The organism is Rhodococcus sp. 05-339-2 (assembly GCF_002258965.1).
Taxonomy (GTDB): domain Bacteria; phylum Actinomycetota; class Actinomycetes; order Mycobacteriales; family Mycobacteriaceae; genus Rhodococcoides.
In genome coordinates this window covers 224,708-453,599 of the sequence record NZ_NOYW01000016.1, presented here as the reverse complement: position 1 = coordinate 453,599, position 228,892 = coordinate 224,708, and the positions used below count along the sequence as shown (strand labels likewise).

Below are 228,892 nucleotides of genomic sequence, written 5' to 3'. Positions count from 1 at the left end.
GGCAAGCAGAAATCCGTAGATGTCGAGAATCCACAACGACTGATTGCTGGTGGGTTCGAGATCGGCCGTCATGAACGGCAGGGCCAGGTACAACACCGACATGTCCATCGACACGACGAGAATCGGCACCACCAGCACTGCGAGGCCGAGCCACTCCTTACCGGTGGCGCGCTGGTCGGTTGCCGTCTGGCTCACTGTGGTTTCCCTTCCCGAATGGACACCTCAGCTTAGGGGGATCGGGAGTACGTTCGGTGAAGAAACATGTCTCTCGCCGAACGAAGGAAAAATCACCTCATGACCAACGATCTGAAGGTAGTCGCGACGATCATCGCCAAGCCGGATGCCATCGACGCCGTGCGCGACGGCCTCTCCGCTCTGGTTGCCGAATCTCGGAAGGAAGACGGAAACATCTCCTACGAGCTGTTCGAGTCGGCGGTCGAGCCGGGGACCTTCATCACCGTCGAGGTGTGGAAGTCGCAGGAGGACCTCGACGGCCACATGCAGACTCCGCACCTGCAGCAGGCGCTAAGCGAGTTCGGGGCCCACCTCGCGGCTGCGCCCGCCATTCATCCCCTCCGGCCGGTCGGCTGACTCACCCCGCACGCTTGCGTAGACGAGTGTCGACACGATGAGCAGGGCCATCGTGGCACCGATCGCGAGCCAGCCGGTCCCGCTCATCTCGCCCGACGCGATGACGCGGGCTCCGGCGGCGGTGTAGCTCATGGGCATGAAGGCGGCGAGATCGCCCCAGATCGGTGCCGTCGACGCGTATGCGAAGCCACAGACGACGACCTGCACCGCGAGCGCGGCGACGTTGACGATCTGGCCGATCACGGCACCGAGCACCCGTTGGATCGCTCCCGCTGCGGCGAGGTAGGCCGCAGCCGAGACGATCAGGAACGCACCCGCTCCCAGGACCGGCCCGAGGGCGGCGTCGGTGGCGAAAGCGAACGCAACGGCGGCGCTGATGCCCACTGCGGCGACCGCTGCGGCCACGGCGAGCCAGCGAGGCTTGCTGTCCCTGCCCAGAACCCGCACGAGACTGACGCACCCGAGAGCACCGAGCGCGACCAGGGCAGCGATCAGATACGGGGTGGCACCGGTTCCGGTGCTCGACGACGTGGCCGCGATGCTCTGGTCCGACGCTGCGTCGTCGGGAGCGGCAGCGGTTCCCTGCGGAAGTGCCGCGGAGGCGTCGCGCACATTGGTGGCGATGCCGTTGACGATTCCCTCGACCGGTTCGACCGACGTCACGAGCTGATCGGTGCCGGCCTTGAGCTGCTGGCCGCCGTCGTCGAGCTGGCCCAGTCCGTCACGCAACTGCACGGTCGCGTCGCCGAGTTGGGCGGTGGCTCCGAGGAACTGACTGTTGGGGTCGTTGAGTTCGGAGGACAGCTGCTGAGCACCGCTCTTGAGGGTCTGCAGCTGGTCGAGGGTGTCGGGCCCGAAAGCCTGCGTGTTCAGAGTGTCGATGACCCCGCGGATCTCACCGGAGATGGCGTCCGATCCCGGGTGCGGGAATCGATCGACCTGGTCAGCGGTGGCGGCGAGTTTGGCGGTGAAATCGGCCTGCAGAGCGCCGAATCCGGCGAGCTGATCGACGACCTGGTCGACGCCACCGCTGATCTGGGACGCGCCGTCCCCGAGCTGACCGATGCCGTCGCGGTACTGCCCGAATCCATCGGCGAGCTGAATGGTTCCGTCGTGTGCCTGGGTGATGCCGTCGGCGAGCTGCCCGACGCCGTCGTTGAGCTGCGTTCCGCCGTCGGTCAGCTGGCCGATACCGCTGGAGAGGAACGTGATGGGCAGCGATGCGCTGTTGAGGCTGCTCCTGGCTGCGGCCAGGGGATCGGCCGTCTGCTGGTCCGCTGCCGGTGCCTGCTCGGTGTCGGCGACGACGGTGGTGGTTGCCGCGGGCTCGCCACCGAGGTCGTAGCCGGTGCCCAGTGCAAAGGCACCTACCGCTACCAGAGGAAACGCCAGCGCAGTGAGAGCAACGGCAGGACGTCGGAAGATACGCAATTCACCCATGATGAGTTCGAGGCTAACCGCACGGTGCAGCGTCGCCGACCAGTCGACGACCGTCGACGCCCTATTTTGTGCCCTCGACCTGGGAGTTTAAGAGGTCTCTGTGGATTACCGATTGCGGGGCAACAGGTCCCACACGTGCTCGGTTTCGTTCACCGAGGAGACCGACCTCGCGCCGCTGCGCGAGAACAGCACCCGCGTCACCGAGCAGTAGTCGATCGGGAAGCCGAGCACCTTCGGGGTCTGCAGAATGTCCTGCAGCAGGATGTTGATCACGCCGCCGTGAGCGAACAGCGCCACGGTGTCGGTGTGTGCGCTCGCCGAGACGACATCGGCGACACCGTCCAGAACTCGCCGGCGAAACGCCTGCTCGTCGACCTGCTCCGGGAGATACCCGGCCTTGATGCGATCGAATGCCTCACGGAATTCGGTCTTGGCCGACTCGATCGGGACGTAGCCGCCGAAGTCGCGATCGTATTCGGTCAGGCGATCGTCGGGCTCGACGGTCAGACCGAGCCGATCGGCCAGAGGCTGCGCGGTCTGGACGGCGCGTAGCTGCGAGCTCGAGACGACTCGCGAGATCGGGAACCGGGCGACGGCACCCGGCACTCGCTGGGACTGTTCGACGCCGAGTTCGGCCAGAGCGGGATCGGCCGAGGTCTCCGACCGTTGCGGGAGGGCATGCCGCACCAGAACCAATTGCATCGACTCACCTAATCACGAGTGTTCTGCCGCTGCGCAGCACCATCGATCGAAATGCCGCCACCTGACGCGGCGAATCGGCCCGCGGATCCCACACCATGCCGATTCGCCTGCGCGCGGCCGGTTGGTGGAGTCCGATGTCCACGGTTCCGCCCTCACCGCCGTGCGCGCGTATTCGCGGCAGAATGGCGATACCGAGACCGGCCCCGACGAGTCCGCGCACCGTGTGGGTGTCCTGACCCTCGAAGGCGATACGCGGGCTGAAGCCGGCGTCCGCCCACAACTCGTCGCAGATCGAGCGCATCCCGAAGCCGTGGCCCATCGCGATGTAGTTCTCGTCGGCCGTGTCGGCCAGATCGACCGACCTGCGCGTGGCCAGCCGATGATCGGCCGGAACCACCAGCATCAGTCGCTCGTCGTAGAGCTGGAACGAATTGTGCTCGGTGTGTTCGGCGCTGAGAGAGACGAACGCCAGGTCGGAGACCCCGTCGGCGAGACGGTCGAGGCAGCGTGCCCGGGCACCCTGGTCCAGATCGAACGTGACGGCCGGGTGGTCGACGCGGAACTGGCGGATCAGCGCCGGTACGACGTCCTCGCCCAGGGTGTTCTGAAACGCCACCGCGATACGGCCGCGGGCTCTGGCGTCGTGCTCGGTCATGGCGTCGATGCCGGCGTCGATGTCGCTCAACGCCCGCTGGAGATAAGGAATGAGCACTCGGCCGGTGCTGGTGAGCACGATCCCGCGGCCGCGTCGTTCCACGATGTCGACGCCCAGAATTGCCGAGGCGCGGGCGACCTGCCGACTGACGGTGGGCTGTGGGACGCCCAAGACGTGCGCGGCGTCGGTGATGTGTTCGGTGTCGGCCACTGCGACGAGAGTCGGTAGCAGCGGCAGGAGTTCGATCGCTTCACGACGCATTGCCGAATCATATCGCCGGTGTATCGGTTTGCCCGGTCTCATGCATTGGACGAATATCGTGAGCGCTTCTAACGTGATCTGCATGACCACGACGCAGCCCGAGGTGCTCGAATGGGAGGGACACCCCAGGGGATCGCGCGAATACCGCAGGCTCGTGCTGGCACTGCTGTTCGCCGGAGTCGCAACGTTCGCTCAGCTCTATTCGGTGCAGGGCATCCTGCCCCTCATCGCCGCCAATCTCGACATCACGCCGTCGCAGTCCTCGCTCGCGGTCGGGCTCGCGACGGTCGGCGTTGCGGTGTCCGTCATTCCCTGGTCGGTGGCGGCCGACCGCATCGGTCGTGTTCGGGCCATGACGGCGTCGATCCTCACTGCCACGACGCTGGGTCTGCTGGTTCCGCTCGCGCCGTCGCTCGAAGTACTGCTGGTGATTCGATTCTTCGAAGGTGCTGCACTGGGCGGTCTTCCGGCCATCGCCATCGCGTACCTCAGCGAAGAGATCCATCACAAGCACACAGCCCTGGCCGCGGCGACCTACGTGTCCGGTACGACTCTCGGCGGACTGCTCGGCCGCATCGTCGCGGGACCCGTTGCGGAGTACACCAACTGGCGGATCGGCACGTTGACCGTGTCGATGATCGCTGCGTTGGCCGCCGGACTGTTCGTCTGGCTCGCACCGAAGCCGCGAACGACGCTCGTGCACAGCCAAATTCGTGACCTACCCGGACGGCTGTGGGTGAACCTGCGCGAGCCGGGGATGGCGGCACTCTACGGCCAGGGATTTCTGCTGATGGGCGGCTTCGTCGCGATCTACAACTACCTCGGATTTCGTTTGGAGGCCGTGCCTTTCGGGCTCCCGCAGTCTCTGATCAGCCTGATCTTCGTGGCGTACCTCAGCGGTACAGTGTCCTCACGGGTAGCAGGCAATCTCGCGACGAAGCACGGCAGATCGGTGGTGCTCGCCGGATCCACCGCCACGATGATCGCCGGAGTCGCCCTGACGATGGCGTCGAATCTCGCCGTCATTCTGACCGGCTTGGTGATCCTGACCATGGGATTCTTTGCCGCCCACGCCATCGCGTCGGGATGGACCGGACAACGAGCCGTCCACGGCCGAGCCCAGGCGACATCGCTGTACAACCTCTTCTACTACGGCGGATCATCCGTCGTCGGCTGGATCGGCGGCGTCGTCTTCCAATCCCAGGGATGGAACGCGTTGGCGCTGTTCGTCATTGCGTTGGCAGTGATCGCAGGCGTGTGGGCCGCGTGCATGAACGGCCGATTGGCGAAGCCGGTATCAGTAGGTTGACGTGTTTGCGGCAGCGAGGGCAAAAATGACGATCGCACCCACGATGACGACGAAGAGCGCGATCGAGACGTAACCCACGATCAGGCCCGCCGTCGCAAAACCCGATCCGCCTTCGCCGGTGCGCTTGATCTGACCGCGCGAGATGTGGCCACACACCACCGCGCACACCGACGCAATCAACGGAATGAACGTCAGACCGAGAATCGCCAACACGAGTGACACGATCGCCAAGGTGTTGGTGGACGCCGGAGCCTGATACCCGCCGGCATACGGCGCATTCCCGTACTGCGAATACTGTTGCTGCGGGTTCGGGTACTGGGGGTTCGGGTTCTGATAGGGCGGATACTGCTGCCCGCCGTACGGCTGATCCTTGTTCGCTGCGTCGAACGGATCGTTGCTCTCACCCTGCGGATAGCCCATGGCGGGAGTGTGGCACCTGGAGACAGCGGTCGCAACCGCTCTCCCTCGGCGCTACGTGCCGAGCTTGCCCCACCCCACATAGGCGTCGACAGTGACGTATCCGGTCACGCGCGGCTGATCCCGAACCGGATACGGATTGCCGGTGTAATGCGTCGAGATGCGGTCGATGTCGACCAGATCGGGATCGTCCTGCAACTCGATCGAACCGTGCACCGTCACATGTGTGTACCAACTGGCCTCGTCCAACACCGAAATCGAGACCTTCGGATTCGCCTTGATGTGCTCGAGACGCTTCCGCGACGCATCGAAATTGAGCACGACCTTCCCGTCCTCCCACAGATACCACGTGGGTGCGGTGATCGGCGTCCCATCTGCACGAACCACCGCCATGACCGCGGGATTGGCCTTCTTCAGCAATTCGACAGCGGCATCGGGCAACGGAGGCTTTGGCATACGTCAACAGTACGACTCGACCCTCGCCTTGGGTCCCGAATCGCCCCACAGCGTCCCCCGGAGTCCACTCGATGTGCCATTGACTGCCGAAAAGGCCACTCAATGTCACATCGAGTGCACTGGGGTGAAAGGTGTGCACTCGGGAATCGGGTGCATCCGGTGTGGATCGGCGACTACAGGTTGGGGAGTTTGACTACCTGTCCGGCGTAGGAGAGTCCGGCACCGAAGGCGAGCAGCAGTGCTGTGTCTCCTGCTTTTGCTTTGCCGGTGCGCAGTAGTTCTTCCATGGCCAGGGGGATCGAGGCTGCCGAGGTGTTGCCGGTTTCGGCGATGTCATTGGCGACGGGTGTGTCCTCGTTCAGGTTCAGGCTCTTGGCGAGGAGTTCGGTGATGCGGCTGTTGGCCTGGTGGGGGATGAAGGCGTGCAGTTCGTCGGTTTTGATGCCCGCGACGTCGAGGACGCGCTGCGCGGCTTTGCCCATCTCGAAGGCGGCCCAGCGGAAGACGGAGATTCCGTTCATCCGGATCCAGGGGCGCTCGAGGCCTTCTTCGGTGATGTAGTCGTACCAGTCGGTGGTCTGGACGATGGCGTCGGATTGCGAGCCGTCGGAGCCCCAGACGGCGGGTCCGATCTCGGTTTCGTCGCTCTGGCCGACGACCACGGCACCGGCGCCGTCGGCGAAGATGAAGCGGGTGGTGCGGTCGTAGGGGTCGGTGGTGACGCTGAGCTGTTCTGCACCGATGACGAGGACGTACTTGGACGTTCCGGCCTTGACCAGGTCCGATGCGACGGCGAGGGAGTAGCAGAAGCCTGCGCAGCCGGCGCAGATGTCGAATGCGGCCGGCCCCTTGGTGCCGAGTCCGTGCGCTACTTTTGCAGCTGCTTGGGGTGTGAGTTCGAGATGCGTCGAGGTGGCGACGATGACGGTGTCGACTTGGTCGGCGGTGATTCCGCTGGCTTCGAGGGCCTTACGACCTGCCGCGATGGACATCTCGACGACGTTTTCCTTGGGATCGGCGAAGCGCCGGTTCTTGATTCCGGACCGCGTCTGGATCCACTCGTCGCTCGAGTCGATGAATTCACAGATCTCGTCGTTGGTCACGACTCTCTCGGGGCGGTGAACGCCGAGTCCGAGTAGTTTCGACTGTCGTCCCTGCGTCGTGCTGATCGCACCCATCTTCAATTTCCTCTCGTGCTACCGCGCCATCGCCGAGCTTCGGCTCGGGTCTTGGGCTACGGGCTCGGTGACACACGTTACGTGCGTCGCCTCGAGGAGTTCACACCAGTTCGGTGATGAGGGCTGCGACCTCAGCGGGCTTGTCGATCATGGCGTGGTGGTGGGCGGGCATGACGACAGTGAAGTCGGCCCGCAGATACGCGGCCAGCTTGCGTTGAGTCTTGATCCATCGCTTGCCCCACGGGGAGGGTCGTCCGGTGTGGGCTGCGGCGACGATGACCGGAACGACGAGGGGCGAACGCTTCCGCATTCTGTTCAGTTCGGCGGCGAGGTCCGGGTAGACGACGTCTTCCACCAGGGCGGCGGCGAGGTAGGTGGGTCGTCGATAGATGTCGTCGACCCAGTCGAACGTCTCCTGCGGTGTGCCGTCGGGCGGTGTCGCCTGATTGAGGACGCGTCGCACACGCGGTCCGACCAGCTTCTGCAGGCCGGTCTTGCTGAGCGCGGTGGCGATGACGTGGGCAGCCTCGACGCGCACGACGGTCGGGACGAAGCGTCTGGGGTCGGATTCGGCGCTGGAATCGAGCAACAGAATTCCGCGGGTGCGCGACGGGTACAGCCGGGCCACAGCTTCTGCGTAGAAGCCGGCTATCGAATGACCTACCACGACGGCCGGGTCGGTGACTCCGAGTGCGTCGAGGACACCGATGATTCGGTCTGCCTCCCCGCGGACGGTGGGTGTGGCACCGGCGGGCAAGGGGTCGCTGAGTCCGAAGCCGGGCCGGTCGAGCACGACCACGTGATGGTGGGCGCTCAGGATGTCGACGGTGTCGTTCCAGTCGAACCAGTTACTGCCGAGGCCTCCGCACAGGACGACCGTGGGGCCGGTTCCGCGTACGAACAGATGCAGACGTTGCCCGTCCACCTCGACGTACTGACCGGGAGGATGTTTCACGGGAAACAACGCACTGCGTTCGGCTCGATTCCCGCTGTCCATGTTTGGTACTCCACGATGCTCTACCGACCTGTCGACTGTTTCACGCTCCAGTTTCCATCATTTTCCCCGTTTTGCACACTCGTGCGCGTGGATCGGTCACGGGGGACGGTCATTGACGCGGCTTGGCCAGGGGGAACGCGAGTGTTTCCCGAATGCTGCCCCCGGTGATGAGCATGACGACCCGGTCGACTCCCATGCCGAGACCGCCGGTCGGCGGCATCCCGTGCTCGAGCGCTTGCAGAAAATCCTCGTCCAGGCTCATCGCTTCCTCGTCACCGCCGGCTGCCAACAGCGACTGTTCGGTCAGGCGCTGCCGCTGATCGACAGGGTCGGTCAGCTCGCTGTACGCGGTACCCAGCTCCACACCCCACGCGACGAGATCCCACTTCTCGGCGACGCCCGGAATGCTCCGATGCGGCCTCGTCAACGGCGACATCGACGTCGGGAAGTCCTTGTAGAAAGTTGGGAACTCGGTGTAGTCCTCGACGAGATGTTCGTACATTCCCTGCGCGACGGCCCCAGCATCCCAGGTCTTCTCGTACGGAATGTCGTTCTCGTCGCACAGGCGTTGTAGCTCCTCCAGAGGAGTCGCCGGTTCGACGGGCACTCCCAACTTCTCGGCGACGGCACCGTGCAACGTCTTGACCGGCCATTCGCCGGAGATGTCGATCTCGATCATTTCTCCGTTCGGGCCGTCCGGGCGCAATATGATCTCGCGTCCGTGCGCGGCGACGGCTGCTCGCTGAATCAACTCGCGGCACAACACCATTGCGCGTTCGTAGTCGCTGTGGGCCTCGTAGGCCTCGAGGATCGTGAACTCGGGGTTGTGCTTGAAGTCCGCGCCTTCGTTGCGGAACACGCGGCCGATCTCGAACACCTTCTCCATGCCGCCGACACACAGGCGCTTGAGATAGAGCTCCGGTGCGATCCGCAGGTAGAGGTCGAGGTTGTAGGCATTGATGTGGGTGACGAACGGTGCTGCGTTGGCACCGCCGTGAACCTGCTGCAGAATCGGTGTCTCGACCTCCATGTATCCGCGCTCGCCGAGCGAATCACGAAGTGACTTCACGACATTGGATCGGGCGATCATCAGTGCACGAGCATCGCGATTGATGGCCAGATCGACGTAGCGTTGCCGCACCCGAGCTTCCGGGTCGGTGAGTCCGCGATACTTGTCCGGCAGTGGATGCAGGCACTTGGCGTTCATTCGCCAGTCCGTCGCGAGGAGCGACAGCTCCCCACGCTTGCTGCGGCCGATCGCGCCACTGACCTCGATGAGATCGCCGAGGTCGAAATCGGCGTCGAAGTTCTCGATCGAATCCCCGACGCGATCGCGGTCGAAGAGAACCTGGATATCGGCCGACCAGTCACGCACCACAGCGAAGACGACACCGCCGTAGTCGCGAATCCGCAGGATGCGTCCGGCAATTCGTACCGTTGTGCCCTGCGGCGAGGCCACTGCTCCCTCGACCGTATGCGTCGGGGGATAGGCGACGGGATAGCCCTCGGTGCCCTCGCGTTCGAGACGATCGAGTTTCGACATGCGTACGCGCACCTGGTCGGGACGCTTACGGCCCGGTGTCGGCTCGTCCGGGACGCTGTCGGGGCCGCTGCCGTCGGGATGAATGTCGTCGGCGTCGGCCAGAGCCGCGGGCACCGCAACGTGAGAACCGGTGTGCTTCGAGGCGCGTCGGAAGGTCGGCAGGGTCAAGAAGCCCTCGGCGATGGCCGACGCGACGCCGACCTTGGGCAACACCCGATTGTCGGCGAAGCAGAGGTAGCGCGGCTCCCATTCCGGAAGGTACTTCACGTTCGAGCGATACAGGGCCTCGAGCTGCCACCACCGAGAGAAGAACACCAGCACGCTGCGCCAGATTCGCAACACCGGCCCGGCACCGATCCGGCTGCCCTCCTCGAACGCCGCGCGGAACACCGCGAAGTTCAGCGAGATCTTGCCGACCCCGAAATGATCGGCGCTGGTGGCGAGTTCGGTCACCATCAGTTCGATCACCCCGTTGGGCGACGCCGGATCACGACGCATCAGATCCAAGGACACTCCGGTGCGACCCCACGGCACCAGCGAGAGGACGCCGATCACCTTCTCGCCCTGAACTGCCTGCACCAGAAGACAATCGCCGTCGAGCGGATCACCCAGTCGACCCAACGCCATCGAGAAACCACGCTCGGTTTCGGTATCGCGCCACGCATCCGCGCAGGCGATTATTTCCGACATCTCCTCCGACGAAATGTCACGATGACGACGCACGGTGACCACGACACCCGCTTTACGAGCCCGGTTGACCGCCTGACGCACGGGGCGCATCTCGCGTCCATTGAGGTTGAAATCCTTGGTTTTCAGGATTGCTTCGTCGCCGAGTTCGAGGACACTCAGTCCGGCCCGCTTGTACGCGGTCGCGCCGATCTCGCTGGCGCCCATGACAGCTGGGGTCCAGCCGTATTTCTCGGCCAGGTCCAACCATTCCGAGATCGCATGCGGCCACGCCTCGGGATTTCCGATCGGGTCACCACTGGCCAGACACACGCCGACCTCGACGCGATACGTCACCGCCGCCTTACCGCTGGTGGCGAAGATGACGCCCTTGTCGCGCCGAGTGGCGAAGTAGCCGAGGGAATCGTCGGCACCCCATTTGTCGAGCAGGCCACGCAGCGCGGACTCGTCGCGACCGGTGAGCGCGTTGCTCGACCGCTGCGACCGAAACAACGTGACGACAGCCCCCAACAACGCCAACGCTCCGAACAGCCCGAGGGCCGTGTTCACGATGCCGTTCGGCCTGCCGTCGAACTGTTCGTTGTCCACCGTCGCCAACGCCGTCACGCGATTGAACGCCCACAGGAACGTCTGACTCTCCGGCAACGACCCGGGGAACAACGCAACCAGCGCCCACCCGATCACCGTCCCGACGGCCGCGCCGAGCACGAGCACCCCGAGCGCCTTCCACACCGCACCACGACGCACCCGCGTGTAGAACTCCTTGCGCGCGGCGATCAACACCCCCGTCACCACAACATGGACAACCAGCGCAATCCACGAACTGACGCTCTTGTCCGTGATCCCCTCGACCACATTGGTGATCGCCAACAACACCAGATAGATCGTCAGCAACCACCACGCAATGCGCTTACGACTCGCCAACGCCGCCGCCAACAAACCGACCACCAGCGCCCACGACAAACTCGTATCGGGAGCATCGAAGTAATAGCTGTCGACGTACTCACGCGGAACGTGAATCAGGAAACGAAGAGTCGGCGACAGACTCCACAGAAACAACAACACCGCGAACACACCGAGCACCAGACCCGCGATATGCGGAACCTCACTCAAACGACCGCGCTCGGGTGGCACGAACGACCGCGGAACCATGGACCCGGACCGCTCCGAGGAAACTGCTGTCGCCGTCATATCTCACTCCCGAAGTCAGAATGCACTTGCACCGTAGACGGTATCCCCGCCAAGGCGAGTCAGGTGCCCATTGCCCGCACCCCCGCCCACTCAATGTGACGTTCAGTGGCCTTTTCGACAGTCGATGTCACATCGAGTGGACATCGGGTCGGGTGCGGGCGGTGGATCTTCGGGTGCGTTGGATCTCGATACGACGTCGCCTCGGCGCGCGTGGGTAAAAGTTCGTCCACAGGGCGTGAGTTATCCACAGGGTAGTTCGTTTCCCGTCGTCGCGGCGGATTCGGGGTGCGCGGACTGTGCATCATCATGGCCATGAAGCGGGGTGGAGCACGAGTCGATGCGAAGGTGATCGCGGCTGCGTCGGATCGCGGGTTCATGAGGACAGCGCACTTACTCGAGCTCGGGGTGGCGTCGAAGACCATCGTTCGACGCACCCAGCCGGACGGCAGCTGGTCACGGGCGTTACCTGGGTTGGTGTTCTTGAAGAATCGTTCGCTGACGCCGATTGAACGAGCCACCGCGGTTGCGATCTACTGCGGAAAGGATGCTCTCATCAGCGGTCGGGCAGGGCTGGCGTTGCATGGATTGGGCACGTCGGGTTCGTTGGAGGAGACGTTCGCACTGATTCCCGAGCCGCAACATCGCAAGTCCGTGGGCTTCGCTGTCGTGGAGCGGACGTGGCGAATGCCGACGGCGGAAATCAAGTCGGGACTTCGCGTCGCCCCGATCGTTCGGTGTCTGTGCGATGCAGTTCGACGGATGAAGAATGCCGAGCAGTGCATGGCGTTGATTGCCGGTGTCGTGCAGCGAGGTGCGGCTACCGTGGACGCGATCATGAAGGAACTGAACGCCGGTAGTACGCGGGGAACTGCGATGCCACGTCGAGTTCTGAGGGAACTGGCTGCAGGTGCGCACTCGGTGGCGGAGGCTCAGGCCCAGAAGCTGTACGCGCGCAGCGGACTTCCGACGATGCAGCACAACGTGGCTGTCCACGACGAGCAAGGCAGGTTCCTGCTGATAGCCGACAACTGGCTCGACGACGTCGCGTTGGATTGGGAGATCGATTCGCTCGAATACCATCTCTCGCCCGCGGCGCACAGGGCGACGGTGGCGCGTCGGGAACGAGCACAGAATGCCGGCCTCATCGTGGTGACACATCTGCCGAGCGATATTCGGGAGGACCCGGAACGCGTTCTGTCCGACCTTCGTGCGCGTTACGAGCAGGCCAAGGCGCGACCGCGACCGAATGTCACGGTCCGACCGCGAGCGGATCAGGCTCGTAGTCGCTCGGGTTGATACACCCACACCATGTGCTTGCCGGTCTCGGACGCAGCCGAGATCGGCCGATGCTCGATCCTGTCCAGCACGAATCCAAGCCTCTCGGGTACGGCCTGGCTCCGGAGATTCGCTGCATCACAATGAATTTCGACTCGATTGATTCCGTCCAGCCCCACGGCTTCCCGTATGAGGGCACCGACCGCCTCGCTGATCACCCCACGTCCCTCGGCCCCGGCGTCGAGCCAGTAACCCAATTCGATGCCGTGCGGGCCGATCCGGCGATGCATCCCGATCTTGCCCAGAAACGCACCGCCGTCGCGCTCGAAAATTCCGTAATCGAACATCTCCCCGGCATTCCACTGCTCGACGGCCTCCGCAATACGAGCCGATTGCACCGAAGGCTGGGCCGCCTCTTCGGTCGCCCACCCCATCCACGGCGCAAGGCGCGCGAGATTGCGACCGATCACGTCGGCAACGGCAACGGCATCGCCGGCCGACTCGCGACGAATGAGAAGTCGGCCGGTGACAATCCGATCCGGAGGTACATCGAACATGGCCAGCAGTGTGTCAACAGTGCACCCGATCTGCCAACGAATTTCGTTGCACTGTCACCCGCTCGCAGTCCACTCGATGTGCCATCGACGGGCGAAAAGGCCACCGAAGGTCACATTGAGTGGACAAGGGGCAGCGGCAGGGGCGGGGTCAGGAAGCCGACCAGGATCTCCAGGACAGTTTGTCGATGATGATGACCGGACCTTCGGGTCTGTTGTTTTTGTATTGACTGTATTTCGCGACCAGGGCGTCGGTGGCCGATGTGCCTTCGGCGCTGGAGGTTTCGACGATGTGGGCGGATCCGTCCGCGCGGATCCACCAGAGTTGGGACCAATCGTCGGTGTAGTGGTCGACGATGAGGCTGACGGCGGGGTCGGCGCGGATGTTGTCGAGTCGCTGGAGTTTCTGCGTTGTCTTGGGTTTCCAGTCGATGGCGGTGAAGATTCGGTCGCCGGTGGGGGCGACGGCGAAGACGATCGGGACCAGGTGTGGTGTGCCGTCGGGGTTGATGGTGGAGAGTTGGGCTCGGGGTGCGTCGGTGAAGCGTTGGACTTCGTTGTCGATCTTCACGTTCGGTTCCTCGGGTTATGCGGATTCGCTGTGGGTGCTGTGTCGGGTGATGAATTGTTCGAGTGCCGCAACGGACATGGGGCGTCCGAGTAGGTGTCCTTGGCCGAAGGTTACGCCCATGTCGGTGCAGATCTGGAGTTGTTCCGGTGTCTCGATTCCCTCGATGACGGTGTCTTTGCCGAGAGTGGTGGTGACGTCGACGAGGGCTGTGCAGAGCGTGGTCATGGCGCGGCGTCGGTGCAGGTTGTCGCTGTCGAGGTGTTGGGTGAGGGATTTGTCGATCTTGAGGGTGTCGACGGGGAGGGTGGCGAGTCGTTCGAGGGAGGAGAAGCCGGAGCCGAAGTCGTCGATGGCGATGAGGACGCCGTGGCGTTGGACGTCGCGGAGTTGGTAGTGGACTGCGTCGAGGTCGTGGAGTGTCTGTGATTCGGAGAGTTCGAGGGCGAGTCGTCCGGGTTCTATGCCGTAGGTGTCGACGGTGTCGATGACGTCGGTTGCGAGGGTTCCGGTGGCGAAGTGGGCTGGGCTGATGTTGACGCCCACTTGGAGGTGGATGTTGCGGGTCTGCCAGTCCGCGATCGTGTGCGCGACCTCGGCGAGGATCCACATGCTCAGCGGGACGATGAGGTCGGCGTCCTCGGCGAGGGGGATGAAGGTGTCGGGCATCAGCAGGCCGAGTTGGGGGTGGTTCCATCGGATGAGTGCTTCGGCCCCGACGACCGTTCCCGTCGCGAGTTCCACGATGGGTTGGTAGACCATCGTCAGTTCGCGCTCGACCATGGCGGTGCCGCGTAGTCGTTCGATGAGTTCGAGTCGGGTGCGGTTGGTGTGGTGGAGCTCGTCGGTGAAGACGTGGTGTTCGTTGCGTCCGACGGCTTTGGCGGCGTGCATTGCTGCGGTGGCGTTGTGGACCAGTTGGGTGGCGCTGATGTCGGTGGTGGTACTCGAGGCGACTCCGACGCTGGCGGTGAGGGTGAGTTGGCGGCCGGAGAGCTCGAAGGCGGGCTCGAAGATGCTCGCGAATCCGGCAGCCAGGGCGCGCGCGGCTATGGAGTGGCATCCCCGTGCGATGACGACGAATTCGTCGCCGATGAGTCGGCCGATGGTGTCGCCGGGGCGGGTGGAGGCGAGCAGTCGGTCGGCGACCATGCACAGCAGGCTGTCGCCCTGGGCGGGTCCGAGGGCGTCGTTGAACTCTCGGAATCCGTCGATGTCGACCAGCAGGACGCTGAACTGACGATCCGGGGTGCGTCGTTCGAGCTCGTCGGTGATGAGGGCAAGGATCTCGACGCGGTTCGGAAGACCGGTCAGCGCGTCGCGTTGGGCGGCTGTTCCGACTACGGCGGCGGCTGAGGTGACCGCGGCGACATGACGGGGCGGCGCGTCGTGCTCTCGGCTCACTGTTCCCCCTCATGGCCGGACAGCCATGGATGATACTAGCCGAAGAGTCTGCTTGAACGCTATAAACAGGGAGCATCCCCTTTTTTAGGACTATTAGATCACGGTGTCCTTGGTTTGTGGGCCGTTTGCGCGTCCTGTCGATGCTCGTTCTTCGACGCTCCAGATCGCGTCGTCCACGCTGTCGCTGAGTCCGAGCACCCACCGAGCCGCCGACCGGCCCTGATCGAACAGCGACTGCGCAACGGTGGTCAATCCGGCCTCGGCCGCGGCAGGGGAGTCGTCCCACCCGGTCACGGCCAGTCGCCCCGGAACGTCGATTCCGGCTGTGGCCGCAGCATCGAGCACTCCGAGGGCAAGTTCGTCGCTCATCACGAGCAATGTGTCGATAGCGTTGTCCTGCAACAACACCTGCGCTGCTCGGTCCCCTTCGGGGCGGGCGTTGTTGGTGGTGAACAGTGTCGGTACCGTCGACCATTCGATCCCCGATTGCAGGCATGCGTCTCGGTAACCCTCGAGTCGAGCTCGGGTCACCGGCATCGAGATGTCCGACGCGTCCGCGCCACGCACGATCGTCGATTCGCGTCGGGTATCGGGCCTGAGAGCGACGATGGCAGGTCGAGATCGGCTGTGCAATGCGGCGGTGGCCACTGCGTCGGCTGCCGCCCTGTCGTCGATGGCGATCGAGTTCAGGCCAGGGTGGTCGGGCCCACCCTGGATGCACGTGGGGCGGCCGGTCTCGACGAGCACGTCGAGCAAGGGGTCGTCGATCTCCGTGGTCCACACCACGTACCCGTCGACCTGTGCGTCTCGGATGCGAGCGTTGTCGGTGTCGCGGTGCAGGTTCGGCAGCATCACCAGCGCGGTGTCGGCGTCGAGACACGCTTCGGCGATGCCGGACAGAAACCGTCGAGCCTGGGGATCCTCGAAGGCGTAGGTGAGCTTCTCGCCGAGGACGACGCCGATGCTGTCGTGCCTGCCGCTGCGCAACGACCGCGCGGTGCGGTTGGGACCGGCGTATCCGAGGGCCGCTGCTGCCTCGTGCACGCGATCGCGGGTGGCCGCGGAAACTCGGCTCGGTCGGTTGTAGGTGTACGAGACGCTCATGGTGGAAACGCCTGCGGACGCTGCGACGTCGGCCATGGTCACCCGAGTGTTCACCGGCCCACTGTAGCGCGCGGCACCGATGATGTGTAACGATACACAGCATGTCGTCGCCGCTACCGAAGCTGCTGGTGCTCGCCGCAGCCGCATTCATCTACGTCACGGCGGAAACGCTGCCCGTGGGGTTGCTCCCCGAGATATCCGGGGACCTCGGCGTCGGCGAATCCGCCGTGGGTCTCCTACTGACCTTCTACGCGTACGGCGTCGCCGTGATGACGATGCCGTTGATCCGGTTCGTGCGGCAGTGGCCCCGACGACGCGTCGTGGTCATCACCGTTGCCGCACTGGCACTCTCGCAACTCCTCTCGGCGGTATCGGTCGGATATCCGATGTTGGTGATCTCTCGAATGCTCTGCGCGGCAACGCACGGAGTCTTCTGGGCCGTCGTCGCTCCGGTCGCGGCATCTCTGGCTCTACCCGGTAAGCAGGGCAAGGCCATCGCGACGGTGTATGCCGGTACCTCGTTGGCGTTGGTTGCCGGCAACCCGCTCACGGCAGCACTGGGGCAGTGGCTGGGATGGCGCACCGCAGCAACGATTCTCGGCATCGTCGCCGCAGCCATCGCGGTGGCGCTGTACTTCGTCCTCCCGGCACTACCGGTCACCCGAGCGGTCTCGGAAACGAAGAAGACACCGCGGGTGCTCGACGGCTCCCTGGCCGTTCTGTGTGCAGTGACGTTCCTGGCCGTCCTCGGTCATTTCGCCGCGTACACCTACTTCTCGGTGATCGTCGACCGTGCCATCGGATCGGCGGGAACCACCCTGACCTTGATGCTGATGCTGTACGGACTGTTCGGGGTGGTCGGCATCTGGGTGATCGGGAGAACCTACGACCGGTGGCCCCGGCACTCGACCATCGCGGCCCTCGGTGCGGTCGCAGCGGCAGTGGCAATTCTCTGGTGCACTCTGAGCGGGGCTCCGGGCAGCTGGGCCGTGTTCGCCGTCGGTGCCATCGCGTTGTGGGGGCTGGCCTTCACCACCCTTCCGGTGTGTATTCAATCGGCCGTGGTCAGAGCCGCCCCGGCCGATGCGGACAAGGCGTCGGCGATCTACGTCGTTTCCTTCCAGTTGGCGATCGCGACGGGCGCACTGCTGGGCGGTGTGGTGATCGACCTGAGCGGCATCGGGGCCGTCACCGCTGCTGCAACAGCCCTGGTCGCCGCAGCGCTGGCCGTGGTCGTGGTGGCGCGCAGAACCTTTCCGAGTCGCTACGCACAGGAGCCGGTGACAGCAACGGCACGCTGACCGTTGAGGTACCCCGCACGATAGGGTCAGCACGCGACGAACGAGGGAATCCGGTGCAATTCCGGAGCTGGCGCGCAACGGTGACGAGTGAGAGCTCGAAGTCCGAATGCTCGGACGTCGCGATCCACCTCCAACCGCGGCTCCGCGACACGAGCCCTCAGCAGGAAGCTCTTCACGATGCGCACCACCCTCGCCGTACTAGGCGCTGTCTCGTTCCTCGTTCTCGCCGGCTGTTCGTCCACGGCGACGACCGACGCGGCCACCCCGACCACAGGAAACTATCCGCTGACCATCGACAATTGCGGTCGCGACGTCGTCGTCGACGCCCCGCCGCAACGTGCGGTCTCGTTGAATCAGGGTTCGACGGAAATCCTTCTCTCGCTCGGCCTCGCCGACCGTATGGTCGGCACCGCCACCTGGACCGACCCCGTCCGTGCGAACCTCGAGTCGGAGAACGCGAAGGTGCCCAGGTTGGCGGACAACAAACCTTCCCTCGAGGTGGTGTTGGACGCCGAGCCCGACTTCGTCACCGCGTCGTTCGGCGGCACCCTCGGACCGGGAGGCGTCGCCGACAGAGACCAGTTCGAGCAGCTCGGTGTGCCGAGCTACCTCTCTCCCACCGACTGCAACGGCAAGACCGACGACAGCGTCAACTCCGACGGCGCGCGTACGTCACCACTCGAGATAGAGACCGTCTACCAGGAGATTAGCGACCTCGCGGCCATCTTCGACGTGCGTGATCGCGGTGAACGCTTCATCGCCGAACTGCAGGATCGCTTCGCGAAGGCATCGGGAGCCGTCGACGCCTCCGGTGTGTCGCTGGCGTACTGGTTCGCCGACACCGACACCCCCTACATGGCCGGATGCTGTGGATCGTCGGGCATCATCACCGAATCCGTCGGTGCCGAGAACATCTACGCCGACACCACCGACGAATGGCCACAGGTCAATTGGGAGAGTGTTCTCGATCGCGATCCCACCGCGCTCGTGCTCGCGGACCTGAGCCGACGGAGCATCGCCGGGGATGCTCTCGACAGCAAGATCGCCTTCCTGGAATCGAATCCCGTCACGAGTCGGCTCACCGCCGTCGAGAGCAAGCGGTACATCGTCGTCAACGGTGCCGACCTCAACCCGTCGATCCGTACGATCGACGGGGTCGAAAAAGTTGCTGCTGCTCTGCAGAACTGGGGATCGACCACCCCATGAGCCGGACCGATCGCGGGTTGCTGATCCCGCTTCTGCTCGGTGGCTTCGTGGTGTTGGTGCTCTCGATCGGCGTGGCCGTGACCATCGGTCCGGCCAGCGTGTCGGTATCCGATGTGTATCGAGTGATACTGGGGCACATCGGGATCGGTACGGCCGAAGTGAGCCGCATCGAGGACGGCATCGTCTGGCAGTTGCGATTGCCCCGAACGCTGCTCGCCGCCGTCTGCGGTGCAGGCCTCGCGCTGTGCGGAGCCATCATGCAATCGCTGCTGCGCAATCCCCTCGCCGACCCGTTCGTACTGGGTATCTCGTCGGGCGCATCCACCGGTGCCGTCGTCGTCGCGGTGCTCGGCGTCGGTGGCGGTGCACTGTCGCTGTCCACCGGAGCCTTCGCCGGAGCGCTGCTGTCGTTCGTGCTGGTCATGCTGCTCGCCGCAGGTGCGGGCGGCGGCAACGACCGCGTCGTGCTCGCGGGAGTGGCAGGTACACAACTGTTCTCGGCTCTGACGTCGTTCATCGTCATATCTTCGGCCGACGCCGAGCAAACCCGAGGAGTCTTGTTCTGGCTGCTCGGTTCCTTGAGCGGCGCCGACTGGACGGACGTGGCACTGTGCGGCACTGTGGCACTGTTGGGCATGGCGGTGTGCCTGTTCAACACCTCGGCCCTCGATGCCTTCACTTTCGGGCACGACGCGGCCGCATCCCTCGGCGTTCCGGTGAAATACGTGCGAATCCTGTTGCTGGTCATCACCGCATTGATCACGGCCGCCCTCGTCAGCGCCGCCGGTGCCATCGGATTCGTAGGGCTGGTGCTACCGCACGCTGCTCGTTTCCTCGTGGGGTCGCGCCATCGAAGACTGCTCCCGACGACGGTGGTGATGGGGGCAATATTCATGGTCTGGGTCGACACCATCGCTCGAACGGTGTTCGCACCACAGGAAATTCCGGTCGGAGTGGTCACAGCCCTCATCGGCGTTCCGGCCTTCGCCCTGATTCTCTTTCGGCTCAGGAGATCTCGATGACACTGCACGCCAGAGACATTCGATGGACCCGGAGTGGACACCCGATCCTAGACGGCATCAGCTTCGCGCCGGAACCGGGAGAGACCATCGGCCTGATCGGCCCCAACGGCTCGGGCAAATCCTCCCTGTTGCGAATTCTTGCCGGCATCGTCGCACCCGACAGTGGCGACGTGCTGCTCGACGGAAACAACCTGCGAACACTGCGCCGACGTCGCGTCGCCAGACGGGTGGCCATGGTCGACCAACACTCCGACACCGACATCGACATCAGCGTCCGCGACGTCGTCCGCCTCGGCCGCATCCCACATCACGGCATCCTCGGCGGCGACGCATCCGACGACGACGCCGCCATCGCACGAGCACTCACCGACACCGCCATGGCATCGAAAGCCACCCGACGGTGGCACACACTCTCCGGCGGCGAACGCCAACGAGTCCAGATCGCCCGAGCCCTCGCCCAGCAACCCACCGAACTACTGCTCGACGAGCCGACCAATCACCTCGACATCCAACATCAACTCGACATCCTCACCCTCGTCGCAGGCCTACCCCTGAGCAGCTACATCGCCCTGCACGACCTCAACCTCGCCGCCATGTTCTGCGACCGAATCATCGTCCTCGATCACGGCACCATCGTTGCATCGGGAACCCCGAACGAAGTGATCACCGAACACCTGGTGCGCACGGTATACAACGTGAACGCCAGCGTCACGAATGCCGACAACTACCCCCAGGTGACCTATCGCCGCCCCACCCCTTCCGACCCTGGAGTCCACTCGATGTGACATTGACTGCCGAAAAGGCCACTGGATGTCACATTGAGTACCGGCGGATGGCACACAGTGTGACGCCGGGCCGGGGGATCTAGAGTTGCCGCAGTTTCTTCTCGAATGCGTCGATGCGTGTGGTGTCCTCGAAGAAGTCTTCTTGCGAGATGATTTTCCCCCAGCTCGTGCGGACCAGGAGCACGGTGCGGTTGTTGTAGATCTGGGTGCCATCGGCTGCGTGGGCTCGGTCGTCGAACCGCACGAGCAGGGTCATTCGCCAGGGTGCGCCGCCACTGTAGATTTCGCTGATCTGTCCTTGTATCCCGGCTGCGACGAAGTCCTGGAAGAATCTTTCGATGGCTGCGCGGCCGCGATGGGTGCCCGACCAGCGGCTGTCTCCGTCGGCGAACTTCAGCACTGCGTCTCGGTGGAACGACGCGAGCAGGGGACGGTAGTCGCCGTTGTTCAGCGCTTCGATGTCTCGCTGCAGCTTGAGTGTCAGCGCTCGCATCAGCAGAAGCTTGAATGCGAAGGCCGTCGAGATGCCGGCCAGAAATCTCAATTGCATGCCCATACGTTTGCCTACCGTTCATCGACGTGTCAATCGAGTCGGCGGTACGTTCTGTCGATGATTCATCATGTGCAGGTCGCGTGTCCGGCGGGCGGCGAGGATCTCGAGCGAGCGTTCTTCTCAGGAGCCTTGGGTTGGGAGGAGGTCCCGAAGCCGCCGTTGTTGGCCGTTCGCGGGGGCTGTTGGTTCCGGGTGCCGGGTGTGGGTGGTCCCGACGGTGAGTTGCATGTCGGCGTCGACGACGACTTTCGTCCGGCAGTGAAGGCGCACCCGGCTTTCGTTGCCGACGTCGAAGCAACCGCTGCGGCGTTGACGTCTGCCGGCTACCCGGTGAATTGGGCCGACCCCGAGGAGATCCAGGGTCGACGACGGTTCCATACCCGCGACGGAGTGGGCAATCGAATCGAATTCGTGGCAGCACAATAGGTCACAGACCCACCGAGATGGCTCCGGTGACAATCGCGAACACGATGTACATCAGCGACGCGGCCAACACCCACAGGAATGCGAAGCGTTGGAAGTCGCCCAGTGACGCGCGGACCAGGCCGAGAAGAACCCACAACGGTGCCGACGCCGGTCCGATCGAGTGAGCCATCTGGCCGATCACGGCGGCACGCGCCATCTCTTCGGGTGGGATGGAGTACTGCGCAGCCGATTCCGCGAGTACCGGCACTATCCCGAAGAAGTAGGCGTCGTTGGCCATGAAGAAGCTCAGCGGTATGCCGATCAGCGCGGCTGCGGCGGGAATCATGCCCTCGGCACCGTCCGGAATCAGCGATATCAGCGCGTCGGCCATGGCGGTTGTCATACCGGTTTCGGTGAGGATGCCGGTGAACACGCCGGCACCGAGGACCAATATGACGACGGGGACGGCGTTGGCAGCGTGCGATCGGATCACCTCGCCCTGATCGGAGGGCTTGGGGTGGTTGACGACGAGCACGATGATGAATCCCAGCATGAACAGCACCAATAGGTCCGCGACTCCCAGCACCAGCAGCACCAGCAAGGTGACCGTCAGTGCTGCGTTCACCCACGTTCGCCAGGTTGCCTTCGTCAGAAGTGTTCCCTCCGAGCCCTCTTCGTGCCCGCCAGCAGACACGTGCGCGGTGACTTCGGCGATGCGCTCAGGGGAGATCTTCTTACGTGCGCTGCGCCCCAACAGGTACGCGAGGCCGACGATCGCCGCGGACATCAGCAGCATCGCCGGCAGCATGTGTACGAAGTACTCGGTGGCATCGATCTGCAGCACGCTGATCGCTCGGGTCGCGGCTCCGCCCCACGGCGTAGTACCGGATATGGTCCCGAGAGCCATGGTCGCGATCGTGGCGATCACCAGGGGGTTGATTCCGAGCTTGCGATAGATGGGGAGAAACGCGGAGCAGATGATCATGTATGACGTGGTGCCGTCGCCGTCGAGTGCGACCAGGAGTGCGAGAACCGCTGTGCCGACGCAGATCTTGACTGGGTCGCCGCCGGACAGTCGGATGATGCCGCGCGAAATGGGGTCGAACAGTTTGGCGTCCATCATGATCCCGAAGTACAGCACCGCGAAGAGCAGCAAAATTGCTGTGGGAGCAACGGTTTCGATGCCTTTCGCGACCATGTCCGGTAGCGCTGCACCCTGTCCACTGATCAACAGAACAACGATGGGGATGGTGACGACGGCAACCAGTGCCGTCGCCCACTTCTTGATCACCACCAGCATGAAGGATGCGAGTGAGACGAATCCGAGCACTGCCAACATGATTCAGCGCTCCGATTCGAGGTGCTCGATTACTGCGAGCGTGAAGCGCTCGGTGGTTGCGGTTCCGTGGAGGTCGGCCGTGCGGGTCTCGGGCATACCCACGGCCGTGTCGATGGCTCGATGAATCGATCTGCCCGCTGCAGTCAGTCTTTCGTCACCGCGCTGCTGTCCGATCCAGTCCAGGAGCATTGCGGCAGAACCGATCAACGACGCGGGATTGGCGATTCCTTGCCCTGCTATGTCGGGTGCCGATCCATGTTGTGCTTGCGCGACGGCGTGCTTGTCACCGACATTCAGTGACGCCGCCAATCCCAAGCTGCCGGAGAGCTCGGTGGCCTCGTCCGAGAGGATGTCCCCGAACATGTTGGTGGTTGCGATCACGTCGAAGGACTCCGGTCGACGTATCAGCAGCGCGGCGACAGCGTCGACCAATAGCTCCTCGTAGGAGACGTCGGGAAAGTCCTGCCGGACGGCTCTGGCCGCCTCGAGGAACAGCCCGTCGCTCAGCCTGAGGACGTTGGCCTTATGCACCACGGTGACTTTCGATCTACGCGTCCGTGCCAGCTCGAACGCTCGGCGCACGATGCGTTCGGAACCGTGACGAGTCACCTTTCGAATGGCCAGTGCGAGGTCCTCTGTGGGCATGAACTCGCCACCACCGGCGAACATCGTCCGATCGGCATAGAAGCCTTCGGTGTTCTCTCTGGCAATCACGAGGTCGAAATTCTTGCCGAGAGGATTCGGAAGAGCCGGGACAGTCCTGGCGGGCCGAATGTTGGCGTACAGGTCCAACTTTCGCCGCAGTATTCCCGACGGGTTGACGCCGCCTTCGGAGGTCGGTGGGTAGTCCAGGTGCGACACCGGGCCCAGAACGACGCCGTCTGCTGCACGCGAGAGATCGACGATGGCGTCGGGCATGGTTGTCCGTGAGGCGGCGAGCGCATCGAAACCGATGGTTCCATCGGTGAACCTAGCGGTGATTCCGTTGTGCGCGAGCGCACTTTCGACCACCGAGGCAGTCGCCGCGCTGATCTCGGGACCGATGCCGTCGCCGGCGAGAACCACCAGTTCGACTGTGTTGTCTGGGGCTGGCGCTGGGTGTCCGGTAGTCACGATGTCTCCAGGTGTTCACGTCCGCACTGTTGCGGACTAGGTCACCGATGTGACCTGTGGCATACCCTGCCGCTTACACAGCGTGAAGACCAGAGATCGTTTCTTACATCTGACTCAAGCAGAATTCATAGCTTCGAAGAGCGTGACGAGCACCGATCTCATGGCATTCGATGCAGGGGACGGCGCCCGCTGCTCGAGGCAGCACAGCAGGATTCGCCGCCTCGAGAGTTCGTCCAAGGCAATCGACTCGACGCCCTCGCGAAGGTAGCGAGTAGTCATCGCGGGTGCCACGGTGAGTCCCAACCCGGCAGCAACCATCGCCTGAGATTCCATGTAGTCGTTGGACTCGATCAGGATCTTCGGCTCGAAACCGGCTTTGAGACAAGCTGTTCGGAACATCGTGGTGATGGAGTGCTGCGACGCGCGAACGATCCACTGTTCGCCTTCGAGCGATTGGAGTGGAACGGGGCCTGTCCGAGACCAACCCGCGGGAACGAGAAGGACCGTGGCGTCCTCGGCGATGACTTCGGTCTCGACGTCGTCGACCACCATCGGCAATTCCGGGTAGTCCCATGCCAAGGACAGATCTACTTCTCGGCCCAGCAGCATCGCGTGCAGGTCGCGCAGCCGCGACGACCGTATGCCCAAATCGATCCCTGGATGCGCAGAGCGGAATGCGCTCATGACGTCCGGCAGAAGAGATGCAGCGAAGGAAGGGAAGACGCCCAGGGTGACGTGGCCGCTGCGGGCGTCGAGCAGATCGTCGAGGTCGGCGCGCAGGGCAGACAGTTGCGTGTCGATCGCCGCCGCTCTCCCCGCAACGAGCCGACCGGCCTCGGTGAGGCGCACTCCGCGTGCGTGTCGCTCGAGGACCGGGGTTCCGACGACGGCCTCGAGTCTCTTGACCTGCTGGGACACAGCTGAGGGGGTGAACATGAGCCGTTCGGCAGCGGCCGTCATCGACCCGCTGCGGTCGATTTCCACGAGCAACTTGAGTAGGGACAGTTCCACATCCATCTGTCGAGACTAAGCGGTGTCTGCGACGATGGAGCGCGTGACGACAGGGGGAGGCAATGTGGACCCGCTAGTGGCGTTCTGGCGTGAAGCGGATGACACCGACCCCGTCCGTATGCGTGTCGAGATGGCGGACTTGCTCTCGGCCGCATCCTATTCGGATGCTCGTACCCTGTTCGAGCGTGCATCGCTGGAAGACTTCTTGGGCGACGGTGCGGCCGCAGTCCCGTTGTATGAAGCCTCCCTGTCGGCTGGTCTCGAGGGCGACCGGGAAAATCAGGCCCGGATCCAATTGGCGAGTTCATTGCGCAATGTCGGGCGACCGCACGATGCATTGCATGTGCTCCGAGAGTTCGAGTTCGCGAACGAATACATCTCCGCACGTGACGCATTCGTGGCGCTGACCCTGTGGGATATCGGGGATGAAGCGCAGGCGCTTCGGAGTGCGCTTCAGGCAGCGAACCCGGCAATCGGGAAATATCGTCGAGCAATCGGGGCCTACGCGGCCGAGTTGTCCACACGACCTGAGGGGAATCCATGACCGACAGCGCATTCGATCCACACGACCTTCTCGAACAGAGCCGAATCGGAGTGTTGGCGACCATCAAGGCCAGCGGACTTCCGCAGCTCTCGCCGGTGACGCCGTTCTACGATCGCGCTGCCGAGACCATCCGAATCTCGGTGACCGATGGACGAGCGAAAACGGCCAACTTGCGTCGAGATCCACGCGCCGCACTGGAAGTGACCAGTCCCGACGGTAGGGCATGGGCGACGGCGGAAGGAACCGTCACCCTCACCGGCCCGGGTACGTCACCGAACAGCCCCGAAGTCGATGCCCTGGTGGACTACTTCCGCGCTGCGGCCGGTGAGCACCCCGATTGGAACGAATACCGAGCAGTCATGGTCGCCGACCGACGAGTTCTGGTGACTATCTCCGTGACCCACGTCTACGGCCAATCGATCGCCTGACACCCCTCCCCGTCCACTCGACGTGACATTGACTGCCCGAAAGGCCACCGAATGTCACATTGACTGCGCGGAATAACGTCGGTCAGGTGATCTGATAGATGTCCAGTTCGATCGAGTTCGGCAGTCGTTTGCCGGATCCGAGAAACAGTCGTTCGTTCATCCATGCGAGGCGGCTTGCGGCGGAGGACAGGCGCGGTTGGCTTCGGAAGTAGACGCGATCGGCGGGCACATCTTCGCCGCGGACAAGTGCGTCGATGTCCTCTTCGGCACCACTTCGTATGCCCATGTTGTGTACGGCGACTCGTTCGCCCGCATCGGTCTCGAGGGCGTATCGGGCGTCCAGTTCTGTGAGTGTGGGGGTGCGGAGAATCTGGTGATCCGCTCCGCCGGGCAGGACTCGGCCGCGCAGTAGGGGGCCCTCGACGGTCCCGCCGAGGATCGGCACGATGCGGCGGTGACCATCGACCACCTCGCCCAAGTCGATCGGTTCGCCCACGGTTACCGACAGATGTGCGACGAAGATCAGCTCGGGGCCCACGTCAGTTCGTTCGGTCGGCGAATCCGTCGGGCAGATCGCTGGGCGCGACCGACACGATCGTTTCGTCGTCGATGCCGACGTGCTCGAACAGAGTGATTCGGGCGAATTCGGGGACCACGTAAATGGGGTAGGTCGGTCCGGCATCACGGTAGGCGCGCATCTCGTCGAGATGATCATTCTGGTACAGAACAGTTTTCGTACCGTCCAGCTCGATCCACTGAGGGAAGAAGATCGTGCCGTGCAGACGCCGCTTGCCGGGAATGACGTTGACGACGACGGATGTTCCGGTGGGCTCGTTCCATGAGATCTTGTAGACGTCGTCATCGAGTTGGACCAGATCGACTTCCTGGTCCTTGACCCATCGACCACCGACCATGCCGGTGTGGATGCGGTAGTCGATCGTCGTAGCGTTCTTGACGTACATCTCGTACTGCCAGCCGTTCGCGTACGTGTAGATGAAGCGGTGCCCGACGATGCCGCTGAGGTCCTGATTCGGGACCGGATTCTGAACCGAGGTCTCTATATCCATAAGGACATTTTGTCACAAAACTATGTTTGCGGCAAAACTACATATGCGATCATCGAACGATGCACTCCTCCGCAATCGAACTCGGGCGACAACTGGGGCCGCTGCGACGCTCGCTGCTCCGCGCGACCCGCGAGGCCGCGGATTTGCCTGACCTCCCCGACTCGCACGTCGAGGTGATGAGGGCGCTGGTCGACAAGCCGTCGATGAGCCCCGGCGTCCTTGCGGCACATCTGAACCTCGCTCGCTCCACCGTGAGCAACCTGATCAAGGCAATGGTCGACGCGGGTCTCGTCGAACGATCGATCTCGTCGAACGACCTCCGGGGAGCGACCCTGACGGCGTCGACCAAGGCCCTCCGCCTACTCGCCGAATACGACGCAGTCAGCTCGCAGGTCCTTTCCGACGCACTCGACGAACTGACCGTGGACAGCCGTCGAGCACTCTCTGCGGCAATCCCTGCTCTGGCCGACATCACGGAAATCCTGGCTCGTCGATCGTCCTGAGCGTTTCGCCCAGTCGACCGCAGTCCACTCGATGTGACATTGACTGCCGAAAAGTCCACTGAATGTCACATCGAGTGTCTACCGGGTACGCCGACGGTGGAGTCAGGCAACAGTGTTCATGTCGCGAACCAATCGAGGAGTGCGCAGCTGACGAACAGTCGACAGCCAATGGCGTACGGGATAGGAAAGCCGGACGACGAAGTAGTTGACGAACTCGATGACTCCGAAGAGCCATACCGCGACGACGGCGAGAGCCGCACCGATCCCGGCGGGAAGCCATACGATGATGCCCACCAACCCGGCAGCGAGCAACGCGACGTCGACGATTCGACACACCCGGTAGGTCCCGCGTAGGAAGACGGGCATCGGGTGGTTTTCGACCCAGGAACGCGCCAGCAGCCAGTAGACCCCCGCTTGTACGAGCACGACGAGCAACGGAACAAGGGCGGACCACAACGCGAGACGGTCCTGTCGGTCGTCGAGCCGCGGTATCGCCATGGTGAGGGCAAGCGTCAGGAAGACTACGGCTGCGACCAGCTCGCCGATCCCCAGCGACAGATATCGCCGACGCAACCCCTCTCCTCGGCCGGCCAACATGTCGTCAGACTACCGAGCACGGCGGCCGAGACCGATCGGCCGTGCGCTGGGCTCCCTCCAGCAGTCCACTCGATGTGACATTGACCCCCGAAAAGGCCACTGAACGTCACATTGAGTGGTCAACGGGGGGCAGCGCCGGGAGGGGAGGAGATGAGGACGGCTATGGATTTCGTTGGATGGGGAGCCACAGTTCTCCCGCTCCCGAGGACCAGTCGGGGGAGGCTTCGGTGACGGTCAGGATTTCCGGTCCCGGGATTGTTTCGTAGGGGTTGGAGGGGAACCATTCGCTGAAGGCGTCGGCCCAGAGTTGTTGGAGTGCGGGGGCGAGTGCGGTGTTGCTGCTCGTCTCGAATACCGCCCAGGTCGATGCGGGCACGGCGAGGGTGTCCCAGTCGGTTGTTCCGGCCGACGTGCTTGCAACTGCGAAGTAGTAGTCGAAGAGACTGCCGTCCTCGCGTTCGGGTTCGAAGCCGTCGCTGACGAAGAGGATGTCGGGGAGTTCGGGCAGGTCGGCAAGTTCGCGTAAATCGTCGCCGGTTCCGGGGGCCAGGTTTCGGTGGAATTCGGTCATGGCGGTGTTCTCGCCGTGAAATCGGAGTGGGATTCGGGTGGTCTTGCCGACGATGTGGAATGCGGGCAGGTCGGTGATGCGGTATCGCATGGTGCTTCGTCCTTCGATGGTCAGGTGAAATGTCACTGCTTGTCTGGAACGAAGGATGGCTCCGGGGCGGCGTGCTCGAGATGGTGTGATGCCGTGTAGGTCTCGGAAGGCGCGGGTGAACGCGTCCGCGGTGTATCCGTATTTGGTCGCGACGTCGAGTACACCCTGTCCGTCGAGAATGTCGGCTGCTGCCAGCGTCATTCGGCGTTGTCGGATGTAGTGCGACAGTGGTAGTCCAGCCAGCGCCGAGAACACGCGTCGAAAGTGATACTCCGATGTGCGGGTGATCCGAGCGAGTTCGGTCGGATCGATCTCGCGGTCGAGGTTCTTCTCGATGTAGTCGAGTGCTGCGTTCCATCGTTCGAGCATGTGCCGGTGACCTTCCTTCGTTCTGCCCGAAACGATAGGAGCACTGGACCGATGGAGTCTCGACTTTCCGTGCCGCGAAAGGTCGGATTCAGATCGTGCGCAGGTGCCGCTGCTTTCGATGAGAGCGTAAACGGCCGAGTTCGTCCAGCGCAGAACGAGATTGCGCATCGACAGGCCGGTAGACGATCAAACGTAGATCAGGGTCGCCGAGTGGAGTGAGGACATCGAACGTCACGGTCACCGGTCCGACGAGCGGATGTCGCATCGGTTTGTCACCGCGGCTGCGCACCGACACTTCACGGGACTGCCAGTAGCGGGCGAATTCTGCGCTGCCTCGTTCGAGTTCGTCGATCGAGGCGGCGAGCTCCTGGTCGTGAGAGTGGTTCACCCATGCGGCACGCAGGTCTGCCACCGCGCCTCGGACGACGTCGTCGCGTGCCTCGTAGAATCCGTCGAATCGGCTGTCCAGGAAACACATTCGTAGAACATTGCGCTCCGACACCGGGCGTTCGTCGATGTCGAGGAGGAGTGCGGCCATGGTGTCGTTCGCGGCGAGGATGTCGAGTCGGTGGTTGAGTACCATCGCCGGCAGCGGACCGATGTCGTCGATCAACGCTCGGATGCCGTCGGGCACCTGCTGGACGGCGGGTCGGTCGGGTGCGCGATGGCCGGCGAGCGTGAACAGGTAGCCCGTCTGATCAGCAGACAACTTCAGCGCATTCGACAGTGACTGCACCACTTGGGCGGACGGCCTGACATCACGTGCCTGTTCGAGACGAACGAGGTAATCCACGCTCACACCGGCCAACGCAGCGACCTCTTCACGCCGCAGACCGGGCGTACGTGATGCCCCTATCCGAGGTGGTAGACCGACGTCCGACGGGATCAGCGCCTCGCGCCTGGCGCGCAGAAATGCCGCCAGTTCGTCTCGACCCAGCTGCCCGCTCACCCGATCCACGGTAGGGCACTCGGGCGCGATCGGCCTGGTATCGCTCTTCCCAGGATGATCTGGTCCTTTCCGTTCCCCCTCGGTGCCAGGACGGTGAGTGGGACCGGACACGAAGGAGACATGACCGATGACACGTTTGGACGACTACCGACTGCTGGGCCGCTCCGGTCTGCGAGTTTCACCGCTGTCGCTGGGAACCATGACATTCGGCGATGCGTGGGGTTGGGGTGCGGACGAGGAAAACTCGAGGAGAATCTTCGACGCCTACCTCGACGCCGGCGGAAACATGGTCGACACCGCCAACATCTATACCGACGGACAGTCGGAGCGGTACCTGGGTACATTTCTCCGGGGCCGCCGCGATTCGGTCGTCGTCGCGACGAAATACGCGGCGACGCGTGATCCGTCGGATCCGAACGCAGGTGGGGGCGGTAGAAAGAGTCTCCGCGGGTCCGTCGAAGCAAGCCTGAGGAATCTCGGTACCGACTACATCGACCTGCTGTATGTGCACGCGTGGGACCGTATGACGCCGAGTGACGAGATCATCGCTTCGCTCGGTGAGCTGGTCCGTTCGGGAAAGGTTCTGTACATAGGAATTTCGGACACACCGGCATGGGAAGTCGCGCGAATGCAGACCACCGCGGAGTTGCGCGGGTGGCCGCCGTTCGCGGCACTTCAGGTGGAGTACAGCTTGATCGAGAGAACAACCGAGCGGGAATTGTTGCCGATGGCAGCGAGTTTGGGCCTCGGTGTGATTCCTTGGGCTCCCCTCGGCGGTGGCGTGTTGACGGGCAAATACTCTGCCGCAGACCTTGCGACGGCGGGCTCGGACAGCCCAGTGGGAACCCGTCGCGATCACGCCAAGGCGAACGGAACGCTGACCACGCGGGGGCTCGCAGTCGCGGACGCCGTCGTCGGTGTCGCACGCGAACTCGGGGCGTCCGCGGCTCAGGTGGCGCTGGCATGGACGCTCAGGCATCCGTCGGTCGTCAGCTCGCTGATCGGCGCGCGTACTCCGGAACAGTTGCAGGAGAACATCTCTGCGTTCGATGTCACCCTCGACGACTCCCACCTCGATGCACTGCACGCAGCCAGCGTTATCGACCTGGGGTTTCCGCACGAATTCCTGATGCGACCGATGGTGCGCGGCGTCACCACCGGCCGCACCTCGGTTCGGCCCCGTCCCATCAGGACCTGGTGAACCGGAGAATCCTTACGTCGGAGGACATCGAAAGATCATGGGATCACCGTCGTCGACGAGTGTGAACCCGGCACGCTCGAGCACCCGACGTGAGGCACTGTTGGCCGGATACACCTGCGCCGCCATCGGGAGACCATCCGTGTGATCCCGCGCGAGGTCGATCAGTTCGCCGGCGTAGCCACGACCCCAATGAGTCGGATGCAACCAGTACCCGACTTCGATGTGGTCCGATCGTCGAGTCAGGCTGAGCAAGCCGACGGGGTGTCGATCCTCGGCGGTGCCGATGAACCACCTCGGCACGTCCGGCGTTCGGGTGTCCTCGGCGTTCAGGGCACGTGAGAATCGACCATCGAAATAGTCTCTACTCCAGGGTTTTCCATCACCGACCCATCGGACGACCTCCGGGTCCGACGCCATCGAGAAGAGAAAATCGGCGTCGGACGGGACAGCAGCGCGCAGCTTCAGTCGAGTCACAACTCGTGGACCTGCGAAGTCATCTCCCCGCCCACATCCCCGGTGTTGACGGTGCCCGCCCTCTCGAACAGCAATGCCGACACCTCCTCGACGGCCTTGGGACAGTGCTCGACGCCTGCCGGGACGACGAAGACATCACCAGGTCCGAGAACGACGTCCCGGTCGCGCAGCTGGATGATCAGTTCCCCACTGTGGACGAAGAACATCTCGTCGGTGTCCGGGTGTGTGTGCCAGACGAATTCGCCGAGCAGCTTGACGACCTTCACGTCGTAGTCGTCGACGCTGACGAGTCGGTGAGGCTGCCAGGGCTTGTCGATCTTGTTCAGTGCGTCGTCGACATTGCGCTTGTTGCTGTCGGCACTGTCGCGGTCGATGCTCACAGGGCTGCCCTTCGTCGTCGATCGAGTCGGCTCGGTGAAATTCTACCTGCGTCGTGACCCGGCGACGGTCCGCACGGATCGCTGCGAACGAGCTCACCCCGCCCGACACTTTCCCGGACGGGAACACGGTGGCCAACCCGATACATCTGCTGCGCAACACGTTTGATCTCGAATCGGTCGGCATCCGGTCCGGCGGTCGCAGCGACGGTCGGACGCTCGAGAACAGACGAAGAGCAGTAGGCTGCTGGTGACCTGAACACGGTATCGGCACGAACAGTCGGCCGTCATCGAATTGTCGCAAGGAGGACCGGCCGCATGAATCTCGCCGACTACGACGTCCTGAGCTTCGATTGCTACGGAACGCTGATCGATTGGGAAGCGGGCATCCTCGAGGTGCTCAGACCATGGGCGCAGCAGGCCGGTTCGCCGCTGTCCGACGACGAGCTTCTCGAGATGCACGGCGTCAACGAATCTCAGGCGCAGCGGGATTCACCCTCTGCGCTGTACCCGCGGATACTCGCCGATGCTTTCGCGCAGACCGGGCGCGCATTGGGAATACCTGTATCGGCCGAGTGGGCGGACAGGCTCGGGGCCTCCGTTTCGGATTGGCCGGCATTCGAGGACTCCGCCGACGCCTTGGCGTCCCTCGGTGAGAGCTACAAGCTCGTCATACTGTCCAATGTGCACCGCGACGGTTTCGCAGGTAGCAACCGCCGGCTCGGCGTGCAGTTCGATGCCATCGTGACCGCGGAGGACGTCAAGGCCTACAAACCGGCCGACAACCACTTCGACGCGCTCGATGGAGTCCTCGAGACGCTGGGTGTTCCACGATCACGGCTACTCCATGTTGCGCAGAGCCTGTTCCACGATCACGTACCGGCGAAACGGCACGGCATCGCCTCGGTGTGGATCGATCGGCGACACGATCGCCCCGGATGGGGAGCAACACCGGAGCCGTCCGAGCAATACAGCGTCGACATGAAATTCCCGAGCATGGCCGCATTCGCAGCAGCGGCCCGCGAAGCCCGCTCGGATGCGTAAGGTCTCCGCACTGATCGGATTCTCACTCGGGCTCATCGCGTCGATCGGTATCGTCCTGTGGACGGGCGCACCGCGTCGAGTGAATTACGCGTTCGTCGGCGATGATTCGCAGTACTCGGAGTTCCTGGGTATGCCCGGGCTCATGGCCGCCCTTGTCGTCGGTTTGCCGGTTCTGGGCGCAGTCGTCGGCTTAGTTGTAGGCGTGCTGATGTCGAGGGCGCGAGGGTAACCCGGATCCCGCGCGAGGTGGCCCGCACTGCCTGATCGTCACCAATGCCAGGCGTTGCCTCCGACGTTCTCGATCGTTCGTTGCAGGACTTCGATGGTGGTCATGAAGTCGGCCTCACTGATGCCCCTCATGCGCTCCTCCTGCAGCATGTTCTGGAGATCGGCTGCGCGCCGGAACACGTCGCGACCGTCCGGGGTGAACGTCAGACGTGAATTCGATTCCACGATCCAACCTTTGGACTCCGCGGAGTCGATGGCCTCGACGATGACCTCCGGGGTGTCGTTGTGACCGATCTTCTCGATCGTCTCGGCGCGATCGGCTCCCGCGGGATGCAGCGAGATCTGATGTAGCAGCCACCATTCGGGTTGTGTGACGCCTATGTCGTGCAGCGCGCCGCGGGTCCGCGCTCGAATGGCTTCCCCGGCTCGCGCGGTCCAGAACCCGATGGGCTGACGCTCTGGCGGCTGCATCGGTCTGCTGGTTGTCGTTGTCATGAGGCTGACTCTAAAACCTGAACCGAACTTCAGGTCAAGGGTAGAGTCCCGCCCGTGGACAGCCCATCAGGGAAGAAGCTGGTTGCAATGCTCGCGGCAGTCGGGGCCTCGATGGGCGCAGCCGCAGCGGTGGTCTGGCATGTCGCCGTTGTCGATCCGCAGGACCTGGGAGTGACCTACGCCCGTCCGAGTTGGTTCCCGATGTCGCTCTATCTCGTCGCTGCGGGACTGGCGGCCGGCTTGGTGGTGGCCTCGTTTCTCGTCGATGCGGGTCTGCGAATCGTCCAGGATCGTCGGCGCAGCCGCGTCCACCTGTTCGTGGTGTTGATCGTGGTCGGCGTGGCGCTGGGAGCGGGCAGCGCACTCGCCTGGACGCACTGGCCGCCGCAGCCGACCGAAGTCGTTGTCACGCCGCCGCTGTCGTGGCCTCGATACTTCGAGAGCCACGGCAGCACCACTGGGCTGCACCAGTCGCTCTACGGCGTCGCCATCGGAGAAATCTCCGTCGAGCCCGACGTCGATACGACGTTCGCGACGATCCATCTCGAAAATGAAGCGACTCCATCGACCTTCACCCCCACCATCGGCGATCCGTGGTTGGTGTTTCCGATCGGTGGAGTAGCGATTGCAGCGTTGGCCGCATTGTCGTTGTCGCTGCGGGACTTCCGCCTGACCGTTTTGTCGCGCTCGGATCAGGACGCTGTGTGACGAGCCTTATTCGTCGGTGCGCAGTTGGTCGACCAGTGCGAACAGTCGGCCCAGGTAGTCGCTGTGGAAGACCTCTGTCGCGCGGATTTTGGCGTCTCCGTCGAGACCGAATTGAAGATTGACGAGTTCGACCCCGATGGCGACGCGTCGAGCATCGAGTTGTTCGAGTTCGGCGGCGAGAGCGTCGACCTTGGCAACCGGAGACAGTTCGTCAGTCATCCCAGAATCGTAGAGGTCAGCCGACGGCGGCGAGGAACTCGCTGTAGAACAACCCGAGCCCCAGTGCCGACGCGATGGCAGCGAACAGCCACAGTCGGATGATGACCGTCGTTTCCGCCCAGCCGGCCAGCTCGAAATGGTGGTGGATGGGTGCCATGCGGAACGGTCGCTTTCCGGTGCTCTTGAACGACGCGACCTGGATGACGACGGAGGCACTCTCGGCGACGAACAGGGCTCCGAAGACGAGGGCGATCAGTTCGGTCTTGCTCACGATCGACAGGCCTGCGAGCAGTCCGCCGAGGGCGAGTGAGCCGGTGTCGCCCATGAAGATCTTCGCCGGAGCTGCGTTCCACCAGAGGAATCCGATGCAGGCACCCGCGGCAGCCGCGCAGACGACGGCGAGGTCGAGTGGATCGCGCACCTGGTAGCACCCGGCCACGGAGTTGGTGGCGCAGGATTGCCGGTACTGCCAGAACGTCATCACCGTGTACGCGCCGAGGACGAGTGTCATCGATCCTGCGGCCAAGCCGTCGAGACCGTCGGTGAGGTTGACCGCATTGGACCAGGCGACGACCAGGAAGACACAGAACAGTACGAAGACGATCGGGGCCATGGTGAAGAACGTGGATTGGCGTACCAGCGACAGTTCGACATTGCCCGGAGTCAGCCCGTTCCCATTGCGGAACTGCAGCGCCAGCACGGCGAAGATCACCGCTGCACTGATCTGTCCGACGTACTTGCCGGTCGCCTTGAGTCCGAGGCTCCGCTTCATGCGGAGCTTGATGTAGTCGTCGAGGAATCCGACGACTCCGAGTGCCGTCGCAAGAGCGAGTATCAACAGCGCCGAAGCCGACGGTCCGTCGCCCCCCATCGTCACCAGGTGGGAACCGAGGTAACCGGCCCACAGGCCGACGATGATCGCGACGCCGCCCATCGTCGGCGTTCCTCGCTTGGCGTGGTGACTTGCCGGACCCTCGACACGGATCTCCTGGCCGAATCCCTGCCGGGTGAACAGCGCGATGAGAAATGGAGTCAACAGAATCGAGACCGCCAACGCGATTCCACCGGCGATGAGAATGTTGATCATGCGTTGAAGCCCACTCTTCCTCTGTGCTGCTGTTCCTCACCGAGATGCTCGTCGAGCACCGCGGGATACTGTGCCAAACGAATCCGCAAAAGTCGCATTGCGTGACGAAGGCGTTACTCAGGGTTGGTAGGCGCTCGGCGGCATTCCGACCAGTTCGGTGAACTCCCGAGTGAAGTGAGCCTGGTCGAACCAGCCGTATCGGGCGGCCAGGTCTGCCAGCGGACCCGAGTAGCCGTTGTCGAGCTCACTGACAGCGTCGTGAATCCGATACCGCCCGAGCACCCACTTGGGCGTCGCACCGACGTAGCGCTCGAACAGCCGTTGCAATCGACGAGTGCCGATTGAGCACCGCTGTTCCACCTGTGCGACGCGAACCAGCGTCCGGTCGCGCAGCATCGTCGTGATGATGTCCAGGACGGTCCGGTACTCCGGTTCCACGTCACGGGCATAGGGCGCGAGAACCGAGTCGACGACGGTTCGGCAGTGGTCGGCATTGAGATGTCCTCCCAGCTCGGCCAGTGCAGCAACGGTCTCGGCTCGGAACGGGGTCGGCGGCGCGACCGAGACGTTGCGCAGATTTCGGGCCACGGTTCCGGTGAAACTCGCGTATCCGCCGGGACGGAACTTGACCCCGAACACCCAACCGGATTCGGCGAGCACGACGTCGAAGCGACGGGTGAGCACGCCCGTCACGACCACCGGTTCGACGACGCCTTCCCGGGTCCAGCCGTGCTCGACGCTCAACGTGCAGGCCGGGTGCGGGAGCGTCGAGCTGCGATACGAGATGTCCGACGGCAGATCCCATCGCAGCTGCCAGTAGTTCTCGACCCACGGTTCCAACGCCGCTGCACACGGCAGCCGTGTCAGATCGACATACCGAGCCAGCTGATCCGGCCGCAGGACGCCGGCCTGGGTGGCTGTCGCGTTTTTCCTATCCGGCACGCGCGTCAGTGTAGGAGCCTGGTCCGACACGAAAAGGAGAACACCATGACCGAGACACCCGTTGCCACGCTGAAGATGGTCACCCTGGACTGTGCAGACCCTACGGCCAGCGCGGAATTCTGGTCGTCGTTGCTGGGCTGGAGCGTCGTGCACGCGGAGCAGGACTACGCGATGCTGCAGGGTCCGAGCAGCGCGCTCGGATTCGGTCGCGTCGACGATTACCAACCGCCGTCGTGGCCCAACGCCAACGGCAGCAAGCAGTTTCACTTCGATCTGGCGGTCGAGGACCTCGATGTCGCGGCGTCGGCTGCGGTGGAGCTGGGTGCGACGCTGCCCGAGGACCAGCCGGGCGATACCTGGCGGGTGCTGCTGGATCCGGCCGGGCATCCGTTCTGTCTGACGAATGCCGCGAACTGGGGCTGACACGGCTAGCCTTGTCGTCGTGAAACCACGTCTGGCAGGAATCGAGATCGTCGTCGCCGATATGGCCGCAGCTCTGGCGTTCTATCGCGTTCTGGGACTGGATATTCCGGCCGACGCCGATGCCGAGCAGCACGTAGAGGTCGACCTCGGCGGCGTCAGGTTGCTGTTCGACCTGCCGTCGACCATCGCGTCGTTCGATCCGACGTGGACGCCGCCCAGCGGGGGCCACCGCGTCGCGCTCGCGTTCGATTGCGGTTCCGCCGCCGGAGTGGACGCGGCGTGGGCAGCGGTGACCGAGGCGGGGTACACCGGACACCTGCAGCCGTGGGATGCGTTCTGGGGGCAGCGTTATGCCGTCGTACACGATCCCGACGGCACCACCGTCGATCTGTACGCGAACCTCTGAGGCGTCAGCTCGACGGAGCGATGATCTGAATCAGGTTGCCGCAGGTGTCGTCGAACACCGCAGTGATCACCGGGCCCATCTCGGTGGGCTGCTGAGTGAACCGAACGCCCAGGCCGATGAGCCGATCGTATTCTGCTGCAACACTGTCCACCGCGAACTGTGTGAACGGGATGCCGTCCGCGAACAGTGCATCCTTGAACGGTGCGGTTGCGGGATGACCGCTGGGCTCGAGCAGCAACTCGGTGCCTTCAGGATCCTGCGGCGAGACGACCGTGAGCCAACGATCGGGGCCACCCATGGCTACGTCGTGCTTGACGACGAAGCCCAGTACCTCGGTGTAGAACGTCAGCGCTTTGCTCTGATCGTCGACGAAGACGCTGGTGATGTTGATTCTCATGCCGGTCCCTCACCTCTCGGCCCGCCGGCCAGTTCGACAGCGACGTCGAGGTGGCCGAGGTGACGGGCGTATTCCTGGAGTACATGGAAGCAGATCCAGATCAGAGTCGGCCGCTCATCGGTGAATCTTCCACCGAGAGTTGCCAATTCGTCCATCCGATGTGTGCTCAGTACTTCTTCGGTGAGCCGGGCACCGTCGTCGAGCCTGGTCAGCAGGGTCTCGGCGTCCACTTCGGCCGGCACATGCCAGGAGCCGTCTTTCTCGTCACCCCACGGCGCGTCGACTGCCCTGCCGAGAAATCCCCAGACGAACCAGCGCTGCTCCATGTGCACCAGATGGGTCAGCATCTGTAGTGGGGTCCACTCGGAGGGTAGGGCTGTGGTGGTCAAGGAATCGCCGCTCAGGGCCGTGATTCGCCGTACCAACTCGCCGCGATAGAAGCGCAGGTACTCGCGAAACAGGTCGGCGGGATCGGAGAGGGCGGAGTTCGGTTCGGGAAACGTCGTCAGCTTGGCCATGGCTTCTCTAGTCGTCGGCTCATTCGCTCTTGCGTTGTTCGCGGGCGATGCGGCGCTGCTCCTCGGCGCGGGCACGGCAGCGGCGTAGGAACTCCTCGTCGCTTTCCTGCGACTGGGCGACGGCCCGTCCGGGTCTTGCGTCGTACTCGGGATAGGCCGACGCGGTACGCGGTGCACCGCTGCCACCCCAGATGCCGCCGTTCTCGGGCCGGCCGACGATGAGCCACGCAATGGACCCGGCGAGCGGCAGAACGATGACGAGCAGCAGCCAGACGATCTTCGGGAGGTGCCGGATTCTCGAATCGTCGGCGGTGATGACGTCGATCAAACAGAAGATCGACAGCAGCATGATCAGCAGGCCGAGGTACGGCACGGAAAATCGTCCAGTCTTTTCGAGACCGTGCGGTCGGTCTTTCGCGACTATCAGATCACTCGTTGTACCACCGATCAAGTGCTGCGAACGTCTCGAGTGTCGTGGTTCAGCCGAAAACCAGAAGAGCAGCCAGGGTGAGCATCATCGCTCCGATGCCGAGGTCGAGTACTCGCCACGCCGCGGGCTTGGCGAACAGCGGACTGAGCACCCGTGATCCGTAGCCCAGGGCGGTGAACCACAGGACGCTGCCCAGCATCGCGCCGACGGCGAACCACCACCGCAAGTCCCCCGGCTGTCGGTTGCCGATCGACCCGAGAAACACCACGGTGTCGAGGTAGACGTGTGGATTGAGCCAGGTCAGGGCCAGGCAGGTGGCAAGGGCGGCGATCAGCGAACCCGTTCCCTCCACCTGGGAGGTCATGGCAGCAGGTGTTCGGGCGCGGTTCAACGCCATCAGACCGTAGACGAGGAGAAATAGAGCACCCAGGACGGTCACGATCCGCAGAGCCATGGGAAATCGATCCACGAGGACGCCGATTCCAGCCACCCCGGCCAGGATGAGGACCGCGTCGGACAGCGCGCACACCGCGACCACCGGTAAGACGTGGGCTCGTTGCAGTCCCTTGCGCAGCACGAAGGCGTTCTGCGCTCCGATGGCGACGATGAGGGAAAGTCCGACGCCCAGTCCGGTGAGGGTCGATTGTGCGGCCGCAAGGGAGGTCATGACGGCAACGTTAGGAGCGAGCCGTCGTTAGGTCCAGCGAATGTATTTCAGGAACAATTAGCGTAGCTTCATCTGATGGAGATCGAGCAGCTCAGAGCCCTGAGGGCCGTGGTCGACAGTGGAACGTTCGAAGCCGCGGCCCGCGCGCTATACGTGACGCCCTCGGCGGTCAGTCAGCGCATCAAGTCACTGGAGCAATCACTCGGCCGGACTCTGGTCCAGCGGAGCAAGCCGGTGGTCGCAACTCAGTCGGGCGTCGCAGTGCTGCGTCTGGCGCGCCAGATCGACACTCTCACCGAGCAGACTCGTGCCGAACTGAGTGACGACGGCGTCGCCGCGCCGATTTCGCTCGCCGTCAATGCGGATTCGATGGCGACCTGGGTGTTGCCCGCGCTCTCTTCACTGGCGCGCAACACCACCTTCGATCTGCATCGACAGGATCAGGACCGGACGGCGCAGTTGCTGCACGACGGGATCGTCTCTGCCGCAATAACGTCCGTTGCCGATCCGGTTCGTGGCTGCACCGTCCGACGCCTCGGTGCGATGCGCTACCGGCCGTCGGCCACACCCGAGTTCATCGAACGGTGGTTCACCGCAGGAGTGACGGCAGAGGCCTTGCGCTCCGCGCCGGTGGTGGTGTTCGATGCCGACGACCGGTTGCAGGACAACTACTTACAGCGATTCGATGTCGAACCGCATGAGCCGCCGAGACATCTGGTGCCTGCGTCCTCGGATTACGCACGGGCCGTCGACCTCGGCTTCGGCTGGGGCATGATTCCCGATCTTCAGGCCCGCGAGACGCTGATGTGCTTCGACGACAACGGAATCGACGACGTGACGCTGTATTGGCAGCAGTGGTCGCTGTCGTCTGCCGCACTCCAACGAGCAGCCGATGCCGTGGCAGAGGGCGCAGAGCGAATGTTGTTGTGATTCAGGCCGGACTGTCGTTCGGCACGATCTCGGGCAGACCGTCGCCGACCGGATCGAGAATCGCCGCCGAGCGGGCACCCCACCGCTCGTGCGCGGATTGCCGCGACATGCCGACGGCCGTCCCGATCGTCGCCCACGTTGCACCGTGAACCCGGAGCACCACCACGGTTTCGATGCCGTCCAGGCCTGCCGCCAGTTGCACGCGCAGGCTGAGTAGATGCCACGCGAGACTCCGTCGTGCAGGCAGATCGGAAGATTGATCGGCCTCCCATTCCGGGGTGCCCGGCAGCGGACCGGTGCCGATGATCTCGTCTGCGATACGGCCCGCTTCGGTGGCTGCCGCTGTTACGACCGCCCGCGTCGCAGCGGTGATATCAGCCTCGGCTGCGAGGGTGATGGGATCCATGACCGACCTCCTGTGTCAGGAAAAGCCTGACAGCAGGCCGACCATGTTGTCAAGAGTTACCTGACAATGTCAGAGCATCCTCAGCACCCGGTCGATGGACTGGACGGCCTGGGTCAGCTCGGTTTCGGTGATCGTCAGTGCAGGGCGGAATCGCACTGCCGCGTCGCCGCAGCCGAGTGCCAGTACATGTTCCTCGGTGCGCAACAGCTCGATCACTCGGTCGCGGGTGGAGGCGTCGGGCAGGGAGAAGGCGCACATCAGCCCGCGTCCACGGACCTCGGATACAACCGTGTGTCGAGTTGCCAACTCCTGCAACATGTTCAACAGCACTGCTCCGAGCTCACCGGCGCGGTCGATGAGCTTCTCGGATTCGACCACTTCCAGAATTCGACGCGACCGCACCATGTCGGTGAGGTTGCCACCCCACGTCGAGTTGATGCGGGAGCTGACTGCGAAGACGTTGTCGTCGATGTCGTCGACGCGACCGCCGGCCATGACGCCGCAGACCTGAACCTTCTTACCGAAGGCGACGACATCGGGGACGACGCCCAGCTGCTGGAATGCCCATGCGGTGCCGGTCATTCCGGCACCGGTCTGCACCTCGTCCATCACGAACAGCGCGTCGAACTCGTGGCACAGCTCGCGCAGCTTCTGCAGGAAGCGCGGCCGGAAGTGATGGTCTCCACCCTCGCCCTGGATGGGTTCGATGATGACGCAGGCGATGTCGTGCGGATTGGCCTCGAATGCCATGCGGGCTGCCGCCAGCGATGCGTCCTCGAGTTCGTCCATGTTCGCGTCGGATCTGATGAAGGGTGACGGGATGCGCGGCCAGTCGAATTTCGGGAAGCGGGCGACCTTGTTCGGGTCGGTGTTGGTCAGCGACATCGTGTAGCCCGAGCGTCCGTGGAATGCGTGTTCGAAGTGCATCACCTGCGAGCCCAACGAGGGATCGATGCCGTTGCGCTCGTTCCACCGTGACTTCCAGTCGAAGGCGACCTTCAACGCGTTCTCCACCGCCAGTGCTCCGCCCTCGACGAAGAACAGGTGGGGTAGGCGAGCGTCACCGAGAACCCGCGCGAACGTGTCGACGAATCGGGCCATGGGCACGGTGTAGATGTCGGAGTTGCTGGGCTTGTTCATCGCCGCCTGCATGAGATCGGCCCGAAACTCCGGGTCGTCGATCAGGGCGGGATGGTTCATGCCCAGCGCATTGGACGCAAAGAAGGTGAACAGGTCCAGATAGCGGGTGCCGTCTCTGGCGTCGACCAGGGTGCACCCGGTCGAAGCATCGAGGTCCAGTACCAACTCGAAACCGTCGGCCAACAGGTGTTCGCCGATCACGTCGCGGACGTTGGAGGCATCGATGGTCACTCCGGTGCGCTGTAATACTTGCGTCATGAAGACGAAGATACGCGTTAAAATTCCGTAAGCAAGTCCATATGACAGGAAATTATACTGTTGTGACCGTCGTCGGTAGGCTGATCTCCGACGGTTCGGTTCTCTTCACGGAAGGTGTACGCGCATGTCTGCATCCATCACCCACGACGAGTTGAGTGTGCGCACTCGCGCCATCCTCGACCGGCTGGGTGCCACGATCGCGCTCGACGCCCCCGCGGGACCCGACGCGATCATCGCGCGATCGCCGATCACCGGTGGGAACCTGGCGTCGCTGGCGTCGGCCTCGGCTGCCGACGTCGAGGCCGTCGTCGCCGACGCGCACACCGCGTTCGTGTCGTGGTCGCAGGTGCCCGCTCCGGTACGTGGTCAGGTGATTCGGGAACTCGGCGAACTGCTGCGCGTACACAAAGAGGATCTGGGCGCGCTGGTGTCCATCGAGGCCGGAAAGATCGTCTCCGAGGGTCTCGGTGAGGTGCAGGAGATGATCGACATCTGCGACTTCGCCGTCGGACTCTCGCGCCAGCTGTACGGCAACACGATCGCCACCGAACGGCCCGGGCATCGGATGATGGAGCAATGGCATCCGCTCGGCGTCGTCGGTGTCATCACCGCCTTCAATTTCCCTGTCGCGGTGTGGAGTTGGAATACCGCTCTTGCGCTGGTCGCAGGAGACACCGTCATCTGGAAGCCGTCGGAGAAGACTCCGCTGACCGCCGTCGGAGTGCAGGCGCTGTTCGAGCGTGCCGCCGCTGCCGCGGGAGTGGACCCCAAGATCGCACAGCTGGTGATCGGTGATCGCGCGTCCGGCGAAGCGCTGGTGGATGATTCGCGAGTTGCGTTGGTGTCGGCCACCGGCTCGACGAGAATGGGCCGTGCCGTCGCACCTCGGGTCGCCGAGCGATTCGGCCGGGTGTTGCTCGAACTCGGTGGAAACAATGCCGCGATCGTGACGCCGTCGGCCGATCTCGATCTGACGACGCGTGGACTGGTGTTCTCGGCCGCCGGGACGGCCGGTCAGCGCTGCACCTCGCTGCGACGCGTCATCGTGCATTCCTCGGTCGCGGAGGAACTGGTCGCAAAGCTGGTCGCGGCCTACGAGACGCTTTCCATCGGATCTCCCTTGGCCACAGACACTCTGGTGGGCCCGCTCATCGACGCCGGTGCGTTCGCGGGGTACCAGAAGGCGCTCGAAGCCGCGGTATCCGACGGCGGAACAGTGGTGGTCGGCGGGGAGCGGGTGAACGTGGTCGACGAGTATTCGTTCTACGTTCAGCCCGCGATCGTGACGATGCCCGCGCAGACCGACATCGTCAAGCACGAGACGTTTGCCCCCATCATGTACGTGCTGACGTACGACACCCTCGACGAGGCCATCGCACTGCACAACGATGTGCCGCAGGGTCTTTCGTCATCGATCTTCACCACCGACCTGCGTGAAGCCGAGCGCTTCCTGTCCGCTGCCGGCTCCGACTGCGGCATCGCCAACGTCAACATCGGACCGTCCGGCGCCGAGATCGGCGGGGCATTCGGCGGAGAGAAGGAAACCGGCGGCGGACGTGAATCCGGTTCGGACGCATGGAAGGCATACATGCGGCGAGCAACCAACACCGTCAACTACTCCAACGAACTGCCCCTGGCGCAGGGAGTGAAATTCGGCTGACGGCATGATCGACAGTATGAAAGTACTGTCGATGATCCTGGCCGGCTTCGTCGTCGGCTATGCGGTCAGTGATATCCGACCCTTCGACTCCCTGCTGAGCAGCACGGCCGAATTCGGTTCACCGACAACGATCGTCAACGGGTTCACCGTCCTCGCGTTGACCGCCTGCCTGGTGAGCGTCGCGCTCGCGCGTTCGAGTGCGCGGGGTGTGCTCGTCGTGGCGATCGGAGCAGTACTCGTCGTCGTGTTCCGGACAGTCGGCATGGTGACCGGGATGTTCGGCGACTGGGCCGGCGCAGTGGGCGCAGGTGCCCTACTCGGCGCGTCCGCCGTACTCGCGGGGCGACATCGCGGAACGCAGGCATCGCTGGCCGTCGCCGCGATCGGAGCCGGTCTTCTCGGCACAGCGCTGGATGCCCTGTTGCAAGCCGACGACGGTCCCGTGTTCGTGTGGGATGTCGTCGGTGCCGAGGATGCGGTGGTTCCGGAGCGAGCGATCGTCATGGTGATTGCGGCACTGGGTACGGCGCTCTCGCTCTACCAGGCACACCGCGATGTGGCGTTGCAGTCGCACGAGACCCGAAAGACTCTGCTGGTCGGACTTCCGCTGCCCATAGCTGCCGGTGTTGTGAGTTGGTTCGCCGGCGGCCACGACAGTGGGGATGCCGTCTGGCTCGGTGCACTTGCCGGTATGGCCGTGCTTGCGGTGGTGGCCGCGTTCGCATTCCCCGGGCGGGACGGGCGCGTACTGCTGGTGCTGTTCGCGTCGGCCACGATCGGGTCGATGGGATTCGCCGTCGAGGATTCGCTGCAACTCGCCGTGAGTGTCGCGTTGCTGGTCGTCGGAGCGGGGATCGGCTACCGGTGGCCGCAGCTGTACGTCGGACTGGGTGGGCTGCTCGTCGTTGCCGGTGCATCGCTGATCGAGGGCTACGTCGCTCTGCCGTCGTTGTCGCAGTTCGCTCTGCCGTTCGTCGTCGCGTACGCGCTGGTGTCCGTGCTGTCTACGGCGCCGGGTTCGCTGGCCGTCGCGTTGCCTGCGTTGTTCACCATGTCGCTGCCGGTGACGGTGTTCGCCGCGAGCTACCAAGCGGGGCTGTCATTGTCTTCGGACGCGGTGGCCACCCGCACGAGCGAGCCCGACCACCTGGTGTTGTCGCTGGCCGGGCTCGTGGTCGTTGCGGTGGTGACGGTTGCCTGCGCGGTGTTGATGCGCAGACCCGCCCAGAATCCGGCGGCTCGGTAGCTGCCGACAGCGGCCATTCCCGCGACGGCACCGTGGCCGTAGCCTGCATGGGATGGCCGATCACAACCGGAACAGAGATCTGCCCGGCGACGTCTCCGATGTGACATTGGGTTTCCGCGTCGCCGTGGCGATGTCCTTGCCCTCGTATGTTGGTGCCACGCTCATCACCGAGGCGCTGCTCGGCCGGGTAGGACTGCCGCTGTCCCCGCTGTTGTGGCTGGTCGTAGCGGTACCTCTGGCGATTGCCATGGTGCATGTCGAGGATCGTGGGCATCGTGATCCGAGGGAAGCTACGCGGCACGGCCTGAGTCCGGTGAATTCGACGGCGAATCGCGTGATGCGACAGCGCACGAGCCCGCCCACCGAATGATGCGGTGGACGGGCTCGTAAGCGTTCTGCATGCACTGGACTACGGCGCAGGTACAACCTCGGTGGTCGTGGGAATCACGGACTCGGCAGCCGTCTCGGTTGCGGTGACGCAGACCGGCGGTGCTCCCTCGACAGGGGTTTCACCCTCGACGGGGATCGTGCACTCGGGGGTCGTCGCGACGACGGCGGGTGCCGGTGTCTCGGCGGTTGTGACGGGTGCAGGCACAACCGGAACGGTGGTGGTCACGATCGGCGACGGGGTTGCCGGGGTGGTCGTGGTGGCCTTCGGCGTCGTGGTTGCCGACGTGGTCACAGGTGCCACGATCGTCTCGACCGCTGCACGTCCGGCCTTCTCCTGCACCTCTTTGGTCTTCACCGGCTCGCCCCGGTTGGCCTGCTCGGCCAGCTGGGTCAGCCAGGCCGCTGCGTACTGCACCGAGGTCAGTGGCTTGCCGTTGGCGGCGTCGGCGTCGCGCCAGTAGTCGAAGTGGTGTCCCGATCCGGGTGCCAGGGTGAGGCCGTACGGGTCGTTCATCACGACGGGGATGGTGTTCTGGTTCGAGGAGATGAATCCGGTGATCTCCTTGAAGATCTTCTGCGGCAGGTACACCATGTCGACCATCTGACCGGTCTCGATGGGCTCCTGCTCGCCGTCGACCTTGGCCGAGACCGGAGTGGTCACTGTGCCGGGCTTGTAGCCGGGCTCCGACACCTTGATCAGCACGTCGAGGAACGTCTCGTCGCTCTGCATCCAATTGGGCTGAGAAGCAATGTCGTTGAAGGCATTGACGGCGATGCGTCCCAGTGCCAGCGCCAGATCGGCACCGGTGGCGGGGTTGAGGTTCTCGTTCTGCAGCGCGTCGGCGTTGACCTGGCGACCGACGTTGGCGGCGAGGTGAATCAGTGACGTGTTGGCGGGCAGTGCGCAGGTGAGGTCGCCGTCGGAGCAGAAGGACGCCACTCGGCCGTCGAGCGCTCCGAATCCACCGGACGTACCGGGTAGTGCTCCTTGACCGGGAATTGCGTTGTTGCCGTTCTGGTACCGGGTGTCGAAGCCGTCCGGATTGCTGAACGGGTTCTCGGCGCCGGGGAACGGTCCTTCCCCGGCGACGCGGCCGGCGTCGGCGAAGATGACGACACCGACGACCTGGTTGGGGTCGACGATTCCGTAGGTGCCGTCGGCGGACGCAACCTGGTTACCGACCTCCATCGCGGTGCGGCGGGCAACGTCTGCGCCCTCGCTGTAGCCGACGATGGCGAAGCGGGTCTTGGGGCAGGACGCCGAGATCGTCCTCATGATGGTCTGCGAGTTGGTGACGCCGGTCTGTACGGCGTTCTCGTAGCTCGCCAGGTCTGCCGGGTATTCGACGTACACCGCGGCGTAGGAGTCCGGAACCACGTTGCCGTTGTTGGGCGCACGGACGGCCTGGTCGATCCAGTCGCTGGAGTAGTCGCCGGACATCGCTGCGGGGAGCCGCTCGCCCTCGGGGGTGGTGAGCCACTTGACGCCCTCGCGCGGGGTGTCGCCGCGGCCGCCGATAGCGATGCTCACCATGTCGTAGCAGGTTGCGGTCGAGACCAGTTCGATCGATGCCTCGGTGCTCGTGGACGGAGTCGACCACGGTGCGGCAACGACTACTCCGGCACCGAGGGCTCCGATCGCAAACGCGCTCAGCGCGACGCGCGCACGCTTCGACTTGCCAACATTCATGTCTTCGATCCCCATCATGTCCGCCCGAACCGATCCCCACTGCAGTTGCCAATGGGTTACCCGGGGTTTCGTCGGTCGGGTCGTTCGCGTTACAAACCGCATCATTTACCGTCGCACGCATGGCTTTTCGCAGACGAATGACATCGACGGAATTCGACCTGACCTGTGGGTCGATGTGCGTCGTGCGCGAGGCGGTGGCGTCGGACCTCCAATCGATCGTGGCTCTGCTCGTCGACGACCCGCTGGGTCTCACGCGGGAGCGCGCCGATGACATGGATCGGTATCGCACCGCCTTCGACGACATCTCATCGGACCCGCGAAACCTGCAGGTCGTGGCGATGCACGGTGAGGAGGTGGTGGGAGCGCTGCAGTAGACCGTCATTCCCGGGCTTGCCCACGTCGGATACAAGATGACACTCTGAACTACCGAATAGATACCCTGGGGGGGTAGGGTAATGCCGTGAACACAGAACGGCAGGAGCTCGACGCACCCACCAAGCTCGTCGGATTTTTCGTCGGGATGGCGTTCCTGTTCCTGGCGGCGCTGTTCGTCGGGGACAAGATCGGACCCGACGCCCAGGCGACCGCAGCCGCGTCGCACACCGGCCACGACGCGCACGACGAGACGGCTGCCCGGACTGCAGTGCCAGCCGGGCTCCAGGCCACCCAGGACGGCTACACACTCTCGGTCGAACGATCGGTCGTCGAATCGGGACCGGACGTACCGGTCGCCTTCACGATCAGCGGACCGGACGGGGCGGCACTGACCGACTACGACCTCATGCACACCGAGGAACTGCACCTCATCGTCGTTCGGCGCGATCTGACCGACTTCCAGCACGTCCATCCGACGCGCGACGCGTCGGGAACATGGTCGACGACTCTCGATCTCACCCGATCCGGGCCGTACCGCCTGTTCGCCGACTTCACCCCGGCCGGCGGGAAGAACATCACCCTCGGGGCAGAGTTGACCGTTCCCGGCGACTATCGGCCGGAGCCCCTGAGTACACCGAATGTGACATCGAGGGTCGACGGATACGACGTGACACTCACCGGATCGGTCACCGCAGGCGAGGACTCCATCGTGTCCCTGACGATCGCGCAGAACGGCCGCGAGGTCACCGATCTCGAGCCGTATCTCGGTGCGTACGGACACTTGGTGGCCCTCCGCGCCGACGACCTCGCCTATCTACACGTTCACCCCGAGGACGGGCCGCCGGGACCGACGGTCGACTTCACCGTCGCCGCGCCGACCGCGGGAACATATGCGCTCTTCCTGGACTTTCAGCACGGGGGCGTCGTGCACACAGCCGAATTCACCATCGAAGCACGGGAGGGGCAGGCATGAGCCAGGAAACCGAACTGATCCTCGGCGGCATGACCTGTGCGTCGTGCGCCAACCGCATCGAACGCAAGCTCAACAAGCTCGACGGAGTATCCGCGACGGTCAACTACGCCACCGAGAAGGCACGCGTCACCAGTGACGGCGTGGCCACCGAGGACCTGATCGCGGCCGTCGAAGCTGCCGGCTACACCGCCTCTCTGCCTGCGGCCGAACCGGCCGATGAGCCTCCCGCCGACCCGTTGAAGCAGCGACTGATCGTCTCGGCGGTGCTCAGCGTGCCGGTGATCGCGGTGGCGATGATTCCGGCGTTGCAGTTCACCAACTGGCAGTGGCTGTCGTTGACTCTCGCCGCGCCGGTGGTCGTATGGGGCGCGCTGCCGTTCCACCGCGCCGCATGGACCAATCTGCGGCACGGCACCTCGACCATGGACACCCTCGTCAGCATGGGCACCCTCGCGGCGTTGGGGTGGTCGCTCTATGCACTGTTCTTCGGCACCGCAGGCACCCCGGGTATGACGCATCCGTTCGAGTTCACGATCGCGCGTACGGACGGGGCGAGCAACATCTACCTCGAGGCCGCAGCGGGCGTGACCACCTTCATCCTGGCCGGACGATGGTTCGAGAGCCGATCCAAGCGCCAGGCCGGCGCGGCGCTGCGCGCTCTGATGGACCTCGGTGCCAAGACGGTGGCCGTGCTGAAAGGCGATACGGAACAACAGATTCCGATCGAGCAGTTGGCCGTCGGCGATCTGTTCGTCGTTCGTCCGGGCGAGAAGGTCGCCACCGACGGCACCGTCGAGAGCGGCTCCTCGGCCGTCGACCGATCGATGCTGACGGGCGAATCCGTGCCCGAGGAGGTCGGCGTCGGCGACGCAGTGGTCGGCGCGACGCTCAACGTCGGTGGCCGAATCACCGTGCGAGCTCAGCGAATCGGATCCGACACTCAGCTCGCGCAGATGGCGAAGGCCGTCGAGGACGCGCAGACCGGCAAGGCGCAGGCGCAGCGATTGGCCGATCGCATCTCCGGGATATTCGTGCCGATCGTCATCGCGATCTCGGTCGCGACCCTCGGATTCTGGCTCGGTGCAGGCAGTTCCGCAGCGGGCGCGTTCACTGCTGCAGTCGCGGTGCTCATCATCGCGTGCCCGTGCGCGCTCGGCCTGGCCACACCGACTGCGCTGATGGTCGGCACCGGCCGGGCCGCTCAACTCGGGATCCTGATCAAGGGCCCGGAAATCCTCGAATCCACGCGCCGCATCGATACCGTCGTACTCGACAAGACCGGGACCGTCACCACCGGTGAGATGACGCTGCAGTCGGTTCACGTGGCCGACGGTGAGGACGAGACCGAGGTCCGTGCCGTGGCGGCAGCGTTGGAATCGGGTTCGGAACACCCCATCGCCCGCGCCATCGCGGGTTCGACCCAGTCCATGGCCGTCGAAGAATTCACCAGCCTCGACGGCCTCGGGGTGCAGGGCGTCGTGGACGGTCGCGCCGCGGTCGTCGGGCGTCGCTCGTTGTTGGCCGACTGGTCGATGCCTCTACCCACCGAACTCGCAGATGCATTCGAGGCCGCCGAACGGCAGGGACGCACCGCCGTCGCTCTCGGCTGGGACGGCAGGGCCCGCGGAGTGCTGGTGGTCGCCGACTCGGTCAAGCCGACTTCGAAGCAGGCCGTCGCGGAACTGCGGGCACTCGGCCTGACCCCGGTCATGCTGACCGGCGACAACGAGGCCACCGCTCGCACGATCGCCGCCGAGGTGGGAATCGACGAGGTCATCGCCGGTGTCCTGCCGACGGGCAAGGTCGATGCCGTTCGGGAACTGCAGGCGTCGGGCAAGGTGGTGGCGATGGTCGGCGACGGCATCAACGACGCGGCCGCCCTCGCCACGGCGGACCTGGGGCTTGCGATGGGTACGGGCACCGATGTGGCGATCGAGGCCAGCGATCTGACGTTGGTGCGCGGTGATCTACGGGCCGTGGGCGATGCCATCCGGCTCTCCCGGCGCACCTTGAGCACGATCAAGGGCAACCTGTTCTGGGCCTTCGCCTACAACGTCGCCGCTGTGCCGTTGGCCGCTGCGGGCCTGCTCAACCCGATGCTCGCCGGTGCCGCGATGGCGCTGTCGTCGGTGTTCGTGGTGAGCAACAGCCTGCGGTTGCGCCGGTTCCGTTCGTCGATGTGACCGGTTGGTAGCAGCGAACGGCTTGCTAGTACAGGATGGAGACATGTCCGACGCACACGATGTCCCCATCCGCGACGAATCGATCAGACTGGGTCAATTCCTCAAGCTCGCCAACCTCATCGAATCCGGTGCCGAGGCGAAGGGCGTGATCGCCGACGGTCTGGTCAGTGTCAACGGGGATGTGGATGTGCGGCGCGGACGGCAGTTGCAGCACGGTGATGTCGTATCGGTCCAGGGTGGGCCCTCGGCCCGCGTCAGCAAGGAAGAGGCACTGTGAAGGTCGGTAAGGGCGGACTGCCGCGCAACGAAGTTCCCGGGGCATTCGATGTCGGTGCCAAGGCGTACGACCGGCTCGTCGGAGCGAACCCCGGTTACCACGAACACCTGCTCAAGTCGGCCAAGCGGCTGCGGATCCCGAACCTGGGTGCAGGCCTGCGTCTGCTCGACATCGGTTGTGGCACCGGCGCATCCACTGCAGCGCTGCTCGAAGCCGCGCCGCATGCCGAGATCGTCGCCGCCGACGCGTCGGCCGAGATGCTCGAGGTCGCGCGGAGCAAGGACTGGCCGTCGAACGTGACGTTCGTGCACTCACGCGTCGAGGATCTGGCGATCAACGGGGTGGACGGTCCGTTCGACGCGATACTCGCCGCGTACCTCATCAGGAACGTCGACGATCCCGACACGGAGCTGAAATCGCTTCTGTCCCTGCTGCGTCCGGGCTCGACCATCGCATTCCACGAGTACTCGGTGCACGACTCGCTGCGGGCCAGGATCTCCTGGAACGTGGTGAGCTGGGGCATCATCATTCCTCTCGGCTGGCTGGCGACGCGCGACGCCACCCTGTACCGGCACCTGTGGCGCAGCGTCGTGACCTTCGACGGTGCCTCGGCCTTCATGCGGCGGATGCAGCGAGCCGGCTACACCGGGGTGGCCAGAGAGACCATGACCGGTTGGCAGAACGGTGTGGTGCACACGTTCCTCGGCTCTCGTCCCGCGGAGGAAGAGCGTTGACCGATTCCAAGAGAGTCACTCATGCTGCGGTGCAAGGGTATTCCGACGCCGCACAGCTGGCGGACGTCCCGCAGGTGGTGGTGGTCGGCGGTGGCATCGCGGGTCTGAGCGCTGCGACCGCGCTGGCCGAGCGGGGGGTGAAAGTGCACGTGGTCGAACGCGAGAGCTACCTCGGCGGCCGCGTCGGCGGATGGGACACGACGCTCGAGGACGGCTCACCCGCCACCATGAGCCGCGGCTTCCATGCGTTCTTTCGGCAGTACTACAACCTGCGAAACCTGCTCCGCCGCACCGACCCCGAGTTGGCTCGGCTGCGTCCGGTGGACGACTACCCACTGATCGACGGTGACGGCCGGATAGACGGATTCAAGGGCTTGCCCGAAACGCCGCCACTCAACGCCTTCGCGTTCGTCAAACGTAGTCCGACGTTCCGGTGGAAGGACCTCACCGACCTCAACGGTATTGCGGCACTGCCGTTGATGACGGTCAGCGTGCCCAAGACCTTCGACGAGCTGGACACCACTCCCGCCGCAGAGTTCCTGCGCAACATCAACTTCCCCGAGGCCGCGCGGCACCTGGCGTTCGGAGTGTTCTCCCGCAGCTTCTTCGCCGACCCCGAGAAGATGTCTGCCGCCGAGCTCGCCATGATGTTCCACATCTACTTCCTCGGCTCCTCCGAGGGCCTGATCTTCGACGTTCCCCGTGACCCGTACCCGCAGGCTCTGTGGAACCCCTTGGGGGAGTATCTCACCGGACTCGGAGTCGACATCAGAACCTCAACTCCGTGCGGCGAGATCAGCCGCGGCGGGTTGCGAAAGTTTCGCGTCGACGCAGGCGGCATCATCGACGCCGACGCGGTGGTACTGGCGACGGACATCGCCGGATTGCAGCGAGTGCTCGAGCAGTCGCCCGAGCTGGGGACGCCCGACTGGCGCAAACAGGTTGCTGCGCTGCAGAACACACCGCCGTTCCTGGTGCACCGCGTGTGGTTGAGCAAGGCCGTCAACGCCGATCGCCCCGCCTTCATCGGCACCGGTGGCATGCCTCCGATCGACAACATCAGCGTGCTCGAGCGGTTCGAGGACGAGGCCGCGCAATGGGCTGCCCGCACCGGCGGCTCCGTCGTCGAACTGCACGCCTATGCCGCCGAGGAATCCGAGGAGGTCACGCGTCAGCAGTTGATGGATCGGATGCACGAGATCTATCCGGAAACCGCCGATGCAGAGGTGATCGCAGAACGATCCGAGTGGCGTGACGATTGCCCCATGTTCGGCCTCGGCGCGTTCGCCGAGCGCCCCACCGTCCGCACCCCCGAACCCGCACTGGTACTTGCCGGCGACGGAATCCGTATAGATCTGCCGGTGGCGCTGATGGAACGTGCGGCCACCACCGGGCTGCAGGCCGCGAACACACTGTTGGCGAGCTGGGGCGTCACCGGTCACGACATCGAAACAGTGCCGACGAGTGGACGATTCAAGATGTTCGACGCCATCGAGAGGCTCATGAACAGGTGAGTTCCGGCATGCGGATCGAGGTCGACGATCTGTCGCGTCCGCAGGTGCAGGCGCTGCTCACCGAGCATCTCGCGGACATGAACGCCACCTCGCCTGCCGAGAGTGTGCATGCCCTGGATCTGTCGGGTCTGCGTGCGTCCGACGTCTGCGTGTGGACGGCTTGGGATGCCGACACACTGTGCGGTATCGCAGCGCTGAAGGAGCTCACCCCGGATCATGGCGAGCTGAAGTCGATGCGGACCACGGGGGCGGCGAGGGGGCAGGGTGTCGCCTCGCGCCTGCTCGTGCATGTTCTCGACGATGCGCGTCGACGTGGGTACGGGCGGGTGAGCCTGGAAACGGGAACCCAAGACTACTTCGCTGCGGCACGCAGGCTGTATGTGCGCCACGGATTCGTCGAGTGCCCGCCGTTCGGGGACTACGTGCTCGATCCATCGAGCACGTTCTTCTCGTTGTCTCTGTAGAGGTCCCGATGACGGAGGGCCGGCACCGAGTATTCGGTACCGGCCCTTCTCGTCACGCTGCTTGCTGTGTGTGCGGGTAGAGATCGTCGTCGAGAGGCTCGGCTCGACACTGATCGAGCACATCCGCCGTCGAGCATTCCCTGATGCTCGTCTCGACACCCACCACCGTGCGCCACCACTGCTCACGGTCGGCCGATTCCGTCCACACCACCGCCTCGGATGGCATAGTGCATCACCCCAATGGTTTTCGTGATCTGTCGGCTGTCCGTTTCGGGTCAGGTCGATTCGTGTTCGATGGACTTCTGCTCGGCGTGTGCGATGTCGATCTTGCGTGGTTTCGCGCGTTCGGCGAGGGGAATGGTGATGGACAGAACGCCGTTGTCGTACGCCGCGGAGATGCGCTCGGTATCGACGCCGTCACCCAGCGAGACCTGGCGGCGGAACGTGCCGGCGAATCGCTCCGAGGTAATCCACTGCACCCCTGTGTTTTCCGGAGCGGATCGATGAGCGGTGAGCGTCAACGTACCGCGGTCGACGTCGACATCGATCGATCCGGGGTCGATGCCGGGAAGATCGGCACTGAGCACGTAGTGGTCGTCGACTTTGTAGAGGTCCATCGGCATGAATCGCGGGGCGCGGTCCGAACCGGAAGAGGCACCCAGCATGGCCGAGGTGAGGGAATCGACATCACGGAACGGATCGAAACGAAGCACAGCAACCACCTCCTGTACCCAGATGCGCTCACCCCTGTGGCGAGTCGCTCCTCAACTGTGCAGATCAGAAATTAGCACTCTGACCCTTCGAGTGCCAAGGGGTTTTCTGGAGGTTCTCAGAAATTTTTCAGATCCAATAGTGCTGTGCCGCAGCATGGGTCGTGATCAGAGAAGTCGGTTTCGATACTTAGCTCTTGCGCTAAATATGACTGGGGGATAGTGTGCCTTATGGCTCAGTATTCGACCGTTCTCGATGATGTGTTTCAGGCACTGGCCGACCCGACCCGGCGGGCAGTGTTGAGCCGGTTGAGCTCCGGACCGGCCACGGTGGGCGAACTTGCCGAACCGTTCGACATGACTCTGCCGTCGTTCATGAAACACATTCATCTGCTCGAGCGCAGTGGCTGGATTCGCACGCGCAAGGTGGGCCGTGTTCGTGCATGCACGATCGAGCGAGCCAACCTGGACGTGGCCGATCACTGGCTACGCGAGCAACGAGCCGTCTGGGAATCCCGCACCGATCGCCTCGAACAGTTCGTCACCGACACCGCGAAAGAAAGTGAAGCGCAATGACATCGATCGATCCTTCCCTCGACCTGACCATTTCACGCGTGATCAAGGCTCCACGCGCAGGAGTGTGGAGTGCGTGGATCGACCCGTCGAAATTCGAGAGGTGGTGGATCCCTGCGCCTGCTCTGTGCCGGGTGGACGGCTGGGACCCGCGACCGGGTGGAGCCTTCCGGACCCTCATCAGCGAATCCGGTGGCGACTTCGCTCCGCACATCGACGGCTGCTTCCTCGCCGTCGACGACGGTGAGCGCATCGTGTTCACCAACTCCCTCGTCGAAGGGTGGCGGCCGGCACCGCAGCTGTTCATGACCGCGGTGATCACCCTGTCCGACCACCCCGACGGAACCCAGTACAACGCCCACGTGATGCACCGCAACGAAGAAGACCGAAAGATGCACGAGGAGTACGGCTTCCACGACGGCTGGGGTACCGTCATCGCGCAACTCGCCCAGTTCGTCGAAGGCTAGATCAAGCCCGGCCCTGCGAACGCAGCTCGTAGCGTCGCTCGGCGTAGTCGAGATCGTCCTTCCACAACCGTGCAGCGGTGAAGTTCATCGCCGGTCGCAGGAGACCGGACGCCTTGCGCGCCATCTGGAATCCCGGTCGATCCGAACTTGCGATCGTGGCTTCGATGACGGCGGTACGCGGTGTGCCGTCGGGCGCGGGGGCCAACGGCGTCGCATGGGTTTCGACGACGCTGCCCGCGCCCTCACCGTCGAGGATGCGCATCACGATGGTGCGGGGACCGGGGCAGACGAACTCGGCCCGCACCGGCACACCGATGCCACGACTGACGCGGAAGGTCACATCGACGAGAAAGCGATCGTCCTCCTCGGGCACATCGATGTCGGTGGGCGCGCTGACCACCTTCAGCCGTGCGAACGAGTACGGGTGGAACCACGCACCGTGCCAGGGGTCGAGTCGATTGGCGATGATGTCGTCGGGCTCGCACTTGCCGACGAGAGTGACCACACCGGCGATGGCAGTCGAAGCAGGCGGGCGGATCGGAACCACGGGGACGGGCGTCGGCTCCTCACCACCGAGCTCGTCGAGCCGAACCCACACCAGAACCCCGTCGTCGAACGCGGGCACCGGACGCCAACCGGGCTTGCCCTTCGGCCCGAGAGCAAGACCGTGCCAGCGGCAGACCAATGTGTCGCATTCGATCTTCGCGGTATCCAACGCAGCGCCCAGATGCGGGCACGCACCCGGCCCGATGTGCACCTTGCCCGCAGAGTCCCGCCAGGCCACCAATTCGGTGGTGCCGACATACCTGCCGAACGGCTTGTCGGCCTTGACGTCACGACTGGCAGCGAACACGAACCAATTGCCCGAGGTCCGCGTCTTCGCACGCTTCAAAGCAGACTCGATGACCTGCGGATTCGCACCCTTCCAAGTGGGCTCCTGCTTGGCCCACGACTCCGACGGCAGCGGCTGCAGCGGCATCGTCTTCGGCCACCGTCGTCGTACTGCATCCAGCGCGGTCATTGCTGCTCCCAAAGTCGACAATCGATTCCCGTGTTCGATCACCATTGTTGCCGTTGGTGGGTACTCAATGTGACATTCGGTGGCCTTTTCGGGGGTCAATGTCACATCGAGTGGACCTAGGGGGTGCCGTCGGCGGAGGGAAACAGGGAACGGTCAGGTCATCAGGGTCGAGGTATCGACCACCTGACGGCGCCATTTGCCGAAGGATCGCGGTGAGGACACCGCGAGAACGGCGACCGGGCGGTCGTTGTGTCGGTAGAGAGCGACGAAGGGCCCGGTGGTGGGGTCGCCCTCGACGATGTCGGCGATGCAGTCGGGTCCGTGATGTCCGGCGAACTGGATTCGCGCGGCGTATTGGTCGGACCACACGTACGGCAGTCCGGTGAACCCCTTGGACCCACCGGTCAGCAGTGCCTCGACGGCGACGGCAGGACGTGTGGCGGCGGAGGTCCAGTGTTCGTCGCGGCGAATCACCCCGGCGGCATCTCGCACTGCAGCGCAGTCCCCGACGGCGACGACGGCTGGGTTGGAGGTGATGCCGCGGTGATCGGTCACCACTCCGCCGTGGATGTCCAGGCCGGATCCGTCGAGCCAGCCGACGTTCGGCGTCGAACCGACGCCGAGGACGACCACGTCGGACTCGATCATCGAACCGTCCGCCAATTCCACCGCACGTACCCGGCCCGCCTGGACGACGAATGCGGCTACCGATACTCCGGTCAGCAGTGCCGCACCGGCGTTGCGGTGCCACCCGGCGATGAGTGAGCCCAGCTCACTGCCGAACACGCGAGCGAGCGGAGTCTCCGAGGCTTCGACGACGGTCACCGAAGCGCCCATTCCCACTGCAGTGGAGGCGACTTCGCTGCCGATGAACCCGGCTCCGACCACCGTGACCCGAACTCCCGACGACAGCGAAGACCGCAGTGCACGCGCATCGTCCAGGCTGCGCAGCACATGAATTCCGTCGATCCCGACGGTGCCGGGGAGCCGGCACGGCGCAGCTCCGGTTGCGATCACCACCGCGTCGGCACCGATATCACCGGATGCGGTCGAGACCGTGGTTCCCGACAGGCCGGTGGCCGCACAACCGAGACGCCACTCGACGTCCAGACCGTCGATGTCGAGTGGCAGTGCGGATTCGTCACCGAGAAGGAAACTCTTGGACAGTGGCGGTCGGTCGTACGGTAGGTGCACTTCGTCGCCGATCATCGTGATGCGGCCGTCGAAACCCTGATCGCGCAGTGCGCGGGCTGCGGCCACCCCGGCGAGCGAGGCTCCGACCACGGTCACCGACTTCACGGAGTGACCGCGATGCGGATGACTCCGTCCTCGACGTGTACGGCGTGCGTACGTACGGGGATCTTCGCGGGTGCGCCCAGTGCCGCTCCGGTGCGTAGGTCGAAACATGCTGTGTGGAGCGGGCATTCGACGGCGCAGTCCTCCACCCAGCCTTCGGACAATGAGGCGTCCTGGTGGGTGCAGGTGTCGTCGATGGCGAAGAACTCACCTTCGACGTTGAAGATCGCGATCGGTGGTGCGCCGGCCGGGGTGATGCGCAGGGCCTCGCCGTCGGGGAGATCCTCGGCGCGACCGACGTCGAGCAGGACGCGGGTGGAGAACGTTGCGGTCATGGTCGGGCCTCCGGGGACCTGAGGGTGTGCAGTGCTCGTGTTGTACCCAGCGTGGGATCACCCCGTTGCGGCGATGGAACGCTCGAGTTTCGATCGTGTGAATCTGTTGCGCTATACGAAGTGCAGTTCGTATTGTGCAACTAAATCAACTCGACGTACACCCCTTAGGAGCGTGTCATGTCCTCGAGCATCCCGAGGGTTGTGATCGTCGGTGCCGGAATCGTCGGCTGCAGCCTCGCCGACGAACTCACCGCACGTGGCTGGACGGACGTGACCGTCCTGGACAAGGGCCCGCTACCGCTCACCGGAGGTTCCACCTCGCATGCGCCGGGCCTGGTGTTCGCCACCAATTCGTCCCGATCGATGTCGCGCTTCGCGGCCTACACGGCCGCCAAGTTCAAGAGCCTCGATTGCTTCCTCGACGTCGGTGGCCTCGAGGTGGCAACGACGCCCGAGCGCGTCGACGAACTGCATCGACGCCACGGCTTCGCCAGCTCCTGGGGACTGACCTCGGAGGTGGTGGACGCCGAACGCTGTCTCGAGCTGTACCCCCTGCTCGATCGCGGCCGGGTACTCGCCGGCCTGCACACCCCGGACGACGGACTGGCCAAGGCCGTCAAGGCCAGCTCGACGCAGGCCGAGCTGGCCACTGCGCGCGGGGCGCGATTCATCGGCGGCATGAACGTCACGTCGATCGACCGGAGCAACGGTCGAGTCACGGCCGTGCGGGCGGGCGATCACACCTTCGAGGCCGATATCGTCGTCTGCTGCGCCGGATTCTGGGGGCCGGAGCTGGGCGAGCTTCTCGGTATGACGGTGCCGCTACAGCCCCTGGCGCATCAGTACGCGCACACGACCGAGTTGGACCTGCCGTCGCGTCGAGCTCGTACCGAAGCGGTTCTGCCCATCCTCCGTCATCAGGACGAGCGGCTCTACTACCGCGAACACGGCGATCACCTGGGAATAGGCTCGTACCACCACCGTCCCATGCCCGTCGATTCTCGCGAACTCGGTTCCAGTGAGAACGTGACCGCGCAGAACATGCCGTCGTCGATGCCGTTCACCGAAGCCGATTTCGCCGACGCCTGGCAGCGCAGCACCGAGCTCCTTCCCACGCTCGAACACGCGAAAATACAACACGCGTTCAACGGCATCTTCTCCTTCACACCCGACGGCGCACCGATCGTCGGAGAATCACGAGAAGTGCAGGGGTTCTGGGTCTCCGAGGCGATCTGGGTGACGCATTCTGCCGGCGTCGCGAAATCGCTCGCCGAGCAGATGATCACCGGGCACAGCGAGATCGACATGCACGAGTGCGACCTCTACCGATTCGAGAAGACCGACCTGGTGCAGTCGAACGTGGCGCGCACCAGTGCGCAGAACTTCGTCGAGGTGTACGACATCATCCATCCACTGCAGCCCAAGGTTGAACCGAGGCCGCTGAGAGTGAGCCCGTTCTACGGTCGTCAGCAGGAGCTCGGCGCGATGTTCCTCGACGGTGCCGGCTGGGAGCGACCGCACTGGTACGAGTCGAACAGCGTTCTGCTCGAACAACTTCCGGAACAGTGGCAGGCGCCGAAGCGAGAGCCGTGGTCGGCGAAGTTCTGGTCACCGATCAGCGCCGTCGAGGCCTGGCGCACCCGCGAGGCGGTGGCGATGTACGACATGACGCCGCTGCGACGCCTCGAGGTCGGCGGACCCGGTGCGCTCGCGCTGCTGCAGAAGTTGACGACCAACCAGCTCGACAAGAAGGTCGGCAGCGTCACCTACGCACTGATGCTGGACGCGACCGGTGGTGTTCGCAGCGATGTGACCGTCGCCCGAGTTGCCGAGGATCGGTTCCAAGTGGGAGTGAACGGTCCGCTCGACGAGGACTGGATGCTGCGTCATGCCGGCAGTGACGTGTACGTTCGCGACATCACCGGTGCCACTGCCTGTATCGGGCTCTGGGGACCGTTGGCGCGGAAGGTGCTGGCTCCGCTCACCTCGGCCGACATCTCGCACACAGGGCTGAAGTATTTCAACGGTAGGACCATTCATGTCGGCGGGGTCGACGTCCTGGCGCTGCGACTGTCGTACGTCGGAGAGCTCGGCTGGGAGCTGTACGCCGATGCCGATACAGCACTGCGCCTGTGGGACACCCTGTGGGAGGCCGGGCAGGCGCACGGCGTCGTGGCCGCAGGACGGAGTGCGTTCAACAGCCTCCGACTGGAGAAGGGCTACCGGTCGTGGGGCACCGACATGACCACCGAACACGATCCGTATCAGGCGGGCCTCGGCTTCGCGGTGCGAAAAGCCAAGGGTGACTTCGTCGGAGCCTCGGCGCTGCACGAAGGAGGCGACGGCCCGGTGCTGACCTGCCTGACGTTGGACGACCCGTCTCACGTGGTGATGGGTAAGGAACCGGTACTGCGCGACGGCACCGTGGTCGGGTACGTGACCAGCGCCGCGTACGGATACACGGTCGGCAAGACTGTGGCCTACGCCTGGCTACCGGCAGGGCTGCAACCCGGTGATCATGTTGCAGTGCAGTACTTCCGAGACCTACTACCCGCGACTGTCATGGCCGAACCGCTGGTGGATCCCGACATGAACAAGATCAGGTGTTGATATGACGTATGACGTGATCGTCCTCGGTATCGGCGGCATGGGTAGCGCCGCCGCCTGTCACCTCGCCCGACGCGGGCAGCGGGTGCTGGGTATCGACCAATTCGGACCGGCGCATGCGCTGGGATCGAGTCACGGCGGCTCCCGCATCTACCGGCAGTCGTACTTCGAGGACCCGGCCTACGTGCCGTTGCTCCTGCGCGCGTACGAACTGTGGCACGACCTCGCCGCGGACAGTGGGCGCGATGTGTTCACCGAAACCGGTGGCCTCTATGTGGGAAGGCCCGACGGGCTCACGTTCGGCGGAAGCCTGCGGGCGTCGGAGAAGTGGGGCCTGAAGCACGACGTACTCGACCCTGCCGAGGCGCAGCGACGCTTCCCGACGGTCCGACTCAGGTCCGACGAGTTCGCCCTCTTCGAGGAGAAGGCGGGCATCGCGCGACCGGAGACGACGGTGGCCGCACATCTCGATCTCGCCGAGGCTGCCGGTGCCGAACTGCGCTACGACGAGAAGGTGCTCGGTTGGGAATCCACCGACTCCTCGGTGACCGTGACCACGGTGGCCGGAACGTACACCGCTGGAGCACTGGTCATTTCACCGGGAGCGTGGGCACCGCAGCTGTTGGCCGAGATCGGCGTACCGCTGGTGGTCGAACGGCAGGTGATGCACTGGGTCACCCCGGAATCGGGCGAAGCGGCCTTCGACAGCTCGCACCACCCCGTCTACATCTGCGGGGACGGGCCGGATCAGATCTACGGCTTTCCGGCCATCGACGGGGACGGCGGCGGTGTGAAGATCTCGTTCTTCCGCGCCGGGACACCGTGTGATCCCGACACCATCGACCGCACAGTGCATCCCGAAGAGATCGCTCGACTGCAGGAGCGCATCGTCACCACGTTCCCGGCGCTGTCGGGACCACACCTGGATGCGAGGACCTGCATGTACACCACGACGCCGGACGAGCATTTCGTACTGGCGAAGCATCCGGACCACGCCAATGTCACTGTGGCGTGCGGGTTCTCGGGCCACGGGTTCAAGTTCGTTCCCGTCATCGGAGAAGTTCTGGCCGACCTCGCGATCGACGGGGCCACGTCACACCCGATAGCGCTGTTCGACCCGGCGAGATGCGCGGTGTCGGCATGACCATGGTCGATCCCGAACTGCAGCCCACTCTGCTCCCGACGTTGGGCGGCGAAACGTACGTCGATCCAGCATATTTCGTTCGCGAGCAGGAGCAGATCTTCGAGCAGATGTGGTTCTGCGCCGTCAGATCGGACGACATCACAGAGCCCGGAAAATTCCGCACGGTTCAGGTCGGTCGAGAGTCGATCCTGGTCAGCCGCAATCGGAAGGGCGGCGTGACCGCGTTCTTCAACATCTGCCGACATCGCGGCGCGACTCTGTGCACCGAGGCGTCGGGCACGGTGCGTCGAAACTTTCAATGCCCCTATCACGCATGGACGTACGATCTCGACGGCAAGCTGATCGCAGCTCCGAACCTGATCGATATGCCGATGATCGATCGGGTGGAGTACGGGCTCCGGAAGGTGCATGTCCGGGAATGGCTCGGATACGTCTGGGTGTGCGTTGCCGAGGAGGCCCCGTCGTTCGAGGACACGGTGCAGGGCGACGTCCGCGAACGACTCGGAGGTGTGGGTGCCATCGATTCGTACGACATGGAATCACTCGCCCTCGGGCGCCGGATCGTCTACGACGTCAAGGCCAACTGGAAGCTCATCGTCGAGAACTTCATGGAGTGCTACCACTGCGCCACGATTCATCCCGAGCTCACCGAGGTGCTACCCGAGTTCGCCGACGGCATGGCAGCACAGACGTACGTGGGGCACGGTGCAGAGTTCGGCAGTGACATAGCCGGCTTCACCGTCGACGGCTCCCACGGATTCGACGCCCTCGACGGGGTAGGGGAGGATCGGGATCGACGGTACTACGCCATCACGATCAGGCCGACGGTGTTCGTCAACCTGGTTCCCGACCACGTCATCATCCATCGCATGTTCCCGATGTCCGTCGATCGAACGGTCGTCGAATGCGATTGGCTCTATGCCCCTGCAGTCGTGGCAGATCCGCACAGCGCGGCGACGATGGACAAGAGTGTGGAGCTGTTCCATCGCGTCAACGAGCAGGACTTCGAGGCGTGCGAGCGGTGCCAGCCGGCGATGTCGTCACGGATGTATCGCGACGGCGGCGTGCTGGTGCCGGCGGAGCATCACATCAGGGCGTTTCACGACTGGGTCGGATCACGCTTGGCCGGACCAACCCAATAGCGTCGAGACGCGCTGTGCAGCAGCGAGAACGGACACCCCTGCCGCGGTGAGGCGGTCCTCGTCCAGTCGGTAGGCGGGGCCCGAGACGGTGATCGCACCCACCGCGGAGCCGTCGTAGCTGAGGATGGTGGCCGCTGTCGCGTTCAGTCCGATCTCCAACTCCTCGCGCGCGTAGGCGATTCCGGTGGACCGGACCGTCTCGATCTCGTCGAGCAGATCGGTCTTGGTGGTGATGGTGTTGGCGGTGAACAGTTCGAGATGACCGTCGACTCCGGCCTTCAGAAGCGAGTCGTCGTACGCCATCAGTGCTTTCCCGCTGGACGTCGCATGCAGAGCAGATCTCTCACCGAGCCAGTTGTGACTGATGATCGACGAACCGCCGCGGACCTGATCGATATTGACGGTGACGTTGCCGTCCGGCACAGCGATGTTGACGGTCTCGCCGATGGTGTCGGCGAGTTCCTGCAGGATCGGTCGGGCGATGCGGGTGATGTCGAGTTGCGCGGATACCGACGTGGCGAGGCGGATCAAACCGATGCCGAGGCGATATTTGCCGCGCTCGCCTGGTTGTTCGACGAGTCGGCGAAACTCCAGTGCGCTGAGCAGGCGAAACGCCGTGGACTTGTGCACTTCGAGGTGCGCCGCAACGTCCTGCACGCCGGATTCACCGTGGTCGGCAAGGTATTCGAGCACCTCGATCGCGCGATCGACGGACTGAACAGGGGACTCGGACACCAACCCAGTGTTGCAGACTCAGGCGACGCCGACCCATCGAAGCCCCGCAGTGGTGGCGGCTGCGGCGAGAACGATGACCACGAACGGCGCTCGTCGCCAGGCGAGTACGGCAGCGACAGCTACTCCTGCGGGTAACGCGAATCCGGCGAAGTCCTTGCCTACGAGGAGCGTCGAGGTGGCGACCAGTGCCACGAAGATGGCGGCGACTGCGGTGGTCATCACCTTGTCCATGCGAGGGGAGATGGTGACTCGGGTTCGGAGTGCCGGGCCGGCGATGCGGAGGGCGTAGGTGCCGATGATCAACGCGAGCAGGGGAATCGTGAGGTTCATGCGGATTCCTTCTGTGCGGCAGGGGTATTGGAGAACATGGCCGGTACGACGGCGATCAGTGCCAGGAGAACGGGTAGTCCGCTGGGCAGGAACATCGACGCGACGAGCGCAATGCACGCTCCGGCGAGGGCTGCGTTGCGGGTTGCCCGGTCTCGGAGCGCAGGCATGATCAGTCCCAGCAGAATGGCCGGGAATGCGGCATCGAGACCGAGTGCGGCGGTATCGCTGATCGCTCCACCGCCAAGGGTGCCGATCGCCACGCCGATGTTCCAGGTGACGAACAGTCCGATCCCGCACACCCAGAACGCTGTTCGACGGCTGCCCTCGTCGTGTTCGGCCACGCTGAAGGCCACTGCCTCGTCGGTGATGAGGTGAGTGCCGAGTAGCCGCTTCAGTGGTGCGACGTTCCGAAACACCTCGCCGATGGAGAAGCCGAGCGGAACCAGTCGGATGTTGGCGAGCAACGCGCTGGCCACAGCGGCAACGGGATTTCCCCCGGCCGCCAGAATTCCGACGAAGATGAACTGGGACGAGCCCGCGAAGACCACCAGTGACATCACGACCGGAAGCCACAGTGGCAGGCCCGCGGCTACGGAGATGGCACCGAACGATGCCCCGACCAAGGCGTCGGCCAAGCAGACCAACGCAATGTCGCGGATGTTGACCCCCTGCAGGGTTCGCCATGTCGAACGCATGGTCGTTATAGTGGACCCTGTTAGTCTGTTCGTCAAATCAAACGGACGTACCGATGGAGTGAACGAATGGCGGATACCGGTCCACCGATTGCGGCCATCGCTGCCGCTCTCCAGCAGGAGCGACGACGCGTCGGCCTGTCTCTCGCAGAAGTCGCCCGCCGTGCCGGCATCGCCAAATCGACTTTGTCGCAACTGGAATCGGGTACCGGAAATCCGAGCCTGGAGACTCTGTGGGCACTCAGCGTCACGCTGGACGTGCCGTTCTCCAGGCTGGTCGAGCCCGCGAAGCAGTCGGTCCGCCTGATCCGTGCGGGGGAGGGGCCGAGATTCGCGTCGGACAGAGCGGACTACACGGCCACCCTGCTGGCGTCGTCTCCGCCGAACGCCCGCCGAGACATCTACTTGATCAGCGCGGACGTCGGCGAACCTAGGCGTTCGGATCCGCATTCGCCGGGTGTCGTCGAGCACGTGGTGCTCAGCGCGGGACGAGCCATGGTCGGGCCGCTCGGCGAGGCCGTCGAGCTGGCTCCGGGCGATTACGTGGCCTACCCCGGCGATGTGCCGCATATCTTCGAAGCGTTGGAGCCGAACACCATGGCAGTGATGATCACCGAACACAGCTGACGGGTGGGGAATAGTCGGCGGGGGTGTCTCGTTGGAACCCCTGACGGCGTCCGCTTGGCAAGCCCCGGGCCTCACCCCATTTGTCGCTTCGAGCGACCACTCGCCGAGAGGCGTTTGCAGCGGGCGTCGTCCCTACTTCTGTCCGTGCAGCGAAGGGACGAGATTCATGGCAGCGAAGACATGGTTCATCACCGGCACCTCCAAGGGCTTCGGCCGTGAGTGGACTATCGCCGCGCTCGAGCGCGGCGACCGGGTCGCAGCAACTGCCCGCAACACCGACACGTTGAAGGATCTTGTCGAGCAATACGGCGACGCCATCCTGCCGATCGAACTGGACGTGAACGATCGCGCGGCCGACTTCGCGGCTGTGCAGCAGGCCCACGACAAGTTCGGTTCGCTCGACATCGTCATCAACAACGCCGGCTACGGCCAGTTCGGCATGATCGAGGAACTCTCCGAGGAAGATGCCCGCGCGCAGATCGAGACCAACGTCTTCGGCGCGCTGTGGGTGACGCAGGCGGCCCTGCCGTTCATGCGTGAGCAGGGGAGTGGCCACATCCTGCAGGTGTCGTCCATCGGCGGAATCTCCGCATTCCCGAACGTCGGTGCGTACCACGCCTCCAAGTGGGCCCTCGAAGGATTCAGTCAGGCACTGGCGCAGGAGGTCGAGGACTTCGGCATCCACGTGACGCTGATCGAGCCGGGTGGGTTCTCCACCGACTGGTCCGGCCCGTCTGCCAAGAAGTCCACCGACATCTCCGCGTACGACCCGATTCGGGAGAAGGCTGCGAAGCTGCGCAGTGCCCGGCAGGCAACTCCCGGTGATCCGAGCGCGACACGGTCGGCACTGCTCAAGGTCGTCGACGCCGAAAAGCCGCCACTGCGAGTCTTTTTCGGCGATGCACCACTGCAGATCGCGACGAAGGACTACGAGTCGCGACTGGCCAACTGGCGCGAATGGCAGCCCGTGGCCGTCGAAGCACACGGAGGCTGATCTAAAGCCACCCGTTCTCACGTGCGGACTTGATCGCTTCGAGTCGGCTGCTCGAGTCCAACTTGGTGATGATGCTCGAGAGATAGTTGCGCACGGTTCCAGGGCTGAGGAACAAGCGTTCGCCGATCTGCTTGGTGGACAACCCTTGATCGACGAGCCGCAACACGTCGAGTTCGCGCTCTCGCAACGGATTCGGCCCAGCGCGCAATGCTTCGGCGGCAAGCGCCGGATCGATGACGGTGTGCTTGGAATGCACAGCTTTGATGCCGGCGAAGAGATGCACTGCGTCTGTGCTCTTGAGCAGATACCCATTCGCACCCGCGGCGAGGGCGTCGTGCACATGCCCGCTGCCGGGTAGGGCGGTGAGCAACAGAACTGGTGTGCGGTTGTCCGCCGCTCGAAGGGCCGCTGTCGCCTGGATGCCCGTAATCCCGGGCATATCGATGTCCATCAGAATGACGTCGGGCTGGAGCCTGGTGGTGGCCTCGCAGACCTCGTCGCCTCGGGACACTCGTCCGACCACCTCGATGTCCGGGTCGGTGGACAACAACACCTCGAAGGCTTCGGCCAGTAGAGCGACGTCCTCGGCAAGCAGCACGGTGATCGTCATACGTCTGCCTTTGCCCTCGGGATGGTGGCCACGACTCGAAACTCGGTACCCGCTGCCGTCTTACCGGCTATGAATCTGCCTCCGACGTCTTCCACCTGACGGGTCAGTGCGGCGATCCCGGTTCCCGTACCTGCGTCGGTCTCCTCACGGGTGACGCCGTCATTGGTGAACTCGAAGACGTCGCAGTCCTTCTCGGCGGTAACTCGAACGGCGCATCTGCGTGGGTGAGCATGCTTGAGCATGTTGGTGGACGATTCACGAACGACCGCGGCGAAGACACGATCGACGTCGCTGCCCGGCGGGGCTTCCACCGAGGTGAAGCACTCGATGCCCAGCCGGGCACACATCGCTTCGACGGCTGCCAGCTCCGACACGAAGTCGTCGAGGATGGGTCCGCTGGTAATCCTCCTCAGATCGGCCTGACCACTGTTGAGAACGTCGTGCACATGCCCGAGCTGCTCGCGGGCCTTCTCCGGCTGATTCTCGAACATCTGCAGTGCAGCCTGATTGCGTAGCTGCGCGGTCACCAGAGTGCGACCGATGACGTCATGTAAATCCCGCGAAATCCTATGTCGCTCAGCATCGACGAGCAGGCGCGCGACCTGCTCCCGTGACGCGTGCAGTGCGTCGAGTGCGCGAGCAAGTTCGGTGAGTGCAACCAGCACGATGGTCACGCCGAGTGTGAACAGCGTGATGATGAATACCAGCAGAGGATCATCCCGGTCCACGTCGACGGTGACGACCGTCGCGATTACGAGTAACCCACCGACGACCGTTGGTGCCCAACGCCCGCGAACCAGCATCGACGCGATTGCCACCGACATCGCGTACATCTCCCACACCTCGGATATCGGGACCACGATGATGCCGAGCGGAATGGCGATCCATGCCGCAATCTTCAGCCGGGAATCGACGCGTCCCACTACGAACATGCGCTGCATCAACACCATGACTACCGCAACGAAGACGACCATCGACGCTGCCAGCAGCGCGAGCCCGTAACCGATGGTTTCTCGATGATTGAACACGGTGGTCAGGGAAATGAAAGTGAACAATGCGGCGACGAACCAACTTGCAGCGAACGCGACCAACGCGCTGGGGAACCGCTCGTCGCGTCGGGCATCGGTTTTCTGCGTGGTCACTGCTGTCACTTTCTCCGGGTGAGGAACCCACACTATGAACGACGCCCAGGCGCTGGGCAACCGTGACCTGTATGTCACTGGCGGCCGGTCGCCCCAGCGAATCGGCGGACGGCGGCGAAGGAAAATCCGAAAAACCAGGCTGCGACGTTGATGAGGGCACCTGCGAGCGAGGCGTGCGATCCGTCGAGGTTGTAGCCGTCGGTCAGCGCGTAGCGGGCCAACGTCGCCACACCGTAGAGCGGTGTCACCTGTGCGATTGCGAGCATGCCGCCCGAGAGCGGGATGAAGATGTTGCCCAGGAAGGCGAGGCCGGTCATGACGACGCCTGGAACGTGGGTCACGACCTCGGGTGGCAGCAGCATCCCCAGCACCAGGCCGAGAGCAGAGAAGATGGCAGATCCGACCCAGGCGACTCCGAGGCCGGTGATCCAGACGATCGCGTCGGCGCGGGCTCCGGTGAGTGCTCCGAGGAGGCCGACCACGATGACCGGGATGGCCGCGTACACCTGGCAGGCGATGATGCGCGATGCGACGTAGCCGCCGGCACCCAAGGGCGACAGGCGAATTGTCCGCAGCCAGCCGTTGGCCTTCTCGTTCGAGATGCCCGCGGCCCGCGAGATGGTGCCGATCGACGCACCGTAGACGGCGATTCCGATCATCATCCAGGCCTGAAAGTTGCCGTGCGGCAGGTCGACTCCGGCGCTGGGTTCCACGACGCGGAACAGGGCGAGGTAGAGCACGGCGGGCAGCGCGACGGTGAAGATCAGATTCTGTGGGGTGATCTGCCTACGGATGTCGTGTAGTACGAACGTGGGGTGTAGTCCGCGGCGGGGGCGTAGTGAGGTCATAGTGGTCATCGGATGTCCTCAGTTCTGGTGAGTGCGGTCGGTCAGCGCGGAGAATGCTTCGTCGAGTGAGGCCGACACGATCGCGATATCTGTCGCGGAGGTCGACGTGCTCAGTGCGCGCACCACGGGGTCGGTATCGGTGCACACGAAGCGGAACCGGCCGTTGGCGAGTTCCTGTAGCCGCGAGCCGGACTGCGCTGCAACGAATTCGGCCTCGGAGCGTGGCAGGTTGGCGTCGACGGTCCGATTGGAGACGGTGGCCTTGATCTGGGCCACCGTGCCGTCGGCGACGAGGGCACCGTCGACGATGACGACGATTCGATCGGCGAAGTCCTGCGCCTCTTCGAGGTAGTGGGTGGCGAACATGACGGTGGTGCCGGTGGCTGCCTGCGCACGCATCGCCTGCCAGAAGTGTTTGCGGGCAGTGACATCCATACCGGCGGTCGGCTCGTCGAGCAGCAGCAGTTCGGGGTTCGAGAGGAGCGCGAGAGCGAACCGCACCTTTTGCTGTTCGCCACCAGAGCATTTCGATACGCGTCGATTCACCAGTTCACCGAGTCCGGCGCGGGTGATCGCGGCGGCAGGATCGGCCCCGATGTACAGCGAGCCCATCATCGCGACCAGGGCGCCGACAGTGACGTCCGGCAACAGTCCACCGGACTGCAGTACCGCGGCGCTGCGTCCTGTCGACGCGGCGGTCAGCGGATCGGTGCCGAGCACCTCGATGGTGCCGCCGTCCGGTTCGGTGAGTCCGAGGATCATGTCGATCGTCGTGCTCTTGCCTGCGCCGTTCGGCCCGAGAAACGCCACAACCTGCCCGCGGGGAATCGAGAGGTTCAACTCGCGAACGGCGCGGAACTTCGAGCCCGTGGAGTCGCTGAACGACTTGTGGACACCGGTGGCGTGTACCGCGAGTGCTGTCTCGGTACCCACCGCCTCGGTGCGAGTCGAATTCTGCGTGATCATTGCAATTCCCTTCGCTCTTTCGTCTGTGGATCTTCAGCCGTGTTCCTCGGCGACACATCAGACTCTCCACCTCGGAGAAAGCGCAGGTCAACGCCAATTGCCAGGTCGTTTCGGGCGTCATGGCGAACTGCTGACAACTGTCATGTGCAATTACGGACCAGGTGTCACGTAAGTGGCCCGATGCTGGGATTCACGCCCCTCGTGGGGATTCACACCGCCTGGAGCGGGCGTGAATGACGATGAAGGGCGTGGATTGGGTAGTGGACTTATCGTGGCGGAATGGAATTCGGATTCGCCGCGGGTTCGTATACGGTCCGCGAGGTAGAGGGCAGCGATGGTCCTGAGGACTTCCTGGCGGTGTTCAACAGCAATCCCGAGTTCCTCGACGCGAGTACGTTGCACACCGGTGTCACCGCATTCACCACGGAGGATGTCGAGAAGTTCCTGTGGCACAACACGGTTATGGAGAACTCCCATTGTTTGGTGATTCGTGTAGCAGAACGAATCGTGGGAGTGGTGACGTTGCTTGTTCCGCATCCGCGCGAGGGACAGCCATGGGTGGGGAGTCTGATCGTCGACGCGGACGAGGGCCACGATTATGTGGCGAATCCGGTGCTGGCGGAGCTCGAGCGCAGGCTTGCGGCGCAGGGGTGGACCCATGTGTTCGTGGGTCCGATGGTCAGCATGGTCGAGAGCATCGGATGGTGGCGTTCACTCGGCTATCTGCCGGTCGAACGGCGACTGGACAACGACAAACGCGAGGTCGAAGTCCATCGAAAAGTGTTGCGCTGCTAGCTTCCCGGAGCGAGTGCGGTGATGTTGGCCGACGTCTGAGTGTCGGTAGCTTCGGTCTCGTCGAAGTAGCGCCGAAAGAGCATCCGCATTGATTCGATGACCTCGATGTGCTGCTGAAGAATCACGTCGAGTGATCGATCGGTGCCGGTGGCCTTCCTGAGGAATCTATCGCGCAGGTCTTGGGCGGACTTCAAGTCGCCCCAGTCTTGGAACTCGCCCAGCTGGACGGCATTACGTTTCATGTCGCTGAGATGTGCGATGTAGGCGACACACGCTGCATCGCATTTGGCAGCGACTTCGGCAGGAATTGTGATCGTGCCGGCGTCGGCTTGGGCGTTGAGTTCATGCCAGTGAGCGATGAGGTTCGGCTGTGGACTTGTCATGAATTCGGCACCCTTCGGTCGGTGATGACTAGCGCGGAAGCTCGGAATCCAGGGAGGCGACCACTGTGTTGAGCTCCGTACACGGGTCGTAAGGAGGATTGCGGACCGTGGCATCAGTGATAATTGTTGCCCTGATCAATTGGATGCCCTCGGTGAAAGCAACGCCGCAGTTCAGAGATGCGTCGGCACCGACCTGCTGATACTGGGTTGCGTCGCGGGTACCCACGCGCACGGGCTGAAGCCGATCGAAGGTAGCGGGGTCGTTGATGTAGTCGATGCCTTCGAGTCCGACGAATATCGAAAAGTAGTACTTGTTGCTTGGCGGTTGATCTTCCCACCCACAGATCTTGAATCCGTATTGATCCCGCCCGAAGACTCCCGATTCCTTGGTGTCCACGTTCAATCCCGCTCGTTCGATGGCCTCGTCGGGGATGGTGCAGGGGTCCCAGGGCGTCGGCGCGGGGTTGGTCGTACTGGCCGCCCCACTCGATGTGGCGTCGGCGACGGCGTCATCATCGGTGGTGTTCGAGCAGCCCGCGGCGATCACCAGCACCGCCATCGCCGGCATCCATCGTCGTGCCCTACGCATTGCCTCACCCATTTCTCGCGGACGTCTACGTCCTTGGACGCGGCCCGGCTCTTGTCGGTTCCAGTACCTTCGCTGCGAACCTCGGCGTTCGGAATCGCAGTTGATCGGCGGGTAGTCGCGCGCGGTGGACGCTGGTGAACCAGCAGATTCGGCCGCAGATCTCCGACCTCATGGGCGAAGTCGAGTCTCTTCTTCCGTGACGGTCCTGCGGGCAACGCACTGACAGATCTGCGTCCCTTTGGCATGGTGGAGGGATGCAGCGGCGCGTGGGCGAGAGTTGGTCCACGGGACCGGTCTCAGGGGTAACCCCTGGGTACATCACGAGAATCGAGCACTGCGTCCGAAGCTGGTCTGCACGCTCCGCGTGCTTGGCAGCTCCGAGGACGAAAGATTTCGGTCGCCCCGCGCCGTTGCATGTCACGGCGTCGAATTCCACGGCACTGCATCCGATCGACGACCGCCTGTGACCGAACGCGAATTGACCCCACAGGCGGCCGCGACGCTGGCGCGCCTGGCTGCGGACGCCGAGTGGACGCGATCCGGACTCGCGGAGGCGTTCGAGCCACTCGTCCCGGCCAAAGCGACGTGGTTGGCGGATCGGGTCATCAATCTGTATCCGAGTCCGCCGTTCGACGAGGCATCGATCTTCGTTCTGCTGCGTGACCTTCCGTTCATTCCGGAGCCGTCGGTGTCGTCACAGAGACCGACGCGCAACAGTGACAAGCCCTGGCGGTTCGAGGTACCGCGGTACGAGACCACCGGTCAGCTCGCGCGGTCGCTGGACCTGACGATCTCCGAAATCGAATGGTTCGCCGATCTGCAGGGCAGGCTTCGCACTGCGCCGTTCCCGTTGCAGCACTATCGATCTGCACGGCTCGACAAGCGACAGGGCATCCGACTGCTCGAGGTGCCGAAGCCACGTCTACGGGAAATTCAACGAAAAATACTGCGCCGCATCCTCGATCGGATCCCGGCTCATCCGGCGGCGCACGGCTTCGCGAAAGCGCGCAGTCCGCGTACATTCGCGATGCCGCATTCCGAACGCGACGTGGTGATCTCGGTGGATCTTCGACGCTTCTTTCCGTCCATCGGATTCGATCGAGTGGTCGCGATCTTCGAGGCCGTGGGATATCCGCGGACAGTCGCGGCGAATCTCGCCGCGCTCTGTACCACGGTGACCCCGGCACGTGAGTTGGTCGGCGTGGACCGTCCCACGGCGGCGCGGCTTCGCGCCATCCACCTGCCGCAGGGAGCGCCTACGTCACCTGCGTTGGCGAATCTGGCTGCGCGACAACTCGATATCCGAGCCACCGGGCTTGCCCGGTCCGTCGGTGCCCGCTACAGCCGATACGCCGACGATCTGGCGTTCTCCGGTGGGCCAGACCTCGACGTGGACAGACTGCTGTGGTTGATTTCTCAGATCGCCCACGACGAAGGCTTTCTAATTCATCCGGACAAGACCAGGGTCAGGCGCGCTCATCAGCGACAACAGCTCACCGGACTCGTCGTCAACTCGTGGCCGGCGGTGCCCCGAGAGGAGTACGACACTCTCCGGGCACTGCTGCACAACTGCATCGCCAGCGGCCCATCCGAGCAGAATCGGCATCACCACAGCGACTTTCGGGCGCATGTCTACGGGCGAATTGCCCGAATCGGCGAGACGAACGAGACGCGTCGAGCTAAGCTGCTGAGCATGGCGTCCCGGGTGAATTGGGATTGAAACGGCGAATCGGCTCCTCGGATTCGGATTCCATCCTCTGATCGCAGTCGGAAATCCAGAACTGAGGAGCCGATTCACAGTTCAGACGGCTTGCATCCTGAGCAACACCCCCGTCTGCGGGAACAGCACCGGTAGTGCCACACCTGCCCGAGCCAACATCGACCCCGACAGCTCGACCACTCCGCCGTCGGCGATCCACGGTGGTAGCTCGATCCCGTTGCCGGAATCACTCAGTGCATGAACGAATTCGACGCGATACCGCACGGCCGGATCGAGGCCGGGAAGCCGAACACGATCGGTGCGGTCCTCGGGGGAGGTGTCCATTCGCACCACTGCGTACGCGGCCTCCGAGCAGTCCGCAGCCACGACGCCGTGCACCCAGACACTCGGGTCGGGATGGTCGGCGCGTACCACGTTGCCGGTGTGAAGCAGTCCGCGCAATTCCTTGTACAGCGCAGTCCACGACCGCAGGTATTCGTGATCTTCCGCCGCCAGCTCGGTGACGTCCATCTCCAATCCGGCGTGACCGAACAGTGATGTCAAGCAACGGAACTGAAGAGTCGACCATCGACCGGACGTGTGCGCGATCTGCGGACCGACGTGCGAGCCGATCAGCTCCGGTGGCAGCAACTGCGTCGTCCACCGCTGCAACCTTTGACGTTCGAGTGGATCGTTGGTGTCCGACGCCCATACGCGGTCGGTGTGTTCGAGGACCTCGAGGTCGATGCGGGCACCGCCGGATGCACAGGACTCGAATTCGACGTGGGGATGCCGCGAACGCAACGCGTCCAACAGCCGATAGAACGCCGAGGTCTGGGCATGCACCGCAGCGCGTCCGTCGGAATCGATCGCCAGCATCAGGTCTCGGTTGTGGTCCCACTTCACATAGTCGGGCCGCTCGTTCGTCAGCACGGTATCGATGGCAGTGAGGAGATACTCGAACACCTCCGGGCGGGTCAGATCGAGCACGTGCTGGTGACGCCATTCGAGGGGTAGTCGCCCGGGTGCCGCGAGCAGCCAATCCGGATGCGCCCGAGCGATGTCGGAATCCAGGTTGACCATCTCGGGCTCGAACCACAGGCCAGGGCTCATACCGAGTTCACGAACGTGATCGAACAGCGGTGCCAGTCCGTCGGGCCAGACGCCCTCGTCCACCTGCCAGTCGCCGAGGCCGGCTCGATCGTCGCGGCGGTGTCGGAACCATCCGTCGTCGAGCACGAATCGTTCGACGCCCACGTGCGCGGCGACGTCGGCGATCCCGCGGAGTCGGGTGAGATCGTGATCGAAGTAGACCCCTTCCCACACGTTCAACACCACCGGTCGCGGCGAGATGGGATGTGCGGGTCGGGATCGCATCCATCGGTGCAGCGACTGCGCCGAACCATCCAGCCCTGCATCGGAATACACGAAGTGCACCCACGGTGTCGTGTAGGTGTCGCCGTCCTGCAGTACCACCTCGCCGGGGGCGAGCAGCTCACCGCCGCCCAGCACCCCCGAGGCCTGACCGGCCCGCTCGGGAAGCCGCTCGGCAAGATGCAGGTGATCGCCGCTCCAGGCGACATGTGCACCCCATACCTCGCCAGTGCGAAAGCCGAAGCCTTCACTACCGGCGGTGAGAACCAGGGTGGCGTCGTGCCCGGTTCTACCGCGTCGTGAGGCGCGCACGGTAGAGCCGTGATCGAACCGTCGCCGCTGGGGGGTACGTTCGCGGCAGTGCCGTCCCGTCAGGTCGAGTAGTTCGGTTGCACTGTCCGGCAACGGCATCAGCGTCACCACGCCGTCGACGGTCAAGGGTCCACCGGAAACGTTGCGAACACTCTGCTGCACTCGCAGTGAGCCACCGATCTCCATCGACAACTCGATCGACCACGCGATTCCCAACTCGGAGTCGGACGCCGCGACCACACAACGGAAGTCGTCTGCGCGAACAGCGACGTCGCCCCACCGTGGGTACTGCACCGACCCATTGCGGTGCAATGCCAGAGCCGGTGTTCCCTGCCAGGCGTCGTCGCTGCCGGGTGCGAGGGTGAGCCACCGGGGCACATCCACGCTCGAATGCGGGACAGCGGGGATCGCGGCCCTGCGCAGGTCGGTCAGGTCGTTCTCGGACAGCTCGCCCAGATCGGTACCCCAATGCAGCACGGCCGGAACGGCGGTGGATGACGGGCCGAGGATCACCATGACACCGTCACGGCGAAGGACGGAAAAACTCACTTGTTGGCACCCATCGTCAGACCGGATACGAAATGGCGTTGCAGCGCAACGAATACGAGCACTGTCGGTAGAGCCACCAGCACCGAGCCTGCGGCGAGCAGATTGGTGTCGGTGAAGAAGCTACCCTGCAGATTCTGCAGCGCCGTCGTCACCGGGAGCTTGTCGCCACTGACCATCAGGGCCAGAGCCCAGAAGAAGTCGTTGTAGATCCATGTCACCATCAGTGTCGCGAGTGCAGCCAGCGCGGGACGGCACAGCGGCATGACCACCTGCCAGTACTGGCGGAACAGGCTCGCCCCGTCGACGGTGGCGGCCTCGAGCAGCTCGTGCGGAACGGTTTTCATGTAGTTGCTCAGCACGAACACGCAGAATCCGGTCTGGAACGCGACGTGCACGATGATCAGACCCCAGTAGCTGTCGTACAGCGAACCCGACGAACTCATCCAGTACGGAACGGGAATTGCGTTGTACAGACGGAAGAGTGGCGTGAGCAGTGTCTGCTGGGGCAGCAGGTTGCCTGCGATGAACACCGCGAGCATGAAGATGTTGAACTTCCAGCTGAAGCGGGCCAGGATGAATGCCGCCATCGAGCCGAAGAACAGGATGAGCAGTACCGACGGCACGGTGATGATCAGCGAGTTGAAGAAGTAGTGCGGGATTCCGCCGATCTGCCACGAGTCGATGTAGTTGCTGAACGTATAGCCGCCGACGGACAGGTATCCGTTGAGCAACACGTAGTCGTAGTCGCGGAACGAGTTGTACACCGCCCACACGAGCGGGAACATCCAGACGAGCGCCATGACGGTCAGCAGCACGTAGATGGCGATCTGGGCGGTGCCGGCGCGCCGACGGTTGGCCACGGCGGCGCGGTTGCGGGTCAACGGATCGCGCTCGGGCGGTGCTGTGCGGGTGAGTGAAGTGGTCATCAGTCTTTGCTCCGAAGAACGATGGCGAGGTACAGGGCGATGAAGACGAGAGAGATGAGAAGCATGACGGTCGCCAGGGCCGAACCGAAGCCGATGCGGCCTGCTTCACCGACGACGTTGGCGGTGACCAACGCCGATATCAGTTCCAAACCGTTTCTGCCCCTGTTGATCACCCAGACCAGGTCGAAGGCGCGCAGTGCCTCGATGACGGTGATGACGACGATGAGCAGATTGGTGTTCTTCATCAGCGGGAAGATGACGCTGAAGAACGTGCGAATCGGCCCGGCACCGTCCATCACTGCGGCTTCGCGGACGGATGGATCGATGGCCTTGAGGCCGGCCAAGTACAAGAGCATGATGTAGCCGGTGTGACGCCACCCGGCGGCGACCATCACGGCCCAGATGTTGATGTCCGGGTCGCCGAGCCAGTCGACGTCGGTGCCCAGCAGGCTGTTGAGGACGCCGCCCTCGGTGGAGTAGATGAGCTGCCAGATGAAGCCGATGAGAGCCATCGACAGCACCACGGGAATGTAGAAGATGCTCTGGTAGAGCCGAGACCCTTTGAGGTTCTTGTCCAGAAGGATCGCCAGCAGGATGCCGATGACGGTGGGGACGAGGAACAGGAACACCAGCCAGAGCACGTTGTTGTGCAGGGCCTGTTGGAACGGTGGGTAGGCCTCGACGGCATCGACGTAGTTCCGAATGCCGATCCATTCGATGCTCGATGTGCCGCCGATGCCGTCCCAGCGGGCGAAGGACAGGATCACCGTGAAGATCGTCGGAATCCAGACGAGACCGATGACGATCAGCGCGGGGACTCCGAGCATGAGCGCGATGGTCCACTTCTCGCGAACACTGCGCCGAATCTTCGGCGACTTGACCCGTTCGGGTGCGGTCATGGCATTACCTGATCTCGATGTCGAGTGGATGATGGGGGTCGAATCGCACTGCGCACGATCATGTTCCGAACACCGCCGACTTCTGACGTTCGATACTGCGTACCAGGCCGTCGACATCGTTGGGGTTGCCGATGAACTGTTGTAGGGCCGGGATCATGACGATCGAGGCGAAATCGGGTCGGGTATCGCGGTCGAAGAACTGGGTGATCTCCTCGGCGTTCTGCACCAGATCGGCCGATTTGCGGACCAGTGCAGGGAAACTCGACAGGTCGGCATCCCGGTGAGCAGGTATCGCCTGCGGATCCTGCTTCGCGTATGCGACGGCAGGGTCGGGGCCGGTCATGTAGGTGAGGAAGTCCTCGGCTCCGGGCCGGTTGCGCGGGTCGGTGCGCATCATGAACCCGTCCATCGGTGCCTCGACCGTGGATGTTCCTACGGCTGAGTCGAGTTCGGGGAAGGTGAAGAAGTCCAGATCGTCGCGCTCGGCACCGGCGGGGAAGCTCTGCGCCACGAACATGCCGGCGACGAGCGACCCGACGCTCTTGTTCAGCAGCGCCATCTGCGCATCGGCGATCTTGCGGCCCAGCGGCTGCGGCTGGTGGAAGGGCAGCAGTTCACGCCAGGTGTCGAACACGGAACGCACGCGATTGTCGGTCCAGCTCACGTCTCCGGCGAGCAGGGTTCGGTGGAACTCGACGCCGTTGAGCCGCAGATTCAGATAGTCGAACGTTCCGAACGGTGGCCACCCGTCGCGGGCCCCGAAGCCGATCGGGGTGAGGCCGTCGGCCTGCATCTGCTTGCTCAGCGCTACCCACTGGTCGTAGGTCGCCGGGGGCTCGTACCCGCGCTCGGCCCACAGGCTCGGCCGGTAGAACACCGCCCACGGGTAGTAGAAGAACGGGATCAGGTACTGCTTGCCGTCCATGCCGGTCGAGTTCTCGCGGAAGCTGTCGTTGAAGCCACCGCCGTGGTTCGCCCAGATCGGCGACAGGTCCTCCACCAACCCCTTCTCGGCGAAGTACTTCACCCGATAGCCGCCCATCCAGGTGACGACGTCGTCGGGCGTGCCCTGGAGGTAGTTGTTGACGTTCTCCTGGAACGACGTCGAGTCGACGGTGTTGACGGCGAGCTGTCGCCCGGTCTGCTGCCGATACATCGCGACGAAGTCCTCGACACCCAGCTTGGAGTTGGGGTCGGACAATCGTGACCCGAGCGTGGTGACGTTCGGGTCGACGCTGTTCGAGCACGCCGACAGCGCGCCACCGGCGGTGATCGCACCCGCGGCGACGAGCGCGGACCGCAGGAAATCGCGTCGTGACGGCTGCCACGTGCGCGGCCACTCGTGTGGGTTCATGGAAGTCCTTCGACGAAAAGTATCGATAACGATCAGAAGTGAACATCTTCGCGGTAGGTTCCGCGTCGTTTCTCTGACCATTCGGGGTGATGCAGGTTACAGAAACACGACGCGAGGGCGTCTGTCAAGCTCTTCGAGGGCCGCTCACCTGCATCAGTAAGAAAATGTTCATTCATGTTGACATCTGAGAACTGCTCGTTCATATTGTGAGCATGGACACAGCGCAGCGCAGCACCTGGCCGACCCAGGGAATTTCCTTCGGGGGCGACTACAACCCCGAGCAGTGGCCCGAGGACGTCTGGCGACGCGACGTCGAGCTGATGCACGAGGCCGGCGTCGACTTCGTGACCGTCGGTGTCTTCTCCTGGGCGCGCCTGCAGCCGACCGCGTCGACGTGGGACTTCGAGTGGCTCGACCGAGTCATGGATCTGATGCACGAGGGCGACATCCGCGTCGACCTCGCAACGGCGACGGCCTCGCCCCCGCCGTGGTTGGCCACCGCCTACCCGCAGATGCGCCCGGTCGACGAGCGCGGCTACCGCTACGCCATCGGAAGCCGTCAGACGTGGAGCCCCAGTTCTGCTGTGTACCGCGAACATTCGCTCGTGCTGGTCGAGAAGATGGCGCATCGCTACGGTGAGCACCCGGCACTGGCGATGTGGCACGTCTCCAACGAACTCGGCTGCCACAACGCACTGTGCTACTCCGACGACAGTGCGCATGCGTTCCGAGAATGGCTCAGCGCCAGGTACATCGACCTCAAGACCCTCAACACCGCCTGGGGAACCGACTTCTGGAGCCAGCGCTACAGCGACTGGGACGAGATCGTTCCCCCGTCGGTGAGCACGACGTTCGGCAACCCGACGCACCAGCTCGACTGGCGCCGCTTCTGCTCCGACGCTCTCCTCGAGCAGTACCGCGCCGAGAAGGCCGTGCTGAACCGCATCACCCCGAACGTCCCGGTCACCACGAACTTCATGGTCGGCATGGGCCAGGGCCCCGCGCTCGCAGGCAACATGGACTACGCGTCCTGGGCCCCCGAGCAGGACATCGTCTCCACCGACCACTACCTCGTCGGCCCCGAGACCGGTGACGGGGCAGCGCATCACAAGCTGTCGTTCTCGGCCGACCTCACCCGGGGCGTCGCCGGCCGTCGACCCTGGTTGTTGATGGAGCATTCCACCAGCGCGGTCAACTGGCAGCACATCAACCGGGCCAAGGTGCCCGGTGAGATGATGCGAAACTCCCTGGCGCACATGGCCCGAGGCGCAGACGGCATCGCGTACTTCCAGTTCCGTGCCTCCAAGGCCGGGGCCGAGAAATTCCATTCCGCACTGGTGCCGCATGCCGGTGAGGACACCGCGCGGTGGCGTGAGGTCGTCGAGCTCGGCGCTGCGCTGCGTCGTATGGCCCCGGTGGCAGGAAGCACCGTCGATGCCCGGGTCGCCGTGCTCTTCGACTGGGCATCGCAGTGGGCATGCGAGCAGGAGGGCCATCCGTCGATGGCGATGCAGCCCATGGAGATTGCCCGACGGGCACATCGCGGCTTCACCTCCGCAGGCGTGACCTGCGACGTCGTTCCGTCGTCCACGGATCTCGGCGGCTACGACATCGTCGTCGTGCCGGCTCTGTATCTGTGCAGCGACGAGACCGCGGCGCGGATTGCCGACGCGGCCGATGCGGGCGCGCAGGTACTGGTCACCGCATTCTCGGGAATCGCCGACGAGGACGACCACGTGCGACTCGGCGGCTACCCGGGCGCATTCCGCGAGCTGCTCGGCGTCCGAGTCGAGGAGTTCTTCCCGCTCGCCGACGGCGAGACACTGAATCTCGACGACGAGACCGTCGGTGAGATCTGGAGCGAATACCTCACCACGACCGAGGACGTCGATGTGCTGGCGCGCCATACCCGGGGGCATCTGCGCGGCGTTCCCGCGCTGACCAAACGTACCGTCGCCACCGGTGCCGCCTGGTACGCCGCCACCGTGCCCGACGCGGCAGGTTGGGCCACGCTCGCCGACAAGCTCTGCGCCGCAGCCGGAATCGACACCCGACGCGATCTCGGATCGGATGTGGAGATCGTCCGACGGTCGGCAGGGGAGCAGTCCTGGCTCTTCGTGCTCAACCACGGAACCGACAAGGTCAGCGTGCCCGCCTCGGGTACCGATCTGGTCGGCGGCGCACAGATCGACGGCGAACTCATCCTGGCCGCAGGCGGCAGTGCCGTGATCGCCGAGAACCGCTGATGCTCGCCCACCAGCGTCAGCAGAAGATCCTGGACCAGGTGACGGCGGAGGGTGCGGTCAAGGTCGCGGATCTCGGTGCTGCACTGTCGGTGTCGGACATGACCATTCGGCGCGACGTCAACGAGCTCGTCGCCCGCGGTCTGGTCGAGCGGGTGCACGGCGGCGTGACGTTGCCGCGATCGGCGAGCGTCTTCGAGCCGGGGTTCTCGGCCAAGTCCGAACTCGATCGCGATGCCAAGGCGGCCATCGCCCGTGCCGCTGCACGATTCGTGCGGCCCGGGACCTCCATCGGCATCTCCGGTGGCACCACGACGCACGCACTCGCGCAGGAACTGCTCGACGTTCCGGACATCACCGTCGTCACCAACTCCCTGCCCGTCGCCGATGTCTTTCACACCGGTGGCCGGTCGGATCAGACGGTGTTGCTCACCGGCGGACAGCGCACGCCGTCCTACGCGCTCGTCGGACCGCTCACGGTCAGTGCCCTGCAGAGTATTCACCTGGACATGCTGTTTCTCGGAACACACGGAGTGGACATCGAATCCGGGCTCACCTGCCCCAATCTCATGGAAGCACAGACCAACCAGGCGCTGGTCGCGTCGTCTCGTCGCGTCATCGTGCTTGCCGACCACACCAAGTGGGGTGTCCGCGCACTGGCCAACACCATCCCGCTCTCGCGCGTGGACGTGTTCGTCACCGATGCCGGACTCGACCCCGGCGTTCACGAGGCGTTGTCCGAGACGGTCGACGACGTGGTGATCGCCGGAGAGCACACCCCCGACACGAACGAGGAACGAGCACTCGATGACCGCGCATGACGCCACGACGCACTCGATGCGCAAGACGTCGACCACTCTGGCCGACGGCCGTGAGCTGATCTACTACGACGACACCGAGCCCTATCTCTCCGGTGGAGCCACCCGCGATCTGATCGATACCCGGGCCCTCTCACCGTCGATGTCCCAGTCACAGATGCGATTCGACGTCCTCACCGGGGAATGGATCGTCATCGCGGCGCAGCGAATGGACCGCACGTTCCTGCCGCCGGCCGACGCGTCGCCGTTGGCACCGAGCCGACCGGACCGTCCGGCCACGGAAATTCCGGCGGCCGACTACGACGTGGTGGTGTTCGAGAACCGCTTCCCGTCCCTGTCCGAAACGGCAGCGCAGCAATCACTTCCGAGCGAAGTGGACGGCGAAGCGCTGTGGCCGATGGCTCCCGGCACCGGGCGGTGTGAGGTGATCTGCTTCGCAAGTGACCCCGATACATCCTTCGTCGCGCTGGAGCTCTCTCGCGTCCGCACCATCATCGACGTCTGGGCCGATCGCACCACCGCATTGTCCGCGATCCCCGGTGTCCAGCAGGTGTTCTGCTTCGAGAACCGGGGTAAGGAGATCGGCGTCACCCTGACCCACCCGCACGGTCAGATCTACGCGTACCCGTACCTGCCGCCGCGCACCGATGCGCTGATTCGTCAGTCTCGCAAGCACTTCGAGAGCACTGGCCGGGTTCTGCTGGCCGATGTGCTGGCCGCCGAGCTGCGTTCGGGCCGACGCATCGTCGTCGATTCCGAGCATTGGGTTGCGTACGTGCCTGCAGCATCGCGGTGGCCGGTCGAGGTACATCTCGCTCCGCGTCGCGACGTTGCAGATCTCGCCGAGTTGAGCGGTGCCGAGCGGGACGAGCTGGCCGTGGTCTATCGGGGTCTGTTGCGCGGAGTCGACGCATTCTTCGAAGGCGTCGACGAGGTTCCGTACATCGCGGCGTGGCACCAGGCACCCGTCGGAGCAGATCGCGAACTGGGACGCCTTCATCTGCAACTGTTTTCGATGATGCGCTCACCCGGTCGGATGAAGTTCCTCGCCGGATCGGAATCTGCTATGGGGGCCTGGATCAACGACACCACTCCCGAGCGGATCGCGGACCGGATGCGCGAGGTACTGACGTGAACTGGCTCGACGTGATCGCCGACGAGGATCTCGCCGACGGTGCAGCAGCGTTGTTCCGCAGCACATTCGGCGGAGACCCCGACGGCGTCTGGATCGCTCCGGGTCGCGTCAACCTCATCGGTGAGCACATCGATTACGCAGGCGGACTGGTGCTGCCGTTCGCGCTGCCGTACGCCACCGCGGTGGCAGTGCGTCGCCGCGAGGACACCACGATGCGTGCCGTCTCGACGCACACCGACCGGTCGTGGACCGGTGGGCTCGGCGATGTCGGTCCCGGCAACCCTTCGGGTTGGGCGGCCTATGTGGCCGGGGTGTCCTGGGCGCTTCAGGAGCACGGAGTCGGCGGAGTCGACGTGGCCGTGCATTCCTCGGTGCCGGTGGGTTCGGGGCTGTCGAGCTCGGCGGCCCTGGAATGCTCGTTCGCCCTCGCGCTCGACGACCTGTTCGATCTTCGCCTCGACCGAAAAGTATTGATCGAAGCCAGTATTTGTGCCGAGAACGAGATCGCCGGCGCGTCGACGGGCGGCATGGATCAGAACATCGCGATGTCGGCCGAGCGAGGACACGCGCTGCTGCTCGACTGCCTCGACGGTTCGACGCGTCAGATTCCCCTCGATCTGGCCACGTCGGGGACTCGCCTGTTGGTGATCGACACCAACGCCCCGCATCGTCTGGTCGACGGTCAGTACGGAGCCCGGCGCGCCGCCCTGGATACGGCGTACGCCGAACTGGGGGTGACGACGCTACGAGGTCTCGATCTCGAGCGGGCGGTCTCGGGACTCGTCGACGAGACCTTGATCGCGCGAGTTCGCCACGTCGCCACCGAGATCGGTCGAGTCGAGCAGGCCGTCCTGCTGCTGGACCAGGGTGTTGCAGGTGCCGAACTCGGTGAGCTGATGACCGCGTCGCACACGTCGTTGCGGGACGACTACGAGGTCAGCTCACCGGAACTCGACAGTGCTGTCGACGCGGCCCTGCGCGCAGGTGCGCACGGAGCGCGGATGACCGGCGGTGGATTCGGCGGCTCGGCCATTGCGCTGGTGCCCTCGGATCTCGTTGTGGCCGTGGCGGACGAGATCACCTCCAGCGCAGCAAGATACGAACTGCCGGAACCCACCTTCCTCACCGCCGAGCCCGCCGGCTCTGCGCACAGATTCTTCTAACCCATACAAAGGAGCACTCCCATGGCACAGGTCACGTACGAAGGAGCCACCAAGCTCTACCCGGGATCGGACGTCGCAGCAGTCGAATCGCTGGACCTCGCCATCGAAGACGGCGAATTCCTCGTTCTCGTCGGGCCTTCCGGCTGCGGCAAGTCCACCTCGCTGCGGATGCTCGCCGGGCTGGAGGACGTCGACTACGGTGCCATCAAGATCGGCGACCGGGACGTCACCTCGCTGGCACCCAAGGAACGCGACATCGCGATGGTGTTCCAGAACTACGCGCTGTACCCGCACATGACCGTCGCCAAGAACATGGGCTTCGCACTGCAGATCGCCGGAATGGACAAGGCCGAGGTGGGCCGACGCGTCGAGGAGGCTGCGAAGATCCTCGATCTCACCGACTACCTGGGTCGTAAACCCAAGGCGCTCTCCGGTGGTCAACGTCAGCGCGTCGCAATGGGCCGCGCGATCGTGCGCAACCCGCAGGTGTTCCTCATGGACGAGCCGCTCTCCAACCTCGACGCCAAACTGCGCGTGCAGACCCGTACCCAGATTTCGCTGCTCCAGCGCAGGCTCGGCACCACCACCGTGTACGTCACTCACGATCAGGTCGAGGCCATGACCATGGGCGATCGCGTCGCCATCATGAAAGCGGGTGTGCTGCAACAGTGCGCCAGCCCCAAGGAGCTCTACGAGCGCCCGGTCAACGCATTCGTCGCAGGGTTCATCGGATCGCCCGCGATGAACCTGTTCGAGGTGGACGTCGTGGCCGGTGCCGCGAAACTCGGATCGCTGTCGGTGCCCATCGAGCGCGCGATCTCCGATCGAATCGACGGCAGCCGAGTCACGATGGGCGTCCGACCGGAAGCGTGGACGCTCTCCGATTCCGGTACCGACATCGTCGTCGACGTCGTCGAGGAACTCGGTGCGGACGCCTACATCTACGGCCGGACCGTCGAGGACGCGTCGAACCTCGGTACCGTCGGGGCGCAGATCATCGCGCGAATCCCCGACATCGCCACCCCGTCGCAGGGCGATGTCCTCCGCATCGCCCCTCGCGCCGAGGCGGCCCACTACTTCTCGACCACGACGGGATTGAACCTGCGCCGCTGAGATCGGGTCAGCTACGAACGCGAGCCGCTGCGAATTGGGCACCGGCGGTGGTGGATCCGTCGATTGCGTACCGAAGGTGCGCGAGAACATCGAAGCCGCCGATCTGGCACACCGGGTCGCCGACCGTGCAGAAACTCTGCGTGCGCGTGCCGTACTTGGCGCTGGCGGTCTCGATCTTGCTGCCGCGGAGCCCGAGCGGGTTACCGAACACCACCACCGCGTCGATGCGGTCGGCGATCTCCGCCGGGATGACGGCTCCGGTGTTGCTGCTGCTGGTCCGCAGACCCACAGCGTTGGTCACCACGGTGGCCCCTTGTGAGTATCCCCCGATCACGAACGTCGTCGACGGGCACGACGCTGCGACGGACGTGAGGTGTTCGACGAGGTCCCGTGATCCCGGTCCGGCGCTGGCCTGTGTGACGTCGGCCGCGTAGTTCACCGCGTACGTACTGATCGAGCGGTCCGACAACTCCGACTTCAGCCGATCGACGAACGGCCCGCCGGTGATACCGAGGCCGGGGAACTCCGCGGTTCCGCGGGCGAAGGCCACGTCGACATCCGAGCACGGGGCAGCGTTCGCCACACCGGTGGGTTGGGCCACAAAGAATGTGGAAACGGCAAGTGCTGCAACCGAATACAATGCCAGACGCTTGTTCATGAAGTTTCTCCTCGGTCGGTGAGTGCGCAGGTCGAACCATAGCCGTGTCGTACCGCCGGGTTGGAAGTTTCCGGCGAAGTCTCAGCTACCGCTGTGGTCTCTCCAACTCTCGCTTCTCAACGCCTGTTGCGCTACTGTCCTCGGCGGGGTGAGTCCGATCTGCACCGATTGCGGGTCCAGATGTTCCGGGGGAACACGTGTCGAAGAAGTGGTTGCGCGGCGTCGTGGTGTCTGCAGTGGCGGTCGCATTGTGTCCGATCGCCACGGTCTCGGCAGATCCTGCGCCGAGCCCGGCACCAGCGACCATCATGGGGTCCATCGACGACGGGCCGGGTAGCTTCAGCGTCTTCCGTACCGTCGACAGTGGTCAGCGCCCCACCGCCGAGGACAACGCTGCGTGCAACGACTACTTCGGCTCCCCGCGTTCGCTGACCGTGGTGGAACGACTCGACGCGAGGATGTACACCTTCACCAACGACCCGTCGACGGGCTTTCTGCAGAACCCGACGGCTCAGAACGTCGGACCGATCTACGTGTGCGACGGGCCCCTGCTCGACGGCCAGGCCTTCCTGGACCAGTGGGGTGTTCTGACGGCTCCCGGCCTGGGCACGCTGTCGATGGACGGCCCCTGCGGGCTCGAGTTCCTGATCGGCTCGCCCGGACGCGCGGCCGTCGATTGTGTTCTGCGAGTGAACCCCAACGAGTCCGGGGTGGTCGACGGCGTCGCGACCAGCAACTCGATCGCCAATCCGCTTCGCCTGCCGGACGGGCGCACCGGCTCGCTGTGGACCCTCTACACACTCGGTGACGGCACTGCCCCCGTGCCGGAACCCGTTGCAGGAACCCCGCAACCGACCGGGTCGGTGAAGTACAGCGTCGGACGCGAGGTGAACTCGGTCTCGAACGGAAGCACTCCCGCATGCCCAGGTGGCGTGCGCACCACCGAGATCCACGCCGTCTCCGTGGACGCTGCCACCGGCGCGGCATCGACCGAGCCGTCCGCGGACGTGGCCGCCACCGCATCGATCTGCTATCAGAACCCGTCGACTCCGGATTTCGGCGCATCGCTGAGCATCACCAGCTACGGCGTCACGCCTGCGCTCACGGCCACGTCCACCGGGCAGTGCCGTCGTATGGATCTGCCGATCGAGCCGGGCACCGTACAGCAGTCCTGTGGCTTCACCCTGCCGCCGCAGCCTGCTCTCGGCCTGACCGGTGGCCAGGTGACGCTCAACGGTCTGGTTCCGACGAACGATGCTGCAGGCTCGGCCAATTCGGCGATCTGGACCACCTCCTTCCTCGGTTCCATCAGCCCACGATGAGCGGCCGCCGGATCGGCGGTGGTAGTTCTGTCGCTGGTGGCAACGACGCCACCACCGACCATGCGTCGGGTCTGACGCCGGTGTTACCGTCTGCCCGTGGACCTCGTCGTTCCCTCCGGTGATCTCGCCGCTCAGACACGACAGCCACGAACTCGCCGCCCGTCTCGGGCATATCGGCTACGGGGTTCGTGCGTCCGAACGAGGTCGGGGAGTTGCATCGTGGGCAGTACGCGAGGTGCTGACGCTCGCGGCGGGCATGGGCATGACCCGGGTAACGGCAGTCTGCGAGGTGAGCAACGCGGCCTCGATAGCGACTCTGGAGCGTGCCGGAGGCGAGCAAGTCGACTGCATCGGGTCGGTGGTTCGCTTCCGGATTCCCGTGCTGTGAAGAATCGGGTGCAGTCGACCGCGCTCAGCGCGGTCGAGTGCACCCGACTTTCTGCGCTTGACCCTCACACTGTGTGAGACGAGAACCTCGGAGGGTCATGTTCAGCATTGGAGAGTTCGCATCGATCGGCCGGGTGTCGGTTCGTATGCTTCGGCATTACGACGAGATCGGGTTGTTGACGCCGGCGCGGGTTGATCCGTTCACGGGGTATCGCTCGTACGACGGTTCGCAGTTCGAGGTTCTGGGACGCATTCTGATGTTCAAGGACCTCGGGTTCAGGCTCGACGAGGTGACAGAGATCGTGCACGGCCAGGTCGATGACGATCGGCTACGCGAGATGCTCACGGCCAAGCGCGATGATGTCGCTCGTCGGCTCGATCTCGACGCCGCTCGCCTGCGTCGCATCGAAGCGCGACTCTCCCACACCGAAGGGATTTCGATGATCACCGTGGACACCAAGTCGTTGCCGGCCACCCGTATTGCCGTTCTCACCGAGACTGCCGCTGGCTTCGGCCCCCAGAACATCGGACCGATCATCGGTCCGATGTACGCCCGGCTCGCCCGGACACTCGCCGGGCACGGCGTGACGTTCGGGCCGTCGTCGATCGCCATGTACGAGGCCGTCGACGACGGAGACGGCAGCGGCGTCACCGTGCATGCCGCATTCGAGGTGGGACCCCAGGTCGTGGGCGGTGAGGGCTACGAGGTGCGCGAGCTACCGCCCGTCGAGCTTGCGGTGACCACCGTCCACCACGGTTCGATGGCCACGATCGGCGAAACCTGGGAGCAGTTCATCGCGTGGATCGAGGCGAACGGCTACGAACTCTCCGGCATCTGCCGCGAGTTCTACCTGGTGTCCGAGCCGCAGCCGCAGGAGAATTGGGTGACCGAACTGCAGCAGCCGGTGGTTCGACGTCAGGACGCCTGAGCGAACTCCACGAGGGCGGTGCACTGGCAACCGCCGGTGACTTCCTCGCATTCGAGCACCAGGAAGTGACGAACGTACTCGAGATCCACGCAGTCCGGCTCCGTGCACTCCGCACCGCCGACCGCGTGGATCACGAGTGTGCCGTTGCAGGTATCGAAGCGTGCGGACATGCGAATCCCTTTCTGTCGTATCTCTCTACCTCCTTGATATCACCGGGCTCCGACAAGTTCGGGAGAAGACGAGCGTGTTCGACGCCTGAGCTGGGTCGCAGCCATGATGGTCAGAGCCGGAATCCAGGCGTATCCGAGCGCGGTCCTGATGACGGTCCGGTCACCCAGCCACGCTCCGACCGACACCAGTACACCCGCCCACACGACTGCGGCCAGCAGGCTGAGCGCCGTGTACTCGCGGTGCCGCAGTGAGGACGTCGCGACCAGCCGGGGCGTGATGGTGCGGATACCCCCGATGAGGTGTCCGACGATGGCGACAGCGCGTGGCCTCGATCGCGCCTGTGTGGTCAGGCCGAGCACGACCCTCATCACCGCGGCAGGCAGCGCCGACTCCGCTCGTCCGAGACCCAACACGGTGCCGGTGCGGCGACTGTGCCAGAACGCCCACTGCGCACCCATGCTCGACGCCACCGCCGCGGTGACGACGGCAGGCAGCCACGGCACCACACCGATCGACGTCAGCACCCCGAGCGTGATCGGCACGCTGTTTCCCGGTGTGAAAAGACCGAGCAACGACGCGGACTCGAATGCCAGCAGTGCGAAGACGACGGCAAAGACGACCCACACGGGCACGGACGACAACCGGTCCACATCGAGGATGTTCAGGTTCATACCTGTCGAATCTCGTCGTCCGGACCGCAGAAAACACCACGATCGACCCACGGACCGACGGTAGGGCCAGCCCTACCTCGGGCCGTGGGTTCACAGTGCCGACAAGCCGACGACACCCGACTTAGGCTGATCCGCATGAACGAGGCACTACCGATTCCCCTGAATCCGCTCAGGGCATGGATCTCGCCGAACTGGTGGCTGGCGGTGGCGTCGCTGCTGGCATCGACGGTCGCCGGACTCGGCGGCTGGATGATCCTGGGACTGCTGGTACTGGCGGTGTGCGCATTGCCGTTTGCGCTCAGTGGTGTGCTCGTCTTCGCGCTGACGATAGTGGCGCTCCGGTGGATGGACCGTGCAGTGCGTGCCGGAATCGGTTTCACCGGTGGAATTTCCATCGAGGGCCCAGAACCGACCGTGTACCCGACCAGTTGGCGCAGGTTCATCTGGTGCCTCCGTGATATCGGATTGTGGAAGTCGTTCTGCTACTGGCTCCTTCGGATTCCGGTCTCGGCCGTTCTGCTGTTCTTGCTGCCGGCGCTGTTCGTGGTCCTGCCTGTTCTGGCGGCGGCACCGGTCGCCTGGATCGTGACGAACCCGGTCGGCAATCAGCTCGAAATCGGAGATCGGGTTGGCTATCCGTTCGTCGCGCTGGTCGGCTTCGCCTCGCTGGTGACCTTCGTCGCGGGGGTTCCACTGCTGCTCACAGCTCTGGCGCGGCTCGACTGGTGGAGTGCCGCAGCCCTTCTCGGCCGATCCGAATCCAGTAGGCGAGTGGACGAATTGACGGTCAGTCGTGCTCGCGTCGTCGACGCTGCCGATGCCGAACGCCGCCGCATCGAACGCGATCTGCACGACGGGGCCCAGCAGCGTTTGGTATCGGTGGCAATGTCACTGGGGCAGGCGAAGTCGCGCGCCTCGGCAACGGACGATGCGGTACTGAAAGGACTGCTCGACGATGCCCACCGGGAGGCCAAGAACGCGATCGGCGAGATCCGCACCCTCACGCGCGGTCTGCATCCGCCGATTCTGACCGACCGCGGTCTCGACGCCGCTCTGTCGTCCGTCGCGGCGTTGTGTGCGGTACCGGTCACTGTTCGTATCGACCCCGCCCTCTCCGGTGATCGACGCCCGGACGCGACGGTCGAGTCGACGGTCTACTTCGTCGTCTCCGAGGCCCTGACCAACGTGAGCAAGCACGCGAAGGCCGCCCACGTCCGAGTCGATGTCTCGAAAGTCGAGTCCGCCGTACGAGTGACGGTGGTCGACGACGGTTGTGGGGGAGCGCATCCGGCACCGGGGGGCGGTCTGGCCGGGCTCGAGGACAGGCTCAGCGGAATCGACGGAACCATGTCCATCACGTCGCCGTCCGGCGGCCCGACGCGGCTCGAGGTGAGCATCCCGTGCGAGTGATCATCGCCGACGATTCGGTTCTGTTGCGAGAGGGTGTGGCTCGCCTGCTGATCGATACCGGAGCAGACGTGATCGGCAAGGTGTCCGATGCGTCGGAACTGCTCGCGGCCATGTCCGCTGCCGATCCGCTTCCCGACGTGTGCGTGATCGACGTACGCATGCCGCCGACCTTCCTGGACGAAGGTCTGCGCGCAGCGCTGGTCATTCGCCAACGGTGGCCCGCTGTAGGAGTTCTCGTGCTCTCTCAGTACGTGGAGGAACGGTACGCAGCCGAACTCATCCGGCAGAGCACGGACGGCGTCGGATACCTTCTGAAAGACCGAGTGGCCGATGTGGACGAGTTCGCCGATGCGGTGCGGACCGTTGCGACCGGCGGAACCGTCATCGATCCCGAAGTGGTGCAGCAGATTCTGGCGCGAGCTCCGCGCTCGGATCCGCTCGATTCGCTGACTCCGCGGGAGCGGGACGTGTTGACCGCCATGGCCGAAGGCAAGTCGAACGCCGGAATCGCCGCTGCATTGGTGGTCGGTCAAGCTGCCGTGGAGAAGCACATCGGAAACATATTCGCCAAGCTCGGGCTACTCGGAGACAGTGCCGATCACCGCCGCGTCATGGCCGTCCTACGATATCTGGGAGCGATTCAGTGAAAAAGTCATTGTGGCGCAACGTCGTTGCGGTGTCGGTCGCCATAGCTGTCGTGGGCGTGGCGGGCGCGGCGACGACGGCCACGATTGCCTACGGCTTCACCATGCCCAAGATGCAGTCGTTCGACTACGCCACCGACGCAGCGATCACCGGGAAGAATCTCTCGCTTACGACCGGATTCGCCCACGTGTCGGTGTCCATGAGTCCCGACTCGGAGGTGCACGTGCGGGCCGACGGTTCCTATCGAGGCGACACTCCGACCGTCGACATCAGTGACGACGGGTCGAACATCGCTGTGGAATGCTCCTACCGGAAGCGCAGCAGTTGCGACATAGGTCTGGAACTACGGATACCGTCGGGCCTGACACTCGATATCGATGGCACCACAGCCGATGTCGAGCTCGTCGACGTCGACGCGCAGACATCGGTGTCCACCTCGGCAGGTTCGGTGATCTCTCGGGGATCTGCCGGAACCCTGAACATAACAACACGATTCGGTGACGTGGACATCACCGATGCGGCCGTGTCGGCACTGGAGGTGGACACGACGTTCGGTCGGGTCACCGTTGATTCGAGGCAGCCGCCGGATTCGTTACGTGTGCAGAACATGCAGGGCGACAGCATGATCGAACTCCCGCCGGCCGAGTTGTACGACGTCGAGGCGATGTCGGAGAAGGGAGATGTCGAGATCGACGTCGTCGACGATCCGAGTTCTCCGAGGTCGGTATCGGTCAGCAGTGAAGAAGGCCGGATTTCGGTGCTGCGGAGATAGCTCCGGTCGAGGACCGCCGGTCAATGACTGCGTCGCCACGCGCTGAACGACCGTACCGAGGATGTGGTCGGTCGGAACAGCCACGGCCACGGATGCAACTCGACTGGGGCTATGGCGTCGGCGATGCGGGAGAAGCCGGGAACGGGTGCCCAGGTGGTAGCCAAGGAGCGTCCGGAGAGCTCGTCGGACACTCTGCCGCGACGTACCTCCAACGGGCGGGTCGACGCGATCTCGCCGAGCGTCTCGGCGAGAAAGACCAGCCTCTTGCCGGAGAGCCTGAGTTTCCGCAGGAGTGGCTCGTCGAAGACGAACACCGCGGGTCGATCGGTGTCGGCGGCCAGTGCCGGGTCTGCGGTGCCGAGTGACTCTGCCGTTATCCACACCTGTTCTGCACCAGTGCTTTCCGCATGGGCGGGACCGGCAGGAATCGGGGCCTTGTTCAGATCGGGACCGTCGACCGCCGGGCCTAGCTCGTCGTCGGGCCAATTCTCTATGGGGCACGCATCTTTCAATGCGCAGTTGCGGCACAGGGATGGTGCTCGCTTGTTCACCTGCCACCGGCTGAATCCGTAGACCTTGCCGCTTCCGGTACCGACGGTCCACTGCCAGCCGAGGCGGTTGGCGGCGCGGGAGCCGTCGAGTAGATGGGCGAACATCTCGTCTTCGCCGTCGCGCCACGTCGCCCCGGCACGGACTGCCCACTGGGAGGCGAGCCACATGCGGGTTTGGTTGACCAGCCAGCCGTCCTGGTGCAATTCACCCACCACCGAGGACATGCAGTTCATCTCCTCGGGCCACGGCTGCGCGGTCCAGCCCTGGGGTCGCGGCTGCTCACGGCGTAGCGAACGACCGAGGTCGGATCCGGTGCGCGCGTAAAGATGACGCGCGTATTCCTGCCACATCAGTTCGTCGCGATAGCGGGAACGGTCGCGTGGGGGAGCGTCGGCGACCGCGTCCCATACCTCCCGCAGCGTCAGCAGCCCGTGTCGGATGTAGGGCGACATGCGGCTTGCGCCTCGGCGATTCACCGGTAGAACGGTGCTGCGATCGCGCGCATATCCGGTGATGTCGAGTCCGGCCAGCGCGGTATCGGCAGCGGACTGCCCGCCGCGAATGCCGCCGGCCGTGATGGCATCCGGACCCTCGCGAGTCAGATCCCCCAGATGCTCGGCGACCCAGTCGACGACGTCCTCAGTGGTGGAGCCGTCGGCAATCGACGGGGGAGCTGGAAGCGTGGACATACCGCCGGACTTCCCTGTCAGCGCGAAAGGGAAACGCGGAGTCGTCAGGGGCGCGGCAGGCGGCGATGCAGTGGATTGGACGTGGTCCTTGTTGCGGATCTGCCGGCCGGAGGTAGAGACGAGACCACGGCAGGTGTGTCCGCAGTGGCGCGCGAGGCGTCGTGTGCCTTCATCGCAGCGCTGTTCCCACGTCCGAGAGCAGGCGAGGAGATCTGTCGTGCGGCAGCGTCGCCGCACTCCGGGCACGTCACCTCGGACGGCGCGTCCGCCATGGAGAATCTCTGCTCGACGGGGGCGCATCGTCGCGCGCAACGAAAACTGTAGGTGGGCACGCATCCGAGGGTAGTCGGAGACGAGATATCAGCAACGTTCCGGCACAACGTCATACAAGGTTTACATGCCATATCCGACCGGATGGACCGCGACGGTGCAATGATCGAGGCAGGAGAATCCGCGCAACCGGAGGTGCCTCGTGCCCGAACTGCTGTTTCCGCTCGACTCGACGAAGAGTTTCACCGAGCAGGAGGTCGTCGGCCACAACCGATGGCATCCCGATATCCCGGCGGCGGTCACAGTCAAACCCGGTACGTCCTTTCGGGCCCACTGTCGCGAATGGTTCGACGGGGCCATCCACAACGACGATTCCGCCGAGGACATCCTGAATGCGCCGCTCAACAACGTGCACACACTGTCAGGGCCCTTCCACATCGAGGGTGCAGAGCCCGGTGACCTGCTGATCGTCGACATCCTGGACGTGGGTCCGATACCGCAGGAGGATTCGGGTCCGCTGGCCGGCCAGGGTTGGGGCTACACGGGGATCTTCGCCAAGCAGAACGGAGGCGGATTTCTCACCGATCGATTCCCCGATGCGTACAAGGCGATCTGGGACTTTTCCGGTCAGACCACCACATCTCGCCACGTGCCGCACGTGAAGTACACCGGCATCACCCATCCCGGGCTGATGGGGACCGCGCCGTCGGCTGCCCTGCTGGCGAAGTGGAACGCCCGTGAAGGTGCGTTGATCGCGACAGATCCCAATCGGGTTCCGCCACTGGCCCTTGCACCCGAGCTCGACGGTGCAATCCTCGGTTCCTTGAGCGGCGACGAATTCACCCGTGTCGCAGGTGAAGCCGCACGTACAGCGCCGCCCCGGGAGAACGGTGGAAATCAGGACATCAAGAACCTCACCAAAGGAACCCGCGTGTTCTATCCGGTGTTCGTGCCGGGCGCGAAGTTGTCCTTCGGTGATCTGCACTTCTCGCAGGGTGACGGGGAGATCACGTTCTGCGGTGCCATCGAGATGGGTGGCTTCATGGACCTGCACGTCGACCTGATCAAGGGCGGTATGGAAACCTACGGGGTGAGCGAGAACGCGATCTTCATGCCCGGAAACACCGCGCCGCAGTACTCGGAATGGATTGCCTTCTCGGGCATTTCGGTGACCGTCGACGGTGAGCAGAAGTATCTGGATTCCGACCTGTCGTACCAGAACGCATGCATGCACGCGATCGACTACCTCACCAAGTTCGGCTACAGCCCCGAGCAGGCGTACCTGCTACTGGGATCGGCCCCCATCGAAGGACGCCTGTCCGGGGTGGTGGACATTCCGAACTCCTGTGCCACCGTGTACATCCCCACGGCGATCTTCGATTTCCCGATAGCGCCCTCTGCGAGCGGACCGTTCCAAATCGACCCGGGAATGGGTGCTCCGAGGGCGCAGTTCTCCTGAGGCGCATGGGCGAATGCCGCAACTGTGGATGCTCGAGGACATGGAACCCTGGCCTGACGAACCAGCCGTAGGTGCGGTGTTCTCACCCACGACGTACTGGGCTTCACCAGAGCAGATGGAACTTCCCCCGCAGGTGTGCGCCGAGGTGCCGGCTCGGGTCGAGGCCGTGCATATCGATGGCAGAACGGAGAGGATCGCTCACCTCGGTGACGGCTTCACCGCCATGATGGGTGACGAAGACCCGATAGGCGACCGATCTGCGGTATGGCCATACGGAGAACGTGTGTTCGAAAGTTTGTCGGTGGGTCGCGATAGATTCAGTGCATGCTTTCGGGGGACGGCGGATCAGGGGTGGACGGCATCGAGACGGTGCCGCCCGCCCCCGAGGTGTCCGATCCCGACTTGTCTGTGTTGGTCGACCGGGTCGAGTCCGCGATCGCGGAATTAGCGGAACAGTCGTCGGTAGCGTGGTCGAACGCGGACCGGCGCGCGGTGATCCAACGGATGGAAACGGCGACCAGGTCGCTGACGGCGCACTCGTACACCTGGCTCAACGAACTGATCTCTCAGCACGGGCTCGATGTGTATCCGGGATCGGTGCCGTCGTCGGTGGCGTGGATGCTGCGGATCACCCCGCGAGCAGCCGGTGCTCGGGTGCGTCTGGCTGCCGAGTTGGGTGACCGCACCGCCTTCTCCGGTGAAGTCCTGCCGCCGTTGCTGCCGCACACTGCTGCTGCGTTGCGGGCGGGGTTGCTCGATGCCAAGCATGTGCAGATGATCCGCGAGTTCTTCCGCCATCTGCCCCGGGATGTCGATCCGCAGACGCGCGAGCTCGCCGACGAGCAACTGGCGGGCTACGCCTCGACCAGGCGACCCGACGATTTCGCACCGTTGGTGGCGCACCTGGATTCGATCCTCAATCCCGACGGCGACCACGACGAGGACGAGGACGAAGACGAAGACGGGAAGCCACCGAGACCACCGAAACGCAGGGATGCGTTCTTCTACCTCGGTGAACAAGGTGCCGACGGAATGTCCGAAGGAAAATTCTGCGTCGACCCCGAACTACGCGCCTACCTCGAAGCCCTGTTCTCCAAAGCCGCGAAACCGGGCGTCAACAACCCCGCCGACCCGACGTCCGTCGTGCACGACGAGACCGACAGCACTTGCGGCGGCGAGGACAGCACGAACACTGCCGCTGCGAGCGACGGTACGCGTCCCGATCCTGCAGCAGCCGAACCGGATTCGCCCACACCGAGTGGCGTCTGCGATACCGACACCCCACCGCCACCGCCACCGCTACCGGAGCCGGAGCCGGACGACCGTTCGACGAGCGATCAGGGACTGTGGAGCGATGCGGGACTGTGGAACGACGGTTCATTCGACGGCGACGATCCCTGCGACGGTGACGGCCGGTGCTGTTCCGGCATCGACTGTGGTTGCGGCACAGGGGCCGACGACACAGCCGATGCCGATACCGACACCGACGCCGCACCGGACACTGCAGCACGCGACGCTGCCGCCGCGCGGGATATCCGCACCCAACGCGAACGCCAACACGACGCCCTCAAACTCGCGCTCCGGCAGACCCTGGCTTCCGGGACCCTCGGCACCCACCGTGGCCTTCCCGTCACCGTCATCGTCACCATGACTCTGAAAGACCTCGAAGCCGGCTGCGGTTACGCCATGACCGCCACCGGATCACGGGTGTCGATCCGCGATGCGATCCGCATGGCTTCGCACGCCCACCATTACCTGACGATCTTCGACGACCACGGCCGAGCCCTCTACCTCGGCCGCTCCAAACGCATCGCCTCCGCCGACCAACGCATCGTGCTCATCGCCCGCGACCGTGGCTGCAGCTTCCCCTCCTGCACCCGCCCCGCAACCTGGTGCCAAGCCCACCACGTCACCGACTGGAACACCGGCGGCCTCACCGACATCGACGGATTGACCTTCGGCTGCGACATGCACCACGCACTCGTCGGCACCGGACCCGGCAAGTGGGCCACCACGAAAACTGGAGCAGGACAACGGTACCCGGGCCGCACCCTGTGGCACCCACCCGCCGGAATGGACCCCACACGCCGAGGCCTGATCAACCACGCCCACCACCCAGAAGAAGTCCTCTACCCACCCGACAACCACAACCACAACCACAACCACAACGACACCGGCGATGAGGAACCACGACAACCCGCCTGACGACCCGTGCCAGTGCCAGGGCACAGCCCTGCCTGGAGCCAGCGCAACGCGCGGCCATCTCGAGCGTGCGCACACGTCCGGACGGGCGGCGTGCTGTAAGCCGAGAGATCGACCCAGCTCGAGAGGTGACGCCCACCCTCGTATCCGTTGCCATCCGAGCAACATTCAGGCCCGGATGCGCCGGATGCTCGGTGTCGTACGTTGCTTCGGCGGTCCCGCTATGCGGGGAAATCCGCGCTACGAGAGAGCGTCTCGTTCGACCGGATTTCGCCCAGGGTCTGTTCCAACGCGTCGATGACGGCGTCGTACCCGCTGTTGCCCAGGATCAGCCGGCGTGGCGGCGGGTCCTGGGTCATCGCCGCGATCACCGCACGGGCACCGCGATGCGGATCTCCCGGTTGCACTCCGTTCATGTCGACGAAGGCGGCCCGCACCTGTTCGAGCATGCCGTGGTATTCCGAAATCGCCTCCGCGACCGGCTCTTCGGCGAATCCGGCGTAGGCGTTCGTGCGGAACGCCCCTGGTTCGACTGCCAACACGGAGATGCCTTGCTCGGCAACCTCTTGGCGCAGCGCATCGGTGACGGCCTCGATCGCGTATTTCGTCGCGCTGTAGTAACCGAATCCGACCGCTGCCAGAAGCCCGGCCACCGAGGACACGTTGACGATCCACCCGCTTCCGCGGGCGCGCATACCTGGTAGCACTGCGCGCGTCACGGACAGCACGGCGAAGAAGTTCAGCTCGAACATCGCACGTATCGAGGTCTCGCTCATTCCCTCGATCGATCCGTACCAGCCGCGGCCTGCATTGTTGACCAGCACGTCGATACCGCCGAAGTGCTCTTCGGCTGTTCGTACCGCTCGATGTACCTGTGCCGCGTCGGTGACGTCCATGGGCACGACGAGAACGCGGTCACCGTACTGCTCGGCCCACGACGCCAATTCCCCTGGACGCCGGGCGGTGAGTACCACGCGGTCTCCCGCCTCCAGCGCCACCTCCGCGTACGCCATGCCGAAGCCGCCCGGTGTGCCACCGGTGATGAACCACCGCTTGCTCATGGCTCGATCACCAACCGGTTGATCAGCGCGCCGTCGAGCGTGAATCGGTAGTGCAGGTCGACGACTCCCCCGGGGAAGTTGCCTTCCAGGTGCTGCACGACGTCGGCAGTCGTGCCGGTCGTCGTCGCCCCGGTGAACTCTGTTGTGTAGGTGTACTCACTCTCACTGACCGAGGCGGTCAGCCAGGCCTCGATTTCGTCACGGCCCGAGTGATCGTGGCCCTCATCGGTCACCACGGCATCTGCGGTGAACACGGTGAGCGCTCGAGCGCCTTGTCGGGCGTCGAGTGCGGTCATGAACTTCTTCACGTTGTCCGGGAGTCCATCCCATTCTGTTGTCATGACCCCACCGTGATGCTTCCCCCAAGGGGAATGTCAACACCGACTTTGCACCGGTTTCCGTGCCCGACACTCGGTCCCGCCTTCCTGTTGACCTTGCCCCAGGGGGAAACTTCACGATGGGCCCCAACCGACAACGCGAACGACGCAACGTACAGGAGGACGCCATGGGCGCACAGGTCTCGATCGGCGACTTCGCAGTGATGACCAGCCTCAGCAGAAAGGCACTACGCCACTACCACGAGATCGGAATCCTCGAACCGACTCTCGTCGACGCGCACACCGGGTACCGCTTCTACGACACCAGCCAGGTCGATCACGCACACATCATTCGCCGATTCCGATCGCTCGGCATGTCCATCCCGGACATCAAGGCACTGCTGAGTGCAGAAGACGCCGCAGCCCGCACCGAGATCCTCACCAGTCATCTCGAACGGATGGAGATGCAGCTACAGCACACTCGCGACACCGTCGGCGCGCTGCGCGAACTACTCTCGCCCGTGCACGCACCCGCCGAGATCGAACTGCGCCTCGAGCCTGCCCTCGCCGTATGGTCCATCGGCAGCACCGTCGAGGTCGCCGAGATCGACAGCTGGTTCGCGGTGACGGTCGGGAAACTACGAGATGCAGTCGCAGCGGCGACAGGCGACTCCGAGGTCGTGCCGGGCGGCCTGTACGACCGGGCACTCTTCCTCGAATCCCGCGGCGAAGCAACGCTGTTCGTCGCAGCTCCACAATCGGTGAATCCCCCGGACGGTATCCGGGCCCAGGTCCTACCTGAGGCCCAATTCGCGGTCCTCACGCACTCCGGCGGTCACGAGGGTATCGACCGCAGCTACGCGGCCCTGGGGACGTATACGAACGAACGATTGGTCAGCGGCCGAGGACCGATCCGCGAACACTACCTCGGTGGAACGCCCTCGGAGCCGAATGCGTTCACCGCAACCGAAATCTGCTGGCCCATATTCGGAACCACTGCTACGTCGGAGTGATCCTCGACGAGTCTGTCGGGGACAGGCCAGCTCGACCGAAAGCCGTTGGCCCTGATCAGCGGACGAGTTCGTAGCGGGCCAGCCACAGTCCGGGCAGTACCTGAGTGTCTTCGGTGTGCACGAAGCCGAAGGCCTCGTACAACGTGCGTGCCGGTGGATTGTCTCGCCCGGTGGCCACACGCACGCGTTGTGCGACAATCGATTCGAGCATTGTGCCGACCAATGCTCTACCGATGCCTCGCCGATGGGCGTGTGGAGCAACGACCAGGCGGTCGATCTCAGCCTCGGACCACGCTGCCGCCCCGAGGATGTCGTGCTGGTCCTGCGCGACGAGCCAATGGACCTGCGCAGCGCACAGATCGTCCACCGACTCGTGCAGCAGCGGGATTCGCTCGTCGCCGATCAGTCTCGCTTCGACTGCATACGAACTCTTCTGCACCGCGAGGATCTGCTCGGCCAGGGGCCGGTCTGCGACGGGGTCGACGCGAACGATTTTCAATAACGGCCGCCGGCGGGAGCAGGCAGAGCGTCGAGTGCGGCAAGGTGATCCGGGCTCAAGGTGAGCGAGGCTGCACCCGCGTTCTCGTCCAGACGTGAGGTGCGTCGGGTGCCGGGGATGGGCACCACGTGCTCACCCTGCGCCAACACCCAGGCCAGGGCCACCTGCGCAGGCGTCGCATCCAGTTCGCCCGCGAGGGCCGCGATGGCGTCGACGATCACGAGGTTCGCATCGAGGTTGTCCTGACTGAAGCGTGGCAGGCGAGCACGGAAATCGTCTGCGGCGGGCGCTGTTCCACGGAAGTTTCCGGTCAGGAACCCGCGGCCCAACGGTGAGAACGGGACGAACGCCGCACCGTTGTCCTGCGTCCACTTCAGCGACGTGGCAAGGTGATCGCGTGTCCACAGCGACAACTCCGACTGCACCGCCGAAATCGGATGCACCTGCTGGGCCCGATCCAGCTGCTCGACGCTGAATTCCGAGACCCCCAGTGCACGCACCTTTCCTGCCTGCACGGCCTCGGCCATCGCGCCGATGCTGTCCTCCACGTTCACTTCTGGGTCCGGACGGTGGAGGTAGTACAGATCGATATGGTCGACGCCCAAGCGGCGCAGCGAATCGTCGATGGCCTGCCGAAGGTGATCGGGCTTGCCGTTGGGGCCCGAAATGACGGGTTCACCGGCGTCGCCGACGTGGGAGACGAGACCGCCCTTGGTCGCGAGGATCACCTCGTCACGCCGGTTCCCGATGGCTTTTCCGACGACTTCCTCGTTGGTGAACGGCCCGTACACATCGGCCGTGTCGATGAAGTTCACACCCAGATCGAGGGCATGACCGATCACTCGATCGGGGCTCTGCGTCTGATCGTCGGCCTTGTATGCCCAGGTCATCCCCATGCATCCGAGGCCTATGGCACCGACTTCGGGGCCGTCGTTCCACAGGGTTCGGGTCGGTACGGTGCGTGCGCTCATGCACTCGACGATAGAGAAGAAAAACCGTTGTCGCCCGCATTCGATGGGCGGCTAGCATCGCCACATGGCTCTTCCACACTCGAAGGTGTATTTCGGCGACCGTCTGGTCGACGCGCAGGACGCGACTCTCGGAGTCGCCACTTCGGCCGTTCTGTACGGGCTCAGTGTCTACACCGTCTTCCCGGTGCAGGTGGACGGTGATCGGCGTACCGCGTTTCGGTTGCTCGACCATTACCAGCGGCTGGTCGAGTCCTGCAAGATCATCGGCATCGACACCTTCGCGTCGCAGTGGACCTTCGAGAGGTTCGTCCAGGCGACGCGCGACGTGGTCGCCGCCAACGCTCCGACGACCGAGGTCTACGTTCGGGCCACCGTCCACGTGGACGAGTCGATCCCGGGAACTCGGGTCCGTGGCCTGCACACCACCGTGTCCATCTTCCTGTACGACGCCACCCCCATCGTTCCGCAGAACGGAATGCGTCTGAAAACGAGTGTGTGGCGACGCATCCCGGACAACGCCATTCCCTCGCGCGCCAAGGTGAACGGAGCCTACGTCAATTCTGTTCTGGCCAAACAGGATGCGATCGACAGTGGCTTCGACGACTGCATCTTCCTCGACATCAACGGTCACGTCTGCGAGCTCAGTGCCGCGAACATCTTCCTCGTCCGTAATGGAACGCTCATCACCCCTGACGTCACCAGTGACATCCTCGACGGCATCAACCGTCGGACGCTCCTGACGCTCGCGCGCGAAGAGGGGCTGACGGTTCAGGAGCGCACCGTCGATCTCACCGAGCTGTACATCGCCGACGAGGTCTTCGTCTGCGGCACCTCGGCGGGAGTTGCCCCGGTGTACGAAATCGACGGTCGCGCAATAGGAACGAAGGAGTCGGGCCCGGTGACGCTCACCCTGCGAAAGCGTCACCAGGCCGCGCTCACCAGCGACGAAGTGCACGGCTGGGTGAGTGTGCTGTGAGTGCTACGCCGGACAGGTGGAGGTGAGTCCGGCGATCAATGCTTCGGAGGCAGGCTGTTCGAGTGGATCGGCGGCCGGGTTGGGACCGGCCGTGGTCCAGGCCAGCGATACCTGACGCTGACCGTCCGGGCTCGAGAACGCGTAGGTGCGGTAGCCGAAGCCGTTGCCGCGGTTGCCGAACACCAGCTCACCCGAACCCGGGTTGCAAGTGTCTCCGCCCAGCAGCAGACCGAGTCCGTACGTCGACGGCGTCACGACCTGCATCTTGTCGATAAGGTTCTGCGGGATCAGTGTGCCGTCGAAGAGTGCTCTGAAGAAGGTGTTCATCTCGTCGACGGTCGAGACCACGGCGGCACCGGATGACCAGATGCCGGCGTCGTAATCGGTGACGTCGGTGTAGGTTCCGTTCTCGAGGACATAGCCGTGCAACGCGTTCTCGTCCAGAGCGGAATCGGTGGGGTACGTCGTGTCGGCCATCTCCAGCGGATCGAAGATCCTGTCCTGCAACGCTTGTCCGATGGACTTGCCGTCCAGTTCGGCGACGATCCGTCCGAGAAGAACATAGTTGGTGTTCGCGTAGCTGAACTCCTGGCCTGGCTCGCTCGTCCAGGGCATGGCCAGAGCCTGCGCGATCAACTCGTCGTCGGCGACGGCGTCGTTCGCACGGGCGGCAATCTGCTCCGCAGAGTCGAATCCGGTGAAGTAGTCCGGAACCCCACTGGTGTGATCGAGCAGTTGGCGGACGGTCACCGGCTTGGGTAGCACCCCGGGAAGCAACTCGTCCACCTGCTGATCGAGCTCGAGTTTCCCCTCGTCGACCAGTTGCAGCACGACGGCCGCAACCATCGCCTTGGTGACGCTGGCGATCCGGACCGGGTCGTCGGCCGACGCCGCCTCGGTGCCGTCGCGCTCGACGAGCCCTGCGGCTCCCGACCACGAACTCTCGCCGTCGCGTACCTGCGCGACCGCGGCGACGGAACCGGCGTCGACCAGTGCGTCCAATGCTGCCTGAACGTCGTCGGTCTCGATGGTTCCGCTCGAGGGTGCGGTGGTGCTCGGCTCGACGGTCGACGGCTGATCGGTCGACGAGCACCCGGCGACCAGCAGGGACGTCGACACTGTGAGGGCGGCGAGGATTCGTAGCTTGCTCATGTCGTCGACGCTAACGACGCCCCGCAGATGATTTCAGTGTCAAATGTCAGTGATTTTCGATGAGTCAGCGACTCACCTGGCAGAAGCGGAGGGTGTTCGAGAACGGGTCTATGACCGTCATGGTAGGACCGCCCGGCGCGTCGTGATCGATTCCCGGTCGGCTGCGTGGGTTGTTCTTCTGGAGCAGTTCGGCATTGAAGGACGCGACATCGGTGATCGGTATCCAGACGGAGGTTCCCGGAGTGCCGTCGCCGTAGTGTTGGGACAGATCCAGGGTGCAGTCCCCGCGCGAAAGACGAATGTACAGCGGAAGATCCGGCTCGAATCGATGTTCCCATTCGACCGAAAAGCCCAGATAGTCCAGATAGAACGCACGCGCTTCGACGTCGTCGAAGATGCGCAGAATCGGAACAGCGGGGCCGAATGCCGTCATGGCATCGAGTGTGGCACGTTCGGCGCCGCCTACACCAGGGCTGCGCTACTGCTTACCCGAATCCAGCAGCACCTCGGCCGCAGCCTTTGCTGCAGTGGCAGATTCGGTGAGTTCGGTGATGGCTGCGGTGGTTTGCGCACCTTCGGCGAGCAACGCGATCTGCAGTCCCACCGACGGAGCGCATCCGGCTTCGACGGCCAATCGAGTGACGTAGTCGATGAAGTTCTTCTTGTGTTGCTGTGCCGCGTCGGCGACCTCGGGCATGGTTGTACCCAGTTCACCGAACGAGTTGATGAAGGCGCACCCGCGGAAGTCGTCCTCCCGGAACCAGTGGTCCAGAAAGTCGAAGATCGACAGCAGTTTCCGACGAGGTGACTCGTAGGCCGCGGCCTCGGCGTTGATGCCGTCGTTCCACTGCCGAGTACGACCACGAAGAACCTCGGCGACGATGGCGGTTTTCGAGGGAAAGAGCGTGTACAGGCGCTTGAGGGAGATACCGGCCTTGGCACGCAACTCGTCCATCCCCACCGCCTGGATACCGCGCGCGTAGAACAGTGCGTCCGCGGCGTTCACCACCTGTGCGCGTCCGATTTCCGTACTGGTCATCGCATACCCCTTGCCGAGAGAACCAACGTTCTCTAATGTAGTCCACATACGCAGAGAACGACCGTTCTCTCGCTCGATGATCAGGACACAGGAAGGCAGGATCATGGCGTACATCAACGTCGGAACCGAGAACTCCACCCCCGTCGAGGTCTACTACGAGGATCACGGCTCCGGTCAGCCGGTCGTCCTCATCCACGGCTACCCACTCGACGGTAACTCCTGGGAACGTCAGTCACGGGCGTTGCTCGACGCCGGCTACCGCGTCATCACCTACGACCGCCGCGGCTTCGGTCAATCCAGCAAGCCGACTGTCGGATACGACTACGACACCTTCGCCTCGGACCTGGACAAGGTTCTGACCGAACTGGATCTGCGCGACGTCATCCTGGTCGGATTCTCCATGGGCACAGGCGAACTCGCTCGGTACGCGGCGAAGTACGGCACGGATCGCGTCGCGAAGTTCGCATTTCTCGCCTCACTCGAGCCGTTCCTGCTGCAGACCGACGACAACCCAACCGGAGTTCCGCAGTCGGTGTTCGACGGCATCGACAGTGCCGCGCGGGAGGATCGCTTCGCCTGGTTCGACAATTTCTACAAGGATTTCTACAACCTCGACGAGAACCTCGGGAGCCGTATCAGCGAGGCGACGGTACGTGCGAGCTGGAACACCGCGACCAACAGCGCGCCCGTGGCCGCCTACGCCGTCGTGCCCACGTGGCTCGAGGACTTTCGCGGCGATGTGGAGAAGGTACGCGAATCGGGCAAGCCCACGCTGATTCTGCACGGCACGGCCGACAACATCCTGCCGATCGATTCCACCGGCCGTCAGTTCCACAAGGTGTTCCCGGAGGCCACGTACGTCGAGGTCGACGGCGCACCGCACGGACTGCTGTGGACGCACTTCCAGGAAGTCAACGACGCGCTGCTCGCGTTCGTGAAGTAGAGGCAAACGCAGAAAGGGACGGCGAAATCGCCGTCCCTTTCTGCGTCGGACTAGACCGCGACGACGCCGTCGTGGTCGCTGTAGACGATCTCGCCCGGGGTGAAGGTGACGCCGCCGAAGCTGACCGGCACGTTCTTCTCACCCGAGCCGGTCTGTGTGCTCTTACGCGGATTCGTGCCAAGTGCCTTGACGCCGATGTCGAGCGTGCGCAGGATCGCCGAGTCTCGCACCGCGCCGTTGACGATGACTCCGGCCCAACCGTTGGTGACGCCCCGGCCCGCGATGATGTCGCCGACGAGTGCGGTGTGCACGCTGGCGTCGCCGTCGACCACCAGAACGCCACCGTTACCGGGTTCGCTCAGAGTCTGCTTCACCAGCAGGTTGTCCTGGAAGCAGCGGATGGTGGTGATGGGGCCCGCGAATTCGGTGTGCTTGCCGTACTGGATGAACTGGGTGTCGCAGCTGCGGATGTCGGGACCGATCTCGTCGGCCAGATCAGCTGTTGCCTTGAATTCCACAGGTGAAGTCATGCGGCACAGACTATCGCCCGGACATCAACCGCGGCCGTGACGGCGTTCGTAGTCGTTTCGAGTGCGGTCGGCGCGGCTCTGCGCCTTCGCGTTGATCAACTGCGGATCGAGGCCGTGGATCAACAAGCGATGCCGCCGGTAGACGTTCATCAATGCGATGGCGAAGTAGACGAGCGGAATGAACAGCAAGGCCATCATCGCCAGCGACATCCACAGCGGTCCCGGGATCAACAAGAACAACAACAGCAACGGGATGACGGGCACCGTGAACCGCGCGATGTAGCGGACCTGCGCTCCGTTGCCCACCAAGTCCTTGCGTACCCACTCCTGCATGGACTCGGGCAGCGTGCGACCGAACGAATACCCCAGAAATTGCAGCGGGCTCGGCTTCGTACGTTCGGTGGTCATCGCGCAATGCTAGTCCGATCTTCGTTGGTACATCTCACCGTTGACTGCGGATTATCTCATATGTGACGATAACGTCAGTTGAGTCGGTGGCATCGAAACGAGGACCTCCACTGTGATCGATCGCAGAACGCTGCTGGGCACTCTCAGTGCCGCGACGATCTCCGGGGTTGCCCTCTCGACCTTGACCTCCGCCATGGCATCGGCGTCCCCCGGCCTCACGTCGGCCGGGCTCGTCGACGTCCACTCGCACATGGTTCCCGACTTCTATCTCCGCGAAGCTCTCGCGTCGGGCATCGTCCTTCCCGACGGCATGCCGAAGTGGCCGTCCTGGTCGGTCGATGAGCACCTGCAGATGATGGACGGCTGCGGCATCGACAGCGCGATCCTGTCCGTCTCCTCGCCCGGTGTGCACTTCGGTGACGACGGAAAAGCGGCCGAACTGGCTCGACGGGTCAACGATTTCGGAGCCGGGGTGGTCGCGAATCGGCCCCGACTCGGGTTCTTCGCGTCCTTGCCACTGCCGAACGTCGTCGATTCGACGGTCGAGGCCATCCGTGCGCTGGACCAGCTGGGGGCCGACGGAGTGACGGTGATGTCGAACGCCGGCGGAATGTATTTGGGCAACGCCGCTTTGACGCCACTGCTGGTGGCGCTCGATGCGCGATCGGCGGTCGTGTTCGTACATCCGACGTCACCGCCGAATTCGGGGGCAGTATCGCTCGGGCGTCCGGCACCGATGATCGAATTCCTCTTCGACACAGCACGAACCGTCGTCGACCTGATTCTGCTGGGCGTGGTCGATCGATTCCCCAACATTCGCTGGGTGTTCACTCACGGCGGCGGAGTTCTACCACTGCTGGCGGACCGAGTCGATTTCTTCCGAACCCAGGCGGGTCTGGGGACCCCGACCACGCCGGATGTGCTGCAGCGCCTGTGGTTCGACCTCGCCGGAACTCCTGTACCGAGACAGCTGCCCGCCTTGCTGTCCACCGTCGGCCCCGATCGTCTGGTCTACGGCAGCGACTACTGCTTCACGCCGATCGCCGCGGTGCAGGAGCAACTGCAATCACTCGACGCCGGTGCCGCGAACGGCGGACTGGACAACTGGCGAGGGACCACATCCGGCAACGCTCGCCGACTGCTCGATCGCTGATCCGAAAGAGGTGGACACTGCCGATGAAAGCGCAAGCACTGCAACCGATCGCCGAGCACTGGGACTGGCAGATCGATGCCGCCTGCCGCTCGATGCCGGTCTCGATGTTCTACCCGCCGTTGGGCTTGCGAGGATACTCGCTGAAAAGCCTCGAGCGACAGGCGAAGCTCGTGTGCGAACGATGCCCCGTGATCGCACGCTGCCTGCAACACGCGCTCGACTCCGACGAAAAGCACGGAGTCTGGGGAGGATCGACCGCACACGAGCGTTCTGCGATGGTCCGCGTCACCCCTGACGAGCGGCGTTCGCGACAATGACATCACGAAGGTACTGCGCCAAGCCGTCGGCGATGTCGTTGTAGTGCTTGGCGAATCGCTCGTCCGCGATGTACATCTCCGCCAGGTTCACCTGCATCTCGTAGCCGCAGTCGTAGTACCGCTCGATCGATGCCCGGTGACGCTCGGCCAGTTCCCCGGCCTCGGTGGACTCCGGCGACACACCCCGCTGCATCGCGGCAGCGAGATCCGTTTCCAGTAGGTCCGTCTCCTCTTTGACGGCCTTCCAATCGTCCTTGGTGAACGACGCCGTCCGCTGCTGCGACTGCTTCCACTCGTCGGTCTCGCCCCAGCGTTGCTCGGCTTCCTTGGCGTACTCCTCGCCAGGCCAGTTGTCGCCGAAGATCTCTCGCTGCTCCTCGGGAGTCAGTTGCATACCCATCTTTTTCGCCTCCATCATCTTGTCCACGGCCGCAGCCATTGCGTGCAAGTGATCGATCCGCTCGTTCAGTAGGTCGCGCTGTCGGCGTAGATGCGCCATGGCATCGACCGTAGGGTCGTCGAGCAACGCCGCGATGGCGTCGAGCGGGAACCCGAGTTCGCGGTAGGTCAGAACCTGGTGCAGCCGTTCGACATCGGCGGACGAGTACGTCCGATAGCCCTTCGGCGTTCTGCCCGACGGCACCACCAACGCGATCTCGTCGTAATGATGCAGCGTTCGGACACTGACACCCACCAACTTCGAGACTGCCCCGACCTGCAAGCCGGCCGAACCGTTCGCGGAAGAATCACTCACGAAGGACACTGTGCCGCCTCCCGTGACGTGAGGGTCAAGCTACGAGCCTCGCGGGTCGTTCCGCAGGCTCAACTCCTAGCGGATGACGCGCTCGCACCCGGAGGTCGATTCTCCGGCGAGCCGCTGCCCGAGCCAGTCGTACGCTCCGGGACGGCCGTTGGTCTGCGCCAGAGAATGATCCCCTGGAATCTCTTCGAGCCGGACCGACGCCCCGGCTGCGCACCACTGGTCCTGCACCGCCTCGGCACCCTCCTTGGGAATGAGGAAGTCCTGCAGTCCCTGGTAGATGTAAATCGGTGCGTCGGGCTTGCGCTGGCCCATGCGGTTCTCCTCGACGATCGCCTTGGTGATCGGATGCTCGAACACGTCGGGGACGTTGGAGAGGTTTCGCTGGTCCAGCAGCAGCAGTCCCGTGTAGGACAACACGTCCACGCATTGATCCTTCTGCGCCAGAGCCAGTCGCTTGCCGTTGTCGTTGGCGAGCTGCCGCATCTCCGGGTACTCGCGGGACAGGCCGATCGTCGCCGCAGTGAACAGACCCGATCCGATCTGGCCGTTCAGTGACGTCTGCAGAATCTTGTAGTCGGTCGGCGGACCACCGAACGCGACGCCGGCAATGTTCAACTCCGGCGCGTATTCCGGAGCCAACTGCGCGGCCCAACCCGAGGCGATGGCACCGCCGGAGTAACCGGTGATGCCGATCGGAGCGTCCGCAGCCACCCCCGCGCTCTGCGATGCGCGCAAGCCGTCGAGCACGGTGTGCCCTGAAACGAGACCGGCCGAATAGGCCTGTCGAGGACCCTGATAGTCGGTGACGACCACCGTGTAGCCGCGACCGAGCAGAATCCGAACCTGATCGATCTCCTTGTTGTTGCCCCGCGGCAGTGTGTACGACGGCGCGCACTGATTACCGAGCGAGTCCGTTGCCTCGTTGTATGCGACGACGGGACGATCTCCGGCTCCGGACCACGGCGCGGTGGGCGTCAGGACCGTCGTCGCCGCCGCGATGGGGCGGTTCTTGGAATCGGTCGAACGGAAGAGCAACTGAACGGACGACGCCTCGGGCGTCACCGCGACGTCTCGACGGTTCAGCACCGTGCCCGGCTGCAGGTTCTCGTACCCGGCCGGGGGATCGAACCACGCATCGCCCAGGGGGGAGGGCAGGTACGCAGCGGGGTCCGAAGGGGGAGAGACGAAGTCCTGAACAGGATCGGCTTGAGCCGGGCCTGCCAACGACAGCATCAATGCTGCGGCTCCGGCCAGAACGAGTGCCTTGCGCATGTGATTCCCACCCTGTAGCTCCGTACGCCCCGACGTCCGGTAGACCAGTGACCATCGTGCCATACGGTGGCGCAATTTCGGGTCTGTGAACTGAGCCAGCAAGCAGGTAGGTTGTCTGTTACTCCGAACACTACTCACCAGTAGGGACCCGTCCATGCCAGCACCGTCAGCTGCGACCTTCACCCGGCTCGCCGATCTCATCGCCATCCCCGACGCCGAATCGCGGCCGACGAAGACCATCACCGAGGTGTTCACCGGCAAGGAGCTGGCGACCATCCCGGTCGGTACCGCCGCCGATGCGACCGCCGCGATCGCGCGCGTCCGCGCAGCTCAGGCTGCCTGGGTCAAGCGGCCCGTGTCCGAGCGCGCCGAAATCTTCCACCGCTACCGCGACCTGGTGCTCGCCCACCGCGACGAGCTGATGGACATGGCGCAGGCCGAGACCGGCAAGTCCCGCGCCGCCGCTCTCGAAGAGGTTCTCGACATCTCGATGACCGCGCGGCACTACGCGCGCACCGCCGCGAAGCTGCTGGCTCCGAAGAAGGTCACCGGCATGCTGCCCGTGCTGACCAAGACCCGGGTCCGCTACCAGCCGAAGGGCGTCGTCGGAATCATCGCCCCGTGGAACTACCCGATGACCCTCGCAGTGTCCGACGCCATCCCGGCACTGCTGGCAGGCAACGGCGTCGTGCTCAAGCCCGACAGCCAGACGCCGTACTGCGCGCTCGCCTGCGTCGAACTGCTCTACAAGGCCGGTCTGCCCCGTGACCTGTTCGCCGTCGTTCCCGGCCCGGGTTCGGTGGTGGGAACCGCCATCGTCGAGAACACCGAGTACGTCATGTTCACCGGCTCCACCGCTACCGGCCAGCTCCTGGCCGAGCAGGCCGGGCGTCGACTCATCGGATTCTCCGCCGAGCTCGGCGGCAAGAACGCGATGATCGTGGCCAAGGGTGCCAACCTCCGGGAAGTGTCCGACGCGGCCGTGCGGGCCTGCTTCTCCAACTCCGGCCAGCTCTGCATCTCCATCGAACGTATCTACGTCGAGAAGTCGATCGCCGCGGAGTTCACCGAGAAGTTCGGTCAGCGGGTACGCAACATGAGCCTCGGAGCCGACTACGAATTCGGCATCGAGATGGGCAGCCTCATCTCCGAGGATCAGATCAAGACCGTCTCGGCCCACGTCGACGACGCCAAGGTCAAGGGCGCGACCGTCGTAGCCGGAGGCAATGCGCGCCCCGACATCGGCCCGCTGTTCTACGAGCCGACGCTGTTGACGAACGTCACCGAGGACATGGAATGCGCGGCAACCGAGACCTTCGGGCCGCTGGTGTCGATCTATCCCGTCGCCGACGTCGACGAGGCCATCGAGAAGGCCAACGACACCGAGTACGGACTCAACGCCAGCGTGTGGGCCAAGACCAAGGCCCAGGGCGAAGCCATTGCGGCACGGCTGCATTCGGGCACCGTGAACGTCGACGAGGGCTACGCACCGACGTGGGGCACCACCGGTGCTCCGATGGGCGGCATGGGCGTATCCGGTGTCGGACGCAGGCACGGTACCGAGGGCCTGCTCAAGTACACCGAGTCGCAGACCATCGCGACGACGCGTCTGCTCAATCTCGGTGGACCGCGCGGACTTCCGCCAAAGCTGTGGGCGAAGATCATGCCGCCCTTCGTCAAGGCGCTGAAGTACATCCCGGGTCGGTAGAACCGGGCCCGGCGACGTCGGGCGACGAGGGACGGTCTAGGTCGTACGCAGGACCGAGATGCTCAGGGCCCTGGTGAAGATCGAGTCGGTGCCGACTCGATCGAACATCGGCCACGACTGCCGATCGATTCCCTCGTCGTCGAACGTCGCCACGGGGATGTCCCACACTGTGGATCCGGTTCCGACGTCGATTCCGCGCAGCACATCCGGTCCGAACAGAGTGGCGACGTCACCGTCGAGCGCACCGACCTCCGCGAAACCTCCTGATTCGCGACTCCACAGCGTGTTCCCGGTGTCGAGGTCGATTGCGGATTCGGTGGCTGTGTCGTTGTTGCGCAGCAGCGCCACCGAACCCGTGACGGCGTATGCCAGTCCGTTGGTGGACAGGAACGCAGCGGCGGGTCCGGTGATCTCCGGCGCAACAGCCCAGACCAGATTCTCGTCGGTCCACACGGGATCCGGATTAGGTGGCCGATAGCCGCCCGTCCCGAGCAGCAACGGGCTCTGCTCGGCGGGTGCGTCGAACGTCGGCCGCTGCAGGGTCACGGAATCCGTTGCAGCGAGCACGGATCCGTCGGCGTCGACGATCTCCGAACCTGTGACCACGGTGGGATCCGAGCAGTCCGTCCGCACCACCCGCACGTTGCCGTCGCTCGACGCGGTGCCCGAGCGAGCGCAGTTCTGAGCTGTTCTGGACCACCGGTTCTCCCCGGTGGCGAGGTCGAAGGCGAACACTCCTCGGCCGTCGTCGAACAGCCCGATTCCGTTCTCGGTGTGCAGCGTCGAGGCGAACTGTGTGTTGAGTGAGGACGTGGAATCGAACTGCACCGACCAGTCCGCGTCCACGTCGTCCGCGGTGCCGCGAGACACCGTCGGCCGGACGCCCTCGCGGACCGCCCGAGAGGTGTACACGTGGCCGTCCGCCGTGGTCAGACCGGTGATCGGAAACGCTGCGTCCCGAGTACTCGATTCCCCGGATTCAGCGTCGACGGTGAGGATTTCGGATGTCGTGCCTGCGGAGCCGCGGTAGCAGACGACCTGCCCGTCGACCAATTCCTCACCGCAGCCGACGACGTTCTCCGCGGGGGTACGCCACCGCACCGCACCGTCGGCGATGTGCAATCCCACCAGGGTGGCGTCGACGAACTCTCTGCCGTCGAGGCGGCCGACGAGCGTGACGACTGTCGAGCCGTCGGAGATGGAACCGGATTCCGTCGAATCGGTGTCGCTGCCCTGGACGGGATCACGAAACTGACCGCCCTCGACACCCACATCCGAGGGAGTGAGAGTCCAGCCCAGAGTCGGAGCAGGTCCTGTTGCACCGTCGATGGGAGTGCCGGCCGTCGACGCTCGTTCCTCGGTTCCGCACGACGCGCAGGCAAGCGCTGCTACCAGGACCGCGGCGGCGGAGACCCGGAGACGACGTGTCATGAAAAGATCCTCCCGCCTGTGCAGAACCGAAAGATGGTGGACGGTTCGGTCTTGGAGCATAGAGAACGAAAAATCCCCGCACTCCCGGTGGGGGTGCGGGGAACTTTCGTTGACGCGCGAGCCTAGTTGACGCTGTGTCCGTTCAGTCCGGCGTGTGCGTAGTGATTGCGACTGTCGGGAATGTGGTTGTCTCCCAACACCCGAGCAATCTGCTGCTCACTGAGTCCGAGGCGACGAAGCCGCTCGCAGACCGCATCGAAATCGAGCATTCTCGCGTCGAGTTCCTGCTGCAGTGCAATCACTTCGGCGCGGATGGTCTCGGCCTCGTCCAGTGCCGCCAGCGTGTCCTTCGGCTCGGGTAGCAGCAGGGCGAGCAGCCGGTCACGTGCGTCGGTGCTCAGACCCTCGAAGGGGCGCTGCCCCGGCTGCGCCTCGTGACGACCCTCGGCGCGGCCGCCCTCGAAGCGACGGTCGGTCTCGTACTCGGCGGAGACGTAATCCTGCGTGGCACCGAAGGAGGGAATCTCGGCGAGCTGGTCCTGCGGCTCATCCGTGGGTCCCTGGGCAGGGGTCGACGCGATGTCGATCGTCTGGCGCAGTGGGCGATTCGGAATGAAGACGACCGCGATCAGCGTCACGATCGCGACGAACCCGGCGATCATGAAGATGCGACCGGTCGCATCACCGTACGCGGTGCGGATGACTTCGAGGACCGGAGCAGGCAGTGAGGTGAGATCGAGCGATCCACCGCCGCCCGACGAGCTGTCGACGCCGAGCTGGGCCAGGCCGGCTGCGGACTTGTCGGCCACCCGGGTCGCCAGCAGGGAACCGAGAACCGAGACGCCGATCGCGCCGCCGAAGGTGCGGAAGAACGCAACCGTCGACGATGCCGCACCGACGTTCTGCACACTGACCGTGTTCTGCACTGCGAGAACGAGATTCTGCATCAGCATGCCGGTACCGAGGCCGACGATCGTGATGAAGATGCCGACCGTGACCAGGCTGGTGGCGTGATCGATGGTGCCCAGGAGCAGGAATCCGATCACCAGCAGGATGGATCCGGTGACGATGAACGGCTTCCACTTTCCGAACTTGGTGATGAGCTGACCCGAACCGACGGAGGCCACGAGCATGCCGAACACCAGTGGGATGGAGAGCAATCCGGCTTCGGTCGGGGTGTAGCCGCGAGCGGTCTGGAAGTACTGGCCGAGGAAGGTGGTGGCTCCGAAGAGGCCGACACCGACGGCGATGGAGGCGATGATGGCCAGGCCGGTCGTGCGCTCGGTGACGATCTTGAGCGGGATGATCGGCGACTTGTGCCGAGCCTCGACGACGACCGTCAGGATCAGCAGCAGAACTCCGCCGCCCACCAGGTAGGCAGTCTCACGGGAGATCCAGGCGTAGTAGTCCGCCTTGCCTGCGAACGAGACCCAGACGAGGAGAACGGAAACGCCTGCGGTGAGCAGGAGTGCGCCGAGCCAGTCGATGGAGACGTTGTCCTTGCGAACGGTCTTGATGTGCAGGGTCTTCTGCAGCAGTCCGAGGGCGATCACGGCAAGCGGCACGCAGACGAAGAAGCACCAACGCCAGCCGAGGGGGCTGTCGACGATGACGCCGCCCAGGATCGGGCCACCGGACATCGACACGGCCATGACCGCTCCGGTGTAGCCGGAGTAGCGGCCGCGATCACGCGGCGAGACGATGGTGCCGATGATGGCGATGACGAGTGCTGTCAGACCACCCATGCCTATGCCCTGGACGACGCGGGCAGCCAGCAGTACCGGCACGTTGTGTGCGAAGCCGGCGATGAGCGAGCCCGCGACGAAGATGACGATCGCGCTCTGGACCAGCACCTTCTTGTTGAACAGGTCGGCGAGCTTGCCCCAGATGGGAGTGGAGGCGGCGTTGGCCAGCAGGGCTGTGGTGATGACCCAGGCGTACGCGGTCTGCGAACCCTTCAGATCACCGATGATGGTGGGCAGCGCCGTCGAGACGATCGTGGTGCTCAGCAGCGCGGTGAACAGCGCAGCCAGCAGGCCGGTGAGTGCCTCGAGGATCTGGCGGTGCGACATCGCGTCGGGATCGACGACTGCCTGATTGGGCGGAGTTTCCGCAGATGTAGTCATGTTCTATCTCGCAATCGATTCAATGCGGACCACGTCCTGGTGCTGGGCGTGGGCGTCTTCGTTGAAGGTGTCGTTCAGTTTGCGGATCGAGTCGAGTGCATCGAGTGCCTCGGACTCGCTCCAGCCGCTCAGCATCTCTGCCAGGCGACGTGCGCGTCTGTCCCAAATTTGTTTCAGTCGAACCTGGCCGACGTCCGACACACAGACCCGGGACGCCCTTCGGTCGTCCGGATCGGGATGCCGATCGATGTAGCCGAGGTCGACGAGGTCCGCGATCTGCCGGCTGAGGGCGGACTGGCTGACGCAGAGCCTGCTGGCCAGGTCGGTCTGTCTGCATTCGCCCTCGGTCGCCAGGATGGCCAACACTCCGGTCAGGGCCTGCGGCAGGGGTGAATCCTCGACTCCGGTGGTCACGGCCCGCTTCAGCGTGCGCCCGAAGAGGAAGACCTCTTCGACCAGCGACTCCGCTGTAGTGGATCGAACTGCCATGAGTGCTCCAACGATGAGTTCCATTTACTTGCTGTCTGCAACCATATATATACATACATGCGCTAAGCAAACATTATTCCTGTCTGGTGGGTCACAGGGTTGGAGCCGGATCGCGGATCGGCTCCTCGGATCTGGATTCGTGCCTCCGATCGCAGTCGGAAATCCGAAACTGGGGAGTCGATCCGCGGTCGGGGGTGGGCGATACAGTCCGGGCATGGACGTTGTGCGCGCGATGCCATTGCTCACGGTCACCGATCTCGATGCGGCGCTGGACAGGTACGTCCAGGTCACCGGCATGGAGGTGGTGATGAATCACGGGTGGATCGCCACGCTCGCGCCGTCGGGTGACAGTGCGGCGCAGCTGAGCCTGATCACCATCGATCCCACCGGACCGGTCAACCCGTCGGCGTCGATCGAAGTGGACGACGTGGACGCGGCGTACCGGGCAGCGATGGACGCCGAACTCGAGATCGTCTACGAGATCACCAACGAGGAGTGGGGCGTACGCCGATTCTTCTTTCGCGACTCCGACGGCAACGTGGTGAACGTGCTCTCACACATGTGAGATCAGGCGGGGGACAACAAGTCTCCGCGCCGGATACCGCGAAGAGTGCGGGTGGCCACGGTGAACCAGGCGGCGAGCAGCAAGAGGTACAGGGCAACGGCCAGAGCCTGCATCGCACCGAAATTCAGTGCATGTCCCAGGGCGCTCGCCCCGGTGACGCAGGTGCCGACGGGGAAGGTGAACGACCACCACGTCAGCGAGAACCCCAGGTTCCTGCGCGCCGCGTGGACGGTGAGAGCCGTCGCGAGCGCGAACATCAGCACACCGAAGCCGCCCATGATCAGCCCGTAGCCGATGCCGAAGACGTGCAATCCGACGGCGATCGACGACTGTGCACCGGTGAACACCATCGATGCGTCGGTGCCGAGCAGGTTCGCCGCCGTGATCGACTGACCGATCAACCCCAGCGAGATCCACACAGTGGGAGCCGCGTCGACGGGCGGTAGACCGCCGTGCAGCAGACGCCCGTAGATCAGAGTCAGCGTGATCATCCCGACGATCAGCGACAGTCCGAACATTGCGTAGCACGCGCACAGCAGCGCCAGCCGCCACTGGCCTTCGGGTAGGTGCGGAAGCAGCAACGCCCCGGTCGACGCGGAGACCATCGGCGGAACGACGGGCATCAGCCATGCGGGTAGGGCTGTGACCTGCTCTCGGTGAACGGAGGTGATCATGCGGAAGGGAACCACGACGCTGGTGAGCAGACCGGTGATCGTCCCGGCGATCCACAGGCCGGCGAACAGCGCGGTCGCCGCGGTGGATCCGAGCAGGTCCGCTCCGAGGAGGCCTGCTCCCGCGCCGACGGTGAGCAGTGCCATCGGCGGAGCGCCGTAGAACTGCACCATCACCGGGTGCCGGGCATAGGTGACAGCTCGGTCGCGGTGCCCGATCCAGTGCATCGCGAAGGCCGCACCGATCACGACGAGCGCCGTAGCTGCGCAGACCCAGACTGCGACCGCGAACACGTGCAGAGCCGGGGACTGCACCGGCAACGTCGCGGCCGCGGTGGCCACGACGCCGGTCCCCATCACCGCGGCGAACCAGTTGGGGGTGATGTGCTCGAAGGGCTGGCGATGCGCCACGCGGGTAGGAGCTGTCACGGTCATCTCTACAGCCTGCGCGGTGCCGTGCCGGCTCGGTAGGCACCGGTTCAACACTCAGTCATAATCCAGGGCTATGGCTGCGTCTTCGCAGCCACGGTGAGCAACTCCGCGGCCGGTCCACTCGGCGCGCGGCCGGACGGCCAGATCGCTCGCAGTTCACGATGCAGTGTCAGTCCTGGAATCGGTACGCGGACCAGGGTCCCGGCAGCCAACTCGGGAGCGACGGCCAGTGAGCTCAGCACGGCTCCGCCTATTCCTGCCCCGACCGCGGACTTGATCGCCGTCGTCGAGGAGACCTCGAGGAGCGGCGAGGCCGGTTGCCCGAGACCCGCTGCCGCCAAGGCGCTCTCGTAGGCCGAGCGCGTCCCCGACCCGGCCTCCCGCGTCACCAGGGCGGTGCCGACGATCTCGACGGCCGACGGCGCAGTGACGGCCCAGGGGTGGTCCGGTGCCACCACGAGCACCAGTTCGTCGGTGGCAACGGTTCGGTGATCCAGAGCCGTAGGGACACTGGGGCTTTCGATGAAACCGACGTCGGCATTGCCTGCAAGCACCTTCTCGGCGACCACTGTCGAGTTACCCGAGCTCAGCGTCGGCACGATGTGCGGGACAAGCGTGTGCAGCGTGACCAGCCAGCGCGGCAGAAGATACTCTGCGACAGTCTGACTCGCGGCGATCTGCACGTGGCCGATGCGTTCGGCATGCAGTGCGGCGATCGCCGTCGCCAAGTCCTCTGCCGACCGGACGACCGGCGCGGCCCAACTGGCGACGAGCTCGCCGAACTCGGTCAGCACGGTCCCGCGTGCGCCCCGTTTCAGTAGCGGCGCGCCGACACGGCGCTCCAACGCGCGGATGCGGGCACTGGCCGCGGGCTGAGACATGCCGTGGGCCCGCCCCGCTCGCCCGATGCTGCCGAGCTCGGCCACCGACAGCAGCAGATCGATGCTGGTGAGATCGGCGACGTGAGGGGGAAGCGGCACAGGGCGAGCCTACGGCGGGGCGAGTCGGTACTCGCTGAACAGGTCCAACTCGCCGTCGGGCTCGGTGATGTCCGCGGACTCGATCGCATCTTCCGTGTCTTCGAGATCGTCAGGCTCACTGCGCTCGTGCAGCACCGAACCCACCAGGGCGGTGACGTCGATGGCTGCGGGGTCGGGGATGGGGTGTCCCTCGACGAAGGCGAGTCGCTCGGCCGACAGGTAGGCCAGGCGCACGGCCTGGACCACGAGTACGCGTCGTAGACCCTCGGAGACCTCGCCGCGTTCGCGGGTGACCGCAGCCAATCGCGAAATCGTCTCGGCACGACGGGCGATGCGGATGTCGGGGTGCCCGCGCTCCCGGCGGGTCTGCTCCGAGATCAACGATCGACGCAGCGACGCCGGGAGTGCGATGGGCTCCGAGACCGGTGGGATCTTCTCGTTCAGGATCGCCTTGTGCCGCGACTTGTCGATGGCCTCGAGGTACGCCGTGTACTCGTGAGCGTTCAGATCACGCTCGGCTGCGCGGAATCGTTCTGCGCCGTCGGACTTCTTGAGATCTTCGTACTGCCACAGCGGCCAGATCTCGATTTCCGCGACCTCGAAGACGTCGAGCACGCGCATCGCGACGGCGTCGGTGCGCTGGTTGGTCAGGTGACGCTGCACCCGAACGCTCAGCTTCTCCTTGGTCTGCCCCACGTAGATCGGCTCGCCGTCGTAATCGTAGAACGCATACACGCCCCACTTGGCCGCCGACCACACCCGGCCCTGATCGTCCTTCTCGCTCAGCACTTCTCGCAGGGCCGTGCGAAAGGACTGCACATCGTCTGCGGGAAGAGTGCTCTTGCGCGGCGCGACGGCAGACGACCGCAGCGAGGACTTACCGTGACTGGACATGCGCCGCAGCTGTATTCGATGCATGCATCGTCCCGCTGACCAGTGGCATCAGATAGTGCTCCGCGAGCCACGTGACCACGGGAACGCACACCGCATCACCGAAACCGAAGAGCGCCTGGTTGTTTCGCAGACCGTCGAGTGTGTACTCGCCGGCACCCATCAGCCGAGCGTATTCGAGCGGTGTCATCCAACGCACCTGCAACCGGCCGTTGCCCATCTTCACCACCGCCTGCTTCGACGAACCGCCGCGGGCGGTACGAAGGCAGCCGGAGATGTCGTCGGGCCGAGCCTCCCAGACCGCGACGCCGTTGCGGGTGCGACGGTAGGCGGTGCGGTAGCTGACCTTGCGGGACTTCTTCAGAATCTCTATGCGCTGCAACTGGATCGGCGACAACGACTGCACGAACGCCGCGGTACGGGCTGTGTCCCACCACCGCTCGTCTCGGTAGTCCATGCGCTCGACCACATCGCCGAGGCCACTGGTCAACGGAATCGGCGGACTCGGCAACGGAGCGCGGTGCGTCAGCAACGTCGAATCGCCGTACACCGCCTGCAACCAATCCGGCCGCAGCTCGCTGTTGGGATCGCGGGCATCCTCGGGGGGATTCTGCGCGCCGATCAGGAACAGGCGTGGACGCGACTGCGGAACGAAGCGTCGAGCATCGATGGTGAGCACATCTACCGAGTAGCCGAGCTCGTTGAGTTCTCGCACCGCTGCGGCCAGATCGTCGCCGCCGTGACTGGTGGCCAGCCCGACGACGTTCTCGAGCGCCACCACCTTCGGCCGAGCGGCACCGAGCTCGCTCAACACCCGCGTGAAATGCCGGAACGTCGAGGAGTTCTTGCCCGCCAGACCGGCGCGGCCCCCGGCCAACGACAGGTCGGTGCACGGAAACGACGCCCACGCCAACGACAAACCGTCGGGCAGGTCTTCTCCCCGGGTGTGGGCAACATCGCCGAGTTGAAAATGGCCTGCATCGTCACCGAAGTGCTGGCGGTACATGTGGTGCTTGTCGCGCTCGATGTCGTTGGCCCACGAGACCTCGAAACCGGCCTGCTCCAAGCCCATTCGCACCAAGCCGATACCGGCGAAGAACTCCGCGACAGTGTGGATCCGGCCGAGCGCAGGTGCCGAGGAACCACTCGGCACGACAGTCAACTTCGGCATGCACTCAGGCTAGTACAGCGCACCGACACGGTTGTGCCTACCGCCGGCTCACGCAGTGGTCGCCAGCGCCGCCGCCAAGCCGAACGCCACCGCCAGCAGGCTCACATGCGCGGCCGCTCGCCCCACCGAGTGCTCCACCGTGGATCGGTGTGCGGCGACGGTCGGCAACCACGTCCCACGGATTCGATGAGCCAACGCGACCAGGATCACCGTGACGAGAACCTTGGCGAGAACGATTCGGCCGTAACCGGTCTCGATCACGGCACCGAGGCTGTCGAGTTTGAGGACCGCGTCCAGAACCCCGGTGGTGGCCACCCCGACGACGCACCAGAACGCGACTCGCGAATAGACCGGCAACACCGTCGCCCACGCGGATTTGCTCCGCAGACTCAGCGCCATCGCACCCAGTACACCGAGCCACACCGACGCGCACAGCACATGCACGGCAACGGCGAAGGAGCCGAACGCGAACTGCGACATGTGACCGGTGATCGGCCGCGCCACCAGGGCGAGTGACGCCAGCACGATCACCGGAGTCGGAGACCAGCTCGCCCCCGACCGATACCCGGCCACCCCGACGGCGCACAGAGCGAGCGCCAGGATCACCGTCGCCGAACCCAGACGGCCCACCGAGATCGAGGTGGCGAACGTGGTGAAAGCGCTCGGCGACAACGTCAGTGGCGTACGCCCGGCCGAATCGGCTGCCGCAGCGGCCAGCAGAACGAACTCGGCCACCGCCCACAGCCCCGACAGATAGCCGATCGCGCGCCACATCACCAGCGGGTCGAGGGCGGGGCGTCGGGACTCGGAACTGGCGTCCAGGACAGCGAGAACTCCGAACCCCAACACCACCGAACCCGACGCCACCGCGATCACCCGTAGCCACGACGACCCACCGGGAAAGGTGGGGTACGCCAGCGCGAACGCCGCCGCGACCCCGAGCAACGCCGCAGCTGCGGCGGCGAGCACCAACCGAACGCTTCTCTCGCCCACCGCAGCCACGTCGGTACTACTTCTGGGTCTTCGGCTTACGCAGGGCGAACCCCAACGCGCCCGCGAAGGCCAGAACCGCGACCACGATCAACACGATGTGTCCGTAGCCGCCGAGGAATCCGCCATCCGACTCCTCCGAGGTGCCCGACGCGTCGGCCGGTGCCCCGGGAGTGCCGGAACCTTCCTGCGTCAGCGTGAACGTCGCCGTGCCGCTCACGGGATGACCGTCCGCGGAGGTGATGCGGTACGCGAGGGTGTACTCGCCGATCGGTCCCAGTTCACCGACGTCGACGACGACGCTCTGGCCCTCGATGCGTGCGTCGCCCTTCGACCAGATGTTGCCGTCGGGCCCGACGACGTTGAGCGTGGCGAACTGCGACTGCGGCACCTCGTTGAACGACACCGACGCCGTCGCCGGAGACGAGTCGAGGGAGGAGCCGTCGGCCGGGCTGTACCCGGTGACCTGCGAATGCGCCGACGCGATCGGTGCGGCGATCAACAGCACCAGCAGTGCTGCGGCCGAGACGAGCAGTGCCTTCGTGGACACGACGAGCGATCTCACGAGCGCCGCGCCCTGATCGTCGCGCCGACGCCCAGACCTGCGCCGACGGCTCCGAGTACCAGTCCGACGCCGGCGAGCCAGCGAGCGGTGTTGTCGGAGGACGACGACTCCGCCGATGCCTCGGCGGTTGCGGTGGTCTCGGTGTGGGCGCTGCCGTGCGCATCACCGCCGGCCGCGGCCAGAGTCAGAGTGGGAGCGGGCAATTCGGGCTCGCTACCGTCCTCGGTCATCGGCTCGTCCCAGTTCACGACCTCACCGTCGGTGTAGGTCTGGGTGGCCGGGAACGAGACGGTCTCCTGCTCGGGCAGCGGTCCCGCGGAGAGCAGGAACTGCTGGAACTGGCCCGGGCCGACCTCGGAACCGGGGTTCGCCGTCCACGTCACCGACACCGCCAGATCGGCCGAGTCCTTCTCGACGGTGGACGTCCACCCCGGGATGGGCTGCGTACGAGCCGAATTCAGGCCAGGCAGGGTCACCTTGACCGAACTGGTCGAGGCAGTATCGGACTCGGTGGGAACGCGGAACGTCAGCACCGAGTAGCCGCCCTGCGCGGCGTCGGGTGCCGAGACGACGACGTGTGCGGACGCTGCGCCTGCGCCGATCAGCAACGCGCCGACGGTGGCTCCTGAGACGAACAGGGCACGGGAAAGAGAGCTCTTCATGGATTGGGTCATTTCTGTGCAGAGATGTGCGGGAAAGGAATGTCGGTCAGTAGATCGACACCGGGGGCCCGCGACGAGAGATGACCCAGTCGAGCGCAGTGCCGTCCACCGACGGAACCGCGACGGACATGGAGACGCGACCGACGGCGGAACCGTCGGGCAGGGGAGTGAGGAGGGCGAGAACCGCTCGGACGATGGAGGTGATCGGGCCGTAGAGGCGCTCGGCCGCGGCGATCGTGAATCCGGCGACGACCGAGGCGACCGCGTGGAAGGCGATCATGGCTGTGCTGGGAAGCAGGGAGTGTGCGTGCATCTGAGCTGCGCTACCGAGGCTCAGCGCGATGTGGGCGACGAGTTGGCCGGTCAGCAGAGCCGGGAGCAGCAGAACGGTCGAACGCCTGGGCAGGGCTGTCATGGCACCGATACCGATGCCGACGACGATCAGCAGGGCCAGGGCAGAACCGTCGGGCCAGTCGCCGCCGGCCATGCCGTGTGCGGCCACCGCGAGCGCCGCGGTGACGATACCGACAGCTCCGCCGCGAAGCGGGGCGGCTGAGCTGTCGGTCATCGGTTCGTTCAGGGGTCAGCGCACGCCGAGACGGGCGAGCAGATCGGCCTCGATGCCGTCGAGCTCTGCGGAGATAGCGGCGTGTGCGGTCTTGCGGCGAGCGGGCGGCATCTGCTCGGATGCGCGGACAGCGGTGGTCAGATCGTCGAGACGCTCGCTGATCGCGGCACCGAAGCTCTTGGTCTCGGGATCGGAGTGGCGCGCACCGATGGTGCCGAGCGACTTCTCGGCACCGGCGATCCGTGCGCTGAGCTTGCCGCCGTGGCCGGTGTACTCGCTGAGCTGATCGGGTGCGACACCGAGCTGCTGCGCCTTGCGGCTGTCGAGCTGCGCACGAACGACGGTCGCACCGCGGTAGAGGATGGGGGCCAACACGGGAATCAGCAGCCGTGCAATACCGAGGTACTTGCGGATCTGAGCCACGCTCAGTGTTCCCTGCATCGCAGCTTTCTGCTGAGCCTTGAGGGCAGAGACCTGCGCCTTCTCGACGTTCTTCTGCGACTTGGCCTCCACCGCGCTGAGCTTGCGCTGTGCCTTCGCTATCGCCTTCAACTGCTTGCGCTCGTTCTTCGCGCCCAGCTTCGCTTCGAGTGTTGCCTTGTGCTTGAGAGCTTTGGCCTCTGCCTTGCGAGTGGCACGACCCTTACGCTTGCGGAACAAACCCATCGACAAGGCTCCTGACATGTGCTGCTGGGCGGGAAAAGTGCGTTCCACACACCTTATCGGGCGGTGGTGTTCGCAGGCTGACGGGCGGTGATCTGCACCGGCTGTCGGAGGGCTGACCTAATGTCTTGAAGTGTGAACGGTCGACGAGCTCCTGCACCCGTGCTGCTCGATGCCGGATCGTTGACGCGGTGCAGGCACCGGCTCTATCTCGACACCGCGTACGGATCGTTGCTGCGCGGTGAACCCGAGAACCCAGGGGTGCGGCAGCGTCGAGAAGCAGCTCAGGCCCACCGGGAGAACATCCGCGCGCAGCTGGCCGTGGACGATCCGATGCTGTGGACCGAGATCGACGAGCCCACCGCCCGAGACGCTGCCGACGCCACCGTCGCCGCCTGTCGGGACGGAGTGGAACGCATCTGGAACGCGGTACTGCCCCTCGAACGCGACACCGGTCGACGCGGGCGCAGCGAACTGCTCGTCCGCGACGCGTCCGGCGGCTACATCCCGGTGATCGTGGTCAACCACAAGGTCACCGACCCCGGCCGTGGCGCGCGCACCACCCCGCTCGATCGATGGTCTCCGGCGATCGACGAGACCCGCAAGGTGCGCAGCCAACTCCGCGACCAGCTCCGGCTCGCTCACCTGTATCGCATGCTGGCGCACGAGGGCCTGGGCACGGCCACGCCCGTCGGCGGCGCGGTGGGCTACAAGGGCGAATGCATGCTGGTGCACGATCTCACCTCGGTCCTCGACGAATACGACACCCGCTTCGCAGACCGGCTCTCGGTTGCACAGGGCACCGCGTTCACCGTTCCCTCCCAGGTCAGTGAGTGCCGATCCTGTTCGTGGTGGTTCGACTGCAAGCCGCAACTCGAGGCCGTTCGTGACGTTTCGCTGGTGGCCTCCGGTTCCCGCGCCGATGTGCTGCGCAGCGCGGGCGTGCGCACCATCGACGAGTTGGCGCAGTGGACCGGCCCGGCACCGGAGGAGTGGCCTTTCGGAAACTTCGACGACGCCGTGTCCGCGGCACTGGCCTGGCGAGCCGACGTGCCGTTGCTGCGGCGCTCGGAGACCGTGACGGTGCACCGCGCCGACGTCGAGGTGGACGTGGACATGGAGAGCTATCAGGAACACGGCGCGTACCTGTGGGGCACGCTGCTCACCGAAGCGGGTGGCCCGCCGCCGACCTATCGCGGCTTCGTCACCTGGGATCCGCTGCCGACCGTGGACGAGGGCCGCTCGTTCGCGGTGTTCTGGAACTGGTTGATGGACACCAGGGCCGATGCGGCCGCGCGCGGCAAAACCTTTGCCGCGTACTGCTATTCACGGCAGGCGGAGGACAAGTGGTTGCTCGATTCGGCCCGCCGCTTCGCCGACGTTCCCGGGGTGCCGACCGAGGCGCAGATCCGCGAGTTCATCGACAGTGAGCAGTGGGTCGACATCTACCAGGCCGTGAGCGATCAGTTCATCTGCCCGAACGGCAAGGGACTGAAGAAGATTGCGCCGGTCGCAGGATTCGCGTGGCGTGACGACGAGGCCGGCGGCGAGGCGTCGATGGGCTGGTATCGGGAAGCCGTCGGATACGACGACGAGCCCGACCACACGCAGCGCGAGCGACTGCTGGTCTACAACGAGGACGACGTTCTGGCCACGAAAGTGTTGCGCGAGTGGATGTCCGACCGTGCGGAGAAGGAGATCCCGACGGTGGCGGACCTGCGCGCTCGCGCGTGACCCCGCGTCGATCGGCGGGGCCACGCGGAGTGGGCAGTGGTCAGCGCGGAGCCATACGGATCGCGCCGTCCATGCGGATGGTTTCACCGTTGAGGTAGTCGTGCTCGGCGATCATCTGGACCAGCTGCGCGTACTCGGTGGGCTGAGCCAGGCGCGACGGGAACGGTACCGACGCCTCGAGGCCCTGACGGTATTCCTCGGTGACGCCTGCCAGCATCGGGGTGTCGACGATGCCGGGCGCGATGGTGTTGACGCGGATACCGACCTGGGCGAGGTCGCGGGCAGCGGTGATGGTCATCGCGTGTACGCCGCCCTTGGAGGCGGTGTAGGCGATCTGGCCGATCTGGCCCTCGAAGGCGGCGACCGATGCGGTGTTGATGACGACGCCGCGCTGGCCCGCATCGTCGACGGTCGACTGCGACTGCATCCGGTTCGCGGCCAGCCGCATCACGTTGAACGTGCCGAGCAGGTTGATGGTGATGACCGTGCGGAACAGCTCGAGATCGTGCGGTCCCTTCTTGGACAGGATGCGGCCCGCCCAGCCAACGCCTGCGCAGTTGACGACGATGCGCAGCGGCACACCGGATGCGACGATCGTGTCCAGGGCGGCCTCGACCTCGGCCTCGCTGGTGACGTCGGCGGGCAGCAGAGTCACCCCGGCCGGGACGCTGTCTCCGGCGCGCTCGATGGACTGCGGCAGGTCGAGCCCGAACACGGTGACGCCTGCGGCGGCCAGACGAGCGGCCGTTGCGGCACCGAGGCCCGACGCTCCACCGGTGACAAGTGCTGCTGTTCCTGAAATCTCCACGTCGTACGATCCCCTTCGCTCACGGTGGCGGGCCGCGGCACAGGCAGCGACCTCGTAGTCGCTTGCACCATAACCGGCGGGACACCTCACCCACCTTCAGGCACCCTGGATGGGACCTACTTGATCCCGCTGCGCGCGAATCCGGCGATGAAGTACTTCTGGAAGAACAGGAACAGCAGTGCCATCGGCACGACGTTGATCAGCGCGAACGCCATCGTGGCACCGTAGTCGCTGTTCGCCTGGCCCTGCAGGTACAGCAGGCCGATGGGCAAGGTGAACAACTCGTTCTCCCGCAGCGCGATCAGTGGCCACGCGAAATCGTTCCACGATTGCAGCAGGCTCATGAAGGTGAGGACAGCGATCAGCGGTCCCGACAGGGGCAGCACGACGCGCCGGAAGATCTGCCAATGCCCGGCACCGTCGAGACGCGCCGCCTCGAGCAGCTCACGCGGAATGCCGAGCATGAACTGGCGTGCGAGGAAAAGCCCGAACGCCGACGCCGAGCTCGGCAGGATCACCGCCCAGTACGTGCCGTACAGGCCGAGGCCGACGACGATGCGGAACAGTGCCACCATGATCACCTGCACGGGCAGCACCAACGTGGCCAGCGCGATGAAGAACAGTGGCGTCGAGAACCGAAACCTCAAGTGCGCGAACGCATATCCCGCGAGCAGGCTCGTGACCACGGTGATGATCGTGACCACGACGGCGATGGCGATCGAGTTGCCGAGCCACGTCGCGACCGGGAACGAGTCGAACACGCGAGTGACGTTCTCCCACGTCACCTGGCGAGGCCACAGGCGTAGTTCGCCGCCGCCCAGCAACTCGCCGCGAGTCGAGAACGCCACGGCGAGCATCCAATACAGCGGAGCGACGGTGATCAGGCCGATGACGGCGATGACCACCGTGCGCAGTACCAGTGCCCGGCGAGCGGACGCGTTCCTCGGCCCACTCATTCGACCAGATCCTTCGTTCGGCTCGTGCGCCACTGTGCGGCGGCGAAGACGAGGGCGAACAGGAACAGCATCATGCCGATCGACGCGGCGTAACCCTGATCGCGGGTGACGAACCCCGTCTCGTAGGCGTAGGTGACCAACACCGATGTCGCCCCGCCCGGTCCGCCGCCGGTGAGAACGAAGACCAGATCGAACACCTGGAACGAGTAGATGACGTTGAGCACCAGCAGAAAGAACGACGTCGGACCCAGCAGCGGCACCGTCACGTTCCGGAAGCGTTGGAACGCGTTGGCACCGTCCAACCGGGCCGCCTCGTACAGATCGGGACCGAGACCTTGAAGGCCGGCCAGGTAGATCAGCATGTTCAGCCCGGTGCGCCACCACACGGTGGCGATGACGATCGATGCGAATGCCGGCCCTGGAGACGATTGCCAGTCGATGGCGGGCAGACCGAGGAACCCGATCAGATTGTTGAGCACACCGGAGTTCTGGTCGAACACCAGAATGCCGATCAGGCCGGTCGCCACACCGGAGACGGCCATCGGCAGGATCACCAGCGAGCGCCACAGCGGCCGGGCGGGCAGCGCGGAATTGAGCAGTACGGCCGCGATCAGACCGAACAGCATCGACAGCGGAGTCACCAATGCGGTGAACAGCAGAGTATTGATCAGTGCCCGCCAGAACAGCGGATCCTCCACCAGGCGTGAGTAATTCGCTGCGCCGACGAACTCGCCTGCACCGAATCCGTCCGTCTGCTGCAGGCTGACGACGAACGCGGCGACGAGGGGAACGAGCACGAACACCGCCAACAGTGCGTAGCTGGGGGCGAGAAACCCGGCGGCTGCGAACGCCTCCTTCCTGGCCCCGGCGCGCTTGGTCTCGGCTTCGGGCCCTGGCCCGGTTTTCTGCCCGGCCCCGGTGATCGGTTCGGCCGTCATGCGCCGGTGACCTCGGCGATTCCGCTCTGCAACGCGGAGACGGTGGCAGCGGCATCCTGCGAACCCGCGAACGCGAGATCGAGCTGCTCCTTCAGGACCGGGATGATCGCCGACATCGACGGGGATGCCACCTGAGCTGCATCCTGCGGCTGCACGGTGGTCGCCTGTGCCGCGAAGATCGGTGCCAGTTCCGACCGGACGTCGAACTCGAGGTCGGAGTTGAGCAGGTCGTTGCGCGTCGGCAGCAGTGAGGCGGCCCGGCAGAAGTTCCGCATCTGCTCCTGCTGGGTGACGAACTCCAGGAAGGACGCCGCCAGCTCCGGCTGAGAGGTCTGCGACGTCGCCACGAGTGCATTGCCGCCGAAGTCGCCGCCGCCCCGGCGATCTCGCGGCGCGTAGGTGGCCGTCCAATCGAAACTGGCCGTGGCATCGGCGTCGGGCAACTGGAACGCACCCGACCACACCATGGCCACCGACTGCGAGAACCAGGCCTCGCTGGCGTAACTCGACGACGCGATGGTGTTGTTGGCCGGCACGTAGCCCTTGGAGAAGAAGGACGACGAGAATTCGACGGCCCGTCGAGCCTCGTCGGAGTCGATCAGTGGCGTCTTCTGGTCCTCGGCCAGGAAGGATCCGCCGGCCTGGAACAGCAGGCTGAGCCAGCGGGTGACACCGTTGCCCTGCCAGTTGTAGGCCCACGGGTACTGGTCCGCCGGCAGCGAGGAACGCAGTCGGTCACCGATCGACGCCAACTCGTCCCACGTCCAGGCGTCGTCCAGAGTGGTCGGAACCGAGTCGATACCGGCCTGCGACAACAGGTTTCGGTTCACCAGAATTGCCGAGGTATCGGTGTGGTGCGGCAGGCCGTAGGGAATTTCGCCGTTCTGCACCGCAGCCCACGCCGTCGGCGTGAACTGATCACGTGTGTCCGACGCCAACAGCGGCGACAGATCCAGCAGTTGGCCGCGGCCTGCATACGCGCCGAACGTGTAGTACGGCACGCGGAAGATGTCGGGCGGATTGCCCGCCTGGAGCTGGGCGTCGATGTTGGTGAACATCTGCTCGTACGGCACCGCGTTGAGGGTGATCGTCGACCCGGGATTGGCCGCCTCGAACGCGTCGATCGAGGCTCGGAAGCCGGCCAACTCGGCGTCGGTTCCCCACGTGGTGAACGTCAGCGTGCCCTCGGCCTGTTGCGACGGGCTGGACTTGACGAAACCGCACCCCGCCAGCAGCAACGGCACTGCTGCGGCACCGGATCCGATCAGGAAGGATCGACGATCGAGAGGCATTGCGGGGCTCCGTTCATCGGCTGCCGGTGCGACAGACCAACTGGTCCGCCGCAGGGTAACCACGACGGTCCGCGCCCAAACCCGGCCGTCAGCTACGGTTGCGCCCGGTGTGGTCGTACTCGACTCGGTGTGCACCGTCGCCCAGGTCGTCGAGCAGAATCGTCGCCGCCACGGGGCGGCCAGGAGGTAGGAGCCGGACCGTCACCGCGCCTGCTTCGGCGGCATCGAGTGCGCTCGACGCGGCGGCCACGATGCGTTCTCGGGCGTCGTCGTCGAGAGCGTTCGGAGATCGGTCGTCGAGCAGCATCACCTCAACCCCGCGGGCCCGCGCAGACCTGGCCGCGCGAGCGAGGTCGGGTCGAACCAGACCGCGGGCGCGCAGGGTGTCGCGAAGTTCGGCTTCGAGTAGCCGACACGCGAGGATCTCCTCGTCGGTGGGATCGGGACCGTCGGCGATGCGCTCCAGTAGCGGACGGGCCAACGCGTCGAGACTGGCCAGCCGAGCGTCGCGTTCCTCGAGAACTGCCGCCGCGGCAGCCTGGGACGCGATGCGCACCGTCGACTGCCTGCGCAGCTCGAAAATTGCCGCGGCCAGCGGACGGATGGTGAACGCGAAGAACGTCGACATCAACAGCGGCGCGATGTTGATGGCGCTGAACGAAAGTCCGTACAGAAATCCCTGACCCGTCACGACCGCCCATCCGATGGCCACGGACATGGTCAGTGTCAACCCGACCCACGCGGCCAGCGTCCGACCGCGCACACACATGAAGGTGTAGATCACCAGTGGCATGCCAAGCGGCCACGTCTGCAGGCTCCCGTTCAGCGGTACCGGCACCACTGTGAAGACCAGGGCGGCTGCCACCGGGCCCGATAGGGTCATCAGTACGGTCGACCGCAGGCTCGGTGGGTCACCCGGCGCGCGGAGCAACAGGATGACAGCGGCCGAGAGCACCAGCACCGCTGCGTATTCGGGCCACACCGCGGACACCCCGGTCAGGGTCGTCGATGCACACACCAGGCACGCGAGGATGAAGAATCCGGCAACCGCATATGCAGCTGCCGACTTCATCGACAGCAGATCGCGAACGTCCTCGCCGTTCATCGCTTCCAGCCCAATCGCACGATGGTGCCTGCGGCGGAGGACACGATGTCGGCAGATCCGCCGTCGAGCTGACGCATCCGGCCCTCGATGCTGACGGCGACGCCGAGTCGGTGGGGCGGCACCGAGCGTCGATCGAAGCCGATGCCGTCGTCCATCACGGTGATCTCCACCGTCGACGGAGCCAGCCGGGCTGTGACCGACCGTTTCGATGCCTGTGCGTGAATCAGACTGTTGCGCAACGCTTCGGCCAGTGCGGCAGCGATGGCTCGTACTGTCTCGACCGGGTACTGCTCCGTCCGCTCCAGCAAGTCGTCTTTCACGGTGAATTCGATCGACTCGTCGACCGTCGTTGCGGCAGAACGGAGCTGAGCCAAAACCTCGTCGGCCGAGAACGTTTCGAGGACGATGCCCGTGGTCAGGTCATCCAGATGCATCAGAGCCGAGCGGGCCTGACGCGCCAGGCTGGGCGTGCGGCCGTGGCGAGTCACGGCGAGCAATGAGGACATGACCTCGTCGTGGATCAGCGCGTCCAACCGTTCGCGCTCGACCTCGCGCGCGGTGGCCGCAGCCGCCCGGGCTGCGTCGTCGTGTGTTGTGGAGATCGTCGCGTCGAGAATGCGTCCGGTACGTACCGCGGCCAGTGTTGCGGCGACGAACACCGTGCAGAACATCATTGCGAAGCAGATCTCCGCGACGATGTTGCTGCGGGGGAACGGTTCTCGCACAGCTTGATTGGAGAGTTGTACGAGAACGACGCTGACGGTCATGTGAACGAACGCCGGGACGGGGTGCCACACCGTCGCAGCAGCAAGTGCCGCCACGCCGGGAAATGCCGCGAGAAACGTTCCCCCCTGATCGAACGTCACGCCGTCCCAGGCAGTCCACCACAGCGCGGCCATGACCGGGAACGCCAGCGCGGCGATGGATCCGGCCGTACGAATCACTCCGATGCTGGGGTGAAATGTGGAGGCCGCGAAGGCGAAACCGGTGCCGAACACGACGGCCACTGTCGTCGGAGTCCACCACCCGGGAACGACGTTTCCGGTGCGTGCGATATCGGGAATCAACAGCAGCAGGTACGCCCCGTAACCGACACCGACGAATCGGCCGGTGATTCGGATCAGCCGATCGGTCGAGTGGTGCGCCGCATCGGTCGTGCTCACCTGCTGGTCGTCGTCCATGCACCCCTCCCGGGAGAGGAGTGTAAACCAAGGTCAGGCGCGTTCGATGGTGGTCTGCTTCTCCGATTCACGTGCGGCCCGGGTGCGGGAGCGTCGAACGAACACGGCGACGACGACGGCGGACATCACGACAACCGCTGCGGCAGCGATGTACGGGGCTGCGGTGCCCGGCATCAGGCCCTCGAAGAACAGGACGGCACCGAAGACGAAGAACAGGATGGCCGCGCCGTACTGAATGATGCGTTCCGGCAAGTGCTTTCCGAGCACTGCGCCGACCACGATGGCGAGTGCATCTGCCGCGACCATGCCGACCGTCGAGCCGATCCAGACGCCGACCCAGTCGTTGTCGGCGGCGAGAGTGACGGTGGCCAGCATCGTCTTGTCGCCCAGCTCGGCGAGGAAGAACGCCGAGGCGATCGCGAGGAACGCGGATTTGGTGACCCGGGAGGCTTTCGCGCCCTCGTCGTCGGACAGGGAATCGCCGCGCAGCGTCCAGAGTCCGAAGATGACGAACGCGACGCCGCCGACGATGGAGATCAGCTCGGTGGGAATCGACACCCCGAGGAAGTGGCCGACCGCGACCGATACCAGGTGCACAACGGTGGTGGCGACGGTGATGCCGCCGATGACGACGTACCACTTGTAGCGCAGGGCGAATGTCATGGCCATGAGCTGGGATTTGTCACCCAGCTCGGCGACGAAAATGACAGCGAAACTCAACAGTAATGCGGACAGCACAGAAGACTCCTCGGTCGTCGAACGGACCGAAGGTCTCGCCCACCGGAAGAACCGGTTCAGGTGCCGGGTCGCAGTTTTACGGCCAGTATGTCGACACGTTGATTGGGGGCTACTCCCCTTCGCTGTAGACGACTTTAAGTGCCGTTTCGTGAATTGTCCAATGCGCCAATAAGTTTGGGCACCCGAAAAATCGTGTGCGGGGAGCGGTCAGGAGGCGAGGAGCATTGCCAAAACTGCGGTGTCGGGATCGCTGATCGGATCGAGGCCGACCCGGCTGACCATCGAGGTCACGGTGCCGTCGGATTCGGCCTCCACCCACGCCGCCCGGTGATCGAGGCCGAGATGCGGAAGACCGGGGAGCAGAACGCAGCCGGACGCCGCGCCCGCACACTCCGGGAGTGTCGGTGTCGTCTCCGACGGTGGATGCAGCATCAGCAATGCGGCGGGTTGCTGCGCGGCGAACCGTCCGGGAGCCAACGCGAAATCTCCGATCACCGGACCCTCGGCGACGACCAAGCCGACCGTCCCCGGCGCGGGGTCGTCGGGCAACTCCTCCCGCACCCCGAACACCGTCGACGTCGCCAACAGGCCCGGCATCGAGGCCACCCGCACGGCGAGGGCCAGAAATTGTGCCCATTCCTTGGTGGTGTCCGGCCAGCGGCCGGAGATCACGAATCCGCGCAGCAGACCGGCGGCGTGAAAAGGCGAGACACCGATGAGATCTCGATCGTCCATTGCGCATTCCTCCCAGACAGGTACAGGGCTCGAAGCCGGGTACACGACGTTGGGTAGGAAGAGAATGACGTGAAAACGGCTGGCACACAAGATGGGGAGAGTGCCAGCCGAAACGTAGCCGCCCCCGGCGCTGCCGGGCATTCGCGATGCTCGACCGCGGGGATCGCCTCGATTCGGGCGATCCCTGCGGCAGCGAAGGCATGACTCGTTCGACGAGACAGGGCCACCGCAATGGATGCGGTGGCCCTGTCTCGCAGTTGTTCGACTGTCGGCGATCTCCTCGGTTACGGGAAGATCAGACCCGGGGTCTTCGACGTCGCGGCCTCGAAACGAGCCTGGACGTCGGCCCAGTTGACGACGTTCCAGAACGCCTTCACGTAATCGGCCTTGACGTTCTTGTACTGCAGGTAGAAGGCGTGCTCCCACATGTCGACCTGGAGCAGCGGGATGATGCCGAGCGGCACGTTGGCCTGCTGATCGTAGAGCTGGAAGGTGAGCAGCTTCTTGCCCAGCGAGTCGTAGCCCAGAACTGCCCAGCCGGAGCCCTGCAGGCCGTTGGCGGCAGCGGTGAACTGTGCGCGGAACTTGTCGAACGAACCGAACTGGTCGTCGATCGCGGCAGCGAGCTCACCCTCGGGCTTGTCGCCACCGTTGGGCGAGAGGTTCTTCCACCAGATGGAGTGGTTGACGTGGCCACCGAGGTGGAACGCGAGGTTCTTCTCCAGCAGGAAAATGGCTGCATGATCGTCGTTGTCACGCGCTGCGGCGAGCTTTTCGACCGCGGTGTTGGCGCCTGCGACATAGGTGGCGTGGTGCTTGGAATGGTGAAGCTCGTTGATCTCGCCCGAGATGTGCGGCTCGAGGGCGGAGTAATCGAAATCAAGGTCGGGCAAGGTGTACTCGGACACGTGGTTCCCTTCTCTAACGACGCCGTACCCATCGTGTGATGCGGGCACGTTCGTCCTACTGCGGATCATTCGTAGGGTTCAACCCAATCTCATTCCTACCCCCAGTGCAACAGTTGTAACCGAGATGCTTTTCTCGGAATAATTTCGCGTGAACGAGACAGTCGAATTGTTCGGCTGTGAATCCGCTCCGAATATCACGAAACAGTTGCGCATCGGCCGCGGATTGGTCCAATACATGAACGGAACCTAAACTCCAGGGTGTGGATGGGGACCGACCGAGCCGGAACACGGTCGACGAGTCCGTCGCCGTACAGCCGGTGATCGCGCCCCGAGTGCAGATGGACGGTGCCGACCTCCTTCGCGTCATCGCCGTCCTCGCGGTGCTCTACTCGCACATCTCGTTCTATCTGCTCGACGACGTCGGCGGCGGCTGGTGGATGATCGACGTCGTCGACACCGTCCTGATCCAGGACGCCGGCCTCAACATGCACCTGTCCTTCGTCGGCGTCAGCATCTTCATGCTGCTCACCGGCCTGCTGATCACCCGATCCGCCATGCGGCAATCGCGTCGGGACTTCATGGTCGCTCGTCTCGCCCGCCTCGTCCCGGCCCTCTGGTTCGCCATCGCGATGGCCGTCATCCTCGTCAAGCTCGGACTCAACGGAATGTTCAGCGGCCAACCCGGCATCACCAACGGGGAGGCATTTCTCAGCTTCTTCCTCGGTGGCTTCTTCCTCCGACCCGAGGTCGCCGTCCTCGGTGTCACCTGGACCCTCGTCGTGCAGATCGTGTTCTACCTCTACTGCATCTCCATGCGCGGAACGCTGCGCACCAGGCCCATCGTGGTGCCACTGGTCGGCGCAGCACTGTGCGCGCTGGTGATCGTCTACAACCTCTACCTCCCGCAGCCGTACACGATCCCGTTCCTGACCAAGGTCGCGGGCGTACTCCCGACCCTGTTCCTCGGCCAGATCATCTACCTCGGATGGGCACGACTGATCACCTGGCGATGGGTCGTCCTCGGCGTCATCGCCCAGATCGAAGTGATCCGACTGGCCATCGAAGTCCACACCTTCTGGATGGGCGGCACCTACCTATGGACCCTGCTGGTCGTCACCGGCACCGTCCTCGTCCTCGCCCGATACGACGGACCCATCACCCGCTGGCCCGTCGTCAAGTGGATCGGCACCCGCAGCTACGCGATCTACCTGATCCACACCCTCGTGCTCTACCGCATCTACGCAACCGTCGAACCGCACCTGGGCCCCACCGCCGCCGTCCTGGCATTCCTGGCCGGCACCGCCGCACTCGCCGAAATCATCTACCGCTGGATCGAACTGCCCGCCGCACGACACATCAGCGCGCACTACTCACGCCTACGCACCCGATCCGCCGCCTGACCGAGCCCCCATGGGTACTCAATGTGACATTCAGTGGACTTTTGGGCAGTCGATGTCACGTTGAGTGGACTCGGGCGGGTCGGTTTCTGGTCGGTCAGAGCTGCGGAAGAACCTCGGATGCGACGAGTTCGAGGTGATCGAGATCGGTGAGATCCATGGTCTGCAGGTATACGCGGGTCGCGCCGATGGCTCCGAAGCTGCCGATTTTGTCGACGAGTTCGGCTGGGCTTCCTGCGGCGCCGTTCTCGCGTAGTTCGGACACCTCGCGGCCGATGGCGGCGGCGCGTCGTGCGATTTCTTCTTCGGTGCGGCCGCAGCAGAGGACGAGGGCGTTGGAGTAGACGAGGGAGTCGGGGTCGCGGTCGGCGGCTGTGCAGGCTGCGCGGACGCGACCGAACTGGGTCTCGGTGTCGGCCAGCGAGGCGAAGGGGATGTTGAACTCGTCGGCGTATTTCGCGGCGAGTGCCGGGGTGCGCTTCTTGCCTCCGCCGCCGATGACGATGGGCGGGTGCGGTGTCTGCACCGGCTTGGGCAGCGCGGGGGAGTCGGTGACGGGATAGTGCGTGCCCGCGTGCGAGAAGGTCTCGCCGACGGGTGTGTTCCAGAGTCCGGTGACGACGGCAAGTTGCTCTTCGAGACGGTCGAAGCGTTCGCCGAGCGGCGGGAACGGAATGCCGTAGGCCTTGTGTTCGTCCTCGAACCAGCCCGCACCGAGCCCGAGGTCGACGCGACCACCGCTCATCGCGTCGACCTGGGCGACGCTGATGGCCAGCGGCCCCGGGTAGCGGAAGGTCGCGGAGGTGACGAGGGTGCCGAGCCGAATGGTCGAGGTCTCGCGGGCGAGCCCGGCCAGGGTGATCCAGGCATCGGTGGGGCCGGGGCCGCCGTCGCCGCTCATCGCGAGGTAGTGGTCGGACCGGAAGAATGCGCCGTAGCCGAACTCCTCGGCAGCTTTCGCGACGCGGAGCAGTTCGTCGTACGTGGCGCCTTGTTGCGGTTCGGTGAAGACGCGCAGCTCTGTGGAAGTCATGTTCGCCAGCCTAAACAGCGGATTATCGGAAGCGCAGACGACCGCTGTGTCAAATCACCATCGATCCACAGGCGGAGTTGGTATTCGGTACACCGCGAGACCGACTCGGAGCTTTGACCTGTGGATAGAAACCGGCACAGGCCCCGATTCTGTGGATCGATCTGTGGATGCTGTGGATAACTTATGTGACTCGAGTGACGCAGGTCATAGCAAGACGGCGCTTCGGTCGAAAGGACACGGGTGGCAGGCCCGCGCGGACGCGTGACAAGATCGAGGTGTGTCGCATCCCGAGCAGTCTCCCGCCGTCACCGTCGATCGTCTTCCGGTGCCGTTCCCGACGGCGGCCATCCTGCTCGACGTGCGCGAGGACGACGAGTGGCAAGCCGGACACGCACCCGACGCCGTTCACATCCCGATGGGCGACATCCCATCGCGCGCCGGTGAGATCGACAACCAGTCCGAGGTGTACGTCGTCTGCAAAGCCGGTGGTCGCTCGGCGCGCGTCGTCGAATACCTCAACCGCGTGGGATACGACGCGATCAACGTCGACGGTGGGATGCTCGCCTGGCAGGCCGCTGGTCGACCGATCCAGCGCGACGACGACCACGAAGCGAGAATCATCTAGATGTCGGCACCGCAGGGACGCGCTCAGGCGTTCCAGGTCTGTGCCCGCTGCAGCACTCGTTGGGCTGTCGGCGCACGGCCGGGTACGTGGTGCCCCCGCTGCCACGGAGTACTGCTCTCGCCGGTGTCCACCAGGGCGCCCGCGCACGGTGCCCGAAACTTCCGATGGGTAGCCCGACCGGCGATCTCGTCGAGTAGAGCCGAGCGCCGCAGCCGATCCGTATCGCCGACCCCGACGCCGCACTACACCTCGACACCCACCTGGGGCTTGCGCGACGTACCCCGCGACCCCGAGGCCGATCGCAGCATCGGTCGCGTCGAGCGATACGCAGCCAACGCTCAGAACCTGGTCCTCGTCACCGCGATGTTGCTGGCGCTCGCCGCGTTCGCCGAAGTGTTCAGGTACGGGATCCTGCTGCACAACCGAGTGCGACTCATTTCGCCGATCACCCTGGCCGTGTCCGACGCCTTGGTGTACTTCGCTCAGGTCGGTGCACTCCTCATCGGTCTGGCGGCGCTGATCACCTCGTCCTGCTGGCTGATCGACCGGCGCAGACGTACCTTCGCTGCCGCCGGCTCCAGCGATCCGCGCTCGGTGCGCACGATGTTGCTGATGTCGATGCTGCCGTTCGTCCGCATCGTGATGCCAGGGGTCTACCTCACCGAGGTGGTCCGCCTCAGAGGCGGTGCCGATGCCGACGTGCACCGCGAACTGACACTGGTTCGCATCTGGTGGGCGCTCTGGGCAGCGAGCAATGCGCTGGTGATCGTCCAACTGTTGTGGAACCTGCGCGATTCGCTTCAGGCCCGCGCCGACGGAGTTCTGTTGTCGGCGTTCGTGGCACTGGTGGCCGCGGTCTCGGCCGTATCGACCCTGGCCGTGATGCGCCGACTCGAAGGCCGCACGCTGCGCGGCTCCGCCGTGTCACGACCGACCCGCTGGGTGATCGCCACCGGCACCGAACACAAGCCGAACCAGCCCGAACAGCAGCAGCCCGAAGAAAAACAGCCCGAAGACAAGGAACCCGAGTACGAATCCGAGGCGGTGACGGCGTCGTGAGTCCCGATCGTCGTGGGCCACTGGTCGTCGCGCATCGAGGTGCGTCCGCGGCCAAGAAGGAACACACTCTCGCCGCCTACGACCTCGCGCTGCGCGAGGGAGCGGACGGCGTCGAATGCGACGTGCGGCTCACCAAGGACGGGCACATCGTGTGCGTGCACGATCGCCGGGTCGATCGAACCTCGAACGGCACCGGCATCGTCAGCGAGATGGATTTCGCCGAACTCGCCCGACTGAACTACGGCGACGCCGACGAACCCGCCGAACTTCTGACCTTGCACGACCTCATCTCGCTCGTCCTGGACTGGACCAGCAAGCCGGTGAAACTTTTCATCGAAACCAAGCACCCCGTGCGGTACGGCTCGCTGATCGAGAGCAAGGTTCTCGCCGAGCTGCACACGTTCGGGATCGGGGCACCCGCGTCGGCCGACCACTCGCGCGCGGTCATCATGTCGTTCGCGCCATCGGCCGTCTGGCGCGTACGGCGGTCGGCTCCGATGCTTCCGACGGTGCTCCTCGGCGACAGCTCGCACTACCTCGGTGGGGGAGCGGCGACGACCGTCGGGGCCACCGCTGTCGGTCCGTCGATAGGTGCACTACGTGAGCACCCGGCCATCATCGACCGCGCAGCAGCGTCCGGCCGGGCCAGTTACGTGTGGACCGTCGACGAGAAAGAGGACGTGGAGCTGTGCCGCGAGCTCGGTGTCGGCTGGATTGCCACCAACCATCCCGGTCGAACGCGAGCCTGGCTCGAATCGAAGAACGTGTAGGTTTTCGGGCGTGGGTAAGAGCAAAAGAAACAGTGGACCGAAGCAGGACAGCAACCGCGCAGCGAAGCTCGCGCAGCGGGAAGCGGAACGGGCGAGCATCGAATCGGCGTCGACGCGCCCGTTCGAAGGCCTCGCTGCCGAATGCGACCTCGTAGCGCTGCGTGAGTTCGTCCCGTCGGCGACGGCAACCGCGCCGATCACCGTGGACGGTCGCACCATCACGCTGGCAACGGTACTGCCCGGAGCCGTCGCGGCACTGGTGCGCGAAGACGGGGGCACCGTCGAGGGATTCGTCGGCCTACAGGTGCAGACGCAGTCGAAAGACGTTGCAGCAGATATCAGTAGCGCATTGGGCTGGGTGTCCACCGCGTCCGCGGGTGAGTCGCTCGAAGCCGCGAAGATCACCGACGCCACCCCCGCATTGACCGAGGTGCTCGACGCGTCCGCGCTGCTCGAGATCACCGTCCATCAGGACTTCAACTGGTGGATCCCCGAAAGTGCCACTCCCGCAGCCGATGTGGCTGCCACCGTGGAGCGCGCGAACCAGGCGATCATGCCCTCGGCGCGGATCGAAGCCGACGGCGTCGTCGCGGCGTGGTGGGTGGATGCCGGCGAAAAGGCGCACATCCGGTGGGTTCGTCCGGAGAGTGAGGACGACGTGATGCTCGCTCTCGCGCGGCTGCACGCTGCGGGTGATCTCAACTTGGGTGAGGGCTCGCGCTACGCCGGTTCGTTCCGCACACATGGACTGCTGGTGCCGGTGTTCGACCTCGACCCCGAGATGCACCCCACCGAATGGGCAGCGCCCACAAAGGAATTCGGTGAGAAGCTGGCCGAGGCTCTCGCTGTCGACGCTCCGCTCACGGCAGCGCAGCTTCGCTCACGTGACGGCTTGCGCGGTCGTCAGGTCACGTTGCGCTGACGGCTCCCGGCCGGATGTACGGCCGAGAGGAATTGCTCGAGAAAGCACATCGGGTGGCCGCCCGAACAAGAACCCTTGTTCGGGCGGCCACCCGTATGAGCGCGCTACTTGCCCAGACGTGCGGCGGGATCTACAGCGATCCGCCGGCGACGGTGGGTGCGCCCGAGTCGGCCGTCACGCTGGTGTTCATCTCACGGGCGACGAACTGCTCGAGATCGAACAGGTTGTGGCCCGCGCGATCGGCGATGTTGAGCAGCGTCTTCATGCTGGCAACTTCCTCGACCTGCTCCTTGAGGAACCACTGCATGAACTGCTCGCCGAGGTAGTCGCCCTCTTCGCGTGCGGTGCTCGCCAGAGCGATGATCTGCTCGGTGACGGTCTCCTCCTGCGCAAGCGCCAGGGCGATGGCCTCACGGGGATCGGTGAAGACGGACTTCGACGCGTCGACGCCGGTCAGCTCGACCGTGATGTCGCGATCGAGGAAGTACTGCACGATCATCATCGCGTGGTTGCGCTCTTCGACCGACTGCGCGTAGAAGTGCTTGGCCAGCTGCGGCAGATCGACATTCGCGAAGTACACAGCGGTGGCGATGTACTGCTGCGAGGCGTTGAACTCGTTGCGAATCTGGTCGCGGAGAAGTGCATGGAACTTGGTGTGGCTGGTTTCTTTGATGTCTACGCTCATGACGAGGACGATATGCCTGGTCAGAGGCGTTGTCATCCAAGTCGAACCTTATTGAGGCGAACGTAGCCTAATACAGTGAATCCTAAATGTCCGCTCTGAGCAGGGCGCAAACTACGCTCTTCCGGCTTCTTTCGGGGCATTGGTGGCGCGGATCACCGTCGAGCCGATCTCGCGTGCAACGTACTGCTCGATGTCGAACAGGTTGGTTCCGGCCCGGCGAACGATGTTGAGCAGACTCTGCATCGCCGCCACCTCCTCGACCTGCTCGGTGAGGAACCAGTGGATGAACTGCTCGCCGATGTAGTCGCCTTCGGCCCGGGCAGCGCGCGCGAGCGCGGTGATCTGCTCGGTCACCGTCGACTCCTGAGTCAGTGCCAGTTCCACCGGTTCGACGACCGACCGGAATGCCGTCACCACGTCGTCGATGCCCGACGCGTCGACCTCGAGCCGATTGTCGATGAGGAAACGGATCATCATCATCGCGTGCCGACGCTCCTCGGCGGATTGAGCGTAGAAACGCGTGGCCAGCTGCGGTAGATCGTTGCGGTCGAACCACACCGCAATGGCGACGTACTGCTGCGAAGCGGTGAACTCGTGCCGGACCTGGGCGCGCAGAAGGTCGTGGAACGACGTACCGGGGGCGGCGGGCTGGGCAGACGGCGATGTCATGGTCCTCAACCTACAACCCAGGGTCGTTCCGCAGGCTCCGCTCCCGCCCACCGCTCACGCCTGCCGATCAGGGGCCGCCGGTCAGCAGTTCCGGCGGGATCTCGCGATCCTGTGCGATGGCGTCGAAGAATGCCGGCGCGCGAGTGTCGTCCCACAGCAGAACGTTTCCGACGTCGGAGTCCTGGAATCCGCCGACCGGCACCGTCGTGGTCACCGGGCCGCTGCGCATCGCCCAGGCCAGCGCGGCGAGGTTCCAGATGTGATCTCCCTCGTCGACGCTCAACGACGATACGGTGTCGGACACCAGCGGCCACAACCGCAGTGGGTTGAGGAAAGTCGAAGCGCTCGTTGCCTTTTCCAGAAGGGCCGACATGAACGCGCGTTGATTGTTCATGCGGTCGATGTCGGCCAGTGCCGTCGCGCGCGAGCGCACGAATCCGAGCGCCTCGGCTCCGGTGAGATCCTGACAACCGGCGGCAATGTTGATGCCCGCCAACGGATCGTCGATTGCATTCTGCACGCACACGTTCACTCCACCGACCGCGTCGACGATCCCGGCGAAGCCACCGAATCCGATCTCGGCGTAATGATCGATGTGCACACCGGTTGCACCCTCGACCGTCTCCACCAGCAGTGGCGGCCCACCGAATGCGAAGGCCGCGTTGAGCTTGTCCTGGCCGTTGCCCGGAATCGACACGTACGAATCGCGCGGCAGGCTGACCATCGTCGGCGCGCCGCTGCCCTCGGGGATGTGAATCAGAATGATCGTGTCGGTGCGGCTCGGGCCCACCTCGCCGCCGGTCGCGAGCGCGGCTTCCTGCTCCGGCGTCAGGCCGGCCCGCGAATCCGACCCGACGAGAAGCCAGTTGGTGCCGGGGGTGTCGCCGATGCGCCCGGGATACGAGGTGAGGGAGTCCACGCGCGTCAACGAGCTGTCGACGTAGTAGACGACACCTCCGATACCCAGCACGAGAACCAGCAACACGATCAGGAAGCGTCGTCCCCAGCGTCGGCGCCTGCGCGGCTTCGCCGCTTTCGGTGGCCGAGAATCACGTTGCGGCCGAACAGGTTCGGGACGACGTAGCGCCCGCTGCACAGGCGGTTGCCTGCGCTCCTCGGTGAACGGCTCCGGCTGCTGACGCGGCGCGTATCCGGTGCGACCCGGTGGATCGTCCTGCGAACGTGAGTACTGACGCGTCGAATTCGCCGCATCCGCTCGAGCCGGATTCGACTGTGCATGATACGACTGTGCTGGATACGACTGTGCCGAACGAGGTTCGGGTGCCTGCGACCAGGCCTGCTGAGGGCTGTCGCGTGGAACCGGTGTCGGCCGAGGTGGCCCGTCCGGCCCGGGAATGGGGCGGCCGTCGCGTCGGATGAACTCGGTACCCTCCGGCGGCGGCTGGCCCGGTCGATACCCACGTGGGGGCGGCTGTCGGCCCGGCGGCGGGCGGTTGGGCCGTGGCTGGGGCGGCTGTTGCCCGGGTGGCTGCTGACGGGGTCGCGGTGGACCCGGAGGCTGCTGCGGGGGTGGACCTTGCCGGGGCGCGGGATCGGGACGACCGTGCCGGCCGGGCGTGGATCTGTCCGCCGGCGGCGTTCGGTTCGGTGGCGGCGTTCGACCGGGAGGCGGCGTGCGCCGGTCCGGCGCGCCGTGCCGTCCGTAGCGATCGTCGTCGTTCACGAATCGACTGTAACCGTCGTCGCGGGAACAGCGGTCTTACTCGAGGTTCGATTCACGGGAGCCACGACAGATGTTCGCGCAGGAGGGCGTAGCCGACGAAGGCGACGATGTCGATCAGAGCGTGCGCGATCAGCAGGGGCCACAGTCTGCCGGTGCGCTGCCAGTAGCGGCCGAACACCAGGCCCATGAGGAAGTTCCCGACACCACCGCCCACACCTTGATAGAAGTGGTAGCTGCCGCGCAGCAGCGACGAGCACAGCAGGGACGCGTTCTCGCTCAGACCGAGTCTGCGCAGGCGAGAGATCAGGTACGCCACGACGATGATCTCCTCGGCACCGGAGTTGGCCAGCGCGTACAGAATCAGTGCGGGCACGCGCCACCAGTGGTCGTCGAGGGCGCTGGGAACGACGTTCAGGTTGAACCCGAGGGCGTTGCCCACCAGATACAGCGCCAGGCCGGGCAGCCCGATCAGTGCGGCCAGTCCGACGCCGTGACCGAGGTCGATCTTCAGCCGCGGACGGGCCAGCCCGATCGCTCGTGGTGCGAGATCGGCTCGCCACAGCAGGTACAACCCCAGGGCACCCCAGGCGCACAGACGCAGGATGCTCAGCAGCTGGAACAGCAGATCGATCAGGCTGAAACTCGACCGCGACGAGTTCAGCGCCACGGTCTGATCGGACAGGGCAGCGGTCTGCAGCGCGTCCTCGACGAGCGAGAGGATGCTGCTCATACCGCTCAGGCCGAACGTCACCAGCAGGACGATCGCGATCTCGACCTTGATGGTGGTGCGTTCGCGGGCATCGGGCGGCGGAGCCGTGCTCGCGGGCGGCGGTGGCGTCAACCAGCTCTTGAAGTCGATCACCGCACGAGTCTGCCCTGTTTCGTGCGGTGAGGTGTCAGCCGCGGGCGCGCAGTCCGTTCAGGAACGGGCAACCGGCGAGAACGCGAAGCGCTCGACTGAGGGAGAGGACGTCCTGGACGGGCTCGGTGAATCCCAGCCGGACGTCGTTGTCGCCGCATTCGCCCTCGATCCGCAGTCGAATGCCGTAGCGATCGATGCCCAGCGGCCGGATTCGACCCTGCCGCAGCGACGGCGGGAGGCGTCGGGCCAATTGGGCCAGCAGGTCCGGGTGGTCGGCGTCGAGGTGCTCGAGCCAGCTGGTCTCCATCTCCCAGAAGGGATCGGGTTCGGCGGCCAGCAGTGTGTCGACGTCGACCGGCTCCGCTCCGGTGCTGTCGGCGACCACGGCGGAGGTGACGATCAGACGCATCAGCGAGGTGGTGTGGCCGACGTCGAGCAGGGCCGGATGCGGATGCTCGGCGGCCACCGCTCCGGCCATGGGTCGCATCAGCGATTCCGGAACCGGACGTAGATCGCCCCGAAGCCACACCAACGACCGCACCGGCTCACGCAGGGCGAGCGGCGCGTGATCGGTCAGTTCGAGGACGGCGGGCGTTCCGGCACGGGAGGACTGCCCGGTGACCGCACTGTCGAGGGAGTCGGTGGGGACGGCGAGGATCATCTCCCCGTTGGGACGAAGGTGGTGCAGGGTCGTGATCACCGGGCCGCTGCCGTCGATGGCCAGGGCTGCGCCCTCGGCGCGCATGCAGGCACTGCGCACGCGTTCGGCGGTGGTCGGTCCGGTGGTGGTTGCGCCGAGCATGGGCTCCTCCGATGCGATCGGTCAGGCGAGTAGGTGAGGCAAACCTAAGTTAGCGCGGTGTGGCGAGGATCGCAAGACCCAGGCCACGGGAGTGGAGCCTGCGGAACGACCCAGAGCCGGGTCTACCGTTGAGGCGTGCCGATTCCGCTGACCCTCGGTGTGCCACACCGACCCGACCCGAACGCGCTCGTCCACGGACTGCTGCAGCCGATCTGTGCCGACGCTCACTCGGTCGCCGCTGCCCCGCGTGGAGCCGAGTACGGCCCGCCCGTCGTGCGGGCTTCGACCCTGCTCGAACTGTCCGAATCGGACGACCTCGGGCGCATCGCGGTGCACCTCGACATCGACCCCGACGAGCTCCGGGCCGGTAGGACCGGCGGTTACGAGGCCGTACGGTTCCACGTCGACGCCCCGGTCGAGCACCTCGCCGATGCGCTCACGCTGCGGTTGCCCTCGCCGTTGGTCGTCTTCCCGATGTTCGACGCGATCGACGTGGCCGAGACCGCGGAGGCCGTCGTCCTCGCCCACCGGACTCCTGGCATCGACGTCGGCGACACCCCACGGCGCATCGCCGACGTCCTCGCGGTGGTCTCGCACGCCGATGTGGGCCTCGTCGCCCGCGCCGACTCCGGCGACGATGTGCTCGCGATCCTTGCTGCGACGGTGGCGTCGCTGCGCGGGGACGACATCGCCTCGGCCCTCGCCGCTCCGAACGTCGCCGCACTGCGGGCTCTCATCCCCGAGGCGGCCGAGGCGGTGCGCGAGGTGCTGCTCGGAATCGAGATCGCCGACGCTGCTGCCGCCCGCGCCCGGCTCGTCGACGTCGGTTTGATCGCTTCACGGACGTCGACAACGTAACCTCGAGGCGTGCCTCGCATCGCTTACTTCGGCCCATCGGGAACGTTCACGGAGATGGCGCTTGCTCAGTTCGAGAGGCTCGGAACGTTCGGCGCAGTCGGTCTGGACGGGGTGGTCGAGCGGATATCGGCGTCGAACCCGCCGTCAGCGCTCGAGGCCGTGCGATCGGGTGCGGCCGACGCGGCCGTGGTACCCATCGAAAGCTCCATCGAGGGAGCGGTTCCGCCGACGCTCGACGCGTTGTCGGAGGGCCGCCGGTTGCAGATCGTCGCCGAGACCGAGATCGAGGTGGCCTTCACCATTCTCGGCGGTCCCGGTGTCACCCTCGACTCGGCCCGCACGGTCAGCGCCTACCCGATCGCACTCAATCAGGTGCGCCAGTGGCTGCAGGCTGCCATGCCCGACGCGGTGGTGCAGTCCGCGTCGTCCAATGCCGGTGCAGCGGAAGACGTTGCGGCCGGAATGGTCGATGCTGCGGTGTCGACGCGGCTCGCCGGTGAGCGTCTGAAGTTGCCGCAGTTGGCCGACGGGATCATCGACGTGGAGGGCGCAAGGACTCGCTTCGTGCTGGTGACCGCGCCGCAATCGGTGCCTGCGCGCACCGGTGCCGACCGCACTTCGGTGGTGCTCGAGCCGCCGAACGATCCGGGCACACTGCCGGCAGCGTTGGCCGAGTTCGGAATTCGCAACATCGACCTCACGTTCATCGAATCACGGCCCACGCGTTCACGATTCGGAACGTACAGGTTCTTCGTCGACTGCGCGGGTCACATCGACGACCCGCTCGTCGCGGAGATGCTGGCCGCATTTCACCGCAAGATGCCCCTGCGCTTCCTCGGATCCTGGCCCACCACAACGGGAACGGGTGGATCGGTACCGCCGCCGATCGACGAACATGTGCAGTGGGTAGCAGACGTTCGTGCCGGACGCGGTGATCTGTGATGGGCAAACTGATTCTGGTCCGGCACGGTCAAACGACGGCCAACGTCGCGAAGGTGCTGGACACCTCACCGCCGGGAGCCGAACTCACCGAGCTGGGGCACCAGCAGGCCGAGGCCTACGCGCAGACCTGGATCGGACGCCCACCCGCGGTGCTGGTGTCCTCGGTTGCGTTGCGCGCCAAGCAGACTGCCGGCTACATCGAGCGAGCTACCGGGGTTCCCCTGCTGGTGACCGAGGGAATCCAGGAGACCTTCGCGGGAGATCTGGAGGACCGCGACGACCCGGACGCGCACCGGGAGTTCACCGAGATCTTCAGTCGCTGGCACGCCGGAGATCTGGCGGCGACCGTGCCCGGAGGCGACAGCGGACATTCGGTTCTGGAGCGCTACGTCCCGGTGCTCGACGGCCTCCGCGCGCAGTACCTGGGTGACGACACCGCAGGCGACGTCGTCGTCGTCAGCCACGGTGCCGCAATCCGACTGGTCGCGGCGGTGCTGGCCGGCGTCGAGGGCACGTTCGCGGCCGACAACCATCTCGACAACACCCACACCGTCGAGCTGCTCCCGCTGCCGGACGGCGGATGGTCCTGCGTCCGGTGGGGCACGTTCCTGCCACCGTTCGAGGGCAAGGGCAGCGACAAGGCCGACAACCCGATCAGCTAGCAAGAAGGCCCTGCGCCGATGCGATCAGCTCGGCCAGCGCAGCGGTCACTCGGCGATCCGTTGCGCCGGTCAGTGAACTCCACGACGTGCCGTCGGCGGCGAGGGCGGAGGTGGCGAGGATGCGTCCGGGTCGGGTGTCGAACAGGGCGACCGGTCTCCCGGCCACATGGCGGGTGCCGTTGCTGCGGGCCACGGCCGTGATCTCGGTTCTGCCTGCGCAGGTGGCCATCGCCGACGCCAGAGCCGCGGCGCGGTCGGGCGCTATCCCGATTCCGCGTAGCCGAGACGCGGTTGCCACGACGTCGCTCGGTGCCGCATCGAGTGCTTCGGCCAGCAGATCGGTGGGCGCATTGATACTGCCCGGGTCGAACGACGCAGCCGAGCCTATCGACACCGCGAGGTCTCGGGCCGGATCACCGTCGACGGCGCGGATGGTGACCACGTCGTCTCGCCGCACCGCCGACACTGTCAACCGATCGTCGGACGCAACGCAGATCCGAGTGGCCGGAACGGGCTCGGCACTCTCGACGTCGAACACACGGACCGAGACATACCAGCGAGGTTGTTCGAGAACACGCATCCACTGCCGAAGATCCTCGTGGACGCGGCCACCGGCCGAGAGTCCGGCCGAGTCGAGGGAGCAGCGGCCACGCTCCAATGCTGAATCCCACGCAGCTGCGTCGTCGAAACGCGGGAACACGTTCAGGACGACGGGTAGCTCGGCGATCGACAGTTCGTCGACCAAGAAGTCCATCTCGTCCGCACCGAGTGAGGCGATCGGCAATGTGTGGCCCACCGGCACGGTTCCCAAGTCGATCAACGGCCGTTCCCGTTGATGTCCGGCACGGTCGGGTCCGCACCGATGACGGACGGCGCGACGGTGCGGCCGTCCGCGAAGTGCTCGAACTGCTTGAGGTAGTCCGGGGTCTGGTGTTCGTCGTCCTCGGCCTGCCCGCGCGTGCCGGATGCCGGAGCGCCGGCCGCGCCCGTTCCGCGCTGAGCGAGGCCGCTATCGGCCGGGGATGGTGCGCCGAACGCCGTCTGACCGCTCTGAACAGCACCGGCCGGCATCGAGCCACCACCTCCTGGCCCCAACGTCGAACCAGGAAGTCCGCCGCCACCGCCGAGCCCACCTGCTCCACCTGCGCCGGCGCCGTACGACACCGGACGCGTGGACGCCGGACCGACGGCTGGAGATGCCGAAACGCCGGGCGCGAATCCACCGCCGGCCCCGATGCCACCGGACAGTGCACTCGACCCGATGTTGGACGCGGCGGTGGCCACGGTCGAGACGCCGGTACTGGCGATGGAGGTGGCAGCACTACCGATCTGACCTGCCGCCGCGGCAACACCGGGATTCTGGGTTGCGGCCATCAGGCCGCCGATCGCGGCCTGAACCGGCGATGTCATCAGCGCGCCGTCGGCGAATCTGCCGAGGCCGGTGCCGGAATCGGAGACGATGGCCGGCGGCCGGTCGAAGGTGGTCTGGACGATGCGGTGCGAGGAGACCAGCTCGAAGCCCTCCATCACCATCGCGGCGCGGATGTCGAGCAGTCGATCGGCTACCTCGGCCGCCTCGTAGCTGCCGTTCATCACGCCACCCGTCGAGGCGGCGGTGACCTTGGCGGCCTGCACGGCTCCGATTTCGACGAGCGAGGGCATGGTCGCCAACGCGACACCGTACGAGGTGCCTGCCGCCGGGGCCTCGACCGAGAGCGCCGCTGCCTTGACTGCCGTGGCAGCGGTCCAGGTCGCGAAGCGGCCGAGCGCAGCCTGAGCGAGCAGTGCCGACTCGCCTTCCCAGCCTGCGGTCAGTGCCGCGGTGACGGCGGCGATACTCGCCGATGCCTCGGTGAAGGCCGCGGCGACCGAACCCCACGCCCCACCGGCGACATGCAACGGCACCGGTCCAGGACCGAGCAATCGCGTCGAGTTTCCCGTCGCCGTGCGTGGCAGCCACACCACACCTGTCACTCCGAGCGTCATTTGATGGCCCCCATGATGTTCGAGCGTCGTGTCGTTTCGAGCGTTGTCTGCTGCGGTCGAGTTCGGTGCGTCAGATGCCGGGTAGGCCGGGCAGGCCCCCGGCGGTGTCGTCGTCGGTGGCCACGTAGTCCGCGGCCTGTTTCCGCAATTCCTCGGCTGCCCGGTGCAACTCCAAAATGCCTTGTGCTGCAGCGGGTCCGAAGGTATCGGCCGCGGTGCCGAAGAATCGTTCGGTCAGCAACGAAACCTCGTCGGTGCCCGGTGGTAGCGGCCGCACGGGGATTGCCGTCGCAGTGACAGCTGCCTGCAAGCGAGCGGCGACCGCATCGAGTTCGGAGGCAGCGAGCTGCAGTGCCACCGGATCCACCTTGATGACGGTCATGAGCCACGCTCCTTGATCGAAGACTTTGCGCTGTCGGTAGGTAGGACGCCGCCGTGTTCGGTTCGGTTCCCTCGACGCGAGAAAAATTCAGACGAACTTCCGGGCCACCGAGCCCACAGTCCACGCGCCGCCTCGACGGCTGACCGCCGTGCGCGTGAGCGGGGAGACGTCGATGCGCCAGAACGAGGACACCGGGGCCGCCAACACCAGCACCACCACGGCTCGAACGACGGCAGGAGAGGTAACCGCCAGCGTGCGGCCAGGCGTCGATCCGACAGCACTCAGCCACGTCTCGACGCGAGAGAACAGCGCGACGAGGGACTCACCACCCGGCGGAACGAACGCCGGATCGCCCAACCAGGCCATCGCGTCGGCGTCGGGCAGATCGGTCATCTCGAGGCCGGCCCACCGGCCGTAATCGATGTCGGCCACAGCGGGTTCGACCGAGATGTCCGAGCCGAAGATGCGCGCCGTGGAGACCGAGCGGGTTTCCGGGCCGGAGAGGACGCGGTCGGCTCGGGGGATGTCGGTCACTGCGGCAAGGTCCCGCAGACCCGCGTCGTCGAGTGGTTCGTCGCCGGGGAACCGGCCGGTGCGCATCGCGTCGGTTCTGGCGTGGCTCACCAGGATCAGTCGGGTCACGGGCGCACTCACTGGGTCATTGTGGCGCAGGCACCGTGTGGTTGTGGCGCAGGCACCGTGCCATTGGGGCATCGAGCTGCGGTGGATCGGGACAGCGATTGACACAGCATCGCGTTCGGTGCCACAGTTCGCAGGTTAGACGCGATGTACGCAGGTAATCCGGTGAAAATCCGGAGCGGTTGCGCCACTGTGATCGACGTCGGGCATATGTCCGAATTCGAGAGTCAGAAAACTCGTTCATCGCATGGCCGTCCCCGTTTTCGAGCGGGGACTACGGGACGCATATCCCAGAAGGACACACCATGGCAATCATTCACGCACCCAGTAATACGACGGAGTCGGCTGCCCTTGCCGTCATCGTCGCCGCAACGATTCTGCTCGCTTTCGTCGTGCTCTACCTCGTCGGTTTCGATCAGGGCGCGATCTCCCGCAGTGGCATGTACATGCACGAACTGATGCACGACGGCCGCCACCTGCTGGGCCTGCCATGCCACTGACCGACACACACGGCCCGACACTGCAGGGCACCTTCGTCCAACTCCTGGTGCGAGGTCTGCTCGCCGGACTCCTCGCAGGTCTGCTCGCGGGAGCAGTCGCCTACGTCGTCGGTGAGCCGCACATCGACTCGGCCATCGCCATCGAAGAAGCAGCCGGTGCCGACGACCATCACACCGGAGCCGATCACACCGACAGCGCCCCTGCCGCACATTCGCACGGGGACGAGGACCCGCTCGTCAGTCGCGACGGACAACGCGTCGGACTGTTCCTCGCCACCGGACTCGCAGGCCTTGCCCTGGGCGCGATCTTCGCCTCGGCACTGCACTACGGGCGACGCTTCAGCTCCCTGCCGGGATCGGTACTGGCCCTCGTCGGGGCCGGTGCCGGATGGGTGGCCATCGAAGCGGTGCCGTTCGTCAAGTACCCGGCCAACCCGCCCGCGGTCGGCGATCCGGAGACCATCACCCAGCGCACCTGGCTGTGGCTGGCGACCGTGATTCTCGGTCTGCTGGCCGTCGCGATCGGGATCTACATCGCCAAGGCGGTCGCATCGCAGCATTCGGTGGCGATCCGCGTCGGCGCACCGCTGCTCGCATTCCTGGTGATCGTCGGCATCGGGTACGCACTGTTGCCCGGTGTGAACGAGGTCGGCTCGGACTTCCCCGCCACCCTGCTCTGGGAATTCCGACTGTCGTCCCTGGCCACCCAGGCGACCCTGTGGCTGACTCTGGGATTGGGATTCGCGTTCCTCACCGACCGCGCAGTACGCCCGATCCGGCGAGAGGCAGTCACGGCGTAGCCTGGTTCTGCGTCAATGGACCATTGCACCGCCCAGACGTGCGCAAAGTGCCATTGACGCAGTGTGGCCGGCCCGGTCGGCCGGGGTGAATGGACCATTGCACCGCTCAGACGTGTGCAATGGTCCATTCACGCGTCCGGGGGTGAGCGGGCGGGGGTGAGCGGGCGGGGGTGAGCGGTGCGAGGGTGAGCGGGCGAGGGTGAGCGGGCGAGGGTGAGCGGTCCGGGTGAGGGGGGAAGGAGTGCGCTCAGCCGAATCCGAGTTGATGCAGTCGCTCGTCGTCGATGCCGAAGTGATGTCCGATTTCGTGGGCGACGGTGATCGCGATTTCCCGGCGCGCCTCGTTTTCGTCGTCGACCATCTCGAGGATCGGTTTGCGGTAGATGGTGATGACGTCCGGTAGGTGTCCGCTGTACTCGTAGCGTTCGGTCAGTGCGATGCCCTCGTACAGTCCGAGGATGTCCTCGGTGGGGTGTTCCTCCTCGACGAGAACCACCACGTTGTTCATGAAGTCGGTGAGTTCGCGCGGCAGGGTGTCGAGTGCGTCGGACACGGCTTCCTCGAAGTCGACGCGCGTCATGTGGGTGGGAATGTCACCCTCCGGTGGTGATCGGGGCGGCACCGGGCAGTGGTGTCGGCAATGCGCGGCCGTCGGGAGCGGAGGGCGGCGGGACGGGAGCTGCACCGTTGATGAGGATGTCGCCCTTGGCTGTACCGACGATGGTCGCGAAGCCGCCGGAATCGAGTTCCTTGCCCACCGAGCACGTCACCTGCCTGCTACCGGCGAGCCAACTCGCGACGTCGATGGTGTCCCAGAACAGGGTGAGCGTCTTGTCTCGCAGTGCGGTGTCCGAGCCGAGGTAGCCGTTGACGGCATCGGTGCACGTGGCTTCCAGGTATGCGTCCTGGTCGGCCTCGGACGGGTGTCCGCCGGGGAACTGCTGCGTCAGGTTGATCACCGACGCCACCTCGTACGCGTGCGGTGCCGAGCAGTCCACCGGATCGGCAGGCACGTTCTGGTTGATGCCGACGCAGGTGCCGGTCGGCCAGACCTTCGACTGGTCCTGGTCGAGAATCGAGCCCGTCATCTCCATCAGCGCACCGGTGTTCGACGGCATCTGCACTCCGCAGCGCAATGTCCGCTCACCCTTGGCCCACCCGGCCTGGCTGGGGAACATCAGCCCGACGCCGAAGCGTCCGTTGGGATCGAACTTGGCTCCGACGTAGTCGTCGACGGCGGCCTCGCAGTGTTCGTCGCGCAGTTCGCTGAACCGGATGGAACCGGGATACGGCGACCCCGGACCGAACTCGACGCCGGGGTAGACGCTCATGTCGATGTCGCGAGCCACCTCGAAGCGATGGGGATCGGCGCAGGAAACTTCGGCGAGATCCTGTCGGTCCGTCTCCGGATCGTCGGTGGGCGTCCATTGCAGGCATGCGCCCGGATCGGCGGCACCGAAGGACGACGCCGAAACGGGGCCATCGGTCGCAGGCCCACCGGCCGTCGCATGGGTGGTGATCTTCTCGGGCGTCGAGAACCCGTCGGAGAGAAAAACCGTCGCGCCCGCGGCCAGCACCGCACCGACCGCAACCATGGCCAGCCCGCGTCGAGCTGTGGTTGCAGACAGTGTTCGCCGAGACTTCTCGCTCGGCGGAGAGTCTGTTTCGTATCCGGACATCACCCTCCATCATGCCCGAGTATGTTCGGTCCTCATGAGCGACCCAACAGGTGACGACGACCTCAGCGAGCTCGCCGGCCGACTGTTCACGATGGCCCGCACCGGTGACGCGGCCGCTCTGGCGAGTTACGTCGACGCAGGCGTTCCGGTGAATCTGCACAACGAATCAGGTGACACGCTGGTCATGCTCGCCGCGTACCACGGGCACACCGATGCGGTGCGTGCGCTGGTCGAGCGCGGTGCCGATGTGAACAAGCCCAACGACAAAGGGCAGACCCCACTCGCGGGCGCGGTCTTCAAAGGTGAGGACGACGTGGTGCGCGTGCTCGTCGACGGCGGAGCCGATCCACACGGCGGTCACCCGTCGGCAATCGATGCCGCCACGATGTTCGGACGCGAGGACTACCTGGGGTTGCTCGGCAAGTAAGGTTCGTTCTCGTGATCGACCTGAAATTCCTTCGCGAGAATCCCGATGCAGTGCGCGCCTCGCAGCGCACCCGAGGCGAGGACCCCGCTCTCGTCGACGCACTTCTCGATGCCGACGCCTCCCGCCGCGCTGCGGTGCTGGCGGGCGATCAGCTGCGCGCCGAGCAGAAAGCGTTGGGAAAGCAGGTAGGCAAGGCTTCCGCCGAGGACCGTCCCGCGCTGCTCGCCGGAGCGTCGGAGCTCGCTGCCAGAGTGAAGGCGGCCCAGGTCGCCGAAACCGAGGCCGACGCAGCCCTCGACACGGCCCACCGCGCGATCTCGAACATCGTCCAGGACGGCACGCCCGCAGGCGGCGAGGACGACTTCGTGCTGCTCGAGACCGTCGGGCAGATCCCGGAGTTCGATTTCGAGCCCAAGGATCACCTCGAGCTCGGCGAGTCGCTGAACCTCATCGACATGGAACGCGGAGCCAAGGTCTCGGGTTCGCGCTTCTATTTCATGACCGGCTACGGCGCGCTGCTGCAGCAGGGATTGCTGCAGCTCGCCGCGCAGAAAGCGGTCAAGAACGGCTTCACCATGATGATCCCGCCGGTGCTGGTGCGGCCGGAGATCATGTCGGGAACCGGATTCCTCGGCGCACACGCAGACGAGATCTACCGCCTCGAAGCCGACGACCTCTACCTCGTCGGCACCTCCGAAGTAGCCCTCGCGGGCTACCACTCGGGTGAGATCATCGACCTCGCCGACGGCCCGAAGCGGTACGCCGGATGGTCGTCGTGCTTCCGCCGCGAAGCGGGCAGCTACGGCAAGGACACCCGCGGCATCATCCGAGTGCACCAGTTCGACAAGATCGAGATGTTCTCCTACATCAAGCCCGAGGACGCAGCCGCCGAACACCAGAAGTTGCTGGAATACGAGAAGGAAATGCTCGCCGCCGTCGAGGTGCCCTACCGCGTCATCGACACCGCAGGCGGAGACCTCGGCTCCTCGGCAGCTCGTAAGTTCGACTGCGAGGCCTGGATTCCCACCCAGCAGGCCTACCGCGAGCTGACCTCGACCTCGAACTGCACGACGTTCCAGGCCCGACGCCTCGGCGTGCGCTACCGCGACGAGAACGGCAAGCCCCAGACCGCGGCGACGCTCAACGGCACCCTCGCCACCACCCGCTGGATCGTCGCGATTCTCGAAAACCACCAGCAGGCCGACGGCACCGTCCGCGTCCCCGAGGCTCTGGTGCCCTTCGTCGGAACGGATGTTCTGCGCTAGTTGGGTCGTTCCGCAGGCTCCACTCCTGCGCTAGTTGGGTCGTTCCGCAGGCTCCACTCCTGCGCTAGTTGGGTCGTTCCGCAGGCTCCACTCCTCCGCTAGTCGGGTCGTTCCGCAGGCTCCACTCCTGCGCTAGTCCGGTCGGCTCAGGCGATATCGCCGATGCAGTAGCCCTCGCCGCCGATGGCCAGTACGAACGTGCGGTTCTGGTACACCCCGGACGCGTCGATGATGTCTGCGTTGACCTGGGTGTAGATGCCGTTCTGCCCGGTGACGAACACGCTGTCGGGGTCGAACGAGGTGATGCCGGGCAGGATGTCGGGATTGTCCACCAGTGGCGGGGCAGTGGGAACGCCGGTCCCGAGCGCATCCCAGGTCCGACGGCCGTCGCACACGATCGGGTACGTCTCTTCCACATCGCCGAGGTTGACCGGAGTCCCGGCGAGACGTCCCAGGTAGCGATCGACGGTGTAGACCGCGTCTGCCGCGTCGAACACGGGGGCGGTGCCGGTGGGGTAGACGGTGGGGCACGCGTAGCCGGACGCGATCTCACTGCGCTTCACGCTGACCGTTGCGGTGGGCCCGGTCCAGGTGACCGCGTACTGGCCGTCGACGCCGGGGGCGGCAACGGCAGCGAGGATCGCTGCGGGGTCGACGTACATCGTCGGAATGTCGGTGGGCGGAACCGTCCAGCACCGCACCGTGACGACGCCGATTCCGCCGCCGGTGAGGTCGCCCACGAACGGACGCAGCGCCATCGCGGCGTCGGGGTTTCCGGGAACCTCGCCGACGGGTGGGCCGGGCGGGATCGGTGGGGGCGTCGCGGTGGTCGCGGAGGCTGTGGTCGGAGTTGTCGTCGACGCCGCTGTCTCGGTGGTGGTGCTCGAGGCTCCGGACTGTTCGGACGGCAGTCCGACTGCGGAATCACAGGCTCCCACCAGCGCGAGCGTTGCGATCAGAGGCAGCGCGGTTCGGACGACCCTGGTCCGCCGTGGTGGTGCCGCACTGTTCTTCACGTCGTCTCTCCCCCGTTGCTTTCGACCGGACCTGTCATCTCCCGGACCTTTTCTCCGACATCGTCCACCGACTACGCTAACGGACTGTGGAACCCGTCTATCGATCAGTCATCGGCATCGCTCGTGCAGTGTTCGCGTTCGAGGGCCTGAAATTCGACGTCGAGGGCGAGGAACACATCCCTGCCACCGGCGGAGCCGTCATCGCCGTCAACCACACCGGATACATGGACTTCACCTACGCCGGGCTACCGCCACGACGGGTCAAGCGCTACATCCGATTCATGGCGAAGAAGGAAGTCTTCGACAACAAGATCTCCGGCCCGATCATGCGTGCACTGCGGCACATCCCCGTCGATCGAGGGGCCGGTGCGGAGTCGTACAAGTCCGCGGTCCAGAGCCTACGCAACGGTGAACTCGTGGGCGTGTACCCGGAGGCGACCATCAGCCGCAGCTTCGAGATCAAGGAATTCAAGTCCGGCGCGGCGCGCATGGCCATCGAGGCAGGCGTGCCGATCATCCCGACGGTCATCTGGGGCGCGCAGCGCGTGTGGACCAAGGGATACCCGAAACGGTTGGGCCGCACCAACACTCCCATCTCGATCGCCGTCGGCGAACCGCTGCCGCCGGTCGGTCCACCGAACGAACTGACCGAGAAGCTGCGCACGGTGATGCAGAAGATGCTGCTCGAACTTCAGGAGAACTATCACCACGAGCCAGGGGCCTACTGGGTGCCTGCGCGATTGGGCGGCAGTGCACCGACCCTCGAAGAGGCAGACAAGCTCGATGCCCAGGACCTCGCGGCGCGTGCGGCCAAGCGGGCCGAGTAGAGCGACGCGATGAACCTCCGTGGTGAACGGGTCGTGTTGCGGCCCGTCACCACCGAGGATGTGCCGGAGCTACGCCGAATACTGCACACCCCCGAGGTGTACGCGCGATGGGGCGACGAGGACGCCGACGAGAACTGGCCGTTCGACAACCCCGACGAGAAGCGTCTGGTCGTCGAATTGGATGGCGCACCAGTGGGATTGATCCAGTACGGCGAAGAAACCGATCCGATGTACCGGCACGCGTCGATCGATATCTTCCTCGACCCGGCAGTGCACGGCCGCGGCGTCGGAAAGGACGCCGTGGGCACGCTGGTGCGGTACCTGACCGCCGAACTGGGGCATCATCGTGTGGTGATCGACCCCGCTGCCGACAACGCGGCAGCGATAGCCTGTTACAGCGCAGTCGGATTCGAGCCGGTCGGGATCATGCGTCGATACGAGAAGGGCCCGAGCGGGTGGCACGACAGCCTGTTGATGGACTTGATCGTCGAGTAGCTATCGGTGGTTCGCCGGAGTGGAGCCCGCGGAACGACCCGTAGGGCCAGGAAGTGTCAGTCGGAACCGCGCACCGGTAGGCCCTGCGACACAGACGAGTTCACCGCCATGAGCGCGCGCCAGCGTGCGCGCTATGGACAACCCGAGCCCGACGCCGCCGGAAGAACGGTCACGCGCAGCATTCAACCGAACGAGCCGCTCGAAGATCCGCTCACGATCGGCTTCGGCGACACCGGGACCGTCGTCGTCGACGGTGACGAACGCCTGTGAATCGGTTCCAGTCGTCACTCGGACGCTACCGCCCGGCGGCGTGAAGCGAGCGGCATTGTCGAGTACGTTCGACAGAACCTGCTCGATGCGGCCGACGTCCACCCTGACCGGCACCGGTTGCGAGGCGTCGACCTCGAACCGGACCTGCGGGGACAGCAGTGCAGCACGCTCGACGGTGCGTCGAACCACGTCGGCGAGATCCGCGTCGGACAACTCCAGCTCCGAAGTGTTCTCTGCACGAACGGAATCGAGCATGTCGCCCACCAGGCGCGAGGCCCTGGCGGACTCGCCGACCAGCAAGTCGCTCCACCTGCCGACCCGATCTGGGCGGAGCTCCGCGTCACGCTGCAACGACTGGGCCAGCGCCGAGATCCCGGCCACAGGTGTGCGCAGTTCGTGTGCCGCGTCGGCCAGGAATCGGCGCATGTCCTCCTCTGCCCGACGCGCCGACTGGGCTGCCGCAGCTTCCTTGCGCTCGGCATCCTCGAGGGCGTCGAGCATCTCGTCGACGGCCGATGCGGTGCGGCCCAGGTCGGTCTTCGGCTTGGACGGCAGTAGCCGTCGCCCTCTGTCGCCGTTGGTGATTCGGCGTGCGACCGACGTCATCGAGTCCAGGGGGGACAAGGCGCGCCTGACCGCGTAGATCAATGCGGCGGCGGCCAGTAGCAGAGTGACTGCACCGGCACCCACCATGAGAATGCGCAATTGTCGGCGCACATCTGCGATCGCGGTGGTGTCGCCGAGCAGTGACAGCGTCGATCCATCGGGCAGGGGCTCGGTGATCTCCAACGAATCCGACGGCGGGGCAGGAGGATCGGGTGGACCGGGAGGGCTGGGAGCCTTCGACTGGCCGGCGGGCGGAGCCGGGGTCGCGGGCCTGATATCCGGGCCGGGCGGTCCGCTGCCGGGTACGCCGTATACCGTGCCGTCCGCGGCGGTGACGCGAACCCGGATGGCGTCGCCCTGCAACGCCTGCACCAGATCGCCGGGCCCGACGCCGCTGTCCACCAGTTCGACCGCACGGGATGCCCTGTCGGTCAGCCGAGCCTCCAGATCACGCCGAAGCTGTTGGCCGAGAACGACATCCACCGACGACCCGACGATCACCAGCAATATTGCGAACAGCACGACGACGGTGGCGACCACGCGGGTACGCAACGAGGGCGTGGGTGTGCGGTTCACTGCGGGGCCCGCAGAGCGTAACCGAGGCCCCGGACGGTATGGATCAACCGCGGCCCATGGGCTTCCATCTTGCGACGCAACGCACTGATGTGCACCTCCACCAGGTTGCCGTCGTACGCGCCGTAGCCCCAGACCGATTCGAGGATGGACGTTTTGGACACCGTGCGTCCGCGCTGCGCGACGAGGAAGGTCGCCAACCGGAGCTCGGTGGCCGTCAGGTCGAGGACGTGACCGGCGCGCGTGACGACCCCCGCGGATTCGTCCACCAATAGATCGCCCACTTGGATTGCGTCCGAGGATCTGCCGCGTCTACGCAGCACCGATCTCGCTCGCGCGACCACCTCGTCGAGCTGAAACGGCTTGACCACGTAGTCGTCTGCGCCGTCGCTCAATCCGCGCAGGCGGTCCTCCAGCTGATCCTTCGCGGTGACCATGATGATTCCTGCATCGCTGCTCTGGCGGACGACGTCGATCAACGCGAACCCGTCCCGCGCGCCGGGCAGCATGACGTCGAGAATCACGACATCGGGGCGAAAGCCTGCCATCGTGGTGTCGAAGTCGTCACCGTCGGGCAAGGACGCAGCGGTGAATCCCGCGTCCTCGAACGCGGCCACCAGCGCCTCTCGGATAGGTAGCGAGTCCTCCACCACCAGCACCCGGGGAGCGGAACTGTATGTCATGCCTCGATTGTCACCCACCAGCTGAAGTGATCCTGAAGATGCGGCCGGCTTCAGGGTGACTTCAGCTAGCGGCGGCAGGGTCGATGACAGACCGAAACGAACGACAAAGACTCGAACAAGGAGTGAACGTGAACGATCAGACTCAACCGATCCCCGCCGCATCGAACCCGGAGCCAGTCCCCGGGAACGCGGTTCGAGAGACCCAACCGAAGCGGTGGAAGGGACGGGTGCCGATGGTGGCGACGGCCGCAGCGGGACTCGCAGTAGGAGCGCTGGTGGCGTCGGCAGTCTTCGCTGCCACCGGTCCGGACGTCTCACCCGGAGTCTCCACGGTGGCGTCGTCGTCGACCCTCGGACAGCGGACCGACGGCGGTGGCGGGTCGGATGTACCTGCGGTGCCGGCCGCACCGGATTCCGGTGACGGATCGACGGTGCCCGCCGTTCCGACACCACCAGGACCTGCGGACGGCGCAACTCCTGCGGCACCGGGGGACGGTGCCACTCCTCCGGCACCGGCGGACGGGGCAACTCCTCCGGCACCGGGGGACGGGGCAACTCCGCCTGCACCGCCCGCCGGGGGTCCGGGCAAGGGTGGGCCGGGTGGACCAGCTGAGGGTGGCCCGGGCAAGGGTGGACCTGCTCCTCTGTGCGCCCCGGCTGACGGTGCGACGCCGCCTGCCCCGGCTGACGGTGCGACGCCGCCTGCTCCGCCCACACCGGGTGCTGAGGGTGACGGTGTGACGCCGCCTGCTCCGGCAGATGGCGCGACTCCTCCCGCTCCGCCGGCAGCTCCCTCGGGTTCCTGAACCAACCTCTTCCAGCCCCGCACCGTGTTCTCGGTGCGGGGCTGGATTGTTTCTGCGGTTCGTGTGGGCAGGCTCAGGCGATGTGGGGGCCTGCTCGGGCGTGGGATGGTCTGGGTTGTCGGTGCGGGTCGACGGTGGCCGGTGGGATAAACCAGGGGTGGTTGTCGGTGCCGATGAACACTTCCCAGTTGGAGTGGTGGAGGAGTCGGTGGTGGAATCCGCACAGTAGGACGAGGTTGTTCATGTCGGTGGGTCCGCCGTCGCCCCAGTGCCGGATGTGGTGTCCTTCGGTCCAGGCGGCGGGTTTTCCGCAGCCGGGGAAAGCGCAACCGTGATCGCGGGCGATGAGGGCTTTGCGTTGTTTGGCGGTGACGGTGCGTGCGGTGCGGGCGAGGTTGATCGGTGAGCCGTGCTCGTCCATGACGATCGCAGTGAGGACGCAATCGCAGGCGAGTTGGCGGGAGGTGTTGCGGGAGAGTGGTCCCATCCACGGTAGCCATCCGACGGTGGTGCCGTCGCCGAACAGGTCCCTGTATGCGCCGCGATCCGTGGCAGGGTGGCCGTCGTCATCGGATTCGTCTGCAGCGCGGGTGTTCTCGTCGTCGGCGATGTCATCGACGTCAGCACTGTCGCGAAGGTCGGCGAGATCGCGCAGGCTGATGTGCAGGTTCAGGTGCGGCCTCTCGCCGCCTTCGATGGGTCGATCACAGGAGGCGAGGTACTGGTCGAGGATGTGTCCGAAGGCGTCGGCTCGTCGCTTGGCGGGGCTGCGGTCGTCTCCGGTTTTGGGTGTCTCGTCGCCGTCGGCAGCGGGGCGGGGTTCGGTCAGCGGTGAGAGTGCAGTGAGCAGCTTTTCTCCGGTGATCGCATCGAAGTCTCCCTTGAGTACGAGCCGGCCGTTGAGGGTCTTGGAGGCGAAGAATTCGTTGCGGTCGGTGTCCTCGGCGGGTGGTTTCTTGTTGCCGAAGCTGTCTTCGAGTCTGGTGATCGCTGCACGGATCCGGCCGGTGCGTGCGTCGGGCCCGGTCGCGGCGGCGATCAGAGCCTGACGCGCGACATCGCGCCCCTCGTCCGGCAGGTTCTCCGGTGGGGTTTCGGCGAAGGTGAGGATCAGGGCGGCGTGGTCGACGGACATGACGCCGGTGTTCACGGCGTCGGCGATGTCGGGGAAGTTCTTCAACCCGCGGGCGAGGGCGACGATCTTGGTGGCCTTACCCGCCGAGAGCAGGGTGGTGGAGGTCAGCCAGCCGGCGGGGCCGGGGAAGCCGAGCTTCTCCCGGCTCACGCGGGTGTCGATCTCGGCGACGAGGGCGATGCGTCGGGCTTCGAGCAGTTGGATCTGGTGGGAGACCGCGGCGGCGTCGGCGAGGAGTTCGGCCTCGCTCAGTTGCCAGATCGCTGTGGTCATGCCATGAAGTGTATCGAACAGGTATTCGATGCACAACCATAGTTCAATCGAAAACTACTGTGCTGCTTGACTATTCACTCTTTCAGATCTGTCGGTGGGGTGTGGTATCAAACCGCCACGCCGTCGTACGCGTGCGATCTGCCGCCCTTGCGGCTTACCCGTACGTCCTCGGGCAGTCGATCACCGACGCCTGAGTCGTCGAACGGTCCGCTCCAGATGTCGGACTCTGCCGCATCACGCACCACCCATCTATGGACGGGGAGCCGCCGGCAGAAGATGTCCGCGTCGATTCCTCTGTACGACTGGAATCCGCGGGTGCGTATCTCGAACGAACTGGTTTTCAGTCCGTCATGTCTTCGGATGAACTATCAATCAGCTTCTCTGGCAACACGTTCCAGTTCATCTCGATAGGCCGCCCACCATGCTGCGTCACCGTCGACCATGTTTTCGTTCCCCAGTCGCAGCCCGACGGAATCGTCGATGAGCTCGCGCACGATGTCTGCGTGTCCGGCATGTCGATTCGTTTCGATGCACACATGCACCAGTACGCGGTGCAACGTGACTTCCTGCTTCTCGGCGGGCCAGTGCAGGACGCGTCCGACGGTGTCGAGGTCGTTCGATTCGATGGTCTTGTCGGCGTGAAGCCAGGCCTCGCGGTACAGGTCGACGATGAGCTCTGAGGGTTCATCGGCGGCGGCCCACATATCGGAGTTCGCTTGCGCGACAGCTGATTTTTCCAGTTCGGTGAATCGGGCCGGGAATTCTCGGCCGAAGGTGAGGCCGAAGTAGCCGTATTCGACGATCGCCAGGTGCTTGATCAGCCCCAGGAGATTCGTCCCAGTCGGCGTCATCGGCCGTCGTTTCTGGTACTCGGTGAGGCCGTCGAGCTTCCACAGCATGTTCTCGCGGGCGATCCGCAGGTACTGGTGCAGCTCGTCTTTCATGCTGGTCGGCTCGCCCATGCTCGTCAGCTCACCGACGCGTGCCAGACCAGAGCGGCAGCCAGCGCGCCGAGTCCGTTCAACGACCAGTGCAGGGCGATAGGGGCGATCAAACTTCCGCTACGGCTGCGCAGCCACGTGAACACCACACCCGCCGCCGCAGTGGCCACCACGGCCAGCGCTATACCGACGATCTGCCCGAACAGCCCGCCGCCGAGAAACCCGCTCAGCCCCACGTTGCCCGCCGTCAGCCCGAGCGACGACGCGATGTGCCACAGACCGAACAGTAGAGATCCTGCAGCGAACACGCCGCGAGCTCCGTAGATGCGTCCCAGCGTGCCGTGCAGAACCCCGCGGAATGCGAGTTCCTCCGGGATGACGGTCTGCAGCGGAATGACGATCATCGACGCGACGATGGCGGCGGATACGGTTGCGTATCGGTCGGCCATGAAGAACGGCCGAGTCAGCGGCAGCAACGCACCGATCGCGACGACGGTGAGGACGACCCCGACGGCTCCGAGTGCGTACAGAGATCCGGTCTTCCACTGCTTGGGAGACAGTCCCAGTTCGGCCCACCCCAGACCGCGACGGTTCGCCAGGACGACCAGCAGAACAGCGGCGATCGGAACCGTCGCGATGCTGGCCCACACCGTGGTGAAGTGCGCGATGAGGTTGGTGCCCACGAGTACGAGGACGACGATGGCGACGTCGAGGTAAGCGTGGAAGGCGCGTCGTGGTGCCACGCTCCCGGCCGTGTTCACAGCAAGCATTGGAGCGAGTGTACTGGCGTCAGCTGAGAGCGCCCGGTGAATCGAGGCTCCGGTCGAGGCCTTTGCGGTCGTAGATGCGGGTGAACACCACGCCGAACACGAGCCCGATGAGCAGTCCGAGGGACGTCATCCCCACCGAGTGCAGCAGGCCTGCGTCGAGTGAGGCGTTGAAGTACAGGATCGAGCGGGTGCCGAGGAAGATCTGATGCATCGGCTCGAACTGCGCGAGCCAGGTGAAGAGCCGCGGGCTGGCTTCGAGGGGAATGGTGCCACCCGAGGACGGCAACGCCAGGATGATGAACACGATCAGATTGATCAGCAGTCCTGCCGTGCCGAATGCGGACATCACCGCCAATGCCGTGATGCCGACCGCCGTGATCGCGAACGCGCCGTACATCCACAGGGTCCAGGCGTGGGTGATCGGCATACCGAGCAGATGGCTGATCAGCAGGTAGAGGGCAGAGACGAGCAGGGCCAGGACGACCATCACGAGCCATTTCACGAGCAACGTCCGGAAGCGGTTGATCTGGGTCGGTCCGCGATGGATGTACTTGGGGCCGATCTCCGTCGGCGTGAATCCGAGCAGGCCGTCGACGAGTGCGCTGACGATGGTCGCACCCGTGAACCCCGCCAGGACGAGCAAGAGCGCGTAGTAGAAGGCGGACAGGCCACCGCCGGTGCCGTCGGGCAGAGGATCGTACTGGGCAACGATCACATCGATCGGCTGCGCGAGGGTGAGAGCACTTGCACCGGCGAGCTGAGTCTCGCCGAGCTGTTGGCGTACCTGTTCGGTGATCTGCTGTCCCACAGTTTCATTCACCGACTCGAACGCCGGTGTTGCGACACCGGTCACGAGTGACATTCCGAAACTGCCCGCACGCGGATTGGTGTAGACCGTGATGATCGGCTTCTCGACGTCCCCGGGAATCACGCTCGCCTGAGCGAGGATTCCCATTCGCTTGGTGAAATCGCTGGGAATGACGATGGAACCGTAGGCCTCGGCCGTCGACAGCAGCGATTGTGCCTGCGCCGGGCCGACTTCCATGAAATCGACCTTGTTCGGATCGACGTTCTGTAGCAGACCCTCGACGATGTCGTTGCCTATGTTGCGTTGCTCGCCCGCGAAGGTGTCGCCCTCGTCCTGGTTGACGATTGCGATGGGTAGGTCGTGCAGATTGCCCCTGGGGTCGAGCACGCCGCCCAGATACAGCGCGGCGAGAAACGACATCAGGGTCGAGACCACCAGGATGGGCGCGAGCCAGAAACGCGGCGAACGAAGGACGTCGGCCATCGACCGAGGGGTTCTATCGGAGGTCACCGGATCAGTGTCGCAAGTTCGGCTCCCGTGTGCGCAGTAGTTCGACCCTTGCTACGAGACCGGGATGGAGCCTGCGGGACGACCGCAGGCCCCGCCCGCGCACTCGGGGCGCAGCCGCTGGACCGTCAGGCGTCGGCCCGACGCGGCAGCTTCCACTCCGGGCGGACCCAGTGGCAGGTGTAACCCTCGGGGTACTTCTGCAGGTAGTCCTGGTGCTCGGGCTCGGCTTCCCAGAAATCTCCGGCCGCGGTCACCTCGGTGACGACCTTGCCCGGCCACAGTCCCGACGCGTCGACGTCGGCAATGGTGTCCTCGGCGACGCGCTTCTGCTCGTCGGTGAGGTAGAAGATCGCCGAGCGGTAGCTGGCACCGATGTCGTTGCCCTGACGGTTCTTGGTGGTGGGGTCGTGGATCTGGAAGAAGAATTCGAGCAGATCGCGATACGTCGTCTGGGTGGGGTCGTAGACGACCTCCAGTCCCTCGGCGTGGTTGCCGTGGTTGCGGTAGGTCGCGTTGGGGACCTCGCCGCCGGTGTAGCCGACGCGGGTGGAGATCACGCCCGGGAGCTTGCGGACGAGCTCTTCGGCTCCCCAGAAGCATCCTCCGGCGAGAATGGCGGTTTCGGTGGCTGCAGACATCGTTGCTCTCCTAGCTCTTTATCGATCGATACGTGGGGTTCAACGAACGAGGCGTCCTCATAATTCCGAATCGTGGGTGCGTTCTCCGACCTCGAGGACCAGTTTGCCGGTGTTGGCTCCGTCGAACAGCAAGTTCAGTGTCGATCCGAAGGCGGGGACGCCGCCGATCTCGATCTGCTCCCGCGCCGTCATCTTGCCGCTGGTGAGCAGTTCGGACAGTGCGTCGATGCCCTCCTGGTAGCGATCGAGGTAGTCGAAGATGATGAAGCCCGTCATCGACGCCCGATTGATCAACAGGGACAGGTAGTGCGCCGGGCCGGGTTGCGGATCGGTGGCGTTGTAGCCGGAGATGGCTCCGCACAACACCACTCGCGCTCCCTTGCGAAGCCGTGAGAGGGCCGCGTCGAGGATCTCACCGCCGACGTTGTCGAAATACACGTCGATGCCCTCGGGTGCAGCCGCCTTCAGGCCCTTGTACACCGACTCGTTCTTGTAGTCGATCGCGGCGTCGAAACCCAGTTCCTCGGTGAGCCACGCGCACTTCTCGGGACCACCCGCAATGCCGATCACAGTGGCTCCCTTGGCTTTTGCGATCTGGCCCGCGATGCTGCCCACGGCGCCCGCGGCTCCGGAGATCACCACGGTGTCGCCCTCGGTGAGCTTGCCGACGTCCATCAGGCCGAAGTACGCCGTCAGTCCTGGGAAGCCGAGCGCTCCGAGCCACGTGGGTGACGGTGCGATGGATTCGTCGACCTTCTGCACCCCCGTGCCGTCCGACAGTGCGTGCTCGGTGACGCCGAACGAGCCCGAAACGATCTCTCCGACAGCATAATCGGGGTGGTGGGATTCCAGCACCCGTCCCACGGCGTGCGCCCGCATCACCTCGCCGATCCCGACGGGCGGTACGTACGAGCGCGCATCGTTGAGCCATCCCCGCATCGCCGGGTCGAGAGAGACGTAGTCGACGGTGACGACGAACTCGCCGTCGCCCGGCGTGGGAATCGGTTCCTCGGTGAGGTTCCACGTCGACTCGTCGGGACGTCCCACCGGGCGCTGAGCCAATCGGATCTGACGGTTCACAGATGTCATCTACCGTTCCTTCCACGTCGAAGACAGGTCACCTCGACACTAGGGCAGAATGACGTCACGATGACCAACGCGCCGAACACCACCCGCCTCGCCCCCCGTCTCGTCGCCAGCGACGTCGACGGCACTCTGCTCGACCAGCACGAGCGTGTCACCGAACGCACCAAGCGTGCCGTGTCGGCCGTCGTCGCCGACGGCGTGCCGTTCGTGCTGTCCACCGGCCGCCCGCCGCGGTGGATCCACCCCGTCGTCGATCAGTTGGGATACGCGCCGATGTCGGTGTGCGCCAACGGAGCGGTCATCTACGACGCCGCGAACGATCGCGTGCTCAGCGCCGAGACGCTCTCGGTGCAGACACTGCAGTGGCTGGCCGACGTCGCCTATCGCGCACTGCCGGGCTGCGGGCTGGCCGCGGAGCGGGTGGGCCGGACGGCACACGACTCGGCCACCCCGCAGTTCGTCAGCTCCCCGGGCTACGAGCACGCCTGGCTGAACCCGGACAACGTCGAGATGACCGAGGACGACGTGGTCGACGTTCCGGCCGTCAAGCTGCTGATTCGTCTTTCCGGCTCCACCAGCGGACACATGGCAGACATCCTGTCCCCGCTGATCTCCGGTCGCGCCGACCTGACGTTCTCCACCGACAACGGACTGATCGAGCTCTCGGCACCGGGAATCACCAAGGCGTCGGGTCTGGCCAAGGTCGCCGAGACCCTGTCGGTGGACGTGAAGGACATCGTGGCCTTCGGCGACATGCCCAACGACGTCCCGATGTTGACGATGGTGGGACTGGGTGTCGCGATGGGTAACGCGCATCCGGCTGCCGTCGCGGCGGCGAACGAGGTGACTGTCACCAACGCAGAAGACGGAGTGGCGCACGTCCTCGAACGTTGGTGGTGACGCGTCGCCACGCTGGGCACGAAGGTGTGGTACCGGAACGCGAAAGGGCCGAGTCACCGTGGTGACTCGGCCCTTTCGCTGGTGAATCTCAGCCTGCGGGTGCGGGCTCCGGTGCGGGAGCGGGCGCAGGAGCCGGTTCCACCGGTGCTGCAACGGGGTTCTGCATCTCCGCGTTGTAGGTGTCGTTGTACGTCTTGATCACCGTGGTCACAATTCCGGTGAGCTCGTTGAAGATCAGCGAGCCGTTCTCGAAGTCGGTCCGGAGGCCCTCCGGCACCCGGAACTCGTCGGTGAGCGGCAGACCGAGCACGCCGTCGACGCCACCCTGCTGCACGTACTGCTGGAAGATCTTGCCGATGACGGCCACGGCCTGGCCTGCCATGTTGGTGATGATCTCACCGTTGGCGAACTGCGCCTTCTCGCGGCCACCGCTGACCTGCACCAGACCGCTCACCGGTACGCCCAGCGCACCGGTTTCGCCACCCGAGGACAACCACTTCTGAGCGACGGGACTGGTCGACGCCAGACGCTGCAACTCGGCGACCAGGGCCGGGATGTTCTCGCCCAGAGTGGAACTGACGTCGGTGCCCGGACGGGACGGTGCCGCGTCGGTCACTGCGGTATCGGGAGCTGTGTCGGTCACGTCGGGCGAGACCGGAGTGGCATCTCCGCCGCCGCCGAGGTTCGCCGCAGCGATGTCGCGGATCTCTCCGAGCCGCGCGTATCCGGCGTCACCCGGGCATTCGGTGTTGCCGACGTCGCGGTGACCGAAGATCACCGGCAGGTCGATGCTCTTGCCCTTGCCGACGAACGTGAAATTCGTTCCCTCCGAGGTCATCGTGGTGGTGCCCTTGGGGTCGAGACCGGCCTTGCCGAGTCGCCATCCGAGGAACTTGCCGACCGAATCGATGGTCTCCTGCGAGGGATCCTCGTTGGAGTAGTCGCCCATCATGGCCACACCGACGGTGTTCTCGTTGAACCCGCCCGCGTGGGCACCCTGAACCGGCTTGTCCAGACCGCCCGCGCGGCCCTCGAAGATCTGACCGTACTTGTCGACGATGGCGTTGTAGCCGATGTCGCACCAGCCGAGCGTCTGCGCGTGGTACGCGTAGATGGCTCGGACGATTTCGGCCGATTCGGACTTGGAGTAGTCGTTGCTGCCTGCGGTGTGGTGCACGGTGGCACCACCGATGAAGTCGTCGATCGTCGGTGTGGCGCAACGGATCGACTCGTCGGCACCCCACTGAGCGCGGGTGATCACGTTCGGGCCTGCGTCACCGGCGACGGGAGTGGCGAGGTCGCTCAGTGCCGAGTCGGCGGGCGACGTGCCGGGGGTGATGAGTACCGCGCTGATGTCGTTCACGGCCGCGGCCAGCTGTTCGGCCGAGCTGTCGGACTCGGGTGCCGGGGCCGCGGGATCGGCCGGAGCCGGATCCTGTTGGCGCAGTGGCTTGCTCGATGACGCCGGGGTGTAGCCCAAGGGCTGTTCCGCGGCAGCGGGAACCTCGGCCGGAGCGCCGGGAGCAGGCAGTTCGACGACCGGAACCTCGGGAACCGGTGCAGTTGCGAAGCTTTCGGGAGCTGCACTGCTCGTCATCGGCGTCAGCAACACCTGCACGGCCTTGGTCAGTCCGACGAAGATCGGTTCGGTGCCCTGCTTTTCCGCAGCGGGAACGGCATCGCTCGCAGTGGTATCGACCGGCGCGGTTTGCAGCCACGGGCCCCAGGAGCCGTCCTCCAGTTGCCGGCGGATCTGAGCGGAAGCACCGTCGAGCTGCTCGGAGGTCAGGGCCACCATGCTGAACGGGGTGTCCTGCGTGATCTCCTTGACGGCGGCACCGAGTGGCGGACCGGTCGGATCGGCAGCTTCGGGGTTCACCGGTGCAGAGGCGTCCACCCGAGGAATCGGGGCCTGGGCGGTCGCGTTGCCCGGGGCCGGGGTGGTGAGACCCGGGATGTCGGGGATCTCGATCGGCGGTATCACGATGGAATCCGGCAGCGGCAGGTACTTCAGGTCGGAGAGCCGCAGATCGGGCAACGGCAGTCCGGTGAGCTCCTGCAGCGGAATCACGATGTCCGGTGCGGCGCTCAGCGCGGTCTCGACGATCTTGGTCGGCACAGTGACGGGGGTTGTCTCGTTGGCCGGTCGAACTCCGGTTGTCGTGCTGTCGGTGAGGCCTGCGACCGCGAAGGGGGTCGCGACGGCCAGTAGTGCGACAGCACCGAGAACGATCGACGGCTTCGTTCGACGGTTCGGCAAGGCGGTACTCCCTGGTTGTTGGTAGGTACGCGTCGTAGGATCTCTGATTACTGAACAACATGAATCACATCAGCAACATGAGTCCCATCAGACACAAGGCTAAACCTTAGCTTGACAGTTAGCCATCCCCGGGAAGTTCCGGTGGCGCGGCGCGTCGGGCGCGTCACCTACGCTTTCGAGCTGTGACTGTGCACTTCATCGGAGCCGGACCGGGCGCTGCCGACCTGCTCACGCTGCGGGCCGTCGAGTTCCTGCGATCGAGCCCGGTCTGCGTCTACGCCGGTACCTACATCGACGACGCGATCCTCGACCACTGCTCGGCAGGCACCCGCCTGGTCGACACCGCGAAGCTCGATCTCGACGCCATCACCGGTGAGCTGGTCGCCGCCCACGAACGCGGCGAGGACGTCGCTCGCCTGTGCTCGGGGGATCCGTCCCTCTATTCCGCCCTGGCCGAACAGTCCGCTCGACTCGACGCGGCAGGCGTGCCCTGGGACGTCACCCCTGGCGTTCCGGCCTACGCGGCCGCAGCCGCCGCACTGGGCGTCGAGCTGACGGTTCCCGAAGTGACGCAGTCGGTGGTGCTCACCCGCGCGCAGGCCCGCTCGACGGCGATGCCCGATACCGAGGCGCTGAAGAACTTCGCCGCCACCCGCGCGACCCTGGCGCTGCACCTCGCGATCACCCGCACGCGCATCCTGACCGAGGAACTGACGGAGTTCTACGGTCCGGAGTGCCCGGCCACCGTCGTCTTCCACGCCAGCAAGCCGGACGCGCTGATCCTGCGCGGCACTCTGGCCGATATCGCCGACCAGGTCGAGGCCGCCGACCTGCGGCAGGCGGCGGTGATTCTGGTGGGGCCTGCCCTGGCTCGACGTGTCGTCACCGAATCCCACCTGTACGACGCGTGCCGGGACCGATCGTGAGGATTCACCTGATCGGCATCGGCGGCGGCCACCCCGATCAGATCACCGTCCAGGCGATCCAGAAGCTGCGGGCGGTGGATGTGTTCGTCGTGGCCGACAAGGGCGCATCGGTCGGCGATCTCGGGGCGGCCAGGCAGGAAATACTCGAGCGTCACCATGGCGGCAGCTACCGGGTGATCGAGGTACCCGACCCGCCGCGGGACCGATCACCCCGGCAATACGAGACCGCGGTCCTCGATTGGCACGACGCCCGCGCCCGCGCCTACGCCGATGTGCTCGACGGCCTCGACCGAGGCACCGTCGTGGGGTTTCTCGTCTGGGGCGACCCCGCGCTCTACGACAGCACCATCCGCGTCGTCGAGCGGCTGGCCGCGTTGCGCGGCGACATCGAGTTCGATGTCACACCCGGTGTCTCCAGCGTGTCGATGCTGGCGGCGAGTCATCGCCTCGTTCTCAACCGCATCGGCGGACCGATCGTCATCACCACCGGCAGGAACTTGGCGAGCGACGTCGCCGCTGGCCTCGACAACCTCGTGGTCATGCTCGACGGCAACCTGGCCTGCAGCGTGCTGACCGGCGCAGGATGGAGCATCCACTGGGGTGCCAATCTGGGAACGGTGGACGAGAAGCTGGTGGCAGGTCCGCTCGACGACGTGCTCGGTGAGATCCGCAGCGCCCGCGAGCAGGTCAAGTCCCAGCACGGCTGGGTCATGGACACCTACCTGCTCCGACGTTCCGTTCGATGACACCGGGCCCGCCGATGGGCACCTGGCGGGGCAGAGCGGTCACGATCGTCGGATACCCTGGTTGCCCGTGACTGCTGTAAGCCCCGAGACCACCTCTTCCGACGCCTCCGTGACCGGCCGATACGACCTCATCGTCGTCGGATCCGGGTTCTTCGGACTGACCGTGGCGGAGCGGGCGGCATCCCAGTTGGGTAAGCGTGTCCTCGTGCTGGATCGGCGGCACCATCTGGGCGGCAACGCGTACTCCGAGGCCGAGCCCGAGACGGGTATCGAGATTCACAAGTACGGCGCCCATCTGTTTCACACCTCGAACAAGCGGGTCTGGGAGTACGTCAACAAGTTCACCGACTTCACCGGCTACCAGCACCGTGTCTTCGCTCTGCACAAGGGCCAGTCGTATCAGTTCCCGATGGGCCTCGGCCTGATCTCGCAGTTCTTCGGCAAGTACTTCTCGCCCGCCGAGGCGCGCGCCCTCATCGAAGAGCAGTCCAGCGAGTTCGACTCCAAGGACGCGCAGAACTTCGAGGAGAAGGCGATCTCGCTGATCGGTCGCCCGCTCTACGAGGCTTTCATCAAGGACTACACCGCCAAGCAGTGGCAGACCGATCCGAAGAACCTGCCCGCGGGCAACATCACCCGATTGCCGGTGCGGTACACGTTCGACAATCGCTACTTCAACGACGCCTACGAGGGCTTGCCGGTCGACGGCTACACCGCGTGGCTCGAGAAGATGGCCGCCGACGAGAAGATCGAGGTCCGGTTGAACACGGACTGGTTCGACGTCAAAGCCGAGCTCGTGGCCGAGAGCCCCGACGCCCCCATCGTCTACACCGGCCCACTGGACCGCTACTTCGACTACTCCGAGGGCGAACTAGGCTGGCGCACAATCGATTTCGAGACCGAGGTACTCCCGACGGGTGACTTCCAGGGCACCCCGGTGATGAACTACAACGACGGCGACGTGCCGTTCATTCGGATCCACGAGTTCCGGCACTTCCACCCCGAGCGCCAGTACCCGACCGACAAGACGGTCATCATGCGTGAGTTCTCCCGCTTCGCCAAGAGCGGCGACGAGCCGTACTACCCGATCAACACCCCCGACGACCGGCAGAAGCTCGAGGCCTACCGCGACCGCGCCAAGGCCGAAGCAGCGTCCAACAAAGTGCTGTTCGGTGGACGCCTCGGCACGTACCAGTACCTGGACATGCACATGGCCATCGCGAGCGCACTGAACATGTACGAGAACACCCTGGTTCCGCACTTCGAGACCGGTGCTCCTCTGGCAGGCGACAAGTGACCGCCAAGCACCTGCTCGAGGACGGCATCACCGACGCGGCGCCGGTTCTGGGTAAGTCGCTGTTGCAGCGCGTACTGCTTCCGCGTTCCGGTGAACCGCTCGACGTGCGCACGCTGTACCTCGAAGAAGCACTCACCAATGCCAAACGGGCACACTCGCTCTCGCGAACCTCGGTCACCATCGGTTCCGAGTCCGAGGTGTCGTTCTGCACCTACTTCAACGCATTCCCGGCGAGCTACTGGCGGCGCTACAGCGTCTTGAAGTCGGTGGTGCTCCGCGTCGAGGTCTCCGGCCACTGCCGAATCGACGTCTACCGGTCCAAGGCCGACGCGTCGCGCATCCACGTCGAGGGCCGCGAGGCGGTCGACGGAGATGCGGCGCAGGAATTTCTGATCGATCTCGGTCCGTTCGAGGACGGCGGTTGGATCTGGTTCGACATCACCTCCGACTCCGAGGTGGTGCTCGAGAGTGCGGGTTGGTACGCCCCGATCGAGGCTCCGGGGGAAGCGACCGTCGCGGTCGGCATCCCCACCTTCAATCGCCCGACCGACGCCGTCAAAGCCCTTGTCGCCCTTGGGTCGGACCCCCTGGTGCTGGACGTGATCCAGGCCGTGATCATGCCCGATCAGGGCACCCGCAAGGCGAAGGACGAGCCCGGATTCGACGAGGCCGCCGCGGCCCTCGGCGGCAGGCTCGCCATCCACGATCAGGCCAACCTCGGCGGGTCCGGCGGATACAGCCGCATCATGTACGAGGCGCTGAACAACACTGCCTGCCAACACATCCTGTTCATGGACGACGACATCGAGATCGAGCCCGACTCGATTCTGCGGGCGCTGGCCATGTCTCGGTTCGCCAAGGTCCCCACACTCGTCGGCGGCCAGATGCTCAACCTGCAGGCGCGCAGTCACCTGCACGTCATGGGCGAAGTGATCGATCGCAGCAACTTCATGTGGACCGGCGCACAGAACGTGGAGTACGACCACGACTTCTCCGAGGATCCACTGCGTACCAGCAAACTGCTGCACCGCCGCATCGACGTCGACTACAACGGCTGGTGGATGTGCATGATTCCGCGGGTCGTCGCCGAGGAACTCGGGCAGCCGCTGCCGCTGTTCATCAAGTGGGACGACGCCGAATACGGCTTGCGCGCACGCGAAGCCGGCTATCCGACGGTGACGCTGCCGGGTGCGGCGATCTGGCACATGGCGTGGAGCGACAAGGACGACGCCATCGACTGGCAGGCGTACTTCCATCTGCGCAACCGCCTGGTGGTCGCATCGCTGCACATGCCGGGCGACGGCAAGGGGCTGGTGCTCGACACGATCAAGGCCACGGTCAAGCATCTGCTGTGCCTCGAGTACTCGACCGTCGCGATCCAGAACCTGGCGATCCGCGACTTCCTCGCCGGCCCCGAGCACATCCTCGAGATCCTGCCCACCGCGCTGCCGACCGTGCACGCACTGCGCAAGGAGTTCCCCGACGCGGTCGTCGTCGGCAGCTCCACCGAACTGCCGCTCGCGTCCGGTGAGGAGGTGGGAGCCGTCGGGCTGCCGACCAACCCACTGGCCAAGATCGGCCGATTGGCAAAAGGGCTGCTGCACAACGCAAAGCCTGCGCACACCCAGCATCACGACCGCCCGCAGCTCAACGTCCCGACTCTCGACGCGCGCTGGTTCCTGCTGTCCCAGGTCGACGGCGTCACCGTCACCACCGCCGACGGCCGGGGCGTCGTGTACCGCAAGCGGGATCGTCAGCAGGCTGCGGCGCTGCTCAAGGAAGCCCTGACGCTGCGCAAGCAGTTGGCAGCCGAATTCCCCGCCCTCAAGGCTCGGTACCGCGATGCCGTGCCGCACCTGACCAGTAAGGAAACGTGGGAACGTGTCTTTCGTTACCAGGCGTAAGGGACAGACCGAGGCTCCGACGGAAGTCAGGATCCTCGAGAAGGTGCAGAGCACCGTCGGCAGTGCCCCCGGCGCGATCACCGTCGCCCGCGGCATGTCGCACTTCGGCGAACACGCACTCGGCTGGGTCGCGATCGCCGGTATCGGAGCTGCACTGGACCGGCCGCGTCGGCGTCAATGGGCCTCGGTGGCCGTCGGGGCAGTGGGTTCCCACGCCGCGTCGATCGTGATCAAGCGCATCGTGCGCCGGCCACGTCCTCACGACCCGGCCGTCCGCATCAACGTCTCGACGCCCAGCAAGCTGAGCTTTCCGTCCTCGCATGCGACATCGACCACAGCCGCCGCGGTTCTCCTCGGCCGGGTGACCGGGCTACCGTTACCGGCGGTCCTCGTCCCACCCATGCTGCTCTCGCGCTTGGTGCTCGGAGTCCATTACCCCACCGACGTGCTGGCAGGATCGGCGCTCGGCGCGTTGACGGCTGCGGCCGTCGTGAAGTTCGAAGGAGACAAATGAGCGAGGATGCCGCACCCGTAGGCGCACCGCCGAAGAACCTGGCGGACGGCATCGTCAAGGCGCTTCGTCCGCGTCAGTGGGTCAAGAACGTACTGGTGCTGGCCGCACCGCTGGCGGCGGGCTCGGTCACCGACCCCGACGTTCTGCTGTCCGTCGCGCTCGCGTTCGTCGTGTTCTGCTTCGCCGCGTCCGGGGTCTACCTGGTCAACGACGCCATGGACGTCGACGCCGACCGCGCCCACCCCACCAAGCGATTCCGACCGATCGCCGCGGGCGTACTGCCGGTCAACATCGCCTACGCGATGGCCGTTGTCTCGCTCGGTCTCGCCATCGGCCTCTCGTTCATCGCGAACTGGAAACTGGCGCTGGTCATCGGCGTCTACATCGCGATTCAGCTCGCGTACTGCTTCGGTCTCAAGCACCAGGCCGTGCTCGACATCTGCATCGTCTCCTCGGGCTTCCTGCTCCGTGCGATCGCCGGTGGCGTCGCCGCTTCGATCCCGCTGTCGCAGTGGTTCCTGCTGATCATGGCGTTCGGCTCGCTGTTCATGGCGGCAGGCAAGCGCTACGCGGAGCTGCAGTTGGCCGAACGCACCGGAGCGAAGATCCGCAAATCGCTCGAGAACTACACCACCACCTACCTGCGATTCGTCTGGACACTGTCCGCGACCGCCGTCGTCATCTGTTACGGCCTGTGGGCGTTCCAGGAAGACGCGGGCACGGGTGCCAACTGGTTCGCCATCTCGATGATTCCGTTTACTATCGCAATCCTGCGATACGCAGTGGATGTCGATGGCGGCGAGGCAGGCGAACCCGAAGAGATCGCGTTGGGAGACAGGGTTCTGCAGCTACTCGCCATAGCGTGGATCGGAGTGGTTGGTGTCGCTGTCTACCTCGCCTGACCAGCGAGACGCGCGAGAAGAGAACTCCGCTCGGGCATCGATCACCAGGCCCGTCTTCTGGATCGGGACCGTGGTCACCGGGGCGTTGTTCCTCTGGGGTGCGTGGGAGCGCCGCTGGATCGCCGACGACGGCCTGATCGTTCTGCGTACCGTCCGCAACCTGCTGGCAGGCAACGGACCGGTGTTCAACGCGGGCGAGCGCGTGGAGACCAACACCAGCACCATCTGGACCTACCTCGTGTACGCGGGCAGTTGGCTCAGCGAGGGTCGACTCGAGTACGTCGTCCTGACGATCGCACTGATCCTGTCCACGGCGGCCGTCGTTCTGGCGATGATGGGCACGTTCGCGTTGCGTGGTCGCACCGCGTCGCAGACTCTGTTCCTGCCTGCCGGAGTCCTGGTCTACATCGCGGTTCCGCCCGCCCGCGACTTCGCGACGTCCGGCCTCGAGACCTGCCTGGTCATCTTCTGGTTGGCGATGCTGTGGGTGCTGATGGTCCGGTGGGGTCAACGACGGTCGGGTGGCGTCGAGCTGCTGCTGCTGGCCTTCTTCGCCGGGCTCGGCCCGCTGGTGCGTCCGGAACTGTCCATCGTGGCGGTGCTGGCGTTGGCGATGATCTTCCTGGCTCCGCAGAGTTGGTTGTCCAGGCTGCGAGTGTTCGCTTTCGCCGGTGCGGTGCCGGTGCTCTATCAGATCTGGCGCATGGGCTACTACGGCCTGCCGTACCCCAACACCGCGGTGTCGAAGGATGCAGGCGGAGCCAAGTGGTCGCAGGGGTTCGAGTACCTGTCCAACCTCGTCGGCCCGTATCTGCTGTGGCTGCCACTGATACTGCTCGTCGTCGGTGCCGTGCTGTCGGCCTCGCGAGTGCGGTTGTCCCTGCCCCGTACCGTCGGCGGCTGGCTCGCCGCGCTGCGGACGCCGACCGCCGTGGTCGTCTTCGTGTTGATCAGTGGCCTTCTGTTGGCTTTGTATTCGATTCGCGTCGGCGGCGATTTCATGCACGGTCGGACATTGTTGCCGGCATTGTTCACGCTTTTGTTGCCGATTTCCGTGCTGCCGGTCGCTCTCCCGAAACGCTGGGCTGCAGACCGCGCCACAGCGGTTTTCGTCGCCGATCTGTTCGTCTGGGCCGGCATCGTGATCTGGGCCGTCGTGGCGGCCAACACGACTGGAATGCCGCAGGGCTCGATCGTCGGACGCAGTGGCATCGTCGACGAGCGGGCGTTCTACTCGCTCAACACCGGGCACGCTCATCCGATTCTGGCCTCGGACTACCTCGACTACCCGCGGATGCGAGGGATGGTCGAGGCGATCGAGGACACTCCCGACGGCGGATTGCTGTTGCCCTCGGCCCAGTTCACGTACTGGGATGTCGTTCCACCGCCGCTGCCGATCCCCGAGGGTGGATTCGGTCACACCGTCTTCTTCCTCAACCTCGGAATGACCAGCATGAACGTCGGCCTCGACGTGCGGGTCATCGACCAGATGGGGCTGGCATACCCGTTGGCATCGCACACCGAGCGGCTCGAGAACGGCCGGATCGGGCACGACAAGAATCTGTATCCGGACTGGGTGGTGGCCGATCTCGGACTCGTCGCCGTCCATCCGTACCTGCCCTGGTACATGGACGAGGACTGGGTCACCGAGGCACAGGTGGCGTTGACCTGCCCCGACACCCAGGAGCTGCTCACCTCCTACCGGGCCCCGCTGACGAAGGATCTGTTCGTTCGCAATTTCAAGCGTTCGCTCTTCTATGCCGGATATCGCTTCGATCGGGTGCCGAAATACGAAATACAACGATGTGATCTTCCGGCCCCGATATTGAAGGCGGACAATTAGGTGTCCGAACACGAAAAGGTCACCGGGTTGCGCCGAAATGGTCTCGACGCCAAGATGAGCTATCTCGATCCTGTAACGGTGGCCGCCCTCGGTGCGATAAGCGCTGAGGATGTGTGTGCGACCGACCCGAGGGTCGGACGGCAGACATGGTGAACTTGCGAGATCAAGCGTTGATTGCGTAACCGATGTGACGATGAAGCAGCTGAGAGGTCGAGTGCATGCTGGGTAGAAGGAAGAGCCGGTCCGAGGACAAGCGGGGTGGCTCCTGGGGCCGCCGCGCCGCCACGTCCATGCTGATGGCGGTGGTCCTCCCACTGGGATTGGCTGTAGCCGGCGGTGGCGCAACTGCCAACGCAGCCTTCGACGGCAATGCCATCGACGTCTGGACGGACTCGAGCATGGGTCCGATCAAGAGCCGCGTCTGGCGCGCCGCGGACGGCAACACCAATCGCGTCGTCTACCTCCTCGACGGTCTGCGGGCCACCAACGACATCTCCGGTTGGGAGCACGAGACCGACGCCGGTGCCGTGTTGGCCTCCTGGAACATCAACGTCGTCGAGCCGGTGGGTGGACAGTCGAGCTTCTACTCCGACTGGTACGCACCGTCGAACTTCAACGGCCAGCAGACCACGTACAAGTGGGAGACCTTCCTGACGCAGAACCTGCGTGAGAACCTGCGCGCGAACTGGGGCTTCAACCCCAACCGCAACGGCGTCATCGGTATCTCGATGGGTGGCTCGGCTGCTCTGACTCTCGCGGCCTACCACCCGGACCAGTTCAGCTACGCGGGCTCGCTGTCCGGCTACCTGAACATCTCCGCTCCCGGCATGCGCGAAGCCATGCGTCTGGCATTGCTCGACTCCGGTCGCTACAACATCGACGCGATGTGGGGACCGCCGTGGGATCCGGCGTGGCTGCGCAACGACCCGTTCGTCTTCGCCCCTCGTCTGCGCGACAACGGAACCCGCGTGTGGGTGTTCGCAGGTAGCGGCCTGCCCGGCGGACTCGATCGCCCGCGGAGCTTCATCGACTACTACAACACCGCCAACGGCATGGGCCTCGAGGCCATCGCACTGGCGAACAGTCGGGCGTTCCAGATCCGGATGGCCAGCATCGGTGCCAACAACGTCACCTACGCGTTCCCGGCCGTCGGTACCCACCAGTGGGGTTACTGGGGCGAGCAGATCCGCATCATGGCACCGGACCTGAGCGCCAACATCGGTAACTGACCGGCTCACGGATCATTTCGGTCGTTTCGCCCGCTTCTCGGCCCTTCGTGAGACTTCACGACTTTTCAGGGCTGTTCAGCGGGGACCGAGCAGGATAGTCTCCTGTTTCGGGGAAACGTCGAGGTGAAACTGGGACGCTGATCACAGTTTTGCCTTGGAACCGCTCGATGGAATAACCTCCATCGAGCGGTTCGCCTGTTTCACAGCAGAACCTCAGATTTTTCAGGACCACGTCGTCCTTCGGCCCGGAGGGGCCACCAGGAAAGCCCTGTTCGATTGCCGGGGGCCGCACGTCGCGGAGACCGCGTAGATGAGAGAGAGCACGATTCATGCGATTTGCCGGCCTCAGCAGAACACCGAAGGCGTCTTCACGCTGGCGTCAGCGCCTGCTCGGCGTCGGTGCTGCAGCGCTCGTCCTTCCCCTCGCAGCCGGTGTCGTCGGTGGAGCGGTCGCTGTCGCAGCACCCGCTCCCGTCGCGCATCAGACCCCTGCCGGTGGCCGTGAAGACCTGATCGTCCCGTCCGAGATGGGCCCCATCAAGGTTCAGGTCCAGTGGGCGGCCCGTGGCGGCAACGCCGCTCTCTACCTGCTCGACGGGCTGCGTGCCCGCGACGACCGCAACGCCTGGACGTTCGAGACCAACGCGCAGGATCAGTTCGCCAACGACGACGTGACCCTGGTCATGCCCGTCGGCGGTCAGTCGAGCTTCTACAGCGACTGGTACACCTCGTCGAACTTCAACGGCCAGGAAGTCACCTACAAGTGGGAGACGTTCCTGACCCAGGAGCTGCCCGCGTTCCTCGAGAACTACGGTGTCTCGCGCAGCAACAACGGTGTGCTCGGACTGTCGATGGGTGGTTCGGCAGCACTGACGCTCGCCGCGTACCACCGCGATCAGTTCAAGTTCGCCGGTTCGCTCTCGGGCTACCTCAACATCTCCGCGCCCGGCATGCGCGAGGCCATCCGCGTCGCCATGCTGGACGCCGGTCGCTTCAACGTCGACTCCATGTGGGGACCGCCCTGGAACCCGGCGTGGCTGCGCAACGACCCGTTCGTCTTCGCGCCGCGACTCGAGGGCCTGTCCCTCTACATCTCGGCAGCCAGCGGGCTGCCCGGTGAGTTCGATCGCCCGGCCGCTCCGATCGACTTCTACAACACCGCCAACGGAATGGCGCTCGAGGCACTCTCGCTCGCCAACACCCGTGCATTCCAGATCCGCATGAACACTCTCGGCATCCCGGCCACGTACAGCTTCCCGGCCAACGGCATTCACGCATGGCCGTACTGGGGAGCCGAGCTGTGGAAGGCTCGCGGCCAGATCCTGGACGCGCTCAACGCCTGACACCGATCGAGTAGTCGTTCTTCGAGAAATGCCGCCCCGCGTCTGTGCGCCGGGCGGCATTTTTCGGTCCCGGCCACGGTCGCGATGCCGACTCAGTTCACAATTGCACCACCAGTCACAGCGCGTCTGCTGCTCGTCGGCATCGGGCACGTGTAGAAAGACATACGAAGCATGTCTCGATAGGAGACCTTCGAAAGTCACGTCGAAAGAGAGTCACCATCATGCGCACTGAGCTTGTTCGGTTCGGTCGGACTACATCGGCCGGTACACGGGCTCGGCGAGCGGCAGCAGCACTGACCGTCGCTTCCGCGCTGATGATCCCCTTCGCGACGACGACCGTTGCCTCCGCTGCCCCCATCGCGCGGACGGCCCCTGTCGCGCTGGCCGGCCCCGCCTACACGCAGACGTCCGGTGCCACCGTCACGTCGGTGGACTGGCTCTCCGATCGTCGCGTCGCGCTGTGGATCCAGTCGCCCTCGATGGGAACGCCCATCCAGGTTCAGCTGTTGCTCGCGCGTGACTGGAACATCAACCCGCAGGCCACGTTCCCGCAGGTGTACATGCTCGACGGTCTGCGCGCGACCGACCAGGAGAACGGTTGGACGGCCGAGACCGACGCCGAGTCGTACTTCGCCGACAAGAACGTCAACGTGGTCCTCCCCATCGGCGGCCAGTCCAGCTTCTACTCCGACTGGCTCGATCAGGACAACGGCAAGAACTACCAGTGGGAGACGTTCCTGACCCAGGAGCTCCCACCCATTCTCGAGCGGGACTGGCGCAGCACCGACACCCGTGGAGTCGTCGGATTGTCCATGGGCGGTACGTCCGCGATGTTCCTCGCCGCGCGCAACCCCGGCTTCTTCAAGTTCGCGGGTTCGCTCTCGGGCATCCTGACCACCACCTCGCTCGGCATGCCGCAGGCAATCCAGTACGCGATGACCGACGCGGGCGGCTACAGCTCGAGCGCCATGTGGGGCTCGCCGTCCAACTCCCTGTGGGCGCAGCACGATCCGTACCTGCTGGCCGACAAGTTGAAGGGCGTCAGCCTCTACATCTCCAGCGGCAACGGCTCGACCGGACCGTACGACCAGCCCTCGGGCATTCCGGGCGTGAGCACCAACTACGCCGGCATGGGGCTCGAGATCCTCTCGCGCCTGACCTCGCAGTCCTTCGCCACCAAGCTCAACCAGCTCGGCATCCCCGCTCAGGTCAACTACCGGCCGTCGGGCACGCACTCGTGGCCGTACTGGCAGTTCGAGCTGCATCAGCTCTGGCCGCAGCTCGCCACCGCACTCGGAGTCGAGGTCGACAAGCCCGCGTGCAGCGTCGCCGGCATGATCGGCAACGCGAGCGGTGCCAACTCGTGGCTCGGACCGTGCTTGACTGCCGAGTACAACGTGGCCGGAGGTCGCGCGCAGGACTTCACCTTCGGCCGGGTTTTCTTCACCCCCGATACCGGTGCGCAGGTCGTCGCCGGCGCTATCGGCGGTATCTACCAGGGCAACAAGGGCCCGGAGGGCGCGCTCGGCTTCCCGAAGACCGGCGAGATCGGCACTCCCGACGGACGCGGACGCTTCAACGCCTTCCAGAACGGCATGGTCTACTTCACGCCGCAGACCGGAGCTCACGTGGTCAAGGGTGCCGTGCTCGACGAGTGGGCTGCCCAGGGTTACGAGGGCGGGCCGCTGGGCTACCCGGTGCTCGACGAGGTTCAGACGCCGACCAAGCCCGGATCGGTACAGGGTTTCGAGATCGGTGCCATCTACACCTCGCCCGATGCCGGTGTGCACTCGGTGCAGGGCATGATTCTGGGCAAGTACGGTGAATTGGGTTGGGAGGGTGGAGCTCTCGGGTTCCCCAAGTCCAACGAACTCGGCCCGATCAGGGACGGCGGACGCTTCAACCAGTTCGAGACGGGCAACATCTACTGGAGCCCGCTGAGCGGAGCCTGGTCCACCCCGTACGGTCCGATCTTCGATGCATGGGGATCGGTCGGCTACGAGGGCGGCCGGTTGGGCTACCCCACCAGCGATCAGTTCGACATCGACGGTGGCGGCAAGCAGCAGAACTTCCAGTTCGGCATCATCACCGTCAAGGACGGCGTTGCCACGATCGCGCCGTAGTTGCTTGCGAAACGACATCAGCTCAGAGTCTTCTCAGAGCGTGGCGGTACTCTCGCCTGCGACCCGACGACCGAAGGATTTCGATCGATGACGCGTAATTCCCTCACCAGGACTCTGTCGCTCGGTGTGTTCGCCCTTGCGGCGAGTTCGATGCTGGTGGCCTGCGGGAGTGACGACTCGACGGCTACCGGAGCGCCGACGACCACCACCTCGGCTGCGGAGACGACGACCGAGGCCGAGTCGACGACGTCGGCCGCAGAGACCACCACTGCTGCGCCGACCACGAGTCCGGGTGAGGCGGCCACCGCGCCGCCCGAGCAGCCGCAGCCCGTCCCGGACGATTTCCCCGGGCCGACGGAAAGCCAGATCGACGACCGCGGCGCGAGCTTCCTGGAGGAGCTGAAGAAGCAGGGGATCACCCCGGCGGGCAACGGCGACATCGCGGTGTCGACGGCCAATTACATCTGTGCCGCGCAGGCGCAGGGCGTCACGGCGGAGGAGATCTCGACGTTCGTCACCGCGAACGTCGGCGTCGAGGCAAGCGCCTCCGGAACGCAGATGAGCGAGACGCAGGCTCAGCAGGCAGCCCAGACCTACATCGCCGCCGCGCAGGCGACGTACTGCAGGCCGTAGAGATCAACGGTGATGGCCAAGCGTAAGCGCAGAATCCTTCCGGTGATCGCCGTTGCGGCGATCATCGGTCTGATCATCGTCGCCCTGTGGTACCTGCTGGCCGGACGGCTGCCGAAGGAACCGGGCATCCCGGTGCCGCCGGGACCGGAGGAGCCGACGTCGCAGCCGGCCGACTGCCCCGACGTCCAGGTCATCGCCATCCCCGGAACCTGGGAATCGTCGTCCACCGACGATCCGTACAACCCGACGGCCAATCCGGCGTCGTTGATGCTCAACGTCACTCGCCCGTTGCAGGAGCAGTTCCCCGGTTCGCGAGCCGACGTCTACACCGTGCCGTACGTGGCTCAGTTCTCCAATCCCATCGCGCTGCCGCCGGACGGTCAGCAGTCGTACAACAACAGTCGTACCGAGGGCAAAGCCGTCGCCGTGCAGAAGATGACCGATGTCAGTGCGCGTTGCCCGTTGACCAACTTCGTCCTCACCGGCTTCTCACAGGGCGCGGTCATCTCCGGCGACATTGCGGCCGACATCGGAGCGGGCAACGGTCCCATCTCCGCCGATCGTGTTCTGGGCGTCACCCTCATCGCAGACGGTCGACGCGATGGCGTCTCCGGTACGGATGTTCCGGCTCCGCTCGACGGCGTCGGTGCCGAGGTTGCTCTCGGCGGACTCGACCTGCCCGGCATCACGATGACGGGGCGTCGAGAAGGGGGCTTCGGTGCCCTCGACGACCGGACCAACCAGATCTGTGCACCAGGAGACTTGATCTGCTCTTCGCCGTCGGATGGATTGTCGCTCCGCAACATTCCGCAAAGCATCCAGATTCTGATCGGGGCTGCAGGCAACCCGGTTCATGCGTCGTACAACAGTTTCGTCGTCGACGGATCCGGTACGACGGCCACTCAGTGGACCGCTGGGTGGGCCGCCGGACTGATCGAGAATGCCCCGACGCCCGCGCATTCGTGAGTGTCGACGCTTTATAACGGAAACGTCACAACGCGACGTGCAGTGGTCTGGTGCCGCGCACAAACCTTGGCCGCGAAGCCCCCAGCCGGTGTGATCGACTCGGGTCAGCGGCTAGAGTGGCGCCTTGGACCTGCGCAGATCGGCCTCGGCCGGGCTGCTCTCGCCACCAGCAAACAAGACCGCTGCACACTCCGAGGAGAGCAATAGATGAGTTCCGCCGAGGCCGCGACCGCAGGGCCGCGCAAATTCCGATTCGCTGCAGGCGGAGAGGGAAACGCCGAGGAGGGCGGGGCTCGGAAGTTCATCAAGCTGGCGCAACAGGCCGAGGAACTGGGTTACGACAGCTTCATGATTCCCGACCACCTGGGCAACCAGGTCGGTCCCATCGCAGCACTCGGCGCGCTCGCCGTGGCCACCGACAAGATTCGGCTCGGCACTGCTGTGTTGGCGAACGGCTTCCGGCATCCCGCGGTGCTGGCCAAGGATGCGGCCACCATCGACGTGCTCTCGGGTGGACGGCTCGAGCTCGGTCTGGGTGCGGGTTGGATGCGTGAGGAATACGACAAGGCGGGAATCACGTACGACCGCCCTGGCGTGCGGATCGAGAAGCTGGAGGAGACCCTCGAAATTCTCGACGTCCTGTTGCGCGGTCAGGAATGCAACTTCGAGGGCAAGCACTACACGATCGCAGGACTCAAGGGCAGTCCTCGGCCCCGCCAGGGACCGCGTCCTCCCATCTGTATCGGCGGTGGCGGTCCGAGGATGCTCGCCCTGGCGGCCAAGCACGCCGACATCATCTCCGTGGTGCCGAGCACCTCGAAGGAGGGCAAGCTGTTGCTCTCGGGCATGACCATCGAGAAGACCCTCGAGCGTGTCGAGCTCATTCGTGCAGCAGCAGGCGATCGGTTCGACGACATCGAACTGAACTGGGCCATCACCACGATCGTCGTCACCGACGACCGTGAGCAGATGGCCGAGATGGCGCTCGCGGCACTCGACAACGGCTACCCGCCGAACGTGGACGTCGATGTCAAGCTCACCGTCGAGGACATCCTGTCGTCTCCGTACCTCGCATTCGGGACATACGAGGAAATTGCCGATCAGATCCGTAACGTTCGCGCGCGGACGACGATGTCCTATGTCGGGGTTTTCCCTACTCAAATGGAAGCATTCGCGCCGGTTGTCGACTTGCTGAAAGGCGAGTGACGTAGGCGCGTGTCGGTACCATGTAGCTGGCCTTCAAACCAGGTGCCAAACCGACACCATAAGAGCTACTAGTCAGTAACATAAAACGCTGTTCGGTGTCCGCATGCACGTAGCCGGTCGTGCGGGCCCAGGTCACGCAGGCTGTGTGGCAGCGGATTCGTGTCGGAGGAGATTGAAGTAATGAGCCACACGTTCGACGATTTCATCGATGAGAACGGCCATATCACCATCGGCGAGGGGCAGACGCTCGTCCGCCACGTCGAGGTGAACGTGAAGGAGAATTCCGACACGCTCGCGTACCGGTTCGTCGATTACTCCCGGGAACGTGACGGCGAAGCTCACGAGCTGACCTGGGCCGAGTTCGGTACTCGCCTCAAAGCTGTCGCTGCTCGCCTGCAGCAGGTCACCCAGCCCGGTGATCGAGTGGCCATCCTGGCACCGCAGGGCCTCGAGTACGTCATCGCCTTCTTCGGAGCGATCTACGCGGGCACCATCGCGGTACCGCTGTTCGATCCCGACGAGCCAGGCCACACCGATCGCCTGCATGCCGTCCTCGGTGACTGCAAGCCGAGCGCCATCCTCACCGCGAGCAACTCGGCAGCAGGCGTACGCGCCTTCTTCCGCGCGCTCCCCGCCGCGGAGCGCCCCCGGATCATCGCCGTCGACGCGGTCCCGGACAGCGTCGGCGAGACGTGGGTCGAGCCGACGGCCGGGCTCGACGACATCGCTTACCTGCAGTACACGTCCGGTTCGACGCGGACCCCGGCCGGCGTCGAGATCACGCACCGCGCGGTCGGCGTCAACGCGCTGCAGATGGTCGACAGCATGGAGATCAACCACGACTCCCGCGGCGTCACCTGGCTGCCGATGTTCCACGACATGGGCCTGCTCACCGTCATTCTCCCGGCGCTCGGCGGCAAGTACATCACCATCATGAGCCCGCGTGCGTTCGTGCAGCGGCCCTGGCGCTGGATCAAGGAACTCGCCGCGGTGTCCGACGGCGCAGGCACCTTCGCAGCGGCACCGAACTTCGCGTTCGAGCACGCGGCCCAGCGTGGTCTGCCGAAGAACGGCGAGAGCCTCGACTTGTCCAATGTCATCGGTCTGATCAACGGCAGCGAGCCCGTCACCACGTCGTCGATGAAGAAGTTCAACGAGGCGTTCGGTCCCTACGGTCTGCCGAAGTCCGCGATCAAGCCGTCGTACGGCATGGCGGAGGCGACCCTGTTCGTCTCGACCAGCAAGCACGCCGACGAGGCCAAGGTTGTCTACGTGGACCGCGTCGAGCTCAATGCGGGCAACTTCGTCGTCGTCGCCCCCGACGCCCCCGGTGCCATCCCGCAGGTGTCCACCGGAACCGTCGCTCGCAGCCAGTGGGCCGCCATCGTCGATTCCGAGACCGGCACCGAGGTTGCCGACGAGCACGTCGGCGAGATCTGGTTGCACGGCGAGAACATCGGCAAGGGCTACTGGGGCCGCGAAACCGAGACCTCCGAGACCTTCCACAACAAGCTCGTCCACCGCAACCCCGAAGGCTCGCACGCAGACGGCGCTCCCGAGGGTGGCAACTGGATGCGTACCGGCGACTTCGGTGTCTACCACGACGGCGAGCTCTACATCACCGGCCGCGTCAAGGACCTCGTCATCGTCGACGGCCGCAATCACTACCCGCAGGACCTCGAGTTCTCGGCCCAGGAAGCCAGCAAGGCATTGCGTCCCGGCTTCGTCGCAGCCTTCGCCGTCCCGCTCAACCAGCTCCCGGACATCGTCTTCGAGTTCAGTGGCGCAGCCCTGACCAAGGACCCCGACGACAGCTCCGAGCAGCTCGTCATCGTCGCCGAGCGCGCACCCGGCTCCGGCAAGGCAGATCCGGCTCCGATCGCCGACGAGGTGCGTACCGCGGTCTCCGCACGGCACGGCGTCACCGTTCGCGACGTCCTCCTCGTCCCGGCCGGTTCCATCCCGCGCACCTCGAGCGGCAAGATCGCTCGACGCGCATGCAAGGCCGCGTACATCGAGGGCACGCTGCGTGGCGGCTACCAGCAGACGGCCTTCCCGGACGCAGAACTGCCCGACTGACGGACGCACCCTCCGTTTTTCCTCCGACACGACTTGGTGAGTAATGGCTGAACTAGAGACAGACAAAATCGAGCGCGTGGACGGCGGAGACCTCACGGTTGCGCAGCTGCGGGACTGGCTGCGCAACTGGGTTGCGGACGCGACCGGGCAACCGGCGTCGGCCATCTCCGACGACCGCCCGATGGAGGAATTCGGTCTGTCTTCTCGCGATGCCGTCGCATTGAGCGGCGAGATCGAGGAGCTGGTGGGAGTCACGCTGACCGCCACCGTCGTCTACCAGCACCCCACCATCGCCTCGCTGGCCAAGATCATCATCGAGGGCGAGCCGGACGAGCCTGTCGGCACCGTCGACGACGCGTTCTACACCAGCGGCGGGAACTCCGGCGACGCGCACGACGTCGCGATCGTCGGCCTGTCGTCCCGTTTCCCCGGCACCGGACAGACTCCGGAGGAGATGTGGTCGCTGCTGATCGAGGGCCGCGACGGCATCACCGATCTGCCCGACGGCCGCTGGCAGGAATTCACCTCCGATCCGGTCATCGCCGCCGCGGTGGCCGCAACGGTGACCAAGGGTGGTTACCTCGACGACGTCAAGACCTTCGACGCCGAATTCTTCGCGATGTCGCCCAACGAGGTCGTCAACGTCGACCCGCAGCAGCGGCTCGCACTCGAGCTGACCTGGGAAGCGTTGGAGCACGCGCACATTCCGGCCAGCTCGATCAAGGGCAGCCAGGTCGGCGTCTTCATCGGCAGCTCCTCCAACGACTACCAGCTCATCGCCGTCAGCGACCCGGCCGTGCACCCGTATGCCCTCACCGGTACGTCCACCGCCATCGTCGCCAACCGAGTGTCCTACTTCTACGACTTCCGCGGGCCGTCGATCGCCGTCGACACCGCGTGCTCGTCATCGCTGGTCGCCGTGCACCAGGCGGTGCGCAGTCTGCGTACCGGCGAATCCGATCTCGCCGTTGCCGGTGGCGTCAACATGCTTCTCGCGCCGCCCATCACCGTCGGCTTCGGCCAGACGGGGGTGCTCGCGCCCGACGGCCGAATCAAGGCCTTCTCCTCCGACGCGAACGGCATGATCCGCTCCGAAGGCGGCGGACTCGTCGTGCTCAAGCGACTCGAGGACGCCGAACGCGACGGGGACGACATCCTCGCCGTCATCGCCGGATCCGCGATCAACCAGGACGGCCGCTCCAACGGTCTGCTTGCGCCGAACCCGGACGCACAGGCCGATGCGCTGCGGTTCGCATACCGCGACGCCGGCATCAACCCGTCGGGCGTCGACTACATCGAAGCGCACGGCACCGGAACCATTCTGGGCGACCCGATCGAGGCGGACGCTCTCGGTCGGGTGGTCGGTCGCGGCCGTGACGCCGACAAGCCGGCTCTGCTGGGATCGGCGAAGACCAACTTCGGACACCTCGAATCTGCCGCGGGCGCAGCAGGTTTGATCAAGGTCGTGCTCGCGATGCAGGAGAACAAGCTCCCCGCCTCGCTGAACTACGCGGGCCCCAACCCGTACATCGACTTCGACAAGGCACACCTGAAGGTGATTCCGGAGGCCACCGACTGGCCGCGGTACACCGGCAAGGCCGTCGCGGGTGTGTCCGGTTTCGGCTTCGGTGGTACCAACGCACACGTCGTCGTGCGCGAGTACGTCCCGGGTGAGACCGACGGCGCATTCGACCCCGCGGCCGTGGACCCGGAAGCCGTTCTCGTCGAAGGCCTCACCGACGTCTCCGGTGCCGAGCTGCCGATCGTCGCCGACCCCGAGCCTGAACCTGCCGTCTCGGAGGTCGAGACGACCGATCCGGTAGCCGAGGCCGAGACGATTCTGTCCGATGCTGAAACCGGTTCGGAGACAGTCATTCTCGCTGTGTCCGCGGCCCTTCCGTCGCGCCGCAAGCGAGCCGCCGGAGAGTTGGCCGACTGGCTCGAAACCGAAGAGGGCAGCACGACGCCTCTCGTCGACGTCGGCCGCACGTTGGCCCGCCGCAACCACGGGCGTTCGCGCGCAGTGGTTCTGGCATCCACCACCGCCGAGGCCATCGCAGGATTGCGCGCCATCGCCGCAGGAAAGCCCGGACCCGGAGTGTTCTCCGCAGACTCACCGGCCTCCAACGGTGCAGTGTGGGTGTTCTCCGGCTTCGGCTCACAGCACCGCAAGATGGCATCGCGCCTCTACCGCACCAACGCGGTGTTCGCCGCCGAGGTCGACAAGGTGGACGAACTGCTGGTCGACGAGGCCGGCTACTCCATCCGCGAGATCATCCTCGACGACTCGCAGACCTACGAGTTCGAGAACTCCCAGGTGGGCATCTTCGTCATCCAGATCGCCTTGGCCGCAACGCTCCGCGCGCACGGTGCCGAGCCGTCGGCCGTCATCGGACACTCGATGGGTGAGGTCGCGGCTGCATACGTCGCCGGCGGCCTGAACCTCGAAGATGCAGTGCGCATCATCTACGCCCGGTCGCGACTGCTGGCCGAGGGCCAGGACGGACTCGGAGCCGCATCGCAGGGCGCAATGGCTCTTGTCGAGTACACCCCCGACGAGGTCAAGACCCTCACCGATCAGTTCCCCAACGTCGAGCCCTGCGTCTACGCAGCACCGACCCACACCACCGTCGGCGGACCACGCGCCGAGGTCGAGGCTCTCGTCGAGATGGCCGAGGCCGCAGGCAAGATGGCCCGACTCCTCGACGTCAAGGGTGCCGGACACACCGCAGCCGTCGACGTGCTGCTCGGTGAGCTGGCCGCCGAACTCGCCGGAATCGAACCCGGCAAGCTCACGGCCGGGGTCTACTCGTCGGTCGATCGCGAGGCCCACTATCGCGTCGGGCATGCGCCGATCCACGGCGTCGAGTACTGGACCAAGGGAATGCGTCATCCGGTCTGGTTCACTCAGGCCGTCAATGTCGCTGTGGGAGATGGGCATACGACGTTCGTCGAGCTCGCTCCCAATCCCGTCGCATTGATGTCGGTCGCCGCCACGGCTTGGGCTGCAGGCGTCGCCGATTCGACTCTGATTCCGACGCTCAAGCGCAAGGAAGACGAGTCCGAGACCTTCCTCGCCGCTCTGGCGCAGCTGTACGTCCACGGTCATGCACTGGAACTGGCAACGCTGTTCGAATCCGGCCCGTACGCGGACATCCCGCGAACTGCCTACCTGCGCAAGGAGTTCTGGCTGAACTCGCAGGTCAGCTCCAGCGGTAACGCGCGAGTTCCCGGTGCCCGCGTCGCATTGCCGGACGGCCGGCACGTCTGGGAGGTCCAGGCCTCCGCCGTCGCCGATTTCGATGCACTGGTCACTGCTGCCGCGTCGCAGGTGTTCTCCGATGTGGCACTGGGCGTTTCGGTCTCCCACGCCGGCGTGCCGAAGGCGGGTACGGTCGTCACCACGTTGACCTCGCACCTCGGTGGCGCGTCGGTACAGGTGCACGCGCACGAGGGCTCGGCGTTCACCCTGCTGCACGAGGCCGTCGTCACCTCGGGTGACGTTCGACCGGAACCCGTTGTGGCTGTGGAAGAGCGCTCCTCGTCTCCCATGGAGGAGCTGCCGGAGGTCGTCGAGACGTTCGGTGATCGCTGGGATCCGAACGGCAACCAGAAGCTCGAGGACCGACTGGCCGTCATCGTCGCGGAGTCCATGGGCTACGCGCCTGAGGATCTGCCGCCCGAGGTTCCGCTGATCGAACTGGGGCTGGATTCGCTCAGCGCCGTGCGCATCAAGAACCGTGTCGAGTACGAATTCGATATCCCCACAGTGCAATTGCAGGCCGTGCGTGACGCCAACCTGCGTGAGGTGGAGAAGTACCTGCGCTACGCGATCGAGAACCGCGATGAGGTGCAGGCACTGGCAGACAAGCAGGCGGCGGAGAAGGCGGCCGAACAGGCTGCTGCGTCGCCGGCCGCCGTCGAGCCTGCCCCCGCTGCCCCCATTGCCGAGGACGCTGCCCCCGTCGAGAAGGCTGCCCCGGCAGTTGCTGCCGCGGCGCAGACCGATCTCGGCGGCAAGGAAGCATTCGCCGAGGCCGCCGGATCCGACGTGCCTCCGCGCGACAATGCCGAGCGGATGACGTTCGCGACATGGGCTGTGGTGACGAAGGAATCGGCCAAGGGAATCTTCAACACCCTGCCGATCCTCGACGACGAGACGGCGGAGAAGCTGGCCGCTCGTCTGACCGAGCGGGCCGGCGGCGAGATCACCTTCGACGACGTCCTCGACTCCGAGACCATCGAACAGCTCGCAGACAAGGTTCGTCCGCACCTCGAGGACGGTGAGATCGACGGCGTCGTACGCAATCTGCGTGCCCGGCCCGAAGGCTCCACCGCCACACCGGTGTTCGCGTTCCACTCGGCCGGCAGCTCCACCGTCGCCTACGAGCCGCTGCTGCGGAAGCTGCCTGCCGGCACGCCGATGTACGGCCTCGAGCGCGTCGAAGGCCCCATCGCCGTGCGAGCTGCGGAGTACGTGCCGCTGATCAAGGCGATCCAGCCCGAAGGACCGTACGTGTTCGTCGGCTGGTCGCTCGGCGGCATCCTCGCCTACGAGGTCGCGCGTCAGATGGAGGAAGAGGGCATCGAGGTCGCCTACGTGGGGCTGCTCGACACCGTCATGCCCGGCACGCAGATCCCGGACACCAAGGACGAGGTGCGCAAGCGCTGGGAACGCTACGCGGCGTTCGCGAAGAAGACGTACAACGTCGACTACCCGATTCCCTACGACAAGCTGGTCGACTCCGACGACGAGGGACAGATCCGCATCATCACCGATCTGGTCAAGCTCAGCGGTGCCAAGATCCCCGGCGGGATCATCGAGCATCAGCGCACGTCGTGGCTCGACAATCGGGCCATCCAGACGGCCGAGCTCAAGAAGTACGGCGGTCACGTGACGCTGTACATGGCCGACAAGTACCACGACGACGCGATCGCTCTCGAGCCCGCGTACGCCACCCGCGAAGAGCACGGTGGCTGGGGACCGGTGGTCGAGGACCTGGAGATCGTCTACGTCGGAGGCGATCACCTCGCGGTCGTCGACGAGCCGTACATTGGAAAAATTGCGGCCCATTTGTCGAAGACGCTCGAGAACATCGAGTCTGCAAGAACCGGAGCGTAGATCTTGAGTGGCACCACTGCGGAGAAGCTGGCCGAACTACGGACGAAGCTCGAACAGGCCGAGGAACCGGCCGGCGACATCGGCGTAGCCAAGCGTGCGAAGAAGGGCATCCCCAGTGCCCGCGATCGCGTCAAGTCGTTGCTCGATCCCGGTAGCTTCGTCGAGATCGGCGCACTGGTGAAGGCCCCGAACGACCCGGCCGCTCTCTACAGCGACGGCGTCGTGACCGGCCACGGAACCGTCGACGGTCGTCCGATCGCCGTGTTCTCGCACGATCAGACGGTGTTCGGCGGAACCGTCGGCGAGATGTTCGGCCGCAAGGTCGCCGGAATCATGGACTTCGCCATCAAGATGGGTTGCCCGGTCGTCGGCATCAACGACTCCGGCGGAGCTCGTGTGCAGGACGCGGTCACGTCCCTGGCCTGGTACGCCGAGCTGGGTCGACGCCACGAGGCGCTGTCCGGTCTGTGCCCGCAGATCTCCCTGATCCTCGGCAAGTGTGCCGGTGGTGCCGTGTACGCGCCCATCAACACCGACATCGTGGTCGCCACCGAAGAGGCGTACATGTTCGTCACCGGTCCGGACGTCATCAAGTCCGTCACCGGTGAGGACGTCAGCCTCGACGAGCTGGGCGGTGCCCGCGTCCAGGCTGTCAACGGCAACGTGCACCACGTCGCTGCCGACGAGAAGGCCGCTTTCGAGTGGATCCGGAACTACCTGAGCTACATGCCGTCGAGCTGCCAGGAGGAGTCGCCGGTGATCAACCCGGGGCTCGAGCCGGAGATCACCGAATCCGATCGCAAGCTCGACTCGTTCATGCCCGACGCCGACAACGCCGGTTACGACATGCACGACATCATCCTGCGCATATTCGACGACGGTGAATTCCACGAACTGTCGGGCCAGACGGCACCGAACGTCATCACCGGCTTCGCCCGCGTCGACGGTCGGCCGGTGGGCATCGTCGCCAATCAGCCGATGCACCTGTCCGGGGCGCTCGACGCCAAGGCAGCGGACAAATGCGCTCGCTTCATCCGCCTCAGCGATGCCTACAACATTCCGATCATCTTCCTCGTCGACACACCCGGCTTCCTGCCCGGCGTCGACCAGGAGACTCTCGGCGTCATCCATCGCGGCGGCCGTTTCATCTTCTCCTTCGTCGAGGCGACGGTGCCGAAACTGACCGTGGTGATCCGCAAGTCGTACGGCGGTGGATACGCGGTGATGGGCTCGAAGCAGCTCGGATCCGACATCAACCTCGCCTGGCCGACTGCCCGCATCGCCGTCATGGGTGCCGAAGGTGCCATCAACATCATGAGTCGCAAGCAACTCGCCGAGGCCGGAGAGAACGCACCGGCCCTGCGCAAGCAGCTCATCAACTTCTACAACGAACACGTGGCAACGCCCTGGATCGCCGCCGAACGTGGCTACATCGACGCGGTCATCGAGCCCTCGCAAACCCGCCTCGAAATTCGTAAGGCCCTGCACATCCTGAAAGACAAGGAAGTGCACAAGAGTCCACGTAAGCACTCGTTGCTCCCGATCTAGTCGAACCGAAGTGGGGCGATCGTCGTTTGTCGGGGGTCGCTCCGCTCCCGTTCGCGTCAATGGACCACTGCACCGGTCAGACGTGTGCGATGGTTCATTCACGCACCAGCCGCGGCTGTGTCAATGGACCACTGCACTGCTCAGACGTGTCCGATGGTCCATTCACCCGGCCGATTGGTGTGGAACCATCACGACATCCGGTCTAGGTCTGGCGAGAGCGTGTTGGTAATTCTTTCGTAAGTCGTCGAGCACCTGGTTCGGTCGATCGCGGATGTCTTGTGGTGAATGGGATACGACGATCAGTCCGTGGGCCTGCATTCGGTTGCGTCGAGCTTGTGTCCGCTGGTAGTCGGCCGGTGACAGATGATGGGTCACGGAATCGATCTCCCGTGCCAGTGCCACGGCGTCGATCCAGCCGTCGGTCTTGGCGATGAACTCTCCGCTTGGAGCGTAGATGTCGCAGTTGTGTGTCATCGGAGGCAGCCCGCTGCTTCGGTACAGGCGTTGGTCTTCGAGTTCTGCCACCGAGTGCGCGTTGTCCCGCAGCTCGAGAAGTACACGCCGGGTGAGTGCGCTGTAGCGGCGCGGACCTTCGGCCAATTCGGTGGCGATTTCGTCGATGGACACGCCGCCTCGTTGGAGTACCTCGGTCAGCAGGGCAATGCACCGTGTCTCGGATTTCGCGGCCCGCGTGGCGTCGACCAATGAACGCACCAGAGGAGCAACGCGGATGCTGCCCTTGGTTATGGGCTTCGGAAGCCGCCACGTGCGCTCTGCTCGCACGAAAGACACCGATGCCCGACGCATCTGCGCGGGTAGCAGCAGATGAACCTCCCCGGCGGACCCGTTGGTCCCGTATCCGAACGAATCGAGTCCGACGCAGCCGGTGATCATGCTCGTCGGTCCGCCGTACGCGAGCGCCGCGGCTGAGCGCTCGAGCGTCGACGGATGACCGTTGCGCAGCAGTACGACGCCCGGTAGCAACCGCTGCCACGGACCGCCGGGCGCGCATCTGCTGTCGATCGCTGCATCACTCACGCCCGCCTCACGAAGCTGCCGGCGCGTCACAACGCCGGCCGAGCTCAGGTCGAACAATGAATCTGCGTTCCACAATCGTCTCTTCATGCCTGAAGAGTGGAATTCGGCTCCGACACGTTCGTCGCCTTCGGCGCTGCCGCGGGCGGTCTGTGGATCAACGACCACTCTGTGGATGAATTGGCCGTTACCACTCTCGAGGTGGACGACGCTGTCGGGCTCGGATGTTAAGGCCGGCCGATGGCGCTACCAACTCCGATGGCCGTCTGCGGGCGTGTGGCTCCTGCCCCACGGAAGGTGAATGGACCATTGACGCGATCAGACGTATGCAGCGGTCCATTGACCCACGACGGGCCGAAACGTGAATGGACCCTTGCACGGTCGAGACGCATGCAAGGGTCCATTGACGCGGAGCGGGGGGCGGGCGGAGTCAGTCCTCGAATACTCGCAGTTGTCCGTCTTTGTAGAAGCCCGATCGGGTGACGTCTGCTGTTTCGGGTTCAGCGGGCACGGCGCTCGGGTAGTACTGCTCGTAGCGCTCCAACGAACCCCAGTCTCTGGCCCAGTCGTTCTCGAGGTAGGTGGGGACGGTGACGGGCTTGGCGAGTAGTTCGGACCAGCCCAGGGGGCCGCCGTTCTCGCCGGACTGCCAGGTGTCGGTGGAGCTGACGGCGAGTGGGCGGTCGGGGAGGATGCGATATCCGGGTACCTCGGCGACGCCGTACCGGTGGTCGAAGGGACGTTGGCACGGGAATTGGAGTCCGACGGCCCAGTCGAGCAGCACGGGTTGTTCGCTGCCGATGAGGGTGTTCAGGTTTTCCATCACGGGCACCCGCGGCGGAGTGAACGCGAGCCACTGGTCGCCGGTGAGGTTGGGGTCGTTGGCGACGATGCGGACGGCGTCGGCGTCGGGTGCGATGTCCGCCAACGGGATTCGGAGGTTGCGCCACGAGGGTGCGGGTCCGATGTCGCGCGGCAGGTAGGCGCCCTGGGCCTGGACGCTACCGTCGGGCTGGCGCTTGCCGTATTCGAGCAGTAGCGACTGTCCGTAGGTGAGGGCCCCGGTGTCGTCGTAGGACCAGATGCGTCCGGCTGCGGAGAAGACGACCAGGGGTGCGTCGTCGCTGCGGGCGGGTAGTTGGTACCAGCTCGAGGTGGCCGACGCGGGCTCCTGGATGCCTTCTTGGTAGGAGCCGAGGACGGGCGTGGTGGCCGGGTCGAGTCCGAAGGGCAGGGCGGCGGAGGAGCCGTTGACGCCCACTTCGCCGGTGCCTCCTGCGGTACCCGAACTCTGGCCTTCCTCGAAGGCGGGTCCGACGGCCTGTTGGTCGGTATTGCCTTGTCCTGGTTTGACTTCCACGGCGTCCGCGCTGAGGTCGCTGGGAACGCCGTTGGCGGTGAAGTTGCGCAGTGTGCTGCTCGATCCGCCGAGGGGTCCTGCGACGGGGTCGAAGTCCTCGGGTAGCGGGCTCAGCACGCCTGCGTTGGGGTTCGATTCGACGAGGACGTCGTTGGCGAGTCCGCATGAATTACCCAGTACCGATTGGACATTCGAGCGTGCCAACGAGTATGCGGGGTACTGCGAGACGGCTCCCTTGACGAGCGAGAGTATCTCGAAGAGCACCATGATTCCGGCGATGACGGTCAGCGGTGCGGCAGCGAACTTGCGGATGCGTTTGCCGCGCGCGGATGTCGGTTTCGGTTGTGGGGGAGCGTATCCCTCGCGTAGGTACTGGAATGCGGCGACGGCGAGGACGAGTCCGAAGAGGATGAGGAACAGGGTGCCGGATTCGTTGCCGCCGAGCGAGACCGTCTTGTCGAACCACGGAACGCCGTAGCTCGAGACGTACCAGTAGCCATTGATGCCCGAGAACGACAGTGCGAGAACGAACATCAGTCCGGCGGTGAACAGCGACCGGTTCCGCCGCGAGCGCAGGGCGCTGGCCGAAACAGCGACGGCCGTCAGCGCGGCCAGGCCACCGGCGATTCCGGCGTAGGAACCGAAGTGGTGAGTCCACTTGGTGGGGTTGAACATCATGAAGAAGATGGTGCCGAGCACGACGCCGAGCAGGCGCCAGGCCGGACCGTTCGCGATACCGGGGATGCGTCGGCGACGCAGCAGCACGAACAGTGTCGTGAACAGGCACAGGATCATCGTCAGGAACGCGAAGCGGCGTGCGACCGAGCCGTCGACGGTCTGTACGAAGAGGTAGTAGTAGCGCAGGAAGTCCTGATACCACGCCTCGTTGGGGCCGATGATGGTGCGGACTCGGGTCGACTCGATGACCGTGGCGTACGTCTGGTCGGCGAAGACGACGACGAGGACCAGTACGCCTGCTGCGGCCAGAGGTGCCAGCATCGCAAGGGTGCCCACCTGGCGGTGGCGTCGAACGACGATGCGCGCGATGGGCCGGGCTCCGGCGAGAAGCGCTGCCACACACATCAATCCGGTCGGCGCTGCGGCGAGGGTGAAGGCTCCGATGAGACATGCTGCGGCTGCGGGGAGCAATCGGCCGGTGGCGATGGATCGTTCCACCGAGCACCAGGTGAGCAGTGCTCCGAGGGCGACGATCGGTTCGGGGCGCAGACCGTTGTTGTACGGCAGCCAGAACGCGAGGAACACCAGTCCGCCGGTCCACAGGGCGACGTTGGACTTGCGGACGGCACGGCCGAGGCGTGGCACCACCTCTCGACTGATCACCATCCAGCACAGGACGCCTGCGATGAGGGCGGGCAGGCGCATCCACGGGCTGGCGGTCGAGATCTTGGCGAAGACGGCGAGTACGTCGTAGTACCAGCCGAACGGTGCCTCGGGGACGCCGAACCAGCGGAAGTAGTTGGCCATGTAGCCGGAGTGATCGGCGGCGCGGGCCATCGTGAGCAGGTAGCCGTCGTCGGAGGTGTTCGCGCCGACGAAGTGCCAACCGACCAGAGCACCGAGCACGGTGACGTCGACGCCGGTGAACTTCCACCAGTGCGACGGGAAGAAGCGGCGGTGCGCGCGACCGTCGGTGCCGTCGAGCCGGCCGAGTGCGCCGATGGCCAACAGGGTGCAGGCGATCGCGAGGATCATGATCAGGGACTTCAGGAGCGTCGGCGACGACGAGAACCGCGAGTCGACATCGACGGTGACGGACATGTCGGCCGGGGCCGCACCGCTGAGATCGCTGAAGATGCCGACGACCTGGGGGCGTAGGTCGCCGTCGAGACGGCCTTGGATCGGTTGGCCGTCGTCGTCGGTCAGTCCGGTGAATGCCGCGGAGGTGTACTGGTCGTTCGAGGTGATCTCGATGGTCGCGCAGCGGGTGCTCTCGACGTCGGCGCGAGGTGCCGTCGCGACGACCACGTTGCGGTCGAGAACGTCGACGTTCGATTCGCCGACGCGAACGAAGAGACTGTTCAGTGCCGCGCCTTCACCCTGTGGGGGTGCCGTTGCCAGCAGTAGCCCGCCCGACGCGGGGAGTGCTGCGACGGCAGAGCACGGGAGGGTCGCGGTGAGGCTCAGGGGTGCCTGGGACACCAGCGGGGCGTCCACGTCCTGCAGGAGCCCGTTCTGCGGCCATGCGATGGTGGCGGTGGTCTGAGTGACGGGTGCGAACGGAGTGATCAGCGCGAACAGCACACCGAGAACGCCGGCCACCATGGCGATCAGCCGGGGAACTCGTACCTGAGCACGAAGTTCGTCCGAGGCTCGCAGTGGAGCGGGAACGGGTGGACCAGCTGATGAATCTGTCACGACGTCGGGCACGAGAGTCGATGTTATGCGAGCGTGACGAAGAGGTCACACAGGCACCGTCCCCGGAATCGTTACAGAACCAGGGGATCAGTCGGTTTTCATCGGCCCGTCGCTGGCCAATCCGGACCGTGACTGCTGCTCGACGTCGATCTCGGCCGTCGCCGCGTCGGGATCGAGTGGCATGTATCTCTCGATCGAGCCCCAATCTCGGGAGTAGTCGTCGGCGAGGTACGACGGCAGTGTCTGCGCTCCGAGGAGCAGTTCGGTCCAGCCGAGCGGGCCGCCGCCGATCGAGTCCTGCCAGGCGTTGGTGGATTCGGCACCGGTGCGGTCGGGCAGGATGCGGTACTTCGGTACCTCGGCGACGCCGTCGCGATGATCGAACGGGCGCTGGCACGGAAACGCGAGTCCGACGGCCCAGTCCAGCAACACCGGATCGGTCGATCCGACCAGCGAGTTCAGCGTCTGGGTCTTCGGGACACGCGGCGGGGTGACGGCGAGCCATTGATCGCCGGCCAGGTCGTTGTCCTCGGCGACGATGCGCACGACGTCCGCGTCGGCGGGCAGGTCGTTCATCGGGACCCGCAGGTTGCGCCACGACGGCGACGGACCGATATCGAGCGGGGTGACGCGGCCCAATGCCTGAACGTCGCCGCCGTCGCGGCGTCCGTATTCCAGTTCGACGCGTTGGCCCGGGGTGACGACGCCGTCCTTGTCGACCGATCGGATGCGGCCTGCGGCGGCGATGGCAATGAGGTCGCCGTCTCCAGGAAGCTCGTACCAGCCCGAGGTCAGGGACGCGGGCTCGGTGGCTCCGAAGCTGCCCAGCACCGGAGTGGATGCAGGATTCAAACCGAACGGCAAAGCGACTGTGCTGCCGTTGATTCCGACGTTCTCGTTGGTTCCGCCGGAGGTGCCGGCGGAGTTGGACGAGGTGGCCGCGGCGCTCTGTTCGGAGTCCTCGGGGCGGATGGAGTTGGCGCTGCCCTGCGCGGTGTCCTCGGAGTCTGCGGTCAGGTCCTGGGCGACGCCGTCGGGGGTGAAGCCGGTACTGCCGCCGGCACCCAGTGCGTCGGCTGCGGGATCGAGCGGTTGCAGGACCGAGCCGTTGACGTCGGTCTCCACCTGCACGTCGCCGGCGAGTCCGCACGAGTTTCCGGCGAGGGCGGAGAAGTTCGATCGGGCAATGGAGTACGCCGGGTACTGCGCCACAGCGCCTTTGACGAACGAGAGCACCTCGAAGGCGACGACCCCGCCGGCGACGATGGTCAGCGCGGACGGCGCGAAGCGTCGACGCGTGCTGGGTTCCTTTCGGCGATAGGGCAATCGGACGTGCTGATAGGCGGCGTAGAGCAGCGTCAGAATCGTCAGGCCGAGCAGGATCGTCGAAAAGCCCTTTCCGGCAATGGACGGCGGCTTGTCGAACCACGGAATGCCGTAGCTCGAGACGTACCACCATCCGTTGGAGCTGGTGAACGCCACCGCCGTCAGGAACAGTACGGCGGCGGTGAACAGTGTTCTGTTGCGCGGGGATCGGACGGTTGCCGCGGTGACGGCCACGGCAGCCAGCGCGGCCAACGATGCGGCGAGACCGGCGTACACACCGAAGTGGTGGGTCCACTTGGTGGGCGTGAACATCATCAGAGCCAGTGCGCCCAGGATGATTCCGAGAATCCGACGCGACGGCCCGGTGGCCGTGCCGGGGATGCGTCCGTTCTTGCGGAGCATCACCGCGATGCACACGACGATGCACAGCAGCATCGCGAACATGCCGAATCGTCGGGCGAGCGAGCCGTCGGGCGAGATGGTCATCAATGCGTCCCAGCGGACGCGTTCTTCGAACCACGGCACGTTCGGTCCGATGGCCGAACGCACCCGGGTCGCTTCGAGGACGGTGGCCAGAGTCTGGTCGGCGAAGATCGCGATCAGCACCGCCAGTCCCGACGCGACCAGCGGCGCGAGGACGGCGAGCAGTCCCACCTGGCGAGCTCGCTTGACCACGATCATCACCAGCGGGCGCAGTCCGGCGAGCAGGGCGGCGACGGCGATCAACCCGGTGGGACCGGCGGCGAGGGAGAAGGCGGCGATCAGGGTGCCGATGGCGGCGGGCAGCAGTCGTCCGGTGGCGATGGCGCGTTCGATCGAGCACCACGTGAGCAGGGCACCGAGGGCGATGATCGGTTCTGGGCGCAGTCCGTTGTCGTAGGGCAGCCAGAAGGCGAGGAACACGAATCCGGCGGTCCACAGCGCGACCCGGTTGGTGAGCACCGCGCGGCCGAGGCGGGGGATGACCTCGCGGCTGATCACCAGCCAGCACAGCAGGGCCGCGATGGTGGCGGGCAGGCGCATCCAGATACTGGCGGTGCTGACCTTGGCGAGGGCGGCGAGCATGTCGTAGTACGGCATGCCGAACGGTGCTTCGGGGACGCCGAACCAGCGGAAGTAGTTGGCCATGTAGCCGGCGTTCTCGGAGACGCGGGCCATGTTGAGCAGGTAGCCGTCGTCGGAGGTGTTCGCGCCGATGAAGTGCCACAGCACCAGCACGCCCACCACGACGGCGTCGACGCCGGTGATCGACTTCCAGCGTGAGGGGAGGAATCGGCGGTGGCGTCGACCGTCCATGCCGTCGAGGCGATGCAGCGCGAACAGGGATGCGATCACAGCGAGTGCGCCGACGATCATGGCCAGCAACTTGAACGCGGTGGGACTCGAGGAGTAGCGCGAGTCGATGTCCGCGCGCACGGTCAGGCCGTCGACCGGGGCTTCGAGGTCGGTGTAGATGCCGACGACCTGCGGCCGGATGTCTCCGTCCACCGTGATCGCCTCGCCGTCGAGGTCGACGACGGTGTTGGTGGCGTTGGACGACACGGTCAGGGCGCAATTGCCGCTCAGCTCGGAAACGGGAGTCTCGGCAAGAACCCGATCGCGCAGCAGAACCTGCAGTCGGCCGTCGTCGACCCGCACGATCAGTGCCTTCTGCTCGGTCTTCGCAGCGGCGATGGGTGCAGTGGAGACCAGGGTGCCGCCGTCGGTGAGAGCACTGGCCGCGCTGCACGGAACGGTTGCTTCGAGGTCGACGGGCGAGTAGCTCACCAGCGGGGCATTGACGCTGCCGAACGAACTCTGCGGCCACGACAGCGTCGCGACGTCCTGCTGAACCGGCAGCAACGGAGTCGCGATGGCCAGAACCGCACCGATGATGCCGGTGACGATCGCTACCAGCCGGGCGGTTTTCGGGTTCGGAGCGGTCTCGGGCACGCCGACGATGCTATGGGACGAGCGTCCGCACATCCCACACCCATACGCCACCGGTGTATCGAGGCTGGACACCGACGAGGTCGGTCACGGTGGTGCGTAGGGCGATGGTGTTCTTGCTCGGCGGCAGGACGACGACGTCGGCCTCCCAGAACACCATGTCCTGCGCTGCCTGACTTCGCTGATCGTCGGTGATCTCGGGAACGGTGCCCGAGTCGTAGACCGAGCCGAGCAGCAGTGCGGTGGGCCGATCGACGGCTCCGTACTTGGCGACCTTGTCTTCTTGGTCGCTCGGTCCGACGAAGTATCCGGCGGCCAACTTGAAGCCCATGTCGGCGTCCATCTGCCAGCGCAGCGGGCGCGCGTCCTCGGGCCGTGGGAGAGGAACGGTGACGACGGAACCGTCGTCGACGTAGTTCTCCCACTCACCGTCGGCGAAGAACTCCGGGGTCGGAGACTTGTCGACGGTGACCAGCGGCGTCGGGATGAGGGGCACGAGCGCGAGGGCGAGTCCGGCGATCCAGAACGCAGGCAGCGGACGCAGTCCGTTGCGGAACGTTCGATCGGTGGCCAGGACGAGCAGCAGGGCCAGGGCAGGCACTGCGCCCAACGCGAAGCGGGTTTCGAGCACGGATTCGACGAGGGGGTACTCGGCGAGCTTCGTCCACGGCAGCGTGATGCCGGTGTCGTTCTTGCCGATCACCAGCGTCGCGCCGAGCGAGAGCACGCTCATGACGATCGCGGTCGCGGCGGCGGCACGGGCCGATGCGACTCGCCACATCCACACCGCGGCAACCAGGCACAGGACCAGCAGCGGCCAACCGAAGTACGCGTTCTCCTCGGTGGCGTTGATGCGGACGTTCTGCCCCGGCGTCGCCTCGCCGCCGAGGGATTGCGTCGGGAACTGGAACAGCGCTTTGGCGTCGTTGCCCATCGGCCCGTGTTCGAGGAACGAGTACGACTGCGGGCCGAAGAACTGCCACCACAGCGGAAACGCCACGAGAGTCAACGCGATGCCCGCCGATACGGCGAGTCGGGGCACGGTATTGCGGACGGCGGGCCACAGCGATCGCGGCCGTGACAGGTAGTAGACGACGGCGAAGATGGCGAACGACATCGCGAAGATCAGCAGCGGTTCCTCGCCGAGCAGGACCTGCAGCGCGACGATCAGGCCGAGGCCGACAGTGTTCTTGGTGGTACCGCCGCCGCGGGCGATGCGGGTGACCAGCATGGCGATGACCGGAAGCAGGAACAGCACCACGAAGTTGGGGTGGCCGTTGGCGTGCGAGATCGCGCCGGGGGCGAAGCCGCACAGCGCACCGCCCATGGCCGCGGCACCCTTGGACGAGTTGAGCTGGCGGGAGAACAGCCAGAACCACGCGAACGACGTTCCTGCCAGTCCGACGGTGAGGGCAATTGCCCAGGTCACCGTCGGTCCGAATAGCAACGTGATCGGGGCCAGCGGGATGGAGATGCCGAACATCGCCGTGTTCGCCATCAGATTCACCCCGAGCGGGTAATTCTGCAGGTCACTCGCAAACGGGTTGCTCAGCGAAGCAACCGAATGCGCGGCGACGGAGAAGAACCACTCCCACATGGTCTGGTCCTGGCCGCTGTTGTAGAGGTAGCCGCCACCCAGATTGCGCCACTGGCCCTGCAGGACGTAGACGGCAGCGACCAGAAATCCGACCGCTGCAACGACGTCACCACGTCCGACGCCGGAGTGTCGAGCCGGTGCCGTTGTCGGCTGCCGCTCGAGAACTCTCTGGTCGTGGGTGGTCATCGCGTCGAGGTTACAGAAACATCACGGTGGGCGAAAACTCGAACGACGTGGGTCACACGGTGGGGATCGATGACTCCCGGCGAGATGCGTGGCAACGAGTCGGCGTTCTGGTATCGGTCGTCGAGTTCCTATCCGACCAATTCGCTGGGTTCGACCGTGGATTGCTCGGCGATCTTCTTCTTGCTGCTCATGAAATCGCGCGGACGGTTGATGCAGTCCGCGGCGATGAGGTGGCTGTCTCGCAGGTAGTAGCAGGTGAAGTCGCGATCGCGCTCCGGGTCGCCGTCGACGACGACCTCGTCGTATCCGGTGCCCAGTCCGGCGATCTGAAGCTTGAGGTCGTACTGGTCGGACCAGAACCACGGAAGCGCGGTGATGGTGGCGGACCCTCCGGTGATGGTCGACGCCGCCACCTTTGCGTGTTCGTTTGCGGCGGAGACGCATTCGAGGCGAACGCGTCGGGAGTAGCGTGCAACGTCGAAGGAGGCGCAGTCACCGGCGGCGACAATGTCGGTATCGTTGGTGCGTGCCCGATCGTCGATGACGATTCCGTTCTCGACGGTGATTCCTGCTGATTCGGCGAGCTCGGTGTTGGGCACGATGCCCACTCCGATGACAACCAGGTCTGCCGGAAGCGTGTCTCCGCCGGCCAGTACGACCTCGCGCACCTGGTTGTCTCCGCGGAACTCCTCCACGAGGGCCCGCGTACGAATGTCCACGCCCGCCTCGCGGTGGATTCGAGTGAAGAACGTCGAGACCACCGGTGCGGTCACGCGTTCGAGAACACGGTCCGCGGCCTCGACGACGGTGACGTCGAGACCCGATGCGCGGAGGGACGCTGCCGTTTCCAAACCGATGTAACCGCCGCCGACGACGACTACCCGTTTGCCGGGCGTCGCGGCCGAGCGTAGCGATGCGGAGTCGGCGGCGGTGCGCAGGTAGTGGATGCCCGCCAAATCTGCTCCGGGAGTTGTCAATCGACGAGTTCGCGCGCCGGTGCACAGGGCGAGCTTGCTGTACGACTGCGTGACTCCGGTATCGAACGTGACCGTGCGAGCCTCACGATCGATGCTGCTCACCGAACCGTCGACCAGCTCGATGTTCTGTTTGTCGTAGAAATCCGCTCCGCGGATGGCCATGGCCTCGAGGGTCGAGGTGCCGCCCAGATACGCCTTCGACAAGGGGGGACGATGGTAGGGGAGCGTCTTCTCGTCGCCGATGAGCACGATGTCTCCGGCCCACTTCTCGCGTCGCAGGTGTGCTGCCAGCCCCGCACCGGCATGGCTGGCACCGACGATCACCGCACGATCGGTCGTCACTGCGTCTGTACTTTCGGGGTGAGGGTGACCATCATCTTCGAGATACCCCGCACGAAGTTCGATTGGACGTATTCGGGTTCACCGACCACCTGGATGTTCTCGAAGCGAACCAGCAGTTCTTCCCAGAGAATGCGCAATTGCATCTCGGCGAGCCTGTTGCCCATGCACCGGTGCACGCCGAACCCGAACGCGATGTGATTGCGTGCATTCTTGCGGTCGATGATCAGGTCGTCGGGTCGATCGAACACCCGCTCGTCACGATTGCCGGAGGCGTACCACATGACCACCTTGTCGCCCTTGCGAATGAATTGGCCGTTCAGGATGGTGTCTTCCTTCGCGATCCTGCGCATGTAGGCCAGCGGGGTCTGCCAGCGGATGATCTCCGACACCATGCCGGGCACGAGATCCGGATTGGCCTTGAGCTTCTCGAACTGGTCGGGAAACTCGTTGAGCGCCAAAACTCCACCACTCATCGAGTTACGCGTGGTGTCGTTTCCGCCCACGATGAGCAGGGTGAGGTTGCCGAGGAATTCCAGCGGTCGGTCTATGAGGTCCTTCGTGTCGTCGTTCGCCTGCAGCAACGAGATCAGGTCGAAGCCGGGTTCTTCCCCTGCTGCCTTCCGCGCTGCCTTGTCGTGCCACAGGGCGCTCAGACCCTTGGCCATATCGACCATTCCCCGGAACACCTCGTCGTTGTCCGAGGGACCACCGTTCGCCTGCTCCATCGCGGTGGCGAGGTCCGACCACTCGACCAGCTTGTGCCGCTGCTCGTAGGGGAAGTCCAACAGAGTGGCCAGCATCCGTGCGGTGAGTTCCATGGACACCGTGCGAACCCAGTCGAACGGCTCGTTCACGGGCAGGCCGTCCAGAACCTCCCGAACCCGCGACCGGATCAGGTCCTCCATTTCGCGGAGATTCTTCGGGGCCACCACCCCTTGGACCGCGGCGCGCTGAGAGTCGTGACGCGGGGGATCCATCGCGATGAACATGGCGATATCCATGAAGCGCGGGGGCTTGCCGATGATGATGAACGGCTCCGCCGAGAACACCGTGTGGTTCTTGTCGACGGCGACGATGTCCGCATGCCGGGTGACCGACCAGAACGGCCCGAACGGGCTGTTCGGTTGGAAGTGCACCGGTGCCTCGTTGCGGACGCGCTCGAAGTACGACTTCCAGAGTCCCTGGCGGTACAGAAACGGGTTACTCAGGTCGATATCGGCGAGATCGACCTCGTCGACCGGCGGTATGGGGGTCTCGGTGAACATGACCTGGCCGTCGGTGCGGGTCACGATTCGGCGCGTCTTGTCGTAGAGGTGCGCACCGCGAATCTGCAGTTCCATCGGGATGATGGATCTCGCGGTGGCTGCGACGGTGTCGGCGATACTCATGGTTCTCTCCTCCGGTCCGCAGGTCAGATCTGGAATTCGGGAACGCGGACCGTCAAGCCGTCCCAGGATTCGCGCGCGGTCATTTGGCACGACAGCCGAGATGTCGGTTCACGCTCGGGGTTCATGGCGAGCATGTCCTCTTCGACCTCGTCGTTGGTGCCGACGACGTCGCTCCAGGCGTTATCGACGACGACGTGACAGGTTCCGCAGGCTGCTTCGCCGCCGCAGTCCCCGTCGATACCCGGGATGGCGTTGTCGACGGCGATCTGCATCAGGGATGTGCCCTCGGTCAACGGTGCCTCGTGCTTCTCGCCGTCGTGCGTGACAAAGGTGACGTGTGCCATGGTGTTCTCCTCGCTGAGCAACTGTGTTCCAAGTCTCACTGCGATGGGCTTCCCGAACCAGGCTCGAACGCATCGATTTGTTGTTAATTTGGCTCAGTGGGATTCGAGGAGTCCGGAGTGCCTCCGCTTGCCTTCGCACAGCTGCTCGGTAGCGGCGCGCTGGGCGAGCGGGCCGAAGCGGCGTTCCGACGCATCCTGCTGCGTGACGGCGTCAGCATGACGGAGCTGGCCACCCGCGACGGCCAGGTGCCGCTGCGGTGGTTTCGGGAGGTGTACCCGGACCTCGACCGCCGACAGGGGTTCCGGCTCGGTGCGACGTTCGCGCAATACGTGCAGCCCACGTCGTTCGGGCCTCTCAGTCTTCCGCTGATCAGTGCCGGATCGGTTTCGGAGATAGTCGAGTTGCTGGAGTACCTACCTCTGATCTCGACGGCTCTCGCCGTGCACATCCACCACACCGATCGAGGGTTGACCATCGGACTCGCCGGACGCACGGGAGACGACGGGCTCGACAGCATTGCTGTCGCGTACGGCGGTTCGTGCCTTCTTCGTTTGATCGACATGCTCGCCGGTTCCGCGCCCGCGGTCGAACTTCACCTCGATATCCCGGCCCCTGAGCGGGATGCGCTCGACGACGACGAGATCCGGCGCATCGTGTTCGATGCGCCGTCACCGTTCGTCTTCGTGCCGGCGGCCATCCTCGCCGAGGCATGCCGGTTCTCCGATTCGTTGTCGTATCGACTCGGGATCGCGGAACTGAAGAAAGCTGTCGACGGCCGTCGCGCGAAGTCGTACACGGACACCGTACGCGCGCTGTTCGACACCGACCGCGACTGCACGAACAGTGCGCACTGTGCGCGGAGAATGGCCATCTCCACCAGTACCCTCAAACGGAAACTCGGCACCGAGGGAACCACGTTCCGTGCGCTGCGCCAGGCGTTCCTTCAGGAGCACGCGACCATGCGTCTGCTCGACAGTTCGGTGACGGTAGGGGAGATCGCCGCCGAACTCGGTTACAGCGACGTGGCCAGCTTCTCGCATGCATTCACGCGATGGACCGGACGCTCACCGAGGGGATTTCGAACCCACACCGCATCGCCGAGGTAGTGCGTTCGCGTTCAACCCGTGCGCACAACCAGCGCGAAGGGGCCGATGTCGGTCACGGTGAACCGTGGATCCTCGAACAGTGCCTCGGGGAAGGTGACGGTGTAGCGGCGCACGTTCGGATCGTTCGGGTAGACGTCCTCGGCCAGGCGCAGGGTGTAGCCGTCGGCGCCGCGGCGGAACAGGAACGCGTCCGGTGCGCGCCACGGGCTGCTCTCCAGCGCGTCGACCAATTGATCGGGTGTCTCGAGTTCGGTCCATTGCTCGATGGCGTCGGCTCGCTGATCGAACTGCGCCAACGGGTTGGCGTAGTGCGAGGTCAGTCCTTGGAAGCCGAAGTACGGGTAGTAGCTCAGGAACGAGGTGTCCGCGGTCAGTACGACGGTTTCGTCGCGCGGACGCTGGGTCTGCTCGGTCAGGGCTTCGTCGACCTCGCGGTAGTACGAGACCGCGCTCGGTGGGCGCATGTCGGCGCGGTTGCCGTCACCGTCGGTGTCGGAGTAGGCGACGGTGATCTCGGTCTGCAGTACCTGGGGGATGTTCTGCGCGTAGGTCATGGCACCGATGGCCGCTACGACGACGGCGGCGATGCGGAACTTCGGGGGCTCGTTGATGGCCTGGTAGATCGCGTGGCTGCCTTCGAGGAAGCCGAAAACGCCTGCGCTGCCGAGCAATACGATCAGGACTGCTTCGAGGCGGAACGAGAGCAGGGTGGTGCCCGCAGCCGTGGCTGCCATGGACAGCAGAGTCCACAGGTAGATCGATACGACGCCGACGCCGAGTGCCTGTGCCCGGCGTGAGGACGAGAACCGCACCGCGACCCACACTGTGCCGATGAGGCACAGTCCGCCCATCAGGGAGAACTCGAACATCGGGAAGGGAAGTGTCGCACCGGCTTCGGGCAGGTAGTGCAACGCCGTGCCCGACGTGGACGGCGCACCGCGCAGGAATTCGATCAGGTACGGCAGCCACACGGTCGCGGCGATGAGGCCCGAGATCGCTGCGATCGCGGCGACCTTGATCACGATGGGAACCAGTACGTTCCAGGACTTCCGCTCGCGATATGCGAGGACCGCGGCGAACAGTGCCATGAGTACCACGGTGAACGCCGCCAAACCGAGGTACAGCGTGTAGAACGTCGCGGCCAGACCGAGGAAGAGTCCGGTGCCGACCACCGCGCCCCACCCACACGATGCGCTTCGGTGCAGCGCTCCCCACGCGAGAACCAGTGCCGGAGCGAAGAGCATCACGATCACGGCGCTGTATGCCTCGGGGGAGGCGTGGGCGACGACGAGTGCGGTGGTGACGGCGCTGACGGCGACAGCCCAGTCGGCTCGGATGAGCGCCTTCCACAGCACGAACGACACGACGGCGGTGACGGCGAGCAGCCCGATTGCGTAGGGCTTGAACACTTCCCAGCCGTCCATGCCCAGGATGTTGCCGACGCGTCCGCCGAGCCAGAACCAGCCGGCGGGGTAGAACGGCGGGATGTCGGCGTACGTCATGTCCCGCAACGACGCCGAATCCGTCAGCCGAGTCAGGTATTCGGTGCGAAACTCCTGGTCGACGGAGATGCCGAACAGGTAGAGCTTGGTTGCAGCCAGCGGCATCCCGAGGGTGACGGTGACGAAACCGCTCAGCCCGACCCATGCTGCGAGTCGAGCGATCCACGGCCACTTGTGAATCCGGTACAGGTAGATCGATGCGGCGAACAGTGCTGCCGCAACCACCTGACCGAGCGTCGTGATGGCGCGGGTGACGTTGGACGAGTTGAACGCAGGCCACTGAACCAGTGAGAAGGCGTACAACCCGACCGTCGCCACCACGACTGCGAAAAGCGCACCGAGAGCGATCTCGCCGACGGCAGAGGCGGTTCTGCGAGCCGGTGCAACCCCGATTGTCATCGAAATCAGATGGGCAGCTTGCGGAAGATCGGCCGCGGTACGTGCCGCAGCACCATCATCACCAGACGCCATGGAGCGGGAGTCCAGATGAGCGGGGTGCCCTTGCGCGACGCGTTCACCGCGAGCTTCGCGATGACCTCCTTGTCGACGGTCATCGGGGCTTCCTTGACGTGCGCGCTGAACTTGGTGCGCACCATGCCCGGGCGAACGACAGTGACCCGAGGTCCGAACTCGCGCAACGCTTCTCCGAGCCCGAGGTAGAACCCGTCGAGTCCGGCCTTGGTGGAGCCGTAGACGAAGTTGGAGCGACGTACCCGCTCGCCTGCCACCGAGGACATGACGATGATGCGGCCGTAGGCCTGCGCCTTCATCTTCTCGCCCAGCAGCACGCCGACCGAGACGGAGGCGGTGTAGTTGATGTTCGCGGCGAGGACGGCCTTGCGCTGGTCCTGCCAGAGCTGCTCGGCATCGAAGTCGACGGCGAAGGCGACGATGGCGACATCGACGTCACCCTTGGCCCAGGCGGCGTCGATGACCTTCGGGTGCGATGCGGTGTCGAGTGCATCGAAGTCGATGACGTCGACGGACTTCGCGCCCTTGGCGGTCAGTTGTGCAACGGCGCTCTCGCGCAGCGGGTCGTTCGGCAGCGCAGCGAGGATGACACGTGCCGGCGACTTCGACAGGTACTCCTCGGTGATCGCGAGACCGATCTCGCTGGTGCCACCCAGAACGAGAATCGTCTGGGGGTTACCTACGGCGTCTATCGTCACAGCAGTTCCAGCCTTCTAGCCATATCGGAGGCGAAAACGCCTGTGGGGTCTACAGATCGACGGACCTTGATCCATTCGTCGATCCGCGGGTACATCGAATGGAACGTCTCGGCGTCGGTGCGCGAATCTTTCGCGGTGTACAGACGGCCACCGAATTCGAGCACGCGCTTGTCGAGTTCGCGGACGAACTCGTTCAAGCCCGGCTTGATCGGGAAGTCGACGCAGATGTTCCAACCCGGAATCGGAAAGCTCAGTGGCGCTTTGTTTCCGGGCCCGAACAGCTTGAACACGTTGAGGAACGAGTAGTGCCCGGACTTCTGGATATCGACGATGATCTTCTTGAACTCGTCGACGGCCTCCGGCGGCACCACGAACTGGTACTGCAGGAATCCCTTGGAGCCGTAGGCGCGGTTCCACTCACTGAACATGTCGAGTGGGTGGTAGAACGCCGTGAGGTTCTGCACCTTGCTGCGGTAGTTGCCCGACTTGCGGTACCAGACCTCGCCGACGGCCGAGAAGGTGTACTTGTTCGCGAGTCCGTTCGGGAAAATGTCGGGGAACTTCACCAAGGGCTTCGCGTTGAATCGCAGCGGATCCTTCTGCAGCTTCTCCGGCAACTGGTCCAGGCGCGCCAACGATCCACGAGACACAGCCGCGCGACCGAGCTTGGGTGGCGGAGCAACCGCGTCGAACCATGCGCTGGAGTAGTCGTAGTTGTTCTCGCTGCCGTCGCTGTGCAGTGCGATGGTCTCGTCGAGGGTGCTGGTGACGTCGCCGTCGGCGATGAAATATGCCGTTTCCGTCGGTGTCATCTCGATGGTTGCGCGCAGGATGATGCCGGTCAGTCCGTTGCCGCCGACCGTTGCCCAGAACAGCTTGGCGTTCTTGCCCGACGGCGTCAGGTGCCGGATCTGACCGTCCGCCGTGAGCAGTTCCATCGAGCGGACGTGGTTGCCGAAGCTGCCCGCGCTGTGATGGTTCTTGCCGTGGATGTCGGTGCCGATCGCACCTCCGATGGTGACCTGTCGCGTACCCGGCAGCACCGGTACCCACAAACCGAACGGCAGCGCAGCACGCATCAGCTGATCGAGGTTGACGCCACCGTCGACGTCGACGATGCGCGTGGACGCGTCGATGCTGTGAATGCCGTTCAGCGCATTCATGTCGATGACGAGGCCGCCGGAGTTCTGCGCGTTGTCACCGTAGGAGCGGCCGAGGCCGCGGGCGATGACGCCGCGTCGGAGGTAGGCCGGCTTGGAGTCGTTCTGCTCGGCGACCTGCTTGACCGCGTTCGCGATGAGCTCGGGGTCGGAGGTCGAGAGCACCTCTCCAGTGGAGGGCGCAGTGCGGCCCCAACCGGTGAGTGTGCGGGTCTGCGTGGGTAGCGGCGCAGTGTTCCCGGCCTGTGGTTCCAGGGGGAAGAGTGCGTCGTCGGCTGTCGTGGACATCGCTCAAGAGGGTACCCGCACCGCAGCAGCGGCTAGTGTCAGTCCTCGTGTCCACCCCCGACCGCTCCGCAGAAGAAGGCTCGACGGGCGACGACTGGTCGCCCGAGGACGAAGAGTTGCAGCATCACGTCCCGCTACCCGTCGAGCTGCCGTTGACCGAGAACATCGCCGACGCGGCCCTCGACCTCAAGACGCAGGTGCTGCGGTTCCTGGCGACGGGTGTGCTGTCGGCGATCGTCGACCAGGGCGTCAACCTGCTCCTGCATTTCGTGTTCGGCGTCGGTGTGACGCTGGCCAAGGCCATCGGCTTCGTACTCGGAACGACGACGGCCTACCTGATCAATCGCCGCTGGACGTTCAACGCAGCTCCGTCACGGGCCAGGTTCTTCGCCGTCGTCGCGCTGTACGGAGTCACCTTCGCCGTCCAGGTGGGCATCTACACCTGGCTCTACCAGGCCCTTCCCGACGGCTTCTGGTACGCCAACGTGGCCTTCGTCATCGCGCAGGGCACAGCGACGGTCATCAACTTCCTCGTTCAGCGATTCGTGATCTTCAAGATCCGCTGAGCCTCCGGGCTCGCCGCCGGGGGTTCGCAAACGCGCGCGCACTTGCCAAACGCGGGTTCGCCCCCGTGAGGTTCGCACACGCGCGCGCACTTGCTGAACGCGCGCATTCTCGTCAACGGTCACGGGCGATTCTGCGCGCGTCTGACGAACGCGCGCGCGTTTGCCCGATCCGGCGCTCGCCGCTCACGACAGGTCCGGCAGGTCTCCGCGTGCGAGGGCTTCGGCGAGGGTGGGGGCGGCTTTGTCCTTGTCGGACAGCTCGTAGGTCAACGGCGATCCGTCGCGTGCGGTGGTGGGCCAGTCGATGCCCAGCGCCGGGTCGAGTGGGTTGATGTCGCGATCCAGGGCCGGGGTGTACTCGAGACTGCACAGGTACATGACGGTCGAGTTGTCCTCGAGCGAGAGGATGGCGTGGCCGAGTCCTTCGGACAGGAACACCGCTTTGCGGTCGATGTCGTCGATCAGCACGCTGTCCCACTGCCCGAACGTCGGGGATCCGACCCTCAGGTCGACGATGACGTCGAGGAATGCTCCGCGGGCGCAGGTGACGTATTTCGCTTGTCCGGGTGGGTTGGTGGTGAAGTGGATTCCACGCAGGACCCCGGCGGCGGAGACCGAGCAGTTCGCCTGCAGCAGCTCCAACGACCGCCCGGTGGTCTCGGCGAAGAGGCCGGCTTTGAACCATTCGAAGAACACTCCGCGATCGTCGCCGAACTGGCGTGGGGTGTACTCGTAGGCACCGGCGATGCTCAACTCGCGAAAGCTCATGCTCGGTGTCCTCGGTCGATCAGATCCAGCAGGTAGCGGCCGTACCCGGATTTGACGAGTGTCTCCGCCCGGGCGCGCAGTTCGTCGTCGGTGATGAATCCGCGTCGCCACGCCACCTCTTCGGGGGATCCGATCTTCAGGCCCTGGCGTTGTTCGATGGTGCGCACGTAGTTCGAGGCATCGAGCAGCGAGTCGAAGGTGCCGGTGTCGAGCCAGGCGGTACCGCGGGGGAGGACTTCGACCTGGAGGCGGCCTGCCTCCAGATAGTGGCGGTTGACGTCGGTGATCTCGTATTCCCCACGCGCGGACGGTTGCAGGTCGCGGGCGATGGCGATGACGTCGTTGTCGTAGAAGTACAGCCCCGGAACGGCGTAGTTCGATTTCGGGGCGGCGGGTTTTTCTTCGAGTGAGATGGCTTTGCGGTTCGCATCGAATTCGATGACGCCGTAGGCGGTGGGGTCGGAGACCTCGTAGGCGAATACGGCTCCGCCGTCGATGGTGTCGAAACGGGAAAGTTGGGTGCCCAGGCCGGGGCCGTAGAAGATGTTGTCGCCCAACACCAATGCCGCGGAGTCGGTGCCGATGTGGTCGGCACCCAACACGAAGGCCTGGGCGAGTCCGTTGGGCTCGTGTTGGACCTTGTAGGTCAAGTCGATGCCGAATTGGGAGCCGTCACCGAGCAGACGCGTGAACTGGTCGGCGTCCTGGGGTGTGGTGATGACGAGGATCTCGCGGATCCCGGCCAGGATCAGAGTCGAGAGCGGGTAGTAGATCATCGGTTTGTCGTAGACCGGGACCAGCTGCTTGCTGACGCCCATCGTGATCGGATGAAGACGCGAGCCCGTGCCGCCCGCCAGAATGATTCCCCGCATGACGGCGAAGTCTTCCAGACCCTCCGATCACCCGCTCGCTTGTGCCGCTCCGTTTCCGCGCGCGATGTGGAATCCGCCTCTAAACTTCGTCCTGCCTCGCAGCTGTGGGGAACGGGACCGACTGACCACCGAGAACCGAGGACAAGCCACGTGACGACGACGAACCAGATCGCCACCGGTATCGATCAGGTCACCGCTCTGCTCTCCACAGTGACCGAAGCCGAACGCGCATCGGCGACGCCCTGCACCGAGTGGACCGTCGCTGACCTGACCGATCACCTGGTGAACACCGCTGCCAACCTGGTGACCATGGCTCGGGGTGGCGAGATCGACTGGTCGGCGACGCCCGAGTCGTCCTCGGATCCGATTCCGCTGTGGACCGAGCGGACTCGCGAACTGATGGCCGAGATCGACGCAGGTTCGCCGCTGCCGCTCGGCATGGTTGCCGCGGAACTCTCGGTGCACGCGTGGGATCTCGCGACCGCACTCGGTCGCGGCACCGATGATCTCGACCAGACCGTGCCCGAGGAGGGGATGGTGTTCATGTCCGCGAACATGACCGACGAACGGCGCGGTGGTGCCTTCGATCCAGAGCAACCGGCACCCGACGACGCGAACGCGTACGAGCGTTTGGCGGCTTTCGCCGGCCGCACTGTCCGAGGCTCCTGACAGTTCCGACGGCCGATCGCTCAACCGAGTCGGCGACATCGACCTACGGGATTCGGTAGGGCCGACACGGCACTCCCTCGTACGGTTCGGGCACTTCCGGTGCCAGCTGCGGGATTGCCCACATGAGGCCGAACGACAGCGCTATCGATGCCGCGAGACGGACAGGAATCTTCCCCAGACCCATCCGATCACTACTCCCCCCGAAGTCGAAGAGAAGCTAGCACGCCGGGCAGACAAGATCGGCCCGCTCGGGCATCCACCGGTAAAGTGCCTGTTCATGAGAATTCTCGTCACGGGTGGGGCCGGGTTCATCGGCGCGAACTTCGTACATCAGACCCTCGCGCAGCGTCCCGATTCCCAGGTCACCGTGCTCGACAAGCTCACCTACGCCGGTAACAAGGCTTCCCTCGATCCGGTGGCCGATCGAATCGAGTTCGTGCACGGCGACATCGCCGCCGCCGATCTCGTCGACCGCCTCGTGCGCGAGACGGACCTGGTCGTGCACTTCGCCGCCGAATCCCACAACGACAACTCGTTGACCGATCCGTGGCCGTTCGTACACACCAACGTCATCGGCACCACCACCTTGCTCAATGCGGTCCGCGAACACGACGTCCGCTACCACCACATCTCCACCGACGAGGTCTACGGCGACCTCGAACTCGACGACCCGGCGCGGTTCACCGAGTCCACTCCGTACAACCCGTCGAGCCCGTACTCGTCCACCAAGGCGTCGAGTGATCTGCTGGTGCGGGCCTGGACGCGTTCGTTCGGCGTCCGCTCCACCATCTCCAACTGCTCCAACAACTACGGCCCGTATCAGCACGTGGAGAAGTTCATCCCGCGCCAGATCACCAACATCCTCAGCGGCTCCCGGCCCAAGCTCTACGGCGCCGGGCAGAACGTGCGTGACTGGATCCACGTCGACGACCACAACAGCGCCGTCTGGGCCATCATCGACGGCGGCCGCATCGGCGAGACCTACCTCATCGGAGCCGACGGCGAAGCGAACAACCGCACCGTCCTCGAAGCGATTCTCGAAGAGACCGGCAACGCACCCGACGCCTTCGACTTCGTCACCGACCGCCCCGGCCACGACCTGCGTTACGCCATCGACTCGACCAAGCTCCGCACCGAATTGGGTTGGACGCCAACGTATGTCGACTTCCGTGCCGGCCTGAAGGCGACCGTCGACTGGTACCGCGAGAACGAGCAGTGGTGGCGACCGCAGAAGGACGCCACCGAGGCCGTCTACGCGGCGAAGGAGTCGGTCCTACCCTGAAGCAGGGCCTAGCTGCTGCGCGACATCCGGTGGCGCAGCAGCAGGTACACCGCGCGACGCATGAACGACGTCATCAGTGCCTTGGCGTTTCCGATGCGAACGTCGTTGTCGGACAACAGGCTCGGGTCGCTGGCCTGCAGTGAGCGGTGGAAGTCGGCGGCCTGACGTGCCTGCTGCGTCGCAAGCTCCACACTCCACTGCCCCGAGTTGATGCGGAACGATGCCAGTGGTCGGGGAATTGCCACGATGTCGCCGCGGAGCGCGACAGCGATGAACGTGGCCTGATCGATCAGGTAGGGATGACTGTTGTCCCACAGCCCGATTTCGCGGAGCTCCGCGAGCTTCATCATGACGCCGCCGGGTTCGCCGAAGATGTTGGCACCGGCTCGGACTGCGGTTCGCGCGGCAACTCGACCCGAGACCGTTCCGTGCAGGCCGCCGAGCCCGCGGGCGGCGATCACCGTCTTGCCGTAGGCGTCGATCAACGTCCGCTGAGAGGCGACCAGAACGGCGGTCGGGTTGTCGTCGAATGCTTGGACCTGAGTCGCCAACGCGGTGGGCGCGATGGTGTCGTCGCCGCAGACGAGTTTGATCAATTCGCCAGTGGCCTCTTCGGTGACCCGATTCCAGTTGGCCTGCGCGCCGCCACCGGCCGGGGTCGTCAGCACACGAATGCGCGGGTCGTCGAATTTCTGCGCGACGGCGAGGGTGCCATCGGTCGACGAATGATCGGCGATGACCAGCTCGAAGTCCGTGAAAGTCTGGGCAAGAATCGAATCGATGGTCTCGGCCAGGTACTCGGCGTTGTTGTACGCCGGGACGACGACGGATACACGGGGTGTCATGGTGTGGGGGCCTGGCTCTTTCTGCGGAACGAGAAGTCGCGATAGCCGAAGAAGCTGACGACTGCCATCACTGCTGTGACGACCAATTGTGAAGGGATGGGCGGGAAGTGGAAGACGGATACGGCGATCGTCATCAGAGAGATGTTGGCGACGAACGCGCCGAAGTTCACGACGAAGAACCGCAGCAGATCGCGTAAGAAGTGCCCACGCACGCGGAACACCAGGTATCGGTACATCGCGAACGCGCACAGCACGTTGCAGAGGTAGCCGAGCACGATCGCGGCGTGATATCCGTATCGCTCACCGATCAGCAACTGCCACAAGATGAACCACGCGGTACCCAGTGCAGTGTTGACGCCGCCGACGAGCAGGAACGCGATCTTCTGATTCTTGACGATGCGCATCAGCGGCCCCGGTGCGCCGTTCATCCCGGCCGGGGGAGCGGGGGTCTGTGGTTCGGTCATCGACCGACCCCCAATGCCTCACGGGTCGCGAACAGTGTGGAGGCGATTCCTGCGGGCAACGTTCGGTGCGTTCGACGATCGATCTGCGGCCAGACCGTCGAGCGCAGTCGCAGATCGCGACCTTGGAACACCGCGAGCGGCGACGCCGCCAGCACCACGTTCGGTCGACGGCGGAACACCGTCCGGCAGGCTCCGAGGATCGAGCCGATGGTGACGGCCTCACCGGAGGCGAAGATCTTGATCGTCGGCGAGTGTCGTTGCGTGGCAGACATACCGAGGGTGTCGGCGACCATCTCTGCCGCGTCGGACACGTAGAGATAGTCACGCAACGTGTCCATCGGTACGTAGATGGAGACGGGTGAAGCCATGAGGTAGCCCCGGCACAGGTGTGAGATCAGGCCCTGCGGTTTCGCGAGGTTCTGGCCGGGCCCGTAGAGGTTCGCGAACCGCCCGATGGCCACGTTGATCCCGGTGCGTTCACCGAACTCGGTTGCGATGGCCTCGGATTGCAGTTTCGCGAAGCCGTAGTCGCCCAACGGAACCGGCAGTGTTCCTTCGTGATGCGGGGCTCCGGTCGCGCCGGCGTAGACGCCTCCGGCGGACGAAGCGAGGAACACGGTTCCGGTGCCCGCGCGGTCGCCGGCGGCACTTTCGATGCGCGCCAACACGGCTCTGATCAGACCGTTCTCTTCGGCGAATTGCGCTGCGCTGGTTCCGTTCACACCCGCACCGGCGGCCCAGATCACGTTCCACGTACCGTCGGAGAAAGAGTCGAAGAACTCCGAACAGCGCTGCAGCAGAGCTTGTTCGGCAGATTCCCTGTCCGACCACGGGATGGTGCTGGTGTGCACTCGGTGCCCGCGACGACCGGCCTCGCGGGTCACCGCAGCGCCCAGGAGTCCGCCGCTGCCGACGATCCACGTGTGCGTTGCGGTCACGCCGACGGTGTGTTGTCGGTCGACTGTGGAGTTTCGACTGATCCTGCAGGCGCGGTGCGTCCGAGTGGGCCGTTTCCCGGATCGGTGACGATCAGGTACGGCGGCTTGCCCATGGCCGTCTTGACGTTGACGCCCACGTACTCGGCCACCACACCGAGGGAGAACAGAGTCGCCCCGAACCCGAACAGCAGAATCACCATCGTCGATGCCCAGCCTCGCACCTCGGCACCGGAGTCGAAGACGAAGTACGACACCAGTACGTAGGCCACCAGAATCAGGCCGAGTACCGCGAAGGCGATGCCGATGAAGCTGACCAGCCGCAGGCCCTTGGTGCCGCTCGAGAGCACCATCCGCCAGAAATGCGAGAGCAAGGTGCGCAGGCGGTAGCCCGATCGACGGTCCACCTCTTCGCGCAGCGCCACCGGGCTGGTCGTGACGTCGCCCGCGATCCACCCGAGTGCGATGTCCAGGTACGCCTCCGAACCTGCGTAGGCGGCGACGGAGCGGCCGACCTCACCGAGCACCAGGCGATAGCTCTGATAGTCGACGGTGTTGTCCCCGGCCAGGGCCTTGGCGATCAGCCATTTCGCGCCGCGGGAGGCGGTGTTGCGCCACAGTCCGTGCGGTGCGACGTTGGTGGGCTTGGCATAGACGACGGTGGACTGCCGGTCGAGGGCGGTGTCGAGCATGCCGCCGATGGCTGCCGGGTCGTGCTGCCCGTCCTCGTCCATCGTGACGATCCATTCGCCGCCGCTGGACGCCATGCCGGCGAGGGTGGCGGGGTGCTGACCGAAATTGCGACTCAGCCACACTCCACGAACGAACGGGTGCGCAGCGGTCAGCCGCCTGATCACCGCAGCGGAATCGTCGGGTCCGTGATCGAAGACGAGCAGAACTTCCTCGACGATCATCGGCCGCCCGACGGGGGTGTGAGTCACCTGCGTCAACGGAAGGATCTCGTCCATCAACGCACTGAGAGTCCGTTCACCCTGGTAGACCGGCACCACGATGGAAATGCGGTGCGGATCAGCAACAGAATCGTCGGACATCACGAGGGCCTACCCTATCCGTTCCCGCTGTCGCCATCGAACTCCGGCGCGGCAGGGCTTCTGCGTCGTCGCACATCGAGTACCACCAGACCGACCAGCAGCAGCACCCCGCCCGCCATCGCGGCGAGTCCGAGACGTTCGCCGGGCGGCCGGAAGGTGATGTGCAGATCTGCGTTCTCGGTACCGGGCGGCAGGTCGACGTAGAGGAAGATGTCGGCCAAGCCCTTGGTCTGCAGCTCTTCACCGTTCAGGGTCGCGGTGTAGCCGGGCCAGGCCAGACGGGAGAACACGACGCTGCCGCCGTTCGGAGCGCTGACGTCGACGTGCTCGGAGTCGGCGTCGGACGATCGAGGTTCGGCCGTGGCGTTCACGGTCGCGACGACGCGTCCCAACGTGGCGGGAATCAGTCCGTCGACGCGTTCGAGAACGTAGATCTGGCGGGCGGACTCGGGCGTGGGAGCGGTCACCCACTCCCAGCCTGCGGGTGCGGGCCGTGCATTCGCGAGCGGATACTGGTTCTTCTGCAGCACGATTCGATCGAGTTGCATCAGATCGGCGTAGGTCTTGCCGGTGTACGGCTCGATCTCGAACACGCGCCGGAAGCCGTCCTCGCAGGTCGATCCCTCGTGCTCGAAGCACAGCAGGTTGGCGAAGTCGAGATATCCGACGGGGGTGTACGCGTTGACGTAGTCCAGGCCCATGATCTTGGCGGAGTTGCCGTACACCTGGGAGTGCCAGGGCAGCTTGGGGTCGTCGGGTCCGTCGGCCTCGGTCTCGGTGAGCGCACGGCTGCCGAGTTGCAGAGTCGCGCCCTGCCACTGCGGGAACGCGGCCTTGGCCTCGGATTGGGACGCGGGCAGCCACCACTTGTCGAAGGGTGGTTCGTAGGTGGCCACCTGGTACATCGCGACCGGCGCGATGGTCACCAGCAGCAGTGCCGCGGTCGCGCGCGTGGAGAACCGGTGGGCCAACAGCAGGGCGAGTGCTCCGACGAGCAGGATCACCAGCGCAGCGAGGACATGGCGGCCGAAGAACTCCGGGCCCGAAGAACCGGCCCGCAGCAGCAGCACCAGCGTCAACAGGCCGGCCGCGAGCAGCCGGGGCCGTAGCTTGTCGAGAGTGCCGTACCGGCTGATCAGGGTGACCACGAGAATCAGCGCGACGAGGGCGACGAACGGCAGGATGCGGGCGGGCCAGCGGATCGGCCCGATGTCGCTGGGGCCCGCGGTGAAGATCAGGGCGAACGCCAGCATGATCAGCGGGGCTGCCAGCTCGCGCAGAGCGGCGGGTACTCGACGCCATGCGATGAACGCCAGCGCGGGCACCACGAACCAGGCGATGTAGGTGACCGGCGATTCGGTGGTCTCGCCCGCCCAGGATTCGATGCTGGTCACAGCGGTCGGGATGCTCGCGGTCAGCGATTCCGACCACGGTGCCGTCAAGAAGTTGTCGTTGAACGTGCCTTCGTCGCCGCTACGCCAGGTGACCGCCGAGGTGAGCACGCCGGGCAGGAACGTGACGGCCCCGCAGGCCGCGGCGGCGATGCCTACGGCGCACACCTTCACTGCCGGACGCCACAGCCGCTGGAACAGGTGTTCGCCGATCGCGACGGATCCGATCATCACTCCGGCCATCACCGCGGCGTGGACGTATCCCACGCTGATGGCGAGGTAGAGGAAGACGAACGGCACGATGGGGCCGCTGCGACCGCGGGCGTAGGACACCGAGCTCGCCCACGCGTTCATGATCCACGCGGTACCCATCAGTGCGGTCACCCACGAGGTGTTCTCGAAGAACAGCGTGAAGCCGACGAACGGTGCGCTCGCGCCCGCTACCGCGGCCCAGTTCGCCCGCGCTCCGTAGGCCAGAGCGACGCGAAAAACGCCCCAGGCCAACAGAATCGAGAAGCCGAGTTTGACGACCGTGGCCAGCAGCACCAAGTTGTCGATCGACGGCGAGATGTAGTTGATCGCCATCTGCACGGGATTCCACAGGCCGCCCTGGCCCTCGACCGGGTAGTTGCCTGCCATCCACTGATCGAGCACCAGCGAGGGGAAGTGCCCGTCGCGCATGATGCGTCCGAGCTGGAGCCAGTTGGGTACGGCACCCGATTCGGTGTCGTCGATGTAGAAGAAGCGGGGATCGACGCTGAGCACAAGGAGGTAGCCGAGAACGACGACTGCAGCGACCGCTGCTCCCCACGCGAGGCGCTCTCTCCTGCTGTCGGGCAGGGCGGCGCGCGCGATCTGGGTATCCGTGGGGGTCAAGGGTCAACTCCGTGAGTGCGGGCAAAGACACCCGACTGTAGCTCCCGAGGTGTCCGGGAACCGAAACGTCGACGCGTGTGACCCGCAGGTGTTGGCGGAAAACCGACTATTGCGAGCGATCACTCTCTAAGTTAGATTGAGGTGACACTATGACGGAGGTCACATTGAACTCGAACACTGATTTCGACGTCGTCATCACCGGCGGCACCGTCTACGACGGGTCCGGCGGTCCCGGAGTGCGAGCCGAGGTGGGCATCGTCGACGGTGTCGTGCGGGCCGTGTCGGCCACGCCGCTCGAGGTGGGTCCGGCGACCGAGGTGGTCGACGCCACCGGCAAGTGGGTCACCCCGGGCTTCGTGGACGTGCACACCCACTACGACGCGGAGGTGCTCGTCGGCCCGGGTCTCGAAGAGTCCGTCCGACACGGGGTCACGACGGTTCTGCTGGGGAACTGTTCGTTGTCGACGCTCTATTCCACTCCGGTCGACATCGCGGATCTGTTCAGTCGGGTCGAGGCGCTGCCGCGAGATCATGTGCTCAAAGCCGTCGATACGCACAAGACGTGGACCAGCCCCGACGAGTACATCGCTGCGCTCGAACGACTGCCTCTCGGTCCCAATATCGCTGCTCTGGTGGGACATTCGGATCTGCGGGCGCACGTGATGGGCTTGGATCGCTCGACCGATCGCAGTCAGCGGCCCACCCGCGAGGAGTGGCGCGCCATGTCGGACGCGCTCGAGCAGGCACTCGATGCCGGACTGCTCGGGATGTCGACGATGACGAACCCGTGGGACAAGTTGGACGGCGATCGGTACCGGTCTCGGTCGTTGCCGTCCTCGTACGCGCGGTGGAGCGAGTTCCGTGCGCTGCACAAGATCCTGCGTCGACGCGGTCGGTTGTTGCAGAGCATTCCGAACCTGAACACCAAGTACGACATGCTGTTCTTCCTCGCCTCGGCCACCGGGATCGGCCGCACTCCGCTCAAGATCTCGCTGCTGGCGGCGGCCGATGCCAAGGCGTCGCCGTGGATTCATCGCGTCTTCGGCCCGCTCGCGCGCATGGTCAACGGACCGGGCAAGGGCCAGTTCCGCTGGCAGCATCTGCCCACCACGTTCGACGTGTACTCCGACGGCATCGACCTGGTGGTGTTCGAGGAGTTCGGATCGGGCCGAGCAGCTCTGCATCTACGAGAAGAGTTGGGACGCAACGAGTTGCTCTCGGACGAGGCGTACCGCCGCTGGTTCCGCGCCGACTTCGAGAAGAAGTTCAGCTCACGCGTCTGGCATCGAGACTTCGCCGACGCCGAGATCACCGAGTGTCCCGACGCGTCGGTCGTCGGCAAGAACGTCGCCGAGGTCGCGGCCGAGCGCGGTGTGCACGTGGTGGACGCGTTCCTCGATCTGGTGGTCGAACACGGACGAAAACTGCGCTGGCACACCACGGTGGCGAATCATCGCAAGCGTCAGATGGACAAGCTGATCAACCAGCCCGGGGTGACAGTGGGGTTCTCCGACGCAGGCGCTCATCTGCGCAACATGGCGTTCTACAACTTCGGTATCCGATTGCTGCACCGCGTGCACGATGCGCAGAGCGATCGCAGGCCGTTCATGACCGTGGAGAAGGCCGTGCACAAGCTCAGCGGCGAATTGGCCGATTTCTACGGTGTCGACGCCGGACACGTGCGGGTGGGTGATCGAGCCGACATCGTGGTGATCGATCCGAATGGGCTGGACGAGGAGGTCCTGGCCTATCGGGAGGAGACCATGCCGGAGTTCGGGGGCCTGAGCCGCATGGTCAACCGTAACGACCGCGCTGTCGCCGCCACTCTGGTCGCGGGCCGAGTGGTGTTCTCCGGCGGCACCTTCGCTCCGTGGTTCGGTGTGTCGGAGCGGGCCGGCAGTTTCCTGCGGGCGGGTACCCCGACGGCTCCCCGTCGCCGGGAGCGTGTGTGAGCCCGAGTCAACAGCAGCGCCGGACCGAGACGATCGGAAAGTTGCTCGACGCGACGATCGCGTCGTTGTGCGAGAAGGGCTATGCCGCAACCAGTGTCAGTGAGATCGTCGGCCGCGCCGGGGTGTCCTCCGGTGCCATGTTCCGACATTTCGACACCAGGCTCGACCTGATCGTCGCTGCGGCCGACGAGGTTCGTCGACGCCAGTTCGTCGAGTTCCGTCATGGCCTGTCCGGTTTCGGTAGCGCGTCGATCGAACACTGCCTCGAACTGCTCAGGGCTGCGTGCCGAGCCCCGATCAACGGTGCCTGGTACGAGCTCCTGACCGCAGCCCGCAGTGACGAAGAGCTGCGAGAGAGGCTGCAGCCCTTCACCGTTCGCTATCACGAGCAGATCGCTGAACTCGCTCGCACACTACCGGTCGCAGGCGTGCTCGACCCACGGCATCTCGAGACGGTGATCTTCAGCGTGGTGCATCTGCTCGACGGCGAGGCGTTGGCCGCCGTGGTGCACCCGCAGCCCGAACAGGAGGCCATGCGGCTGAGGATGGTTGCGCACCTGTTGCGCGGTGGCACTCTGCATGCCCTGAGCGACGCGGGATGACCCGCTGGACGGTGCGCACGCCCGGCGCAGAACTTCCCGTCGTCGAGCACGGGAACCCGGAGGCGCGCTCGACGGTACTGCTGGTGCACGGCTATCCCGACAACCGCCATGTGTTCGATCCGTTGATCGCCGAGCTCGGCGATCGGGTCCGGGTGATCGCCTACGACACGCGAGGCAGCGGAGCGTCCGCGCTCGAGCCCGCAGCGGACGTGTCCATCGAGCAACTGGCGCGCGACGCCTTCGCGGTGGTCGAGTCGATACCGGGGCTCACCGGGAAGGTCCACGTCTTCGCCCACGACTGGGGGTCGGTCCAGATGTGGGAGGCGATGGCCTCGCCTCGCGCATCCACCGCTTTCGCGTCGTACACGTCGGTATCGGGCCCGAGCCTGGATCACCTGCGGCAGGTGGCGCGGGCGCGGCTGGTGCGACCGCGTCGCTGGCCGTCACTGGTCGAGCAGTTGGCGCGGTCCTGGTACGTCTTCGGGTTCCACGTGCCCGTGCTGGGCAGGCGGGTTCCGGGATTGCTGGCGCGCCTGAACGCCCATGGTGAGCCGACCCCGACGGCGGCCGACCAGCAGCGCGGTATCGCCCTGTACCGCGCCAACGTGCTCAGGCGTCTGCTCGGCGGACCCGTCCCGCGCTGCGCCGTCCCGACCACCGTGGTCGTCCCGACTGACGACCGCATGCTCTCGCCCAATCTCACCGACGGTCTGGATCGATGGATCCCCGACCTGCGCGTCGACCAGGTCGATGCGGGCCACTGGTGGCCGTACACGCACCCGGTCGATGCCGCTCGCGTGCTGATGGCGAGGGTGCGGGAAGCGGAGTAGACGGCGAGCGTCGGACGGATCGGTCGGGGGCTGTGCAACCATGGTCAGTGGTCTTCTTCTCTCCACGGCCGCACAGAGCCACTACTCGAACTGGATGGGGTACTTCTCGGTATGGACGGCACTGCTCTCGATCGTCTCGGCTCCGCGTCGAATTCGTCGGCTGTTGCCGGCGGTGACGGTGAGCCCGAACTGACAGTCCAGAGACTGCTGTTCGACGGTCCGTCGCCCCTGGTCAGTGCCGATATGTACAGCTCGGTCGGCAAGGGCAACGCCGAGCGCACCCGTACGGGCGTTCGGATCGCCAAGCGCAGCGTGGTGCACACCAACAGCTACTTCGGACGGTTCCCGGCCAGCTACTGGCAGCGGTGGACCACCGTCACCGAGGTGGTGTTCCGAGCGAGCGTCGCCGGTGCCGGTCGGATCGATCTGGTGGCCACCGATTACAAGGGCCACGAGCGCACGATGGCCAGTACAACGGTCGATTCCGCGAACGCGTCGACTCAGGTGGCCGTCCCCGTCGCCACGACGCAGTTCCTCGACGGCGGTGCGCTGTACGTCCGCTTCACCACCACGTCGAGTGAGTTGTCGGTGCAGGACGCGGAATGGACCGTCGCCGCGCCGGAGAAGCTGCGTCCCACCTCGGTGGTGATCTGCACGTTCAACCGCGCCGACGACTGCGCCAACACCGTCGCTGCCATGGCCGACGATCCCATCGCCCTGCTCGGGGTCGACAACGTCTACGTCGTCGATCAGGGCACCGATCAGGTGCAGACGCGCGAGAAGTTCCAGCGCGTCGCGGCCGAGCTCGGCAGCAAGCTCGTCTACATCACTCAGCCCAACCTCGGCGGCGCAGGCGGATTCACCCGCGGGCTCTACGAGGTGCAGGGTAAGGGCGGCGACCCGGCCAATGTGATCTTCATGGACGACGACGTGCTGTGTGAGCCCGAGGCAATCGTGCGCATGAACTCGTTCGCCAACATGACCGTCGAGCCGGCGATCATCGGTGCCCAGATGCTGTACCTGTTGCACCCCGATCGCGTGCACGTCGGTGCCGAGGTGGCGAACCTGCAGAAGCTCGAAGCCGGAGTGCACGTCAAGAACGCGATCTCGGACAAGAGTGCGTTCAAGCGCAAGCGGCAGCAGGATGTCCGAGTCGACGCCGGCTACAACGGTTGGTGGTCGTGCCTCATCCCGTCCGAGATCGTCGGGCAGGTCGGTTACCCGCTGCCGCTGTTCTTCCAGTGGGACGACATCGAGTACGGATACCGCTCGCGTGCAAACGGATTCGCCACCGTGACGCTCCCGGGCGCAGCGGTCTGGCATGCCGACTTCGCGTGGAAGGACTGGGACGAGTGGCACCGCTACTTCAACCTGCGCAACGGCATGATCACCGCCGCCCTGCACATCGAACTCGACGGTAAGGCGCTCGCCAAGCAGCTGTTCACCGATCTGCTGCGTTACCTGGTGTCGATGCAGTACGGCATGGCGTACACGCTGATCAAGGCCGTCGAGGACTTCCTGGCCGGTCCGGATTATCTGCTCGACGGCGGAATGGACGCCGCCGGTTCCATCCGGCGCGAGCGGGCTGCCTACGGAGAAACCAAGCGGCACAACGCCAACGACGTTCCCGGGGTTCGTCCGGCGGACATGTTCATCACTCCCGCCGGTCCGCATCCGAAGAAGAGCATGGAGTTCGCGGTCCTGGCCAAGCGCGTGCTCAATCAGTGGCGTGGCACCGTCAATCCGGGCCCGGTCGCCATCTCGGCCGACGATGCCCACTGGTGGCACGTGTCGCTGTTCTCCCACGCCATCGTCACCGATCGCTCACAGGAGGGCGTCCGAGTTCGCAAGCGCAACAAGGCGCATGCGACCGAACTGCTCAAGCGCGGCGTCACCGCACTCAAGCGTCTGCGCACCGAGACGCCGACGGTCGCCGCGTCCTACCGCGCCGCCGTCCCGCAGCTCACGAGTCGAGAGAACTGGGCTCGCCTGTACGGGCAGTAGCTAATTCGCGCGGACCTTCGGGGCCGTGCGGATACGGACGACGACCTGTTCGTTGTCGGCGGTGTAGCCCAGGTAGTCGAACTCGGTGCCGGTGCGTGCGACGAATTCCGTCCACGCCCGGTATTCGTGGTTGCGCCAGCCGGGGAAGTTGAAGTACTCGTCGAACACGATGACGGTGCCGACGGCCAGTCGATCGGCCACCAGATCCAGCACGGTGACCGTCGACGAGTACAGGTCCGCGTCGAGGTGCAGGAACGCCAACTTCTCGTGGTGACCCTTCAGAAAGCCCGGCAGCGAGTCCTCGAACAGGCCGGGGACGATCTGTGCGCCCGGCACTTCGGGGATGGTGTCCTGCTCGAACAGGCCCTTCGGAAAGCCCGTGCGCCACGTCTCGGGTAGGCCGGAGAAGACATCGAATCCGGCGACGACGGTGATGTCCTTCCGCGAGCTCAATTCCTCGGCGATGATCTCGAGCGTCGTCCCGCTGGCGACGCCGAACTCGAGTGCCATACCGCGAATGGAGACCTCGCCGAGGGCGAAGCGCAGCGTCGCGTGCGGCCGCAGGAACGTCGGGGCCTGCGGCATCATCTCTTCGGCGAATTCTGCGCTCTGGGCGGCGGCTTCGACGTCGGAGGCGTACGGGATGTCCCGACGCATCCGCATCTCGAGACCGCGGATGAACGCGTGCAGATCGTCGATCTCGCGTCGTTGGCGTTCGAGGACGTCGAGCAGTTTCGCCTGCTGATCGCTGGTCTGCTCGGCCAGCTGGGCGGTCTGCTGAGCCAGAACCTCGCCGATCGCTCGTTGAAGCTTCTCCCGTGCCGACGACTTGATGCGATCAGCGAGCTTCCGAGGTTCCGTCATGGGCACACGGTAGCGGTATCACGCGGGTGCGCGCACCCCATGGTGGACGGCTCTACGGTCGACGAAAGTGTTCCCGACGCCCCAGCCCGCGCAGCCGGAACCACTCGGCCAGACCCTTCGGGTTGCGGGTGGTGATCAGGAAGAACCAGGTGAAGCGAATCCACTCCTGCGGCAGCAGCTTTCGCATACCTGGCTGTGACATCAGGTAGCCGCGGTTGCGGTACGTGAAGTAGCGCTTGGTCGCGTCCTCCGGGTACTGCGTGTGCATCCGGCCGCCGAGGATCGGTTTGAACTCCTCGGCCCCGTTCGGGTGGACGTAGGCGGCGGTGAGGCAGGTACCGAACTTCAGGCCCGAGCGCTGCAGTCGCCGGTGCACCTCCACCTCGTCGCCGCGGACGAACAGGCGCAGATCCGGCACGCCCACCGCATCGATCGTCGACGCCTTGAACAGAGCGCCGTTGAACAACGATGCGATGCCTTCGAGAAGATCGTCGTCCGGGTTCGCCGGGTCGATCAATTCGGACCGGAGCCGACGCCATTCGACGCCGCGGCGCAACGGGAAGGCCAATCGGTCCGGATCGTCGATGTCGCAGACGACCGGGGAGACCTCGTCGAGTCCGTGGGTCAGAGCGCAGTCGTAGAGAGTCTCGAGTACCTGCGGGCCCTCGGGGCGGCCGTCGTCGTCGGCGAGAAACACCCAATCGGCACCGAGGGAGAG

The 228,892-nt window shown here is 65.0% G+C and carries 230 protein-coding genes (2 of these 230 cut by a window edge); 98 read left to right on the top strand and 132 right to left on the bottom strand.

Features of this window, described 5'->3' with window-relative positions:
- Positions 1-195, bottom strand: partial view of an MFS transporter gene (locus CH273_RS15840; protein WP_032397010.1) — the beginning only. Its footprint begins 1,332 nt before the window's first position; only the first 195 of its 1,527 coding nucleotides appear in the window; its start codon is at positions 193-195; the stop codon falls past the left edge of the window.
- 99 nt (positions 196-294) lie between these two features.
- On the opposite strand from CH273_RS15840, the gene CH273_RS15835 reads away from it, so the two are divergent.
- Positions 295-591 (top strand): putative quinol monooxygenase, encoded by a 297-nt coding sequence (locus CH273_RS15835; RefSeq protein WP_032397011.1) that lies wholly within the window; start codon positions 295-297, stop codon positions 589-591.
- On the opposite strand, the gene CH273_RS15830 is transcribed toward CH273_RS15835, so the two are convergent.
- The 3 genes from CH273_RS15830 to CH273_RS15820 all read right to left on the bottom strand — a co-directional run bounded on the left by CH273_RS15830 (position 526) and on the right by CH273_RS15820 (position 3,649).
- Entirely contained in the window at positions 526-2,031 is a 1,506-nt protein-coding gene (locus CH273_RS15830) for a phage infection protein (RefSeq protein ID WP_094638021.1), read from the bottom strand. The genes CH273_RS15835 and CH273_RS15830 overlap by 66 nt on opposite strands.
- 105 nt (positions 2,032-2,136) lie before the next feature.
- On the bottom strand, positions 2,137-2,733 hold the full coding sequence (locus tag CH273_RS15825; protein ID WP_032397013.1) for a histidine phosphatase family protein: 597 nt from the start codon (positions 2,731-2,733) through the stop codon (positions 2,137-2,139).
- A gap of 4 nt (positions 2,734-2,737) precedes the next feature.
- On the bottom strand, positions 2,738-3,649 hold the full coding sequence (locus CH273_RS15820; protein ID WP_230596957.1) for a LysR family transcriptional regulator: 912 nt from the start codon (positions 3,647-3,649) through the stop codon (positions 2,738-2,740).
- Positions 3,650-3,731: 82 nt separating this feature from the next.
- Between CH273_RS15820 and CH273_RS15815 the strand changes: the two genes are divergently transcribed.
- Positions 3,732-4,958 (top strand): MFS transporter, encoded by a 1,227-nt coding sequence (locus CH273_RS15815; RefSeq protein WP_032397014.1) that lies wholly within the window; start codon positions 3,732-3,734, stop codon positions 4,956-4,958.
- Here the strand turns inward: CH273_RS15815 and CH273_RS15810 are convergent.
- The 5 genes from CH273_RS15810 to lysX form a co-directional block, all read right to left on the bottom strand.
- A complete protein-coding gene (locus tag CH273_RS15810; protein WP_052049965.1) occupies positions 4,947-5,378 on the bottom strand; it encodes a DUF4190 domain-containing protein in 432 nt (143 codons plus the stop codon). The two genes, CH273_RS15815 and CH273_RS15810, sit on opposite strands and share 12 nt — an antisense overlap.
- A 51-nt stretch (positions 5,379-5,429) precedes the next feature.
- Positions 5,430-5,831: a PPOX class F420-dependent oxidoreductase gene (locus CH273_RS15805; protein ID WP_032397015.1), complete on the bottom strand. Its 402-nt coding sequence runs from the start codon at positions 5,829-5,831 to the stop codon at positions 5,430-5,432.
- Between the two features lie 173 nt (positions 5,832-6,004).
- A complete protein-coding gene (locus CH273_RS15800; RefSeq protein ID WP_032397016.1) occupies positions 6,005-7,009 on the bottom strand; it encodes a beta-ketoacyl-ACP synthase III in 1,005 nt (334 codons plus the stop codon).
- 100 nt (positions 7,010-7,109) lie between these two features.
- On the bottom strand, positions 7,110-8,006 hold the full coding sequence (locus tag CH273_RS15795; RefSeq protein WP_179275489.1) for an alpha/beta fold hydrolase: 897 nt from the start codon (positions 8,004-8,006) through the stop codon (positions 7,110-7,112).
- A 109-nt stretch (positions 8,007-8,115) separates the two neighbouring features.
- Positions 8,116-11,427 carry a bifunctional lysylphosphatidylglycerol synthetase/lysine--tRNA ligase LysX gene (gene lysX / locus CH273_RS15790; RefSeq protein ID WP_032397017.1) on the bottom strand — a complete coding sequence of 1,104 codons (3,312 nt, stop codon included), beginning with the start codon at positions 11,425-11,427 and terminating at the stop codon, positions 8,116-8,118.
- Between the two features lie 306 nt (positions 11,428-11,733).
- Between lysX and CH273_RS15785 the strand changes: the two genes are divergently transcribed.
- Complete coding sequence (locus CH273_RS15785) at positions 11,734-12,723, top strand: hypothetical protein (RefSeq protein WP_230596959.1); 990 nt, start codon at positions 11,734-11,736, stop codon at positions 12,721-12,723.
- Here CH273_RS15785 and CH273_RS15780 read toward each other — a convergent pair.
- The 4 genes from CH273_RS15780 to CH273_RS15765 form a co-directional block, all read right to left on the bottom strand.
- Positions 12,699-13,259, bottom strand: coding sequence for a GNAT family N-acetyltransferase (locus CH273_RS15780; RefSeq protein ID WP_032397018.1), 561 nt, complete (start codon positions 13,257-13,259; stop codon positions 12,699-12,701). The two genes, CH273_RS15785 and CH273_RS15780, sit on opposite strands and share 25 nt — an antisense overlap.
- Before the next feature lie 148 nt (positions 13,260-13,407).
- Positions 13,408-13,827, bottom strand: coding sequence for a TIGR03668 family PPOX class F420-dependent oxidoreductase (locus CH273_RS15775; RefSeq protein WP_032397019.1), 420 nt, complete (start codon positions 13,825-13,827; stop codon positions 13,408-13,410).
- Positions 13,828-13,842: 15 nt separating this feature from the next.
- The gene (locus tag CH273_RS15770; protein WP_052049967.1) at positions 13,843-15,228 is read right to left on the bottom strand and encodes a putative bifunctional diguanylate cyclase/phosphodiesterase; all 1,386 of its coding nucleotides are present in this window, start codon (positions 15,226-15,228) and stop codon (positions 13,843-13,845) included.
- Between the two features lie 93 nt (positions 15,229-15,321).
- Positions 15,322-16,386, bottom strand: a complete 1,065-nt coding sequence (locus tag CH273_RS15765; protein WP_032397020.1) for a substrate-binding domain-containing protein — start codon at positions 16,384-16,386, stop codon at positions 15,322-15,324.
- 47 nt (positions 16,387-16,433) lie between these two features.
- On the opposite strand from CH273_RS15765, the gene CH273_RS15760 reads away from it, so the two are divergent.
- From CH273_RS15760 to CH273_RS15745, 4 genes are all read left to right on the top strand, one after another.
- The gene (locus CH273_RS15760; RefSeq protein WP_032397021.1) at positions 16,434-17,633 is read left to right on the top strand and encodes an MFS transporter; all 1,200 of its coding nucleotides are present in this window, start codon (positions 16,434-16,436) and stop codon (positions 17,631-17,633) included.
- Between the two features lie 177 nt (positions 17,634-17,810).
- Positions 17,811-18,839, top strand: a complete 1,029-nt coding sequence (locus tag CH273_RS15755; RefSeq protein WP_032397022.1) for an ABC transporter substrate-binding protein — start codon at positions 17,811-17,813, stop codon at positions 18,837-18,839.
- Positions 18,836-19,861: a FecCD family ABC transporter permease gene (locus CH273_RS15750; protein WP_032397023.1), complete on the top strand. Its 1,026-nt coding sequence runs from the start codon at positions 18,836-18,838 to the stop codon at positions 19,859-19,861. Before CH273_RS15755 ends, CH273_RS15750 begins: the two co-directional genes overlap by 4 nt.
- A complete protein-coding gene (locus tag CH273_RS15745; protein ID WP_032397024.1) occupies positions 19,858-20,646 on the top strand; it encodes an ABC transporter ATP-binding protein in 789 nt (262 codons plus the stop codon). The genes CH273_RS15750 and CH273_RS15745 overlap by 4 nt, the downstream gene beginning before the upstream one ends.
- 79 nt (positions 20,647-20,725) lie before the next feature.
- Here CH273_RS15745 and CH273_RS15740 read toward each other — a convergent pair whose 3' ends face one another.
- Complete coding sequence (locus CH273_RS15740; protein WP_082074044.1) at positions 20,726-21,196, bottom strand: nuclear transport factor 2 family protein; 471 nt, start codon at positions 21,194-21,196, stop codon at positions 20,726-20,728.
- Positions 21,197-21,256: 60 nt separating this feature from the next.
- On the opposite strand from CH273_RS15740, the gene CH273_RS15735 reads away from it, so the two are divergent.
- On the top strand, positions 21,257-21,625 hold the full coding sequence (locus CH273_RS15735; RefSeq protein WP_032397026.1) for a VOC family protein: 369 nt from the start codon (positions 21,257-21,259) through the stop codon (positions 21,623-21,625).
- 1 nt (position 21,626) lies between these two features.
- Here the strand turns inward: CH273_RS15735 and CH273_RS15730 are convergent, their stop codons facing one another.
- The 3 genes from CH273_RS15730 to CH273_RS15720 all read right to left on the bottom strand — a co-directional run bounded on the left by CH273_RS15730 (position 21,627) and on the right by CH273_RS15720 (position 25,073).
- Positions 21,627-22,943: a CitMHS family transporter gene (locus tag CH273_RS15730; RefSeq protein WP_032397027.1), complete on the bottom strand. Its 1,317-nt coding sequence runs from the start codon at positions 22,941-22,943 to the stop codon at positions 21,627-21,629.
- Positions 22,944-22,946: 3 nt separating this feature from the next.
- Positions 22,947-24,008 (bottom strand): isocitrate/isopropylmalate dehydrogenase family protein, encoded by a 1,062-nt coding sequence (locus CH273_RS15725; RefSeq protein ID WP_230596961.1) that lies wholly within the window; start codon positions 24,006-24,008, stop codon positions 22,947-22,949.
- Positions 24,009-24,170: 162 nt separating this feature from the next.
- Positions 24,171-25,073 carry a LysR family transcriptional regulator gene (locus tag CH273_RS15720; protein WP_032397028.1) on the bottom strand — a complete coding sequence of 301 codons (903 nt, stop codon included), beginning with the start codon at positions 25,071-25,073 and terminating at the stop codon, positions 24,171-24,173.
- Between the two features lie 28 nt (positions 25,074-25,101).
- Between CH273_RS15720 and CH273_RS15715 the strand changes: the two genes are divergently transcribed.
- Together CH273_RS15715 and CH273_RS15710 are read left to right on the top strand one after the other, a co-directional pair.
- Positions 25,102-25,611, top strand: coding sequence for a tetratricopeptide repeat protein (locus CH273_RS15715; protein WP_082322598.1), 510 nt, complete (start codon positions 25,102-25,104; stop codon positions 25,609-25,611).
- The gene (locus tag CH273_RS15710; RefSeq protein ID WP_032397030.1) at positions 25,608-26,039 is read left to right on the top strand and encodes a PPOX class F420-dependent oxidoreductase; all 432 of its coding nucleotides are present in this window, start codon (positions 25,608-25,610) and stop codon (positions 26,037-26,039) included. Before CH273_RS15715 ends, CH273_RS15710 begins: the two co-directional genes overlap by 4 nt.
- Positions 26,040-26,121: 82 nt before the next feature.
- Here the strand turns inward: CH273_RS15710 and CH273_RS15705 are convergent, their stop codons facing one another.
- Complete coding sequence (locus CH273_RS15705; RefSeq protein WP_032397031.1) at positions 26,122-26,577, bottom strand: DUF3237 domain-containing protein; 456 nt, start codon at positions 26,575-26,577, stop codon at positions 26,122-26,124.
- Position 26,578: 1 nt separating this feature from the next.
- A complete protein-coding gene (locus CH273_RS15700; protein ID WP_032397032.1) occupies positions 26,579-27,106 on the bottom strand; it encodes a phenolic acid decarboxylase in 528 nt (175 codons plus the stop codon).
- A gap of 59 nt (positions 27,107-27,165) precedes the next feature.
- Between CH273_RS15700 and CH273_RS15695 the strand changes: the two genes are divergently transcribed.
- Entirely contained in the window at positions 27,166-27,609 is a 444-nt protein-coding gene (locus CH273_RS15695) for a MarR family winged helix-turn-helix transcriptional regulator (RefSeq protein WP_032397033.1), read from the top strand.
- 102 nt (positions 27,610-27,711) lie between these two features.
- Here the strand turns inward: CH273_RS15695 and CH273_RS15690 are convergent, their stop codons facing one another.
- The 3 genes from CH273_RS15690 to CH273_RS15680 all read right to left on the bottom strand — a co-directional run bounded on the left by CH273_RS15690 (position 27,712) and on the right by CH273_RS15680 (position 30,185).
- The gene (locus CH273_RS15690; protein ID WP_032397034.1) at positions 27,712-28,206 is read right to left on the bottom strand and encodes a hypothetical protein; all 495 of its coding nucleotides are present in this window, start codon (positions 28,204-28,206) and stop codon (positions 27,712-27,714) included.
- A 160-nt stretch (positions 28,207-28,366) separates the two neighbouring features.
- Complete coding sequence (locus CH273_RS15685; protein WP_032397035.1) at positions 28,367-29,236, bottom strand: AraC family transcriptional regulator; 870 nt, start codon at positions 29,234-29,236, stop codon at positions 28,367-28,369.
- Between the two features lie 88 nt (positions 29,237-29,324).
- Positions 29,325-30,185, bottom strand: a complete 861-nt coding sequence (locus tag CH273_RS15680) for a helix-turn-helix transcriptional regulator (protein WP_032397358.1) — start codon at positions 30,183-30,185, stop codon at positions 29,325-29,327.
- A 127-nt stretch (positions 30,186-30,312) separates the two neighbouring features.
- Here CH273_RS15680 and CH273_RS15675 point away from each other — a divergent pair, with 127 nt between their 5' ends.
- Complete coding sequence (locus CH273_RS15675; protein WP_032397036.1) at positions 30,313-31,386, top strand: aldo/keto reductase; 1,074 nt, start codon at positions 30,313-30,315, stop codon at positions 31,384-31,386.
- Between the two features lie 12 nt (positions 31,387-31,398).
- Here the strand turns inward: CH273_RS15675 and CH273_RS15670 are convergent, their stop codons facing one another.
- Positions 31,399-31,860, bottom strand: a complete 462-nt coding sequence (locus CH273_RS15670) for a GNAT family N-acetyltransferase (protein WP_032397037.1) — start codon at positions 31,858-31,860, stop codon at positions 31,399-31,401.
- A complete protein-coding gene (locus tag CH273_RS15665; RefSeq protein WP_218829194.1) occupies positions 31,857-32,186 on the bottom strand; it encodes a cupin domain-containing protein in 330 nt (109 codons plus the stop codon). Before CH273_RS15665 ends, CH273_RS15670 begins: the two co-directional genes overlap by 4 nt.
- A 369-nt stretch (positions 32,187-32,555) precedes the next feature.
- Between CH273_RS15665 and CH273_RS15655 the strand changes: the two genes are divergently transcribed.
- Complete coding sequence (locus CH273_RS15655) at positions 32,556-33,281, top strand: haloacid dehalogenase type II (protein ID WP_032397039.1); 726 nt, start codon at positions 32,556-32,558, stop codon at positions 33,279-33,281.
- Positions 33,274-33,510 carry a hypothetical protein gene (locus CH273_RS15650; RefSeq protein WP_032397040.1) on the top strand — a complete coding sequence of 79 codons (237 nt, stop codon included), beginning with the start codon at positions 33,274-33,276 and terminating at the stop codon, positions 33,508-33,510. The genes CH273_RS15655 and CH273_RS15650 overlap by 8 nt, the downstream gene beginning before the upstream one ends.
- Positions 33,511-33,548: 38 nt before the next feature.
- Here the strand turns inward: CH273_RS15650 and CH273_RS15645 are convergent, their stop codons facing one another.
- On the bottom strand, positions 33,549-34,004 hold the full coding sequence (locus tag CH273_RS15645; protein ID WP_052049972.1) for a MarR family winged helix-turn-helix transcriptional regulator: 456 nt from the start codon (positions 34,002-34,004) through the stop codon (positions 33,549-33,551).
- Positions 34,005-34,058: 54 nt separating this feature from the next.
- Between CH273_RS15645 and CH273_RS15640 the strand changes: the two genes are divergently transcribed.
- Positions 34,059-34,712 (top strand): hypothetical protein, encoded by a 654-nt coding sequence (locus CH273_RS15640; RefSeq protein ID WP_032397042.1) that lies wholly within the window; start codon positions 34,059-34,061, stop codon positions 34,710-34,712.
- Positions 34,713-34,718: 6 nt separating this feature from the next.
- Here CH273_RS15640 and CH273_RS15635 read toward each other — a convergent pair whose 3' ends face one another.
- From CH273_RS15635 to CH273_RS15625, 3 genes are all read right to left on the bottom strand, one after another.
- Positions 34,719-34,931 carry a hypothetical protein gene (locus CH273_RS15635; RefSeq protein WP_032397043.1) on the bottom strand — a complete coding sequence of 71 codons (213 nt, stop codon included), beginning with the start codon at positions 34,929-34,931 and terminating at the stop codon, positions 34,719-34,721.
- A gap of 16 nt (positions 34,932-34,947) precedes the next feature.
- Positions 34,948-36,018: a phospho-N-acetylmuramoyl-pentapeptide-transferase gene (mraY, locus tag CH273_RS15630; RefSeq protein WP_032397044.1), complete on the bottom strand. Its 1,071-nt coding sequence runs from the start codon at positions 36,016-36,018 to the stop codon at positions 34,948-34,950.
- Positions 36,019-36,135: 117 nt separating this feature from the next.
- The gene (locus CH273_RS15625) at positions 36,136-36,960 is read right to left on the bottom strand and encodes a helix-turn-helix transcriptional regulator (RefSeq protein WP_230596963.1); all 825 of its coding nucleotides are present in this window, start codon (positions 36,958-36,960) and stop codon (positions 36,136-36,138) included.
- 45 nt (positions 36,961-37,005) lie between these two features.
- Between CH273_RS15625 and CH273_RS15620 the strand changes: the two genes are divergently transcribed.
- Both CH273_RS15620 and CH273_RS15615 read left to right on the top strand, forming a co-directional pair.
- Positions 37,006-37,383 carry a VOC family protein gene (locus tag CH273_RS15620; RefSeq protein ID WP_032397046.1) on the top strand — a complete coding sequence of 126 codons (378 nt, stop codon included), beginning with the start codon at positions 37,006-37,008 and terminating at the stop codon, positions 37,381-37,383.
- Positions 37,364-37,789 carry a VOC family protein gene (locus CH273_RS15615; RefSeq protein ID WP_052049975.1) on the top strand — a complete coding sequence of 142 codons (426 nt, stop codon included), beginning with the start codon at positions 37,364-37,366 and terminating at the stop codon, positions 37,787-37,789. Before CH273_RS15620 ends, CH273_RS15615 begins: the two co-directional genes overlap by 20 nt.
- Positions 37,790-37,793: 4 nt before the next feature.
- Here CH273_RS15615 and CH273_RS15610 read toward each other — a convergent pair whose 3' ends face one another.
- The 4 genes from CH273_RS15610 to CH273_RS15595 all read right to left on the bottom strand — a co-directional run bounded on the left by CH273_RS15610 (position 37,794) and on the right by CH273_RS15595 (position 39,801).
- Positions 37,794-38,186 carry a VOC family protein gene (locus CH273_RS15610; protein ID WP_032397048.1) on the bottom strand — a complete coding sequence of 131 codons (393 nt, stop codon included), beginning with the start codon at positions 38,184-38,186 and terminating at the stop codon, positions 37,794-37,796.
- A complete protein-coding gene (locus CH273_RS15605) occupies positions 38,183-38,704 on the bottom strand; it encodes a mycothiol transferase (protein ID WP_032397049.1) in 522 nt (173 codons plus the stop codon). The genes CH273_RS15610 and CH273_RS15605 overlap by 4 nt, the downstream gene beginning before the upstream one ends.
- A 19-nt stretch (positions 38,705-38,723) precedes the next feature.
- The gene (locus CH273_RS15600) at positions 38,724-39,077 is read right to left on the bottom strand and encodes a PLD nuclease N-terminal domain-containing protein (protein ID WP_032397050.1); all 354 of its coding nucleotides are present in this window, start codon (positions 39,075-39,077) and stop codon (positions 38,724-38,726) included.
- Between the two features lie 106 nt (positions 39,078-39,183).
- The gene (locus CH273_RS15595) at positions 39,184-39,801 is read right to left on the bottom strand and encodes a LysE/ArgO family amino acid transporter (RefSeq protein ID WP_032397051.1); all 618 of its coding nucleotides are present in this window, start codon (positions 39,799-39,801) and stop codon (positions 39,184-39,186) included.
- A 75-nt stretch (positions 39,802-39,876) separates the two neighbouring features.
- On the opposite strand from CH273_RS15595, the gene CH273_RS15590 reads away from it, so the two are divergent.
- The gene (locus CH273_RS15590; RefSeq protein WP_045197864.1) at positions 39,877-40,731 is read left to right on the top strand and encodes a LysR family transcriptional regulator ArgP; all 855 of its coding nucleotides are present in this window, start codon (positions 39,877-39,879) and stop codon (positions 40,729-40,731) included.
- A 1-nt stretch (position 40,732) separates the two neighbouring features.
- On the opposite strand, the gene CH273_RS15585 is transcribed toward CH273_RS15590, so the two are convergent.
- The gene (locus CH273_RS15585) at positions 40,733-41,137 is read right to left on the bottom strand and encodes a hypothetical protein (protein ID WP_032397053.1); all 405 of its coding nucleotides are present in this window, start codon (positions 41,135-41,137) and stop codon (positions 40,733-40,735) included.
- A 69-nt stretch (positions 41,138-41,206) separates the two neighbouring features.
- On the bottom strand, positions 41,207-42,535 hold the full coding sequence (gene lat, locus CH273_RS15580) for an L-lysine 6-transaminase (protein ID WP_032397054.1): 1,329 nt from the start codon (positions 42,533-42,535) through the stop codon (positions 41,207-41,209).
- 124 nt (positions 42,536-42,659) lie between these two features.
- On the opposite strand from lat, the gene amaB reads away from it, so the two are divergent.
- Genes amaB through CH273_RS15565 form a run of 3 tightly spaced genes read left to right on the top strand, consistent with a single transcriptional unit; the run spans position 42,660 to position 45,811 of the window.
- Complete coding sequence (gene amaB, locus CH273_RS15575; protein ID WP_032397055.1) at positions 42,660-44,195, top strand: L-piperidine-6-carboxylate dehydrogenase; 1,536 nt, start codon at positions 42,660-42,662, stop codon at positions 44,193-44,195.
- Between the two features lie 4 nt (positions 44,196-44,199).
- Positions 44,200-45,441: a hypothetical protein gene (locus CH273_RS15570; RefSeq protein ID WP_032397056.1), complete on the top strand. Its 1,242-nt coding sequence runs from the start codon at positions 44,200-44,202 to the stop codon at positions 45,439-45,441.
- Positions 45,442-45,493: 52 nt separating this feature from the next.
- Positions 45,494-45,811 (top strand): hypothetical protein, encoded by a 318-nt coding sequence (locus CH273_RS15565; protein WP_032397057.1) that lies wholly within the window; start codon positions 45,494-45,496, stop codon positions 45,809-45,811.
- Positions 45,812-45,850: 39 nt separating this feature from the next.
- On the opposite strand, the gene CH273_RS15560 is transcribed toward CH273_RS15565, so the two are convergent.
- Positions 45,851-47,536, bottom strand: coding sequence for a cutinase family protein (locus CH273_RS15560; RefSeq protein ID WP_032397058.1), 1,686 nt, complete (start codon positions 47,534-47,536; stop codon positions 45,851-45,853).
- Between the two features lie 104 nt (positions 47,537-47,640).
- Between CH273_RS15560 and CH273_RS15555 the strand changes: the two genes are divergently transcribed.
- From CH273_RS15555 to CH273_RS15525, 7 genes are all read left to right on the top strand, one after another.
- Positions 47,641-47,895, top strand: a complete 255-nt coding sequence (locus CH273_RS15555; RefSeq protein ID WP_143546244.1) for a hypothetical protein — start codon at positions 47,641-47,643, stop codon at positions 47,893-47,895.
- An 86-nt stretch (positions 47,896-47,981) separates the two neighbouring features.
- Positions 47,982-48,869, top strand: a complete 888-nt coding sequence (locus CH273_RS15550; RefSeq protein WP_032397059.1) for a hypothetical protein — start codon at positions 47,982-47,984, stop codon at positions 48,867-48,869.
- Complete coding sequence (locus tag CH273_RS15545; protein WP_032397060.1) at positions 48,866-51,052, top strand: heavy metal translocating P-type ATPase; 2,187 nt, start codon at positions 48,866-48,868, stop codon at positions 51,050-51,052. Before CH273_RS15550 ends, CH273_RS15545 begins: the two co-directional genes overlap by 4 nt.
- Before the next feature lie 43 nt (positions 51,053-51,095).
- Positions 51,096-51,329: an RNA-binding S4 domain-containing protein gene (locus tag CH273_RS15540; RefSeq protein ID WP_032397061.1), complete on the top strand. Its 234-nt coding sequence runs from the start codon at positions 51,096-51,098 to the stop codon at positions 51,327-51,329.
- Entirely contained in the window at positions 51,326-52,063 is a 738-nt protein-coding gene (locus CH273_RS15535) for a class I SAM-dependent methyltransferase (protein WP_032397062.1), read from the top strand. The genes CH273_RS15540 and CH273_RS15535 overlap by 4 nt, the downstream gene beginning before the upstream one ends.
- The gene (locus tag CH273_RS15530; RefSeq protein WP_032397063.1) at positions 52,060-53,577 is read left to right on the top strand and encodes an NAD(P)/FAD-dependent oxidoreductase; all 1,518 of its coding nucleotides are present in this window, start codon (positions 52,060-52,062) and stop codon (positions 53,575-53,577) included. Before CH273_RS15535 ends, CH273_RS15530 begins: the two co-directional genes overlap by 4 nt.
- 8 nt (positions 53,578-53,585) lie before the next feature.
- The gene (locus tag CH273_RS15525; RefSeq protein ID WP_032397361.1) at positions 53,586-54,041 is read left to right on the top strand and encodes a GNAT family N-acetyltransferase; all 456 of its coding nucleotides are present in this window, start codon (positions 53,586-53,588) and stop codon (positions 54,039-54,041) included.
- Between the two features lie 52 nt (positions 54,042-54,093).
- Here CH273_RS15525 and CH273_RS27730 read toward each other — a convergent pair whose 3' ends face one another.
- Entirely contained in the window at positions 54,094-54,267 is a 174-nt protein-coding gene (locus tag CH273_RS27730) for a hypothetical protein (protein ID WP_155290817.1), read from the bottom strand.
- Between the two features lie 49 nt (positions 54,268-54,316).
- Positions 54,317-54,754 (bottom strand): Hsp20/alpha crystallin family protein, encoded by a 438-nt coding sequence (locus CH273_RS15520; protein ID WP_032397362.1) that lies wholly within the window; start codon positions 54,752-54,754, stop codon positions 54,317-54,319.
- Between the two features lie 228 nt (positions 54,755-54,982).
- On the opposite strand from CH273_RS15520, the gene CH273_RS15515 reads away from it, so the two are divergent.
- Both CH273_RS15515 and CH273_RS15510 read left to right on the top strand, forming a co-directional pair.
- Positions 54,983-55,327, top strand: a complete 345-nt coding sequence (locus tag CH273_RS15515) for an ArsR/SmtB family transcription factor (protein WP_032397064.1) — start codon at positions 54,983-54,985, stop codon at positions 55,325-55,327.
- On the top strand, positions 55,324-55,791 hold the full coding sequence (locus CH273_RS15510; protein WP_032397065.1) for an SRPBCC family protein: 468 nt from the start codon (positions 55,324-55,326) through the stop codon (positions 55,789-55,791). The genes CH273_RS15515 and CH273_RS15510 overlap by 4 nt, the downstream gene beginning before the upstream one ends.
- A 1-nt stretch (position 55,792) precedes the next feature.
- On the opposite strand, the gene CH273_RS15505 is transcribed toward CH273_RS15510, so the two are convergent.
- The 3 genes from CH273_RS15505 to CH273_RS15495 all read right to left on the bottom strand — a co-directional run bounded on the left by CH273_RS15505 (position 55,793) and on the right by CH273_RS15495 (position 58,443).
- On the bottom strand, positions 55,793-56,812 hold the full coding sequence (locus CH273_RS15505) for a DUF5914 domain-containing protein (protein ID WP_032397363.1): 1,020 nt from the start codon (positions 56,810-56,812) through the stop codon (positions 55,793-55,795).
- Positions 56,813-56,965: 153 nt separating this feature from the next.
- Positions 56,966-58,111 carry an NAD(P)/FAD-dependent oxidoreductase gene (locus CH273_RS15500; RefSeq protein ID WP_032397066.1) on the bottom strand — a complete coding sequence of 382 codons (1,146 nt, stop codon included), beginning with the start codon at positions 58,109-58,111 and terminating at the stop codon, positions 56,966-56,968.
- Entirely contained in the window at positions 58,108-58,443 is a 336-nt protein-coding gene (locus CH273_RS15495) for a bifunctional 3-phenylpropionate/cinnamic acid dioxygenase ferredoxin subunit (RefSeq protein ID WP_179273657.1), read from the bottom strand. The genes CH273_RS15500 and CH273_RS15495 overlap by 4 nt, the downstream gene beginning before the upstream one ends.
- Before the next feature lie 177 nt (positions 58,444-58,620).
- On the opposite strand from CH273_RS15495, the gene CH273_RS15490 reads away from it, so the two are divergent.
- From CH273_RS15490 to CH273_RS15480, 3 genes are read left to right on the top strand one after another with little or no spacing between them, the layout of a single operon-like run.
- The gene (locus CH273_RS15490) at positions 58,621-61,053 is read left to right on the top strand and encodes a GcvT family protein (RefSeq protein WP_032397067.1); all 2,433 of its coding nucleotides are present in this window, start codon (positions 58,621-58,623) and stop codon (positions 61,051-61,053) included.
- A 1-nt stretch (position 61,054) separates the two neighbouring features.
- On the top strand, positions 61,055-62,194 hold the full coding sequence (gene solA, locus CH273_RS15485) for an N-methyl-L-tryptophan oxidase (RefSeq protein ID WP_032397068.1): 1,140 nt from the start codon (positions 61,055-61,057) through the stop codon (positions 62,192-62,194).
- A complete protein-coding gene (locus CH273_RS15480; RefSeq protein ID WP_032397365.1) occupies positions 62,191-63,336 on the top strand; it encodes an aromatic ring-hydroxylating oxygenase subunit alpha in 1,146 nt (381 codons plus the stop codon). Before solA ends, CH273_RS15480 begins: the two co-directional genes overlap by 4 nt.
- Here the strand turns inward: CH273_RS15480 and CH273_RS15475 are convergent.
- The 3 genes from CH273_RS15475 to CH273_RS15465 are packed head-to-tail and all read right to left on the bottom strand — an operon-like array spanning position 63,310 to position 65,096.
- Positions 63,310-64,071 carry an IclR family transcriptional regulator gene (locus CH273_RS15475; RefSeq protein WP_045200699.1) on the bottom strand — a complete coding sequence of 254 codons (762 nt, stop codon included), beginning with the start codon at positions 64,069-64,071 and terminating at the stop codon, positions 63,310-63,312. The two genes, CH273_RS15480 and CH273_RS15475, sit on opposite strands and share 27 nt — an antisense overlap.
- A gap of 18 nt (positions 64,072-64,089) precedes the next feature.
- Positions 64,090-64,401 carry an AzlD domain-containing protein gene (locus CH273_RS15470; RefSeq protein WP_032397070.1) on the bottom strand — a complete coding sequence of 104 codons (312 nt, stop codon included), beginning with the start codon at positions 64,399-64,401 and terminating at the stop codon, positions 64,090-64,092.
- Positions 64,398-65,096: an AzlC family ABC transporter permease gene (locus CH273_RS15465; RefSeq protein WP_032397071.1), complete on the bottom strand. Its 699-nt coding sequence runs from the start codon at positions 65,094-65,096 to the stop codon at positions 64,398-64,400. The genes CH273_RS15470 and CH273_RS15465 overlap by 4 nt, the downstream gene beginning before the upstream one ends.
- 66 nt (positions 65,097-65,162) lie before the next feature.
- Between CH273_RS15465 and CH273_RS15460 the strand changes: the two genes are divergently transcribed.
- Together CH273_RS15460 and CH273_RS15455 are read left to right on the top strand one after the other, a co-directional pair.
- Complete coding sequence (locus CH273_RS15460; RefSeq protein WP_032397072.1) at positions 65,163-65,720, top strand: helix-turn-helix domain-containing protein; 558 nt, start codon at positions 65,163-65,165, stop codon at positions 65,718-65,720.
- Between the two features lie 166 nt (positions 65,721-65,886).
- Entirely contained in the window at positions 65,887-66,714 is an 828-nt protein-coding gene (locus CH273_RS15455) for an SDR family oxidoreductase (RefSeq protein ID WP_032397073.1), read from the top strand.
- A 1-nt stretch (position 66,715) separates the two neighbouring features.
- Here CH273_RS15455 and CH273_RS15450 read toward each other — a convergent pair whose 3' ends face one another.
- From CH273_RS15450 to CH273_RS15435, 4 genes are all read right to left on the bottom strand, one after another.
- On the bottom strand, positions 66,716-67,324 hold the full coding sequence (locus CH273_RS15450; RefSeq protein WP_032397074.1) for a response regulator: 609 nt from the start codon (positions 67,322-67,324) through the stop codon (positions 66,716-66,718).
- The gene (locus tag CH273_RS15445) at positions 67,321-68,466 is read right to left on the bottom strand and encodes a sensor histidine kinase (RefSeq protein ID WP_143546243.1); all 1,146 of its coding nucleotides are present in this window, start codon (positions 68,464-68,466) and stop codon (positions 67,321-67,323) included. The genes CH273_RS15450 and CH273_RS15445 overlap by 4 nt, the downstream gene beginning before the upstream one ends.
- 74 nt (positions 68,467-68,540) lie before the next feature.
- Positions 68,541-69,323, bottom strand: a complete 783-nt coding sequence (locus CH273_RS15440) for an ABC transporter permease (RefSeq protein WP_032397076.1) — start codon at positions 69,321-69,323, stop codon at positions 68,541-68,543.
- 9 nt (positions 69,324-69,332) lie between these two features.
- Entirely contained in the window at positions 69,333-70,280 is a 948-nt protein-coding gene (locus CH273_RS15435; RefSeq protein ID WP_082322600.1) for an ABC transporter ATP-binding protein, read from the bottom strand.
- A gap of 279 nt (positions 70,281-70,559) precedes the next feature.
- Between CH273_RS15435 and CH273_RS15430 the strand changes: the two genes are divergently transcribed.
- A complete protein-coding gene (locus CH273_RS15430; protein ID WP_032397077.1) occupies positions 70,560-71,075 on the top strand; it encodes a GNAT family N-acetyltransferase in 516 nt (171 codons plus the stop codon).
- On the opposite strand, the gene CH273_RS15425 is transcribed toward CH273_RS15430, so the two are convergent.
- Both CH273_RS15425 and CH273_RS15420 read right to left on the bottom strand, forming a co-directional pair.
- The gene (locus CH273_RS15425) at positions 71,072-71,458 is read right to left on the bottom strand and encodes a hypothetical protein (protein ID WP_032397078.1); all 387 of its coding nucleotides are present in this window, start codon (positions 71,456-71,458) and stop codon (positions 71,072-71,074) included. The genes CH273_RS15430 and CH273_RS15425 overlap by 4 nt on opposite strands.
- Positions 71,459-71,486: 28 nt before the next feature.
- Positions 71,487-72,047 (bottom strand): DUF3558 family protein, encoded by a 561-nt coding sequence (locus tag CH273_RS15420; protein ID WP_230596966.1) that lies wholly within the window; start codon positions 72,045-72,047, stop codon positions 71,487-71,489.
- A gap of 463 nt (positions 72,048-72,510) precedes the next feature.
- On the opposite strand from CH273_RS15420, the gene CH273_RS15415 reads away from it, so the two are divergent.
- Positions 72,511-73,767: a reverse transcriptase family protein gene (locus tag CH273_RS15415; RefSeq protein ID WP_032397080.1), complete on the top strand. Its 1,257-nt coding sequence runs from the start codon at positions 72,511-72,513 to the stop codon at positions 73,765-73,767.
- 81 nt (positions 73,768-73,848) lie between these two features.
- On the opposite strand, the gene CH273_RS15410 is transcribed toward CH273_RS15415, so the two are convergent.
- Genes CH273_RS15410 through CH273_RS15395 form a run of 4 tightly spaced genes read right to left on the bottom strand, consistent with a single transcriptional unit; the run spans position 73,849 to position 79,160 of the window.
- Complete coding sequence (locus tag CH273_RS15410) at positions 73,849-75,981, bottom strand: alpha-galactosidase (RefSeq protein ID WP_032397081.1); 2,133 nt, start codon at positions 75,979-75,981, stop codon at positions 73,849-73,851.
- Positions 75,978-76,907, bottom strand: coding sequence for a carbohydrate ABC transporter permease (locus CH273_RS15405; protein ID WP_082073862.1), 930 nt, complete (start codon positions 76,905-76,907; stop codon positions 75,978-75,980). The genes CH273_RS15410 and CH273_RS15405 overlap by 4 nt, the downstream gene beginning before the upstream one ends.
- Complete coding sequence (locus CH273_RS15400) at positions 76,907-77,806, bottom strand: carbohydrate ABC transporter permease (protein WP_032397082.1); 900 nt, start codon at positions 77,804-77,806, stop codon at positions 76,907-76,909. Before CH273_RS15400 ends, CH273_RS15405 begins: the two co-directional genes overlap by 1 nt.
- Positions 77,807-77,864: 58 nt before the next feature.
- Entirely contained in the window at positions 77,865-79,160 is a 1,296-nt protein-coding gene (locus CH273_RS15395) for an ABC transporter substrate-binding protein (RefSeq protein ID WP_032397083.1), read from the bottom strand.
- Positions 79,161-79,372: 212 nt separating this feature from the next.
- Between CH273_RS15395 and CH273_RS15390 the strand changes: the two genes are divergently transcribed.
- Genes CH273_RS15390 through CH273_RS15370 form a run of 5 tightly spaced genes read left to right on the top strand, consistent with a single transcriptional unit; the run spans position 79,373 to position 85,632 of the window.
- Positions 79,373-81,406: a beta-galactosidase gene (locus CH273_RS15390; RefSeq protein WP_032397084.1), complete on the top strand. Its 2,034-nt coding sequence runs from the start codon at positions 79,373-79,375 to the stop codon at positions 81,404-81,406.
- Positions 81,406-82,224 (top strand): DeoR/GlpR family DNA-binding transcription regulator, encoded by an 819-nt coding sequence (locus tag CH273_RS15385; protein ID WP_032397085.1) that lies wholly within the window; start codon positions 81,406-81,408, stop codon positions 82,222-82,224. The genes CH273_RS15390 and CH273_RS15385 overlap by 1 nt, the downstream gene beginning before the upstream one ends.
- 16 nt (positions 82,225-82,240) lie before the next feature.
- The gene (galT, locus tag CH273_RS15380; protein WP_032397368.1) at positions 82,241-83,356 is read left to right on the top strand and encodes a galactose-1-phosphate uridylyltransferase; all 1,116 of its coding nucleotides are present in this window, start codon (positions 82,241-82,243) and stop codon (positions 83,354-83,356) included.
- On the top strand, positions 83,353-84,519 hold the full coding sequence (gene galK / locus CH273_RS15375; RefSeq protein ID WP_032397086.1) for a galactokinase: 1,167 nt from the start codon (positions 83,353-83,355) through the stop codon (positions 84,517-84,519). Before galT ends, galK begins: the two co-directional genes overlap by 4 nt.
- A gap of 21 nt (positions 84,520-84,540) precedes the next feature.
- Positions 84,541-85,632, top strand: a complete 1,092-nt coding sequence (locus CH273_RS15370) for an ABC transporter ATP-binding protein (protein ID WP_032397087.1) — start codon at positions 84,541-84,543, stop codon at positions 85,630-85,632.
- Between the two features lie 7 nt (positions 85,633-85,639).
- Here CH273_RS15370 and CH273_RS15365 read toward each other — a convergent pair whose 3' ends face one another.
- The gene (locus tag CH273_RS15365; RefSeq protein ID WP_032397088.1) at positions 85,640-86,290 is read right to left on the bottom strand and encodes a cutinase family protein; all 651 of its coding nucleotides are present in this window, start codon (positions 86,288-86,290) and stop codon (positions 85,640-85,642) included.
- A 197-nt stretch (positions 86,291-86,487) separates the two neighbouring features.
- Between CH273_RS15365 and CH273_RS15360 the strand changes: the two genes are divergently transcribed.
- The 3 genes from CH273_RS15360 to CH273_RS15350 all read left to right on the top strand — a co-directional run bounded on the left by CH273_RS15360 (position 86,488) and on the right by CH273_RS15350 (position 88,928).
- Positions 86,488-87,612: a hypothetical protein gene (locus CH273_RS15360; protein ID WP_032397089.1), complete on the top strand. Its 1,125-nt coding sequence runs from the start codon at positions 86,488-86,490 to the stop codon at positions 87,610-87,612.
- A 118-nt stretch (positions 87,613-87,730) separates the two neighbouring features.
- Positions 87,731-88,000, top strand: coding sequence for a GNAT family N-acetyltransferase (locus CH273_RS15355; RefSeq protein WP_052049977.1), 270 nt, complete (start codon positions 87,731-87,733; stop codon positions 87,998-88,000).
- Positions 88,001-88,097: 97 nt separating this feature from the next.
- Positions 88,098-88,928 carry a MerR family transcriptional regulator gene (locus CH273_RS15350; RefSeq protein ID WP_032397090.1) on the top strand — a complete coding sequence of 277 codons (831 nt, stop codon included), beginning with the start codon at positions 88,098-88,100 and terminating at the stop codon, positions 88,926-88,928.
- Here the strand turns inward: CH273_RS15350 and CH273_RS15345 are convergent.
- On the bottom strand, positions 88,916-89,098 hold the full coding sequence (locus CH273_RS15345; protein ID WP_032397091.1) for a hypothetical protein: 183 nt from the start codon (positions 89,096-89,098) through the stop codon (positions 88,916-88,918). The genes CH273_RS15350 and CH273_RS15345 overlap by 13 nt on opposite strands.
- Before the next feature lie 39 nt (positions 89,099-89,137).
- A complete protein-coding gene (locus CH273_RS15340; RefSeq protein ID WP_032397092.1) occupies positions 89,138-89,770 on the bottom strand; it encodes a DedA family protein in 633 nt (210 codons plus the stop codon).
- A gap of 135 nt (positions 89,771-89,905) precedes the next feature.
- Here CH273_RS15340 and CH273_RS15335 point away from each other — a divergent pair, with 135 nt between their 5' ends.
- From CH273_RS15335 to CH273_RS15325, 3 genes are read left to right on the top strand one after another with little or no spacing between them, the layout of a single operon-like run.
- A complete protein-coding gene (locus CH273_RS15335) occupies positions 89,906-91,180 on the top strand; it encodes a sensor histidine kinase (protein WP_082322601.1) in 1,275 nt (424 codons plus the stop codon).
- Positions 91,171-91,827, top strand: coding sequence for a response regulator transcription factor (locus CH273_RS15330; RefSeq protein WP_032397093.1), 657 nt, complete (start codon positions 91,171-91,173; stop codon positions 91,825-91,827). The genes CH273_RS15335 and CH273_RS15330 overlap by 10 nt, the downstream gene beginning before the upstream one ends.
- Complete coding sequence (locus tag CH273_RS15325) at positions 91,824-92,597, top strand: DUF4097 family beta strand repeat-containing protein (protein ID WP_032397094.1); 774 nt, start codon at positions 91,824-91,826, stop codon at positions 92,595-92,597. Before CH273_RS15330 ends, CH273_RS15325 begins: the two co-directional genes overlap by 4 nt.
- A 20-nt stretch (positions 92,598-92,617) precedes the next feature.
- Here the strand turns inward: CH273_RS15325 and CH273_RS15320 are convergent, their stop codons facing one another.
- A complete protein-coding gene (locus CH273_RS15320) occupies positions 92,618-93,838 on the bottom strand; it encodes an FAD-binding domain-containing protein (protein WP_032397095.1) in 1,221 nt (406 codons plus the stop codon).
- Between the two features lie 44 nt (positions 93,839-93,882).
- Entirely contained in the window at positions 93,883-94,110 is a 228-nt protein-coding gene (locus tag CH273_RS28485; protein WP_230596984.1) for an FmdB family zinc ribbon protein, read from the bottom strand.
- A gap of 200 nt (positions 94,111-94,310) precedes the next feature.
- On the opposite strand from CH273_RS28485, the gene fmdA reads away from it, so the two are divergent.
- Positions 94,311-95,567, top strand: coding sequence for a formamidase (fmdA, locus tag CH273_RS15310; RefSeq protein WP_032397096.1), 1,257 nt, complete (start codon positions 94,311-94,313; stop codon positions 95,565-95,567).
- A gap of 324 nt (positions 95,568-95,891) precedes the next feature.
- Positions 95,892-97,772, top strand: coding sequence for an HNH endonuclease signature motif containing protein (locus tag CH273_RS15300; protein WP_094638019.1), 1,881 nt, complete (start codon positions 95,892-95,894; stop codon positions 97,770-97,772).
- 218 nt (positions 97,773-97,990) lie between these two features.
- Here CH273_RS15300 and CH273_RS15295 read toward each other — a convergent pair whose 3' ends face one another.
- Both CH273_RS15295 and CH273_RS15290 read right to left on the bottom strand, forming a co-directional pair.
- Positions 97,991-98,830, bottom strand: a complete 840-nt coding sequence (locus CH273_RS15295) for an SDR family NAD(P)-dependent oxidoreductase (protein WP_032397097.1) — start codon at positions 98,828-98,830, stop codon at positions 97,991-97,993.
- A complete protein-coding gene (locus CH273_RS15290) occupies positions 98,827-99,171 on the bottom strand; it encodes a nuclear transport factor 2 family protein (protein WP_032397098.1) in 345 nt (114 codons plus the stop codon). The genes CH273_RS15295 and CH273_RS15290 overlap by 4 nt, the downstream gene beginning before the upstream one ends.
- Positions 99,172-99,335: 164 nt before the next feature.
- Between CH273_RS15290 and CH273_RS15285 the strand changes: the two genes are divergently transcribed.
- A complete protein-coding gene (locus CH273_RS15285) occupies positions 99,336-100,160 on the top strand; it encodes a MerR family transcriptional regulator (protein ID WP_032397099.1) in 825 nt (274 codons plus the stop codon).
- A gap of 55 nt (positions 100,161-100,215) precedes the next feature.
- On the opposite strand, the gene CH273_RS15280 is transcribed toward CH273_RS15285, so the two are convergent.
- Positions 100,216-100,659, bottom strand: a complete 444-nt coding sequence (locus CH273_RS15280; RefSeq protein ID WP_052049981.1) for a GNAT family N-acetyltransferase — start codon at positions 100,657-100,659, stop codon at positions 100,216-100,218.
- Positions 100,656-101,630 (bottom strand): aldo/keto reductase, encoded by a 975-nt coding sequence (locus CH273_RS15275; RefSeq protein ID WP_032397100.1) that lies wholly within the window; start codon positions 101,628-101,630, stop codon positions 100,656-100,658. Before CH273_RS15275 ends, CH273_RS15280 begins: the two co-directional genes overlap by 4 nt.
- 64 nt (positions 101,631-101,694) lie before the next feature.
- Here CH273_RS15275 and CH273_RS15270 point away from each other — a divergent pair, with 64 nt between their 5' ends.
- Complete coding sequence (locus CH273_RS15270; RefSeq protein ID WP_032397101.1) at positions 101,695-102,606, top strand: aminotransferase class IV; 912 nt, start codon at positions 101,695-101,697, stop codon at positions 102,604-102,606.
- A 3-nt stretch (positions 102,607-102,609) separates the two neighbouring features.
- Here the strand turns inward: CH273_RS15270 and CH273_RS15265 are convergent, their stop codons facing one another.
- The 3 genes from CH273_RS15265 to CH273_RS15255 all read right to left on the bottom strand — a co-directional run bounded on the left by CH273_RS15265 (position 102,610) and on the right by CH273_RS15255 (position 104,797).
- The gene (locus CH273_RS15265; RefSeq protein ID WP_032397102.1) at positions 102,610-103,758 is read right to left on the bottom strand and encodes a serine hydrolase domain-containing protein; all 1,149 of its coding nucleotides are present in this window, start codon (positions 103,756-103,758) and stop codon (positions 102,610-102,612) included.
- A gap of 64 nt (positions 103,759-103,822) precedes the next feature.
- The gene (locus tag CH273_RS15260) at positions 103,823-104,191 is read right to left on the bottom strand and encodes a glyoxalase superfamily protein (RefSeq protein WP_032397103.1); all 369 of its coding nucleotides are present in this window, start codon (positions 104,189-104,191) and stop codon (positions 103,823-103,825) included.
- A gap of 45 nt (positions 104,192-104,236) precedes the next feature.
- A complete protein-coding gene (locus tag CH273_RS15255) occupies positions 104,237-104,797 on the bottom strand; it encodes a TetR/AcrR family transcriptional regulator (protein ID WP_032397375.1) in 561 nt (186 codons plus the stop codon).
- Between the two features lie 103 nt (positions 104,798-104,900).
- Here CH273_RS15255 and CH273_RS15250 point away from each other — a divergent pair, with 103 nt between their 5' ends.
- Positions 104,901-105,740, top strand: coding sequence for an alpha/beta fold hydrolase (locus CH273_RS15250; protein WP_032397104.1), 840 nt, complete (start codon positions 104,901-104,903; stop codon positions 105,738-105,740).
- A gap of 50 nt (positions 105,741-105,790) precedes the next feature.
- Here CH273_RS15250 and rraA read toward each other — a convergent pair whose 3' ends face one another.
- A complete protein-coding gene (gene rraA, locus CH273_RS15245) occupies positions 105,791-106,270 on the bottom strand; it encodes a ribonuclease E activity regulator RraA (protein ID WP_032397105.1) in 480 nt (159 codons plus the stop codon).
- 24 nt (positions 106,271-106,294) lie between these two features.
- Positions 106,295-106,678: a DUF5313 family protein gene (locus CH273_RS15240; protein WP_032397106.1), complete on the bottom strand. Its 384-nt coding sequence runs from the start codon at positions 106,676-106,678 to the stop codon at positions 106,295-106,297.
- A gap of 112 nt (positions 106,679-106,790) precedes the next feature.
- On the opposite strand from CH273_RS15240, the gene CH273_RS15235 reads away from it, so the two are divergent.
- Both CH273_RS15235 and CH273_RS15230 read left to right on the top strand, forming a co-directional pair.
- Positions 106,791-107,831, top strand: a complete 1,041-nt coding sequence (locus CH273_RS15235) for an amidohydrolase family protein (RefSeq protein WP_230596970.1) — start codon at positions 106,791-106,793, stop codon at positions 107,829-107,831.
- 23 nt (positions 107,832-107,854) lie between these two features.
- The gene (locus CH273_RS15230; RefSeq protein WP_032397107.1) at positions 107,855-108,148 is read left to right on the top strand and encodes a WhiB family transcriptional regulator; all 294 of its coding nucleotides are present in this window, start codon (positions 107,855-107,857) and stop codon (positions 108,146-108,148) included.
- Here the strand turns inward: CH273_RS15230 and CH273_RS15225 are convergent.
- Together CH273_RS15225 and CH273_RS15220 are read right to left on the bottom strand one after the other, a co-directional pair.
- Positions 108,117-108,911 (bottom strand): MerR family transcriptional regulator, encoded by a 795-nt coding sequence (locus CH273_RS15225; protein WP_230596971.1) that lies wholly within the window; start codon positions 108,909-108,911, stop codon positions 108,117-108,119. The two genes, CH273_RS15230 and CH273_RS15225, sit on opposite strands and share 32 nt — an antisense overlap.
- A 66-nt stretch (positions 108,912-108,977) precedes the next feature.
- Positions 108,978-110,183, bottom strand: coding sequence for a lipase family protein (locus CH273_RS15220; RefSeq protein ID WP_032397108.1), 1,206 nt, complete (start codon positions 110,181-110,183; stop codon positions 108,978-108,980).
- 154 nt (positions 110,184-110,337) lie between these two features.
- Between CH273_RS15220 and CH273_RS15215 the strand changes: the two genes are divergently transcribed.
- A complete protein-coding gene (locus CH273_RS15215) occupies positions 110,338-111,891 on the top strand; it encodes a succinic semialdehyde dehydrogenase (RefSeq protein WP_032397109.1) in 1,554 nt (517 codons plus the stop codon).
- Positions 111,892-111,927: 36 nt separating this feature from the next.
- On the opposite strand, the gene CH273_RS15210 is transcribed toward CH273_RS15215, so the two are convergent.
- From CH273_RS15210 to CH273_RS15200, 3 genes are all read right to left on the bottom strand, one after another.
- Positions 111,928-113,322, bottom strand: a complete 1,395-nt coding sequence (locus CH273_RS15210; protein WP_032397110.1) for an outer membrane protein assembly factor BamB family protein — start codon at positions 113,320-113,322, stop codon at positions 111,928-111,930.
- 122 nt (positions 113,323-113,444) lie between these two features.
- Entirely contained in the window at positions 113,445-115,448 is a 2,004-nt protein-coding gene (locus CH273_RS15205; RefSeq protein ID WP_032397111.1) for an MDR family MFS transporter, read from the bottom strand.
- Positions 115,449-115,451: 3 nt separating this feature from the next.
- Positions 115,452-115,937, bottom strand: a complete 486-nt coding sequence (locus CH273_RS15200; protein WP_032397378.1) for a MarR family winged helix-turn-helix transcriptional regulator — start codon at positions 115,935-115,937, stop codon at positions 115,452-115,454.
- 214 nt (positions 115,938-116,151) lie between these two features.
- On the opposite strand from CH273_RS15200, the gene CH273_RS15195 reads away from it, so the two are divergent.
- A complete protein-coding gene (locus CH273_RS15195) occupies positions 116,152-116,502 on the top strand; it encodes a VOC family protein (RefSeq protein ID WP_032397112.1) in 351 nt (116 codons plus the stop codon).
- Between the two features lie 2 nt (positions 116,503-116,504).
- Here the strand turns inward: CH273_RS15195 and CH273_RS15190 are convergent, their stop codons facing one another.
- The 9 genes from CH273_RS15190 to CH273_RS15150 all read right to left on the bottom strand — a co-directional run bounded on the left by CH273_RS15190 (position 116,505) and on the right by CH273_RS15150 (position 124,098).
- On the bottom strand, positions 116,505-117,608 hold the full coding sequence (locus CH273_RS15190) for a TDT family transporter (RefSeq protein WP_052049983.1): 1,104 nt from the start codon (positions 117,606-117,608) through the stop codon (positions 116,505-116,507).
- Positions 117,609-117,676: 68 nt separating this feature from the next.
- Complete coding sequence (locus CH273_RS15185) at positions 117,677-118,585, bottom strand: LysR family transcriptional regulator (protein WP_032397113.1); 909 nt, start codon at positions 118,583-118,585, stop codon at positions 117,677-117,679.
- Between the two features lie 9 nt (positions 118,586-118,594).
- Positions 118,595-119,479, bottom strand: a complete 885-nt coding sequence (locus CH273_RS15180) for a GIY-YIG nuclease family protein (protein ID WP_143546242.1) — start codon at positions 119,477-119,479, stop codon at positions 118,595-118,597.
- Positions 119,463-120,647 carry a DNA cytosine methyltransferase gene (locus CH273_RS15175; RefSeq protein ID WP_218829577.1) on the bottom strand — a complete coding sequence of 395 codons (1,185 nt, stop codon included), beginning with the start codon at positions 120,645-120,647 and terminating at the stop codon, positions 119,463-119,465. Before CH273_RS15175 ends, CH273_RS15180 begins: the two co-directional genes overlap by 17 nt.
- 48 nt (positions 120,648-120,695) lie before the next feature.
- On the bottom strand, positions 120,696-121,649 hold the full coding sequence (locus CH273_RS15170) for a copper resistance D family protein (protein ID WP_052049985.1): 954 nt from the start codon (positions 121,647-121,649) through the stop codon (positions 120,696-120,698).
- Between the two features lie 7 nt (positions 121,650-121,656).
- Positions 121,657-122,202: an MprA protease, GlyGly-CTERM protein-sorting domain-containing form gene (gene mprA / locus CH273_RS15165; RefSeq protein WP_045197945.1), complete on the bottom strand. Its 546-nt coding sequence runs from the start codon at positions 122,200-122,202 to the stop codon at positions 121,657-121,659.
- Positions 122,199-122,864, bottom strand: a complete 666-nt coding sequence (locus CH273_RS15160; RefSeq protein WP_032397384.1) for a YcnI family copper-binding membrane protein — start codon at positions 122,862-122,864, stop codon at positions 122,199-122,201. Before CH273_RS15160 ends, mprA begins: the two co-directional genes overlap by 4 nt.
- Before the next feature lie 46 nt (positions 122,865-122,910).
- Entirely contained in the window at positions 122,911-123,432 is a 522-nt protein-coding gene (locus CH273_RS15155) for a hypothetical protein (protein WP_032397114.1), read from the bottom strand.
- 15 nt (positions 123,433-123,447) lie between these two features.
- Positions 123,448-124,098 carry a DUF6474 family protein gene (locus tag CH273_RS15150; RefSeq protein ID WP_032397385.1) on the bottom strand — a complete coding sequence of 217 codons (651 nt, stop codon included), beginning with the start codon at positions 124,096-124,098 and terminating at the stop codon, positions 123,448-123,450.
- Between the two features lie 162 nt (positions 124,099-124,260).
- Between CH273_RS15150 and CH273_RS15145 the strand changes: the two genes are divergently transcribed.
- Entirely contained in the window at positions 124,261-125,829 is a 1,569-nt protein-coding gene (locus CH273_RS15145; protein WP_052050070.1) for a TM0106 family RecB-like putative nuclease, read from the top strand.
- Between the two features lie 40 nt (positions 125,830-125,869).
- Here the strand turns inward: CH273_RS15145 and CH273_RS15140 are convergent, their stop codons facing one another.
- From CH273_RS15140 to CH273_RS15100, 9 genes are all read right to left on the bottom strand, one after another.
- Positions 125,870-126,637, bottom strand: coding sequence for an SDR family NAD(P)-dependent oxidoreductase (locus tag CH273_RS15140; RefSeq protein WP_032397116.1), 768 nt, complete (start codon positions 126,635-126,637; stop codon positions 125,870-125,872).
- Positions 126,638-126,753: 116 nt separating this feature from the next.
- The gene (locus tag CH273_RS15135) at positions 126,754-127,593 is read right to left on the bottom strand and encodes a carbohydrate ABC transporter permease (protein ID WP_032397117.1); all 840 of its coding nucleotides are present in this window, start codon (positions 127,591-127,593) and stop codon (positions 126,754-126,756) included.
- A complete protein-coding gene (locus tag CH273_RS15130; RefSeq protein WP_052049987.1) occupies positions 127,590-128,531 on the bottom strand; it encodes a carbohydrate ABC transporter permease in 942 nt (313 codons plus the stop codon). The genes CH273_RS15135 and CH273_RS15130 overlap by 4 nt, the downstream gene beginning before the upstream one ends.
- Positions 128,528-129,823 carry an ABC transporter substrate-binding protein gene (locus CH273_RS15125; RefSeq protein WP_032397118.1) on the bottom strand — a complete coding sequence of 432 codons (1,296 nt, stop codon included), beginning with the start codon at positions 129,821-129,823 and terminating at the stop codon, positions 128,528-128,530. Before CH273_RS15125 ends, CH273_RS15130 begins: the two co-directional genes overlap by 4 nt.
- A gap of 88 nt (positions 129,824-129,911) precedes the next feature.
- Positions 129,912-130,928: a hypothetical protein gene (locus CH273_RS15120; RefSeq protein ID WP_052049989.1), complete on the bottom strand. Its 1,017-nt coding sequence runs from the start codon at positions 130,926-130,928 to the stop codon at positions 129,912-129,914.
- Complete coding sequence (locus CH273_RS15115) at positions 130,925-132,109, bottom strand: ATP-binding protein (protein WP_032397120.1); 1,185 nt, start codon at positions 132,107-132,109, stop codon at positions 130,925-130,927. The genes CH273_RS15120 and CH273_RS15115 overlap by 4 nt, the downstream gene beginning before the upstream one ends.
- 33 nt (positions 132,110-132,142) lie before the next feature.
- Positions 132,143-132,847 carry a TMEM165/GDT1 family protein gene (locus CH273_RS15110; RefSeq protein ID WP_032397121.1) on the bottom strand — a complete coding sequence of 235 codons (705 nt, stop codon included), beginning with the start codon at positions 132,845-132,847 and terminating at the stop codon, positions 132,143-132,145.
- A 207-nt stretch (positions 132,848-133,054) separates the two neighbouring features.
- The gene (locus CH273_RS15105) at positions 133,055-133,582 is read right to left on the bottom strand and encodes a hypothetical protein (protein ID WP_032397122.1); all 528 of its coding nucleotides are present in this window, start codon (positions 133,580-133,582) and stop codon (positions 133,055-133,057) included.
- A gap of 284 nt (positions 133,583-133,866) precedes the next feature.
- The gene (locus CH273_RS15100; RefSeq protein ID WP_045197953.1) at positions 133,867-134,490 is read right to left on the bottom strand and encodes a superoxide dismutase; all 624 of its coding nucleotides are present in this window, start codon (positions 134,488-134,490) and stop codon (positions 133,867-133,869) included.
- 260 nt (positions 134,491-134,750) lie between these two features.
- Here CH273_RS15100 and CH273_RS15095 point away from each other — a divergent pair, with 260 nt between their 5' ends.
- Entirely contained in the window at positions 134,751-135,890 is a 1,140-nt protein-coding gene (locus CH273_RS15095) for an acyltransferase family protein (protein ID WP_052049822.1), read from the top strand.
- A gap of 94 nt (positions 135,891-135,984) precedes the next feature.
- On the opposite strand, the gene CH273_RS15090 is transcribed toward CH273_RS15095, so the two are convergent.
- Positions 135,985-136,920, bottom strand: coding sequence for an LLM class F420-dependent oxidoreductase (locus CH273_RS15090; RefSeq protein WP_032396472.1), 936 nt, complete (start codon positions 136,918-136,920; stop codon positions 135,985-135,987).
- Between the two features lie 277 nt (positions 136,921-137,197).
- Between CH273_RS15090 and CH273_RS15085 the strand changes: the two genes are divergently transcribed.
- Genes CH273_RS15085 through CH273_RS15070 form a run of 4 tightly spaced genes read left to right on the top strand, consistent with a single transcriptional unit; the run spans position 137,198 to position 140,296 of the window.
- Positions 137,198-137,545, top strand: a complete 348-nt coding sequence (locus tag CH273_RS15085; protein ID WP_032396471.1) for a rhodanese-like domain-containing protein — start codon at positions 137,198-137,200, stop codon at positions 137,543-137,545.
- Positions 137,546-138,604 carry a DUF4328 domain-containing protein gene (locus tag CH273_RS15080; protein WP_082322551.1) on the top strand — a complete coding sequence of 353 codons (1,059 nt, stop codon included), beginning with the start codon at positions 137,546-137,548 and terminating at the stop codon, positions 138,602-138,604. It begins immediately after the preceding gene.
- On the top strand, positions 138,601-139,374 hold the full coding sequence (locus CH273_RS15075) for a glycerophosphodiester phosphodiesterase (RefSeq protein ID WP_032396470.1): 774 nt from the start codon (positions 138,601-138,603) through the stop codon (positions 139,372-139,374). Before CH273_RS15080 ends, CH273_RS15075 begins: the two co-directional genes overlap by 4 nt.
- Positions 139,375-139,384: 10 nt before the next feature.
- The gene (locus CH273_RS15070; protein ID WP_032396469.1) at positions 139,385-140,296 is read left to right on the top strand and encodes a DUF5926 family protein; all 912 of its coding nucleotides are present in this window, start codon (positions 139,385-139,387) and stop codon (positions 140,294-140,296) included.
- Positions 140,297-140,426: 130 nt separating this feature from the next.
- On the opposite strand, the gene CH273_RS15065 is transcribed toward CH273_RS15070, so the two are convergent.
- The 5 genes from CH273_RS15065 to CH273_RS15045 form a co-directional block, all read right to left on the bottom strand.
- A complete protein-coding gene (locus CH273_RS15065) occupies positions 140,427-140,981 on the bottom strand; it encodes a ferritin (RefSeq protein ID WP_032396487.1) in 555 nt (184 codons plus the stop codon).
- Between the two features lie 111 nt (positions 140,982-141,092).
- Positions 141,093-141,650, bottom strand: coding sequence for a ferritin (locus tag CH273_RS15060; RefSeq protein ID WP_032396468.1), 558 nt, complete (start codon positions 141,648-141,650; stop codon positions 141,093-141,095).
- Positions 141,651-141,717: 67 nt separating this feature from the next.
- Entirely contained in the window at positions 141,718-143,028 is a 1,311-nt protein-coding gene (locus tag CH273_RS15055) for an LCP family protein (RefSeq protein ID WP_371828375.1), read from the bottom strand.
- Between the two features lie 358 nt (positions 143,029-143,386).
- Positions 143,387-144,196 (bottom strand): CPBP family intramembrane glutamic endopeptidase, encoded by an 810-nt coding sequence (locus CH273_RS15050; RefSeq protein WP_032396467.1) that lies wholly within the window; start codon positions 144,194-144,196, stop codon positions 143,387-143,389.
- A 34-nt stretch (positions 144,197-144,230) separates the two neighbouring features.
- Positions 144,231-144,998, bottom strand: coding sequence for a DUF2470 domain-containing protein (locus tag CH273_RS15045; RefSeq protein ID WP_032396466.1), 768 nt, complete (start codon positions 144,996-144,998; stop codon positions 144,231-144,233).
- A 135-nt stretch (positions 144,999-145,133) separates the two neighbouring features.
- Here CH273_RS15045 and CH273_RS15040 point away from each other — a divergent pair, with 135 nt between their 5' ends.
- From CH273_RS15040 to CH273_RS15030, 3 genes are read left to right on the top strand one after another with little or no spacing between them, the layout of a single operon-like run.
- The gene (locus CH273_RS15040; protein ID WP_032396465.1) at positions 145,134-145,856 is read left to right on the top strand and encodes a hypothetical protein; all 723 of its coding nucleotides are present in this window, start codon (positions 145,134-145,136) and stop codon (positions 145,854-145,856) included.
- A 9-nt stretch (positions 145,857-145,865) separates the two neighbouring features.
- A complete protein-coding gene (gene pheA, locus CH273_RS15035; RefSeq protein ID WP_032396464.1) occupies positions 145,866-146,798 on the top strand; it encodes a prephenate dehydratase in 933 nt (310 codons plus the stop codon).
- Positions 146,795-147,460 carry a histidine phosphatase family protein gene (locus CH273_RS15030; protein ID WP_032396463.1) on the top strand — a complete coding sequence of 222 codons (666 nt, stop codon included), beginning with the start codon at positions 146,795-146,797 and terminating at the stop codon, positions 147,458-147,460. Before pheA ends, CH273_RS15030 begins: the two co-directional genes overlap by 4 nt.
- Here CH273_RS15030 and CH273_RS15025 read toward each other — a convergent pair.
- The 4 genes from CH273_RS15025 to CH273_RS15010 all read right to left on the bottom strand — a co-directional run bounded on the left by CH273_RS15025 (position 147,453) and on the right by CH273_RS15010 (position 150,482).
- Entirely contained in the window at positions 147,453-148,280 is an 828-nt protein-coding gene (locus CH273_RS15025; RefSeq protein WP_032396462.1) for an ESX secretion-associated protein EspG, read from the bottom strand. The genes CH273_RS15030 and CH273_RS15025 overlap by 8 nt on opposite strands.
- Positions 148,277-149,446, bottom strand: coding sequence for a PPE domain-containing protein (locus CH273_RS28375; protein ID WP_052049816.1), 1,170 nt, complete (start codon positions 149,444-149,446; stop codon positions 148,277-148,279). The genes CH273_RS15025 and CH273_RS28375 overlap by 4 nt, the downstream gene beginning before the upstream one ends.
- A gap of 70 nt (positions 149,447-149,516) precedes the next feature.
- The gene (locus CH273_RS15015; protein ID WP_032396461.1) at positions 149,517-149,828 is read right to left on the bottom strand and encodes a PE family protein; all 312 of its coding nucleotides are present in this window, start codon (positions 149,826-149,828) and stop codon (positions 149,517-149,519) included.
- A gap of 87 nt (positions 149,829-149,915) precedes the next feature.
- Complete coding sequence (locus CH273_RS15010) at positions 149,916-150,482, bottom strand: histidine phosphatase family protein (RefSeq protein ID WP_032396460.1); 567 nt, start codon at positions 150,480-150,482, stop codon at positions 149,916-149,918.
- A 290-nt stretch (positions 150,483-150,772) separates the two neighbouring features.
- On the opposite strand from CH273_RS15010, the gene CH273_RS15005 reads away from it, so the two are divergent.
- Entirely contained in the window at positions 150,773-150,967 is a 195-nt protein-coding gene (locus CH273_RS15005) for a CbtB domain-containing protein (protein WP_032396459.1), read from the top strand.
- Positions 150,958-151,767: a CbtA family protein gene (locus tag CH273_RS15000; protein WP_032396458.1), complete on the top strand. Its 810-nt coding sequence runs from the start codon at positions 150,958-150,960 to the stop codon at positions 151,765-151,767. Before CH273_RS15005 ends, CH273_RS15000 begins: the two co-directional genes overlap by 10 nt.
- Before the next feature lie 247 nt (positions 151,768-152,014).
- On the opposite strand, the gene CH273_RS14995 is transcribed toward CH273_RS15000, so the two are convergent.
- Positions 152,015-152,347, bottom strand: a complete 333-nt coding sequence (locus CH273_RS14995; protein WP_082073870.1) for a metallopeptidase family protein — start codon at positions 152,345-152,347, stop codon at positions 152,015-152,017.
- 13 nt (positions 152,348-152,360) lie between these two features.
- Positions 152,361-153,446 (bottom strand): septum formation family protein, encoded by a 1,086-nt coding sequence (locus CH273_RS14990; protein WP_032396457.1) that lies wholly within the window; start codon positions 153,444-153,446, stop codon positions 152,361-152,363.
- Positions 153,447-153,480: 34 nt separating this feature from the next.
- Here CH273_RS14990 and CH273_RS14985 point away from each other — a divergent pair, with 34 nt between their 5' ends.
- Both CH273_RS14985 and serS read left to right on the top strand, forming a co-directional pair.
- Positions 153,481-153,873, top strand: coding sequence for an ankyrin repeat domain-containing protein (locus tag CH273_RS14985; protein ID WP_032396456.1), 393 nt, complete (start codon positions 153,481-153,483; stop codon positions 153,871-153,873).
- A gap of 11 nt (positions 153,874-153,884) precedes the next feature.
- Positions 153,885-155,138, top strand: a complete 1,254-nt coding sequence (gene serS / locus CH273_RS14980) for a serine--tRNA ligase (RefSeq protein WP_032396455.1) — start codon at positions 153,885-153,887, stop codon at positions 155,136-155,138.
- Positions 155,139-155,284: 146 nt separating this feature from the next.
- Here the strand turns inward: serS and CH273_RS14975 are convergent, their stop codons facing one another.
- A complete protein-coding gene (locus CH273_RS14975) occupies positions 155,285-156,154 on the bottom strand; it encodes a hypothetical protein (RefSeq protein WP_032396454.1) in 870 nt (289 codons plus the stop codon).
- Positions 156,155-156,240: 86 nt separating this feature from the next.
- Here CH273_RS14975 and CH273_RS14970 point away from each other — a divergent pair, with 86 nt between their 5' ends.
- Together CH273_RS14970 and CH273_RS14965 are read left to right on the top strand one after the other, a co-directional pair.
- A complete protein-coding gene (locus CH273_RS14970) occupies positions 156,241-156,981 on the top strand; it encodes a lysophospholipid acyltransferase family protein (RefSeq protein ID WP_032396453.1) in 741 nt (246 codons plus the stop codon).
- 9 nt (positions 156,982-156,990) lie between these two features.
- Positions 156,991-157,476, top strand: a complete 486-nt coding sequence (locus CH273_RS14965; protein ID WP_032396452.1) for a GNAT family N-acetyltransferase — start codon at positions 156,991-156,993, stop codon at positions 157,474-157,476.
- Here the strand turns inward: CH273_RS14965 and CH273_RS14960 are convergent, their stop codons facing one another.
- Both CH273_RS14960 and CH273_RS14955 read right to left on the bottom strand, forming a co-directional pair.
- The gene (locus CH273_RS14960; protein WP_032396451.1) at positions 157,477-158,928 is read right to left on the bottom strand and encodes a sensor histidine kinase; all 1,452 of its coding nucleotides are present in this window, start codon (positions 158,926-158,928) and stop codon (positions 157,477-157,479) included. It abuts the gene before it with no gap.
- Entirely contained in the window at positions 158,925-159,608 is a 684-nt protein-coding gene (locus CH273_RS14955; protein WP_230596886.1) for a response regulator transcription factor, read from the bottom strand. The genes CH273_RS14960 and CH273_RS14955 overlap by 4 nt, the downstream gene beginning before the upstream one ends.
- 128 nt (positions 159,609-159,736) lie before the next feature.
- Here CH273_RS14955 and CH273_RS28370 point away from each other — a divergent pair, with 128 nt between their 5' ends.
- Entirely contained in the window at positions 159,737-160,414 is a 678-nt protein-coding gene (locus CH273_RS28370; protein ID WP_143546241.1) for a hypothetical protein, read from the top strand.
- A 73-nt stretch (positions 160,415-160,487) separates the two neighbouring features.
- Here CH273_RS28370 and CH273_RS14945 read toward each other — a convergent pair whose 3' ends face one another.
- The 7 genes from CH273_RS14945 to CH273_RS14920 form a co-directional block, all read right to left on the bottom strand.
- Positions 160,488-161,822, bottom strand: coding sequence for an HNH endonuclease signature motif containing protein (locus CH273_RS14945; RefSeq protein ID WP_052049815.1), 1,335 nt, complete (start codon positions 161,820-161,822; stop codon positions 160,488-160,490).
- Between the two features lie 107 nt (positions 161,823-161,929).
- Entirely contained in the window at positions 161,930-162,064 is a 135-nt protein-coding gene (locus CH273_RS28195) for a hypothetical protein (RefSeq protein WP_256991315.1), read from the bottom strand.
- 126 nt (positions 162,065-162,190) lie between these two features.
- Complete coding sequence (locus CH273_RS14940) at positions 162,191-162,784, bottom strand: DinB family protein (protein ID WP_032396448.1); 594 nt, start codon at positions 162,782-162,784, stop codon at positions 162,191-162,193.
- A 5-nt stretch (positions 162,785-162,789) separates the two neighbouring features.
- On the bottom strand, positions 162,790-163,533 hold the full coding sequence (locus tag CH273_RS14935; RefSeq protein ID WP_032396447.1) for a CPBP family intramembrane glutamic endopeptidase: 744 nt from the start codon (positions 163,531-163,533) through the stop codon (positions 162,790-162,792).
- Between the two features lie 19 nt (positions 163,534-163,552).
- Positions 163,553-164,824, bottom strand: coding sequence for a YhgE/Pip domain-containing protein (locus CH273_RS14930; RefSeq protein WP_032396446.1), 1,272 nt, complete (start codon positions 164,822-164,824; stop codon positions 163,553-163,555).
- Positions 164,825-164,976: 152 nt separating this feature from the next.
- Positions 164,977-165,489, bottom strand: coding sequence for a peptide-methionine (S)-S-oxide reductase MsrA (gene msrA / locus CH273_RS14925; RefSeq protein ID WP_032396445.1), 513 nt, complete (start codon positions 165,487-165,489; stop codon positions 164,977-164,979).
- A 57-nt stretch (positions 165,490-165,546) separates the two neighbouring features.
- Complete coding sequence (locus CH273_RS14920) at positions 165,547-166,578, bottom strand: NADP-dependent oxidoreductase (protein WP_032396444.1); 1,032 nt, start codon at positions 166,576-166,578, stop codon at positions 165,547-165,549.
- A gap of 60 nt (positions 166,579-166,638) precedes the next feature.
- Between CH273_RS14920 and CH273_RS14915 the strand changes: the two genes are divergently transcribed.
- Entirely contained in the window at positions 166,639-167,475 is an 837-nt protein-coding gene (locus CH273_RS14915) for a Cof-type HAD-IIB family hydrolase (protein ID WP_032396443.1), read from the top strand.
- Between the two features lie 88 nt (positions 167,476-167,563).
- Here the strand turns inward: CH273_RS14915 and CH273_RS14910 are convergent, their stop codons facing one another.
- Positions 167,564-169,735: an N-acetylmuramoyl-L-alanine amidase gene (locus CH273_RS14910; protein WP_032396442.1), complete on the bottom strand. Its 2,172-nt coding sequence runs from the start codon at positions 169,733-169,735 to the stop codon at positions 167,564-167,566.
- A gap of 182 nt (positions 169,736-169,917) precedes the next feature.
- On the opposite strand from CH273_RS14910, the gene cobM reads away from it, so the two are divergent.
- The 16 genes from cobM to CH273_RS14830 all read left to right on the top strand — a co-directional run bounded on the left by cobM (position 169,918) and on the right by CH273_RS14830 (position 194,116).
- On the top strand, positions 169,918-170,661 hold the full coding sequence (gene cobM / locus CH273_RS14905) for a precorrin-4 C(11)-methyltransferase (protein WP_032396441.1): 744 nt from the start codon (positions 169,918-169,920) through the stop codon (positions 170,659-170,661).
- On the top strand, positions 170,655-171,407 hold the full coding sequence (cobF, locus tag CH273_RS14900) for a precorrin-6A synthase (deacetylating) (RefSeq protein WP_218829581.1): 753 nt from the start codon (positions 170,655-170,657) through the stop codon (positions 171,405-171,407). Before cobM ends, cobF begins: the two co-directional genes overlap by 7 nt.
- Before the next feature lie 67 nt (positions 171,408-171,474).
- A complete protein-coding gene (gene glf, locus CH273_RS14895; RefSeq protein WP_179275487.1) occupies positions 171,475-172,704 on the top strand; it encodes a UDP-galactopyranose mutase in 1,230 nt (409 codons plus the stop codon).
- The gene (locus tag CH273_RS14890) at positions 172,701-174,608 is read left to right on the top strand and encodes a glycosyltransferase (RefSeq protein WP_032396439.1); all 1,908 of its coding nucleotides are present in this window, start codon (positions 172,701-172,703) and stop codon (positions 174,606-174,608) included. The genes glf and CH273_RS14890 overlap by 4 nt, the downstream gene beginning before the upstream one ends.
- Positions 174,586-175,122: a phosphatase PAP2 family protein gene (locus CH273_RS14885; protein ID WP_052049813.1), complete on the top strand. Its 537-nt coding sequence runs from the start codon at positions 174,586-174,588 to the stop codon at positions 175,120-175,122. Before CH273_RS14890 ends, CH273_RS14885 begins: the two co-directional genes overlap by 23 nt.
- Positions 175,119-176,024, top strand: a complete 906-nt coding sequence (locus tag CH273_RS14880; RefSeq protein WP_032396438.1) for a decaprenyl-phosphate phosphoribosyltransferase — start codon at positions 175,119-175,121, stop codon at positions 176,022-176,024. The genes CH273_RS14885 and CH273_RS14880 overlap by 4 nt, the downstream gene beginning before the upstream one ends.
- A complete protein-coding gene (gene zomB, locus CH273_RS14875; RefSeq protein WP_032396437.1) occupies positions 176,002-177,867 on the top strand; it encodes a flagellar motor control protein ZomB in 1,866 nt (621 codons plus the stop codon). Before CH273_RS14880 ends, zomB begins: the two co-directional genes overlap by 23 nt.
- A 218-nt stretch (positions 177,868-178,085) precedes the next feature.
- A complete protein-coding gene (locus CH273_RS14870; RefSeq protein ID WP_176459410.1) occupies positions 178,086-179,096 on the top strand; it encodes an alpha/beta hydrolase in 1,011 nt (336 codons plus the stop codon).
- Between the two features lie 329 nt (positions 179,097-179,425).
- Positions 179,426-180,439, top strand: a complete 1,014-nt coding sequence (locus CH273_RS14865; RefSeq protein ID WP_045197995.1) for an alpha/beta hydrolase — start codon at positions 179,426-179,428, stop codon at positions 180,437-180,439.
- Between the two features lie 221 nt (positions 180,440-180,660).
- Positions 180,661-182,562, top strand: coding sequence for an alpha/beta hydrolase-fold protein (locus CH273_RS14860; RefSeq protein ID WP_082322549.1), 1,902 nt, complete (start codon positions 180,661-180,663; stop codon positions 182,560-182,562).
- 87 nt (positions 182,563-182,649) lie between these two features.
- On the top strand, positions 182,650-183,195 hold the full coding sequence (locus tag CH273_RS14855) for a DUF732 domain-containing protein (RefSeq protein ID WP_032396436.1): 546 nt from the start codon (positions 182,650-182,652) through the stop codon (positions 183,193-183,195).
- Between the two features lie 12 nt (positions 183,196-183,207).
- Positions 183,208-184,161 (top strand): cutinase family protein, encoded by a 954-nt coding sequence (locus CH273_RS14850; RefSeq protein WP_032396435.1) that lies wholly within the window; start codon positions 183,208-183,210, stop codon positions 184,159-184,161.
- 207 nt (positions 184,162-184,368) lie between these two features.
- Entirely contained in the window at positions 184,369-185,367 is a 999-nt protein-coding gene (locus CH273_RS14845; protein WP_032396434.1) for an LLM class F420-dependent oxidoreductase, read from the top strand.
- Positions 185,368-185,547: 180 nt separating this feature from the next.
- Complete coding sequence (gene fadD32 / locus CH273_RS14840) at positions 185,548-187,446, top strand: long-chain-fatty-acid--AMP ligase FadD32 (RefSeq protein ID WP_032396433.1); 1,899 nt, start codon at positions 185,548-185,550, stop codon at positions 187,444-187,446.
- 43 nt (positions 187,447-187,489) lie between these two features.
- Positions 187,490-192,568 (top strand): polyketide synthase Pks13, encoded by a 5,079-nt coding sequence (gene pks13 / locus CH273_RS14835; protein WP_032396432.1) that lies wholly within the window; start codon positions 187,490-187,492, stop codon positions 192,566-192,568.
- A 3-nt stretch (positions 192,569-192,571) separates the two neighbouring features.
- Positions 192,572-194,116, top strand: coding sequence for an acyl-CoA carboxylase subunit beta (locus tag CH273_RS14830; RefSeq protein ID WP_032396431.1), 1,545 nt, complete (start codon positions 192,572-192,574; stop codon positions 194,114-194,116).
- Between the two features lie 162 nt (positions 194,117-194,278).
- Here CH273_RS14830 and CH273_RS14825 read toward each other — a convergent pair whose 3' ends face one another.
- The 7 genes from CH273_RS14825 to CH273_RS14795 all read right to left on the bottom strand — a co-directional run bounded on the left by CH273_RS14825 (position 194,279) and on the right by CH273_RS14795 (position 206,976).
- A complete protein-coding gene (locus tag CH273_RS14825) occupies positions 194,279-195,241 on the bottom strand; it encodes a hypothetical protein (protein ID WP_032396430.1) in 963 nt (320 codons plus the stop codon).
- A 340-nt stretch (positions 195,242-195,581) separates the two neighbouring features.
- Positions 195,582-198,899, bottom strand: a complete 3,318-nt coding sequence (locus tag CH273_RS14820) for an arabinosyltransferase domain-containing protein (protein ID WP_032396429.1) — start codon at positions 198,897-198,899, stop codon at positions 195,582-195,584.
- A gap of 75 nt (positions 198,900-198,974) precedes the next feature.
- The gene (locus tag CH273_RS14815) at positions 198,975-202,178 is read right to left on the bottom strand and encodes an arabinosyltransferase domain-containing protein (RefSeq protein ID WP_052049811.1); all 3,204 of its coding nucleotides are present in this window, start codon (positions 202,176-202,178) and stop codon (positions 198,975-198,977) included.
- Positions 202,156-203,925, bottom strand: a complete 1,770-nt coding sequence (locus tag CH273_RS14810; protein ID WP_032396428.1) for a glycosyltransferase family protein — start codon at positions 203,923-203,925, stop codon at positions 202,156-202,158. Before CH273_RS14810 ends, CH273_RS14815 begins: the two co-directional genes overlap by 23 nt.
- Positions 203,926-204,053: 128 nt before the next feature.
- Positions 204,054-205,244, bottom strand: coding sequence for an NAD(P)/FAD-dependent oxidoreductase (locus tag CH273_RS14805; RefSeq protein WP_032396427.1), 1,191 nt, complete (start codon positions 205,242-205,244; stop codon positions 204,054-204,056).
- The gene (locus CH273_RS14800) at positions 205,241-206,632 is read right to left on the bottom strand and encodes a cytochrome P450 (RefSeq protein ID WP_032396426.1); all 1,392 of its coding nucleotides are present in this window, start codon (positions 206,630-206,632) and stop codon (positions 205,241-205,243) included. Before CH273_RS14800 ends, CH273_RS14805 begins: the two co-directional genes overlap by 4 nt.
- 23 nt (positions 206,633-206,655) lie before the next feature.
- Entirely contained in the window at positions 206,656-206,976 is a 321-nt protein-coding gene (locus CH273_RS14795; RefSeq protein ID WP_032396476.1) for a 2Fe-2S iron-sulfur cluster-binding protein, read from the bottom strand.
- Positions 206,977-207,072: 96 nt separating this feature from the next.
- Here CH273_RS14795 and CH273_RS14790 point away from each other — a divergent pair, with 96 nt between their 5' ends.
- Entirely contained in the window at positions 207,073-208,083 is a 1,011-nt protein-coding gene (locus CH273_RS14790; protein ID WP_179275486.1) for a helix-turn-helix domain-containing protein, read from the top strand.
- An 11-nt stretch (positions 208,084-208,094) separates the two neighbouring features.
- Here CH273_RS14790 and CH273_RS14785 read toward each other — a convergent pair whose 3' ends face one another.
- The 3 genes from CH273_RS14785 to CH273_RS14775 are packed head-to-tail and all read right to left on the bottom strand — an operon-like array spanning position 208,095 to position 212,202.
- Positions 208,095-209,984, bottom strand: a complete 1,890-nt coding sequence (locus tag CH273_RS14785; protein WP_052049809.1) for a galactan 5-O-arabinofuranosyltransferase — start codon at positions 209,982-209,984, stop codon at positions 208,095-208,097.
- 5 nt (positions 209,985-209,989) lie between these two features.
- Positions 209,990-210,754: a decaprenylphospho-beta-D-erythro-pentofuranosid-2-ulose 2-reductase gene (locus CH273_RS14780; protein ID WP_032381093.1), complete on the bottom strand. Its 765-nt coding sequence runs from the start codon at positions 210,752-210,754 to the stop codon at positions 209,990-209,992.
- Complete coding sequence (locus CH273_RS14775) at positions 210,751-212,202, bottom strand: FAD-binding oxidoreductase (RefSeq protein WP_032396425.1); 1,452 nt, start codon at positions 212,200-212,202, stop codon at positions 210,751-210,753. The genes CH273_RS14780 and CH273_RS14775 overlap by 4 nt, the downstream gene beginning before the upstream one ends.
- A 47-nt stretch (positions 212,203-212,249) precedes the next feature.
- On the opposite strand from CH273_RS14775, the gene CH273_RS14770 reads away from it, so the two are divergent.
- Positions 212,250-212,768, top strand: a complete 519-nt coding sequence (locus tag CH273_RS14770) for a GtrA family protein (RefSeq protein ID WP_082074050.1) — start codon at positions 212,250-212,252, stop codon at positions 212,766-212,768.
- A gap of 183 nt (positions 212,769-212,951) precedes the next feature.
- Here CH273_RS14770 and CH273_RS14765 read toward each other — a convergent pair whose 3' ends face one another.
- On the bottom strand, positions 212,952-213,536 hold the full coding sequence (locus CH273_RS14765) for a dTDP-4-dehydrorhamnose 3,5-epimerase family protein (protein WP_032396424.1): 585 nt from the start codon (positions 213,534-213,536) through the stop codon (positions 212,952-212,954).
- Complete coding sequence (gene rfbA / locus CH273_RS14760) at positions 213,533-214,408, bottom strand: glucose-1-phosphate thymidylyltransferase RfbA (RefSeq protein WP_045198019.1); 876 nt, start codon at positions 214,406-214,408, stop codon at positions 213,533-213,535. Before rfbA ends, CH273_RS14765 begins: the two co-directional genes overlap by 4 nt.
- A gap of 150 nt (positions 214,409-214,558) precedes the next feature.
- Between rfbA and CH273_RS14755 the strand changes: the two genes are divergently transcribed.
- Entirely contained in the window at positions 214,559-215,077 is a 519-nt protein-coding gene (locus CH273_RS14755) for a maleylpyruvate isomerase family mycothiol-dependent enzyme (protein WP_052049541.1), read from the top strand.
- A gap of 277 nt (positions 215,078-215,354) precedes the next feature.
- Positions 215,355-216,359: a dTDP-glucose 4,6-dehydratase gene (gene rfbB / locus CH273_RS14750; protein ID WP_032395528.1), complete on the top strand. Its 1,005-nt coding sequence runs from the start codon at positions 215,355-215,357 to the stop codon at positions 216,357-216,359.
- Positions 216,360-216,367: 8 nt separating this feature from the next.
- Here rfbB and CH273_RS14745 read toward each other — a convergent pair whose 3' ends face one another.
- Genes CH273_RS14745 through CH273_RS14725 form a run of 5 tightly spaced genes read right to left on the bottom strand, consistent with a single transcriptional unit; the run spans position 216,368 to position 221,922 of the window.
- Positions 216,368-217,204, bottom strand: coding sequence for a glycosyltransferase family 2 protein (locus CH273_RS14745; RefSeq protein WP_032395527.1), 837 nt, complete (start codon positions 217,202-217,204; stop codon positions 216,368-216,370).
- Complete coding sequence (locus CH273_RS14740; protein WP_032395526.1) at positions 217,201-217,668, bottom strand: GtrA family protein; 468 nt, start codon at positions 217,666-217,668, stop codon at positions 217,201-217,203. The genes CH273_RS14745 and CH273_RS14740 overlap by 4 nt, the downstream gene beginning before the upstream one ends.
- A complete protein-coding gene (locus CH273_RS14735; protein WP_032395525.1) occupies positions 217,665-218,606 on the bottom strand; it encodes an NAD-dependent epimerase/dehydratase family protein in 942 nt (313 codons plus the stop codon). Before CH273_RS14735 ends, CH273_RS14740 begins: the two co-directional genes overlap by 4 nt.
- A complete protein-coding gene (locus CH273_RS14730) occupies positions 218,603-219,655 on the bottom strand; it encodes a glycosyltransferase (RefSeq protein ID WP_176459412.1) in 1,053 nt (350 codons plus the stop codon). Before CH273_RS14730 ends, CH273_RS14735 begins: the two co-directional genes overlap by 4 nt.
- A 14-nt stretch (positions 219,656-219,669) precedes the next feature.
- Positions 219,670-221,922 carry a hypothetical protein gene (locus CH273_RS14725; protein WP_094638018.1) on the bottom strand — a complete coding sequence of 751 codons (2,253 nt, stop codon included), beginning with the start codon at positions 221,920-221,922 and terminating at the stop codon, positions 219,670-219,672.
- 149 nt (positions 221,923-222,071) lie between these two features.
- Between CH273_RS14725 and CH273_RS14720 the strand changes: the two genes are divergently transcribed.
- The 4 genes from CH273_RS14720 (at position 222,072) to CH273_RS14705 (ending at position 227,310) form a co-directional block, all read left to right on the top strand.
- Positions 222,072-223,874, top strand: a complete 1,803-nt coding sequence (locus CH273_RS14720) for an N-acyl-D-amino-acid deacylase family protein (RefSeq protein WP_032395524.1) — start codon at positions 222,072-222,074, stop codon at positions 223,872-223,874.
- Positions 223,871-224,476, top strand: coding sequence for a TetR/AcrR family transcriptional regulator (locus CH273_RS14715; RefSeq protein WP_032395523.1), 606 nt, complete (start codon positions 223,871-223,873; stop codon positions 224,474-224,476). The genes CH273_RS14720 and CH273_RS14715 overlap by 4 nt, the downstream gene beginning before the upstream one ends.
- Positions 224,473-225,306: an alpha/beta fold hydrolase gene (locus CH273_RS14710; protein ID WP_032395522.1), complete on the top strand. Its 834-nt coding sequence runs from the start codon at positions 224,473-224,475 to the stop codon at positions 225,304-225,306. Before CH273_RS14715 ends, CH273_RS14710 begins: the two co-directional genes overlap by 4 nt.
- Before the next feature lie 111 nt (positions 225,307-225,417).
- The gene (locus CH273_RS14705; protein WP_032395521.1) at positions 225,418-227,310 is read left to right on the top strand and encodes a glycosyltransferase; all 1,893 of its coding nucleotides are present in this window, start codon (positions 225,418-225,420) and stop codon (positions 227,308-227,310) included.
- Here the strand turns inward: CH273_RS14705 and CH273_RS14700 are convergent, their stop codons facing one another.
- On the bottom strand, positions 227,311-228,174 hold the full coding sequence (locus tag CH273_RS14700; protein WP_032395520.1) for a TylF/MycF/NovP-related O-methyltransferase: 864 nt from the start codon (positions 228,172-228,174) through the stop codon (positions 227,311-227,313).
- Positions 228,175-228,226: 52 nt separating this feature from the next.
- Positions 228,227-228,892, bottom strand: partial view of a galactofuranosyltransferase GlfT1 gene (glfT1, locus tag CH273_RS14695; RefSeq protein WP_032395519.1) — the 3' portion only. It continues 237 nt past the right edge of the window; the window shows 666 of its 903 coding nt (coding positions 238-903); its start codon lies off the right edge, out of view — the gene reads right to left on this strand; the stop codon is at positions 228,227-228,229.

Coding starts and splice junctions, on each gene's coding strand:
- CH273_RS15780 (WP_032397018.1), bottom strand. CDS start 13,259: ATGTTCGATGTACCTCCGGATCGGATTGTCACCGGCCGACTTCTCATT.
- CH273_RS15365 (WP_032397088.1), bottom strand. CDS start 86,290: ATGAACAAGCGTCTGGCATTGTATTCGGTTGCAGCACTTGCCGTTTCC.
- lysX (WP_032397017.1), bottom strand. CDS start 11,427: ATGACGGCGACAGCAGTTTCCTCGGAGCGGTCCGGGTCCATGGTTCCG.
- fadD32 (WP_032396433.1), top strand. CDS start 185,548: ATGAGCCACACGTTCGACGATTTCATCGATGAGAACGGCCATATCACC.
- CH273_RS15785 (WP_230596959.1), top strand. CDS start 11,734: ATGGCCATGAAGCGGGGTGGAGCACGAGTCGATGCGAAGGTGATCGCG.
- CH273_RS14985 (WP_032396456.1), top strand. CDS start 153,481: ATGAGCGACCCAACAGGTGACGACGACCTCAGCGAGCTCGCCGGCCGA.
- CH273_RS15570 (WP_032397056.1), top strand. CDS start 44,200: ATGATCGACAGTATGAAAGTACTGTCGATGATCCTGGCCGGCTTCGTC.
- CH273_RS15155 (WP_032397114.1), bottom strand. CDS start 123,432: ATGACCGACAGCTCAGCCGCCCCGCTTCGCGGCGGAGCTGTCGGTATC.
- CH273_RS14810 (WP_032396428.1), bottom strand. CDS start 203,925: ATGACCACCCACGACCAGAGAGTTCTCGAGCGGCAGCCGACAACGGCA.
- CH273_RS15395 (WP_032397083.1), bottom strand. CDS start 79,160: ATGAACCCACACGAGTGGCCGCGCACGTGGCAGCCGTCACGACGCGAT.
- CH273_RS15615 (WP_052049975.1), top strand. CDS start 37,364: ATGCCGCGAACTGGGGCTGACACGGCTAGCCTTGTCGTCGTGAAACCA.
- CH273_RS15810 (WP_052049965.1), bottom strand. CDS start 5,378: ATGGGCTATCCGCAGGGTGAGAGCAACGATCCGTTCGACGCAGCGAAC.
- CH273_RS15190 (WP_052049983.1), bottom strand. CDS start 117,608: ATGACCGTGACAGCTCCTACCCGCGTGGCGCATCGCCAGCCCTTCGAG.
- CH273_RS15795 (WP_179275489.1), bottom strand. CDS start 8,006: ATGGACAGCGGGAATCGAGCCGAACGCAGTGCGTTGTTTCCCGTGAAA.
- CH273_RS14845 (WP_032396434.1), top strand. CDS start 184,369: ATGAGTTCCGCCGAGGCCGCGACCGCAGGGCCGCGCAAATTCCGATTC.
- CH273_RS15120 (WP_052049989.1), bottom strand. CDS start 130,928: ATGAACGGCGAGGACGTTCGCGATCTGCTGTCGATGAAGTCGGCAGCT.
- CH273_RS15645 (WP_052049972.1), bottom strand. CDS start 34,004: ATGACAACGACAACCAGCAGACCGATGCAGCCGCCAGAGCGTCAGCCC.
- CH273_RS14850 (WP_032396435.1), top strand. CDS start 183,208: ATGGCCAAGCGTAAGCGCAGAATCCTTCCGGTGATCGCCGTTGCGGCG.
- CH273_RS15830 (WP_094638021.1), bottom strand. CDS start 2,031: ATGGGTGAATTGCGTATCTTCCGACGTCCTGCCGTTGCTCTCACTGCG.
- CH273_RS15815 (WP_032397014.1), top strand. CDS start 3,732: ATGACCACGACGCAGCCCGAGGTGCTCGAATGGGAGGGACACCCCAGG.
- CH273_RS15820 (WP_230596957.1), bottom strand. CDS start 3,649: ATGCGTCGTGAAGCGATCGAACTCCTGCCGCTGCTACCGACTCTCGTC.
- CH273_RS15515 (WP_032397064.1), top strand. CDS start 54,983: ATGGCTCAGTATTCGACCGTTCTCGATGATGTGTTTCAGGCACTGGCC.
- CH273_RS15150 (WP_032397385.1), bottom strand. CDS start 124,098: ATGGGTTTGTTCCGCAAGCGTAAGGGTCGTGCCACTCGCAAGGCAGAG.
- CH273_RS14800 (WP_032396426.1), bottom strand. CDS start 206,632: ATGAGTATCGCCGACACCGTCGCAGCCACCGCGAGATCCATCATCCCG.
- CH273_RS14945 (WP_052049815.1), bottom strand. CDS start 161,822: ATGACCACAGCGATCTGGCAACTGAGCGAGGCCGAACTCCTCGCCGAC.
- CH273_RS15460 (WP_032397072.1), top strand. CDS start 65,163: ATGGCGGATACCGGTCCACCGATTGCGGCCATCGCTGCCGCTCTCCAG.
- CH273_RS14745 (WP_032395527.1), bottom strand. CDS start 217,204: ATGACACCCCGTGTATCCGTCGTCGTCCCGGCGTACAACAACGCCGAG.
- CH273_RS14815 (WP_052049811.1), bottom strand. CDS start 202,178: ATGTGCGGACGCTCGTCCCATAGCATCGTCGGCGTGCCCGAGACCGCT.
- CH273_RS15390 (WP_032397084.1), top strand. CDS start 79,373: ATGGACACAGCGCAGCGCAGCACCTGGCCGACCCAGGGAATTTCCTTC.
- CH273_RS15230 (WP_032397107.1), top strand. CDS start 107,855: ATGAAAGCGCAAGCACTGCAACCGATCGCCGAGCACTGGGACTGGCAG.
- CH273_RS15435 (WP_082322600.1), bottom strand. CDS start 70,280: ATGATCACGCAGAATTCGACTCGCACCGAGGCGGTGGGTACCGAGACA.
- CH273_RS15335 (WP_082322601.1), top strand. CDS start 89,906: ATGAACGAGGCACTACCGATTCCCCTGAATCCGCTCAGGGCATGGATC.
- CH273_RS15115 (WP_032397120.1), bottom strand. CDS start 132,109: ATGGACGACGACCAGCAGGTGAGCACGACCGATGCGGCGCACCACTCG.
- CH273_RS15700 (WP_032397032.1), bottom strand. CDS start 27,106: ATGGATATAGAGACCTCGGTTCAGAATCCGGTCCCGAATCAGGACCTC.
- CH273_RS15450 (WP_032397074.1), bottom strand. CDS start 67,324: ATGACGATCACCGTGCTGCTTGCCGAGGACGTCGCTCTACTGGCCGAA.
- CH273_RS15620 (WP_032397046.1), top strand. CDS start 37,006: ATGACCGAGACACCCGTTGCCACGCTGAAGATGGTCACCCTGGACTGT.
- CH273_RS15175 (WP_218829577.1), bottom strand. CDS start 120,647: ATGCCGAAGTTGACTGTCGTGCCGAGTGGTTCCTCGGCACCTGCGCTC.
- CH273_RS15730 (WP_032397027.1), bottom strand. CDS start 22,943: ATGTTGGCAGTGCTCGGATTCGTCTCACTCGCATCCTTCATGCTGGTG.
- CH273_RS15135 (WP_032397117.1), bottom strand. CDS start 127,593: ATGAGTGGGCCGAGGAACGCGTCCGCTCGCCGGGCACTGGTACTGCGC.
- amaB (WP_032397055.1), top strand. CDS start 42,660: ATGTCTGCATCCATCACCCACGACGAGTTGAGTGTGCGCACTCGCGCC.
- CH273_RS15250 (WP_032397104.1), top strand. CDS start 104,901: ATGGCGTACATCAACGTCGGAACCGAGAACTCCACCCCCGTCGAGGTC.
- CH273_RS15240 (WP_032397106.1), bottom strand. CDS start 106,678: ATGACCACCGAACGTACGAAGCCGAGCCCGCTGCAATTTCTGGGGTAT.
- CH273_RS15195 (WP_032397112.1), top strand. CDS start 116,152: ATGGACGTTGTGCGCGCGATGCCATTGCTCACGGTCACCGATCTCGAT.
- CH273_RS15295 (WP_032397097.1), bottom strand. CDS start 98,830: ATGAGCAAGCGGTGGTTCATCACCGGTGGCACACCGGGCGGCTTCGGC.
- CH273_RS15210 (WP_032397110.1), bottom strand. CDS start 113,322: ATGACACGTCGTCTCCGGGTCTCCGCCGCCGCGGTCCTGGTAGCAGCG.
- CH273_RS15715 (WP_082322598.1), top strand. CDS start 25,102: ATGGAGCGCGTGACGACAGGGGGAGGCAATGTGGACCCGCTAGTGGCG.
- CH273_RS15090 (WP_032396472.1), bottom strand. CDS start 136,920: ATGACTTCCACAGAGCTGCGCGTCTTCACCGAACCGCAACAAGGCGCC.
- CH273_RS15740 (WP_082074044.1), bottom strand. CDS start 21,196: ATGCAATTGAGATTTCTGGCCGGCATCTCGACGGCCTTCGCATTCAAG.
- CH273_RS15340 (WP_032397092.1), bottom strand. CDS start 89,770: ATGAACCTGAACATCCTCGATGTGGACCGGTTGTCGTCCGTGCCCGTG.
- CH273_RS15490 (WP_032397067.1), top strand. CDS start 58,621: ATGTCCTCGAGCATCCCGAGGGTTGTGATCGTCGGTGCCGGAATCGTC.
- CH273_RS15160 (WP_032397384.1), bottom strand. CDS start 122,864: ATGAAGAGCTCTCTTTCCCGTGCCCTGTTCGTCTCAGGAGCCACCGTC.
- CH273_RS15105 (WP_032397122.1), bottom strand. CDS start 133,582: ATGGACGATCGAGATCTCATCGGTGTCTCGCCTTTTCACGCCGCCGGT.
- CH273_RS15045 (WP_032396466.1), bottom strand. CDS start 144,998: ATGCTCGGCGCAACCACCACCGGACCGACCACCGCCGAACGCGTGCGC.
- CH273_RS14825 (WP_032396430.1), bottom strand. CDS start 195,241: ATGAAGAGACGATTGTGGAACGCAGATTCATTGTTCGACCTGAGCTCG.
- CH273_RS14785 (WP_052049809.1), bottom strand. CDS start 209,984: ATGACAATCGGGGTTGCACCGGCTCGCAGAACCGCCTCTGCCGTCGGC.
- CH273_RS15385 (WP_032397085.1), top strand. CDS start 81,406: ATGCTCGCCCACCAGCGTCAGCAGAAGATCCTGGACCAGGTGACGGCG.
- CH273_RS15260 (WP_032397103.1), bottom strand. CDS start 104,191: ATGACGGCATTCGGCCCCGCTGTTCCGATTCTGCGCATCTTCGACGAC.
- CH273_RS15180 (WP_143546242.1), bottom strand. CDS start 119,479: ATGTCCAGTCACGGTAAGTCCTCGCTGCGGTCGTCTGCCGTCGCGCCG.
- CH273_RS15350 (WP_032397090.1), top strand. CDS start 88,098: ATGTTCAGCATTGGAGAGTTCGCATCGATCGGCCGGGTGTCGGTTCGT.
- rfbB (WP_032395528.1), top strand. CDS start 215,355: ATGAGAATTCTCGTCACGGGTGGGGCCGGGTTCATCGGCGCGAACTTC.
- CH273_RS14995 (WP_082073870.1), bottom strand. CDS start 152,347: ATGACGCGCGTCGACTTCGAGGAAGCCGTGTCCGACGCACTCGACACC.
- CH273_RS14920 (WP_032396444.1), bottom strand. CDS start 166,578: ATGACATCTGTGAACCGTCAGATCCGATTGGCTCAGCGCCCGGTGGGA.
- CH273_RS15430 (WP_032397077.1), top strand. CDS start 70,560: ATGGAATTCGGATTCGCCGCGGGTTCGTATACGGTCCGCGAGGTAGAG.
- CH273_RS15270 (WP_032397101.1), top strand. CDS start 101,695: ATGGCTCTTCCACACTCGAAGGTGTATTTCGGCGACCGTCTGGTCGAC.
- CH273_RS15755 (WP_032397022.1), top strand. CDS start 17,811: ATGCGCACCACCCTCGCCGTACTAGGCGCTGTCTCGTTCCTCGTTCTC.
- CH273_RS15655 (WP_032397039.1), top strand. CDS start 32,556: ATGAATCTCGCCGACTACGACGTCCTGAGCTTCGATTGCTACGGAACG.
- CH273_RS15760 (WP_032397021.1), top strand. CDS start 16,434: ATGTCGTCGCCGCTACCGAAGCTGCTGGTGCTCGCCGCAGCCGCATTC.
- CH273_RS15595 (WP_032397051.1), bottom strand. CDS start 39,801: ATGACCTCCCTTGCGGCCGCACAATCGACCCTCACCGGACTGGGCGTC.
- CH273_RS15470 (WP_032397070.1), bottom strand. CDS start 64,401: ATGAACCTCACGATTCCCCTGCTCGCGTTGATCATCGGCACCTACGCC.
- CH273_RS14860 (WP_082322549.1), top strand. CDS start 180,661: ATGCGCACTGAGCTTGTTCGGTTCGGTCGGACTACATCGGCCGGTACA.
- CH273_RS15540 (WP_032397061.1), top strand. CDS start 51,096: ATGTCCGACGCACACGATGTCCCCATCCGCGACGAATCGATCAGACTG.
- CH273_RS15400 (WP_032397082.1), bottom strand. CDS start 77,806: ATGACCGCACCCGAACGGGTCAAGTCGCCGAAGATTCGGCGCAGTGTT.
- CH273_RS15505 (WP_032397363.1), bottom strand. CDS start 56,812: ATGACCGCGCTGGATGCAGTACGACGACGGTGGCCGAAGACGATGCCG.
- CH273_RS14700 (WP_032395520.1), bottom strand. CDS start 228,174: ATGACGGAACCTCGGAAGCTCGCTGATCGCATCAAGTCGTCGGCACGG.
- CH273_RS14765 (WP_032396424.1), bottom strand. CDS start 213,536: ATGAGCTTTCGCGAGTTGAGCATCGCCGGTGCCTACGAGTACACCCCA.
- CH273_RS15745 (WP_032397024.1), top strand. CDS start 19,858: ATGACACTGCACGCCAGAGACATTCGATGGACCCGGAGTGGACACCCG.
- lat (WP_032397054.1), bottom strand. CDS start 42,535: ATGACGCAAGTATTACAGCGCACCGGAGTGACCATCGATGCCTCCAAC.
- CH273_RS15420 (WP_230596966.1), bottom strand. CDS start 72,047: ATGCGTAGGGCACGACGATGGATGCCGGCGATGGCGGTGCTGGTGATC.
- CH273_RS15690 (WP_032397034.1), bottom strand. CDS start 28,206: ATGTTGGCCGGCCGAGGAGAGGGGTTGCGTCGGCGATATCTGTCGCTG.
- CH273_RS15200 (WP_032397378.1), bottom strand. CDS start 115,937: ATGGCAGTTCGATCCACTACAGCGGAGTCGCTGGTCGAAGAGGTCTTC.
- mraY (WP_032397044.1), bottom strand. CDS start 36,018: ATGATCAACATTCTCATCGCCGGTGGAATCGCGTTGGCGGTCTCGATT.
- CH273_RS14720 (WP_032395524.1), top strand. CDS start 222,072: ATGACGGAGGTCACATTGAACTCGAACACTGATTTCGACGTCGTCATC.
- CH273_RS15555 (WP_143546244.1), top strand. CDS start 47,641: ATGGCTTTTCGCAGACGAATGACATCGACGGAATTCGACCTGACCTGT.
- CH273_RS15800 (WP_032397016.1), bottom strand. CDS start 7,009: ATGGGTGCGATCAGCACGACGCAGGGACGACAGTCGAAACTACTCGGA.
- CH273_RS28485 (WP_230596984.1), bottom strand. CDS start 94,110: ATGGCGGACGCGCCGTCCGAGGTGACGTGCCCGGAGTGCGGCGACGCT.
- CH273_RS15675 (WP_032397036.1), top strand. CDS start 30,313: ATGACACGTTTGGACGACTACCGACTGCTGGGCCGCTCCGGTCTGCGA.
- CH273_RS15495 (WP_179273657.1), bottom strand. CDS start 58,443: ATGACCGCAACGTTCTCCACCCGCGTCCTGCTCGACGTCGGTCGCGCC.
- CH273_RS15015 (WP_032396461.1), bottom strand. CDS start 149,828: ATGACCGTCATCAAGGTGGATCCGGTGGCACTGCAGCTCGCTGCCTCC.
- CH273_RS15560 (WP_032397058.1), bottom strand. CDS start 47,536: ATGGGGATCGAAGACATGAATGTTGGCAAGTCGAAGCGTGCGCGCGTC.
- CH273_RS15465 (WP_032397071.1), bottom strand. CDS start 65,096: ATGCGTTCGACATGGCGAACCCTGCAGGGGGTCAACATCCGCGACATT.
- CH273_RS14855 (WP_032396436.1), top strand. CDS start 182,650: ATGACGCGTAATTCCCTCACCAGGACTCTGTCGCTCGGTGTGTTCGCC.
- CH273_RS15275 (WP_032397100.1), bottom strand. CDS start 101,630: ATGAGCGCACGCACCGTACCGACCCGAACCCTGTGGAACGACGGCCCC.
- msrA (WP_032396445.1), bottom strand. CDS start 165,489: ATGTCTGCAGCCACCGAAACCGCCATTCTCGCCGGAGGATGCTTCTGG.
- CH273_RS14775 (WP_032396425.1), bottom strand. CDS start 212,202: ATGTCCACGACAGCCGACGACGCACTCTTCCCCCTGGAACCACAGGCC.
- CH273_RS14705 (WP_032395521.1), top strand. CDS start 225,418: ATGGACGGCACTGCTCTCGATCGTCTCGGCTCCGCGTCGAATTCGTCG.
- CH273_RS15290 (WP_032397098.1), bottom strand. CDS start 99,171: ATGACAACAGAATGGGATGGACTCCCGGACAACGTGAAGAAGTTCATG.
- CH273_RS27730 (WP_155290817.1), bottom strand. CDS start 54,267: ATGCCATCCGAGGCGGTGGTGTGGACGGAATCGGCCGACCGTGAGCAG.
- CH273_RS15440 (WP_032397076.1), bottom strand. CDS start 69,323: ATGACCACTATGACCTCACTACGCCCCCGCCGCGGACTACACCCCACG.
- CH273_RS15685 (WP_032397035.1), bottom strand. CDS start 29,236: ATGCTCGAACGATGGAACGCAGCACTCGACTACATCGAGAAGAACCTC.
- CH273_RS15590 (WP_045197864.1), top strand. CDS start 39,877: ATGGAGATCGAGCAGCTCAGAGCCCTGAGGGCCGTGGTCGACAGTGGA.
- CH273_RS15000 (WP_032396458.1), top strand. CDS start 150,958: ATGCCACTGACCGACACACACGGCCCGACACTGCAGGGCACCTTCGTC.
- CH273_RS15405 (WP_082073862.1), bottom strand. CDS start 76,907: ATGACCACTTCACTCACCCGCACAGCACCGCCCGAGCGCGATCCGTTG.
- CH273_RS14710 (WP_032395522.1), top strand. CDS start 224,473: ATGACCCGCTGGACGGTGCGCACGCCCGGCGCAGAACTTCCCGTCGTC.
- CH273_RS14880 (WP_032396438.1), top strand. CDS start 175,119: ATGAGCGAGGATGCCGCACCCGTAGGCGCACCGCCGAAGAACCTGGCG.
- CH273_RS15130 (WP_052049987.1), bottom strand. CDS start 128,531: ATGACGGCCGAACCGATCACCGGGGCCGGGCAGAAAACCGGGCCAGGG.
- CH273_RS15455 (WP_032397073.1), top strand. CDS start 65,887: ATGGCAGCGAAGACATGGTTCATCACCGGCACCTCCAAGGGCTTCGGC.
- CH273_RS15065 (WP_032396487.1), bottom strand. CDS start 140,981: ATGAGCGTAGACATCAAAGAAACCAGCCACACCAAGTTCCATGCACTT.
- CH273_RS15255 (WP_032397375.1), bottom strand. CDS start 104,797: ATGACCAGTACGGAAATCGGACGCGCACAGGTGGTGAACGCCGCGGAC.
- CH273_RS14915 (WP_032396443.1), top strand. CDS start 166,639: ATGACCAACGCGCCGAACACCACCCGCCTCGCCCCCCGTCTCGTCGCC.
- CH273_RS15005 (WP_032396459.1), top strand. CDS start 150,773: ATGGCAATCATTCACGCACCCAGTAATACGACGGAGTCGGCTGCCCTT.
- CH273_RS15650 (WP_032397040.1), top strand. CDS start 33,274: ATGCGTAAGGTCTCCGCACTGATCGGATTCTCACTCGGGCTCATCGCG.
- CH273_RS14730 (WP_176459412.1), bottom strand. CDS start 219,655: ATGTCCGACGATTCTGTTGCTGATCCGCACCGCATTTCCATCGTGGTG.
- CH273_RS15300 (WP_094638019.1), top strand. CDS start 95,892: ATGCTTTCGGGGGACGGCGGATCAGGGGTGGACGGCATCGAGACGGTG.
- CH273_RS15285 (WP_032397099.1), top strand. CDS start 99,336: ATGGGCGCACAGGTCTCGATCGGCGACTTCGCAGTGATGACCAGCCTC.
- CH273_RS15480 (WP_032397365.1), top strand. CDS start 62,191: ATGACCATGGTCGATCCCGAACTGCAGCCCACTCTGCTCCCGACGTTG.
- CH273_RS15510 (WP_032397065.1), top strand. CDS start 55,324: ATGACATCGATCGATCCTTCCCTCGACCTGACCATTTCACGCGTGATC.
- CH273_RS15585 (WP_032397053.1), bottom strand. CDS start 41,137: ATGGATCCCATCACCCTCGCAGCCGAGGCTGATATCACCGCTGCGACG.
- CH273_RS15750 (WP_032397023.1), top strand. CDS start 18,836: ATGAGCCGGACCGATCGCGGGTTGCTGATCCCGCTTCTGCTCGGTGGC.
- CH273_RS15060 (WP_032396468.1), bottom strand. CDS start 141,650: ATGACATCGCCGTCTGCCCAGCCCGCCGCCCCCGGTACGTCGTTCCAC.
- CH273_RS14940 (WP_032396448.1), bottom strand. CDS start 162,784: ATGGGCGAGCCGACCAGCATGAAAGACGAGCTGCACCAGTACCTGCGG.
- CH273_RS15080 (WP_082322551.1), top strand. CDS start 137,546: ATGTCGGCACCGCAGGGACGCGCTCAGGCGTTCCAGGTCTGTGCCCGC.
- CH273_RS15125 (WP_032397118.1), bottom strand. CDS start 129,823: ATGCCTCTCGATCGTCGATCCTTCCTGATCGGATCCGGTGCCGCAGCA.
- CH273_RS14965 (WP_032396452.1), top strand. CDS start 156,991: ATGAACCTCCGTGGTGAACGGGTCGTGTTGCGGCCCGTCACCACCGAG.
- CH273_RS14990 (WP_032396457.1), bottom strand. CDS start 153,446: ATGTCCGGATACGAAACAGACTCTCCGCCGAGCGAGAAGTCTCGGCGA.
- CH273_RS28375 (WP_052049816.1), bottom strand. CDS start 149,446: ATGACGCTCGGAGTGACAGGTGTGGTGTGGCTGCCACGCACGGCGACG.
- CH273_RS15215 (WP_032397109.1), top strand. CDS start 110,338: ATGCCAGCACCGTCAGCTGCGACCTTCACCCGGCTCGCCGATCTCATC.
- CH273_RS14865 (WP_045197995.1), top strand. CDS start 179,426: ATGCGATTTGCCGGCCTCAGCAGAACACCGAAGGCGTCTTCACGCTGG.
- CH273_RS15425 (WP_032397078.1), bottom strand. CDS start 71,458: ATGACAAGTCCACAGCCGAACCTCATCGCTCACTGGCATGAACTCAAC.
- solA (WP_032397068.1), top strand. CDS start 61,055: ATGACGTATGACGTGATCGTCCTCGGTATCGGCGGCATGGGTAGCGCC.
- CH273_RS15825 (WP_032397013.1), bottom strand. CDS start 2,733: ATGCAATTGGTTCTGGTGCGGCATGCCCTCCCGCAACGGTCGGAGACC.
- CH273_RS15565 (WP_032397057.1), top strand. CDS start 45,494: ATGGCCGATCACAACCGGAACAGAGATCTGCCCGGCGACGTCTCCGAT.
- CH273_RS14740 (WP_032395526.1), bottom strand. CDS start 217,668: ATGACCGAACCACAGACCCCCGCTCCCCCGGCCGGGATGAACGGCGCA.
- CH273_RS15320 (WP_032397095.1), bottom strand. CDS start 93,838: ATGTCCACGCTTCCAGCTCCCCCGTCGATTGCCGACGGCTCCACCACT.
- CH273_RS15345 (WP_032397091.1), bottom strand. CDS start 89,098: ATGTCCGCACGCTTCGATACCTGCAACGGCACACTCGTGATCCACGCG.
- CH273_RS15695 (WP_032397033.1), top strand. CDS start 27,166: ATGCACTCCTCCGCAATCGAACTCGGGCGACAACTGGGGCCGCTGCGA.
- CH273_RS15710 (WP_032397030.1), top strand. CDS start 25,608: ATGACCGACAGCGCATTCGATCCACACGACCTTCTCGAACAGAGCCGA.
- CH273_RS15265 (WP_032397102.1), bottom strand. CDS start 103,758: ATGAGCAAGCTACGAATCCTCGCCGCCCTCACAGTGTCGACGTCCCTG.
- rraA (WP_032397105.1), bottom strand. CDS start 106,270: ATGACTTCACCTGTGGAATTCAAGGCAACAGCTGATCTGGCCGACGAG.
- CH273_RS15805 (WP_032397015.1), bottom strand. CDS start 5,831: ATGCCAAAGCCTCCGTTGCCCGATGCCGCTGTCGAATTGCTGAAGAAG.
- CH273_RS14935 (WP_032396447.1), bottom strand. CDS start 163,533: ATGCTTGCTGTGAACACGGCCGGGAGCGTGGCACCACGACGCGCCTTC.
- CH273_RS15635 (WP_032397043.1), bottom strand. CDS start 34,931: ATGACTGACGAACTGTCTCCGGTTGCCAAGGTCGACGCTCTCGCCGCC.
- CH273_RS15545 (WP_032397060.1), top strand. CDS start 48,866: ATGAGCCAGGAAACCGAACTGATCCTCGGCGGCATGACCTGTGCGTCG.
- CH273_RS15525 (WP_032397361.1), top strand. CDS start 53,586: ATGCGGATCGAGGTCGACGATCTGTCGCGTCCGCAGGTGCAGGCGCTG.
- galT (WP_032397368.1), top strand. CDS start 82,241: ATGCGCAAGACGTCGACCACTCTGGCCGACGGCCGTGAGCTGATCTAC.
- CH273_RS15370 (WP_032397087.1), top strand. CDS start 84,541: ATGGCACAGGTCACGTACGAAGGAGCCACCAAGCTCTACCCGGGATCG.
- CH273_RS14870 (WP_176459410.1), top strand. CDS start 178,086: ATGCTGGGTAGAAGGAAGAGCCGGTCCGAGGACAAGCGGGGTGGCTCC.
- rfbA (WP_045198019.1), bottom strand. CDS start 214,408: ATGCGGGGAATCATTCTGGCGGGCGGCACGGGCTCGCGTCTTCATCCG.
- CH273_RS14955 (WP_230596886.1), bottom strand. CDS start 159,608: ATGACATACAGTTCCGCTCCCCGGGTGCTGGTGGTGGAGGACTCGCTA.
- CH273_RS15720 (WP_032397028.1), bottom strand. CDS start 25,073: ATGGATGTGGAACTGTCCCTACTCAAGTTGCTCGTGGAAATCGACCGC.
- CH273_RS15220 (WP_032397108.1), bottom strand. CDS start 110,183: ATGCGCAAGGCACTCGTTCTGGCCGGAGCCGCAGCATTGATGCTGTCG.
- CH273_RS14930 (WP_032396446.1), bottom strand. CDS start 164,824: ATGGCCGACGTCCTTCGTTCGCCGCGTTTCTGGCTCGCGCCCATCCTG.
- CH273_RS15205 (WP_032397111.1), bottom strand. CDS start 115,448: ATGACTACATCTGCGGAAACTCCGCCCAATCAGGCAGTCGTCGATCCC.
- pks13 (WP_032396432.1), top strand. CDS start 187,490: ATGGCTGAACTAGAGACAGACAAAATCGAGCGCGTGGACGGCGGAGAC.
- CH273_RS15610 (WP_032397048.1), bottom strand. CDS start 38,186: ATGAGAATCAACATCACCAGCGTCTTCGTCGACGATCAGAGCAAAGCG.
- CH273_RS15605 (WP_032397049.1), bottom strand. CDS start 38,704: ATGGCCAAGCTGACGACGTTTCCCGAACCGAACTCCGCCCTCTCCGAT.
- CH273_RS15735 (WP_032397026.1), top strand. CDS start 21,257: ATGATTCATCATGTGCAGGTCGCGTGTCCGGCGGGCGGCGAGGATCTC.
- CH273_RS14795 (WP_032396476.1), bottom strand. CDS start 206,976: ATGGCACACGTCACCTTTGTCACGCACGACGGCGAGAAGCACGAGGCA.
- CH273_RS15835 (WP_032397011.1), top strand. CDS start 295: ATGACCAACGATCTGAAGGTAGTCGCGACGATCATCGCCAAGCCGGAT.